210 protein-coding genes, 1 tRNA gene, 1 other RNA gene and 1 other annotated feature (2 of these 213 cut by a window edge) are annotated in these 230,686 nt (G+C 52.3%); of the genes, 132 read left to right on the top strand and 80 right to left on the bottom strand.

Annotated features, from left to right (window positions below; translation table 11 throughout):
- From lafU to dinB, 3 genes are all read left to right on the top strand, one after another.
- Positions 1–251, top strand: the final stretch of a protein-coding gene (lafU, locus tag HV041_RS15730) for a putative lateral flagellar export/assembly protein LafU (protein ID WP_197081314.1). Its footprint begins 664 nt before the window's first position; 251 of the gene's 915 nt are visible here — the last part of the coding sequence; its start codon lies beyond the left edge, outside the window; it ends in the stop codon at positions 249–251.
- A 55-nt stretch (positions 252–306) separates the two neighbouring features.
- Entirely contained in the window at positions 307–954 is a 648-nt protein-coding gene (locus HV041_RS15725; protein ID WP_121584243.1) for a DNA primase, read from the top strand.
- Between the two features lie 66 nt (positions 955–1,020).
- Positions 1,021–2,076: a DNA polymerase IV gene (dinB, locus tag HV041_RS15720; protein WP_048212532.1), complete on the top strand. Its 1,056-nt coding sequence runs from the start codon at positions 1,021–1,023 to the stop codon at positions 2,074–2,076.
- 101 nt (positions 2,077–2,177) lie between these two features.
- Here dinB and pepD read toward each other — a convergent pair whose 3' ends face one another.
- Entirely contained in the window at positions 2,178–3,635 is a 1,458-nt protein-coding gene (gene pepD / locus HV041_RS15715; RefSeq protein WP_048212531.1) for a cytosol nonspecific dipeptidase, read from the bottom strand.
- Positions 3,636–3,896: 261 nt separating this feature from the next.
- On the opposite strand from pepD, the gene gpt reads away from it, so the two are divergent.
- The 3 genes from gpt to crl all read left to right on the top strand — a co-directional run bounded on the left by gpt (position 3,897) and on the right by crl (position 6,157).
- The gene (gene gpt / locus HV041_RS15710; protein WP_048212530.1) at positions 3,897–4,355 is read left to right on the top strand and encodes a xanthine phosphoribosyltransferase; all 459 of its coding nucleotides are present in this window, start codon (positions 3,897–3,899) and stop codon (positions 4,353–4,355) included.
- 98 nt (positions 4,356–4,453) lie between these two features.
- Positions 4,454–5,698 (top strand): esterase FrsA, encoded by a 1,245-nt coding sequence (gene frsA, locus HV041_RS15705; RefSeq protein WP_115600908.1) that lies wholly within the window; start codon positions 4,454–4,456, stop codon positions 5,696–5,698.
- A 57-nt stretch (positions 5,699–5,755) separates the two neighbouring features.
- Positions 5,756–6,157 carry a sigma factor-binding protein Crl gene (crl, locus tag HV041_RS15700; protein ID WP_005133595.1) on the top strand — a complete coding sequence of 134 codons (402 nt, stop codon included), beginning with the start codon at positions 5,756–5,758 and terminating at the stop codon, positions 6,155–6,157.
- Positions 6,158–6,213: 56 nt separating this feature from the next.
- Here the strand turns inward: crl and phoE are convergent, their stop codons facing one another.
- Positions 6,214–7,269: a phosphoporin PhoE gene (gene phoE, locus HV041_RS15695; protein ID WP_048212528.1), complete on the bottom strand. Its 1,056-nt coding sequence runs from the start codon at positions 7,267–7,269 to the stop codon at positions 6,214–6,216.
- 289 nt (positions 7,270–7,558) lie between these two features.
- On the opposite strand from phoE, the gene proB reads away from it, so the two are divergent.
- The 13 genes from proB to HV041_RS15630 all read left to right on the top strand — a co-directional run bounded on the left by proB (position 7,559) and on the right by HV041_RS15630 (position 21,708).
- The gene (proB, locus tag HV041_RS15690) at positions 7,559–8,662 is read left to right on the top strand and encodes a glutamate 5-kinase (RefSeq protein ID WP_003031373.1); all 1,104 of its coding nucleotides are present in this window, start codon (positions 7,559–7,561) and stop codon (positions 8,660–8,662) included.
- Positions 8,663–8,673: 11 nt separating this feature from the next.
- Positions 8,674–9,927 carry a glutamate-5-semialdehyde dehydrogenase gene (gene proA, locus HV041_RS15685; protein ID WP_116360901.1) on the top strand — a complete coding sequence of 418 codons (1,254 nt, stop codon included), beginning with the start codon at positions 8,674–8,676 and terminating at the stop codon, positions 9,925–9,927.
- A gap of 271 nt (positions 9,928–10,198) precedes the next feature.
- A complete protein-coding gene (locus tag HV041_RS15680) occupies positions 10,199–10,918 on the top strand; it encodes a Crp/Fnr family transcriptional regulator (protein ID WP_061067344.1) in 720 nt (239 codons plus the stop codon).
- A gap of 596 nt (positions 10,919–11,514) precedes the next feature.
- Entirely contained in the window at positions 11,515–12,102 is a 588-nt protein-coding gene (locus tag HV041_RS15675) for a common pilus major fimbrillin subunit EcpA (protein ID WP_061067345.1), read from the top strand.
- A gap of 52 nt (positions 12,103–12,154) precedes the next feature.
- Entirely contained in the window at positions 12,155–12,832 is a 678-nt protein-coding gene (locus tag HV041_RS15670) for a hypothetical protein (protein WP_061067346.1), read from the top strand.
- A gap of 58 nt (positions 12,833–12,890) precedes the next feature.
- The gene (locus tag HV041_RS15665) at positions 12,891–15,383 is read left to right on the top strand and encodes a CS1-pili formation C-terminal domain-containing protein (protein WP_121585462.1); all 2,493 of its coding nucleotides are present in this window, start codon (positions 12,891–12,893) and stop codon (positions 15,381–15,383) included.
- 4 nt (positions 15,384–15,387) lie between these two features.
- Entirely contained in the window at positions 15,388–17,004 is a 1,617-nt protein-coding gene (locus tag HV041_RS15660; RefSeq protein WP_121584244.1) for a fimbrial protein, read from the top strand.
- Positions 17,001–17,696 (top strand): fimbria/pilus periplasmic chaperone, encoded by a 696-nt coding sequence (locus HV041_RS15655; protein WP_043015294.1) that lies wholly within the window; start codon positions 17,001–17,003, stop codon positions 17,694–17,696. Before HV041_RS15660 ends, HV041_RS15655 begins: the two co-directional genes overlap by 4 nt.
- Positions 17,697–17,840: 144 nt before the next feature.
- The gene (locus HV041_RS15650) at positions 17,841–18,572 is read left to right on the top strand and encodes a winged helix-turn-helix domain-containing protein (RefSeq protein ID WP_061067348.1); all 732 of its coding nucleotides are present in this window, start codon (positions 17,841–17,843) and stop codon (positions 18,570–18,572) included.
- Positions 18,547–19,020: a hypothetical protein gene (locus tag HV041_RS15645; protein WP_121584245.1), complete on the top strand. Its 474-nt coding sequence runs from the start codon at positions 18,547–18,549 to the stop codon at positions 19,018–19,020. Before HV041_RS15650 ends, HV041_RS15645 begins: the two co-directional genes overlap by 26 nt.
- A 341-nt stretch (positions 19,021–19,361) precedes the next feature.
- A complete protein-coding gene (locus HV041_RS15640) occupies positions 19,362–20,810 on the top strand; it encodes an EAL domain-containing protein (protein WP_121585463.1) in 1,449 nt (482 codons plus the stop codon).
- A 192-nt stretch (positions 20,811–21,002) separates the two neighbouring features.
- Entirely contained in the window at positions 21,003–21,467 is a 465-nt protein-coding gene (locus tag HV041_RS15635) for an isoprenylcysteine carboxylmethyltransferase family protein (protein WP_121584246.1), read from the top strand.
- A gap of 165 nt (positions 21,468–21,632) precedes the next feature.
- Positions 21,633–21,708 (top strand) — tRNA-Thr (locus HV041_RS15630).
- A 154-nt stretch (positions 21,709–21,862) separates the two neighbouring features.
- Here the strand turns inward: HV041_RS15630 and HV041_RS15625 are convergent.
- From HV041_RS15625 to HV041_RS15595, 7 genes are all read right to left on the bottom strand, one after another.
- A complete protein-coding gene (locus tag HV041_RS15625; protein ID WP_121584247.1) occupies positions 21,863–22,933 on the bottom strand; it encodes an ABC transporter ATP-binding protein in 1,071 nt (356 codons plus the stop codon).
- On the bottom strand, positions 22,926–24,695 hold the full coding sequence (locus HV041_RS15620; RefSeq protein WP_121584248.1) for an iron ABC transporter permease: 1,770 nt from the start codon (positions 24,693–24,695) through the stop codon (positions 22,926–22,928). Before HV041_RS15620 ends, HV041_RS15625 begins: the two co-directional genes overlap by 8 nt.
- 76 nt (positions 24,696–24,771) lie before the next feature.
- On the bottom strand, positions 24,772–25,860 hold the full coding sequence (locus HV041_RS15615; RefSeq protein WP_121584249.1) for an ABC transporter substrate-binding protein: 1,089 nt from the start codon (positions 25,858–25,860) through the stop codon (positions 24,772–24,774).
- Between the two features lie 260 nt (positions 25,861–26,120).
- Entirely contained in the window at positions 26,121–26,816 is a 696-nt protein-coding gene (locus HV041_RS15610; RefSeq protein ID WP_061067355.1) for a response regulator, read from the bottom strand.
- Positions 26,809–28,461: a sensor histidine kinase gene (locus HV041_RS15605; RefSeq protein ID WP_165712964.1), complete on the bottom strand. Its 1,653-nt coding sequence runs from the start codon at positions 28,459–28,461 to the stop codon at positions 26,809–26,811. Before HV041_RS15605 ends, HV041_RS15610 begins: the two co-directional genes overlap by 8 nt.
- Before the next feature lie 208 nt (positions 28,462–28,669).
- Positions 28,670–29,206, bottom strand: coding sequence for a tetratricopeptide repeat protein (locus tag HV041_RS15600; RefSeq protein ID WP_061067356.1), 537 nt, complete (start codon positions 29,204–29,206; stop codon positions 28,670–28,672).
- A 140-nt stretch (positions 29,207–29,346) separates the two neighbouring features.
- Positions 29,347–30,459 (bottom strand): agmatine deiminase family protein, encoded by a 1,113-nt coding sequence (locus tag HV041_RS15595; RefSeq protein WP_182294245.1) that lies wholly within the window; start codon positions 30,457–30,459, stop codon positions 29,347–29,349.
- A 389-nt stretch (positions 30,460–30,848) separates the two neighbouring features.
- Here HV041_RS15595 and HV041_RS15590 point away from each other — a divergent pair, with 389 nt between their 5' ends.
- The gene (locus tag HV041_RS15590; protein WP_048212523.1) at positions 30,849–31,418 is read left to right on the top strand and encodes a DJ-1/PfpI family protein; all 570 of its coding nucleotides are present in this window, start codon (positions 30,849–30,851) and stop codon (positions 31,416–31,418) included.
- Between the two features lie 56 nt (positions 31,419–31,474).
- Here the strand turns inward: HV041_RS15590 and HV041_RS15585 are convergent, their stop codons facing one another.
- Together HV041_RS15585 and HV041_RS15580 are read right to left on the bottom strand one after the other, a co-directional pair.
- Entirely contained in the window at positions 31,475–32,221 is a 747-nt protein-coding gene (locus tag HV041_RS15585) for a class I SAM-dependent methyltransferase (protein ID WP_101742735.1), read from the bottom strand.
- Between the two features lie 10 nt (positions 32,222–32,231).
- Positions 32,232–32,489 carry a YjhX family toxin gene (locus tag HV041_RS15580; RefSeq protein WP_048212521.1) on the bottom strand — a complete coding sequence of 86 codons (258 nt, stop codon included), beginning with the start codon at positions 32,487–32,489 and terminating at the stop codon, positions 32,232–32,234.
- Positions 32,490–33,805: 1,316 nt separating this feature from the next.
- On the opposite strand from HV041_RS15580, the gene pepT reads away from it, so the two are divergent.
- The 3 genes from pepT (at position 33,806) to HV041_RS15565 (ending at position 37,356) form a co-directional block, all read left to right on the top strand.
- Entirely contained in the window at positions 33,806–35,062 is a 1,257-nt protein-coding gene (gene pepT / locus HV041_RS15575) for a peptidase T (protein WP_061067361.1), read from the top strand.
- Entirely contained in the window at positions 35,059–36,420 is a 1,362-nt protein-coding gene (dcuC, locus tag HV041_RS15570) for a C4-dicarboxylate transporter DcuC (protein WP_061067362.1), read from the top strand. The genes pepT and dcuC overlap by 4 nt, the downstream gene beginning before the upstream one ends.
- Positions 36,421–36,726: 306 nt before the next feature.
- A complete protein-coding gene (locus tag HV041_RS15565) occupies positions 36,727–37,356 on the top strand; it encodes a DUF2913 family protein (RefSeq protein ID WP_086523594.1) in 630 nt (209 codons plus the stop codon).
- Positions 37,357–37,761: 405 nt separating this feature from the next.
- On the opposite strand, the gene HV041_RS15560 is transcribed toward HV041_RS15565, so the two are convergent.
- Positions 37,762–38,379, bottom strand: coding sequence for a LysE family translocator (locus HV041_RS15560; protein ID WP_121584251.1), 618 nt, complete (start codon positions 38,377–38,379; stop codon positions 37,762–37,764).
- A 109-nt stretch (positions 38,380–38,488) separates the two neighbouring features.
- On the opposite strand from HV041_RS15560, the gene HV041_RS15555 reads away from it, so the two are divergent.
- The 3 genes from HV041_RS15555 to foxA all read left to right on the top strand — a co-directional run bounded on the left by HV041_RS15555 (position 38,489) and on the right by foxA (position 42,723).
- Positions 38,489–39,394 carry a LysR substrate-binding domain-containing protein gene (locus HV041_RS15555; RefSeq protein WP_121584252.1) on the top strand — a complete coding sequence of 302 codons (906 nt, stop codon included), beginning with the start codon at positions 38,489–38,491 and terminating at the stop codon, positions 39,392–39,394.
- 115 nt (positions 39,395–39,509) lie between these two features.
- Positions 39,510–40,493, top strand: coding sequence for an AraC family transcriptional regulator (locus HV041_RS15550; RefSeq protein ID WP_048212515.1), 984 nt, complete (start codon positions 39,510–39,512; stop codon positions 40,491–40,493).
- A 121-nt stretch (positions 40,494–40,614) separates the two neighbouring features.
- Positions 40,615–42,723: a ferrioxamine B receptor FoxA gene (gene foxA / locus HV041_RS15545; RefSeq protein ID WP_121584253.1), complete on the top strand. Its 2,109-nt coding sequence runs from the start codon at positions 40,615–40,617 to the stop codon at positions 42,721–42,723.
- A 99-nt stretch (positions 42,724–42,822) separates the two neighbouring features.
- Here foxA and HV041_RS15540 read toward each other — a convergent pair whose 3' ends face one another.
- Both HV041_RS15540 and HV041_RS15535 read right to left on the bottom strand, forming a co-directional pair.
- Positions 42,823–43,332 (bottom strand): hypothetical protein, encoded by a 510-nt coding sequence (locus tag HV041_RS15540; RefSeq protein ID WP_048212514.1) that lies wholly within the window; start codon positions 43,330–43,332, stop codon positions 42,823–42,825.
- Positions 43,333–43,513: 181 nt separating this feature from the next.
- Positions 43,514–45,676 carry a TonB-dependent siderophore receptor gene (locus HV041_RS15535; protein WP_048212513.1) on the bottom strand — a complete coding sequence of 721 codons (2,163 nt, stop codon included), beginning with the start codon at positions 45,674–45,676 and terminating at the stop codon, positions 43,514–43,516.
- Positions 45,677–46,122: 446 nt separating this feature from the next.
- On the opposite strand from HV041_RS15535, the gene HV041_RS15530 reads away from it, so the two are divergent.
- From HV041_RS15530 to HV041_RS15510, 5 genes are read left to right on the top strand one after another with little or no spacing between them, the layout of a single operon-like run.
- Positions 46,123–46,950, top strand: a complete 828-nt coding sequence (locus HV041_RS15530) for an ABC transporter ATP-binding protein (RefSeq protein ID WP_121584254.1) — start codon at positions 46,123–46,125, stop codon at positions 46,948–46,950.
- Complete coding sequence (locus tag HV041_RS15525) at positions 46,947–47,960, top strand: iron ABC transporter permease (protein ID WP_048212511.1); 1,014 nt, start codon at positions 46,947–46,949, stop codon at positions 47,958–47,960. Before HV041_RS15530 ends, HV041_RS15525 begins: the two co-directional genes overlap by 4 nt.
- Positions 47,957–49,009 (top strand): iron ABC transporter permease, encoded by a 1,053-nt coding sequence (locus HV041_RS15520; RefSeq protein ID WP_061067371.1) that lies wholly within the window; start codon positions 47,957–47,959, stop codon positions 49,007–49,009. Before HV041_RS15525 ends, HV041_RS15520 begins: the two co-directional genes overlap by 4 nt.
- A 15-nt stretch (positions 49,010–49,024) precedes the next feature.
- Positions 49,025–49,972 (top strand): iron-siderophore ABC transporter substrate-binding protein, encoded by a 948-nt coding sequence (locus HV041_RS15515; RefSeq protein ID WP_115600891.1) that lies wholly within the window; start codon positions 49,025–49,027, stop codon positions 49,970–49,972.
- Positions 49,973–49,974: 2 nt separating this feature from the next.
- The gene (locus HV041_RS15510) at positions 49,975–50,868 is read left to right on the top strand and encodes a MurR/RpiR family transcriptional regulator (protein ID WP_005127925.1); all 894 of its coding nucleotides are present in this window, start codon (positions 49,975–49,977) and stop codon (positions 50,866–50,868) included.
- A gap of 73 nt (positions 50,869–50,941) precedes the next feature.
- On the opposite strand, the gene HV041_RS15505 is transcribed toward HV041_RS15510, so the two are convergent.
- From HV041_RS15505 to HV041_RS15495, 3 genes are all read right to left on the bottom strand, one after another.
- Positions 50,942–52,048 carry a 4Fe-4S binding protein gene (locus HV041_RS15505; RefSeq protein ID WP_121584255.1) on the bottom strand — a complete coding sequence of 369 codons (1,107 nt, stop codon included), beginning with the start codon at positions 52,046–52,048 and terminating at the stop codon, positions 50,942–50,944.
- A gap of 219 nt (positions 52,049–52,267) precedes the next feature.
- Positions 52,268–53,656, bottom strand: coding sequence for a diguanylate cyclase (locus tag HV041_RS15500; RefSeq protein WP_048212507.1), 1,389 nt, complete (start codon positions 53,654–53,656; stop codon positions 52,268–52,270).
- Positions 53,657–53,744: 88 nt separating this feature from the next.
- Positions 53,745–54,377: a LysE family transporter gene (locus tag HV041_RS15495; RefSeq protein WP_048212506.1), complete on the bottom strand. Its 633-nt coding sequence runs from the start codon at positions 54,375–54,377 to the stop codon at positions 53,745–53,747.
- Between the two features lie 273 nt (positions 54,378–54,650).
- Between HV041_RS15495 and yahO the strand changes: the two genes are divergently transcribed.
- The gene (gene yahO, locus HV041_RS15490) at positions 54,651–54,926 is read left to right on the top strand and encodes a DUF1471 family periplasmic protein YahO (protein WP_003021310.1); all 276 of its coding nucleotides are present in this window, start codon (positions 54,651–54,653) and stop codon (positions 54,924–54,926) included.
- Positions 54,927–54,974: 48 nt separating this feature from the next.
- Here the strand turns inward: yahO and prpR are convergent, their stop codons facing one another.
- A complete protein-coding gene (prpR, locus tag HV041_RS15485) occupies positions 54,975–56,570 on the bottom strand; it encodes a propionate catabolism operon regulatory protein PrpR (RefSeq protein WP_048212505.1) in 1,596 nt (531 codons plus the stop codon).
- Between the two features lie 252 nt (positions 56,571–56,822).
- Between prpR and prpB the strand changes: the two genes are divergently transcribed.
- From prpB to prpE, 4 genes are all read left to right on the top strand, one after another.
- Entirely contained in the window at positions 56,823–57,704 is an 882-nt protein-coding gene (gene prpB / locus HV041_RS15480; protein WP_003021316.1) for a methylisocitrate lyase, read from the top strand.
- Between the two features lie 80 nt (positions 57,705–57,784).
- On the top strand, positions 57,785–58,954 hold the full coding sequence (gene prpC, locus HV041_RS15475) for a 2-methylcitrate synthase (protein WP_182294244.1): 1,170 nt from the start codon (positions 57,785–57,787) through the stop codon (positions 58,952–58,954).
- Between the two features lie 40 nt (positions 58,955–58,994).
- Complete coding sequence (locus tag HV041_RS15470; protein ID WP_121584258.1) at positions 58,995–60,446, top strand: bifunctional 2-methylcitrate dehydratase/aconitate hydratase; 1,452 nt, start codon at positions 58,995–58,997, stop codon at positions 60,444–60,446.
- Between the two features lie 40 nt (positions 60,447–60,486).
- Entirely contained in the window at positions 60,487–62,373 is a 1,887-nt protein-coding gene (gene prpE, locus HV041_RS15465) for a propionate--CoA ligase (protein WP_165712247.1), read from the top strand.
- A 100-nt stretch (positions 62,374–62,473) separates the two neighbouring features.
- Here prpE and HV041_RS15460 read toward each other — a convergent pair whose 3' ends face one another.
- Both HV041_RS15460 and HV041_RS15455 read right to left on the bottom strand, forming a co-directional pair.
- The gene (locus HV041_RS15460; RefSeq protein WP_121584260.1) at positions 62,474–65,551 is read right to left on the bottom strand and encodes a beta-galactosidase; all 3,078 of its coding nucleotides are present in this window, start codon (positions 65,549–65,551) and stop codon (positions 62,474–62,476) included.
- Between the two features lie 106 nt (positions 65,552–65,657).
- On the bottom strand, positions 65,658–66,752 hold the full coding sequence (locus tag HV041_RS15455) for a LacI family DNA-binding transcriptional regulator (protein WP_142878942.1): 1,095 nt from the start codon (positions 66,750–66,752) through the stop codon (positions 65,658–65,660).
- A 154-nt stretch (positions 66,753–66,906) separates the two neighbouring features.
- Here HV041_RS15455 and HV041_RS15450 point away from each other — a divergent pair, with 154 nt between their 5' ends.
- Positions 66,907–67,515 (top strand): class I SAM-dependent methyltransferase, encoded by a 609-nt coding sequence (locus tag HV041_RS15450; RefSeq protein WP_121584262.1) that lies wholly within the window; start codon positions 66,907–66,909, stop codon positions 67,513–67,515.
- Here HV041_RS15450 and HV041_RS15445 read toward each other — a convergent pair.
- Both HV041_RS15445 and HV041_RS15440 read right to left on the bottom strand, forming a co-directional pair.
- Positions 67,512–68,462, bottom strand: coding sequence for a helix-turn-helix domain-containing protein (locus HV041_RS15445; RefSeq protein WP_048212498.1), 951 nt, complete (start codon positions 68,460–68,462; stop codon positions 67,512–67,514). The genes HV041_RS15450 and HV041_RS15445 overlap by 4 nt on opposite strands.
- 18 nt (positions 68,463–68,480) lie before the next feature.
- On the bottom strand, positions 68,481–69,257 hold the full coding sequence (locus tag HV041_RS15440) for an MBL fold metallo-hydrolase (protein WP_061067380.1): 777 nt from the start codon (positions 69,255–69,257) through the stop codon (positions 68,481–68,483).
- A 485-nt stretch (positions 69,258–69,742) separates the two neighbouring features.
- Here HV041_RS15440 and HV041_RS15435 point away from each other — a divergent pair, with 485 nt between their 5' ends.
- The 4 genes from HV041_RS15435 to HV041_RS15420 all read left to right on the top strand — a co-directional run bounded on the left by HV041_RS15435 (position 69,743) and on the right by HV041_RS15420 (position 72,390).
- Positions 69,743–69,988: a YmjA family protein gene (locus HV041_RS15435; protein WP_121584263.1), complete on the top strand. Its 246-nt coding sequence runs from the start codon at positions 69,743–69,745 to the stop codon at positions 69,986–69,988.
- 86 nt (positions 69,989–70,074) lie between these two features.
- A complete protein-coding gene (locus tag HV041_RS15430; protein ID WP_048212495.1) occupies positions 70,075–70,551 on the top strand; it encodes a cold shock domain-containing protein in 477 nt (158 codons plus the stop codon).
- Between the two features lie 432 nt (positions 70,552–70,983).
- Positions 70,984–71,700 (top strand): YebC/PmpR family DNA-binding transcriptional regulator, encoded by a 717-nt coding sequence (locus HV041_RS15425; protein WP_048212494.1) that lies wholly within the window; start codon positions 70,984–70,986, stop codon positions 71,698–71,700.
- A 237-nt stretch (positions 71,701–71,937) separates the two neighbouring features.
- Positions 71,938–72,390 (top strand): acyltransferase, encoded by a 453-nt coding sequence (locus HV041_RS15420; protein ID WP_048212493.1) that lies wholly within the window; start codon positions 71,938–71,940, stop codon positions 72,388–72,390.
- Between the two features lie 125 nt (positions 72,391–72,515).
- On the opposite strand, the gene catA is transcribed toward HV041_RS15420, so the two are convergent.
- The 3 genes from catA to HV041_RS15405 form a co-directional block, all read right to left on the bottom strand.
- Positions 72,516–73,193: a type A chloramphenicol O-acetyltransferase gene (catA, locus tag HV041_RS15415; RefSeq protein WP_048212492.1), complete on the bottom strand. Its 678-nt coding sequence runs from the start codon at positions 73,191–73,193 to the stop codon at positions 72,516–72,518.
- A 148-nt stretch (positions 73,194–73,341) separates the two neighbouring features.
- Entirely contained in the window at positions 73,342–73,653 is a 312-nt protein-coding gene (locus HV041_RS15410; RefSeq protein ID WP_048212491.1) for a putative quinol monooxygenase, read from the bottom strand.
- Between the two features lie 135 nt (positions 73,654–73,788).
- Positions 73,789–74,601, bottom strand: a complete 813-nt coding sequence (locus HV041_RS15405) for a DNA-binding transcriptional regulator (protein ID WP_115644359.1) — start codon at positions 74,599–74,601, stop codon at positions 73,789–73,791.
- A gap of 191 nt (positions 74,602–74,792) precedes the next feature.
- Here HV041_RS15405 and HV041_RS15400 point away from each other — a divergent pair, with 191 nt between their 5' ends.
- The 9 genes from HV041_RS15400 to mmuM all read left to right on the top strand — a co-directional run bounded on the left by HV041_RS15400 (position 74,793) and on the right by mmuM (position 84,955).
- A complete protein-coding gene (locus tag HV041_RS15400) occupies positions 74,793–76,457 on the top strand; it encodes a bifunctional 3-(3-hydroxy-phenyl)propionate/3-hydroxycinnamic acid hydroxylase (protein ID WP_121584265.1) in 1,665 nt (554 codons plus the stop codon).
- Position 76,458: 1 nt separating this feature from the next.
- Positions 76,459–77,403, top strand: coding sequence for a 2,3-dihydroxyphenylpropionate/2,3-dihydroxicinnamic acid 1,2-dioxygenase (gene mhpB / locus HV041_RS15395; protein ID WP_115600881.1), 945 nt, complete (start codon positions 76,459–76,461; stop codon positions 77,401–77,403).
- A 28-nt stretch (positions 77,404–77,431) separates the two neighbouring features.
- Entirely contained in the window at positions 77,432–78,298 is an 867-nt protein-coding gene (gene mhpC / locus HV041_RS15390; RefSeq protein WP_121584266.1) for a 2-hydroxy-6-oxonona-2,4-dienedioate hydrolase, read from the top strand.
- Positions 78,299–78,307: 9 nt separating this feature from the next.
- Entirely contained in the window at positions 78,308–79,117 is an 810-nt protein-coding gene (gene mhpD / locus HV041_RS15385; RefSeq protein ID WP_121584267.1) for a 2-keto-4-pentenoate hydratase, read from the top strand.
- The gene (mhpF, locus tag HV041_RS15380) at positions 79,114–80,064 is read left to right on the top strand and encodes an acetaldehyde dehydrogenase (protein WP_121584268.1); all 951 of its coding nucleotides are present in this window, start codon (positions 79,114–79,116) and stop codon (positions 80,062–80,064) included. Before mhpD ends, mhpF begins: the two co-directional genes overlap by 4 nt.
- Positions 80,061–81,074 carry a 4-hydroxy-2-oxovalerate aldolase gene (gene mhpE / locus HV041_RS15375; RefSeq protein WP_121584269.1) on the top strand — a complete coding sequence of 338 codons (1,014 nt, stop codon included), beginning with the start codon at positions 80,061–80,063 and terminating at the stop codon, positions 81,072–81,074. Before mhpF ends, mhpE begins: the two co-directional genes overlap by 4 nt.
- Before the next feature lie 68 nt (positions 81,075–81,142).
- On the top strand, positions 81,143–82,357 hold the full coding sequence (gene mhpT, locus HV041_RS15370; protein ID WP_048212622.1) for a 3-(3-hydroxy-phenyl)propionate transporter MhpT: 1,215 nt from the start codon (positions 81,143–81,145) through the stop codon (positions 82,355–82,357).
- 275 nt (positions 82,358–82,632) lie between these two features.
- Positions 82,633–84,036: an S-methylmethionine permease gene (gene mmuP, locus HV041_RS15365; RefSeq protein WP_182294243.1), complete on the top strand. Its 1,404-nt coding sequence runs from the start codon at positions 82,633–82,635 to the stop codon at positions 84,034–84,036.
- A complete protein-coding gene (gene mmuM, locus HV041_RS15360) occupies positions 84,023–84,955 on the top strand; it encodes a homocysteine S-methyltransferase (protein WP_182294242.1) in 933 nt (310 codons plus the stop codon). Before mmuP ends, mmuM begins: the two co-directional genes overlap by 14 nt.
- Positions 84,956–85,063: 108 nt before the next feature.
- Here mmuM and fbpC read toward each other — a convergent pair whose 3' ends face one another.
- The 6 genes from fbpC to HV041_RS15330 form a co-directional block, all read right to left on the bottom strand.
- On the bottom strand, positions 85,064–86,110 hold the full coding sequence (gene fbpC / locus HV041_RS15355; protein WP_121584271.1) for a ferric ABC transporter ATP-binding protein: 1,047 nt from the start codon (positions 86,108–86,110) through the stop codon (positions 85,064–85,066).
- Positions 86,111–86,121: 11 nt separating this feature from the next.
- The gene (locus HV041_RS15350; protein ID WP_121584272.1) at positions 86,122–88,200 is read right to left on the bottom strand and encodes an iron ABC transporter permease; all 2,079 of its coding nucleotides are present in this window, start codon (positions 88,198–88,200) and stop codon (positions 86,122–86,124) included.
- A 69-nt stretch (positions 88,201–88,269) separates the two neighbouring features.
- Positions 88,270–89,301, bottom strand: a complete 1,032-nt coding sequence (locus HV041_RS15345) for an ABC transporter substrate-binding protein (RefSeq protein ID WP_003021397.1) — start codon at positions 89,299–89,301, stop codon at positions 88,270–88,272.
- Positions 89,298–90,590 (bottom strand): MFS transporter family glucose-6-phosphate receptor UhpC, encoded by a 1,293-nt coding sequence (uhpC, locus tag HV041_RS15340; RefSeq protein WP_121584273.1) that lies wholly within the window; start codon positions 90,588–90,590, stop codon positions 89,298–89,300. The genes HV041_RS15345 and uhpC overlap by 4 nt, the downstream gene beginning before the upstream one ends.
- An 84-nt stretch (positions 90,591–90,674) precedes the next feature.
- Positions 90,675–92,216 (bottom strand): MASE1 domain-containing protein, encoded by a 1,542-nt coding sequence (locus tag HV041_RS15335; RefSeq protein WP_121584274.1) that lies wholly within the window; start codon positions 92,214–92,216, stop codon positions 90,675–90,677.
- The gene (locus HV041_RS15330; protein WP_005125019.1) at positions 92,216–92,845 is read right to left on the bottom strand and encodes a response regulator transcription factor; all 630 of its coding nucleotides are present in this window, start codon (positions 92,843–92,845) and stop codon (positions 92,216–92,218) included. The genes HV041_RS15335 and HV041_RS15330 overlap by 1 nt, the downstream gene beginning before the upstream one ends.
- 329 nt (positions 92,846–93,174) lie before the next feature.
- Here HV041_RS15330 and tauA point away from each other — a divergent pair, with 329 nt between their 5' ends.
- The 4 genes from tauA to tauD are packed head-to-tail and all read left to right on the top strand — an operon-like array spanning position 93,175 to position 96,592.
- On the top strand, positions 93,175–94,137 hold the full coding sequence (gene tauA / locus HV041_RS15325; RefSeq protein ID WP_119921939.1) for a taurine ABC transporter substrate-binding protein: 963 nt from the start codon (positions 93,175–93,177) through the stop codon (positions 94,135–94,137).
- Between the two features lie 12 nt (positions 94,138–94,149).
- A complete protein-coding gene (gene tauB, locus HV041_RS15320; RefSeq protein ID WP_121584275.1) occupies positions 94,150–94,917 on the top strand; it encodes a taurine ABC transporter ATP-binding subunit in 768 nt (255 codons plus the stop codon).
- Complete coding sequence (gene tauC, locus HV041_RS15315; protein ID WP_121584276.1) at positions 94,914–95,744, top strand: taurine ABC transporter permease TauC; 831 nt, start codon at positions 94,914–94,916, stop codon at positions 95,742–95,744. The genes tauB and tauC overlap by 4 nt, the downstream gene beginning before the upstream one ends.
- A complete protein-coding gene (gene tauD / locus HV041_RS15310; RefSeq protein ID WP_121584277.1) occupies positions 95,741–96,592 on the top strand; it encodes a taurine dioxygenase in 852 nt (283 codons plus the stop codon). Before tauC ends, tauD begins: the two co-directional genes overlap by 4 nt.
- A gap of 86 nt (positions 96,593–96,678) precedes the next feature.
- Here the strand turns inward: tauD and HV041_RS15305 are convergent, their stop codons facing one another.
- Together HV041_RS15305 and hemB are read right to left on the bottom strand one after the other, a co-directional pair.
- On the bottom strand, positions 96,679–98,385 hold the full coding sequence (locus HV041_RS15305; RefSeq protein ID WP_048212473.1) for a GNAT family N-acyltransferase: 1,707 nt from the start codon (positions 98,383–98,385) through the stop codon (positions 96,679–96,681).
- A gap of 112 nt (positions 98,386–98,497) precedes the next feature.
- Positions 98,498–99,472, bottom strand: a complete 975-nt coding sequence (gene hemB, locus HV041_RS15300) for a porphobilinogen synthase (RefSeq protein WP_016151991.1) — start codon at positions 99,470–99,472, stop codon at positions 98,498–98,500.
- 489 nt (positions 99,473–99,961) lie between these two features.
- Here hemB and ehaB point away from each other — a divergent pair, with 489 nt between their 5' ends.
- Together ehaB and iprA are read left to right on the top strand one after the other, a co-directional pair.
- Positions 99,962–102,904 (top strand): autotransporter adhesin EhaB, encoded by a 2,943-nt coding sequence (ehaB, locus tag HV041_RS15295; RefSeq protein ID WP_121584278.1) that lies wholly within the window; start codon positions 99,962–99,964, stop codon positions 102,902–102,904.
- Positions 102,905–102,991: 87 nt separating this feature from the next.
- Positions 102,992–103,615: a hydrogen peroxide resistance inhibitor IprA gene (gene iprA, locus HV041_RS15290; RefSeq protein WP_121584279.1), complete on the top strand. Its 624-nt coding sequence runs from the start codon at positions 102,992–102,994 to the stop codon at positions 103,613–103,615.
- 1 nt (position 103,616) lies between these two features.
- Here iprA and ampH read toward each other — a convergent pair whose 3' ends face one another.
- Positions 103,617–104,774 (bottom strand): D-alanyl-D-alanine-carboxypeptidase/endopeptidase AmpH, encoded by a 1,158-nt coding sequence (gene ampH, locus HV041_RS15285; protein ID WP_121584280.1) that lies wholly within the window; start codon positions 104,772–104,774, stop codon positions 103,617–103,619.
- A 384-nt stretch (positions 104,775–105,158) separates the two neighbouring features.
- Between ampH and sbmA the strand changes: the two genes are divergently transcribed.
- On the top strand, positions 105,159–106,379 hold the full coding sequence (gene sbmA / locus HV041_RS15280; RefSeq protein ID WP_040232769.1) for a peptide antibiotic transporter SbmA: 1,221 nt from the start codon (positions 105,159–105,161) through the stop codon (positions 106,377–106,379).
- A 14-nt stretch (positions 106,380–106,393) separates the two neighbouring features.
- Positions 106,394–107,497: a DUF1615 domain-containing protein gene (locus tag HV041_RS15275; protein ID WP_121584281.1), complete on the top strand. Its 1,104-nt coding sequence runs from the start codon at positions 106,394–106,396 to the stop codon at positions 107,495–107,497.
- Here the strand turns inward: HV041_RS15275 and HV041_RS15270 are convergent.
- Positions 107,482–107,805: a YaiY family protein gene (locus HV041_RS15270; protein WP_048212467.1), complete on the bottom strand. Its 324-nt coding sequence runs from the start codon at positions 107,803–107,805 to the stop codon at positions 107,482–107,484. The genes HV041_RS15275 and HV041_RS15270 overlap by 16 nt on opposite strands.
- A gap of 263 nt (positions 107,806–108,068) precedes the next feature.
- On the opposite strand from HV041_RS15270, the gene HV041_RS15265 reads away from it, so the two are divergent.
- Positions 108,069–108,290, top strand: a complete 222-nt coding sequence (locus HV041_RS15265; RefSeq protein WP_005120949.1) for a DUF2754 domain-containing protein — start codon at positions 108,069–108,071, stop codon at positions 108,288–108,290.
- 22 nt (positions 108,291–108,312) lie between these two features.
- On the opposite strand, the gene ddlA is transcribed toward HV041_RS15265, so the two are convergent.
- Positions 108,313–109,407, bottom strand: coding sequence for a D-alanine--D-alanine ligase (gene ddlA, locus HV041_RS15260; protein ID WP_121585465.1), 1,095 nt, complete (start codon positions 109,405–109,407; stop codon positions 108,313–108,315).
- A 301-nt stretch (positions 109,408–109,708) separates the two neighbouring features.
- On the opposite strand from ddlA, the gene HV041_RS15255 reads away from it, so the two are divergent.
- The 5 genes from HV041_RS15255 (at position 109,709) to adrA (ending at position 114,591) form a co-directional block, all read left to right on the top strand.
- Positions 109,709–110,905, top strand: coding sequence for a multidrug efflux MFS transporter (locus HV041_RS15255; protein ID WP_048212465.1), 1,197 nt, complete (start codon positions 109,709–109,711; stop codon positions 110,903–110,905).
- A gap of 248 nt (positions 110,906–111,153) precedes the next feature.
- The gene (locus HV041_RS15250) at positions 111,154–111,396 is read left to right on the top strand and encodes a sigma-S stabilization anti-adapter protein IraP (protein WP_048212464.1); all 243 of its coding nucleotides are present in this window, start codon (positions 111,154–111,156) and stop codon (positions 111,394–111,396) included.
- A gap of 104 nt (positions 111,397–111,500) precedes the next feature.
- Positions 111,501–112,916: an alkaline phosphatase gene (gene phoA / locus HV041_RS15245; RefSeq protein WP_061067402.1), complete on the top strand. Its 1,416-nt coding sequence runs from the start codon at positions 111,501–111,503 to the stop codon at positions 112,914–112,916.
- Between the two features lie 147 nt (positions 112,917–113,063).
- A complete protein-coding gene (gene psiF / locus HV041_RS15240) occupies positions 113,064–113,384 on the top strand; it encodes a phosphate starvation-inducible protein PsiF (protein ID WP_048212462.1) in 321 nt (106 codons plus the stop codon).
- Between the two features lie 91 nt (positions 113,385–113,475).
- Complete coding sequence (adrA, locus tag HV041_RS15235; protein WP_086523602.1) at positions 113,476–114,591, top strand: diguanylate cyclase AdrA; 1,116 nt, start codon at positions 113,476–113,478, stop codon at positions 114,589–114,591.
- A 14-nt stretch (positions 114,592–114,605) separates the two neighbouring features.
- Here the strand turns inward: adrA and proC are convergent, their stop codons facing one another.
- Entirely contained in the window at positions 114,606–115,415 is an 810-nt protein-coding gene (gene proC / locus HV041_RS15230; RefSeq protein ID WP_048212460.1) for a pyrroline-5-carboxylate reductase, read from the bottom strand.
- A gap of 188 nt (positions 115,416–115,603) precedes the next feature.
- On the opposite strand from proC, the gene HV041_RS15225 reads away from it, so the two are divergent.
- From HV041_RS15225 to ppnP, 4 genes are all read left to right on the top strand, one after another.
- Positions 115,604–116,059 (top strand): YaiI/YqxD family protein, encoded by a 456-nt coding sequence (locus tag HV041_RS15225; RefSeq protein ID WP_048212459.1) that lies wholly within the window; start codon positions 115,604–115,606, stop codon positions 116,057–116,059.
- A 184-nt stretch (positions 116,060–116,243) separates the two neighbouring features.
- Positions 116,244–116,789, top strand: coding sequence for a shikimate kinase AroL (aroL, locus tag HV041_RS15220; protein WP_116360948.1), 546 nt, complete (start codon positions 116,244–116,246; stop codon positions 116,787–116,789).
- Positions 116,790–117,067: 278 nt separating this feature from the next.
- The gene (locus HV041_RS15215) at positions 117,068–117,745 is read left to right on the top strand and encodes an AroM family protein (protein ID WP_061067404.1); all 678 of its coding nucleotides are present in this window, start codon (positions 117,068–117,070) and stop codon (positions 117,743–117,745) included.
- A gap of 71 nt (positions 117,746–117,816) precedes the next feature.
- Positions 117,817–118,101 (top strand): pyrimidine/purine nucleoside phosphorylase, encoded by a 285-nt coding sequence (gene ppnP / locus HV041_RS15210; RefSeq protein WP_003021477.1) that lies wholly within the window; start codon positions 117,817–117,819, stop codon positions 118,099–118,101.
- 50 nt (positions 118,102–118,151) lie between these two features.
- Here the strand turns inward: ppnP and rdgC are convergent, their stop codons facing one another.
- The gene (rdgC, locus tag HV041_RS15205; protein ID WP_048212456.1) at positions 118,152–119,063 is read right to left on the bottom strand and encodes a recombination-associated protein RdgC; all 912 of its coding nucleotides are present in this window, start codon (positions 119,061–119,063) and stop codon (positions 118,152–118,154) included.
- Between the two features lie 91 nt (positions 119,064–119,154).
- Between rdgC and mak the strand changes: the two genes are divergently transcribed.
- Positions 119,155–120,063, top strand: coding sequence for a fructokinase (gene mak, locus HV041_RS15200; RefSeq protein ID WP_061067405.1), 909 nt, complete (start codon positions 119,155–119,157; stop codon positions 120,061–120,063).
- A 4-nt stretch (positions 120,064–120,067) separates the two neighbouring features.
- Here mak and araJ read toward each other — a convergent pair whose 3' ends face one another.
- The 3 genes from araJ to sbcD all read right to left on the bottom strand — a co-directional run bounded on the left by araJ (position 120,068) and on the right by sbcD (position 125,777).
- Complete coding sequence (araJ, locus tag HV041_RS15195; RefSeq protein WP_121585466.1) at positions 120,068–121,240, bottom strand: MFS transporter AraJ; 1,173 nt, start codon at positions 121,238–121,240, stop codon at positions 120,068–120,070.
- Positions 121,241–121,434: 194 nt separating this feature from the next.
- Positions 121,435–124,578, bottom strand: a complete 3,144-nt coding sequence (sbcC, locus tag HV041_RS15190; RefSeq protein ID WP_182294241.1) for an exonuclease subunit SbcC — start codon at positions 124,576–124,578, stop codon at positions 121,435–121,437.
- Positions 124,575–125,777, bottom strand: coding sequence for an exonuclease subunit SbcD (sbcD, locus tag HV041_RS15185; RefSeq protein WP_048212453.1), 1,203 nt, complete (start codon positions 125,775–125,777; stop codon positions 124,575–124,577). The genes sbcC and sbcD overlap by 4 nt, the downstream gene beginning before the upstream one ends.
- Positions 125,778–125,967: 190 nt before the next feature.
- Here sbcD and phoB point away from each other — a divergent pair, with 190 nt between their 5' ends.
- The 6 genes from phoB (at position 125,968) to malZ (ending at position 134,529) form a co-directional block, all read left to right on the top strand.
- Complete coding sequence (gene phoB / locus HV041_RS15180; RefSeq protein WP_003021496.1) at positions 125,968–126,657, top strand: phosphate response regulator transcription factor PhoB; 690 nt, start codon at positions 125,968–125,970, stop codon at positions 126,655–126,657.
- A 50-nt stretch (positions 126,658–126,707) separates the two neighbouring features.
- Positions 126,708–128,003, top strand: a complete 1,296-nt coding sequence (phoR, locus tag HV041_RS15175; RefSeq protein WP_121584283.1) for a phosphate regulon sensor histidine kinase PhoR — start codon at positions 126,708–126,710, stop codon at positions 128,001–128,003.
- A gap of 407 nt (positions 128,004–128,410) precedes the next feature.
- A complete protein-coding gene (brnQ, locus tag HV041_RS15170) occupies positions 128,411–129,730 on the top strand; it encodes a branched-chain amino acid transporter carrier protein BrnQ (protein WP_040232748.1) in 1,320 nt (439 codons plus the stop codon).
- An 81-nt stretch (positions 129,731–129,811) separates the two neighbouring features.
- A complete protein-coding gene (gene proY, locus HV041_RS15165; protein ID WP_048212450.1) occupies positions 129,812–131,185 on the top strand; it encodes a proline-specific permease ProY in 1,374 nt (457 codons plus the stop codon).
- A gap of 296 nt (positions 131,186–131,481) precedes the next feature.
- Positions 131,482–132,567, top strand: coding sequence for a hypothetical protein (locus HV041_RS15160; RefSeq protein ID WP_165712237.1), 1,086 nt, complete (start codon positions 131,482–131,484; stop codon positions 132,565–132,567).
- Between the two features lie 144 nt (positions 132,568–132,711).
- Complete coding sequence (gene malZ / locus HV041_RS15155) at positions 132,712–134,529, top strand: maltodextrin glucosidase (RefSeq protein ID WP_121584285.1); 1,818 nt, start codon at positions 132,712–132,714, stop codon at positions 134,527–134,529.
- Here the strand turns inward: malZ and HV041_RS15150 are convergent.
- A complete protein-coding gene (locus tag HV041_RS15150) occupies positions 134,523–135,425 on the bottom strand; it encodes a LysR family transcriptional regulator (RefSeq protein WP_101741810.1) in 903 nt (300 codons plus the stop codon). The two genes, malZ and HV041_RS15150, sit on opposite strands and share 7 nt — an antisense overlap.
- A gap of 273 nt (positions 135,426–135,698) precedes the next feature.
- Between HV041_RS15150 and HV041_RS15145 the strand changes: the two genes are divergently transcribed.
- From HV041_RS15145 to HV041_RS15135, 3 genes are all read left to right on the top strand, one after another.
- Positions 135,699–136,340 (top strand): hydrolase, encoded by a 642-nt coding sequence (locus tag HV041_RS15145; protein ID WP_048212446.1) that lies wholly within the window; start codon positions 135,699–135,701, stop codon positions 136,338–136,340.
- A 172-nt stretch (positions 136,341–136,512) separates the two neighbouring features.
- Positions 136,513–137,058: an antibiotic biosynthesis monooxygenase gene (locus HV041_RS15140; RefSeq protein ID WP_121584286.1), complete on the top strand. Its 546-nt coding sequence runs from the start codon at positions 136,513–136,515 to the stop codon at positions 137,056–137,058.
- Between the two features lie 21 nt (positions 137,059–137,079).
- Positions 137,080–138,948, top strand: a complete 1,869-nt coding sequence (locus HV041_RS15135; protein ID WP_121584287.1) for an amidohydrolase — start codon at positions 137,080–137,082, stop codon at positions 138,946–138,948.
- Positions 138,949–139,010: 62 nt separating this feature from the next.
- Here HV041_RS15135 and HV041_RS15130 read toward each other — a convergent pair whose 3' ends face one another.
- Positions 139,011–139,613 (bottom strand): peroxiredoxin, encoded by a 603-nt coding sequence (locus HV041_RS15130; protein ID WP_048212444.1) that lies wholly within the window; start codon positions 139,611–139,613, stop codon positions 139,011–139,013.
- A gap of 168 nt (positions 139,614–139,781) precedes the next feature.
- Complete coding sequence (gene acpH, locus HV041_RS15125; RefSeq protein ID WP_048212443.1) at positions 139,782–140,363, bottom strand: ACP phosphodiesterase; 582 nt, start codon at positions 140,361–140,363, stop codon at positions 139,782–139,784.
- Between the two features lie 216 nt (positions 140,364–140,579).
- Between acpH and queA the strand changes: the two genes are divergently transcribed.
- From queA to HV041_RS15085, 8 genes are all read left to right on the top strand, one after another.
- Complete coding sequence (gene queA, locus HV041_RS15120) at positions 140,580–141,650, top strand: tRNA preQ1(34) S-adenosylmethionine ribosyltransferase-isomerase QueA (protein WP_121584288.1); 1,071 nt, start codon at positions 140,580–140,582, stop codon at positions 141,648–141,650.
- 53 nt (positions 141,651–141,703) lie between these two features.
- The gene (tgt, locus tag HV041_RS15115; protein WP_003021535.1) at positions 141,704–142,831 is read left to right on the top strand and encodes a tRNA guanosine(34) transglycosylase Tgt; all 1,128 of its coding nucleotides are present in this window, start codon (positions 141,704–141,706) and stop codon (positions 142,829–142,831) included.
- A gap of 22 nt (positions 142,832–142,853) precedes the next feature.
- A complete protein-coding gene (gene yajC / locus HV041_RS15110) occupies positions 142,854–143,186 on the top strand; it encodes a preprotein translocase subunit YajC (protein WP_003021544.1) in 333 nt (110 codons plus the stop codon).
- 27 nt (positions 143,187–143,213) lie between these two features.
- Entirely contained in the window at positions 143,214–145,061 is a 1,848-nt protein-coding gene (gene secD / locus HV041_RS15105; protein WP_121584289.1) for a protein translocase subunit SecD, read from the top strand.
- A gap of 10 nt (positions 145,062–145,071) precedes the next feature.
- Positions 145,072–146,043, top strand: a complete 972-nt coding sequence (gene secF / locus HV041_RS15100) for a protein translocase subunit SecF (RefSeq protein WP_003021550.1) — start codon at positions 145,072–145,074, stop codon at positions 146,041–146,043.
- A gap of 290 nt (positions 146,044–146,333) precedes the next feature.
- Positions 146,334–146,441 carry a type I toxin-antitoxin system toxin Ldr family protein gene (locus tag HV041_RS15095; protein ID WP_115643783.1) on the top strand — a complete coding sequence of 36 codons (108 nt, stop codon included), beginning with the start codon at positions 146,334–146,336 and terminating at the stop codon, positions 146,439–146,441.
- A gap of 156 nt (positions 146,442–146,597) precedes the next feature.
- Positions 146,598–146,963: a VOC family protein gene (locus tag HV041_RS15090; protein ID WP_101741807.1), complete on the top strand. Its 366-nt coding sequence runs from the start codon at positions 146,598–146,600 to the stop codon at positions 146,961–146,963.
- A 23-nt stretch (positions 146,964–146,986) separates the two neighbouring features.
- On the top strand, positions 146,987–147,679 hold the full coding sequence (locus tag HV041_RS15085; RefSeq protein ID WP_121584290.1) for a YafY family protein: 693 nt from the start codon (positions 146,987–146,989) through the stop codon (positions 147,677–147,679).
- A 45-nt stretch (positions 147,680–147,724) separates the two neighbouring features.
- On the opposite strand, the gene HV041_RS15080 is transcribed toward HV041_RS15085, so the two are convergent.
- Positions 147,725–148,588, bottom strand: coding sequence for a nucleoside-specific channel-forming protein Tsx (locus tag HV041_RS15080; RefSeq protein ID WP_003021561.1), 864 nt, complete (start codon positions 148,586–148,588; stop codon positions 147,725–147,727).
- A gap of 422 nt (positions 148,589–149,010) precedes the next feature.
- The gene (locus HV041_RS15075) at positions 149,011–149,550 is read right to left on the bottom strand and encodes a DUF3251 domain-containing protein (protein ID WP_048212439.1); all 540 of its coding nucleotides are present in this window, start codon (positions 149,548–149,550) and stop codon (positions 149,011–149,013) included.
- Between the two features lie 154 nt (positions 149,551–149,704).
- On the opposite strand from HV041_RS15075, the gene nrdR reads away from it, so the two are divergent.
- The 6 genes from nrdR (at position 149,705) to pgpA (ending at position 153,812) form a co-directional block, all read left to right on the top strand.
- Positions 149,705–150,154, top strand: a complete 450-nt coding sequence (gene nrdR / locus HV041_RS15070; protein WP_016152032.1) for a transcriptional regulator NrdR — start codon at positions 149,705–149,707, stop codon at positions 150,152–150,154.
- Between the two features lie 3 nt (positions 150,155–150,157).
- Positions 150,158–151,261, top strand: coding sequence for a bifunctional diaminohydroxyphosphoribosylaminopyrimidine deaminase/5-amino-6-(5-phosphoribosylamino)uracil reductase RibD (gene ribD / locus HV041_RS15065; protein WP_121584291.1), 1,104 nt, complete (start codon positions 150,158–150,160; stop codon positions 151,259–151,261).
- A gap of 90 nt (positions 151,262–151,351) precedes the next feature.
- A complete protein-coding gene (gene ribE, locus HV041_RS15060) occupies positions 151,352–151,822 on the top strand; it encodes a 6,7-dimethyl-8-ribityllumazine synthase (RefSeq protein ID WP_003021575.1) in 471 nt (156 codons plus the stop codon).
- A gap of 19 nt (positions 151,823–151,841) precedes the next feature.
- The gene (gene nusB / locus HV041_RS15055) at positions 151,842–152,261 is read left to right on the top strand and encodes a transcription antitermination factor NusB (protein ID WP_000801129.1); all 420 of its coding nucleotides are present in this window, start codon (positions 151,842–151,844) and stop codon (positions 152,259–152,261) included.
- Positions 152,262–152,338: 77 nt separating this feature from the next.
- A complete protein-coding gene (thiL, locus tag HV041_RS15050; RefSeq protein ID WP_048212437.1) occupies positions 152,339–153,316 on the top strand; it encodes a thiamine-phosphate kinase in 978 nt (325 codons plus the stop codon).
- Entirely contained in the window at positions 153,294–153,812 is a 519-nt protein-coding gene (gene pgpA, locus HV041_RS15045; protein WP_003021578.1) for a phosphatidylglycerophosphatase A, read from the top strand. Before thiL ends, pgpA begins: the two co-directional genes overlap by 23 nt.
- A 69-nt stretch (positions 153,813–153,881) precedes the next feature.
- On the opposite strand, the gene yajO is transcribed toward pgpA, so the two are convergent.
- From yajO to xseB, 4 genes are read right to left on the bottom strand one after another with little or no spacing between them, the layout of a single operon-like run.
- Positions 153,882–154,856, bottom strand: coding sequence for a 1-deoxyxylulose-5-phosphate synthase YajO (yajO, locus tag HV041_RS15040; RefSeq protein ID WP_101741804.1), 975 nt, complete (start codon positions 154,854–154,856; stop codon positions 153,882–153,884).
- Positions 154,857–154,912: 56 nt separating this feature from the next.
- Positions 154,913–156,775, bottom strand: a complete 1,863-nt coding sequence (gene dxs / locus HV041_RS15035) for a 1-deoxy-D-xylulose-5-phosphate synthase (RefSeq protein WP_048212435.1) — start codon at positions 156,773–156,775, stop codon at positions 154,913–154,915.
- A 24-nt stretch (positions 156,776–156,799) separates the two neighbouring features.
- The gene (gene ispA, locus HV041_RS15030; protein ID WP_182294240.1) at positions 156,800–157,699 is read right to left on the bottom strand and encodes a (2E,6E)-farnesyl diphosphate synthase; all 900 of its coding nucleotides are present in this window, start codon (positions 157,697–157,699) and stop codon (positions 156,800–156,802) included.
- Positions 157,700–157,942, bottom strand: a complete 243-nt coding sequence (xseB, locus tag HV041_RS15025; protein WP_096759458.1) for an exodeoxyribonuclease VII small subunit — start codon at positions 157,940–157,942, stop codon at positions 157,700–157,702.
- Positions 157,943–158,150: 208 nt separating this feature from the next.
- On the opposite strand from xseB, the gene thiI reads away from it, so the two are divergent.
- Positions 158,151–159,599, top strand: coding sequence for a tRNA uracil 4-sulfurtransferase ThiI (thiI, locus tag HV041_RS15020; protein WP_005125147.1), 1,449 nt, complete (start codon positions 158,151–158,153; stop codon positions 159,597–159,599).
- A gap of 65 nt (positions 159,600–159,664) precedes the next feature.
- On the opposite strand, the gene HV041_RS15015 is transcribed toward thiI, so the two are convergent.
- From HV041_RS15015 to panE, 3 genes are read right to left on the bottom strand one after another with little or no spacing between them, the layout of a single operon-like run.
- On the bottom strand, positions 159,665–160,747 hold the full coding sequence (locus HV041_RS15015) for a hypothetical protein (protein WP_121584292.1): 1,083 nt from the start codon (positions 160,745–160,747) through the stop codon (positions 159,665–159,667).
- Between the two features lie 32 nt (positions 160,748–160,779).
- Complete coding sequence (yajL, locus tag HV041_RS15010; RefSeq protein ID WP_121584293.1) at positions 160,780–161,370, bottom strand: protein deglycase YajL; 591 nt, start codon at positions 161,368–161,370, stop codon at positions 160,780–160,782.
- The gene (panE, locus tag HV041_RS15005) at positions 161,333–162,244 is read right to left on the bottom strand and encodes a 2-dehydropantoate 2-reductase (protein WP_003021593.1); all 912 of its coding nucleotides are present in this window, start codon (positions 162,242–162,244) and stop codon (positions 161,333–161,335) included. The genes yajL and panE overlap by 38 nt, the downstream gene beginning before the upstream one ends.
- Positions 162,245–162,418: 174 nt before the next feature.
- Here panE and HV041_RS15000 point away from each other — a divergent pair, with 174 nt between their 5' ends.
- Positions 162,419–162,910 (top strand): YajQ family cyclic di-GMP-binding protein, encoded by a 492-nt coding sequence (locus tag HV041_RS15000; protein WP_003831002.1) that lies wholly within the window; start codon positions 162,419–162,421, stop codon positions 162,908–162,910.
- An 80-nt stretch (positions 162,911–162,990) separates the two neighbouring features.
- On the opposite strand, the gene HV041_RS14995 is transcribed toward HV041_RS15000, so the two are convergent.
- Positions 162,991–164,355 carry an MFS transporter gene (locus HV041_RS14995; RefSeq protein ID WP_121584294.1) on the bottom strand — a complete coding sequence of 455 codons (1,365 nt, stop codon included), beginning with the start codon at positions 164,353–164,355 and terminating at the stop codon, positions 162,991–162,993.
- A 181-nt stretch (positions 164,356–164,536) separates the two neighbouring features.
- Here HV041_RS14995 and tssD point away from each other — a divergent pair, with 181 nt between their 5' ends.
- Genes tssD through HV041_RS14980 form a run of 3 tightly spaced genes read left to right on the top strand, consistent with a single transcriptional unit; the run spans position 164,537 to position 165,821 of the window.
- A complete protein-coding gene (gene tssD, locus HV041_RS14990; RefSeq protein ID WP_003021598.1) occupies positions 164,537–165,019 on the top strand; it encodes a type VI secretion system tube protein TssD in 483 nt (160 codons plus the stop codon).
- A gap of 11 nt (positions 165,020–165,030) precedes the next feature.
- Positions 165,031–165,498 carry an STM2901 family protein gene (locus tag HV041_RS14985; RefSeq protein ID WP_071696879.1) on the top strand — a complete coding sequence of 156 codons (468 nt, stop codon included), beginning with the start codon at positions 165,031–165,033 and terminating at the stop codon, positions 165,496–165,498.
- A complete protein-coding gene (locus HV041_RS14980) occupies positions 165,498–165,821 on the top strand; it encodes a DUF1493 family protein (protein WP_071696878.1) in 324 nt (107 codons plus the stop codon). Before HV041_RS14985 ends, HV041_RS14980 begins: the two co-directional genes overlap by 1 nt.
- Before the next feature lie 56 nt (positions 165,822–165,877).
- Here HV041_RS14980 and cyoE read toward each other — a convergent pair whose 3' ends face one another.
- The 7 genes from cyoE to HV041_RS14945 form a co-directional block, all read right to left on the bottom strand.
- Positions 165,878–166,768, bottom strand: coding sequence for a heme o synthase (gene cyoE, locus HV041_RS14975; protein WP_003835956.1), 891 nt, complete (start codon positions 166,766–166,768; stop codon positions 165,878–165,880).
- 11 nt (positions 166,769–166,779) lie between these two features.
- Positions 166,780–167,109 carry a cytochrome o ubiquinol oxidase subunit IV gene (locus HV041_RS14970; RefSeq protein WP_003021607.1) on the bottom strand — a complete coding sequence of 110 codons (330 nt, stop codon included), beginning with the start codon at positions 167,107–167,109 and terminating at the stop codon, positions 166,780–166,782.
- Positions 167,109–167,723 carry a cytochrome o ubiquinol oxidase subunit III gene (locus tag HV041_RS14965; protein WP_003021608.1) on the bottom strand — a complete coding sequence of 205 codons (615 nt, stop codon included), beginning with the start codon at positions 167,721–167,723 and terminating at the stop codon, positions 167,109–167,111. Before HV041_RS14965 ends, HV041_RS14970 begins: the two co-directional genes overlap by 1 nt.
- The gene (cyoB, locus tag HV041_RS14960; protein WP_003831008.1) at positions 167,713–169,704 is read right to left on the bottom strand and encodes a cytochrome o ubiquinol oxidase subunit I; all 1,992 of its coding nucleotides are present in this window, start codon (positions 169,702–169,704) and stop codon (positions 167,713–167,715) included. The genes HV041_RS14965 and cyoB overlap by 11 nt, the downstream gene beginning before the upstream one ends.
- Before the next feature lie 19 nt (positions 169,705–169,723).
- Positions 169,724–170,671: a cytochrome o ubiquinol oxidase subunit II gene (gene cyoA / locus HV041_RS14955; protein ID WP_003021613.1), complete on the bottom strand. Its 948-nt coding sequence runs from the start codon at positions 170,669–170,671 to the stop codon at positions 169,724–169,726.
- Positions 170,672–171,130: 459 nt separating this feature from the next.
- Positions 171,131–172,606, bottom strand: a complete 1,476-nt coding sequence (gene ampG / locus HV041_RS14950) for a muropeptide MFS transporter AmpG (protein ID WP_115600840.1) — start codon at positions 172,604–172,606, stop codon at positions 171,131–171,133.
- A 44-nt stretch (positions 172,607–172,650) separates the two neighbouring features.
- On the bottom strand, positions 172,651–173,229 hold the full coding sequence (locus HV041_RS14945) for a lipoprotein (protein WP_121584295.1): 579 nt from the start codon (positions 173,227–173,229) through the stop codon (positions 172,651–172,653).
- Positions 173,230–173,534: 305 nt separating this feature from the next.
- Here HV041_RS14945 and bolA point away from each other — a divergent pair, with 305 nt between their 5' ends.
- The 9 genes from bolA (at position 173,535) to fadM (ending at position 183,955) form a co-directional block, all read left to right on the top strand.
- Entirely contained in the window at positions 173,535–173,852 is a 318-nt protein-coding gene (gene bolA / locus HV041_RS14940) for a transcriptional regulator BolA (protein WP_040232707.1), read from the top strand.
- Positions 173,853–174,196: 344 nt separating this feature from the next.
- Positions 174,197–175,495, top strand: a complete 1,299-nt coding sequence (gene tig / locus HV041_RS14935) for a trigger factor (RefSeq protein ID WP_003021622.1) — start codon at positions 174,197–174,199, stop codon at positions 175,493–175,495.
- Positions 175,496–175,742: 247 nt separating this feature from the next.
- The gene (gene clpP / locus HV041_RS14930; protein WP_003021624.1) at positions 175,743–176,366 is read left to right on the top strand and encodes an ATP-dependent Clp endopeptidase proteolytic subunit ClpP; all 624 of its coding nucleotides are present in this window, start codon (positions 175,743–175,745) and stop codon (positions 176,364–176,366) included.
- A 126-nt stretch (positions 176,367–176,492) separates the two neighbouring features.
- Entirely contained in the window at positions 176,493–177,767 is a 1,275-nt protein-coding gene (gene clpX / locus HV041_RS14925) for an ATP-dependent protease ATP-binding subunit ClpX (RefSeq protein WP_040232704.1), read from the top strand.
- Positions 177,768–177,951: 184 nt separating this feature from the next.
- Positions 177,952–180,306, top strand: a complete 2,355-nt coding sequence (gene lon / locus HV041_RS14920; protein ID WP_003831014.1) for an endopeptidase La — start codon at positions 177,952–177,954, stop codon at positions 180,304–180,306.
- Between the two features lie 190 nt (positions 180,307–180,496).
- Positions 180,497–180,787, top strand: coding sequence for a nucleoid-associated protein HU-beta (gene hupB / locus HV041_RS14915; RefSeq protein ID WP_219352570.1), 291 nt, complete (start codon positions 180,497–180,499; stop codon positions 180,785–180,787).
- A 267-nt stretch (positions 180,788–181,054) separates the two neighbouring features.
- Positions 181,055–182,929 carry a peptidylprolyl isomerase gene (gene ppiD, locus HV041_RS14910; protein ID WP_121584296.1) on the top strand — a complete coding sequence of 625 codons (1,875 nt, stop codon included), beginning with the start codon at positions 181,055–181,057 and terminating at the stop codon, positions 182,927–182,929.
- Between the two features lie 146 nt (positions 182,930–183,075).
- The gene (locus HV041_RS14905; protein ID WP_048212425.1) at positions 183,076–183,450 is read left to right on the top strand and encodes a helix-hairpin-helix domain-containing protein; all 375 of its coding nucleotides are present in this window, start codon (positions 183,076–183,078) and stop codon (positions 183,448–183,450) included.
- Positions 183,451–183,556: 106 nt separating this feature from the next.
- Complete coding sequence (gene fadM, locus HV041_RS14900; protein ID WP_003021636.1) at positions 183,557–183,955, top strand: long-chain acyl-CoA thioesterase FadM; 399 nt, start codon at positions 183,557–183,559, stop codon at positions 183,953–183,955.
- Between the two features lie 117 nt (positions 183,956–184,072).
- Here the strand turns inward: fadM and queC are convergent, their stop codons facing one another.
- Both queC and HV041_RS14890 read right to left on the bottom strand, forming a co-directional pair.
- Positions 184,073–184,768, bottom strand: coding sequence for a 7-cyano-7-deazaguanine synthase QueC (queC, locus tag HV041_RS14895; protein WP_121584297.1), 696 nt, complete (start codon positions 184,766–184,768; stop codon positions 184,073–184,075).
- A 65-nt stretch (positions 184,769–184,833) separates the two neighbouring features.
- Positions 184,834–186,534, bottom strand: a complete 1,701-nt coding sequence (locus tag HV041_RS14890) for an SgrR family transcriptional regulator (RefSeq protein ID WP_121584298.1) — start codon at positions 186,532–186,534, stop codon at positions 184,834–184,836.
- Between the two features lie 226 nt (positions 186,535–186,760).
- On the opposite strand from HV041_RS14890, the gene cof reads away from it, so the two are divergent.
- Positions 186,761–187,579: an HMP-PP phosphatase gene (cof, locus tag HV041_RS14885; RefSeq protein WP_121584299.1), complete on the top strand. Its 819-nt coding sequence runs from the start codon at positions 186,761–186,763 to the stop codon at positions 187,577–187,579.
- Positions 187,580–187,629: 50 nt separating this feature from the next.
- Here cof and HV041_RS14880 read toward each other — a convergent pair whose 3' ends face one another.
- Positions 187,630–188,685: a PLP-dependent cysteine synthase family protein gene (locus HV041_RS14880; protein WP_220471086.1), complete on the bottom strand. Its 1,056-nt coding sequence runs from the start codon at positions 188,683–188,685 to the stop codon at positions 187,630–187,632.
- Between the two features lie 116 nt (positions 188,686–188,801).
- Between HV041_RS14880 and HV041_RS14875 the strand changes: the two genes are divergently transcribed.
- The 5 genes from HV041_RS14875 (at position 188,802) to amtB (ending at position 194,761) form a co-directional block, all read left to right on the top strand.
- Positions 188,802–189,260 carry an Lrp/AsnC family transcriptional regulator gene (locus HV041_RS14875; RefSeq protein ID WP_003021649.1) on the top strand — a complete coding sequence of 153 codons (459 nt, stop codon included), beginning with the start codon at positions 188,802–188,804 and terminating at the stop codon, positions 189,258–189,260.
- 44 nt (positions 189,261–189,304) lie between these two features.
- A complete protein-coding gene (locus HV041_RS14870) occupies positions 189,305–191,077 on the top strand; it encodes a SmdA family multidrug ABC transporter permease/ATP-binding protein (protein ID WP_121584300.1) in 1,773 nt (590 codons plus the stop codon).
- Positions 191,070–192,848, top strand: coding sequence for a SmdB family multidrug efflux ABC transporter permease/ATP-binding protein (locus HV041_RS14865; protein WP_121584301.1), 1,779 nt, complete (start codon positions 191,070–191,072; stop codon positions 192,846–192,848). The genes HV041_RS14870 and HV041_RS14865 overlap by 8 nt, the downstream gene beginning before the upstream one ends.
- A gap of 256 nt (positions 192,849–193,104) precedes the next feature.
- Positions 193,105–193,443: a P-II family nitrogen regulator gene (gene glnK, locus HV041_RS14860; protein WP_003021657.1), complete on the top strand. Its 339-nt coding sequence runs from the start codon at positions 193,105–193,107 to the stop codon at positions 193,441–193,443.
- A 31-nt stretch (positions 193,444–193,474) separates the two neighbouring features.
- A complete protein-coding gene (gene amtB, locus HV041_RS14855) occupies positions 193,475–194,761 on the top strand; it encodes an ammonium transporter AmtB (RefSeq protein WP_048212419.1) in 1,287 nt (428 codons plus the stop codon).
- A 50-nt stretch (positions 194,762–194,811) separates the two neighbouring features.
- Here the strand turns inward: amtB and tesB are convergent, their stop codons facing one another.
- A complete protein-coding gene (tesB, locus tag HV041_RS14850; RefSeq protein WP_003835934.1) occupies positions 194,812–195,672 on the bottom strand; it encodes an acyl-CoA thioesterase II in 861 nt (286 codons plus the stop codon).
- 212 nt (positions 195,673–195,884) lie between these two features.
- On the opposite strand from tesB, the gene HV041_RS14845 reads away from it, so the two are divergent.
- Positions 195,885–196,454, top strand: a complete 570-nt coding sequence (locus HV041_RS14845; RefSeq protein WP_048212418.1) for a YbaY family lipoprotein — start codon at positions 195,885–195,887, stop codon at positions 196,452–196,454.
- 31 nt (positions 196,455–196,485) lie between these two features.
- Here the strand turns inward: HV041_RS14845 and HV041_RS14840 are convergent, their stop codons facing one another.
- Positions 196,486–196,875, bottom strand: a complete 390-nt coding sequence (locus HV041_RS14840; RefSeq protein ID WP_086523608.1) for an MGMT family protein — start codon at positions 196,873–196,875, stop codon at positions 196,486–196,488.
- A gap of 84 nt (positions 196,876–196,959) precedes the next feature.
- Between HV041_RS14840 and ffs the strand changes: the two genes are divergently transcribed.
- The 3 genes from ffs to HV041_RS14825 all read left to right on the top strand — a co-directional run bounded on the left by ffs (position 196,960) and on the right by HV041_RS14825 (position 197,721).
- Positions 196,960–197,056: signal recognition particle sRNA small type (ffs, locus tag HV041_RS14835), an RNA gene on the top strand.
- Between the two features lie 198 nt (positions 197,057–197,254).
- Positions 197,255–197,506 (top strand): hypothetical protein, encoded by a 252-nt coding sequence (locus tag HV041_RS14830; protein ID WP_048212417.1) that lies wholly within the window; start codon positions 197,255–197,257, stop codon positions 197,504–197,506.
- Complete coding sequence (locus HV041_RS14825; protein ID WP_005125184.1) at positions 197,503–197,721, top strand: hypothetical protein; 219 nt, start codon at positions 197,503–197,505, stop codon at positions 197,719–197,721. The genes HV041_RS14830 and HV041_RS14825 overlap by 4 nt, the downstream gene beginning before the upstream one ends.
- 59 nt (positions 197,722–197,780) lie before the next feature.
- On the opposite strand, the gene HV041_RS14820 is transcribed toward HV041_RS14825, so the two are convergent.
- Positions 197,781–199,208, bottom strand: coding sequence for a PLP-dependent aminotransferase family protein (locus HV041_RS14820; RefSeq protein WP_048212416.1), 1,428 nt, complete (start codon positions 199,206–199,208; stop codon positions 197,781–197,783).
- A gap of 86 nt (positions 199,209–199,294) precedes the next feature.
- On the opposite strand from HV041_RS14820, the gene HV041_RS14815 reads away from it, so the two are divergent.
- Both HV041_RS14815 and HV041_RS14810 read left to right on the top strand, forming a co-directional pair.
- The gene (locus tag HV041_RS14815; protein ID WP_121584303.1) at positions 199,295–199,906 is read left to right on the top strand and encodes a hypothetical protein; all 612 of its coding nucleotides are present in this window, start codon (positions 199,295–199,297) and stop codon (positions 199,904–199,906) included.
- A gap of 82 nt (positions 199,907–199,988) precedes the next feature.
- A complete protein-coding gene (locus tag HV041_RS14810; RefSeq protein ID WP_061067436.1) occupies positions 199,989–200,342 on the top strand; it encodes a DUF1428 family protein in 354 nt (117 codons plus the stop codon).
- A gap of 54 nt (positions 200,343–200,396) precedes the next feature.
- Here HV041_RS14810 and HV041_RS14805 read toward each other — a convergent pair whose 3' ends face one another.
- A complete protein-coding gene (locus HV041_RS14805; RefSeq protein WP_048212413.1) occupies positions 200,397–201,950 on the bottom strand; it encodes an EAL domain-containing protein in 1,554 nt (517 codons plus the stop codon).
- A gap of 188 nt (positions 201,951–202,138) precedes the next feature.
- Between HV041_RS14805 and HV041_RS14800 the strand changes: the two genes are divergently transcribed.
- Entirely contained in the window at positions 202,139–202,399 is a 261-nt protein-coding gene (locus HV041_RS14800) for a type B 50S ribosomal protein L31 (protein WP_005125189.1), read from the top strand.
- A gap of 1 nt (position 202,400) precedes the next feature.
- A complete protein-coding gene (gene ykgO, locus HV041_RS14795) occupies positions 202,401–202,541 on the top strand; it encodes a type B 50S ribosomal protein L36 (RefSeq protein ID WP_005125190.1) in 141 nt (46 codons plus the stop codon).
- A gap of 77 nt (positions 202,542–202,618) precedes the next feature.
- On the opposite strand, the gene HV041_RS14790 is transcribed toward ykgO, so the two are convergent.
- From HV041_RS14790 to acrA, 6 genes are all read right to left on the bottom strand, one after another.
- A complete protein-coding gene (locus HV041_RS14790) occupies positions 202,619–203,089 on the bottom strand; it encodes a YlaC family protein (RefSeq protein ID WP_040232692.1) in 471 nt (156 codons plus the stop codon).
- 116 nt (positions 203,090–203,205) lie between these two features.
- Positions 203,206–203,757 carry a maltose O-acetyltransferase gene (gene maa / locus HV041_RS14785; RefSeq protein ID WP_115600829.1) on the bottom strand — a complete coding sequence of 184 codons (552 nt, stop codon included), beginning with the start codon at positions 203,755–203,757 and terminating at the stop codon, positions 203,206–203,208.
- A gap of 188 nt (positions 203,758–203,945) precedes the next feature.
- On the bottom strand, positions 203,946–204,164 hold the full coding sequence (locus HV041_RS14780; protein ID WP_002892050.1) for an HHA domain-containing protein: 219 nt from the start codon (positions 204,162–204,164) through the stop codon (positions 203,946–203,948).
- 27 nt (positions 204,165–204,191) lie between these two features.
- Entirely contained in the window at positions 204,192–204,566 is a 375-nt protein-coding gene (gene tomB / locus HV041_RS14775; RefSeq protein WP_003021733.1) for an Hha toxicity modulator TomB, read from the bottom strand.
- Positions 204,567–205,054: 488 nt separating this feature from the next.
- Positions 205,055–208,204 carry an efflux RND transporter permease AcrB gene (acrB, locus tag HV041_RS14770; protein ID WP_048212411.1) on the bottom strand — a complete coding sequence of 1,050 codons (3,150 nt, stop codon included), beginning with the start codon at positions 208,202–208,204 and terminating at the stop codon, positions 205,055–205,057.
- Positions 208,205–208,226: 22 nt separating this feature from the next.
- A complete protein-coding gene (acrA, locus tag HV041_RS14765) occupies positions 208,227–209,420 on the bottom strand; it encodes a multidrug efflux RND transporter periplasmic adaptor subunit AcrA (protein WP_048212410.1) in 1,194 nt (397 codons plus the stop codon).
- A gap of 141 nt (positions 209,421–209,561) precedes the next feature.
- Here acrA and acrR point away from each other — a divergent pair, with 141 nt between their 5' ends.
- Positions 209,562–210,212, top strand: a complete 651-nt coding sequence (gene acrR / locus HV041_RS14760) for a multidrug efflux transporter transcriptional repressor AcrR (RefSeq protein ID WP_121584304.1) — start codon at positions 209,562–209,564, stop codon at positions 210,210–210,212.
- A gap of 127 nt (positions 210,213–210,339) precedes the next feature.
- Positions 210,340–213,705 (top strand): mechanosensitive channel MscK, encoded by a 3,366-nt coding sequence (gene mscK / locus HV041_RS14755; RefSeq protein WP_182294239.1) that lies wholly within the window; start codon positions 210,340–210,342, stop codon positions 213,703–213,705.
- A gap of 39 nt (positions 213,706–213,744) precedes the next feature.
- Here the strand turns inward: mscK and HV041_RS14750 are convergent, their stop codons facing one another.
- From HV041_RS14750 to priC, 3 genes are all read right to left on the bottom strand, one after another.
- Complete coding sequence (locus HV041_RS14750; RefSeq protein ID WP_048212407.1) at positions 213,745–214,668, bottom strand: Rpn family recombination-promoting nuclease/putative transposase; 924 nt, start codon at positions 214,666–214,668, stop codon at positions 213,745–213,747.
- Positions 214,669–214,737: 69 nt separating this feature from the next.
- The gene (rsmS, locus tag HV041_RS14745; protein ID WP_075551398.1) at positions 214,738–214,905 is read right to left on the bottom strand and encodes a pleiotropic regulatory protein RsmS; all 168 of its coding nucleotides are present in this window, start codon (positions 214,903–214,905) and stop codon (positions 214,738–214,740) included.
- Positions 214,906–214,919: 14 nt separating this feature from the next.
- Positions 214,920–215,447 carry a primosomal replication protein N'' gene (gene priC, locus HV041_RS14740; RefSeq protein WP_165712233.1) on the bottom strand — a complete coding sequence of 176 codons (528 nt, stop codon included), beginning with the start codon at positions 215,445–215,447 and terminating at the stop codon, positions 214,920–214,922.
- 69 nt (positions 215,448–215,516) lie between these two features.
- On the opposite strand from priC, the gene HV041_RS14735 reads away from it, so the two are divergent.
- The 8 genes from HV041_RS14735 to hemH all read left to right on the top strand — a co-directional run bounded on the left by HV041_RS14735 (position 215,517) and on the right by hemH (position 223,645).
- Positions 215,517–215,894 carry a DUF454 family protein gene (locus HV041_RS14735; protein ID WP_121584307.1) on the top strand — a complete coding sequence of 126 codons (378 nt, stop codon included), beginning with the start codon at positions 215,517–215,519 and terminating at the stop codon, positions 215,892–215,894.
- A gap of 193 nt (positions 215,895–216,087) precedes the next feature.
- Complete coding sequence (apt, locus tag HV041_RS14730) at positions 216,088–216,639, top strand: adenine phosphoribosyltransferase (protein WP_005125198.1); 552 nt, start codon at positions 216,088–216,090, stop codon at positions 216,637–216,639.
- 101 nt (positions 216,640–216,740) lie between these two features.
- Positions 216,741–218,666: a DNA polymerase III subunit gamma/tau gene (gene dnaX, locus HV041_RS14725; protein ID WP_101741780.1), complete on the top strand. Its 1,926-nt coding sequence runs from the start codon at positions 216,741–216,743 to the stop codon at positions 218,664–218,666.
- Positions 217,999–218,063 (top strand) — a sequence feature (DnaX frameshifting element). It overlaps the preceding gene by 65 nt.
- A gap of 57 nt (positions 218,667–218,723) precedes the next feature.
- A complete protein-coding gene (locus tag HV041_RS14720) occupies positions 218,724–219,053 on the top strand; it encodes a YbaB/EbfC family nucleoid-associated protein (protein ID WP_003021764.1) in 330 nt (109 codons plus the stop codon).
- Positions 219,053–219,658, top strand: coding sequence for a recombination mediator RecR (gene recR, locus HV041_RS14715; RefSeq protein ID WP_003021767.1), 606 nt, complete (start codon positions 219,053–219,055; stop codon positions 219,656–219,658). Before HV041_RS14720 ends, recR begins: the two co-directional genes overlap by 1 nt.
- A gap of 110 nt (positions 219,659–219,768) precedes the next feature.
- Positions 219,769–221,643 (top strand): molecular chaperone HtpG, encoded by a 1,875-nt coding sequence (htpG, locus tag HV041_RS14710; RefSeq protein ID WP_048212404.1) that lies wholly within the window; start codon positions 219,769–219,771, stop codon positions 221,641–221,643.
- Between the two features lie 231 nt (positions 221,644–221,874).
- Positions 221,875–222,519: an adenylate kinase gene (gene adk / locus HV041_RS14705; RefSeq protein WP_003021773.1), complete on the top strand. Its 645-nt coding sequence runs from the start codon at positions 221,875–221,877 to the stop codon at positions 222,517–222,519.
- A 163-nt stretch (positions 222,520–222,682) separates the two neighbouring features.
- Positions 222,683–223,645: a ferrochelatase gene (hemH, locus tag HV041_RS14700; protein ID WP_003021775.1), complete on the top strand. Its 963-nt coding sequence runs from the start codon at positions 222,683–222,685 to the stop codon at positions 223,643–223,645.
- Here the strand turns inward: hemH and aes are convergent.
- Complete coding sequence (aes, locus tag HV041_RS14695) at positions 223,642–224,601, bottom strand: acetyl esterase (protein WP_121584308.1); 960 nt, start codon at positions 224,599–224,601, stop codon at positions 223,642–223,644. The genes hemH and aes overlap by 4 nt on opposite strands.
- Positions 224,602–224,753: 152 nt before the next feature.
- Here aes and gsk point away from each other — a divergent pair, with 152 nt between their 5' ends.
- Positions 224,754–226,058 carry an inosine/guanosine kinase gene (gene gsk / locus HV041_RS14690; protein ID WP_121584309.1) on the top strand — a complete coding sequence of 435 codons (1,305 nt, stop codon included), beginning with the start codon at positions 224,754–224,756 and terminating at the stop codon, positions 226,056–226,058.
- A gap of 92 nt (positions 226,059–226,150) precedes the next feature.
- Here gsk and ybaL read toward each other — a convergent pair whose 3' ends face one another.
- Both ybaL and fsr read right to left on the bottom strand, forming a co-directional pair.
- On the bottom strand, positions 226,151–227,830 hold the full coding sequence (ybaL, locus tag HV041_RS14685) for a YbaL family putative K(+) efflux transporter (RefSeq protein ID WP_121584310.1): 1,680 nt from the start codon (positions 227,828–227,830) through the stop codon (positions 226,151–226,153).
- A 225-nt stretch (positions 227,831–228,055) separates the two neighbouring features.
- Positions 228,056–229,276 carry a fosmidomycin MFS transporter gene (gene fsr, locus HV041_RS14680; RefSeq protein WP_121584311.1) on the bottom strand — a complete coding sequence of 407 codons (1,221 nt, stop codon included), beginning with the start codon at positions 229,274–229,276 and terminating at the stop codon, positions 228,056–228,058.
- Between the two features lie 174 nt (positions 229,277–229,450).
- Here fsr and ushA point away from each other — a divergent pair, with 174 nt between their 5' ends.
- Positions 229,451–230,686, top strand: partial view of a bifunctional UDP-sugar hydrolase/5'-nucleotidase UshA gene (ushA, locus tag HV041_RS14675; protein ID WP_121584312.1) — the 5' portion only. The gene runs 417 nt beyond the window's last position; the window shows 1,236 of its 1,653 coding nt (coding positions 1–1,236); it begins with the start codon at positions 229,451–229,453; its stop codon lies beyond the right edge, outside the window.

The following is a 230,686-nucleotide window of genomic DNA, read 5'->3' as shown; positions in this document are numbered from 1 at the left end:
CCGGCATGCCGCAGGATAAAGTCATGCAGGTTAGCGCCATGGCGGACCAAATGCTGCTGGATGCGAAAAACCCGGAAAGCGCAGGCAACCGTCGTATTGAGATCATGGTGTTAACGCAAAGTGCTTCCGATACGCTGTATCAATATTTTGGTCAGCACGGCGAGAAAGTGGTTCAGCCGCTGGTTGATAAGCTGGACAAGCAAAAGCAGGTGACTTCTTTACGTCAACCCTCTGCTCCCGCCACGCATTAATTCTGTTCTCCGCCCCCACGCAATGTGGGGGCAAATTATCCCGCAGGAAGGCAATATGATAGATATAGCCCATATTATTCCATTGGATATTCATACTGATAACGTCACCGATGTGGCTTGTCAGGGGGCGTATTTCGACCCGGTTTCAGGTATCTGGTACGCCGAACCTCATGAGTTAAATGAGACGCTGCGCGAGCATGTTTACGCGACGGACAATTTTAATATTGTGGCTCCTTATTACCTGGTTATTACGTCGAAAATGCAATGCTGGAATTGCCATCAGCCCACGTATATTCATGGTGTGATGCTTACCCGGTTTATCAAACAAAATCAGGATGATAAAAGATGGATGTCCGTGCGGCGCAATACATTTTTGTTCCATATCAACACGCTGCCGGAAGAGATAAAAAAGAACATCAAAGCCAGCAATTACTATCTGGATAAAAGTAAAACGACCGGGCTACGTTACTGGATGAACCATTGTGAAATCTGTGGAGAACGCCTGGGTGACTACGAGCTGTTCTGCGTCGAGGATGATGCATTTCGTCTGATGACGATTGAAAAACTTTTGCGGGCAAATGTGCGCAAAGTGAATAAGTTGTTTGTCAGTACGGCAGGAAATCCCGCCGACCATGCGCCAAAAGACATTGTGCGTTATCTGTGTGATGCGCGCTTTGTGATGAATGGACCCGCACTGACGTAGCAGAGGTACAGACTTCTCATATCGTAAAAATACTGTATACTTAAACAGTGTTGTGAGAGGTGAGTCATGCGCAAAATCATACATGTCGATATGGACTGCTTTTTCGCGGCGGTGGAGATGCGTGATAATCCCGCCCTGCGTGACATTCCCATTGCCATTGGCGGTAGTCGTGAACGCCGGGGAGTTATCAGCACGGCCAATTATCCGGCGCGTAAATTTGGCGTGCGCAGCGCGATGCCAACCGGAATGGCGTTAAAGCTGTGCCCGCATCTTACCCTGTTACCCGGTCGTTACGAGGCTTACAAAGAGGCCTCTCGCCAGATTCAGGCGATCTTCTCCCGCTACACCTCACTCATCGAACCGCTTTCGCTGGATGAAGCCTACCTGGATGTCACCGACAGCATTCATTGCCACGGCTCCGCGACGCTGATCGCCCAGGAGATCCGCCAGACGATCTTCAACGAACTACAGCTCACCGCCTCTGCCGGAATTGCGCCGGTTAAATTCCTGGCAAAAATCGCCTCCGATCTCAATAAACCCAACGGGCAATATGTGATAACCCCTGCTGATGTCCCTGAATTTCTCAAAACGTTGCCGTTGGGGAAAATTCCCGGCGTCGGCAAAGTCTCCGCCGCTAAGCTGGAATCAATGGGATTGCGTACCTGCGAAGATGTTCAAAAATACGACCTGGCTACGCTGCTCAAACGTTTTGGTAAGTTTGGCCGCGTGTTGTGGGAGCGCAGCCAGGGGATTGACGAGCGGGACGTCAACAACGAGCGGCTGCGTAAATCCGTCGGCGTCGAGCGGACGCTGGCGGAAGATATTCATCAGTGGTCAGAGTGCGAAGCGATTATTGAGCGGCTCTATCCTGAACTGGAACGGCGTCTGGCAAAGGTCAAGCCGGATCTGCTGATCGCCCGCCAGGGGATAAAACTCAAGTTTAATGATTTTCAGCAGACCACGCAGGAGCACGTCTGGCCGCGCTTAAATAAAGACGACTTAATTGCGACGGCACACAAAACCTGGGAAGCGCGCCGGGGAGGGCGAGGCGTGAGGCTGGTGGGATTACATGTCACGCTGCTCGATCCACAAATAGAAAGGCAGTTATTGTTGGGGCTTTGACGTTGATGTATTGCCGGATGGTGGCGTTAAACGCTTTATCCGGCCTACAAATCTGCTTGTAGGCTGGATAAGCACAGCGCCATCCGGCATTTAGCGCAGACTTACTTCGCCGGAATAGACTTCAGCAGTTCAGTCAGAAGCCGCCAGTAGTGGCCGACGCTTTCGATATGAACCTGCTCATCCGGGGAGTGTGGACCGGTGATGGTTGGACCGATGGAAACCATGTCCATTTCCGGATACGGTTTTTTGAACAGGCCACATTCCAGACCAGCGTGAATGATCTGAATGTTTGGCGTTTTATTGAACAGACGCTGATAGGTTTCACGAACCAGGTGCATAACCGGAGAGTTCGCATCCGGCTGCCAGCCTGGATACGCGCCTTTGGCTTCGGTTTTGGCGCCAGCCAGTTTACCCAGTGAATCCAGCATGCTCACCACGTAGTCTTTACCGCTGTCGATCAGCGAGCGAACCAGGCAGTGGATCTGAACATTATCGTCAGTCATGGTTACCACACCGACGTTCAGCGAGGTTTCTACCACGCCTTTGGCGACGTCAGAATTGCGGATCACACCGTTCGGGGTGGCGTTCAGCAGACGAATGAAGCTATCGCGAGACGAGGTAGTCAGCGCGGCTTTGTCGTTAGTCACGGCATCCAGCAGCAGCGCCAGGTTTTTCTCTTTGGCTTCCAGTTCGTTTTTCAGGATTTCCTGGTAGGTGCTGACCAGCGCTTTTAACGCATCAACTTTATCGGCAGCCACGGCGAGGGTAGCGAAGGCTTCACGCGGAATCGCATTGCGCAGCGTACCGCCGTTGAAATCAACCAGACGCAGATCTAACTCTTCAGCGTGGCCTGCCAGGAAACGTACCAGTAGCTTGTTCGCGTTACCGAGACCCACATGGATTTCGCCGCCGGAGTGGCCGCCTTTCAGGCCTTTTAACGTCAGCTTAAAGCTCTGGAAGCCAGCCGGGATTGCTTCACGGGACAGCGGCAGGTTAGAGGTAAAGTCGATCCCGCCCGCGCAACCCATATAGATCTCACCTTCTTCTTCTGAGTCGGTGTTGATCAGGATATCCGCTTGCAGCCAGTTCGCCTGCAGACCAAATGCGCCGTCCATGCCCGCTTCTTCGGTCATGGTCAGCAGCACTTCCAGCGGACCGTGTGCCACATTGTCATCAGCCAGTACCGCCAGTGCGGACGCCATACCGATGCCGTTATCTGCACCCAGCGTGGTACCACGGGCTTTTACCCACTCGCCATCAATATAAGGCTGGATCGGATCTTTGGTGAAGTCGTGCACGGTGTCGTTATTTTTTTGCGGGACCATATCCAGGTGCGCCTGCAAAACGACCGGCTTGCGGTTTTCCATGCCTGCGGTAGCGGGTTTGCGAATCAGGATATTACCAACCTGATCGCGCTCGACGTGGAAACCTTTCTCCTGGGCCCAGCTCAGAATGTGTTCAGCGAGTTGCTCTTCATGGTAGGACGGATGAGGAATAGAACAGATTTTGGCAAAAATATCCCACAGCGGTTGCGGGGATAACTGAGACAGTTCAGACACGTTGAGTCTCCTTGGCGATGTCCTGCAAAATTGACTTGCAGGCCACGGGGTTAGCGGAATTAAAAACACCACAAGTCAGGCTTGCGCGATGCGATTGAGAATACCACTTTCTTCGCTGACGGCTAGTATAAAGCATGCAAAAAGAGGCGCGGATTCCGCGAAACACTGGTTTTTAGTGCGTCAGATCTCTATAATCTCGCGCAACCTGGTTCACCCTCAATTTATTAATTAGCCGTAGATAAACAGGCTGGGACACTTCACATGAGCGAAAAATACGTCGTCACCTGGGACATGTTGCAAGTCCATGCACGTAAACTGGCAAGCCGCCTGATGCCTTCTGAACAATGGAAAGGCATTATTGCCGTTAGCCGTGGTGGTCTGGTGCCGGGCGCATTGCTGGCGCGTGAATTGGGTATTCGCCATGTCGATACCGTATGCATCTCCAGCTACGATCACGACAACCAGCGCGAACTGAAAGTGCTGAAGCGTGCGGAAGGTGACGGTGAAGGTTTCATCGTGATCGATGACCTGGTAGACACCGGTGGTACCGCCGTTGCTATCCGCGAAATGTATCCTAAAGCGCATTTCGTCACGATCTTCGCTAAGCCGGCTGGTCGCCCGCTGGTGAATGACTATGTGGTTGATATTCCGCAGGATACCTGGATTGAGCAGCCGTGGGATATGGGCGTGGTATTTGTTCCGCCGATCTCTGGTCGCTAATCTAAAAAGTTTTCAACGCCCGCACTGTCGGGCGTTGTTCTTTTTGTGCGGTGTCAGGTTACACTATGCCTTAGTGAGTACTCATGGAGGCCGTAATCATGTCGCAGGCTAACCTCAGCGAAGTTCTGTTTAAACCCCGCTTCAAACATCCTGAAACGTCAACGTTGGTTCGTCGTTTTAACCACGGCGCGCAGCCGTCTGTGCAGTCCGCTCTGGATGGTAAAACAATCCCGCACTGGTATCGCATGGTGAATCGCCTGATGTGGATCTGGCGTGGGGTCGATCCGCGTGAAATCCTTGAGGTGCAGGCGCGTATCGTCATGAGCGAAGCCGAACGCACGGATAAAGATCTCTACGATACGGTCATTGGCTATCGTGGTGGAAACTGGATCTACGAGTGGGCGAAGCAGGCGATGGACTGGCAACAGAAAGCGTCTATGGAAGAGGATCTGCAGGTGAGCGGACGCCACTGGCTGCATGCTTCCACGTTGTACAACATTGCAGCATACCCGCATTTAAAAGGTGATGAGCTGGCAGAGCAGGCGCAGGCCCTGGCCAACCGCGCTTACGAAGAGGCGGCCCAACGACTGCCAGGTACATTGCGCGAGATGGAATTTGCCGTTGCCGGCGGTGCGCCGATAACCGGCTTCCTGCACATGCCAAAAGGCGACGGCCCGTTCCCGACGGTGCTGATGTGCGGTGGTCTGGATTCTATGCAAACCGACTACTACACCCTGTATGAGCGCTATTTCGCTCCGCGTGGTATCGCCATGCTGACGCTGGATATGCCGTCGGTTGGGTTCTCGTCAAAATGGAAACTGACCCAGGATTCCAGCCTGCTGCACCAGCACGTATTAAAAGCGCTGCCGAATATTCCCTGGGTGGATCACACCCGTGTGGCGGCATTCGGTTTTCGCTTTGGCGCTAACGTCGCAGTACGCCTGGCCTATCTTGAATCATCGCGCCTGAAGGCTGTGGCCTGTCTGGGACCGGTGGTTCATGCGCTGCTTAGCGACCCACAGCGTCAGGCTTCAGTACCGGAAATGTATCTTGACGTTCTGGCCAGCCGTCTGGGGATGCACGATGCGTCCGATGAAGCGCTACGCGTCGAGCTAAACCGTTATTCATTAAAGGTACAAGGGCTGCTGGGGCGACGCTGCCCGACGCCAATGCTGTCGGGGTTCTGGAAGAACGATCCGTTTAGCCCGGAAGAGGAATCTCGCTTAATTACGTCGTCATCTTCTGACGGTAAGCTGCTGGAGGTTCCGTTCAACCCGGTGTATCGCAATTTTGACAAAGCGCTGCAAGAAATTACCGGGTGGATCAATCATAGATTGTGTTAATAGATTGCTAAATTTTATTGGTTTGGTAAAACAGTTGCTTCACCTAAGGAGATCGCAATGACGTTACCGAGTGGACACCCGAAAAGTAGATTGATCAAAAAATTCACCGCGCTTGGCCCGTACATCCGCGAAGGGCAGTGCGAAGATAATCGATTCTTTTTCGATTGTCTGGCTGTTTGCGTCAACGTGAAACCGGCACCAGAGAAACGTGAATTTTGGGGCTGGTGGATGGAGCTGGAAGCGCAGGAGAAACGCTTTACGTACAGCTACCAGTTTGGTTTGTTCGATAAAGACGGCAACTGGACCGCCGTACCGATTAAAGAGACTGAAGTGGTAGAGCGACTGGAATACACCTTACGCGAGTTTCATGAAAAGTTGCGTGGGTTGTTAACGACGCTGAATCTGGCGCTGGAGCCTGCTGACGACTTTAAGGATGAGCCGGTTAAATTAACGGCATAATGAACAACAAAATGCCGGATGGCGGCGCAACCCCATCCGGCATTTTTTATGTTACATCAGAACTGATAAACCATACCGACGGCCACGATATCATCATCGTTGATGCCCAGTTTATTATCGCTATCGAGCTGGTTGATTTTATAATCAACAAACGCTGACATATTTTTGTTGAAGTAGTATGTTGCGCCCACGTCGATATAATTCACCAGATCCTCATTACCTACGCCTTCAATATCTTTACCTTTCGACAGCACATAACCCAGGGATGGACGCAGACCAAAGTCAAACTGGTACTGAGCAACCACTTCGAAGTTCTGAGTTTTGTTAGCAAAGCCACCGGAAATAGGTGTCATATTGCGCGTTTCAGAATAGAACGTTGCCAGATAAATGTCGTTGGCATCATATTTTAAACCTGTCGCCCAGGATTCTGCTTTATCGCCAGTACCCCGGTTTTGCAGGTTCTGCTGATTGGTACGGTCGGAGTTGGTATACGCACCACTGATGGCGAAATCGCTGCCGCCAAAGTCATACGTCACGGAGGTACCAAAGCCGTCGCCGTTCTGTTTCTTCACATCGCGGTCCTGGTTTTTGCCCTGATATTGCAGGGTAAGATCCAGACCATCGACAACGCCGAAGAAGTCGGTATTACGGTAGGTCGCCAGGCCGCTAGCACGTTTGGTCATAAAGTTATCGGTCTGCGCGGAAGAGTCACCGCCGAATTCCGGGAACATATCCGTCCAGGCTTCCACGTCATACAGCGCACCCAGGTTACGACCATAATCAAACGAGCCAAAATCTTTTAATTTCACACCGGCGAAAGCCAGACGTGTTTTTTGCTGATTGGTTTCGTTTTCCGCTTTATTCCCTGCGAACTCAGCTTCCCAACGACCATAACCGGTCAGTTGATCGTTAATTTGTGTTTCGCCCTTAAAACCTAAGCGGATATAGCTCTGGTCGCCGTCTTTGCTGTCATAATCAGTCATGTAGTGCATCGCTTTGACTTTGCCATACAAGTCCAGTTTATTACTGTTCTTGTTATAGACTTCTGCCGCCTGTACGGACGCCGATGCAACAATTCCCATCACCACTAATGCCAGAGTGCTCTTTTTCATTTTCATTCCTGATTTAAAGTACGCGCTAATATTTACTGGGTGTGATCCCCGTTAAAAGACAGGAGGGTTTTTAACGTCTGGCAATGAACGTTTTATGACAAAGTAAGAATATTTTTAAAAAAGAATGTTTTTTTGTGTCTGTAATAAATGCGTCAAAGTCTGCCGCTACGCTTGCTGATCCTGCGCAATAAAATTTCATGCTTTGTGCGCTGGCTGTTGGCAACCGGGGCCAGTCCTGCTAAAACGTTCGTTTGATATCATTTTCCCCAATTTTGAATGGCAGAGAATCATGAGTGACAGCCAGACGCTGGTGGTAAAACTTGGCACCAGTGTGTTAACGGGCGGATCGCGCCGCCTGAACCGCGCCCATATCGTAGAACTGGTTCGCCAGTGCGCACAGCTCCACGCTGCAGGACATCGTATTGTTATCGTTACTTCGGGCGCGATTGCCGCCGGACGTGAGCATCTTGGTTACCCTGAGCTCCCGGCAACGATAGCTTCGAAACAGCTGTTGGCGGCGGTAGGGCAGAGCCGATTGATTCAACTGTGGGAACAGCTGTTCTCGATATACGGTATTCATATCGGGCAGATGCTGCTAACGCGTGCGGATATGGAAGACAGAGAGCGCTTCCTCAACGCCCGCGATACGCTGCGCGCGCTGCTGGATAACAACATTGTTCCGGTCATCAATGAGAACGATGCGGTGGCGACCGCTGAAATTAAAGTCGGTGACAACGACAATCTTTCGGCGCTGGCGGCGATCCTTGCCGGAGCCGATAAGCTGCTGCTGCTGACCGATCAGCAGGGGCTGTTTACCGCCGATCCGCGCACCAATCCGCAGGCGGAGCTTATCAAAGACGTGCACGGTATTGATGATGCGCTGCGCGCCATTGCCGGAGACAGCGTCTCTGGTCTGGGAACCGGCGGGATGGGAACAAAATTACAAGCCGCCGACGTGGCCTGCCGCGCCGGGATCGACACCATAATTGCCGCAGGCAGCAAACCGGGCGTGATTGGCGACGTGATGGAAGGCGTTTCCGTTGGGACGCGTTTTCATGCTCAGGCCTCTCCACTGGAGAACCGTAAACGCTGGATCTTTGGCGCGCCGCCTGCCGGGGAAATTACCGTTGATGAGGGTGCTACCGCAGCGATTCTGGAACGCGGCAGCTCATTACTGCCAAAAGGGATTAAAAGCGTGACAGGCAACTTTTCTCGTGGTGAAGTGATCCGCATCTGCAATCTGGAAGGGCGCGATATTGCCCATGGCGTTACACGCTATAACAGCGATGCGCTGCGCCGTATTGCCGGACATCACTCACAACAGATCGACACCATCCTGGGCTACGAATACGGTCCGGTTGCTGTCCATCGTGACGATATGATTACCCGTTAAGGAACAGGCATATGCTGGAACAAATGGGCATTGCTGCCAAAGCTGCGTCATATAAGCTGGCGCTACTCTCCAGTCGCGAAAAAAACCGCGTGCTGGAAACCATTGCTGATGAACTGGAAGCGCAAACGGAAAGCATCCTCAGCGCGAACGCACAGGATGTTGAACAGGCGCGTGAAAATGGCCTGAGCGAAGCGATGCTTGATCGCCTCGCACTGACGCCAGCGCGTCTGAAAGCGATTGCTGACGATGTACGCCAGGTGTGTAATCTCGCTGACCCGGTCGGGCAGGTGATTGACGGTGGTCTGCTGGATAGCGGTCTGCGTCTGGAGCGTCGTCGCGTGCCGCTGGGCGTGATTGGCGTGATTTATGAAGCGCGTCCTAATGTCACCGTTGATGTGGCTTCGCTGTGCCTGAAAACGGGCAATGCGGCGATCCTGCGCGGTGGAAAAGAGACGTACCGGACGAACGCCGCCACTGTTGCGGTGATCCAGCATGCGCTGCAAGCCTGCGGTTTACCGGCTGCCGCGGTGCAGTCGATTGATAACCCGGATCGTGCGCTGGTCACTGAAATGCTGCGGATGGATAAGTACATCGATATGCTGATCCCTCGCGGTGGCGCAGGGCTGCACAAGCTGTGTCGTGAACAGTCGACTATCCCGGTTATCACCGGTGGTATTGGCGTATGTCATATCTATGTAGATGACACGGCGGAGATCGCCCCGGCACTGAAGATTATCGTTAACGCCAAAACCCAGCGTCCGAGCACGTGTAATACTGTCGAAACACTGTTGGTGAATCAGAGTATCGCTGAGCGCTTCCTGCCTGCTCTAAGCCAGCAAATGGCAGAAAGCGGCGTGACGCTTCATGCAGATGATGCTGCGCTTGCCGCGTTGCAGGCCGGACCGGCAAACGTCGTAGCGGTAAAAGAGGAACAGTATGACGATGAGTTTTTATCGCTGGATCTGAACGTGAAAATCGTCACCAGCCTGGATGATGCCATCGCCCACATCCGCGAGCATGGTACTCAGCATTCCGATGCGATTCTGACGCGTACGCTGCGCAACGCCGATCGTTTTGTGAATGAAGTCGATTCTTCCGCGGTGTATGTGAACGCCTCCACCCGTTTTACCGATGGCGGTCAGTTTGGGCTCGGGGCGGAAGTGGCAGTTAGCACGCAAAAATTACACGCGCGTGGCCCAATGGGGCTGGAAGCACTGACTACATACAAATGGGTTGGCTTCGGCGACGACACGATCCGTGCGTAATTGAAAACGGGCGATGCCATAATAGCACTCTGATTTTCAAGGCTATTAAGGCATCGCCCAGTTAATTCTAACCTTCACTCCACTGCCACATTTTTTCTATCCTGCGTTTTAACATCATCAGTCTGGTTTTGACCCATGCGTCCCTGCGCCATAAAGGCGATGTATCACAGAATTTTCCCCGCCAGCATGAATTTTCCTGGTCTTCAGTTCACGTATTGTTCCCATGGCCCGATCTATTAGAATCAGTCTCATTTTTATGAGGAGTTGTTGCGTGAAATCGGATATTCACAAACATCGCATTCCTGTTGTGCCGCTCGGCAACCCGTTTCCCCCCCGCCATTGTTCGCTGTGTCCAAAGGGAGCGGCAATTGATCGTGATAATCAACACCGATTAATAGACAAAAGAAGAAGGTTTAAAGCAGGGGAGATACTCGCCAGGCAGGATGAAGCCGCAAACATGCTTTTTGTTATTCACGAGGGATACTGCAAGTCCAGCGTGGAATGCGGTGATAACGATTTTATCAGTCGCTTTTATGTTCCGGGAGATATCATGGCGCTGGATGCTGTCGAAGGGGGGAAGTACCTGACAACGATTAAGGCGGCAACGGCTGCGGAGGTATGTCATATCGATATTGCGCGGTTGTTCAAAGTAGCAGAAAAGGATCCGTCGGTTGCTGCCGCAGTCATCAAGTTTCTCTGCAGGGACAATGGATTCATTGTTGAAAAACTGCGGCGCTATGCGAATAAACATGCTGAGGCCAGGATCGCTGCTTTTCTGGTGGAATTTTACGAGATGCATTTACGTATTGGCAGGCCAGAAACGACGCTACACTTGCCATTCTCCCGGGAGGAAATTGCCAGTTATCTTGACCTTAAAATTGAAACCGTTAGCCGCTCATTAAAATCCCTCGAACAACAAAATTTGATTACCCTACATCGAGTGCGTACGGTAACACTTAATAGTTATTTGGGATTAAAAGGTTTCAGCTAAATCTCTCATGGTTGAACGTTATATAAATCTTGATATTCCAGGAATATTCTTTTTATATGGAAAATTCCTGGTTTTATTTTTGTGAAATAATTATCAATTCGAATACTAATCCTCCAGATTAGTGCTTATTTTATAAGAATATTCCCTCATATATGAATATTTTATGAGAATTTTCTTGTGAAGTTAAAAATTTAGCATAATTGCAACAAATAATAAGCATTATAGAGAAAATATGGAGGTGTTAATTATCTTTATGTTTTGTAAGGGTTTTGCTTAGGTGCTATTTGTATGATCTTTTTGATATTTATCAAAAACATAAAAAAGATGAATTGTTTGGTATTACTTATTTGTGTGGGTGATAATTCTGAAACATGGCATATTTTAAGTAATTGCGTCTTAGGAAACTTCTTAGATAGATTTTTTGGTGGGAAAATTCTTAGTTTTTTGTAATTTTTGCGTTTCGGGGTTTGTTGAGATGTTACTTAATTCAAATGATAATTTTTTGGCGCGGCAATTCTGGCTCGCAATTAATGGAACCGCTGGAGTGATTTAAAAATAAGACTCGGTGGTGAGTTTGTTCTTAGGAGAAGATAAAAATGAAAAAATTATTATTAGTAACCTCTCTGGCTTCTGTATTTGTTGCAGCAAATGCAATGGCAGACGTTACTGCTTCTGCAACTGCCTCGTGGGACGCGACGGCAACAAAAGATACCACCAGCATGTTGGTTGTCACTCCGCTGAACTCTTTGACTTTCCAGTATGCTGAAGGACTGAACGCCTTCAACTCTCAGGACGGTGCTTTTGATGTGACTATTCAGGGTCAGGAAACGGCAACTGATTTTGAGCTGACTGCTCAGATCATTAGTAACACGCTGACCAACGCCAGTGGCGATGCATCTACCCTGAACGTAGGGGTGGCATGGAATGGCACCGCGCTGACTAATTCATCAGATACTGTCCTGGTTAACTCCAGTTCGACTTCTGGTCTTGAAAGCCTGATGGCTGATGGCGCTTATAACGGTGCTGCTCGTGTCAGCGATCAATCCAACTTCAAATTCACCATCGCGTCAGCGACTTCTGATGGTAGCCAGGCAGTAACGGATTACTCTGCTCTGCCAGACGGCTATTGGACCGGCGATGTAAAAGTACAGTTTAATGCAACCTGGACGACTCCGTCTGCCTAAGTAATAAAAATTCGGGAGAATTTTTTCTCCCGAATTTATCAGGAATGGCGTCATGAAAAAATATTTACCGACAGCGATGTTGGTAGGGTTAGTAGCATCTTTTCCCGGATGGGCAATTAATGTGGGTGAAATCACATCGATAATGACTTCTGCTGAGAGTTCATTATCGAAAGAAATTACTAATACAACTGATGCGGCGCGTTATGTCAGTGTTTCGGTAAAACAATTGTCATCACCTTTGGCGGGGGGAGTCGAAATAAAGCCTGTTAATTCCGGAGAGTTACTTTCTACACCTGCCAATCTTATTCTTCCTGGTCAGGCAAAGGATGTTTTTCGCTTCTTTTATAAAGGACCAGCAGATGATCTCGAACGTTATTATCGTCTGCAATGGATAGATGAGCCGGTCACCGAGAGCGCGGAAACCCGGGCGAATAAAATGGCGGTTGCAACAGCGTCGGCAGAAATTGGCACTATTCTGGTGGTCGCTCCGCGAAAAGAGCGTTTTGAATATAGCCGCAATGGCGATGTTATTACCAATACTGGCAATGTTTCGTTTCGTGTGATCGCCTATGGCGCCTGTAAGGATAAGGCTCGCGATCAGGGACGAGGTTGTCGCGAACGTTATTACATTATGCCGGGTACGAAAATAAAATTACAGTTTACCGACATCAGCAATAGCCGTTCACGCATCGGTATCTGGCACGGTAAGCAGTTTATTACAGTGAAGTGATGGTCGATTGCAGCCATCTGTACGGGATAAATAAAAATACCGGAATGTAAGGATGCATATGACAACAATAAATATTGTCGGCGGTAGCATTTGTCTTTTTCTTGCGCTGACACCAGGAACTTCACATGCAGCCCCAGTAAAAGTGGGTAATTACGTTATTCCCAGTGCTTTCGCCCGTTCACTGGAGCAGGGAATGACGGTGCCGGTATATATTCGTTACAACGAGACTGACGAGAAAAGTCAGCAAAAAATTGCCGATGCGGTGATTTCGCTTGTTGATGGCAATATTACAGTTAAAGCCCTGACTCTTGCTGAATTGCCTAATAATGCCGTGTTATCTGGAAAAACTCGTGCGTTGGTAGAAAAAATTCGTGATGTGAAATTTCACGATAACACCAATATCGAGCTATCGGACAATGCACGCCTGCAGCTCAACGTCTCTTCATTTCACCTGGAGATGATTGTCAGCAAAGATGCGTTAACTGAAGCGATTGTCGCACGCAGTAGCCTGCTTGGACCTTCCAGCGTGGAGTCTCTCTCTAACGTCCTGAACTATAACTTTGGTACCTACTACAACGATTATCATAATGGCAGCAGTACCCGCAGCTATCTGACGGTGGACAACACAACATCGCTGCGTGAGCACCATATCAACATTAACGGTTCGTTTTACGGCATCGGCGACAGCAACGGCACCAGCAAACTTTATCGTGCGATGTATGAGCGTGATTATGACGGTTATCGACTGGCGCTCGGGATGCTCGACACCTGGAATGTCCAGTCTATTGCCAGCCTGAATGCACTGAATGGCGGGAAAATTTACGGTGTGAGCTACGGAAACAAAGGAAGTACGGTTGTTGAGAATACCGCGCTTTCACTTACGCCGATTACCGTATTTTTGCCAGCCGCTGGCGAGGTTCATGTCTTCCGTGATGGGCGTTTGCTCGGCGTGCAGAACTTTAATATGGGCAGTTATGAAATTGATACCAGTCGTTTTCCGTACGGTGTTTATGACGTCACGGTAGATATCGTGGTCAATGGCCGGACAATTAATAGTCGTATCAGCAGGGTTAATAAAATCTTTGCCCGCCAGCAAGCTGCCGGGATTGATCAGCTCTCGTGGCAGCTGTTTGGTGGTTCACTGGATTATGACCGTGTGAGTTATAAGCGAAATCATTATCAGGATTTGGGCAGCGAGCAGACCTGGATTGCCGGGGGGGCCGCATCGGTGACGCTGGCGATATTGTCGGGGCTGGGCCTGAAGTCCACGCTCTACGGTTTTGACAACAATGCGGTTAATGAAACGGATGTCACGCTCAATGTGAATGAATACGTAAGCATTGGCAATCAGACGCTGGTGGCGAACGATTCGTCATGGCGAAATATCAGTAACATCAACCTTAATGTACCTGAGGGATACGGTTCCCTTTGGGCATCTCGTGAAGACAGTAAAATTGGCGATCGTCTGCCCATGCAGGAGCGTGATAATTATTCCATTGGCGGGACTCTTAACCTCGGAAAGTTTATTCCTCATGGCGGTTCGCTCACCGTGAGTCAGACGGAGAATCGCTACTCGGGAAATAAATATCGTAATCTGGACTACAGCACGACCCTTTATTCAGGCAGGTATGCCACGGTTGGGTTGCGTGCAGGTATTCAGCGTTATTACTACAACAACCGGAATGACGATGGGCGACAGGAACGTTATGTCAGTCTGGATTTATCGTTGCCATTGGCATCCTGGTTGAGCATGGGCGTCTCCCGGGATCGCTATGGCAGTACTCAGGGTAATCTCAGCGCGCGCAAGCAGTATGCTGAGGGCCCGATTAAATCGGTCGGATTGTCGGCATCAACGCGTCTGAGTGGTGAACAGTATTACGACAATAATTATTCGGTAAACGGCAATTTGAGTTATGACACGAAATATAACGCCGGCACCGTATCGGTAACGCGTTCTGCTGACAACTCCACCAATATGAACTTCTCTTCCCAGGGTTCTCTGGCGTGGGCAGGTAAAGATTTCGGCCTGAGTAAAGAGCGGCAGCGGTCTGGCATCATTGTGAAAACAGATTTGACCGGCGAAGGGAAACTGGCTGCGAAGATTAATAACCGCAACTATCTTCTCAGCGGTAAATCAAATTTCATTGCACTGCCGCCCTATGCTCAGTACAAGCTGGAAATCCTCAATGATAAAAACTCTGAGGACAACTTCGATATTGTTTCAGGACGCAAACAGGAGCTGACGCTATATCCGGGTAATGTGGGTGTTATCAACCCTGAAGTGAAAAGCATGGTCACTGTATTCGGGCGCATTCGTTATCCCGATGGACAGTTGGCTGCAAATACCGATATCCATAACCACATCGGTAAAACGCGTACGGATGAGAAGGGTGAGTTTGCTATTGATATCGATAAAAAGTATCCGGTCATCACGTTAATTTCAGCCAATGGCAGCATATGCGAAGCCGATCTTGATTTGGAAAAAGCACGGGGCGCAGCGTGGATTGGTGATGTGAAATGTGCAACGCAAACCACGATGGCGCAGAGGTAATAAAATGAAAGTATTGATTAAATTAGCTACTGTAATCTGTACCGTAGGGAGTTTTTCACCTGTGCCTGCTTTGGCGTTGAATGCAATCTCTTCCGGCTCAGTCAGTAATAACTATTTGTTTATCGAAAATGCCATTGATAGTGAATACTTTATTACCCCATCGGCACTTGATCCGCGTTTCAGCGGGTCAAACACGTGGATAAAATACGGTACCTCTCAGGTCAGTCTCGGGTATTTAGGTTTTGTCGGCTGGACTGCGCCTGGAAATTATTATCAGGACATGTGGATTGATAACTCCCCGATTAACGGGCCTTTCCGGGGAATCCGTTGTTATAGTGGCACTCAATGTCCATCAACCGGGTTTATTGCCGGATTGGGCACAGACAAAAACGGTTTTTATCATGCGCAGGTCGGCTCTGTCGCAGGCGTTATTGGTGGCGCCTACGGATTCGCTTCCCTGACCGATACTGCTTATGAGTACTTTCGCAATGTGCCTACCGGTAGCAGCGAAACCTATGTGTTCAACCGCTGTTATACTTCTGTGAATTATGATTATTCTTCCGGGCAACGGTGCAAAGACCAATCGACAGGATCATGGAATTACGTCAATTACACGTTAACTAAACGCGGTCATCTGTCACTTGTCTCGACTAACGCATTTCAGGAGCTTTGGGTTGCCAGCGATGGTACGCCGAGCATCACCAAAGACTCTGGTTATTGCGAACTTGGCGTGGTGGGCGGTACTGACGGTGTGATTTGCAAAATGGTGAGTTATAACTTGCAACAAACGGCCAATCTGACCGCCTCCTTGACGTTTCGCGCTTTTGTCGACACGGCGATGCTAGGTTTTACGCCCGGAGCGGCCACCGTGAGATACTCCGGGAATGGTTCAAACTGGTATAACTATGGTACTTCAACTGCTTATTACAACGTTTTTACGACCTCTGGAGAATACATTTATATTTTTCTGTCAAAAGCATTTTTGAAGAATCTTGTCGATTCAGGGATCACCATTACTAACAGTCAGCCCTTTACCTTCGGCTTTTATAATGGCTTAACACCAGAGTCAGGACACTACCAGTTTACCCCTTCGCTACAGCTCAATATTGTGCCGAAGGAGTATGGGATCAGTATCGTCTCTTCGGACAACACAGCTTCTGCGAGCGGTAGTGGCACGATTGGTGATGCCGCTCCTATAGAAATGGATTACACCGTAACCGTCTCTGGCCCCCGTCAGGCCGACAGTATCACCGCGCAAGTTATTGGGGAAAGTACGACGATAAACAGTGTGCCCTACTGTCTGTTTACGTCTGCGCAAGGCGGGCTGTCCGTCCCCATTCCCGCTTTTCTGCAGTACAACAGTCAGTCGGGGGGCGTAGTGCAAAAACGAAATAGCTGCAGTGAAGCGGCAGTCAGTATGAGAGATGCGCAGTGGCAACAGACGCCCTGGGATGCAAATAACAATGACGATGGAAGCTATTATGCTACTGATTTAAAGTTGCTTTTCCCAATGAATGATTCGCGTTCGATGTTAACCGTTTCCGGCGCTGACTGGGAAGGTGTCGTCAGCGCTAGTGGAGAGATAAAAGTCACGGCGAATTGGGTGGGAGTGACGCCATGAACCGCCGTCGTCTGGCGCTTAGATGGGTATTTATTCTACTTTCCGGTCTGACAGCATTCTCTACACAGGCAGTCTACCTGGAGTCGACCATTTATGAGATGCCGTCGGATAAATCATTTATCAGTAAACGAATCTATAACGATAGTCAGAAACAGAATTTATACAGTATCGGCGCAGTAAAAATTGATAAGCCGGGACCGGGAGGAGAAAACAGGAGTGCTATTGCTGAAGGCGAACTTCTGTTTACTCCGCTGAATTTTTCACTGGCTCCGCAGGCGAGTGAGTTTTTTAAGATTTTCTACCGTGGGCCGCAGGATGATAAAGAACGCTATTACCGAATTCTGTTTCGTGAAATGCCGATCACGCTGTTTACTGAACGTAATCAAGGGAAAGGCGGGCAGGCTCTCCCGGTGATCGCTATGGACACCATATTGGTTGTTCGCCCGAGAAACATAAATCTGGCCTACACCATTGATGAGGCTAACGGAACATTGAAAAACACCGGGAATACTTTTTTTAAAATCATCGTACATCAGGGGTGCAACTCAACCGATGATGAAGCCACCATGCGTTATGTGTTGCCGGGTGAAACCTGGCGTAGCAGCGAACTGAAAACTAAAAACCGAAAGTTTATCGTAGCGTTGCAGAAATACATTCCAGTGGGTCAGGGGTGCTTCAAACTCAATCAATAGTAAGTATTGAGTCTGATCCGATATGTCATGGTTAGATATCGAACCTATACTGTAACTATCTTTATACAATGCAGTAATCAGCTTGGCACAGATGAAACTTTGGTCATTTGTACTCCATGTCACGGTATTTAAGAGTCAGGTAGTATGAAAAGTATAATTAATGATCAGGTTGAGTACGATTCCACCAGAAAAAGCCTGAAACATCGCGATACTACAATAATCCTTTCGGCATCTACAGCGAGACTACTTGAGCTATTCATTGCCTATAAAAATCAACAACTCCACCGTGAGTTTATCATAGAAGAAGTATGGAAGAAGCATGGCATGGCCCCATCGGGTCATAGCCTTAATAAAAGTATCAGTATATTGCGAAAAGCATTTAGTGAGTTGGGGGCCGAAAACCCCATTGAAACGTTGCCCCGGCAGGGATTTTTGTTCCATGCTTCGGTCAATGATGAACAGTCATCTTTCAGTAGGGATGTACCTGTTCGTTCGGTAACAGAAACGGTGAATTCACCCGCAACACCGAAACGCAAAAATATTCTTCTGTTCATTTTGTTGTTCGCTTTTCTTGGGAGCGCGGTTTTGATATTGCCAGCTCTTAACTCAGGTACCACGAATTTTATCTATATCAGGGCAATAGGTGATTGTGAACTTTATACTGCCGATGACAATAATGCTGATAAAACGAAGGCATTTTTATCTTCTGATATGTGGCGAAAAGTAAATACAATTTGTCATAATGGCAAGAAAACAATTGTTTTTTATGATGATAATAATTTATCGGCAGGTAATAATCTTAAAGAGAATTTTTTGGGGATCTGTACGCTGGATAAAGGAGGGGTTGCCCGTGAATGCGAAAATTATCTTTATTAGCGGGGTGATCTTTCTTGCTGTGATAACAGCATACTTTTTTTATCGCCATCAAGAACCTGAGACGTTGACCTGCTCTGCCAAGAATTACCTTCATTTGCAGGCGCAAACTCAGGGGGTAAAAATTGAAGGTGAAGTTCTGTTGGTTTTTCGTATTTCTTCCACTACCGAAGGGCGGGTATCCCAGGTAGGGAGCCTTAATATTCAAGGTAAGCACTATGCTGTAGATCGTAATGTTGTTCTGAATTTTATTGGCAAAGACCGCGACGGATATTTGCAAACTCGTCGCCAGGCTATCGTCAAAAACAAAAATGATAATGTTCCCGATGAAATTACCGAACTGCTTATGTCTCAACAGGATATTTTCTATTATAAGGTCATCCGTATCGCCGGAAATGTCTATGCGATAAGAGATCTGCGACGTACGCTCATGGTTTGTCGGGCAGCATGAATCGAGGTAATATGTTAGTATTTTGATTTTTGTGGTTGTATGTTTTGTTGTTTCTCATGTTTGTAGTCTTTTATTTTGCCTTGTGGTGAAAATGAGTAAAAGGATTTGTACTGGTGAAAATTAGGAATTTTCCTTTTTCGATATTTAAAATGGATTTACCATTTAATGGGAATACGCATATGGATAATTGTGATTATAAAATCTGAAACTACGTGATATGACTTATGGATAAAGTTAGTTCACGAACCGCCTTATAATTGCTGGAGGCTGAAGGTGTTGTATATTCTCTCGTGTATATAACGAGGGACCTGCTATGCCATAAATTTAAGTTGGTGGTAACTATGAATATGAAAAAGGTTTTTCTGCTCAGTTATGATATTTTTCTTTTCTCAGGGATAAAAGCATGGCTGCCAAATCTGGTACTGGTTGATGCGCGAACATTTATTTCTGGTACGCAGTCAGTTATTCCACGACACCCGTCCTGTTTGCTGGTGATCGATAACCGGTTACCATTGCTCCTGGTCAGGAAATGGTTTCAGAGAAATAGCACGCAGTTTATCAACATAAACTGTATTGTTCTTCGGATGAATGAAACTCGTTCTGTTAATCGAGGATACGAGGAGTATGCTTTCATTAATGGACGAGAATTAACTGATCAATTGATTTCTCAGCTAAGAGCCAATTTAATGGCACCCAATGAGGTTGTGGAGGTCACTAAAGGTTCGACAATGTTTACTTTTCATTTGACTGAATTTGAAGAGGAAATGTTGTATGCATCATTCACAAAAGAAAAATTACACGATTTTTGTATTGCTAACTCACTAACAACTAAGTCAGTGTATCGATATCGGGAACGGATAACCGCTCGCCTGGGATTTTCTCATTTTAATGAAACCATCATTTTTTTAACTAGGAATAATTTATTGCATGAAGGTTACCCGACAAACAATTATTCTGGTGAGAATGCAATTTACGGCGAAGCATATGATGTCTCAGATTCTGGTCGACTGAGTATGGCAATAAGGAATGAAGAAATCATTCCTTATTTTCAGCCCATCGTAAATATCAATGGAGACGTCTGTGGCGTTGAGGTTTTGGCTCGATGGCCACAGGGCCATAATTATGCGATTTCTCAGCGTGAGTTTATACCTCTGGCTGAAAAAAGTGGCTTAATGAATGAGTTAACGAGCTATTTAATGACCACCGTTGCGCGTAATCTGGTCGACGGAAGCGAAGGGATAAATAAAACACTATTCGTCTCCTTTAATGTCAGTCCATCAGGTTTAAGTAATCCCGTTTTTTATTGGGAATGCCTTAATTTTATGGAGATAACGCAAAGACTACCGATAAAATTAATGATTGAAATAACCGAAAATCAGACTCTCACTATCACTCCAGCCATCAAAGAGCTGATACGATCGTTGCGAAACAGAGGAGTTCTGTTTGCTTTAGATGATTTTGGGACGGGATACGCTAACCTCTGCTATCTCAATGAGTTAGACCTGGATGTTATCAAAATTGATAAAACTTTCATCAAGGCTATTAAAGAAGCTGAGCAACATATCCCTATGCTCGAGTCAATCATTCATCTTTCCGGGCTCCTGGGATTACGCATGGTGGCGGAAGGCGTTGAATATGGCTATCAGCAGCAATGGTTGGGGAAAAATAATGTGGATTACCTGCAGGGCTATCAATTTTTACCGCCAGTGATGTTTGATGATTTTATGCGTTTTTACAAGCAGTCTGTAGGGCTGTTTGAATCAGCGTCGGATTCAACTTTTTCAGCGTAAACCTGTCGGGAACATCAGGGGCGGATGCCTCTGATGCCGGTATTTTTGCAGAGGTTAGTGCTACAGATCCTGCCTGTCTGGTGAAGGCGAAAGCCTGTAGTGAATGAAGCATCGTTTGTTTATGTGTCTTTTACAGGGTATTTATAACGGTATCAGCGTTAATCAAACCGCTTCCGAGGTTAGTCCATAGCCATGCGTCATTTCCTGCAAAAATTAAGAGCCTGGTTTCCGCCGCCACTCATCTTAGTACTTTTCCTCGTTGCCGATGCGTTGACGGCGAGCTCACGTTTCACATTTGGCGCGGTAAATATCGTGATAAGCGCATTACTGGCCAGTGTCAGTCTGTGGATGATACTGCATACCGCATGGCAAATGTGGATGAAACGTACGACCCTGAATCCGCTTCATGCAAATAAATCGACCACGCTTGTTACCGGCGGATGTTACGCCTGGAGTCGCAACCCGATCTACCTTGGTATGAGCGGACTCCAGCTAGCCTTTGCTCTGTTCATCGGCAGTCCGGCTGGCGTAGTGGCTGTACCGCTGTTTATGCTGGCGGTTGCCAGATTGCATATTGATTTTGAAGAGGAACAATTGCGAAAACATTTCGGGCTGGAATGGGATCGCTTTGAGCGACAGGTTCACCGCTGGCTATAGTCATACCCGACCGAGTACAAGCATTCCTGTCACGACACGATTCGTGCGTAATTGAAACCGGATGATGTAAAATTAGGCGTTTGATTCACAAGGCCATTGACGCATCGCCCGGTTAGTTTTAACCTTCTACCCCGTGTTCGCATTCGTGGGCATGTCCTTATCAGGGCCGATATAGCTCAGTTGGTAGAGCAGCGCATTCGTAATGCGAAGGTCGTAGGTTCGACTCCTATTATCGGCACCATTTCTCTATTTCCTCGGACTGATTTTTCCCATTTCCTGTACCAGGCCCAGGCCGTTTGATGTCATCATCATCTCATTGTACTCAAATATATCTTCTGTATTACCGCTATCCTTCCTCCAGAAAAGGGAGCAGCGACAGCCACTCCCTTCTGGCATCAGGATTTTGGGAACACCCAAACATGTTTTTCGGGTAACGCCAGGTGGCAGTGCTGAGGATCGCGTACTTCGTTGCCGTAGGCGCGGATGACAAAATCATCAGCCACGGTGCGGAACAGGTACTCCCAGCGGTCACCGAGATACATGCTGGTGAGCAACGGGAGAGCCAACTGGTTTTCGCCTGGCCCGTCGGCCAGCACCACACGTTCAACGCGGATCACCGCGGTGCCCTCATGGCCAACCTGAACGCCGTCGCCCGCCTGACCCCACAGGACCCAGTCGCGTCCTTCAATACGTGCTTTGCCGTCACGCACGTCAGTGACTTTGCCATGCAGACGGTTGTTGCTGCCCATAAACTCAGCGGTGAACAGCGTTTTTGGGGAACCATACATCTCTTGCGGCGTACCCTGCTGTTCAATTTTGCCGTTGTTGAGCAACAAAATGCGGTCAGAAATCGACATCGCTTCTCCCTGGTCATGCGTCACCATTAGCGCGGACAACCCGAGATTAATAATCAGCTCACGCAGGAATACGCGCGCTTCTTCCCGCAGTTTTGCATCAAGGTTGGATAATGGCTCATCGAGCAGGATCACGGGTGGGTTATAAACCAGCGCCCGGCCAATCGCTACGCGCTGTTGCTGGCCGCCAGAAAGTTGATGCGGATGGCGCTTACCCAGATGTCCCAGGCCCAGTTGATCCAACACACCCTGTACCCGTTGGTTGATCTCTGCGGTGGAGACTTTGCGCAACTTCAGCGGGTAGGCCACATTCTCAAATACGGTTTTATGCGGCCACAAGGCATAGGACTGGAATACCAGCCCCAGATTACGCTCTTCGGCGGGGATTTCGCTGCGCGGGGTGCCGTCGTAGACCTTGTTGTTGCCGATGGTAATTGACCCTTGTGTCGGTTTTTCCAGCCCGGCCACCGCGCGCAGAAGGGTGGTTTTACCGCTCCCGGACGGCCCGAGTAACGAAACCACTTCGCCCCGTTTGAGGTCCATGGTCACGCCCTTTAGCACCGGATTATCACCGTAGGTTAAGTGCAGGTTCTCGACCGATAATTCAATCATGTAATTTCACTCCAAAACGTAGGGCAATACCCAGGCCCACCACCACCAACAGAATATTGATAAACGAGAGTGCTGCGACGATGTCGATAGCACCTGCCGCCCACAGAGATACCAGCATCGAGCCGATGGTTTCCGTACCCGGCGACAGCAGATAGACGCCCGTGGAATACTCACGCTCAAAGATCAGGAACATCAGCAGCCATGAGCCAATCAGCCCATAACGCGAAAGCGGAATGGTAACGTGGCGGGTAATCTGGCCACGCGTCGCACCGGTGCTGCGTGCCGCTTCCTCCAGCTCTGGCCCCACTTGTAGCAACGTTGAGGAGATGAGGCGCAGGCCGTAGGCCATCCACACCACCGTATACGCCAGCCAGACGCTGAAAATGGTGCTACGCAGCGAGCGCAGCCAGACAATCAGCGTGTCTCGCAACCACTGCGACCACGGCATGCCGGATAACCAGCCGGATTTCAGCGCGTTATCGAGCCACATCGGTAAGAACAGAAACACCCACAAAAACGCCAGACCCGCGAGCAGGCCCGGCACCGCACGGGGCACCAGCACGCTGTAGTCGAGAAAACGCGTGGTGTTATCCGGCTTGCGGTGCATCGCGATACCAATAAACAGATAGCAACCTACCGCCAGTGCGCCGCCTATTACGCCAATCGCCATGGAGTTGACGATGGCCCGCAACAGGTTCGGCTGTTCCCAGATGGTGCGAAAGGTGCTAAGCGACAGCTCATCCCACAGCGAAACGCCTACGCCCCAGTTGGAGATAAACGCACGCAGCACCACGCCCATTAGCGGCACGCCAATGGTGATGGTTAGCCAGAACGCCACCACAGCCCCCGCTATCCAGCGCCATTTACCCAGCGGCAGCGCGCGGGCCTGCGAGGCTTTACCCTTCATGGTGACGAAGCGGTTAGCGGTACGCATCAGGCGACGTTGTAGCATGACCAGTGGGATGGTCAGACAAATCAGCACCACCGCGACCGCCGCCATCAGGTGATACGACGGCGTACCCAGTTTATTGGTCAGTTGGTACAGGTAGGTCGCCAGCACCATGTTGCCTTCCGGATCGCCCAGCACCAGCATCAGACCAAAGACTTCCAGACCGAGGAAAAACAGCAGCACAACGGCGTACAGAATCGAGGGGCGAACCATCGGCAGGCTGACCGAGGTCATCACCTGTAGCGGGGAAGCGCCGGAGATACGCGCGGCTTCCTCCACGTCTGAGCTCACGCTGCGCAGCGCCGACGAGATATAGAGGTAGGCGTGCGGCACGTGCGTCAGACCCGCAATCACCACGATGCTCGACATGTCGTAGATATTCCACGGCACGAAGCCAATCAGCGATTGTACCCACAGTGACAGGAAGCCTACCGGCCCTGCGGCCACCACATAGCCAAAACCCAGCACCATCGGTGAAACAAAAATAGGTACAAGGATCAATGGCTCAATTAACCGTCTGCCGGGCAGGTCGGTACGCACCATCAGGAAGGCCAGAATGCCGCCCAGCGGAATGGCGATAATGACCAGACCGAATGCGAGAATAAAGCCGCTTTTCAGCGCTTTATAGAAGTCAGGGTCGGTAAAAATAAAGCCAAAGGATTCAAGGCTCCAGTCCTTTGCCGGCGAGAAAAACGGCGCGGACAAAAAGCTTTGTATCACGATGAACGACAATGGCGTGTAGATAACCAGCGCGGTTAACAGCACGACGATGCCGCGCGGCAAGCTTTGCCACTTTCTGCGTAATGCATTCATAAGCGGAGATCCGGTAACACGAATTCAGGAAGCAAGTACCAGGCGCACCAGTGAACCGTACGCCTGGTTCTGGCTCTTATTTGGCCGCGGCTTCACGCCACTGTTTGATGTAGTCCAGACGTTTTTTCGGTTGCAGGTATTCAAGTAATGACTCATCAACCGGGATCGGCTTCAGCGCGCTACCCAGCATTTGGGTCATTCCGTCGATGTCATTTTTACCTTCGATGTCGTTACGGATAGAGGGAATATCGGCCTGGTTGGCGAGTATGTTTTGCCCTTTTTCAGACAGCACATAGTCCAGCCACAGTTTGGCGGCATTGCTATGTTCAGCCTGCTGGCTGATGAAAGAAACTCGTGACAGCACCAGGGTGTAGTCCTTCGGATAGGAGATGCCCAGTGACGGGGCGTTTTTGGCACGCGCTTCGGCGTAAGAGCCGAGGATATTATAACCAATCAGGTTTTCACCCGATGAAACCCTCTCCATCATCGTACCAGTGGACGATTGCACGGCTAACCCGCCTTTCGCCACGTCGGCCAATGTTTTGAAGTAGTTCGGATCGGCCTTGTAATCCAGCACCGATAGCATGAAGCCAACCCCGGATTTTTCGATATCGTAGGTGGTGACTTTGCTTTTGAATTTATCCACCTGGCCTGCAATCAGCTTTGCCAGCGCGGCGTGAGAATCCGGAACCTCGTTCGCTGGGATGAGGCGCTTGTTGTAAATAAACACCACTGGCTCGTAGGTGGTGCCGTACGCTTTGTTGTGCCAGACAGCCCATTTCGGCAGTTGGTTCTGCTCTGCTGAAACATACTCCATCGCATAATCGGTCGCGAGCTTCATCGCGGTATCCATGGAGGAGCTCCAGATGACGTCACCGCTGCCGCCGCCAGCAGCCTGTTCGCTGATATAACGGTTATACAGCTCGGTGCTGTTCATATCGTTATATTCAACTTTGATGCCCGGATAGGTGGCTTCAAAGCCCTGAATCAGCGGCCCCGCCGCTTTGGTATCCGTTGTGGAGTAAACCACGACTTTGCCTTCTTTGGTGGCGGCATCAACCACCTTTTGGTAGTCAGCCGGATACCCCTGCGGTAGCGCGGACAGGGCAGAAAACGACATGAAAACAGCAGCAGAGATCAGAGAGATGCGGAATGTGTTCGTCATTATTATTAACCTTCTGGTTACACTTTGGGAACTAAAAATCAACATAGCGGATGGGAGGGGAGAGACAAGAGGGGAGAGAGAGCCGGCTGGTGGAAATGTGATTGTTGGCGTTGTTTCGGTAATTAACACCATAGAAACCGTGAGCGCGGGGATTTGAGAGAATGGAATGCTCACCGTTGTAGGCCGGATAAGCGAAGCGCCATCCGGCACTATACGGAACACTGCCGGATGGCGCTTCGCTTATCCGGCCTACGGAGTTGTCAGTCAGCCCCCTTCCGATACAACCGCCGCGGATGCCCAATACTCCCATACTGAATCTCAATCACAACAAACCCAATCTCCACGCAGTACTCCAGATACCGACGCCCCGTCGTTTTACTGATCCCCGCCTCCTCGACCACCTGCTCAACCGACCAACTCACCGCCGGATGATCGCTAAAAATCCGCTGCACCCGCGCCAGCGTCGCAGGCTCAATCCCCTTGGTCGACGGCTGCCCCGCAGCCTCCCCGGCAGGCAAATTGAACAGCTTATCCAGCGCGTGCTGATCCACCACTTTCACCTGCCGCAGCGTGTGCTCCAGCAGCATAAAGCGCTCCAGCGAGGCCCGCAGACGGTGGGAAAATACGGGTTTTAGCAGGTAGTCAAACGCGCCGCTGCGCATAGCATGGCTGCAGGTTTGCATATCGCTGGCGGCGGTGATGAATATCACCGAGCACTCAAACTGTTTGAGCAGCGGGCTATCAATAAGCTCAACGCCCTGACCGTCCGGCAAATAGTTGTCCAGCAGCAGCAGACGTGGCTGATGAAGGAGGATCAGTTCGCGGGCCTGTTCCAGCGATCCCGCGATTCCCACGATGCGCAGATGGAAGTTTTGCTCAATAAACTCCCGATGCAACTGTGCGAGATGTGGCTCATCCTCAACAATAACAACCTCAAGAGGGCGGATATCAGTCATGGGAAGGTCCTGTCGAAAGAGAAATCTGGAACGGGATGAAAACCGAAAATACGGTACCCTGCGGGATGTTATCGCTTATTTCGATGCTGCCACCAGCCCGACGAACGTAGCCCGCGACCAGGTACAGGCCAATACCATGTTCTGAACCGGTGAGTTCACTGCTGTCAGTGGGTTTACTGGTAAAGCCTTGCTCAAAAATATGCGGCTTCATGGCCTCATCAACGCCACAGCCCCGGTCAGCCACTTCAATCACCAGTTCGTGGTTGCGATCCGATATATACACTTCCACCGGCGCGGTACGTGCTGGCGTTTTCAACGTGGCATCGACAGCGTTGTCCACCAGATTACCAATTACTGACATCAGCTCCGTTTCGCTCAGCCCTTCCGGTAGGCGCGAGAGCTGACAGGCAGGGTCGAAAACCAGCTCAACACCTTTCTCGCGGGCACCGACATATTTCCCCAGCAGCAGGCCGCACAGCGCCGGAGAGACAAACTGCCTGGAGAGGAAATCCAGCACCCGCTGGGCCCCCTCTGACTGTACCTGAATATAACGCAGCGCATCGTCATAGCGCTGCATCTGCAGCAGACCGACGAGCGTCGCCGTCCAGTTGAGCTGCTCGTGGCGCATGATGCGCAGGTTATCGGCATAGCGGGTCACCTGGCTGAGTTGACTGCTGAGCGTATTGATATCGTTCTTATCGCGGAAGCTGAATACCCAACCGCTTTGGGTGCCCGGCTCGACTTCAATAGCCACGCGGTTGACGATGGTTTCCCGTTGATTCAGGACGGTAATATGATCGTGATGGCGGCTGTCATAAGCGGTATTGCCAGGCGCGAAAAATGACGGCGGCAGTTGAATCACCTCATCCAATGGCTTGCCGAGCAGCGCTTGTTCACTCTGGCGAATATTGAGCATCTCCCGGGCGGCACGATTGATGAGGATGAGCTGTTTATCGGCATTGACCGCAAAGACTCCTTCGTACATGGCCTCCAGCAGCGCTTTTTGCTGTAGCACCAACTGGGCGATATCTTTGGGTTCCAGGCCGAACATCTGTTTTTTCAGCGTACGGGTCAGTAACCAGGAAAAAATAAACAGCAGCAGCAGCAGGGCAAGGCCGTACATTCCGGTGCGCCACAGCAGGCGGGCGTTGATATTGGCGATGTAGGAGGTGAGGTAACCGACGGAGACAATGCCGATTACCTGATGATGGCTATCGAAAATAGGTGCTTTACTGCGTAACGAGACACCGATCCCACCTTTACGCACAGTGATAATGGTTTTGCCCTTCAGTACATCAGCATTGTCGCCGCCGATCATCGGCAGGTTAAGGCGCTCCGGGGATTCTGAGTGGTAAAGATGCTGTTCACGCGCATCACCAATCACAATATAGCTGGCGTCGCTTTCGGCGCGCAGCGGCTGAATCAGTTGTGCGATACCAGGAATATCCCGCTGCTGTACTTTTTCTGCCAGACCGGGAATCAGGGCAATTTCGCTGGCCTGTACTCGCGCGCGTTGGCCCAAATCGTGGTGCAACTGACGGTCGATAAAGTGAAACAGCAATACGCCAAGCAGCGCCAGCAGAAGGCAGGAAAAAGCCACCAGCGAGAGGAACAGCTTTACCTGAAAGGGCAATCTGAGTTTCATGTAGTCCGCAGCGGCCAGAGCAGAAAGGGTCATCTGAAAAGCCTATCATGCGAAAATACGAACCGTAATCGAGGGACGACAGAGTTGTGAACTGCCTACATTCTCCGCGAATTTCTGAGGCAATAAACGGTATGTCGACGATGCGATCCAACGGCTGTATCCATTGAAAATGCGCATCGTTGACGGTGATTTTTTTGGATCTTCCGGTCTATGACTCTGGGTGTCCGTCGATCGCGGCTTTCAGATCGCGATACTCTTCGCATTGGGTGCCGCAGATATTCTTAATGGTTGCCAGCTCCGCTTTCGCCAGGTCGGGGCGGCCTTTAACCATCCATGCTTCCCCAAGATATTCGCGTACTTTCGCATAGTGCGGATCAAGGGCAATCGATCGTTGGTAGTAACTTATCCCTTCATCCGTACGCCCTAGCTTGCGTGTCGCGTAGCCTCGATAGTTCCAGGCTTCACGCGTATTGGGCTGCTGTAAGGTATCGAGTAAATTGATGGCATCCTGATAATGGCCGGTTTTCGCCAGGTGATACGCATACTGCGTTTTATCCTGATCGTCGATCATGCTGCTTTTTTCGGGCAAACATTTTTGGGTTTTGTTGTCGTAAACCTGACCCTTCGGGCATGTTGGTGTGGTGGTATCGTCATTTCCCATGGCGCTGGCTGCAGCGGAGTAGAGCAGCCCGCCTGAGATCAGGCAAATCAACGGCAGTATTTTCGTCATGGCGTGCATCTTCATGGTCCTGTCCTCTCGGTATGAGTGAAGGTTCTTGCATGCTGTAAACCGCACAGCCCATGCTTTATTCATTATCGATGCCTATAAATTGACCTGCCGTTTATTTTTAATACACCGCTTTATTAGCAAAGAAGGAGTAGCCGCTAACGCGGCTGTTGCTGGGTCGCACAGTGAATACCGCCGCCACCGGCCGCGATACCGTCGATATTCAATTGAATAATCTCACGCCCGGTAAATTGCTCCTGCAAAATATCGCGCGTGTTACGGTCCGTGCGTTTATCGCCAAACTCCGGCGCAATGACCGCATCATTACACAGATAGAAATTGATATAACCGGCGGCAAAATCACTGTTCGCATAGCTCTGGCGAATAGTTGATGGTCCTTCCAGCGTGATCACGTTCAGGTGCCGTCCTTTTGCATCTGTGGCTGTGCGTAAGATTTCCAGATGTCGCCGGGTTACAGCGTAGTCAAACGATGTAGGGTCCTGCTCAAGACCCGCTACCACCGTACCCGGATGTGTGAATCTGGCGTAAAAGTCCGTATGGCCGTCGGTAATATCCTTTCCGGCAATACCTGGTAGCCAGATGATCTTATCCAGTCCCAGCAGGCGCTTTAATTCGGCTTCACATTCAACTTTACTGACGCCCGGGTTGCGGTTGGGATTGAGAACACAACTTTCGGTAATAATGGCTGTCCCTTCGCCGTCTACCTCTATCCCGCCACCTTCAAGGATCAAGGTTGAGCGGATAAATTCAGCTTTAGCATAATCTGTGACAAATTCAGCCACTTCGGCATCGCGATCGTGTTCCTGCTTCTCGCCCCAGCCGTTGAAGTTAAATCCAACGCCACCGGGCATGCCGTGGGGGCTTTTCACAAATACTGGTCCGGTATCGCGGATCCACAGATCGTCAATTGGATGAACCAGCAGGTTAACTGATGGCCCACATAGTTTTGCCGCGAGCGCGTGGTCTTCTTCGCGCACCAGCATATTCACGGGTTCAAAGGCGGCAATGGTGTTCGCGACCAGCGCCAGATTTTTCCGTACCACGGGAAGCAGGTGAGGTTCCCAGATCGCCACACTGGCACCAAACGCCATCCAGGTGGCAGCATGAGGTGCTCCTTCATCCGGCATCTGACAGCGGCGGCTCTCTGCTGCGCGGGCAACCTGGCTTAAACTGATACCCGTCATGCTGGCGAGTAGCATACTCGTTGACGTCACCAGGCTCTGCCTGACAAATGAACGTCTTGTTATCATGGGATTAACCTTTGCGTATATTTATCTGATATTGGATGAATAAAATAATAATAGATAATTAATGTTCTGCGTATTTTAAATATTGAATAATAAATAAATTGATTGCGGGTAAGTTTCATGCGGAATATAGCACAGGAGATATTCGTTGCAATCTCTTAGTTTTATATTATGAGTGAAATTGACTACTATTAAAATTTCTCAACTATATATAATTTATATTTATCAGCATGAACATGTGTCACGCCGTTGGCTCTGAAGCCTCGTCTGACGGGCCTTGTCGCGGATTGTGATCTGGCCGGTTGTTCTGTTGTATTTATTAATGCCATGAACCGTGTGGACTATAGTAAAGATGGCCGTTATTTCTCATCATTAATAACCGTGAGTGGGGGATGTGCATGAAGAAGATACTGATGCTGGTCGGAGATTATGTCGAAGATTATGAAACGATGGTGCCTTTTCAGGCTTTGCAAATGCTTGGGCATCGTGTGGATGCCGTCTGTCCGGATAAAAGTCAGGGTGACTACGTTCAGACCGCCATTCACGATTTTGATGGGGCGCAGACCTACAGTGAGAAACCCGGGCATCGCTTCACCTTGAATGCGAATTTCTCTGATGCGCGCGAGGCGGATTATGATGCCTTGTTGATCCCTGGCGGGCGGGCGCCGGAGTATTTACGTCTGAATCCGGATGTCATTCAACTGGTACAAGACTTTAACTCTGCGGGTAAACCTATCGCCGCGGTGTGTCATGGCCCGCAACTGCTGGCGGCAGCCGGAGTGTTAGAAAACCGGACCTGCAGCGCGTATCCAGCGTGTGCGCCAGAAGTTCGGTTGAGCGGTGGGCATTATGCCGATATCGGGATTGACCAGGCGCACGTCGACGGTAATCTGATTACCGCGCCGGCATGGCCTGCTCATCCTGCCTGGTTGGCTAAATTTGTTGAAGTATTAATGAAGTAACGGGTACCGGCTTTGCAGGTCGGTATAACCCATCCGGCTATACCGACTGCAAAAAATTACCGTTGCATGAGTGCGAATACTCCCCAGCCGAGATATTCCCGGGTGAAGGTGACATGGCGTCCCGGTGACGTCCTCAGTTGCTCTCTGACTTCCTGCGCAAAGTCATCATTTGGGTTCGCCTCCAGCCATCGACGCATCGTCAACCACTTAGCGGCTTCGTATCGATCCCAGCCTTCCTGGTCTGCCAGCACCATTTCAACCAGGTCGTAGCCCAGTTTGTCGAAAAACGAAACGAGGTCGGCAAGGGAAAGAAAATCGGCCACCGAGTCGGCTCCGCATGCCTGGGCAATATCTTCTGCGGCGGGCATTTGACGCCAGTACGGTTCACCGATCACGATGATTCCGCCAGGTTTGAGGCTCTTTGCCAGCAGCGTGATTGTCCCGGCGACACCGCCTGCAATCCACGTTGCGCCGACGCAGGCAGCGATATCGCATTTTTCATCCGCGACATAACCTGCCGCATCGTTATGGATAAAGCTCACGCGATCGGTGAGGCCCAACTGTTCCGCGCGTTGTCTGGCTTGTGCGCTAAACAGTTGGCTCATATCAATGCCGATCCCCGTAATGCCATGGTCGCGTGCCCAGGTGCAGAGCATCTCACCGGAACCACTGCCCAGATCCAGAACACGGGTTCCTGGCGTCATACGTAGCGCCTGACCTAATGTGGCATATTTTTGCGCGGTGAACGGATTATGAATGCGATGAGCGCTTTCGCTGATCGTAAAAATCTTGGGAATATCCATCACTCTCTCCTTAGCGATTATCTAACTGGGCGCGAACATTGTTTAATCCGGTGGTGTTGATGCGGTAGGGCTGACCATTGACGGATTTGATCAACTTTTTGGTTCTGAGCTTTTTAAACACCTCAAGCGTGCAGTCGCAGAGCAGCAATCCTTCACGGCTATAACATTCAACGGATGTGACGCGGCCAGCGCTGTCGCGGACGTGCGCAATGCGGCCACCTTTGGCGAGAACGTGTAAGGTACGTTGTTCCTGACGGGATAAATTCATACTGGGAAACCTGTTTAATCATCATGTGCAAAACGTGCAAACACACAGCGGTGTCCGCATTCGATTTCAGCGCATTGATAACCAGTCCGGCCTGATAAGGTCGGCAAACTGATTATCTGATGATGACATTCTCCAGCATCAAAGCCTCGGGTTGAGTTGAAAGGTATTTACACGGTGTATGATAGCAGTGGAATGTTGGATGGGAATCTTGCGCCAGTAAAAGTGTGACCCGCAACGGAAAAATGGCCTGGAAGGACATCCCGTCGCATCGAATAGCTTTAAATTGTTGTAATGTTATTAACATATTAAATCATTAAAATATTTTATAGTTAAATGGCTTTAGGAAATATGAATTTGAGTTATTCTGCACTCTTCGTTCTTATATTACACGCTAATATATTAGCCTGATTTAAGCGTGTCGGGATTGATTGTTTTATTTATGATAAGCAGTATTTATTATAGCTATCGCAGGATGATGTTCTGTAAATTATTTCTGTTTAAGAATTCTCTCTATGGTGAGAAATGTGTATACTTGTTTCTGCAAGAGACTCTTCTGTTATCATTAAAATTATAAGTATGTCCTTTACACCCGTATTTCCTCTACTCTGTATCTCTTCTCAGGGTAGAGGTTTTTTTACCTGTAATTCATCGGGTAGCACCTATTAATAATAATTTAACACCGTGCCAGGTGTTATTATAGCTACTATGACTAATGATGCCGGATATCATGATTTTATAATAGTACCGCGGCGTTTCTATTCCGTAATGAATTGTTCAGCTATCCCTCTGTTTACCAGGGTATAGTATAGTGGCGCTTATAATTGTCTGTTTTTCAGCGTGATATGTTTTTCTTGTCGTTGGGATAAATGTGACCTTGCTCATGGATTTTAATGCACTAAATGGCTATTTCTAGAGAAGTGCAAACGGTTGCACGTAGCTGTAATGGTATTCGTTCATTAAAAAAATATAGCGATGGTTTGCCTTGTGTCTTTATAGGATATGGAGACTTAAATGATTTCCATTATCTCTTGGGTAGACGGAAACTGTTATGGCTTCTGTTAGCTTAACACCATGTAAAATAGTCGTAAAAACAAGCAGGGAATATGATGTGATCATCAAAAAGGCGATTTTTGATTACAAGCATAACGATCGGTTTTTTATCTTCCTTAATATAAATCGTTGTCAGAACACTCATGAGATCAGTGGTCTGGGATGAGCGCTGATTTTATTTGACACTTCAGATGTATCCCTCTCTCGCTGCATGCAGGTATCTCCTCGCAGTACCCCATGAATGAAACATTAAAGGATGTCCCACAATGGATATTGTTGAACGCTTTATTAACTACACCAAAATCAATACCACAACCTCACGGGAAAATGGCGCAAATGGCATCATGCCGTCTTCCCCAGGCCAAATGGTGCTGGCAAAACTGCTCGCAGCAGAGCTTGAAGTATTAGGGATGCAAAACATTGAAGTCAGGGATACGGCGATTGTAACGGCAACATTACCTGGAAATACTGACGATAATATTCCTGTCGTTTCCTTTTTTGGACATCTGGATACCAGTGCCGAACAGACTGCAGACACGCATGCGCAACGCCTTCACTATAGCGGTGGCGATTTATGCCTGAACAAAGAACATAATATCTATCTGCGCGAAAGTGAATTTCCAGAACTGAAAAACTATATCGGTGATGACCTGCTCGTGACGGATGGAACCAGCCTGTTAGGTGCTGATGATAAAGCTGCCATCGCTGCCATCATGAATGCCATACAGTATCTGGTTGCACATCCGGAGATTAAACATGGACCGGTGAAGGTCGGTTTTGTTCCTGATGAAGAGCAGGGGCTACGGGGTGCCAAAGCTTTTGATGTTGCCGCGTTTGGCGCAAATTTTGGCTATACCCTAGATTGCTGCGGCATAGGTGAGTTTGTCTATGAAAACTGGAATGCAGGCGATGCGGAAATTATCTTCACCGGTCAATCTGCGCACCCAATGTCAGCTAAAGGTAAACTGAAGAATTCTCTGCTGATGGCGCATAAGTTTATTGCGATGCTGCCGGGCGGAGAAGCACCTGAATATACGGAAGGTCGTGAAGGATATTACTGGGTAAAACAGCTGCAGGGTAACAGTGCCCGTACCGTACTGAAACTGGATATTCGCGACTTTAGTGAAGAAGGTTATAAGTCCCGTATGGCATTTATTCGCCAGCTTGCAGTAAGTGCCTGTGCACTATGGGGCGAAAATAGCGTGGTCTGCCATTTAACCGATCGCTATGCGAATGTGTTTAATAGCCTGCAGGGCGATTCGCATTATCCTATTGATATTGCTATGCGTGCTTATCAGAAATGCGGAATCACTCCGCAACCTGTCGCCATGCGTGGCGGGTATGATGGCGCGGTTCTGTCGCAGAAAGGGTTACCGTGTCCGAATATTTTTACCGGTGCGCATAATTTCCATTCAATTTATGAATACTTGCCGGTGCGATCGCTACGGGCAGCCAGTGATGTTGTGGTCGCAGTTATTGAAGAAACCTACGCTGAGTTCGCCGAAGGGAGAACTCAGTCATGATTCAGGTAATAATTGCCCTTCTGGTTATCGTTGTGGTCGCTCGTCTGATCCTGAAGGGGTACCGGGCCGAACCCGTGTTATTTATCGCGGGTCTGGTGCTAATGATTTGTACCGGATTAACCGGATGGGGCTCCGTATTGCCGAAGGGGGTTGCCAGTACCGGGATTGCTTTTCTCGATCCATTTGAAGTTATGCGCGATCTGTTCAGCACACGTGCAGCCGATCTCGGTCTGATGATCATGGCGTTGATGGGATTTGCTCACTACATGGATCATATCGGGGCAAATGAAGCGGTGGTGCGCGTGGTGACGAAACCGTTACGGGCACTGCGATCTCCTTATATTCTGCTGTTTTTTTCCTACCTGCTTGCCAGTCTCCTGCAACTGGCCATCCCTTCAGCGACCGGGCTTGCCGTGTTACTGATGGGGACAATGTTCCCGATTATGCTGGGCCTGGGGCTCTCTGCGGCTTCGGCCGCCGGGGTCATCGCCACCTCGCTGGGGGTGGCATACACCCCAACAGCGATTGATGCCATCAGGGGAGCGAAAGCAGTCAATATGGATGTGGTGGAATACGTTGTTTACCACCAGGGGCCAGCAGCGCTTGCAACCGTACTGGTTGTCGGCGTTTGCCATTTTTTCTGGCAACGTCATTGCGATCGCAACGCGGGGACGTTACCTCGGGAAATCGGGAGCGCTGAGATTGTCGATTCAGGAAAGGCGCCGGCTTTTTATGCTGTGCTTCCCATGCTGCCTATACTGATGGCGGTAGGATCATCCGCGATGTTTGTCAGTGGAATTAATCTAAACATAATCACCATCGTGCTTATCGCAATGGCTATTTGTATGCTGATTGAATGGATACGAGCGCGTGATTTAAAGTCGGTGTGTGAAGGGTTCAGCCATTTTCTGAAAGGAATGGGCGCGGCGTTTACCGGTGTTGTGGGCCTGCTGGTCGCAGCCGGAGTTTTCGCGCATGGCATCAAAGTCATTGGTGCCATTGATCAGTTAATTTTGATGGCAGAACATGTCGGATTACCACCCTTTGCGATGGCCGTCGTCTTTGCGCTGGTGACGCTTGCGGCAGCAATTATTATGGGCTCGGGGAATGCGCCATTCCTGGCATTTGTTGAGTTAATCCCACAAATTGCCGCGAGCATGGGCGCTAACGCGGTTGCTATGATCCTACCTATGCAGCAGGCATCACATATGGGGCGGGCTATTTCGCCGGTATCCGGTGTTGTTATTGCGGTTTCAAGTGGGGCAAAAATTACACCTTTCGATGTAGTTAAACGTACTGCTGTACCGCTTATTGTGGGCTTTGTCACCCATACTTTGATTATCGGTATTTTCTATTAGTCGTAACTGCTGCAAGCAAACCTCCGGGGCACGGAGGTTTGCTTGATAATGTTATTTATAATCTCAAATAAAACTGGTTGTCATAAGTTATTATTTGTTTTCATCTTTATCGCATTATTCTTATTGTTCTACCACGGTATCGTATATAGATGAATAATTAAGGAAGGTAATATGTTAATCTGGCGTTTTTTATACGTGAGAATTAATTAATCTGGATCATATTATGCTGGTTTTAATTGTAGTAGTTTTTTAAATGAAGTGATGCCAAGTCCAAATGTGATAACGATTTATCTGGGTGGGTTTTAAGTGGTCAGTGATTTAGGAAAGATCAGCGCATCGAGGCACAATTACCAGGATGAACTTGAAACGTTTACCTGGAGTGCATTAGTTGCCGTGGGTATCGCAATACAGGACCAAAAGATTTACTCTAAAATATCAGAGCATCTCTTCATTATGAACTGGCTGGCGATTGCGAAAAAAAGGAAGATATTTTCAAAAACTATCGCCAACGAACTTCAGTGGTTAATAGAAGAGGGGAAAAGGAAAAGCATTAATGCCCAACTTAAATTTAAGATAGAGTATTTATATGCTACATCAAGTGGTGATGTCACAATGCAGAGTTACTATTTTAAATTTACTCATGTTATTGAAAATCTAAGGAATAATGGCTGGGAGAGTTTTCTTCTCACACCCGGGAAATGGCGTGATTTGAGTGAAGATGTTAAGGTTCGCAAAGGCAATTTTATTTTTATGGATGACACCCGACTTCAGGAGTGCTTTGGTACTCAGGGCGAGATATTAAAACCTTTCTGTCTTCGGGTTTATGGTGATGTCGAATTTGCAAAGTCGCTGTTCATCAAAAATAATCTTCCGGTTGAGTTTGTAAAGCATACTTCAAATGAGTTTTACTACTTTTATTTTAATCTGGATGGGTGATGAACACTGGCGATACATAAATGAAATTTGCCAGTCATAATACGTTGTTGTAGCCAGATTTTACATTCTGAGATATAAATCGCGATAGAGGGATTGGGGATGTTTACGCGAAAGTTAACGATCACGACTGAATGGATAAAGTTATCTGATGTTCCTGACCGCGTGTTCATCGCTTTTCGAGGGGTAATCGAAATATGCGAAAGTTCATCTGTTCCTGACGACAAGACTCCCCTGCTAAGGTTGGAAAATGAAATGGCGATTATCACGGTTGACGCATTATCCTGGGTCAGAGTTCCGGCAGAAAGTCGGGGAAATATTACGGTATATATTCTCTGATGTGCTGAATATTAACACCGATAAATTACATCAGACATCGGTAAAATCATCATGACCTGATTATGCGGGCTACAACATTCGTATTGCATTGGTGTTATAGATAATGCCAAACACCGCTACCGCCAGCAGGAACAGGGATGAGATAAAAACGCTGTATCTGACAAACCGCGTGGGCATCCAGCGTTTGAAAATCACGATATAAAATGACAGAACGGCAACGTCAAAAATGATCCATACCAGCGTGAGTATCAGCATGCTGGTGGCGAAATTATGTGTAATGGTGATGAACTGTGGAAAGAATGAAACGAAAAACAGAATATCTTTCGGGTTTGATACGCCAATCAGAAAACCGTTGATAAATCCCCCATGAGACGGCTGGCGAGAGTCTTCGCAGGCGGCTTGATTTCTTGCCCACAGACTGCAAAACGCGCTATAGCCGATATACAGCGATCCGGCGAGACCCAACACACACAGCAGCAGAGGAGAGAGTGATACCACCCCCGCCAGCATCAGCGCAGCGATCGCAAGCAAGAGCAATGAAGCACCGTTAGTTCCGCATAGCGTCATAAAGGCCTGGCGATAGCCGTACTGTGCCGCCGTCGCGGTAATCAGTGCCACAACAGGACCAGGCGTTAGCAACAGTGTTAGCACCGAGAGGCTGTATACAGCCAGTAAAGCGAGATTCATATCTGATGATCCTGACGTTATTTTTCATCAGTATTCCGCTTGCGTGTCACATTGAAAAACGAATAAAACTGCGCTCTACTGTGAGTAAAACTCAACATAGAAGCCGATGATGACGCTACCTCCGTTGTATGCCCTGAGGGCTTTTGAAGCCGCAGCTCGTCTGGGATCGTTCAGCAAAGCAGCTATTCAACTTAACGTGACTCCGGGCGCGGTAAGCCGTCATATTCGCACGCTGGAAGCCTGGTTTGGCTGTGAGCTATTTATCCGCAGCGGCCCGCGTATCGAGATAACACCTTCTGGCCAAGGGTTAGCACAGCAGTTGACGGCTGGGTTTCAGAGTTTAGAACATGCCTGCCATGCTTTTCGTAGCAGCAGTCATGAGCTGCGGTTGAAAGCACCCTCAACGTTGACCATGCGCTGGCTGCTGGATGTGCTGCGGCATTTCCGGGAAGCCCATCCAACGCCGGTGATTGAAATCTCCAGTGTGTGGATGGACACCGATTCCGTCGCATTCAGTCGCGAACCGTATGACTGTGCAATCCTGTTGGGGAATGGTTATTTTGGCGAGGATACGGACAGTCGTTTGCTGTTTCAGGAGTGGCTAATCCCGGTCTGTGCGCCTGCGTTGCAGGCTCAGGCGCAAAGTGATATCGCCGCCTGTGAATTGATTCATCCTTCCGCCGATCGCCGCGACTGGCGTCGCTGGCTGCAGCGTACCGGGGCGTTTCCTGCGTTGAACCTGGCACGTGGCAACGTGTTCGACACCCTGGAGCAGGGGAGTCTTGCGGCAATGAGCGGGCATGGGGTAGCGGTCGCCGATCTGCTATTAAGCCTGACGGCTATTGAGAGTGGGATGCTGGCGTTACCGTTTAAACAGGTGGTCGCGACAGGGGACGGTTATTATCTCGTCTGGCCAAAAGCGTCAACCCGGCTTCGAAATATTGAGTTGCTGTATCGCTGGTTAAAAGAAGCTGCGCCTGAGGCTGACATAGCAGAACTGCTCTGGCTGGAGTAACCCGCAGAACACCATATTGATAACAATTCTCATTATTATTGTTGTGTTGTGCGGGTAATGGTAATGTTGCCACCCATCGTACGTTGCAAATTCCATTTCTTGTGCAGAAGACAGCATGAACAACACCACCATCCAGAATACATCCGGACGTTTTACCCGCACCTTCTCCGTCAGTGAGTTTAGGGACTTTGGTGAGCGTTACGGGATCGATTACCGTTTTCCGTTGCTGGCGCAAAAAACGGGTCTTCCGTGTTCCAGTGCTGTATTGCAAGGGGAAGTAGAGGAGATGATGCTCCCTTGCGGGATGTGCGTCACACACTCTGATGTACAGGTGCTGCAACCGTATGAAACTACCTCCCGGCACAGTAGCCCCTTGTATATGCTGGTGGTGCTGGAAGGTTGCGTGATACTGACGCTCAACGGGCAGGAACATGTGGTACGTTCCGGCATGGCGTTTAGTTCGCGTCTGAGTGAACGCCAGGCAATGAGCGCCCGTCACCCTGCCGACTGCAAGCTACGGACGCTATCACTCGGGTTGTATCCTGACGGAGCATGGCGCAAAGGATTACTTGAATCCCTCATGCGTGAGTGGGAAAACTGTCAGACGCCAACGCTTATTTGGCAGGTGCCGGGGTTTTTACTCAGCGGATTACAGTATGCGCAGCAGGGCTCACTTAGCCATGTTTCCCGCCAGTTGATGCTGGAAGGACTGATTTTACAATTATTTGGTCACGGTCTCAGCGTTTGTCAGGTGGAAAGCGGCAAATGCCTCGCCGCCAGTGGCGAACAGCAGCGGCTGGAAAGGGTGCGCCGTCTGTTGGAGCAATCCCCTGAAAATGACTACACGCTTAACGAGCTGGCGCAGCGCGCAGCGATGAGCCCCAGCAGTTTGCGCAGCAAGTTCCGTGCGGCATATGGCTGCTCCGTTTTTGACTACCTGCGCGACTGCCGTCTGGAACGTGCGCGCGGCTATTTACTGGAAGGATACAGCGTACAGCAGGCGGCCTGGATGTCGGGTTATCAGCACGCAACTAACTTCTCTACCGCTTTTCGTCGTCGCTATGGCTTCCCGCCTGGTGATGTTCTCAAACTTTGCTAATCCATTTTCCCGTTTTATGCGCGAAGCTGATTCATAATTTGGCGCTGCGCATACGCAACCTGGCATTCGGCATAGCGACTCCTGATACAAAAATGGCAATAATTCTCATTTACAGATAGATATGCCTTGGGAGATGTTCATGTTCGCGAAGACTCGGTTGGCGCTGCTGATAGGATGGGTGACCGGCAGTGTGGCTTTTCCTCTGCTGGCGCAGGAAACAACAAAAAACGATACGGTGGTTGTCACTTCGCAAATGCAGAGTGGGGCGACCAAGCTTGCCACACCGGATATCGAAACACCGCAGTCGGTATCGATCGTTACCCGTGAACAGTTTGAAGAGCAGGGCGCAACCAGCGTGCGGCAGGCTGTTAGCTACACACCTGGGGTGTACAGCAATCAGATTGGTGCCTCCAACCGCTTTGACTACATTGTGCTGCGCGGTTTCTCCGATGGTAGTCTGGACAACGTCTATCTCGACGGCCTGAAAATGATGGGCGACACTAACTCGCACAGTTCGCTGGTGGTCGATCCGTGGTTTCTCGACAATATTGAAGTGGTGCGCGGCCCGGCTTCCGTGCTGTACGGCCGTTCCTCTCCGGGCGGGATCGTGGCGCTGACATCGCGTAAACCGTCGTTTGATGCGGGCGGAGAAGTGAAGCTGTTTGCTGGCAACAATAATCAGCGCGGCGCGGCGTTTGACGTCACCGGGGCGCTGGATGATAACGATCGCGTCGCCGCACGACTGAGTGGAATGACGCGTTATGCGGACTCGCAGTTTGGTCCCTTGAAGGAAGAACGTTACGCGCTGATGCCGAGCCTCACCTGGCGCATCACCGATCAAACGCGTCTTGACCTGATGGCCTATCTGCACCGTGATCCTGAAGGCGGTAGCCACTCCGGTCTGCCGTATGACGGCACCGTGGTTCCCCATTACGGGCAAAAGATCTCCAACACCTTTTACGAAGGCGAGGATGATTACGATAAATACGATCGTCGTGAAAACATGGTGGGCTACAACATTGAGCACCTGTTTGATAACGGCTGGTCGGTGCGGCAAAAGTTACGCTATTTGCATACCGACGTTGAGCTGAACCAGGTGTATGCGGCAGGCTGGTTGAATGAAACCGAGCTTAATCGCGGTTACTCCGGCTCAGACGAAAACATGTCGGCGATAACGCTGGATAATCAACTGGATGGTAGCTTTGATACCTGGCAGGTTAACCACCGTCTGCTGGTGGGCATCGATTATCAGGATCGCAGCAACAATACCACCGGCTACTACGGGGCGTTCCCGCCGATTGACGCCTTTAACCCGGTGTACGGCGCGAAGCCGGATTACATCAATATGTATGCGCGCGAGAAACACAAGTTGCGCCAGACGGGCTACTATTTGCAGGATCAGATGTCATGGGATCGCTTCCGTATAACGCTCGGTGGCCGCTACGATCAGGTGAGCATATCTAATATTGATAAGCAAAACGGCACTCGCAGCGATCTGGACAAAAATAACTTCAGCAGTCGCGCTGCTCTGCTTTATTTGTTCGATAACGGCGTTGCGCCGTACATCAGCTATTCCACCGCCTTTACGCCAACCAGTTTTGCTGATGAGAACGGTAACCTGTTGGAACCGATGAAAGGTAAGCAGTGGGAAGCCGGGCTGAAATATGAACCGGAAGGGTTGAATAGCCAGTTTAGCGCGTCGGTGTTCCGCATTAATCAGACCAATATTGCCACCAAAGAAGAGCCGACCGATCCGTACCGTTCGATTGGCGAAATTGAATCTGAAGGGGTAGAGCTGGAAGCTATTAGCCAACTGACGGACAGTTTCCGTTTGCAGGCGGCGTATACCTATACCGACATTCGCTATAAGAAAAGCAGCCCGGAAGAGCAGGGCAAGCGTGCCGTTTATGCGCCGCGCAATCAGGCCAGCACCTGGTTAAGCTACGATGTGAAAAATGGCCCACTGGCGGGGCTAACGTTGGGCTCAGGCGTGCGTTACGTCAACGGTATTACCAGCGATCGCCAGAATACTCACACCCTGCCATCGTATACGCTGGTGGATCTGGCGATTGGCTACGACTTAACGAATATTGGTATTAAAGGTTTGAGCACGCAGTTGAACGTCAACAATCTGACCGACAAGCGTTACGTTGCAGCCTGTAATTCGCTCTCATACTGTTATTTCGGCGCCGAGCGCAGCATTGTTGGCAGCGTTTCGTGGAAGTTCTGATGCTTAAGCCGGATGCGGCGCTGGCGCCTTATCCGGCATACGGCAGCGTGCAAATTGTAGGCCTGATAAGCGCAGCGCATCAGGCATAGTGGATTGCGGCTATTTGGTAAAACCGTTTTGCATACAAATCTGTGCGCTGGTTCTCAGGGTGAAGGCTAACTTGTCAGGATACTGGCGGTAATAGTTATGTTCTTCTTCCAGCCCTTTTGCCTGCGCCAGACGTACCGTTTCCAGCGAACAGGTTCGGTAGATCAAATCTTTATTCATATTGCTCTGCTTCTCGCGCTGTTTATCTGCGGACAGCGCCAGCCAGCTCTCGGACAGCGTATAATCGTAGACCACCCGATTCCCTTTCGCCTGCACGTTCTCAATGGTAATGAATTCGTCGATCTTCAGTCTTGGCTGACCACGCATTTTTTTCTTATCTTCTGCGGCGGCATATTGTGCCAGTGCATTAATATCCATCCCGGCTATTTTCTGCTTATAGATATCGACATAGGCGGCGGGTTGCTGATAATGCTGAGCATAAGCATTTCTTAATTCTCCGTCACTCATTGAACAGCCAGCTAAAAATAAAGGTAATAGCAGCGTCAGTTTTGTTTTAGTCATGATGTTATCCCATTCATTATTGTGGTCCCCAGTCGCCCATAACAAAATAAAAGTCATCAAATTACAGGTGATCTTTAGGGTTGTATAAACGGGGCGACGACAGCACAAGTGCAATTATCTTAAAATGGCGGAATAAGCGGGAAACCCTGCCAGAATTGGCAGGGTTAATGGATGAAGAGGATCAGAATTCCATTTTCACCGTGAACTGCACTTCTCGTGGGTCGCCGATCTGATTACCCAGATTATTGGTGGCAATGGATGAGGTGTAATAGGTCTTATCAAACAGGTTTTTCACATTGAGCTGCAATGTGACCGGATATTGCAGCTTCATCTTATAAGCGGCAAAGGCATCGGCGACAAAATAGCCTGGCAGATAATAGTCTGCGCCATTGGTTGCGGAACGGCGACTCACCCCATGACCCCCACCGCCAATCGTCAGGGTATTGCCCATAAAGGCATTCTGAATATCGTAGGTGAGGAATAATGAGCCGGTATGCTTCGGTACATTAGGCAGCGGCTTACCTTTGTAATCAGGATCTTCCGTCACTTTCGCGGCGGTATAACCGTAGCTGGCGATAATATTGGTGTTGGTGGTCAACGAACCGGCGACATCCACTTCCACGCCTTGTGAACGCACGCGACCCGCCGTTTTCGCCACGGTTTCGCCATTGATCATTTCGTTGTACAGCACATTGCGTTTATCAATATCAAACAGGGCAATATTGGCGGTGATACCGTCAAAGATATCGAATTTTGCCCCCACTTCATAAGCCGTTGAGGTTTCAGGTGGCAGTTCGCCAATATAACTGGCGATAGAATATTGCGGCATGAAGGATCGCGACACGTTACCGAACAGCGATACCGACGGCGTCAGTTTGTAAACCATACCGAATTTGGGCACCCACTGTTGGTCGGTACTGTCGGTGTTGACGTTGAACGGACGCCCTTTGCCAGCGTATTCGGTGTAGTACTGATAACGCATCCCGGCGACGGCGATCCATTTATCGGTCAGGTACAGCGCGTCCTGCACATACGCAGAATAGCTCTCTTGTTGAATGGTTTGATCGCTATCAGCGGCAGAAACGTTAGTACATTTACCCAACGTACCGTAGACAGGATTATAAATATTGAACCCTTTTACGTTCTTGCAGCGGATCATGTCGGTGCGTAGCAGATCGTAGTTCTCATAAGAGACGCCGGTGAGGATCTCGTTATAAAAGCCAGCGATATCGACGTTGCCCTGTAAATCGGCACGTGTGGCGTGCATGCGCTGGGTGGAGCCTTGAGTGGCATCGACACGGCGGGTCAGATTTCCGGTTGCAGAATCATACGCCATTACGCGAGCCTGATTATCGCTGTATTTATCCTGGCTAAAGCTGTAGTCGAATTTCGCTGTCCATTCGCTGTTGAAGCGGTATTCGGCATTCAACTGTGCCAGATCCGATTTGCCGTCGGTGATATTAAACGGCTCATCAAAGCGGGTTTTGCGATCCACATTCACCGCGTGTTTGGTGTTGAGATCGAAAATGGTGCCGCGATCGAACGGCGCTTTGTAGTCGCGGTGTGAATAGAGCACACTGACGGTGGCGTTGTCGCCAAACCAGGTCAGAGAAGGGGAGATAAAGCTGCTCTGATTGGTGCCAAAGTTGCGCCAGTAGTCCTCGTGTTGGTACTCGCCAATCAGACGATACGCCAACGGCGTACCTTCAATCGGCCCGGTCACGTCAAACTGCCCCGTACCGCCGCCAAAACTGCTGGAGGTTGCTGAAATCGACCCGCCAAACTGCGTTTCCGGACGTTTGGTGACGACGTTAATCAGGCCGCCGGGATCGAGAATCCCGTACAGGGTTGAGGCCGGGCCTTTCAGCACTTCCACGCGTGAGGTTGCGGCGTTAAAGCTGCGCGGCAACACGGTTTTCAGACCGTTGGTCATCACCGAGCCGTCACGGTTTGCCCCGAAGCCACGGCGGACAAACGCATCCTGTGTGCCACCTAATGTGTTGGTTTGCACAACGTTACTGACGTTATACAGCGCTTCGTCCAGCGTCGTGACATGCTGATCTTCCAGCACTTTATCGCTGACAGTGTTCACCACTTGTGGGATATCCAACAATGGCATGGATGTCAGCGTCGCGGTGGACGAGCTCAGCGGTTGATAACCCGATGTTACGGCCTGATCGGCAGACGACGCATCTGCCCGAACGGTGATGGTATCTTCCCCTTTAGGCGGAGTCGTCTCTTTCTCCGCTGCAAATACCGTAGGTGTTGTTGTTATGCCCAGAAAGAGAGCAGAGCACAATGCCCGCCCTTTCATCCCCGAAAAGTAAGTCGTTAACTCAGCCATTATTTTATTTATTCCGCAAAAGACCCTGCCAAAAATGGGCAGGGAAACAGGTTGATTCAATTCATTGCCCGGCTTGCCAGCCCTGCATTTATCCATCTGTAAGCCGGCATTACTGGCGTCAGAAGTGTAATTGAGAATCATTCAATCATGGGTGTTTGTAGTAGTAAACGTAAAAATGAAAAAGAAACTACAGGCGATTTGATGCAACTTAACCGTCGTTTTTTTAAGGGTATTTAATTTCCAATGCATTGAAAAAGAATGGTTTTTATTGATTTTTCGGCATTTTTTATTTGTGCTTTGGTTGTTGGCAACAGGTGATGTAACTACAGGGTGTAATTGCTTGACTACTACAGCGCAAGCCAGCAAGATCACAAAGAGAATGAGTTTTATTTTTATTTAGAGAATTACGCATGCAGGCTTTGCCATGCGGCGGCGCAGGAGTGAACATGCCACAGCATGTGGAAAATACCGCCCACAGAACGGGCATTGAACTACAACAGCTTTCTGCGGGTTATCGCCATAACACCATTGTCCACGATATCTGTCTCACTATTCCGCAAGGCAAAATGACGGTGCTGGTGGGGGCGAACGGCTCGGGTAAATCAACGTTGTTAAGCACCATGGCTCGGATGTTGAAACCGCACGGCGGCAGCGTATTGCTGGATGGCAAAGCCATTCATCAACAGCCCACCAAAGCGGTTTCACGCCAGCTCGGCATCCTGCCGCAATCCCCATTGGTGCCAGAAGGACTTACCGTTTTCGAACTGGTATCGCGTGGGCGTTTTCCCTGGCAGAACATGCTTTCGCAATGGACGGACGATGACGAACGCGCCGTGGAGCAGGCGCTCCGGTTAACCGGAACTGCTGATTTTGCGCATTTGCCGGTGGAGAGCCTTTCCGGTGGGCAACGTCAGCGCTGCTGGATTGCGATGGCGCTGGCACAGCAAACGCCGGTCATCTTGTTGGATGAGCCGACTACGTTTCTCGATCTGCGCTATCAGGTAGAGATCCTTGAACTGTTGCATTCACTGACTCGCCATCATGGTCGTACAGTGATCGTGGTCCTGCATGACCTGAATTTTGCCGTGAATTACGGGGACATGCTGGTGTTCCTCAAACAGGGGACGTTGCAGGGCGTCGTGCATGATGGCGAAAACTGCACGCCCGAGTTGATTAAGCACGTGTTTGACGTCGACGTGCAGATGTCGGTGAATCCTCTCACCGGCAAACCGTTCTTTATGCCGTTCCGCTCGCCGGGCGGGCAAGAGCAATGACGGTCATGACAAGCACACTGGCTCGTCGCCGTGGCCGGTTTATGCTGGCACTCCCCGTGTTAACGCTGCTGTTGTGTGTTCTGGCGGTGGTGCATCTGGGTGTTGGCGCACGCACTATCAGCCCGCAGACCGTCGTGCAGGCGCTGTTCCACTTTGACGCGAAAGATTTCGACCACCGGATTATTGTCTCCTTACGTCTGCTGCGCATGACGGCGGCGATGCTGGTCGGCGCAGCGTTAGGTGTGGCGGGTGTGCTGTTGCAGGCGTTGATTCGTAATCCGCTGGGAGAGCCGCATATTCTGGGACTGAACGCCGGGGCTGCTTTTGTCGTTGTGTTGTGCACCGCGCTTGGCGTGACGGGGGTAAGCCAGCCATTGCTGGCGGCTGGAGGCGCAGCGGCATTGTTCTCGTTGGTCATCGCGCTTTCTTCTGCCGGACGGGGGGGGTTAACGCCGCTGAAGGTTACGCTGTGCGGCGTGGCGCTGTCGGCCATGGTGTCATCGCTTACTGCGGCCATCCTGATTCTGGATGAACAAACCCTGTTGGCAATGCGCACCTGGCTGGTGGGCGATCTTTCTGGTCTGCACTGGGAAGCAGTCAAAAGCGCCGTTCCTCCGTCGCTAGCTGGTATGGTTTTGGCGCTCGCTATCGCGCCGGGCCTGAATATTCTGGCTCTCGGCGACCGTATGGCCTGTGGGTTAGGGGTGAACATTCTGCGCATACGCTTGCTGGCGATGGTAGCCATTGCGCTGTTGTGCGGTGCGGCAGTCTCTGTCGTGGGGCCGCTGGGGTTTATCGGTCTGTTAGTGCCTAACGTTACCCGCCGTCTGGTAACAGAAGATATTCGTCAGATGCTACCGACGTCGGCATTGCTGGGTGCGGCGCTGCTGCTGTTGGCGGATATTGCCGCCCGCACGGTGCTGGCTCCGCAGGAGCTGGCTACAGGGATCATGACCGCCCTGGTGGGCGCGCCGGCGTTTATTTTCATTGCGTCGAGGTTTTTGAAATGAACGATATGCTGCAGCGTGCAGGGCTTCGTGCATGGCGGGTGGGGGGATTTTCTCGTGTCATTCGTCCCAAAACCGTGCTGTACAGCCTCAGCCTGACGGTGCTGGCAATCGCATTACTGCTGTTCGGCGTGATGCAGGGTTCGCTCCCGGTTCCGGCTTCCGCTATCGGACGGGCGGTGTTTGACCCTCAGGCGTTGACGGCTCAGCAACAGTATGTCGTTTGGGATGTACGACTGCCGCGACTGCTGATGGCGCTTCTGTGCGGGGCGATGCTCGGATTGGCTGGGGCGGCGATGCAATCTATCACCCGCAACGGGTTGGCCGATCCCGGGCTTATCGGTGTCAAAGAAGGGAGTTGCGTGGTGGTGCTGGCCCTGGTGCTATTTTTCCCGTCCGCAAGTCTGGTCTGGCGGCCCCTGGCAGGAATGGCCGGTGGCGCACTGGTCGCTGCACTGGTGATGCTGCTGGCCCGTGATTTCTCCCGGCCTCGCTTCGTGTTGATAGGCATTGGCGTGTCGTGGTTCTTTGCCGCGGGAATGGGCGTATTTATGACCACCGCGGATGTCCGTGACGTTCAGACTGCACTGGTCTGGCTGGCGGGCAGCCTTCATGCCGCCACCTGGCCGCTACTGCTGGTGGCGCTGGTCTGGACGTTGCCTGCGGCCATCATCTTATTTGCCACGGCGAGAGCTTCAGATGTGGCGCTACTTGGCAATGCGACGGCAACGGGGCTGGGTGTACGTTTACCCCGGCTGGCGTTGTTGCGTTTTCTCGCGCCGGTTGTACTCACCGCCGCCAGTGTTGCCTGCGTGGGCAGCCTCGGTTTTGTCGGGTTAATGGCGCCACACATGGCACGATTCTGGCTGCGTGGCGGACAAACAGCGCTGCTGTGGGGAAGTGCGTTGATCGGTGCATTGCTGGTGCTGGTCACCGATACCGTGGGGCGTCTGGCGTTTGCCCCACTGCAAATCCCCGCCGGGATCGTCATTGCCCTGGTCGGTGGACCGTTCTTTTTACTGTTGCTCTGGCGTCGCCGGGATCGTTTGTAATTGTTAAGAGGGTATATGCGTTTAATCTTTTCATTGCTGCTGCTGGTCGGCTGCACCGCCCATGCGGCGGTGCCTGTTCAGTCATTTACTGACGATCTCGGGCGAGTGGTGAACGTGCCGCTACATCCGCAGCGCATTGTGTCATTGCACGATCTCGACATCACTATCCCGCTGATCGAACTGGGCGTGCCTCCGGTGGCCAGCCACGGCAGAACGCGTCCTGACGGCAGCCATTTTTTACGTTCCGGCGTGCTGCTGACCGGCGTGGATTTTGATAATTCGAACATGACGTATATCGGCACGGCGGATATTGATATTGAAGCCATTGTCGCGGCAAAACCGGATTTAATCATCACCGAACCCAGCCGTAACACGCCGATTGAGCAACTGGAAAAAATAGCGCCGACGGTCAGCATCGATCATCTTGATGGCGGTGCGCCGGAAATCTACCGCAAGCTGGCGCAGCTTACAGGTACGCAGAACCGGCTGGCATTGCTGGAACGGCGCTACCGTGAAGAAATTGCCCAGCTCAAGCGGACAGTAGATACGCAGCACATCTCTGTGGCGGTAATACAGGCTAATCAGGGAAAAATCAACGCGTTACACACCTATCACTCCCTGGGGCGAGTTTTACGCGATGCTGGCTTCACCTTCCCGAAGCTTATCGACAGTATTCCGCCGGGTGGGCGCATTGATGTCAGTGCGGAACGTCTGCCTGAACTGGATGCCGATTTTGTCTTCGCGACCTGGCGTGGCGATACCGGCGGTAAACCGCAGGATGAAATCGCGGCGATGGATGCGGTGATGCCTGGCTGGTGTGAGTTCCTGACCGCCTGCCAGCGCGGACATTACGTTTTACTCTCCCGTGAAGAGGCGATATCCAATTCCTATGCCTCGCTCAGTCTGATGGTGGCGCAGGTGCAAACGCATATCGCCGGACGATGGCTACCGGAGGCTAAATAACCATGCTGACGGCGAAAAAAGCCAAAAACCGTATTGATGTCTATGGTGACCGTTTTCGCGCCCGGGCGCATTTACTCTCGCCACGCATGCAGGCCGTGGCGCGTTATATCAACGAAAATCGCGAAGTGGTGCTGGAGTTTACGGCGATAGAAATCGCTGCCGCCACGCAAACCTCTGACGCGACGGTGGTCAGGGCAATTCAGGCGCTGGGGTTTGCCGGGTTGCGCGATTTAAAGCAGACCATTGAGCACTGGTTTGGTCCTGGCGTGACCTCAGAAGAGAAGATGACCACCACGGTGAATACGCTCTCTTGCGATGTGAACTCAAGCATTGATTTCGTCCTGCAGGGGCATCAGCGTACCTGCGAAGCGCTTTCTACACCGCAAAACCGCTATGCGATTGCCCAGGCGGTGGCGTTATTGGTAGAAGCCCGTCAGGTGGGGATTTTTGGTATTGGCGCATCCGGCGTATTGGCGGATTATACCGCTCGTCTGCTCAGCCGTATTGGCCTGCCTGCGGTAGCATTTAATCGCACCGGGATTAACCTCGCAGAGCAACTGATCGCATTGCAGCGGGGAGATGTGCTGATCATGATGGCGCAGAAATCACCGCATCGGGAAGGGCTGACGACCATTCGCGAGGCCAGGCGGTTGGGTGTCCCGGTTATTTTACTGACGAACGCGCTGGATTCCCGTTTTAGTAAAGAAGCGGATGTGGTGATTAACGTGCCACGTGGCGGCGAGAATGGGAAAATGCCGCTTCACGGTACGGTGCTGGTGTGTCTGGAAATGATCGTCCTGTCCGTTGCTTCGACTGCGCCGCAACGTTCAATTAAGTCCGTGAAACGGATTAACGAACTGTATCGGGGCATTGGTAAATCCGGGGCGAAGAAATAAACCGGTTATACCCGATGTGTAGGCCGGGTAGTGGGGCGTCGCCACCCGGCATAAAGGCAGACAGATCAAACCATTAATGGCCGATCATTCTGGCCTTCGGGATCAGCTGGAAATACATATGATCCGGCACCGGCGTCTGCCAGACGTTGGCGTACACCGCATAACCTATGGCGGCAAACAGAATACCGAGCAGCAGTAGCGTCATTGTCCACCCTGATAACCTACCTTGTCGCCACCATGGTGTCGGCGCTGCGCTATGCCTTGATTGTGCGCCAGGCGGTGTCTTCAGTGACATAGTCAGCGTCGAGGCTACCGGACAGGATTCCACACAGGTCATACATCCTGTGCACTCAACGGTGCGTACCTGAATTAAGCGATCGACCGGAATATTCGACGGGCAGTTCTTTGTGCATTTGCCGCAATCGATGCAACTGTCGGCATTACGGCGGATCTTAAACGGCGACAGCAAAGAGAACAGGCCAAGCAGTGCGCCATAAGGGCACAGATAACGGCACCACGCATTGCGAATAAACAGGCTCATGATGCTGATAACCGCCACTACGATGAGCGTCGTCGAGCCGATATTACGAAAGAAATCGAGCATCTTAACGTCGATAATCATGCCGTAGGCTGACATCAGAAAATACTGAATCCCCTGTGCTGGCATCGACAGGGCGATATACAGAAAGAAACTCAGCAGCAGATATTTCAGGCTCAGCAAAGGGAGGTCCAGCCAGCGCGGCAGGGTGAAGTTGCGACCCGTTATTTTTTTGCCCAGATTCCCTATCAGCTCAGACAGCGTACCCACCGGGCACAACCACGAGCAGAACGCTTTTTTTAACAGCAGACTCATCAGGATAAAGGCAACAAGCAGCAGCATGGAAGCGGCGTGAATAGGGGGAAGAAAGCCGGTTTCCAGTGTGTAGCGGATATTCATCAAGCCCGCGATCGGTAGCCATCCCTCAATACCGCCGGGTCTTGATATATAAACGCTGGCACCGGCTGTTTCGAAATAGCGAACCCAATACCAGAACGTCACGCCAATATAGATATTGATAGCCAACAGGAGAAACTGGGTGGCTTTTCTCCAGCTACTGGCATTGCGCCAGTCATTCCACGGCAGTTTTCCTCCGACGGTACCAGGGCGGCGCTGCCAGCGCGTTTTCTTCTTCCCGTTCATGATCTTTTATTATCCCTCATATTTCCCCCTGCATTCAGGAAGACTCATCACCGGGATATGCTACCGCTATAAAGATATGGTGTATTTGATTTGCATCTTATTAATCGGCTGCCATTTTTATCACGCTAATGGGCATGTATAAAAATAACAGCACGATATTTATCACAGGTCAGATAAATACCCTGAACGGGGTATTTATTTATCTGTGGGGGACGACAGTCATTCCCGGTACGTTTCTACGCGGTTACGGCCATGGCTTTTCGCCAGATAGAGCGCGCGATCGGCTTTATCAACCAGTTGTTTGTAGTCGGGGTGATAGTCATATTCGGCAACGCCGATACTGACGGTAATAGAGAAGGATTCAGTCATGGAAGCGGCGATACGCAGCTCGGCAATTTTCTTGCGCAGTGTTTCCAGAATAATCGAGGCCTGCGATTCGTCTGATTCGACGAGCAGGATCATAAACTCTTCACCACCATAACGGAATACGTAATCGCTACTGCGGATGTGCTCATAAATAACGGCCGCGACGTTTTTCAGCGTCATATCGCCAGTGTTATGTCCGTAGCTGTCGTTGATCTGCTTAAAATAATCAATGTCCAGCATTGCCAGGGTAAAGGGTCTTCGTGAATGTAACGCCAGCGAGATTTCACGGCGCATAATCGTCGGAATAAAGCGGCGATTAAGGAGCTGGGTCAGCGAGTCTTTGCCATTTTCCTGTTTGACCAGCGCTTCAAACATTGAGGCGAGGAGAAAATGGATTTTGGCCGAGAGCTGTCGGATATCCTGCAATAAGCTCATCCGCTCGGTTTCGCCAGGTTGTTGCTGATTCGAGAGTGCCTGTGTCAGACGGTTATCGATTTCAGCGATCACGGATTCCATTTCTGCCAGCAGATTACCGCTGCCAAGAATGTGTTTTCCTTTATGGGAGAACCACATACCAAAATCTGAGTCCGCCAGGAACACCAGATCACCGGACGGTAAGCCGGTCGCAATGTTGTAGATAAACTGATTTTCCCAATCGGTAAACGAACGGATTTGCCGTTCGCGCTCGACGTTGACGTCGTCGTAAATGGTCTGCAGCCGATACTGCTCCTGCGTGTGCAGCGAGTTTTGATAGCTTGGAGAGTAGGAAACGGTCATGGCCTCCAGCGCGGTGTCCATCGCCAGACTGCTGAAACAGATAGCATCGCTCAACAGGCTGACAGAGTAGTCGGCCTTACTTTTCAGCAACTGATACAGCTCTTCTTTTAGCTTACGTGCACCGCGGTTAACCAGATCGATAGGCAGGCCGATACGGGCGTGTACCACACCAATTTCACGCTGTTTTGCCAGCAAGAGCGGGAGGTCTTCATATGCGCTGCCGAGCACGCTGCGCAACCAGTCAAACATACTGCCGCTCAGTCGCGTACTGACCTGCTCCGTATTCAGAAACAACGCGCTCTCCGCATGAGAGAGCATGTAGTCATAAAAAACGGTCACTAAATGGCGGATCTCATCGTCGCTTAACCCTGTGAGGATCGTATGAACGTCAGGGGATGTCTGGCGTATTAGCGCCCGCCATTCTGTAAGGAGTAATGTGTCGTTTACGGGATCAACCTGTTCCATCTCACAGCCACTCAAAATGTGATTGAAAAATTCAGGCGGTATTACGGACAATTACGTCACGATGGTCAAGTGAAACTCTCTTTACGCATTAACGATGGCGAATACCTTCATAAATCAGCCTTAAGGCGAAGACGCCGATAATGGCGCCAATTACCCGGCTGGCAACGCGCTGAATGCGACCATATGCACGGCGTACTGCAGGAAGAGAAAACGCCTGGCTGAGAAAAATACGCCAGATAACAGAAGAAAGCACAATGCCTGCCCATGCCATCAGCCTGGCCCAGGTCGGGGTTTCTGCGCTTAAGGTGACCGAGAAAATACTAATAAAAAACAGTACGGTTTGCGGATTCGATAAATCCGTTAACAGCCCGCGACGAAAGAATACGTACCAGGGGGCGGATATCGGCTGCTGTAACGTGGGCATTTGCGGTGTCGCCTGATGGCGAATGCTGTTCCAGGCAAACCACAGCAGATAGGTTCCGCCAACAATCTTAATCAACGAAAATATCTCTTCACACTGGGTAATAAGCGTTGCCATACCAAACAGGCCAAGGCCGGAGTAAAACGCGTCGCCCAGGGCCACGCCCAGACCGGTCATCACCCCCGCGCGCCGTCCTGATGCCAGGCTGGTTTGCACCACCACAAACAGGTTCGCCCCGGGGTTGAAAAAGGTTAAAACAAACAGGCTGACGGTGAGTACGACGGCGTGTAGCGGTTCCATAGACAACCATTCCTCAAATATTCATAAAGTTAACACTATAATTTCAACGAGCTGGCTGTTCTGAGGATTAACTCACACTGGCTATTGAAACTTTGAACCGGTTGAAGTGCGGATACGCGATGGCTGGTTTTTTCTGTGCCGCAAAATTTCTATATATTTCTGCTGAGTGTGGATTTTTTATCCAGGCTGGACTAGTTATTAATCATCCTTGAATCGCGTTATCTCATGTTCAGGGATCGATGATGGCGTCATAACAAAACCTGGAGCTGGTCTATGAAAACTGGAATTAAAGTACTTATTGGTGCATTAGCTTTTGTCGTGACCAACGCATATGCTGCGGAATTTATGACAAAACTTGAGTTTGAAAAGGTTGAGTCGCAGTACACAAAAATCGGTGATATCTCAACGAGTAATGAAGTTTCTGTCGCAGATGCTAAAGAAGAGCTGCTGAAGAAAGCCGAAGAGAAAGGCGCCGATGTTGTGGTATTAACTTCCGGTCAAACGGATAATAAAATCCATGGCACAGCCAATATCTACAAGAAAAAATAATACGCTGCATTGAAAGATAAAATACCCGCCAGCCTCTGTACTGGCGGGTTATTCTTTTAACCTGCGCCAAAACGTGGTTCGGCTGATACCGAGATATCGTGCTGCCGCTGTTTTATCACCGTTGAATTGTGCCAGCACCTGCTGTGGCGTCAGTGATGATGATATCTGGGGTATTTCGGCGACAATCGCCAGTTCTGGCAATAATTGCTGCAAGAAATGGACGTTAAGTTCTGGTTGTGGCTCGACGCTTAAAAATAATGCCAGACGCTCCATCATATTGCGCAGCTCACGAATATTCCCCGGCCAGCCGTAATTCAGCAGCATATGTTGGCTGAGCCCTAGTCCTTTGCGCACAGGCTCAGAAAACGGCACATCTAATTCCGCCAGTGACTGTTTTAAAAAGCCTTCCGCCAGCGGTAAAATATCGGGCAGCCGTTCGCGTAGCGGGGGGAGTTTGAGGCGCAGAATGCTCAGGCGATAAAACAAATCGGTACGAAACTCGCCTTGTTTCATCTCCTGCTCCAGATTGCAGTGGGTGGCGCTAATCACCCGCACATCGACCGGAATCGGCTGGTGCCCACCGACCCGGGTAACCTCTTTTTCCTCCAGCACGCGTAGCAGTCGGGTTTGTAACGGCAGCGGCATTTCGCCTATCTCATCAAGAAACAGTGTTCCGCCGTGGGCGATTTCAAACAGACCCGCGCGTCCGCCCCGCCGTGAGCCGGTAAAAGCGCCATCTTCATAGCCAAACAACTCCGCTTCCAGTAAGGATTCGGTGATTGCCCCGCAGTTGACGGCGACAAACGGTGGTGAGGGTTTACCGCGTCGATTCTCCTGACGGGTGAAATATTCACGATGAATGGCCTGCGCCGCCAGCTCTTTACCCGTGCCCGTTTCGCCCTGAATCAGCACCGGTGCGCGAGAACGGGCGTAGAGCATTATGGTGTGCCGTACCTGTTCCATCTGCGCAGAGTGACCGCGCATATCACCGAGCGCGTAGCGGGTGCGCATCGTATCGCCAGAAGCGTATTGACCGTTTCGCCGTAGCGTCAGGCGCGTCATATCCAGCGCATCGACAAAGGCCTGGCGCACGGTAGCCGCTGAATAGATAAAGATGCCGGTCATACCCGCTTCTTCCGCCAGGTCGGTAATCAGCCCCGCGCCGACTACCGCTTGTGTACCGCTGGCCTTCAGTTCGTTGATTTGCCCACGAGCATCTTCTTCAGTGATATAGCTGCGCTGCTCAAGCTGCAAATTGAAGGTCTTTTGAAAGGCGAGAAGCGCAGGAATGGTTTCCTGATAGGTAATGACGCCAATCGATGATGTGAGTTTTCCCGCTTTCGCCAATGCCTGTAGCACATCGAAGCCGCTGGGTTTAATCAGAATAACCGGAATTGATAAGCGGCTTTTCAGATAGGCACCGTTGGAGCCCGCCGCAATGATCGCATCACAACGCTCGCTCGCCAGCTTCTTGCGGATATACGTCACCGCTTTTTCAAAACCCAACTGAATAGGGGTGATGGTCGCCAGGTGGTCGAACTCCAGGCTGATGTCGCGAAACAGTTCGAACAGGCGGGTGACCGAAACGGTCCAGATAACCGGTTTGTCGTCGTTCACCCGCGGCGGAAGATACGTATCAGCCATAGCCAACCCAAAAAGTAAGGAACCGAGTATTAGGGTTTAGTTGTGTTTCATAAATGTTGCAATGAAACGTTAAGGCCAGTTTCATGAAACGATAGCTGACACGCTTTTGTACAACAAAGATACAGAAATTGATTTTAATGCATTGTTTTTAAAGGTGAATATATAAATTGATGAAAAATTAAGGTCTTTGGCATACCCCTTGCTTTAGGTAAATCAACTAATGCTAACAAGTTGATAACAAGAGGACGGGATATGTCTCTACACTCCCCAGGGCTGGCGTTTCGCGCCGCGCTCAGCAAAGAAAATCCATTACAAATCGTTGGCACCATCAACGCCAATCACGCTCTGCTGGCCCAACGCGCCGGGTATCAGGCGATTTATCTCTCCGGCGGCGGCGTGGCGGCAGGGTCTCTGGGTCTGCCGGATCTTGGTATTTCTACCCTAGATGATGTGCTGACCGATATTCGTCGCATTACTGATGTTTGCCCGCTGCCCTTGCTGGTGGATGCGGATATCGGGTTTGGATCGTCAGCGTTCAACGTGGCGCGTACCGTGAAGTCGATTTCCAAAGCTGGGGCTGCCGCGCTGCATATTGAAGATCAGATCGGCGCCAAGCGCTGCGGTCATCGTCCGAACAAAGCGATCGTCTCTAAAGAAGAGATGGTCGACAGGATCCGCGCGGCGGTGGATGCACGTACCGATCCCAATTTTGTCATTATGGCGCGAACCGATGCGTTGGCGGTGGAAGGGTTAGAGGCTGCCATCGATCGCGCCCAGGCGTACGTCGAAGCGGGCGCTGACATGCTGTTCCCGGAAGCCATTACCGAGCTTGCGATGTACCGCCAGTTTGCCGACGCGGTGCAGGTGCCGATCCTCGCCAACATTACTGAATTTGGCGCTACGCCGCTGTTCACCACCGATGAACTGCGCAGCGCAAACGTCGCGATGGCGCTGTATCCGCTGTCGGCTTTCCGCGCCATGAACCGCGCAGCGGAAAAGGTTTACAACGTGCTGCGTCAGGAAGGAACGCAAAAGAGCGTGATCGACATTATGCAGACGCGTAACGAACTGTACGAAAGCATCAATTACTACCAGTTCGAAGAGAAACTCGACGCGTTGTATAGCAAAAAGTAACCGTCGTAGGCCGGATAAGGCACAGCCGCCATCCGGCAATAAATTTGTACCCTACATATTATAAAAATGACGAGGACAACATGAGCGACACAACGATCCTGCAAAATAGTACCCATGTCATTAAACCTAAAAAATCGGTTGCGCTGTCAGGCGTTACCGCCGGAAATACCGCGCTGTGTACCGTCGGTAAAAGCGGTAACGATTTACACTATCGTGGCTACGATATTCTCGACCTGGCGCAGCAGTGCGAATTTGAAGAAGTCGCGCATCTGCTGATCCACGGGAAATTACCCACCCGCGATGAACTCACCGCCTATAAAAGCAAACTAAAAGCGCTGCGCGGACTGCCCGCTAATGTGCGCACCGTGCTGGAAGCGCTGCCTGCCGCCTCGCAGCCGATGGACGTGATGCGCACCGGCGTCTCCGCGCTGGGCTGTACGCTGCCGGAAAAAGAAGGTCATACCGTCTCCGGCGCGCGCGATATTGCCGACAAGCTACTGGCGTCGCTCAGTTCAACCCTTTTGTACTGGTATCACTACAGCCATAACGGCGAGCGTATTCAGCCGGAGACCGACGATGATTCTATTGGCGGTCACTTCCTGCATTTGCTGCATGGTGAAAAGCCGTCGCGAAGCTGGGAAAAAGCGATGCATATTTCGCTGGTGCTGTACGCCGAACACGAATTTAACGCCTCCACCTTTACCAGCCGCGTGATTGCCGGAACAGGCTCCGATATGTATTCCGCGATTATCGGCGCGATTGGCGCACTGCGTGGACCGAAACACGGCGGGGCGAATGAAGTGTCGCTGGAGATCCAACAGCGCTACGAAACGCCGGACGAAGCTGAAGCGGATATCCGTAAACGCGTGGAAAACAAAGAAGTGGTGATTGGCTTTGGTCATCCGGTTTACACCATCGCCGACCCGCGCCATCAGGTGATCAAACGCGTGGCAAAACAGCTTTCCCAGGAAGGTGGTTCGCTGAAAATGTACAACATTGCCGACCGTCTGGAAGACGTAATGTGGGAAACGAAAAAGATGTTCCCCAACCTCGACTGGTTCTCGGCGGTCTCCTACAACATGATGGGCGTCCCGACCGAAATGTTCACCCCGCTGTTTGTTATCGCCCGCGTCACCGGCTGGGCGGCGCACATCATCGAACAGCGCCAGGACAATAAAATTATCCGTCCTTCCGCCAATTACACCGGCCCGGAAGATCGCGAATTTGTCCCGATTGAAAAACGTTGCTAATTCAAAAACCTCTAAAGATAAAAAACAGGAAATGTACCCTATGTCCGCACATATTTCGAACGTCCGCCCGGAATTTGACCGTGAAATCGTTGATATCGTTGATTACGTCATGAACTACGAGGTCACCTCGAAGGTGGCGTATGACACCGCGCATTATTGCCTGCTTGATACCTTAGGCTGCGGCCTGGAAGCGCTGGAATATCCGGCCTGTAAAAAACTGCTGGGGCCGGTCGTCCCAGGTACAGTGGTACCGAACGGCGTGCGCGTACCTGGCACCCAGTTCCAGCTCGACCCGGTGCAGGCGGCGTTTAACATCGGTGCGATGATCCGCTGGCTGGACTTCAACGATACCTGGCTTGCCGCTGAGTGGGGTCATCCTTCTGATAACCTCGGCGGTATTCTGGCCACGGCTGACTGGCTGTCACGCAATGCGGTAGCGGCGGGAAAAGCACCGTTGACCATGAAAAAAGTGCTGACCGGTATGATTAAAGCTCATGAGATTCAGGGCTGTATCGCGCTGGAAAACTCCTTTAACCGTGTTGGTCTCGATCACGTCCTGCTGGTAAAAGTGGCCTCCACGGCGGTGGTCGCTGAGATGCTTGGCCTGAACCGGGATGAAATTCTCAACGCCGTGTCGCTGGCGTGGGTCGACGGACAGTCGCTGCGTACTTATCGCCATGCGCCGAATACCGGCACGCGTAAATCCTGGGCCGCAGGCGATGCGACCTCGCGCGCGGTACGCCTGGCGCTGATGGCGAAAACCGGTGAGATGGGGTATCCGTCTGCGCTGACGGCGAAAACCTGGGGCTTCTATGACGTCTCTTTCAAAGGCGAATCGTTCCGCTTCCAGCGCCCGTACGGCTCTTATGTGATGGAAAACGTGCTGTTTAAAATCTCCTTCCCGGCCGAGTTCCACTCGCAGACCGCGGTAGAAGCAGCAATGACGTTGTACGAGCAGTTACAGGCCGCAGGTAAGACCGCTGCCGATATCGAAAAAGTCACCATTCGCACGCACGAAGCCTGTATCCGCATCATCGATAAAAAAGGCCCGCTGAATAACCCGGCGGACAGGGATCACTGTATCCAGTATATGGTGGCCATTCCGCTGCTGTTCGGGCGCTTAACGGCGGCAGATTACGAAGACGGCGTGGCGCAGGACAAACGCATTGATGCCCTGCGTGAGAAGATCAACTGCTTCGAAGATCCGGCCTTTACCGCCGATTACCACGCCCCTGAAAAGCGCGCCATCGCCAACGCCATCACTCTGGAATTCACCGACGGCTCACGCTTTGAAGAAGTGGTAGTGGAATACCCAATCGGCCACGCGCGTCGTCGTACTGACGGCATGCCGAAGCTGGTCGAGAAGTTCAAAATCAACCTGGCGCGTCAGTTCCCGACCCGCCAGCAGCAGCGCATCCTGGATGTCTCCCTGGACAGAACTCGCCTGGAGCAGATGCCGGTCAATGAGTATATGGATCTCTTCATTATTTAAACCAGCGTGCAGCAAGGCGTAAGTTCAACAGGAGAGCATTATGTCTTATAGCGAGTTTTATCAACGTTCTATAACGCAACCGGAGTCGTTCTGGGCCGAGCAGGCCCAGCGTATTGACTGGCAGCAGCCGTATACGCAGGTGCTGGACCACAGCAACCCGCCGTTTGCCCGCTGGTTTTGCGACGGCACGACCAATCTGTGCCATAACGCCATCGACCGCTGGCTGGAGAAACAGCCCGAGGCGCTGGCGCTGATTGCTGTGTCATCCGAAACCGAAGAAGAACGCACGTTTACCTTTCGTCAGCTGTATGACGAAGTGAACGTCGCGGCGGCGATGCTATTGTCGCTGGGCGTACAGCGTGGCGATCGGGTGCTGGTGTATATGCCAATGATCGCCGAGGCGCACATTACGCTACTGGCCTGCGCGCGCATTGGGGCAATTCATTCGGTGGTGTTCGGTGGGTTTGCTTCACACAGCGTGGCGGCGCGCATCGACGACGCCCGGCCGGTGGTTATCGTCTCGGCGGATGCCGGGGCGCGCGGGGGCAAGATCTTGCCGTATAAAAAGCTGCTCGATGATGCGATCGAACAGGCGCAGCACCGACCGCGTCATGTGGTGCTGGTCGACCGCTGTTTGGCGAAAATGGCGCGGGTCGAGGGGCGTGACCTCGACTTTGCCGCGCTGCGCCAACAGCATCTCGGTGCGCGGGTGCCAGTTGTCTGGCTGGAATCAAACGAAACGTCCTGCATTCTCTACACCTCCGGGACAACCGGGAAACCGAAAGGCGTGCAACGCGATGTTGGCGGTTACGCGGTGGCGCTGGCGACCTCGATGGACACCATTTTCGGCGGCAAAGCGGGCGGCGTGTTCTTCTGCGCGTCGGATATCGGCTGGGTAGTTGGGCATTCGTATATCGTGTATGCCCCGCTGCTGGCGGGGATGGCGACGGTAGTTTACGAAGGTCTGCCAACGTATCCGGACTGCGGCGTGTGGTGGAAAATTGTTGAGAAGTATCAGGTCAGCCGGATGTTCTCGGCCCCGACAGCTATCCGTGTGCTGAAGAAATTCCCCACTGCGCAAATCCGTAATCACGATCTCTCCTCGCTGGAGGTGCTGTATCTGGCGGGGGAACCGCTGGACGAACCAACCGCCAGTTGGGTAACCCAAACGCTGGGCGTCCCGGTTATCGACAACTACTGGCAGACTGAATCCGGCTGGCCGATTATGGCAATTGCCCGCGGGCTGGACGACAGGCCATCGCGTCTGGGCAGTCCCGGCGTGCCGATGTACGGCTACAACGTACAGCTGCTCAATGAGGTGACCGGTGAACCTTGTGCGGCAAACGAGAAGGGCATGCTGGTGATTGAAGGGCCGCTGCCGCCGGGCTGTATTCAGACCATCTGGGGCGATGACGAACGCTTTGTGAATACCTACTGGTCGCTGTTCTCCCGCCAGGTGTACGCCACCTTTGACTGGGGCATTCGCGACGCCGATGGCTATTACTTCATCCTGGGGCGTACGGATGACGTGATCAACGTCGCCGGACACCGACTCGGTACGCGAGAGATCGAGGAGAGTATTTCCAGCTATCCGAACGTTGCGGAAGTGGCGGTGGTCGGCGTGAAGGATGCGCTGAAAGGGCAGGTGGCCGTCGCGTTTGTCATTCCAAAGCAGAGCGACAGTCTGGAAGACCGCGACATCGCCCATTCGGAAGAGAAGGCGATTATGGCACTGGTGGACAGCCAGATTGGCAACTTTGGCCGTCCGGCACATGTCTGGTTCGTGTCGCAGTTGCCGAAAACACGTTCCGGTAAAATGCTCAGACGGACGATCCAGGCGATCTGCGAAGGCCGCGATCCTGGCGATCTGACCACCATTGACGATCCAACATCGTTACAGCAAATCCGCCAGGCGATCGAGGAGTAGGGCGTTGCCGGGTGGCGGCTTCGCCTTATCCGGCCTACGAAACCGCGCACCGTAGGCCAGATAAGCCGCGAAGCGGCGCCATCCGGCAAAAGCAACGTGATTAGCGCCAGCTCAGCTGATAATGATAACGCCCTGCGCTCAACTGAAATTCTGGTGACGCTGAAGGGCTCCACGAATCATCCCCGCCGACGCCCATATGGAAACCGTCAATGTTGAGCCATGTTCCGGCTTCAGGCTGCAGCAGATGGCGATGGCTGGTTGCCATCAGTTGCTTCTGGCTGTAACGGCTGATGTTGAACTGGAAGTCGCCACGCCACAGATGATCCCCGTAGCGTAATTCGCGTGTCCCGCAGCGCAGGCCATTTTCACTTGGGAAAACATACGGGGTGTACATTTCATCGAGCGATAAATCCCAACGGTCGAAACAAGCGGCGTTCAGCCTGTCCGGGTAGTTCTCATGCGGCCCAAGGCCTAACCAGTTTACCCGTTCAGCCACCTGCGCCAGCTGGCAGCTCAGGCCGATGCGGGCCGGATGCGGCGTACCGCTGGCGATGTCGACATCCACCGTTATCTGCATTTCACCCTTGCCGTCAATACGGTAGCTTTTTCGGCTGATGAACAGCGTTTCGCCCCGATACTGCCAGGCATGCGCGGTGGTGATAAGGATGCTGTTCGACAGCGCTTCGGCCTCGCATTGCAATAGCCATGGCTCAGCATGGTAATGGCCCGCAGCCTTCCAGCGTTCGACCCAGGCATTAGGATCGATGCGCGTTACTTCGCTGATGCCGATGTCGTTATCCAGCGGCGCGCGGGTAAACTGATCGATTAACGGTGCAAACAGCTGTGCTTCTTCGGCCAGCCAGTATTGCGTCAGTAAACCTGTCCGGCGGCAGAATTCCCAGCGTTTATCGCTGACGATTACCGTAAACGTGTCATCGCGGATCGTCAGCTGTGGCGCTGTGCTGGCGCGAGGTTTAAGCGCCAGACTGAGTTTCTCTTCCAGCTTCCATTGCTGCCAGGCGCTGATATGTCCGGCGTCTGACCACGCAGTAGCCTGAGGTTGTTCGACACGCACCGTCAGCCACAGCTGACCTGCGGTTTCCGGCATCGGGACATCTGGCAGGGTAATCACCTGGCGGCCTTGTGGGGCGATATCCAGAACGACCTCTCCGGCGGCCAGCGGGTTGCCGTCCAGGGCAATAGACCAGTGCAGAACTTCGTTATCGCTGCGGCGGAACAGATATTCACTGGTCACTTCAATCTGGCGTTCAGCGCCCGGCAGTAACGTGAACTGGAAAAACTGCTGTTCATGTTTGGCCTCATATAACGCCGGGTGTGGGGTACGATCGGCGAACACCAGTCCGTTCATGCAAAACTGACGGTCGTTTGGTGTGTCACCAAAATCCCCGCCGTAGGCTGACCACGGATTACCGTTGTCGTCATATTTAATCAGCGACTGATCGACCCAGTCCCAGACGAATCCTCCTTGCAGACGCGGATACTGGCGGAATGCCTGCCAATATTTGGCATAGCCGCCGAGGCTGTTACCCATCGCGTGAGCATATTCGCAGAGGATCAACGGGCGCTGCTCGCCGGGCATCGACAGCCACTTTTTAATCGACCATTTGGGTACGGCGGGGAAGGGCTGATCCTGATCGACGCGGGCATACATCGGGCAAATAATATCGGTGGCTGCGGTATTTGCGCCGCCGCCTTCATATTGTACCGGGCGTGACGGGTCTTCTGATTTTATCCAGCGGTAGAGCGCGTCGTGATTGACCCCGTGACCGGATTCATTACCCAGAGACCAGATGATAATGCTCGGATGGTTGCGATCGCGCTGCACCATGCGCGTGACGCGCTGGCTCATGGCGGGAAGCCATGTTGGGTCATCGCTCAGGCGATTCATGGGCACCATACCGTGGGTTTCGATATTGGCCTCATCCACCACATACAGGCCGTAGCGGTCGCACAGGGTGTACCATAGCGGGTGATTTGGGTAATGCGAACAACGCACGGCGTTAAAGTTGTTCTGCTTCATCAGCAGAATATCCTGCACCATCGTTGCCTCGTCCATCACCTGACCGTTGACCGGATGGTGCTCATGACGGTTGGTACCGCGAATCAACAGCGGCTTACCATTGAGTAACAGCAGTCCGTTTTCAATGCAAACCTGACGAAAGCCGACGTCACAGGCCTCGGCTTCAATCAGCGTACCGTCAGCGGTATGTAGCTGCACAACGGCGCGGTACAGATTAGGCGTTTCGGCACTCCACAACGCCGGGTGTTCAACGTTGAGGCGCAGCGTAGTACGGTCGTGATAAGCGCCGCGTTCATCAACAATCTCGCTGCCGGGCGGTGAGGTGAGCTCGCCAACCAACGTTTCGCCGTTCCACAATTGCAGGGTCACGCGTACATCTTCACGCTCGTCGCCTGCTATCCGGACTTCCGCTTCCAGCAACGCGCGGCTGAAATCATCATTAAAGCGCGTGTTGATGCGTAGGTCACGGATCTGTGTTGTGGGCTTATGCAGCAAAGATACGTCGCGAAAAATACCGCTCATGCGCCACATATCCTGGTCTTCCAGATAGCTGCCGTCGCTCCAGCGTAGCACCATCACCGCCAGACGGTTTTCGCCGTGCTGCAGATAATCGCTAAGATCAAACTCAGACGGCAGGCGGCTATCCTGACCGTAGCCGACCCAACGACCGTTGCACCACAGATGAAACGCGGAGTTCACGCCGTCAAAAATAATCCGCGTCTGACCCTCATCTAACCATGCATCTTCAACACTAAATGTGAGCGAGTAACATCCGGTAGGGTTCTGCGTCGGAACAGAAGGCGGATTGACCGGGAATGGATAGGTGATATTGGAGTAGATTGGCGCATCATAACCGCTCATCTGCCAGTTAGACGGCACGCAGAGGGCAACGGCCTGCGGTGAATCATGCTCAAGCCAACTTTCTGGTACTGCCTCTGGTGTGGCAAACCAGGCGAACTGCCACTCGCCGTTTAACGAAATTCGTTGGGATGAAGGCCGGTGGTTACGGGCATCATCCACGCAGCGCCAGCTACAAAACGGCGGATGTGCCTCCAGACGGTTTATCTGTGTGACGCCGGGGTTTTCCCAGTCACGGCGCGCCAGTACGGCGGCGAGTGAGTCCGAGCTCAGAGTCATAGCGGTATCTCATGTTTGTTATTCGCTCACAATTTAATAAACATAAGGCCTGCGGTGAGACGCTGTAAAGCCGGGCGGGTTTAATGGGTGAACTGACTCACAGTAATTAGCGCTCGCCGGATGGTAGCAGAGAGACCTGACGCGCCAGTTGCATCAACGACTCCGCCAGCACCTGAGGCGTGGCGGTTTGTGCGTCAGGCGGCAGTACGGTTTTCCGTTCGACCAGCGTGACCGGCAGCAGCAGATTGCCGGGGGCGGACATACCCTGCGTAAGCTGCAACAGCCTGTCAACGCTGGTCTGTCCGAGAGTGGGGAAATCCTGCCTGATGGTGGTCAGCGGCGGGATGTAGCAGGCGCTGTCTTCGGTGTCGTCGTAGCCGATCACGGAGATGTCCGCTGCAACTCGCAGCCCAGACTCGCTGATTGCGCGCATCGCGCCCAGCGCCATTTGATCGTTAGCCACCAGCATAGCGGTTGGAATGATACCGTCGTTAAGCATGTGCATGGTTTGATGAAAGCCGGACATGGCGCTCCAGTCACCTTCACGTTCTACAATGGGACGTAGCTGGTAGTGCGCCAGATATTTATGCCAGCCCGCACGGCGAAGCCTTGCCGAAACTGAAGTGTGCGGCCCGCTCAGCAGGGCGATTCGCTGATGACCATGCTGTACAAGATGTTCAACGCCGAGCCGAGCGCCGTCATCATGGGAGAAAATCACGCTGTTAATCGGCGTCTGGTCAGAGACATCGAGAAACAGTACCGGCACTGTACCGCAGGCGGCGGCCATGGCAATGGCGTCTTCTTCATCCAGCGGATAGTTGATGATAAGCCCGGTTACGCGCTGAGAAAGCAGGTTGTGGACCGCGGTTTTACACGCCTCAACGCCGCTGCGCTCGACCATGGCGATCACCACGCTGGCGCCGGACTGGTCGGCGCGGGATTTTATGGCGGCAACGATTTGTGAGGGGGCATGCAGGGCAAGGTTCGCCGTCACGACGCCAATCAGCGGCGTCTGTTTGCCTGCCAGTTGTTGTGCGACGCGGTTGGGGATGTAATTGAGTTCCGCCATCGCGGCCTCAACTTTCTGTCGGGTTTTTGCGGAAACGTGGCTGGCCTGATTCACGACGCGCGAGACGGTCTGGTAAGAGACGCCTGCATGGTCTGCGACATCGTATAGCGTTACCGGTTTCACGTTTATCACCCCTGTCATGATGTTATCTGCGCGCTATGATGCCACAGCGGGACGATTTTGGGGGATTTACGCATAGGTTCTGCGAGGCGCATTCCAGGGTTGCGGATCGTGTGCGGGAGGATTTATCGTCGTTAAACTTATCAGATTAAAAAGTGAGGACATCGTGAGCGACTCTGCGGCAAATAATATCCTGTCCATTTACCGACGCCATGCGGAGGCTTTTGCCCGCCAGCGCTCACGCGCCTTGTTTGAGAAAAGCTGGCTGGACAAGTTCATCAACGTGATGGGCGGGCAGGGCCATATTGTGGATATTGGCTGCGGAAACGGTCAGCCGATTGCGGGTTATTTTATCCGGCAAGGTTTTCAGTTGACGGGGGTTGATGGTTCCCCGGAAATGCTGGCGCGGGCGCGGCACTCTTTTCCCGCACAGCGCTGGCTGGAGCACGATATGCGTGAGCTGGCGCTTAACGAGACATTCGACGGTCTGATCGCCTGGGACAGCTTTTTCCATTTAACCCAGTTGGACCAGCAAAAGATGTTCCCCATTTTTGACCGGCTCAGTCATCCCGGTAGCGCACTGATGTTTACCAGCGGCACGGACAACGGCATTGCGATGGGGGAATTTGAGGGTGAGCCGCTGTTTCACGCCAGCCTCGCGCCTGATGAGTATCACGCATTGCTGTCGATGCACGGTTTTACGGTGATTGAGAGGGTGATGGAAGATCCGCACTGTACCGGGCACACCATCTGGCTGGCGCAAAAAAGAGGTTAATCGCCGCGAAAGGTTTTACGCCATTCAGCCGGGCTGACGCCGAAGCGGGATTTAAAATGCTGCCGCCAGGTGACGGGGGAGAGAAAACCTACCTGTTCGGCGATGCGTTCAACGGGTAACTGACTGGACTCCAGCAGGATCTGGCTGCGGTGTAGGCGCTCGGTAATCAGCCATTCAGCCACGCTTGACCCGGTGGCCTTCATAAAATGACGGGTTAGAGTGCGACGACTCATCATCACCCGCTGTGCCAGCTCGTCGAGATTATGCGGTTCGTGGAGATGCTGGCGCAAATAGTCGAGCAGGGCGTTAATGCGCTGATCCTGTGTATTTTTCGCTACCGGTTGTTCGATAAACTGCGCCTGGCCGCCCTCACGATGCGGTGGCACAATCATCCGTCGGGCAATCTGATTCGCCACCGTGCTGCCAAAACGCTGGCGAATTACGTACAAACAGCAATCCAGCGCGGCGGCGGTACCTGCTGAGGTAATAATACCGTCGTCATCCACGTACAGTGCGTTGATATCCAACTGGGCCGCCGGGAAGCGCGCCTGAAAATCCTGCTCGAACTCCCAGTGCGTAGCCGCTCGTTTACCGTCCAGTAACCCCGCATAGCCGAGGACAAACGCGCCCAGACACAGCCCGACAATCTGCGCGCCGTTTTGTCGCGCGCGGTTGAGCGCACCAAGCAGGCTTTGTGGTGGACGATGCGCGGTGGTGCCCCACCAGGGGATCACCACGATGTCGGCAGCCTCCACCGCTTCATAGCCGTGGGTTGCGGTAATGGAGAAACCATCCTGCGAGGAGATGATGCCCGGTTTTTCGCCGCACATCTGCACCTCAAAGCGCTTTTTCACCGCCATTTTGTCACTGAAAATGATACACGGCACCGAGAAGTGAAACGGGCTGAAATCTTCCACGGCAACAATGGCGACGTTAAGCGGCTGCATACGATTCCTTTGTAGAGATTAAAATGCCAGGGTTTCACCATCTTCCGGCACGTTGACATATTGCGCAATCTGGTTGTCGCGGGCGTACTCTTTCAGGGCCGCGCGGGTCAACAGACAATGGTTAATCGCCTCCATATGGGTCGCCACAATGTGTGCTTCGGGTAAGGTGAAGTGGGTTTTCAGCACATCTTCCGCACCCATGATAATTGGGCCAAAACCGATGACGTGGGCAAAACCCGCATTCAGAACCACCACGCCTGGCTGGAAGGTATGCATGTTGGCTTCCACCTCGTCGCGCCAGAGGGTGTCCCCGACCAGATACAGCGTTTTTTCCGCCGGATGCATAAAGATAACGCCACAGGCATCACCCAGGCGTTCTGCCATTTGTGGAATGGCATAGGCGCGATCTGAGCCGTGCTGGCCACCGGTTTTACGCAGAGTGATAGCGCCGACCACGGTATTTTGCGTCAGCACGGTGAGTTGTGTGAAACCCTGCCCCCGCAGTACGTGTGCATCATGGTCATTTTGCACATAGATTGGTTTGTCTTTCGGCACGACACGAGCGGCAACCTCGTCCCAGTGATCTTCATGCAGATGGGTCACGATCAGCGCATCGACATTAAGCAGGGTGTCGATGTCGATGGGCAGATCGACGGTTGGGTTGCGAATGTCGGCTCGTGCGGTTCCGGCAAAACCCGGATATGCGCCTTTCGCAGCCAGCATAGGATCGACCAGAAAAGTCATTCCACCAAAGGTGATGTGCTGTGTGGCATTACGGATTTGCGTGATGTTCATGGTGTGCGCTCTGCGTGTTGGGTCAGTGGTATCATCGTAGAGTGTTGTCCAGAAGATGAATGTGGGCAAATGGGCGACTAACGATGGGATTGGGCCAATTGCAACGCAATGATGCCGGTAGGAGATGGTGGGGCGTTTATCATGCCTACGGGACGAATCTTTATTGGCTGTGTTTAATCACTGAATTATCGTCTGAATTATTTAATGCGCTGGAAAACGATTAAAGAGAGTTGATTTAAACTAAGTTTTGGTTTCTTTTTTATAACACTCGTTAATTCTCCACTATTGTACCGAACTGAGTAAAAATACAGTCCCTTAAGTATGGACAGATTTATTAAATGCGAAGTGGTTTCGGAAAATATAATAGATAAATGCAACGTATTACCGTGAATAAAACAGATCGCGAACCATGAAATAATAATGCTATCATTCACCCCAGACGCGGCAGGCAACTGCTGGCACACGCATTTACCCCGGAGCACCTGATGAACCACGACATTCCGCTAAAATATTATGATATCGCCGATGAGTACGCGACCGAGGCCGCAAAGCCGGTGAGCGATGCCGAACGCGATGCGCTGGCGCACTACTTCCAGCAACTGATCACCCGTTTGATGAACAACGAAGAGATCAGCGAAGACGCGCAGCAGGAGATGGCAACTGTGGCTGGCGTTGACGCGCAGCGTATTGATGATATCGCGGAGTTCCTCAATCGCTGGGGTAACGAGTAGCCAAAGACGGGGTCTGTGTTTTACACTGCGCGCAAATTGAGTAGGTATACTCTACGAGTATTCGGTTTAATCAGGCGGAAACAGCAATGAACGGAACAATCACAACGTGGTTTAAAGATAAAGGCTTTGGATTTATCAAAGATGAAAACGGCGACAACCGCTATTTTCATGTGATTAAGGTTGCTAATCCTGAGCTGATCAAGAAAGACGCGGCGGTGACTTTTGAACCCACCACCAACAACAAAGGCCTGTCTGCCTATGCGGTGAAAGTCATACCCGACAGCAAGTACATCTATATCGCGGGCGAGCGCCTGAAGCTCACTGCGATCAAGTCATACCTGGTGTACAGCGAAGAAGTGCCGGTTGAAACCCGTATCGACAAAGAAAACGCGGTGCTGTCTGTCGGCGTGCTGATGAACAGCATACGACCGAAATCAGACGTGAAGCCTGGCGAAATGCGCACACTGAAAAAGCTGGCGATCACTACCTTCCAGGGCACGACGCTGATCTTCTCGGAAGATGAAATCGACATCGACGAGACGGTGAAGCTGCTGAAAGTCTGACGTCCTTCAGAGTGAATGAATGCCGAAACTCTGCTCTTTTCAAAAGCAGGGTTTCGGTTTTTTTTTGCATTCAGTCAAATCGGGTAGATATGTGTGCGCAAAAGCTGCTTTGTGTCAGAAGCAGATGTGAACGTTTTATATAAGAAGTGAAAGTGGTACTTTGCCGGGGTTATTACTTTTGATTCTCTTGTCTTATCTATTATTGCTGCTGCGCCAGTGTTAAAAATAAAAATAGAAAAATCATCAGAAAGTTATGTAGTAACTTATCCATAATGTTAATTATTGATGAAATTAAAGTAACACTCCGTAAGGTTTGGATGTTTTTATTTCTCATAGACGAGAATTTACATATAGTGATATAATATGGTGGGAAAAACAGGCAGCTTATTAAGCTGCCTGTCATGTAAATAAATTTTCGAGGAGACTATTCCAGTGGGACGTAAATGGGCCAATATTGTTGGTAAAAAAACGGCTAAAGACGGTGCAACGTCTAAAGTATATTCCAAATTCGGTGTGGAAATCTATGCTGCGGCTAAACAAGGTGAACCAGACCCAGAATTAAACACAGCTTTAAAATTCGTTATTGAACGTGCGAAACAAGCCCAGGTTCCAAAGCACGTTATTGATAAAGCTATTGATAAAGCCAAAGGTGGCAGCGACGAAACGTTCATGCAAGGGCGTTATGAAGGCTTTGGTCCAAGTGGTTCCATGATTATCGCTGAAACCCTGACTTCAAACGTTAACCGCACGATTGCTAATATTCGCTCAATCTTCAATAAAAAAGGCGGGAATATTGGCGCGGCGGGTGCTGTCAGCTATATGTTTGACAATACTGGCGTGATTGTATTTGCGGGAACAGACCCTGACCGTATTTTTGAAATTTTACTTGATGCTGAAGTGGATGTACGTGATGTTACCGAAGAAGAAGGCAACATCATTATTTATACTGAATCTACAGATCTTCATAAAGGAATTGCAGCCCTCAAAGCAGCTGGGATTACTGAATTCTCAACCACAGAATTAGAAATGATTGCTCAATCAGAAGTTGAACTTTCACCAGAAGATTTAGAAATCTTTGAAGGACTTGTTGATGCCCTTGAAGATGATGATGATGTTCAAAAAGTATATCATAACGTTGCAAATCTCTGATTATAAATTAAAGAAATCTGTCATTATGGCAGATTTTATAAATTGTAAGTTTGTTATGATCAACATGTCTGATAAGATGTGTTGATTATAACGAATAGATAAAAATACTATCTCTAAAAGAAACGCATCAATTGAAATTCCTGGCCTAAACTATCTGATAATAAATGGCAAAGGCGCTCCTGCAAGTTCAGGTCTTCAATACTGAAGCGTATTATCTTGAGTAAGGACAGTGCTGATATGAATATTATTGAAAGTGGTATTCGTGACGTAAAACAAGGTGAAAATGTCACAATAGTCATGCCTGTGAATCTTTATGAATGCGAGTTGGGCCATGATGTGTTTGTCGGGCCATTTGTTGAGATACAAAAGGGATGTGTCATAGGCGACAGAACTAAAGTGCAGTCCCATACTTTCATCTGTGAAAACGTTACCTTAGGCGAGGACTGCTTTATAGGGCATGGCGTGACCTTTGCTAACGATCTTTTCAAGAGCGGAAGTCCTGACGCTTCTGCAAAAAGCTGGATTAATATTGTATTAGGTAACGCAGTAACGGTGGGCAGTGGAGCCACAATTTTAACAACGGAAATTTGCAGTGGTGCGGTGATTGGTGCCGGTAGTGTGGTGATAAAGCCCGTGCTGGTAAAAGGCGTGTATGCTGGCAATCCGGCCAGACTTTTGCGAAAGCTTTAAGTATTACCCTTGCCATTGCGAACCCAAATTTATGTTCTTCCCAGACCGTTCATGTCGACCCCTCTTGTTTGCGGACATGGCGACTATTCTTGCTGCTCACGCCATATAAAGAAACGTCTGCTGCATCAGACGTTGCGTTCCTCTGAATGGTGCCGTAGGTCATGACTCATTTCCTGTAGTTCATTGATTAATCGTGCTAAATGGAAGCCATCGCACACAGAGTGATGTACCTGAACGGCGAGAGGTAACACTACTTTCCCATCTTGTTCATAGTATTTCCCAAGTGTGAACATGGGGGCAAAAAAGTTCTGCATGTTCGCAATGTTGATATTAAAACTGGTAAAACTTACCCAAGGGATAGCCGATACAAAAAATACATTTTCCGGAGACTCTCCCTTCGGCCAATAAGAAAGATTATTACAATAGCGTGCAACGTCTTCTGAATAAGTGTTTTGGAAGTGATGAATATTGCCATCGTAGCGGCTCCATAATGATGAAAAAGTCTCAGTTTCATTATGGAAAATGGTATAGCTTGGATGAATTTCATTCCATATGACAAGCTCATTGTTCTTTATAGCCATACGGAATTCAGTATGCTTGTTGACAACTTTAGCAAGGAGGGAAATCATAGTAGGGTAAAATTTCCAGCCAATCTCTTTTATATGTTTTAGTACTGCGGTAATGTCTAACAGAACAGTTTGGTTAATTGTACTTTGAGCAAAAGACTGAAATACCTCAAAATGCTCTTTCCTTGGCCAACGAGACAAGTCAACAGCCGTATATTCTGGAGTTGTTTTTTTCACTTTTTATCCTTTGATTTGCAATCAAATATCATATTTTAGCCTAAGTCTTTCCATGACGTAATCAGGCTGCATGTCCCGAAGCATGTTACCAGCGAACGCATTTGCGAGAGTAGCGTATCCTTATACAGGAAGAAGGATTAAAGCCTCTTCACAAGAGACTTTGCGCCCCTGGATTTACGATGTCATTCATCAGTGTGTAACGTGCTTCTTTGCGCGTGTATTGATCGATTAACGGCACAAGTCGCCGGAAATGCTCACTGGCACAATGTTCATCGAGAGCCGCGTGGTCTGGCCATTCTTCGATGAAAATAAAATGGCCCGGATCTTTTTCATCAATATAGAGGTCATAAGCAATGCAGCGCGGTTCTTTCCTGGTGGCCGATATTAGCTCACGATACAACGGGAGAACGGTTTCAATATACTCAGGTTTGATGAAATCCTCGGCAATGACCTTTAACATGCAGCCTCCTGGCAAAAAATGAATGCACACTCTGCAATGAAGATATCATTAAAGCAAGATGACACCGCGTGATATCGGCTGATGAGTGAGCCATCCCAACTATCAATCAGATGATGCGCATAACTGTGATCCACTTCACCTCCCGGCAACCAAAATCTCCTGCGACTCGACGCCGTCCTCAATCTGTTTCGCCACCCTTTGTAAGGCCGGAAGATGCTTTTCTGCGGCCTGTTCGATGGTCATGGCGCTGGCCATATACACCAGATTCAGGCAGCCGATCACCCGCTGTCCGCTACGGATGGGGACGGCGATAGAAGCGATTTTCTCCTCCTGATCCCAGCCGCGATAGTTCTGACCAAAACCGTCTTTTCGCGCGCGGGTTAAAATGGCATTGAGCTTCAGCGGTTCGCGCGCAAGCTGGAACTCTTCTCCTGGTCGGGAGGCCAGCATTTCAATCAGTTCCTGACGTTCATTCTCCGGGCTAAATGCCAGCCAGGTCAGGCCGGAAGCGGTTTTCAGCAATGGCAAACGACGCCCGACCATCGCCCGGTGAAACGACAGGCGGCTGAAGCGGTGGGTTGTTTCACGTACCACCATCGCGTCCACATCCAGCGTGGAAACGTCGGTCGGCCAGATCACCTCGCGCAGCAAATCCCCCAGCAGCGGGGCGGCCAGCGCAGAAATCCACTGCTCGTCACGAAATCCCTCGCTAAGCTGACGGACCTTGATGGTTAAGCGAAAGCTGTCATCGGACAGGCTGCGTCGGACGTAACCCTCATCCTGCAACGTTTCCAGCAGCCGCCTGACCGTAGTGCGGTGCAGGCCGCTCAGCTCAGCCAGCAGGCCAACGCTGGCTCCACCATCGAGCCGGTTTAACATATTTAATAACATTAATCCGCGCGTTAATCCGCGTACGGTTTTGTATTCAGTACCGTCATCATTTTTCATATTTATTGACAAATCTACAGGTAAAACAACGTTGTGCACTTAGTGCACATCCAGGCATGTTTTGATTGTAGCGCAAAAACTCACTCCTATACTGACCGCACAATAAAAAATCATTTACATCTTTTTAACAAAATGAGTTGCGCCTCGCCAGGGTCTGCAATTGCGTTTTGTCCGAGTCGTGAGGTTCTGAAATGACAACAATAAACCCTGATATCCAACCCGCTGTGCAGCACACCGTACAGGTCGCGATTGCCGGAGCCGGTCCGGTTGGGCTGATGATGGCCAACTATCTGGGCCAGATGGGCATTGAAGTGCTGGTGGTGGAGAAGCTCGACACGCTGATCGACTATCCCCGCGCTATCGGGATTGACGATGAAGCGCTGCGCACCATGCAGTCCGTTGGTCTGGTCGAAAACGTGCTGCCGCATACTACGCCGTGGCACGCGATGCGCTTTCTCACCCCGAAAGGCCGCTGCTTTGCTGATATCCAGCCGATGACCGACGAATTTGGCTGGTCGCGCCGCAACGCGTTTATTCAGCCGCAGGTGGATGCGGTGATGCTGGAAGGGCTGTCGCGTTTTCCCAGCGTGCGCTGCCTGTTTTCCCGCGAACTGGAAGCCTTCAGCCAACAGAACGGTGAAGTAACGCTGAATCTGAAAGCGCCGGATGGCCAGCGCGAAACGGTGAAGGCCCAGTGGCTGGTGGCCTGCGACGGTGGGGCCAGCAACGTCAGACGTTCGCTGAATGTGCCATTTGAAGGCAAAACCGCGCCAAATCAGTGGATTGTGGTGGATATCGCCAACGATCCGCTCAGCACGCCGCATGTGTTTCTGTGCTGCGATCCGGTGCGCCCGTATGTCTCCGCTGCGCTGCCACATGCGGTGCGCCGCTTTGAATTTATGGTGATGCCGGGAGAAACCGAAGCGCAACTCAGTGAGCCGCAAAATATGCGCCAGTTGCTGAGCAAAGTGCTGCCGAACCCGGATAACGTCGAACTGATCCGCCAGCGTGTGTATACCCATAACGCCCGTCTGGCCGAACGTTTTCGCATTGACCGCGTGCTGCTGGCCGGCGATGCGGCGCACATTATGCCGGTCTGGCAGGGGCAGGGGTACAACAGCGGCATGCGCGATGCCTTCAACCTGGCGTGGAAACTGGCGCTGGTCATTAAGGGCAAAGCTGGTGATGCGCTGTTGGATACCTACCAGCAGGAACGCCGCGACCACGCCAAAGCGATGATCGACCTCTCGGTGACCGCAGGCAACGTACTGGCACCGCCAAAACGCTGGCACGGTGCGGTACGCGACGGGGTTTCCTGGCTGCTGAATTATATTCCGCCGGTCAAACGTTACTTCCTCGAAATGCGCTTTAAGCCGATGCCGCAATACCATGTTGGAGCACTGGTGCGTGAGTGTGACGCGAAAACGTCACCGGTCGGCAAGATGTTTATCCAGCCGAAGGTGACGCTGGAATCGGGTGAAGTGACGCTGCTCGACAATGTCATCGGGCCGAATTTTGCGGTGATTGGCTGGGGTTGTAACCCGCTATGGGGCATGAGCGAGGCGCAGATCCAACAGTGGCAGGCGTTGGGCACGCGGTTTATCCAGGTGGTGCCGGATACGCAAATTCATACCGAGCAGGATAACTATGACGGCGTTATCCGCATTGGCGATACGCAAAACCGCCTGCGCACGTGGTTTGCCCAGCACAACGCTTCGCTGGTGGTGATGCGCCCGGACCGCTTTGTGGCCGCCATCGCCATTCCGCAAACCCTGGGCAGCACCCTGAATAAACTGGCGTCGGTGATGACGCTTACCCGCGCTACTGCCGATATTCCTGTTGAAAAGGTGGCCTGATATGCACGCTTATCTTCACTGTCTTTCCCACTCGCCGCTGGTGGGCTATGTCGACCCGGCACAGGCTGTGCTCGACGAGGTCAACGGCGTGATCGCCAGCGCCCGGGCGCGCATTGCGGCGTTTGACCCTGAACTGGTGGTGCTGTTTGCCCCCGATCACTACAACGGTTTTTTTTACGATGTGATGCCGCCGTTCTGTTTAGGCGTGGGAGCCACGGCGATCGGCGATTTCGGCAGCGCGGCGGGGGAACTGCCGGTGCCGACAGATCTCGCTGAAGCCTGCGCCCACGCGGTGATGAAAAGCGGCATCGATCTCGCCGTGTCCTACAACATGCAGGTCGATCATGGTTTCGCCCAGCCGCTGGAGTTCTTGCTTGGTGGGCTGGATAAGGTGCCTGTGCTGCCGGTGTTTATTAACGGTGTCGCCACGCCGCTGCCAGGCTTTCAGCGTACCCGCATGCTCGGGGAAGCGATTGGCCGTTTCGCCAGCTCATTGAATAAACGCGTACTGTTTTTAGGCTCCGGCGGGCTGTCGCATCAGCCGCCGGTACCGGAGCTGGCGAAGGCCGATGCTCATATGCGCGACCGTCTGCTTGGCAGCGGTAAACAACTGCCCGAAAACGAGCGCGAGCTGCGCCAGCAGCGGGTGATCAGCGCCGCCGAGAAATTCGTGGCCGATCAAAACACGCTGCATCCGCTGAACCCTGTCTGGGATAACCGCTTTATGAGCCTGCTTGAGCAGGGGCGTTTGCAGGAGCTGGACGCGGTCAGTAACGAAGAGTTGTCCGCGATGGCGGGCAAATCAACGCACGAAGTAAAAACCTGGGTTGCCGCCTTCGCCGCCATTTCTGCATTTGGCAACTGGCGCAGCGAAGGCCGTTATTACCGCCCGATCCCGGAGTGGATCGCCGGATTCGGCTCCCTGAGCGCCACCACACAGAACTGAAACAGAACTGAATATGCAGGAGAAAACCATGACTTACCAACCGCAAACCGAAGCCGCTACCAGTCGTTTTCTGGAGGTGCAGGAAGCAGGCGAAACACTACGCGTGCATTTCAATGACTGTGGACAGGGCGAAGAGACCGTCGTGCTGCTGCACGGCTCCGGTCCTGGCGCGACGGGCTGGGCAAACTTCAGCCGCAATATTGATCCGCTGGTACAGGCCGGATACCGGGTGATCCTGCTGGATTGTCCTGGCTGGGGTAAAAGCGATGGGATCGTTAACCGCGGTTCGCGATCCGATCTCAACGCCCGCATCCTGAAAAGCGTAGTCGATCAACTGGATATTCAGAAAATCCACCTGCTGGGCAACTCGATGGGCGGCCACAGTGCTGTGGCGTTTACCCTGAGCTGGCCGGAGCGCGTGGGCAAACTGGTGCTAATGGGCGGCGGAACGGGCGGCATGAGTCTGTTTACCCCGATGCCGACCGAAGGTATCAAGCGGCTGAATCAGCTATACCGCGAGCCGACTATCGAGAACCTGAAGCTGATGATGGAGATCTTTGTCTTCGACACCAGCGACCTGACCGAGGCGTTGTTTGAGGCACGCCTGAATAACATGCTGTCGCGTCGCGATCACCTGGAAAACTTTGTCCAGAGTCTGGAGGCCAACCCGAAACAGTTCCCGGATTTCAGCCCGCGTCTGGGTGAAATCAAAGCCCAGACCCTGATTGTCTGGGGACGCAATGATCGCTTTGTGCCGATGGATGCCGGTCTGCGCCTGCTCTCCGGAATTGCCGGTTCTGAGCTGCATATCTACCGCGACTGCGGGCACTGGGCGCAGTGGGAGCATGCGGATGCCTTTAACCAGCTGGTGCTGAATTTCCTCGCACGCCCTTAAGGAACGGATATGACGAATCATAATCTTGAGCAGTTAGCCGCCGATTTACGTCAGGCGGAGGAAAAAAGGGAAGCCATTGCCCCGCTGCGTGAACTGATCGGCGTGGACAACGGCGAAGCGGCTTACGCCATTCAACGCATCAACGTGCAGTACGAGGTGACGCGTGGGCGGCGCGTGGTCGGGCGCAAAGTAGGGCTGACGCACCCGAAAGTGCAGCAGCAACTGGGCGTCGATCAGCCGGACTTCGGCACGCTGTTTGCCGACATGTGTTACGGCGATAACGACACCATTGCGTTTGAGCGCGTGTTGCAACCGCGCATTGAAGCGGAAATCGCGCTGGTACTGAACCGCGATCTACCCAATGCCGACACCACTTTTGACGAGCTGTACAACGCCATCGAATGGGTGTTGCCCGCGCTGGAAGTGGTCGGCAGCCGTATCTGTGACTGGTCAATCAAGTTTGTTGATACCGTGGCGGATAACGCTTCCTGTGGCGTGTATGTGGTCGGCGGTCCGGCACAGCGTCCGGCAGGGTTAGATCTGAAAAACTGCGCGATGAAAATGACGCGCAACAACGAAGAGGTTTCCAGCGGACGCGGCAGCGAATGCCTGGGACATCCGATCAACGCCGCCGTCTGGCTGGCGCGCAAAATGGCCAGCCTCGGCGAGCCGCTGCGCGCCGGAGATATCATTCTCACCGGAGCGTTAGGCCCGATGGTGGCGGTGAATGCGGGCGATCGTTTCGAGGCCCATATCGACGGTATTGGTTCAGTTGCCGCCACTTTTTCAGCGGCGGTTACAAAAGGAAGTCAGTCATGAGTAAGCGTAAAGTTGCCATTATCGGCTCCGGCAACATCGGTACCGATTTGATGATAAAAATTCTGCGTCACGGCGTACATCTGGAAATGGCGGTGATGGTCGGTATCGATCCAGAATCTGATGGTCTGGCGCGCGCCAGTCGTATGGGCGTCGCCACTACCCATGAAGGGGTGATGGGGCTTATTGCGATGCCGGAGTTTGCCGATATCGATATCGTATTTGACGCCACCAGCGCGGGCGCGCATGTGAAAAACGACGCCGCGCTGCGTGCTGCTAAACCGGGGATCCGCCTGATCGACCTGACGCCCGCGGCAATCGGCCCGTACTGCGTTCCGGTGGTGAATCTGGACGCTAACGTTGACCAACAGAACGTCAATATGGTGACCTGCGGCGGGCAAGCGACTATCCCGATGGTGGCGGCGGTTTCTCGCGTGGCAAAAGTCCATTACGCCGAAATTATCGCCTCGATCGCCAGTAAATCTGCAGGTCCAGGCACGCGCGCTAATATCGATGAGTTTACCGAAACCACCTCGAAGGCGATTGAAGTGGTTGGCGGCGCGGCAAAAGGTAAAGCGATTATCGTCCTTAACCCGGCCGAGCCGCCGCTGATGATGCGCGACACGGTGTATGTGCTGAGCGAAGCGGCCTCTGAGGTTGAAGTTGAAGCATCGATTAATGAGATGGCGGCGGCGGTGCAGGCGTACGTGCCGGGCTATCGTCTGAAACAGCGTGTCCAGTTTGAAGTCATCCCGCAGGATAAACCGGTCAATCTGCCGGGCATCGGTCAGTTCTCCGGGCTGAAAACCGCCGTCTATCTGGAAGTGGAAGGCGCGGCGCACTATCTGCCAGCCTACGCGGGCAATCTCGATATTATGACCTCCAGTGCGCTGGCGACCGCTGAGAAGATGGCGCAGTCCCTAGCTCGTCAGGCAGGAGAAGCAGCATGAACGGTAAAAAACTCTATATCTCTGACGTGACCCTGCGCGACGGCATGCACGCCATTCGTCATCAATATTCGCTGGAAAACGTGCGCCAGATTGCCAAAGCGCTGGACGACGCACGGGTCGATTCCATTGAGGTGGCGCACGGCGACGGTCTGCAGGGTTCCAGTTTTAACTACGGCTTTGGCGCGCACAGCGACCTGGAGTGGATTGAAGCGGCGGCGGACGTGGTCAAGCACGCTAAGATTGCCACGCTGCTGTTGCCGGGCATCGGCACGATTCATGACCTGAAAAATGCATATCAGGCTGGGGCGCGCGTCGTGCGCGTGGCGACCCACTGCACCGAAGCGGACGTGTCGGCCCAGCATATTCAGTATGCGCGTGAGCTTGGCATGGATACCGTCGGCTTTCTGATGATGAGCCATATGACCACGCCGGAGCACCTCGCGCAGCAGGCGAAGCTGATGGAAAACTACGGTGCGACCTGTATCTATGTGGTCGATTCAGGCGGGGCGATGAACATGTCTGATATCCGTGACCGCTTCCGCGCCCTGAAAGCGGTGCTGAAACCGGAGACGGAAACCGGGATGCACGCCCACCACAACCTGAGCCTCGGCGTGGCGAACTCGATTGCCGCGGTGGAAGAGGGCTGTGACCGCATCGATGCCAGCCTGGCCGGTATGGGCGCAGGCGCAGGCAACGCGCCGCTGGAGGTGTTTATCGCCGCGGCAGATAAGCTTGGCTGGCAGCACGGCACAGATCTGTATGCGCTGATGGACGCCGCCGACGATCTGGTGCGTCCGTTACAGGACCGTCCGGTGCGGGTGGATCGTGAAACGCTGGCGCTGGGCTATGCCGGCGTGTACTCCAGCTTCCTGCGCCACTGCGAAGTGGCGGCGGAGCGGTATGGCATGAGCGCGGTAGATATTCTGGTTGAACTGGGCAAACGCCGGATGGTGGGCGGCCAGGAAGATATGATCGTCGACGTGGCGCTGGATCTGCGCAACAGAAAATAAAAATGATTACGCGGCTGGCAACGTATCAGCCGCGATTCACCTGCATCGTGACCTCAGAGGTACATCTTATGACTACCCGTACCCCCACATCCTCATCCCGCCTGACGTTGACCGTCGGGCTGTGTTTTTTAGTCGCCCTGATGGAAGGGCTGGATTTACAGGCCGCCGGGATCGCTGCCGTCGGTATCGCCCATGCGTTTGCATTAGATAAAATGCAGATGGGCTGGATCTTCAGCGCGGGCATTCTCGGACTGCTGCCCGGCGCGCTGGTGGGCGGCATGCTGGCCGATCGCTATGGCCGCAAACGCATTCTTATTGCCTCCGTGGCGCTGTTCGGTCTGTTCTCGCTGGCAACGGCGATATCCTGGGATTTCTCATCGCTGGTGTTTGCTCGTCTGATGACCGGCGTCGGGCTGGGCGCGGCGTTACCGAACCTGATCGCGCTGACCTCCGAGGCGGCGGGCCCGCGTTTTCGTGGTACGGCGGTGAGCCTGATGTATTGCGGTGTGCCGATTGGCGCGGCGCTGGCGGCAGCGCTCGGGTTTAGCGGTCTGGCCTCTGCCTGGCAAACGGTGTTTTGGGTTGGCGGGGTGATCCCGCTGCTGCTGGTACCGCTGTTGATGCGCTGGTTGCCGGAATCGCAGGTTTACGCCCAACAAACGCAGGTGGCTGCCGCGCCGCTGCGGGCTCTGTTTGCGCCAACCACCGCGACAGCCACGCTGCTGCTGTGGCTGTGCTATTTCTTCACCCTGCTGGTGGTGTATATGCTGATCAACTGGCTGCCGATGCTGCTGGTCGGGCAGGGCTTTCAGCCCTCGCAGGCGGCGGGCGTGATGTTTGCCCTGCAAATTGGCGCGGCCAGCGGGACGTTAATTCTCGGGGCGTTGATGGACAAACTGCGTCCGGTGGTGATGTCACTTTTGATCTACACCGGGATGCTGGCATCATTGCTGGCGCTGGGCACAGTATCGTCATTGAGCGGCATGCTGATGGCGGGATTTGTGGCGGGGATGTTTGCCACCGGGGGGCAAAGCGTGTTGTATGCGCTGGCACCGCTGTTTTACAGCACGCAGATCCGCGCCACCGGCGTGGGTACCGCTGTCGCCGTCGGGCGTCTGGGCGCGATGAGTGGTCCGCTGCTGGCAGGGAAAATGTTAGCGCTCGGCACCGGAACGGTAGGCGTGATGGCGGCTTCTGCGCCGGGTATTTTAGTGGCGGGCCTGGCGGTATTTATTCTGATGAACCGCAAATCGCAGATGCCGGTCCCGGCCAGCGGTGCTTAAGCGCTCATTCGGTGGTATGAGTGGGGGAGATACGGTTCCCACTTCCGGGTGAACGCCAGTCGGTGAGGACGTTGCCAGAGTTTACATAAAGCCTGGCAACGGAGGCGTTATGAGCTGGCGACCCTTTTTGTATCTGATTATTAATCCCCACCCGACATTAAGCGCCCGGCGCGGGCATCTGCGCCTGGTGCAGGGTTGACTTTGCATTCTGTTAACAAACGCGGTATAACAAATCTTCTTTGGATGTTTAGATGTCCATACGTTCAGAAGGTTATATGCAAACAACACAACAAAATGCGCCACTGAAGCGCACAATGAAAACGCGTCACCTGATTATGCTCTCCTTAGGTGGCGTGATTGGCACAGGGTTATTCTTCAATACCGGGTACATCATCTCCACCACCGGGGCGGCGGGAACGCTGCTGGCCTATCTGATTGGCGCGCTGGTAGTCTGGTTGGTTATGCAGTGTCTGGGCGAGCTGTCGGTCGCGATGCCGGAGACCGGGGCGTTTCACGTCTATGCTGCGCGTTATCTTGGCCCTGCAACGGGATATACCGTGGCCTGGCTCTACTGGCTGACCTGGACTGTGGCGCTGGGTTCGAGTTTTACCGCCGCCGGATTCTGTATGCAGTACTGGTTTCCGCAGGTACCGGTATGGGTCTGGTGTGTGGTGTTCTGCGCGATTATTTTTGGTCTAAACGTCATCTCCACGCGCTTTTTTGCCGAAGGGGAGTTCTGGTTCTCGCTGGTAAAAGTGGTCACTATCATCGCCTTTATCATCCTCGGCGGGGCGGCGATTTTTGGTTTTATCCCGATGCAGGATGGCTCGCCCGCGCCTGGACTGATTAATATCACGGCGGAAGGCTGGTTCCCACACGGTGGCTTACCGATCCTGATGACGATGGTGGCGGTGAATTTTGCTTTTTCGGGAACTGAGCTTATCGGTATTGCCGCCGGAGAAACAGAAAACCCGCGCAAGGTTATTCCGGTGGCGATTCGTACTACCATCGCGCGACTGATTATTTTCTTTATCGGCACCGTGTTTGTGCTGGCGGCGCTGATCCCAATGCAGCAGGCGGGCGTGGAGAAAAGCCCGTTTGTGCTGGTGTTTGAGAAGGTGGGGATTCCGTACGCCGCCGATATTTTTAACTTCGTGATCCTGACGGCTATTCTTTCCGCGGCGAACTCCGGACTGTATGCCTCCGGGCGCATGCTGTGGTCGCTGTCGAATGAACGCACGCTGCCAGCCTGTTTTGCCCGAGTGACGAAAAACGGCGTGCCGCTGACGGCGCTGTCGGTCAGTATGCTCGGCGGCGTGCTGGCGCTGTTTTCCAGCGTGGTGGCCCCGGACACGGTATTTGTCGCGCTGTCGGCAATCTCCGGGTTCGCGGTGGTGGCGGTGTGGCTGAGCATTTGCGCTTCGCACTTTGTCTTTCGCCGCCGTCATCTGCAGCAGGGTAAGGCATTGAGTGAATTGCATTATCGCGCGCCGTGGTATCCGCTAGTGCCGGTACTGGGATTTGTGCTGTGCCTGGTGGCTTGTGTCGGGCTGGCATTCGATCCAGCGCAGAGAATTGCGCTGTGGTGCGGGTTACCGTTTGTGGCAGTGTGTTATGGTGCTTATTTCCTTACCCAACCGCGTAAAGCCAAACAGGAGCCCGAACATGTCGCAGAATAATCCGTTAAGCGCCATCCTTGATAAACAGGATTTCCTGCTGCTCGATGGTGCGATGGCGACGGAGCTGGAAGCGCGTGGCTGTAACTTAGCCGACAGCCTGTGGTCAGCCAAAGTGCTGGTCGAAAATCCGGAGCTTATCCGCGAAGTCCATCTCGATTACTACCGGGCGGGGGCGCAGTGTGCGATTACCGCCAGCTACCAGGCGACACAGGCGGGGCTTGCCGCCCGTGGCCTGGATGAAGCGCAGTCGAAAGCGCTAATTGGTAAAAGCGTGGAGCTGGCGCGTAAAGCCCGTGAAGCGTATCTGGCCGAGAACCCGCAGGCGGGCACGCTGCTGGTAGCAGGATCGGTCGGGCCTTACGGCGCGTATCTGGCGGATGGTTCTGAATACCGTGGTGATTACCAACGTAGCGCTGAAGAGTTTCAGGCGTTTCACCGCCCGCGCGTGGAAGCCTTGCTGGATGCCGGGGCCGATCTGCTGGCCTGTGAAACCCTGCCAAATTTTGCCGAAATTGGCGCGCTGGCTGAGTTGTTGACCGCGTATCCGCGCGCACGGGCGTGGTTCTCGCTTACCCTGCGCGACAGCGAGCACCTGAGCGACGGTACACCGCTGCGTGACGTAGTCGCGTTGCTGGCGGATTATCCGCAGGTGGTGGCGTTAGGGATTAACTGCATTGCGCTGGAAAACACCACCGCCGCGTTGCAGCATTTACACGGTTTAACGGCGCTGCCGCTGGTGGTGTATCCCAATTCGGGTGAGCAGTACGATGCCGCGAGCAAAACCTGGCATCATCACGGTGAGCATTGTGCGCATCTGGCGGATTATCTGCCGCAGTGGCAGGCCGCTGGCGCACGGTTGATTGGCGGGTGCTGTCGCACCACGCCTGCGGATATTGCCGCGCTAAAAGCGCGAAGCTGAGAGTTTATCGGGCCTACATCGTTCACTGTAGGCCTGATAAGCGCAGCGCATCAGGCATTGCCGGATAGTGGCATAAGCGCCTTATCCGGCCTACAAAGCCACAAAACGTTATGCCGCATCCGCCAGAACAAACATGCCGTACGGATGGATTTCGAGATAATACTGCTCGCCGACGTCCGGCTGTAAACGCGTAGCGTTGACCTGCAATAAGATCTCCTGCCCGTGCCATTCCACCGTGACTTCATACTGGGGGCCCATATAGGCCACGTGGCGGATCACGCAGCGCTGACTCTCTTCGCCGCGATCGCTGAGCGTGATCGCTTCCGGGCGCACGCCGACCATACCTTCGCCTTGCGTACCAAAGTGCAGCGGGCGCGGCAGGTGATAGCCGTAGATATCAACGTATTGGTCACTGAAGGTGGCCGGGAACAGGTTGGCATCGCCCATAAAGCTCGCCATAAAGCGCGACGCGGGCTGACGGTAAAGATCCTGCGGTGAGCCGATCTGCATGATGTGCCCCTTGTTCATCACCAGCACGGTATCAGAAACCGCAAAGGCTTCGCTCTGATCGTGGGTGACGTACAGCGAGGTGATATCAAACTGCTTTTGCAGTTCGCGGATCTTGTCGCGCATGCTGCGACGCAGGTTGGCGTCGAGGTTACTCAACGGCTCATCAAACAGCAGCACTTTCGGCTTGAGGATCAATGCGCGCGCCAGCGCCACGCGCTGTTGCTGACCGCCGGAGATCTGATCGACATAGCGCTCTTCGAAGCCTTCCAGATCGACCATCGCCAGTGCCTCTTTGACACGGGCTTTCACCTCAGCGCGGGATACGCCGAGCATCTTCAGGCCATAACCCACGTTCTCTCCCAGCGACATATGCGGGAACAGGGCATAGGACTGAAACACCATACAGATATCACGCTGCTGAATTGAGCGATGGGTGACGTCTTCGCCATCAATGAAAATCTGCCCTTCGCTCGGTTTTTCCAGCCCGGCGACCAGGCGCAAAATGGTGGTTTTACCACAACCGGACGGGCCGAGCAGCGTGACCATTTGCCCCTGCGGGATGGTGAGGTTGATATTGTCGATAACCGTATTACTGGCAAATCGTTTGGTGACGTTGCGCAGTTCAACGAAATGTTTCTGAGTCATAGTGCGCTCCATTACGCCTGGTTTTTGGCTTTTGAACGGGAGGTACGTGATTCACCGATCAGCCAGTCAAAGATGAAAATAATCGCCAGCATCACCACGATCAGAATGGAACCGTAGGCGATTGCCACGCCGTATTCGCCGTCTTCCACGCGGTTCAGGATGTAGGCCGTCGCCACGCGGGTATCCGGCGTGACGAGGAACACAATGGCGCTGACGGTGGTAATGGCGCGCACAAAGCTGTAAATCAGCGCCGAAAGGATCGCCGGGCGCAGCAGCGGCAGCAGGATGTGCGTAATGGTACGCAAGGAACCGGCGCGCAGGCTGAGCGAGGCTTCATCGAGCGATTTATCTATTTGACCTAAGCCCGCGATGCCCGCCCGGATACCGACCGGGACGTTACGCATTACCATCGAGATAATGACAATCGCCGCCGTACCAGTGAGGTAAACCGGGGCGCTGTTAAAGGCCAGAATGTACGATACGCCCGCGACGGTGCCTGGAACGGCAAAGCACAGCATAGTGGTGAACTCGATGGTCTTCTTGCCCTTAAACTGTTGGCGCACGACTACCCAGGCGATCAGCAGGCCGAAGATGGCGGTGATCGGCGCGGCAATCCCGGCGTAGAGCAGGGTGTCGAGCAGTGAAGGCCATGCGCCGTCGCTCATCCCCTGACCGAACAGTTTGGTAAAGTTCGCTAACGTCAGGGTGTAGTCCACGCCCCAGTTAACGGTGAAACTGCCGTAGAAAATGCTGCCGTACAACAGGGCGTTAAAGGCAATCCACACCGCCAGCAGCGCGACCACGCTCCATACCAGAGTCACCGGCAGCGGCTGCACGTCGCCCCGGTAGGATTTACCGGAAACGGTGACGTATGAGCGTTTACCAATCCACATATATTGCACGCAGAACACCAGCAGCGAGAACAGCAGCAGGAATGCACCCAGCGTACTGGCGGCCTGGTAGTCGAGCTGCGAACCGGTGATGTAGAAGTAGATTTGCGTTGCCAGCACGTCGAAGTTACCGCCGAGCACCAGCGGGTTACTAAAGTCAGCCAGCGACTGCACAACCACAATCAAAAAGGCGTTCGCCAGCGCGGGTTTCAGCAGCGTGACAAACACGCCGTTAAAGGTCTGCCAGCGGCTGGCGCGCAGAGTGTAAGAGGCCTCTTCCAGCGACGGATGAATGGTTTTGATTGCTCCGTCGAGGATCATAAACGCCATCGGAGTGAAGGCCAGCACCTGCGCCAGCCAGATGCCGGTAAAACCGTACAGCCAGTTGGTGTTGGTTAAGCCAAACCATTCGACCATAAATTCGGTGATATAGCCGGAGCGCCCCATCATCAGCGTGACGCCTAAACCTACGACAAACGGCGGGGTGACGATTGGCAGAATCGAGAAAATTCGTCCGATAATAGCGCTGCGTTTGGCGATCCGGGTGGTATAGATAGCCAGTACCAGACCAAAGAAGGTACAGCCGACGCCGACGGCAATCGACAGCATAATTGAGTTGAGGATCACCTGAATGATGTGCGCCTGAGACAGCACATTCATAAACGCCAGCGGGGCAAATTCCCCGGCGTCGTTGGTGAACATCGGAATAAAAATCGCGATACTCGGCCAGACGATAAAAATACCGATCAGGGCGACAATCGCGGTGAGCGAGCCGATGACGAAACGGTCGCCGCCCAGCCATTCCAGACGGGTGAGCGCCAGGGTCATGATCGCGCCAAGTGCGATAAATAGCACGATGGTGGCATAGCCTAAGCCACGCCCCTCAAGAGTCGCGCTGGCGACGATAAACGCCATACAGAAAAAAGCCCAGCCCGCATCAAGATAATGGCGGCCGCGCTGTTCGCGCCTGGCCTCATGGAACGGACGCACCAGTAGCAGGCTCGGCAGCAGATACCATAACCAACTGATATTGAACTGTGACCAACCGTAGGCGGCGAGTATTTCCTCGCCTGTCGACTCCAGCAGACCGTAGTCCAGGCTCCAGCTTGGCAACAGGGCAAACGCCAGCCAGCCAAGCAAAACCCAAAGAAATATCGCATCCCGTTTTTTCACGGGATGGAGTGCAAGTGTGTGTGACATAGCGGTTCCGGTATTCCAGGCCGGATGCGGTATTTACGCCGCACCCGGCAAATGATCGCCGATGTAGGTTTATTTACCCATCTTCACTTCGCTGACCCACTTATTGATCAACGCTTTACGCACGTCGGTCGAGCCGTACTTATCCATGTCGTAATTGATAAGCTTCAGATCGTCGAGTTTCAGCGAGTTAGGCGACGTCTCGGCGGTGGTGTTGGTCAGGATCTGATAGGACTTGCCTTTCTTCCACGCCAGCTCCTGAGCATCTTTTGACAGTACCCAGTCAACGAACAGTTTGGCGTTGTCGAGGTTGCGCGCGCCTTTCAGAATGCTAACGCCGCCGATCTCATAGCCAGTACCTTCGCACGGTGAAATTAGCTCCAGCGGTGCGCCCTGTTCTTTTTCCAGCGAGTAGTCGTGCAGGAAGCCAATGCCAATCGCCGTTTCGCCACGGGCGGCGTTACGCGCTGGGGCAATGCCTGATTTAGTGTATTGAGAGACGTTGGCGTTGAGCTGTTTCAGGTAGTCAAAGGCCTGATCTTCACCCCACAGCTGGGCAAAAGTCGCCAGCGCGGTGTAGGCGGTACCGGAGCTTTGCGGGTCAGCAATCTGGATTTCACCTTTGTATTCCGGTTTGGTCAGATCCTTCCAGCATTTTGGCACCGGCAGGTTTTTCTCTTTCAGGCGCTGGGTATTGACGCCAAAGCCCAGAATACCGACGTAAACCGCCGAGGAGAGATTGCCTTTCACCTTCGCGGGATCGCGGAATTTCTCCATGATCTGTTCGAGATTGGGTGATTTATACGGCTGCAGCAGGCCCATTTCACCGGCCTGGGACTGCGGATCCAACGTACCGCCGTACCAGACATCCGCCTGCGGATTTTTCTTCTCGGCATCCACTTTCGCCAGCGTACTGCCCGAGCCGTTGCGAATGAATGAGGTTTTCACATCATATTTTTCACCGAAGGCTTTGGTTTCGGTTTCGCACATCTCGTTAGTGGCGCTGCAATACACCACCAGACGGCCCTGCGCCTGAGCTGCATTGCTAAAGGCCGCCAGCGTCAGCGCGGAAGCAATCAGGGTAGAGGTAAGCGTCAGTTTCATTGTTTTATCCTTTGACTGAGAGAAGGGGTAATGCCCGCAATGAGCAGTGGCATCAGCAATAAACCCATAAAGACAGCGGCAACCGAGAGCAAACTGAACATTCCCGACCAGCCGTAGTGTTCTATGACCAGCGACAGCGGCCAACCCGCCAGCGCGGCCCCCAGATAGGCGAACAGCCCGAGAAAACCGGTAATTGAACCTGCCGCTGCTTTGTGTCCGCACTCCACCGCTGCGAGGCCAATCAGCATCTGCGGGCCAAACACAAAAAAGCCCACGGTAAAGAAACAGACAGCCAGTAGCGCGTAGTGGTGCACCGGCGCCAGCCATAGCGCGGCGACGGAGACCATCAGCCCCAGCGTGAACAGCAAAATCATCGGCGCACGCTGACCGCTGAACAGCAGATCCGATCCCCATCCGGCAAACAGCGCACCGAGCAAGCCGCCGACCTCAAACAGCATCACCGTGGCATTGGCGCTGAGCAAATTCACGCCGTGGCTTTCTGTCAGCCAGATATTGCCCCAGTCGTTGAGCGCAATGCGGATTAAATAAACCAGTACATACGACACGCCAAGCAGCCAGATCATCGGGTTTTTCAGCATGGTGGTGCGCAACATTTGCCACAGTCCCATCGGCGGGCTTTGCTGCTCCTGGCGCAGCTCCAGCGGATCATGCCGCCATTCCCCAACCGTCGGTAATCCCTCTTCCCGGGGCGTGCCTTTCAGTTGCAGGGTGAGCCAGATACCTAACGCCATGCTGATAATCCCCGGTGCCAGCATCGCTGCCTGCCAGCCCCACCAGTGGGCGGCAAAGGCGCTAATCAGTGGGATAACGGCGCCACCGATATTGATCGACATATTCCAGCAGCCCCACCAGAATCCACGTTCGTTGCGCGAGTACCAGTGGGTCAGCAGGCGAGCGCAGGGCGGCCAGCCCCAGCCCTGAAAAAATCCGTTCAGCGTCCAGACCACCAGCAGCAGCGTCAGCGATTCACCAAACGCGAACACCACGTTCAGGATGCCGGTAGCGAACAGGCCAATGCCCATAAATGCGCGCTGCCCGTGGCTGTCGTGCCAGAGTCCCGCGGTAAACTTCGACAAACCATAGGTCAGGTAAAACAGCGATCCCAACAGACCGATATCACTTTTATCCAGTCCCAGATCCATTTGCAGTGCCGGGAGCACGTAGTTAACGCTTTTGCGCGTTAGGTAAAACGCCGCGTACCCGATGACCATGCACATCAGCAGCTGTGGACGCAGCGTCCGGTATTGTTGGTTGATGTCGGTACGCATAGCCGTCTCCGTTTTGCTGACTATAAGAAAGTGAAATCGAAAGGGGATGAGAGAAAGTCCAGAGTGGCTAAGACTTTTTCCTGGTTAGTGGCTAATTTGTTGCAAATTTGTGGGCAGGTTAACAATTACCCGCGTGCCGCTGTTCGATTCGATCGTCAGCTCGCCTCCGAGCGCGCTGACCCGCTCACGCATTCCCTGGATACCGAAACCGGGAATTTTTTCAGGAAGAATGCCCACGCCGTTGTCCGTGACTTCCAGCAACAGGCAGTGATCCCGTTGGCGCAGCGCAATCGACACTTCGCTGGCGTCGGCATGTTTACAGACGTTATTGAGTAACTCCTGCAACAGACGGTACAGCGTAAAGCGCACCGTTTCATTTTCAGGCGTATTTGCCAGTCGGTAATCAAACCGGCAGTGAATACCCCGTTCGGCAAAGGCAAATTCATTCACCAGATGGTGCAGCGCATCTTTAAAAGACAGCTCGTCAAGCGCGGGTGGGCGTAGCTGGCGCAGTAGCTGGCGGGTCGAGTGGTGGATACGCCGGGCAAGATCGTTGATCTGATTTGCCGCCTCAAGCGTTTGCTTGCGACCCGGTGCGCGTTTGACCAGTTGTGATTGAATTTGAATGGCGGTGATGTTCTGACCAATTTCATCATGCAGTTCCCGCGCCAGGCTTTTGCGCGTGTTTTCTTCGGTGCGGATCAGCTGTTCGGTCAGCGCGCGTCGCGCCGCCAGTTCGCTTTCCAGACGCTGGCGATAATGGTGCAGGTTTTGCACCAGATGCTGCTGGCGGCTGATGGCGATCCCCAGCCCTATGCCCAGCAGCGCCTGGGTGGCGAGGAAAATCTCCAGCTCCACTAAGTTGCTGAACCCGACGCCGATTTGCCGGGCGATGGTGATCATCATACTGCCGAGCAATCCGGACAACACGCCGCCCTGCCAGCCAAATTTCCACGCCATCACCACGTTCGGTAAGAACACCACGATCAGCAGCAGGCGCTCGATCTCCGGCGACAGCACCATCTGGGTGCCGATGCCAATAATAAAAAACAGGCTGCACCAGATGATAAGCGAGGTGCGCAGCGGGGGATTGGTGGTATCCAGCCCGAGCAAATGATAGCGGTGCTGCTGGCGCAAAAATTCATAGATCAGATAGACAAACGGCGTCAGCAGCACGCCGCCGGTAAACGACGCCAGGCCAATTAACGTTGCCGGGCTTTGAATAAAAGGTGAAAGCAGGGCGGTATTGAGCAATGAGGTGAGCGTCACCGCGGCCAGCAGCAGCGTTAAGCGCTGCCAGTAAAGCGGGAAGCGGTGCCAGTATGACTGGCCGATGCTCGCCGGAATCAGGCTAATTAACGGCGCAGCCAGCAGGATATAGCCATTCAATAATTGCTCGCTGTGCAGCCAGAACAACATCAGCACCGGCGGCAATACCAGCGCGGGCCAGTAACGGCGAGAAAGCAGGATGAGCAGCGCGAGATAGACGCCGTGCGGCAGGAACAGCGCCGCTTGCTGACCGTTGTGGGTCAGGTAAAACCCCAGCGTCCACAGCATCAGCCAGCCCGATCCCCATGCCAGCAGAATAAACAGAGAAATAACCCAATGCCGAAGGCTACGCGACATTAATGCCCCGTTAATAGCTGGTGGTCGAGGGCAAAATGCACCAGATCGATGGTGCTGTGGCATTGCAGCTTGCCCAGTACATTCGCGCGGTGGACGTGCACCGTTTTATGGCTGAGGTCGAGCTTGAAGGCGATCTCTTTTACGCTGTCGCCTTTGACCAACAGCTCAAACACTTCGCGCTCGCGTGGGGTCAGTACTTCCAGTACCTGTGCGGGCTGTTCGCCGCCGCGTAACGCCCGCAGCGCATCGGCGCACAGGTAATGCCCGCCCATACCGACCGATCGTACTGCCTGCACCAGTTCCTCTGGTCCGCAGCGTTTGGTCAGGTAGCCACTGGCCCCGGCATCCAGCGCGCTTTGTACAAACGTCGGCGCGTCATAAATACTGAGAATAATGGCGCGAAAGCCGGGTTTTTGCGCCCGCAGCCGTTTTAGCAGACTCAGACCATTTTCATCCGGCATGGCGATATCCATGACCGCAACATTGACGTCCTCGCGCAGTAATGCCGGCCAGGCCTCTGCCGCGCTGCTGTACTGGCCGATAACGGCGAGATCCTCTTCGAGACCGAGTAATTGCGCAAAACCGGAACGCACCACCACATGGTCGTCCACCAGCACAACATGAATCATGATATTGCTCTTTTGCCTGACAAGAATATCTATGATGCCTGCCAGCGCCACGCTGGCAATCATCCAGACGCAGTTATGTAACGAATGTAACAAAATTGCAATAATTTGCCGGGTGTTGTAGGCCTGATAAGGCGCTTGCGCCGCCATCCGGCAACAGTGCCTGATGGCGCTGCGCTTATCAGGCCTACGTTCTGTAATGAGCGAAATTGCTAACCATTGCCGCTTTTTTTCTAAAAACGCTTTGTTCTTAGCCAGAATTTTTAATTCCTTTATCAAATTGTGCCGCAACGAAATACTGCCTCCATAACAAGACAGGGGAGCAGACAATCATGGCTATTTCATCGCGTAACGCACTTCTCGGTGCACTGGCATTCATCGCATTTCAGGCGCAGGCGGTGAACGTCACCGTCGCTTATCAGACCTCCGCCGAACCCGCTAAAGTAGCGCAGGCGGATAATACTTTTGCCAAAGAGAGCGGGGCCACCGTTGACTGGCGCAAATTCGACAGCGGCGCGAGCATCGTGCGGGCGCTGGCTTCCGGCGACGTGCAGATCGGTAATCTTGGCTCCAGCCCGCTGGCGGTCGCTGCCAGTCAGCAGGTGCCGATTGAGGTTTTCCTGCTGGCATCAAAACTTGGCAATTCTGAAGCGCTGGTGGTGAAGAAAAATATCAGTAAACCGCAAGATTTAGTGGGCAAACGCATTGCCGTGCCGTTTATTTCCACCACCCACTACAGCCTGCTGGCGGCGTTAAAACACTGGGGTATCAAACCCGGTCAGGTGGAGATTGTGAACCTGCAGCCGCCAGCAATTATTGCCGCCTGGCAGCGTGGGGATATTGACGGCGCGTACGTCTGGGCGCCGGCGGTCAATGCGCTGGAAAAAGACGGCAAGGTATTAACCGATTCTGAAAAGGTTGGCGAGTGGGGCGCACCGACGCTGGACGTGTGGGTGGTGCGCAAAGATTTTGCCGAGAAGCATCCTGAGGTGGTGAAAGCCTTTGCCAAAAGCGCGATTGATGCGCAGCAACCTTATATCGCTAATCCCGATGAGTGGCTGAAGCAGCCGGAGAATATCAGCAAATTGTCGCGTTTAAGCGGCGTGCCGGAAGCGGATGTGCCGGGACTGGTGAAAGGTAACACTTACCTGACGCCGCAACAGCAGACTGCCGAACTGACCGGACCGGTGAACAAAGCCATTATCGATACCGCGCAGTTCCTCAAAGAGCAGGGCAAAGTCCCCGCCGTCGCGACAGATTACAGCCAGTACGTTACCGATCGCTTCGTGCAATAAAAGGAGGCGCTGATGCTGCAAATCTCTCACCTCGCAGCCAGCTACGGTGGAAAACCGGTGCTGGATGATATCAACCTGACGCTTGATAGCGGCGAACTGCTGGTGGTACTCGGGCCTTCCGGCTGCGGCAAAACCACGCTGCTAAATCTGATTGCCGGGTTCGTGCCGTATCAGCATGGCAGCATTACGCTGTCAGGTGAGAAGGTGGAAGGTCCGGGCGCGGAACGCGGGGTGGTATTCCAGAACGAAGGTCTGCTGCCCTGGCGTAACGTGCAGGATAATGTGGCCTTTGGTCTGCAACTGGCAGGGGTAGAGAAAGTGCAGCGTCAGCGTATCGCCCAGGAGATGTTGCAGAAAGTAGGGCTGGACGGTGCGGGAAAACGTTTTATCTGGCAGCTTTCTGGCGGCCAGCGCCAGCGTGTTGGTATTGCCCGGGCGCTGGCGGCCAATCCACAGCTCCTGCTGCTCGATGAACCGTTTGGTGCGCTCGACGCGTTTACCCGCGAGCAGATGCAAACCCTGCTGCTGAAGCTGTGGCATGAGACTGGCAAACAGGTGCTGTTGATTACGCACGATATTGAAGAAGCAGTGTTTATGGCCACCGAGCTGGTATTGCTGTCGCCAGGCCCGGGCCGGGTACTGGAGCGTCTGCCGCTGAATTTCGCCCGTCGCTTTGTGGCCGGAGAGTCGAGTCGCAGCATTAAGTCCGATCCGCAGTTTATCGCCATGCGCGAGTACGTGTTAGGTCGGGTCTTTGAACAACGGGAGGCATTTTCATGAGCGTGGTGATTAATGATAAACCCCGTCGCCAGCGCGCGCTCAACTGGCGCTGGCCGTTCTCGCGGCAGATTACCTTAAGCCTCGGTACGCTGGCCGTCATTTTGGCGGTGTGGTGGGCGGTGGCGGCGCTGCAGTTAATCAGCCCGCTGTTTTTGCCGCCGCCGGGGCAGGTTTTACAAAAACTGATCGTTATTGCCGGTCCGCAGGGATTTATGGATGCCACGCTGTGGCAGCATCTGGCGGCGAGTCTGACGCGCATTGTTATCGCGCTGCTGGCGGCGGTGCTGCTGGGCGTCCCGGTTGGGATCGCGATGGGGCTGAGCCCGACGATGCGCGGCATTCTCGATCCGATCATTGAACTGTATCGTCCGGTTCCGCCCCTGGCCTATTTGCCGCTGATGGTCATCTGGTTTGGCATTGGCGAAACCTCCAAGATCCTGCTGATCTATCTGGCGATTTTCGCGCCTGTTGCGATGTCGGCGCTGGCCGGTGTCCGCAGCGCGCAGCAGGTAAGAGTACGCGCCGCACAATCACTAGGGGCCAGCCGTGCGCAGGTGTTGTGGTTTGTTATTTTACCCGGTGCATTGCCGGAAATACTCACCGGGCTGCGCATCGGGCTGGGTGTCGGCTGGTCAACGCTGGTGGCCGCAGAGCTGATTGCCGCCACGCGAGGTTTGGGTTTTATGGTCCAGTCCGCCGGTGAATTTCTGGCAACGGATGTGGTGCTGGCGGGGATCGCGGTAATTGCCGTTATCGCCTTTATTTTAGAACTGGGTCTGCGCGCGCTTCAACGTCGTCTGACGCCCTGGCATGGAGAAGTACAATGAGTGAACGTCTGAGCATTACCCCGCTGGGGCCGTATATTGGCGCACAAATCACCGGTGCGGATTTGGCGCGCCCGCTGAGCGATAACCAGTTTGAGCAGCTTTATCACGCCGTACTGCGTCACCAGGTGGTGTTTCTGCGTGAGCAGGTGATTACGCCGCAACAGCAGCGTGCGCTGGCGCTACGTTTTGGCGATCTGCATATTCATCCGGTCTACCCGCACGCCGAGGACGTGGAGGAGATTATCGTGCTGGATACTCACAACGATAATCCGCCAGATAACGATAACTGGCACACCGATGTAACCTTTATTGACACGCCGCCTGCCGGGGCGATTTTAGCGGCGAAAGAGCTGCCATCAACCGGGGGCGACACCCTGTGGACCAGCGGGATTGCCGCTTATGAAGCATTGTCTGAGCCGTTCCGTCAGTTGCTGAGTGGCCTGCGGGCAGAGCATGATTTTCGTAAATCATTCCAGGAATATAAATACCGCAAAACGGAGGAGGAACATCAGCGCTGGCTGGAGGCGGTAGCGAAGCATCCGCCGTTGTTGCATCCGGTGGTGCGCACCCATCCGGTAAGCGGTAAGCAGGCGCTGTTCGTGAATGAGGGATTTACCACGCGAATTGTCGATGTGACGGAAAAAGAGAGTGAGGCGTTACTGAGCTTTTTGTTCGCGCATATCACCAAACCGGAGTTTCAGGTGCGCTGGCGCTGGCAGCCCAACGATGTGGCGATTTGGGATAATCGCGTGACGCAGCATTATGCGAATGCGGATTATCTGCCGCAGCGGCGCATTATGCATCGGGCAACGATTTTAGGGGATAAGCCGTTCTATCGTGCGTCGTGAGTTCCTGACCGGTGCCGATTGTGGGCCGGATAAGCGTAGCGCCATCCGGCACCGCGCCGGATGGCGGCGTAAACGCCTTATCCGGTCTACGAACCTAAATGCGGTCCGATATACCGCTGGTAGCGATTTGCCTTCAGATACGTTAAATCCACCAGTACCAGACCATCCACGCAGTTGTTAAAGTCCGGGTCGCTGCCAAAGTCGATAAACTGTACGCCACCTGGCTCACACACTTCGGAATATTGCTTGTAGAGTGGTGGAATACCACAACCAAGGTTGCCGAGCAGCGACTTCAGCCGCGTCAGGTCTTCACTGTAATTTTCCCCGCCAAACTGCGCCAGTGCGTCGGGTAACGAGGCCGGGTACGGTCGGCGTGACTCCGCCAGCGGATGTGTTGCCGGAAACCACAGGCGATAAAAGGCAACCAGCAAATCGCGGGCCGAGGGCGGTAGCCCACCAGAAATAGAAACCGGGCCAAACAGGTAGCGATAGTGTGGATGGCGCGCCAGATACGCGCCGATACCGGACCACAGATAGTCCAGGCCGCGGCGTCCCCAGTAGCGTGGCTGAATAAAGCTGCGCCCCAGCTCAATGCCGTGCTGGAGGATATCGTCCATCCGTTCGTCGTAATGAAACAGGCTATAGCTGTAAATGCCGTCCAGCCCGCGCTTTTCCATCTGTAGGGCGGTCGGCATAAAGCGGTAGGCACCGACGATCTCCAAATCGTCTTCATCCCACAGGATCAGATGCAGGTAGTCATCGTCGTAACTGTCGATGTCGCGGCGTTTGCCGCTACCTTCGCCTACCGCGCGGAAGGCGATTTCCCGCAGACGGCCCAGCTCACGTAGCAACGGAACCTCTTCCTGACCATTACGCTGCCATAGATAGATAACCTTACCGTCTGCTGTACGCCCCAGGCACTCGGCCTGGTGTAGCTCGCGCTTGAGCAGGGCACGGGGTTCCGGGCGAGCGATCGCGCTTTCGGTTTTAAAGACGCCCGGCCGTCCTTTTCCCAGTAGCTGAACGTGTCGGTAGCACTTGTCTGTCATTTCTCGCGGCGTAGTTTGTGGGTTGCACCATGTCGTCCACGCAATTTGCTCGCCAATGGTCACCGGCAGGTTGCTGTTCCGGCGGCGAAACATCTGCTGCATTAACAACAGCATCGGCAGGTTTTGCGATACCAGTGCGCTGGCATAAAACAGCGTGCTATTGCGTGCCTCAATCCACGCAGGTAAGAGCGGTGCGCGGTATTTGGCGGCGAGCTTAATAAAGCCGGAGTGCCATTTTTTATCGTGAATGCCGCGCCGGGTTATGCGCGAAACTTCACCGGCCGGGAAGAAGATCAGCACACCGCCGTTTTGCAACTGTCGATCCATCAGCTGTAGCGCCGCTTTAGCGGTGCGGCCATTGATATTATCCACCGGAATAAACAGCGAACTGAGCGGTTCGAGATGAGTGAGCATGCGGTTGGTGACGACTTTAACATCGCGGCGAACGCGAGAAACGGCGTATAGCAGGGCCAGGCCGTCGAGTGTGCCGGTAGGGTGGTTGGCGATGATAACCAGCGGCCCTTGTTCGGGAATTTGTTCCAGACTACGGACCGGAATTTGACAGTGAATGTTGAGATGCTCCAGCACCTGTTCGACGGTATCTAACCCTTTCAGATGGCGGTGACGAGCGGCAAACTGTTGGAATTCCTCTTCATGTAACAGTTTTCTCAGCACTTTTTTTTGCCACGGGGCGGGCCTCGCCTCTGGCCACAGGTCGTCGATGACATTGTCGAGACTAAACATAGCGGCTCCTCCTCTGTCCTTTTGTGACAGTAGAAGGGCGATGTGTCGGTTAGATGGCGGTTTGGTGACGTTTTATGATAAAACGCCCCGCAGTGCGGGGCGTTGAAAGGAATTAACGCAGGATTTTTTTCTCAGCCAGATCGAGTGCGAAGTAGCTGAAAATCAGATCCGCGCCAGCGCGCTTGATCGAGCCTAAGCTTTCCAGCACCACTTTCTCTTCATCTATAGCACCCGCCAGCGCCGCGAATTTGATCATCGCGTATTCACCGCTGACTTGATAAGCGCCAATCGGCAGCTCGGTGCGCTCGCGGATATCGCGCAGAATATCGAGGTATGCGCCAGCCGGTTTGACCATCAGGCAGTCTGCGCCCTGGGCTTCATCCAGCAGCGATTCGCGGATCGCTTCCCGACGGTTCATCGGGTTCATCTGATAGGTTTTACGATCGCCTTTCAGCGCAGTGCCTGCGGCTTCACGGAACGGGCCGTAGAAAGAAGAAGCAAATTTGGTGGAGTAGGACATGATCGCCGTATCGGTGAAGCCCGCGGCGTCCAGCGCCTGGCGAATCGCCTGCACCTGGCCGTCCATCGCGGCGGAAGGCGCGATGAAGTCAGCACCCGCTGCGGCAGCAACCACCGCCTGCTTGCCAAGATTGGCCAGGGTTAAATCGTTATCCACGCCGTGCTCGCATAATACGCCGCAGTGACCGTGCGAGGTGTATTCACAGAAGCAGGTATCGGACATGACAATCATTTCCGGCACGGTCTGCTTACAGATACGCGACATGCGCGCCACCAGACCGTCTTCTTTCCATGCATCGCTGCCGGTATCATCGGTGTGGTGAGAAATACCGAAGGTCATGACTGAGCGGATGCCTGCATTAGCAATGCGTTCAATTTCGCGTGCCAGATGCTTCTCTGGAATGCGCATCACGCCAGGCATGGCCTCGATGGCTTTGTAATCGTCGAGTTCTTCTTCAACAAAGATCGGCAACACCAGGTCATTTAAGCTCAGTGTTGTCTCTTCAAACATAGCGCGCAGCGCAGGTGATTTGCGCAGGCGGCGAGGGCGTTGGATTAGGTCTGTCATGGTATGCCTGATGTTTGTGAAATCGAAGGCCGTAGTATACCCGAACCTGAGGGCGGGTGGTTTACGAAAGTTGGCTTTATATTTGGATTTCCCGTGGCGAAAGGCTGAATCATTAGAGCAATTTATTTATATTCATTATTTTGTTTGTTTTTGTTTTTATTATTTTAAATGTTGATGGATTTATTTGTTTAGCACGTAATATAACTCTCGCCTATTTATTTTTTATTTGTTTGAGTATTGGGTGGATTATTTGATAATTATATGTGTTAGATGTTGTGTGTTTTATATCCTGTTGAAAATATTTGTATTTTTGTTTTATTGTTAAGACCTGGTTAATTCATGATGTTGTCCGATTTCGGACAGTGAGCAAAGAATAATTGAACCTTTCCGTTGTGAAACAGCATAATCGGCCCTGCGAAACATAAAATGTTTTCTTTGCATTGATAATTGATGGATCAACTATATTACGTCCCTGAGGAGGGATGACAAATGCACATCTGGAAAAAGAAACTTGTAGTCTCACAATTAGCATTAGCCTGCACTTTGGCAATCACTTCTCAGGCGAATGCTTCAACCGATATTTCTGGAACCACGTACACAACGTTCACCCATTATAATGACGCATCTTATGCCGATGGTGTTTACTACGATGGGTATGTCGGTTGGAACAATTACGAAGCTGATAGTATTTATAACGGTGATATTTATCCAGTAATCAATAACGCTACTGTTAACGGCGTTATTTCTACTTATTATCTGGATGATGGACTATCTACTAACAGCAATAACAACAGCCTGACGATTAAAAATAGTACCATTCACGGTATGGTGACTTCCGAGTGTATGACCACGGATTGTACTAACCGTACGGGTACCGACTATTACTATGATCGTTTGGCGATGAACGTCATCAACTCAACTATCGATGACAACTACGAACATTATACCTACAACGGTACCTATAACGATGCGGCTGATACGCACGTTGTCGACGTTTATAACCTGGGTACGGCTATCACGCTGGATCAAGAAGTTGATCTGTCTATCTCCAACAACTCTCACGTTGCGGGTATTACGCTGACTCAGGGTTATGAGTGGGAAGACATTGACGATAACACCGTCAGCACTGGTGTAAACAGCGGCGAAGTATTTAATAATACTATTGCTGTTAGCGATTCTACCCTGACCTCTGGTTCATGGTCTGATGAAGGCACTTCCGGCTGGTTTGGTAATACCAGCAATGCAAGCGATTACAGCGGTTCTTATACTGCTGATGATGTTGCATTGGCTGTTATTGCACATCCAGATGCCGATAACGCGATGCAGACGACTGCCACGTTTAATAATTCCACGCTGATGGGCGACGTGGTGTTCTCCAGCAACTTCGATGAGAACTTCTTCCTGGACGGTGCTGACACTTATCGTGATACCGATGCCGATCTGGATACCAACGGTTGGGATGGTACTGACCGTCTGGATCTTACCCTCAACAACGGCAGTAAGTGGGTGGGTGCGGCGGTGTCCGTACATCAGGTGGACTTTGATGGCGACGGTGTTTATGACCGCTACGATGCGGGCACTGAATACACCTCTACGTTGATCGACATCACCGCTAACAGCCTGTGGCCGGTTTCAACCTATGGTATCGATAGCGACACAACTTCTTATGACGAAAATGGCCATGTGGTTGGCAACGCTGTCTACCAGAGTGGCCTGTTCAACGTCACGCTGAACGGCGCTTCACAGTGGGATACCACCAAAACCTCTCTGATTGACACCCTGAGCATTAACAGCGGTTCCGTCGTGAATGTGGGTGATTCTACCCTGATTTCTGACACCATCTCTCTGACCGGTGCTTCTGCCCTGAACATCAACGAAGATGGCCATGTTGCGACCGATACCCTGTCGATTGACAACAGTACCGTCACAATTGCTGACGACGTATCTGCTGGCTGGAGCGTGGGTAATACTGATGGGGGAGTGAGTGGGGCAGCGCTCTATGCAAATACCATCAACGTTACTAACAACGGTGTTCTGGATGTGGGCAACAGTACCGGTAACGCACTGCAGGTTGATACGCTAAATCTGACCAGCTACACCGATGCTTACAACCATGTTAATGCGGGCGTTTTCGACATCAACAGCACTAACTATGTGTTGAATGCTGACCTGACCAACGATCGTACTAACGACAAAACTCAGGCTAACTACGGTTATGGCGTAATCGCAATGAACTCTGATGGTCATCTGACTATCAACGGTAACGGCGATTCCGACACCTCCTACGATCAATCTGAAGTTGATAACTATGGTGACCACGTAGCGGCAGCAACCGGTAACTATAAAGTGCGTATCGATAACGCGACTGGCGCTGGTTCTGTTGCTGATTACAAAGGTAACGAGCTGATCTACGTTAACGACACCAACAGCACTGCAACCTTCTCTGCAGCTAACAAAGCTGACCTCGGCGCTTACACCTATCAGGCGCAGCAGCAGGGGAACACCGTTGTTCTGCAGCAGATGGAGCTGACCGACTACGCAAATATGGCTCTGAGCATCCCGTCTGCTAACACCAATATCTGGAACCTGGAACAAGACACTGTTGGTACTCGTCTGACTAACGCACGTCATGGTCTGGTTGATAACGGTGGCGCATGGGTAAGCTACTTCGGTGGTAGCTTTGATGCGGATAACGGCACCATCAACTACGATCAGGATGTTAACGGCATCATGGTCGGTGTTGATTCCAAAATTGATGGTAACAACGCCAAGTGGATTGTCGGTGCAGCAGCAGGCTTCGCGAAAGGTGATATGAGCGATCGTACCGGTCAGGTGGATCAGGACAGCCAGACTGCCTATATCTACTCTTCTGCTCACTTTGCCAACAACATCTTTGTTGACGGTAACTTAAGCTACTCCCACTTCAACAACGATCTGTCTGCTAACATGAGCAACGGTCAGTATGTTGACGGCAGCACCTCTGCTGATGCCTGGGGCTTTGGCTTGAAACTGGGTTATGACCTGAAACTGAGTGACGCAGGGTACGTAACGCCTTACGGTAGCGTATCCGGTCTGTTCCAGTCTGGTGATGACTATAAGCTGAGTAACGACATGAAAGTTGATGGTCAGTCTTATGACAGCATGCGTTATGAACTGGGTGTAGATGCAGGTTATACCTTCGCCTACAGCGACGATCAGGCGCTGACCCCGTACTTCAAACTGGCCTACGTTTACGACGATTCTAATAACGATGCTGACGTAAACGGTGACTCTATCGACAACGGCGTAGAAGGTTCTGCGGTACGTGTTGGACTGGGTACTCAGTTCAGCTTTACCAAAAATTTCAGTGCGTACACCGATGCTAACTACCTCGGCGGAGGTGATGTCGATCAAGACTGGTCTGCAAATGTAGGTGTTAAATATACCTGGTAAGAGCCTTTTTGCAGAGAAAATAAGGTAACTTATTCGTAATAATGCCCGTCACGGATTTGACGGGCATTTATTGCAAAGAGTGCGCACATGCTATCTACAAATAAACCGCTGGTGGAATTTGGGATGTTGGATAAATGTTTGTCTAAGTATGGTGAACATTTCGAATGTGATAATAAAAAACAAATTATATACTCCCATGATATAGATGGTGATGACACTTTTATTATTTTAAGTGGTGTTGTTTCCCTGCGTAGAGGGGAAAACGTGCTGGTCGGGATTGTACAGGCGCCTTTTATTATGGGCCTTTCGGATGGCGTAATGAAAACAGATGTACCATACAGATTAATAACCGAAAGTAATTGTACGGGATATCATCTTCCTGCCTCACAAACGATTAATATCATTGAACAATGCCAGCTTTGGCGCGAAGCTTTTTGCTGGTTAGCATGGCAAAACTGCATGCTTGAAATGCGCGACTTGCAGTTGATTGGCAATAACTCCTACGATCAGATCCGTGCGACGCTGATATCCATGACGGAATGGGACGACGTTCTGCGTTCGCGTATCGGCGTCATGAACTATATTCACCAACGCACGCGAATTTCACGCTCAGTTGTTGCTGAGGTTCTCGCGGCTTTGCGTAAAGGTGGTTACATTGAAATGAATAAAGGCAAACTGGTGAACATTAACCGTTTGCCTTTTGAGTATTGAATCAGGAGGCGGGAATAACCTGCGGTTTGTTGCCGCTCAGTTCGCTCACCAGATTGTTGATCCCGTCGCTCATATTGGTAAAGCGGGTCAGCGGGGAGCGGGTCACCACGACAAAGGCCCCGACGTTTTGCTGTGGGATCATCGCCATATAAGTAATGAAGCCACCGCCGCCACCGGTTTTTTGAATAATTCCTGGACGCCCATTCTTCGGCGCCATATAGACCCAGCCCAAACCAAGCGCATCGGCCTTGCCCGGCACATCCATCCCTATCACTTTGGTTAACTGCGTACGCTGATAAATCAGCGTCTGCATCCGGTCGGCCTGCTGGCTACGATGGTAAAAATCAGAAGAGAGATACTGCTGCATCCAGCGCATCATATCGCCGGGCGTAGAATAGACGCCACCGCTGCCCATCGCCGCCAGCGTATTGTTACACGGGCTGGCGCCTTTTTCCGCGACCATCAGACGTCGGCATTGATCGGGGGATGGGGTAAAGGTGGTGTCTTTCATCCCCAACGGACGGGTAATTTTTTCTTCAAACAGCTGTGGATAAGGCTTACCAGAGGCAGTTCCCAGCGCATCGGCCAGCAGGTCAAACGCCAGGTTCGAATAGGAAGCCTGCGAGCCCGGTGCGGCTTTTAGCGTGGCGGTAGAGAGATAGCTCCAGCGCTGTTCGCGAGTCGGCCAGACAAAGACCGGGCGTTTTGCCGCGCCGCCAGGCTGCTCGCGTGGCAGCGCGCTGGTGTGCGTCGCCAGATTCACCAGCGTGATAGGCGTTCCCTGATATGTCGGAACGCGTGCGCCTGGTGGTGCATATTTACTCAATGGATCGTTGAGTTTAACTGTGCCCTGATCGAGTAATTTCACTAACATTTCGCTGGTCATTAATTTAGTGATTGAGGCAATTCGAATCACGGAATCAAGCTGTGGATGGACGTTGTTACCGGGACGCGTTTCGCCAAAGCTGCGAAATACGCGCTGATTACCATCAATCACCACGAGCGCCATCCCCGTAGCGCCACTGCCGTAAAATATATGGTCGGCATAACGATCGACGATATCGGAGGCGAAAATCGGATCGGTTATAGGCTGTGCCGCCTGGACTGATGTCAATGACGCCGCACACAGCGCGGCAGAAAAAAGCAGACTACGTTTCAACGGTGGTGTCCATGAGTTAGAGAAAGTGAAAAAGGATGTCGTGCGTATGCGTATTTATACTACTCATCGGCGTATTGCAAAGCGCTTATCAGCCAATGATAGTGGGAAAAACGTAACGATGAGTAAACGTGGGCTTTTCCCGGAGAGTGGATGTTCGCTTTTGTGATCTCACGCTGTAATAATCTGAACATGCCGGAACGCTGTCGGTGTGAAAACCGCAGAAACAATTCTACAAAACCAGATAGCGAACTAAGTGCGTCGGTTCTGGTCACAATTGTCGGTTTCAGCTTGTGTTTATTGGGCGTAAGCCGTCTTGCCGCGGTAAACCACCGTGGCAAATGCACAGCAGTCGTCATAACGATAAGAAGTTAGCAGGAGAGCACTATGTTTAAGTCTTTTTTCCCAAAGCCGGGGCCGTTCTTTATTTCGGCATTTATTTGGGCACTGGTCGCTGTTGTATTTTGGCAGGCTGGTGGGGGAGCCTGGGTTGCACAGATTACCGGCGCATCGGGGGATGTACCGATTAGCGCGGCGCGATTCTGGTCACTGGATTATCTGATTTTTTATGCGTACTACATTCTGTGCGTTGGCGTGTTTGCGCTGTTCTGGTTTATCTACAGTCCGCACCGCTGGCAGTACTGGTCGATACTCGGTACCTCGCTGATTATCTTCGTTACCTGGTTTCTGGTTGAAGTCGGCGTCGCTGTCAACGCCTGGTATGCCCCGTTCTACGACCTGATTCAAACCGCACTCAGCACGCCGCATAAGGTGAAGATTGAGCAGTTCTATCAGGAAGTGGGGATCTTTCTCGGGATTGCGCTGATAGCCGTCGTCATTGGCGTGATGAACAACTTCTTTGTCAGCCATTACGTCTTCCGTTGGCGTACCGCGATGAACGAACATTATATGGCGCACTGGCAGCATCTGCGTCATATCGAAGGTGCGGCGCAACGTGTGCAGGAAGACACCATGCGTTTCGCTTCCACGCTGGAAGACATGGGCGTAAGTTTTATTAACGCGATTATGACGCTGATTGCCTTCCTGCCGGTACTGGTTACGCTTTCTGCGCATGTCCCGGATCTGCCGATTGTTGGACATATTCCTTACGGTCTGGTGATTGCCGCGATTGTCTGGTCGTTGATGGGGACCGGGCTGCTGGCCGTGGTGGGGATCAAACTGCCTGGGCTGGAGTTCAAAAATCAGCGGGTGGAAGCGGCGTACCGTAAAGAGCTGGTGTACGGTGAAGATGATGGTAATCGCGCGACGCCGCCCACGGTTCGCGAGCTGTTCCACGCGGTACGTCAAAACTACTTTCGCCTCTATTTTCACTATATGTACTTCAATATCGCCCGTATTCTTTACCTACAGGTTGATAACGTTTTCGGCTTGTTCCTGCTGTTTCCATCGATTGTTGCCGGTACGATTACGCTCGGTCTGATGACGCAAATCACCAACGTGTTTGGTCAGGTACGTGGCTCGTTCCAGTATTTGATTAATTCGTGGACAACGCTGGTTGAGCTGATGTCTATCTATAAGCGTCTGCGCAGCTTCGAACGTGAACTGGATGGTCAGGAAATTCAGGCTGTTACCCATACGCTTAGCTAACAAAAGGAGATGTTATGTCGACGGTTTCCCGTCTTTACCCCTTGTCTGGCCTTGCTGCACTGGTGCTGGTGGGATGTAGTAGTCAACCCGCGCAGCCGCTAAAAAAAGGGGAGAAAGCCGTCGATGTGGCGAGCGTGGTGCGGCAAAAAATGCCCGCCAGCGTGAAAGACCGGGACGCGTGGGCGCAGGATTTGGCGAAAACGTTTGCCAGCCAGAAGCTGGTGCCGACGGTTGAAAATATCTGTTCGGTGCTGGCGGTCGCGCAGCAGGAGTCCAACTATCAGGCCGATCCGGTTGTCCCGAATTTAAGCAAAATAGCCTGGAAAGAGATTGACCGTCGCGCCGAGCGTATGCATATCCCGGTGTTTTTGGTTCATACCGCACTGAAGATTAACTCGCCAAATGGGAAAAGCTACAGCGAGCGTCTGGATTCAGTGAAGACGGAAAAGCAGCTTAGCGCCATTTTTGATGATTTCATCAATATGGTGCCAATGGGACAGACGTTGTTTGGTTCGCTCAACCCGGTGCATACCGGGGGGCCGATGCAGGTCAGCATTGCGTTTGCCGAACAGCATACTTCCGGGTATCCGTGGAAAATGGAAGGAACGGTACGTCAGGAAGTCTTTACCCTGCGCGGCGGACTCTGGTTCGGCACGTATCACTTGCTGAATTACCCGGCGAACTATAGTGCGCCTATCTTCCGTTTCGCGGATTTTAATGCCGGATGGTATGCCAGTCGTAATGCGGCGTTTCAGAATGCCGTCAGCAAAGCCAGTGGTGTGAAGCTGGCGCTGGATGGGGATTTGATTCTCTACAACAGCAAAGAACCGGGTAAAACGGAGTTGGCGGTACGCAAGCTTGCCGGGAAGCTGGGGATGAGTGAGAGCGATATCCATCGTCAGTTGCAAAAAGGCGACAGCCTGGCCTTCGAGGAGACTGCGCTGTACGAGAAGATGTATAAGCTGGCGGAAGCGAAGGCTGGAAAAACGTTACCACGGGAAATGCTGCCAGGTATTCAACTGGAAAGCCCGAAGATTACGCGTAATTTGACCACGGCATGGTTTGCTAAACGCGTGGACGATCGTCGGGCGAAGTGTATGGGTCAGTCATCGTTGTGATGACGATGGCGCCAGCGCACCACCGCCGCGATGACGCCAAGGATAAGGCAGCCTGTGAGGAAGGGAATCAGTCCAAACAGGGTGCCGACGCCTAAGCCAATTTCAACGCGTGGGCGTCCGGTCTCTTGCATCTGTAGCTGCATCAGTTCTTCATAGATACCGGGCGCATGGGCTAACAGATTTAAAACCTGAGCCCCGGCCCAGAAGCAAAACAGCACAAAAACGGCATACGCAATGTTTCCGGGCAGAGAGGAGGTATCTCGATGCTTGCCCTTAAACAGGGATTTTGAGAGCGTAAAATCAGCCATAGGGACCTCCAGAGATATCCTGCGTTGTCGATGCCATACCAGTAACTGACAGTGAGTCTGACAGGTGATCGGGATTGTCAATATCAGAATGATGGTAATTTCAGGTAGAGATTATTCCTGGATTTTGGTTTTTTGTTGAACGTCACAAATATGTAACCTTAAGTTAAATTGATTCACATTTAAGAATTTCCGCACAGGACACAGACGCCCGCAGGGAAATGTGCGAGGATGCTGTTCAACGCTGAACTTCCACCGGAGCTGTTATGAACCTGCCTGTAAAAATTCGCCGCGACTGGCATTATTACGCGTTTGCCATTGGGCTGATCTTTATTCTGAATGGCGTGGTGGGATTATTGGGTTTTGAAGCGAAAGGATGGCAAACCTATGCGGTGGGGCTGGTTACGTGGGTGATTAGCTTTTGGCTAGCGGGACTTATTATTCGCCGCCGCGCCGATGAGGATGAAGATGTCAAGGATGCCCAATAGTTATCGGGCATCCTGTCTGCTTTTACATGCTGGTTTTCAGCGCGCTATCGGCAGCGTGGCGCTCCAGCGCCAGCTCGATCAGACGTGTGATCAGATCGGTATAGCTTAAGCCGCTGGCCTGCCACAGTTTGGGATACATACTGATGTTGGTAAAGCCCGGCAGCGTGTTGATCTCGTTGATCACCACGTCATTCTCTGCGGTCAGGAACACATCCACCCGCGCCATCCCGGCGCAACCCAGCGTCTGGTAAGCCTGAATAGCGATCTCACGGATCTTGTCGTTAATTTCTGGGGCAATCGCCGCCGGAACCACGACTTTGGCCCCGTTATCGTCAATATATTTGGTATCGTACGCGTAAAAATCACTGTTCAGCACGATCTCGCCACAGGTACTGGCCTGCGGATGATCGTTGCCCAGCACCGCGCATTCTATTTCGCGACCTTTGATCCCTTGCTCGACCACAACTTTATGATCGAATTCAAATGCCAGCGCGATGGCCTGGTCGTACTGTGCTTCACTGGTCACTTTACTGACGCCAACGGACGACCCCTGGTTGGCCGGTTTCACAAACAGCGGCAGGCCCAGGCGGGACTCGACCTCGGCAAAGCTGATGCTGTTGCGATTGGCGCGAGTTAGCGTAATAAATGGCGCGATGTTTAATCCGGCATCGCGCAGCAGACGTTTGGTGACGTCTTTATCCATGCAGGTTGCAGAGCCCAGCACATCTGAACCGACGAACGGTAAATTCGCCACGCGCAGCATGCCTTGCAGTGAACCATCTTCACCCAGCGTGCCGTGCACAATTGGGAAAATAACATCGACCGTTGGCAGCGGCTGACCATTTTGCGCATCGATCAACTGATGTTCTTGTTTACCCGGCACCTGCGCCAGACTGGTCGCGGAGGGACGCAGTGCAATATGTGCCGGATCGTTTGAATTGAGCAGATAGTTACTGGCATCGCTCACGTGCCACTGCCCTTGTTTATCAATACCTAACAGCACAACGTCAAAGCGAGTCTTGTCGATGGCATCGACAATATTTTTTGCCGATTGCAATGACACTTCATGTTCCGCTGATTTACCACCAAATACGATTCCTACCCGCAACTTTGCCATCTTAAAAACCCATTCCTTGAATGCAAAGCACATACATTACCACGACAAAACGCAGGATTCCTCGGCTTCTGGCAGATTGTTTTGGTGGATTCCCCGGGAATGAATACGCACAAACCCACAGGGCATGTTAGAAGCATAATTCCCTGTATATAATGTGGATTTGATGTGATGAATATCACAAATATGATGAGCGGGGAGATAAAATACTAAACTGTGAAACATCGCACCTCTGGACCCTCGTTTGAAGGCGTAATTTGTTAAGCTGCTCGCAGTTTTCAGCTACTTACCGTTATGAGTCCTTATGGAATCCTGGAGAGTTAACCTTATTTCCGTGTGGTTCGGTTGTTTTTTCACCGGACTGGCGATCAGCCAAATCCTGCCTTTTCTACCGCTCTATATCTCCCAACTGGGAGTAACCTCGCACGAAGCGCTCTCAATGTGGTCCGGGTTAACGTTTAGCGTCACGTTTCTTATTTCTGCCATTGTTTCACCGATGTGGGGCAGTTTAGCTGACCGTAAAGGGCGTAAGCTGATGCTGTTACGGGCCTCACTGGGTATGGCAATTGCCATTTTGCTGCAGGCATTTGCCACTAACGTCTGGCAGCTTTTTCTGCTGCGCGGGGTGATGGGGTTAACGTCGGGATACATTCCTAATGCGATGGCATTGGTGGCATCGCAAGTCCCGCGCGAACGCAGTGGTTGGGCGTTGAGCACGCTCTCAACGGCGCAAATTAGTGGAGTGATTGGCGGGCCGCTGATGGGCGGTTTTATTGCCGACCATGTTGGTTTACGTGCGGTATTTTGTATTACTGCCGCGCTGTTGGTGGTGAGTTTTTTGGTCACACTGTTCTTAATTAAAGAGGGTGTCCGACCAGTGATTAAAAAAAGCGAGCGTTTAAGCGGGAAAGCTGTTTTTGCTTCGTTACCGTATCCCGCGCTGGTCATTAGCCTGTTTTTTACCACCATGGTGATTCAACTGTGTAACGGCTCAATTGGCCCCATTCTGGCGCTGTTTATCAAATCGATGGTGCCAGATAGCTCAAATATTGCCTTTCTCAGCGGCCTGATTGCCTCGGTTCCCGGCATATCCGCTTTGATTTCAGCGCCACGTCTTGGAAAGTTGGGCGACAGAATTGGTACTGAACGGATTCTAATGGCAACGCTCATCTTCGCCGTGGTGCTGTTTTTCGCTATGTCGTGGGTTACCACGCCGTTGCAGTTGGGAGTTCTACGTTTTCTGCTTGGCTTTGCCGATGGTGCAATGCTGCCTGCGGTGCAAACGCTATTAGTGAAATACTCCAGCGAGCAGATTACCGGGCGCATCTTTGGGTATAACCAGTCGTTTATGTATCTTGGCAACGTCGCTGGACCCTTGATGGGGGCAACCGTATCGGCCATGGCGGGTTTCCGCTGGGTCTTTATCGCTACCGCGAGCATTGTGCTTATTAATATCTGGCAACTGGCTATCGCGTTGCGACGCCGGCGTCTCGCTCGCTGAATGGCGGATTAACAGCGCGGGTTGCCAGCGTTGTTAATCCATAATTGAAGATTATATATCTGGGTGACTATTAATCTCCTTACCCTTTTATATTGAATTATTCTGCAGAAAGCGTTATTCCCCCTTATTTTGTGTTGTGATTGTTTTCGCAAAACGTTTTATTTCTGCAATAAATACAACTTTCATCCTCTAGGAAGTTGTGAGTCTTAGTGATAACGTGGCCTTTATTTGGTTAAGGGAATACGAAAATGAAAAATCTCATCACTGAGTTGTTACTTAAGCTCGCCCAAAAAGAAGAAGAGTCGCAAGACCTGGCCGCGCAAGTCGCAACGTTAGAGCGGGTCATCATGGAAATGCTGCGCAACATGGCAACAAATGAGCAGCAAACACTGATTCGTCAAATAGAAGACGCGCTGGCAGGGGTAAGTCAAATGCCTGCATTTCTGACGACCATGCACAGTGCTGGCGAGAACGTACCTAAAACGTGTTGAGATATCTGCAGATACTTATCCACGAATTATCATAAAAGTGTCACATCAAATACTTATAGTCGCTTTGTTTTAATTTTACCGTATTTGTACATGGAGAAAATAAAGTGAAACAAAGCGCACTCGCTATTGCCCTGTTACCCTTGCTGTTTACCCCGGTTATTCATGCAGAAACATCTACCGTAGCGGCTATGGATAATCGTGCCGCACAGGGAGATATCACCACACCGGGTGGCGCGCGTCGATTAACGACTGATCAAACGGCAGCACTACGAGATTCTTTGAACGATAAACCGGCCAAAAATATTATTTTATTGATCGGTGATGGTATGGGGGACTCGGAAATTACCGCTGCGCGAAATTATGCAGAAGGCGCCGGTGGTTTTTTTAAAGGTATTGATGCGTTACCCCTGACCGGACAATACACGCACTACGCGTTGGATAAAAAAACGGGTAAACCTGACTATGTGACCGATTCCGCAGCCTCTGCGACGGCATGGACGACCGGTGTTAAAACATATAACGGTGCGCTGGGCGTTGATATTCACGAAAAAGATCACGCCACTATTCTGGAAATGGCTAAAGCTGCCGGTCTGGCGACAGGCAACGTATCCACTGCTGAATTGCAGGATGCCACCCCCGCCGCGCTGGTTGCGCATGTGACGTCGCGTAAATGTTACGGACCGAGCGTCACCGCTGAGAAATGCCCGACGAATGCGCTGGAAAAAGGCGGTAAAGGGTCAATCACCGAACAATTATTGAATGCCCGCGCTGACGTTACGCTGGGCGGCGGGGCAAAAACCTTTGCTGAGACCGCAGCTGCGGGCGAGTGGCAGGGGAAAACGCTGCGTGAACAGGCTCAGGCCCGTGGTTATCAGATGGTCAGTGATACCGCGACGCTGGCAGCCATTACCGAAGCGAATCAGGATAAACCGCTGTTAGGTTTGTTCTCTGACGGCAACATGCCGGTACGCTGGGAAGGGCCAAAAGCGTCTTACCACGGTAACCTTGATAAGCCAGTCGTGACCTGTACGCCAAATCCAAAACGTAACGACACGGTGCCAACGCTTGCCCAGATGACGGATAAAGCGATTGAGCTATTAAGTAAGAATGAAAAAGGCTTTTTCCTGCAGGTAGAAGGCGCGTCCATCGATAAGCAGGATCACGCCGCAAACCCGTGCGGTCAGATTGGTGAAACGGTCGATCTGGATGAAGCTGTACAGCGCGCGCTGGCCTTCGCGAAGAAAGACGGCAACACGCTGGTTGTCGTGACCGCTGACCACGCGCATGCCAGCCAGATTGTTGCGCCAGACACCAAAGCCCCTGGCCTGACTCAGGCGCTGAATACCAAAGATGGTGCGGTGATGGTTATCAGCTATGGCAACTCGGAAGAGGAATCTCAGGAGCATACCGGCAGCCAGCTGCGCATTGCTGCCTATGGCCCGCATGCGGCGAATGTGGTAGGCCTGACCGATCAGACTGACCTGTTTTACACCATGAAAGCGGCGTTAGGTCTGAAGTAACCTGCTATTTGGTCACTTAATTTTAATAATGAGGTGGCTATTTCTGCGTCAGCAACCAGACTTACTACACGTCATCCTTCAGGCAGCCAACATCGAGGTTGCTTGAAAGGTGACGTGTAGAGTGAATACTCACAACAGGATGGTGCTATGAAAATAACATTGCTCGTTACCCTATTATTTGGCCTGGTTTTCTTAACTACCGTCGGCGCTGCCGAGAAGACGTTAACCCCGCAACAACAGCGTATGACCACCTGCAACCAGCAGGCGACGGCGCAGACCTTAAAAGGGGATGCCCGGAAGACATATATGAGTGATTGCCTGAAAAACAGTAAGTCTGCGCCTGATGAAAAGAGTCTGACGCCGCAGCAGCAGAAAATGCGTGAATGCAACGTTCAGGCAACAGAGCAGTCGCTGAAAGGCGACGATCGTAAAAAATTTATGAGCGCTTGCCTGAAAAAAGCTGCGTAATACATACGGGTGAGCGGATAAAATCGCTCACCCGAAATATCATACTTCCGCCGCCAGACCCCTTTCTATAATTTGGGAAATTTGTTTCAGAATATTCCCAAATACGATGAATGATGAAAACTTTTATCAAAAGAAGGCCGTACCGAATGAAGCATTTATATCGCTTCATCAAAACGACCACCAACGTTCCGGTCTGCGATTTGCCCGACGGATAAGACTGCCTCGCGCAGTCGGGCTGGGGGGAATGTTTTTCCCCATTGCGTCGGTATTAGTCTCGCAACCCATAACCGGAGGTTGGTGGCTGTTACTGGTGGGATGGGCGTTTGTCTGGCCGCACCTGGCGTGGCAGTTGGCGAGCAAAGCGGAAGATCCGCTGTACAGTGAATTTACGAATATTAAAACCGATGCGATCCTCGCTGGCATGTGGGTGGGGATCATGGGGGCAAACCTGCTGCCATCCACGGCGCTACTGATGATTATCTGCATTAACCTGATGGGCGCAGGTGGGGTGCGATTATTCATCGCTGGCGTCGTGTTGATGGTGGTTTCATGTCTGGTGACGCTACAGTTAACGGATATTCAGGTCGTGTTTAGCAGTACGCAACTGAGCGTGCTGTTGTCGCTGCCGGTACTGGTGATTTACCCGCTGCTGTTTGCCTGGGTTAGCTACCAGACGGTGATCAAATTGGCGGAGCATAAACGCCGTCTGCAGGTAATGAGTACGCGGGATGGAATGACCGGCGTTTATAATCGGCGCCATTGGGAGCTACTGCTGCGCAATGAATTTGATAATTGCCGTCGTCAGCAACGTGATGCCACGCTGCTTATTATCGATATCGACCATTTTAAGAGCATCAATGATACCTGGGGTCATGATGTTGGGGATCAGGCGATTGTTGCGCTGACGCGTCAGTTGCAAATGACGCTGCGCGGCAGTGATGTGATTGGGCGTTTTGGTGGTGATGAGTTTGCGGTAATTATGTGCGGAACACCTGCAGCCAGCGCCATCGCAGCGATGTCGCGCGTCCATGAACGACTTAGCCAGTTACGCTTGTCCTGTGCTCCGCAAGTAGCCCTGCGGATTAGCGTCGGTGTTGCTCCGCTGACTTCTGAAACAGAGCACTACCGGGAGTGGTTGAAGTCAGCGGATATGGCGCTTTACAAAGCAAAGAATGCCGGACGTAACCGTACTGAAGCGGCGGCCTGACGTCCGACTTGCACTCAGGATTTGCTGAGTTTCTCTGATTGTTCCATGCACTTAACCATCGCTTCGATGACTGATGAACGGAAGCCGCGTTCTTCGAGGACGCGCACTGCCTCAATGGTGGTTCCGCCAGGCGAGCACACCATATCTTTTAGTTCTCCAGGATGTTTACCCGTTTCCAGTACCATCTTCGCCGAGCCCATGACCGCCTGTGCCGCGAATTTATATGCTTGCGCGCGTGGCATGCCGCCCTGAACGGCGGCATCCGCCATGGCTTCGATAAACATAAACACATAGGCCGGGGCTGAACCACTGACGCCAACGACCGGGTGAATCATCGATTCTGCGATGACTTCGGCTTCGCCAAAGCAGCGGAAAATATTCAACACGTCAGCAGTATCTTCCGGAGTTACCAGCGCATTTGGGGTGACGGACGTCATTCCTGCATTGACCAGTGACGGCGTGTTAGGCATTGCGCGGATAATTTTACGGTCATGACCCAGTGCGCGGGCGAGTTGATCGAGGGTGACGCCCGCCGCAATGGATACCACCAGGGAATCTTTGTTCAGGCTGGAGGTGATTTCACTCAGCACCTTAATCATGATGCCTGGCTTCACGGCACCAAAGACAATATCTGCAATCTGCGCGACTTCTTGCGCAGATTGCGCCGCATTTATGCCGTACTGATCGTGCAGTGCTGCGACTTTATCGGGAGAGGGGGTATAGACCCAGATTTGTCCGGGGAGTACCTGGCCGCTGGCGATCAGGCCGCCAAGAATCGCTTTACCCATATTTCCGCAGCCGATAAAACCAATTTTCTTGTCCATCTTGTCACTCCCTATGCGTGATATTCATTGTTTATACCCATAATCCTTCAAGTAACTTGAATTATTTAGGGTAAATCTGGGAAAGCTAAGCTTAGCGCGGAATGAAGGCGTTCAGAAGAAGAAACAGCGCTTTGCCTGAAAGTAAAAGCACGAGACAATGTGCAATTGCACATGTGTCTGGAGGTGTTATGACGATTTGGGTGGATGCGGATGCGTGTCCGAATGTGATTAAAGAAATTTTATATCGGGCCTCCGAGCGGATGCAGATGCCGCTCATTTTGGTCGCCAATCAGAGTTTGCGCGTTCCGCCTTCGCGTTTTATCCGCACCTTACGTGTTCCGGCCGGGTTTGATGTCGCCGATAACGAAATTGTGCGCCAGTGCAGCGCTGGAGACCTGGTTGTCACGGCGGATATCCCGCTGGCCTCTGAAGTCATTGAAAAAGGCGCTGCGGCGCTCAACCCGCGCGGTGAGCGCTATACCGAGGCAACGATCCGTGAACGTCTGACGATGCGTGATTTTATGGATACGCTGCGTGCCAGCGGGATCCAGACCGGGGGACCTGACAGCCTTTCGCCGCGTGACAGGCAACATTTTGCGGCTGAACTGGACAAGTGGTGGCTGGAAGTTCAGCGTAGAAAATAATAATTGTAATTTATTTTTTACACTTTCTTCGTTGTGAATTCTTGTTATAGTAGGGTTTAATCAATTTTATCGCCTTATTGGAATATATTCTTTACACTTTGGTGATGTACTAGTTTGATGGTATGATTATAACTTTAACAGCATCAGATCCCGCTTACCTGCGGTTCTCTGGGGAACTTCTGTGATGACACAACCGCTTTATCTTGTTGGCCCCCGGGGGTGTGGTAAGACGACAACCGGTATGGCGCTGGCGAAAGCCATCGACTTTCAGTTCGTTGATACCGATCGCTGGTTGCAATCACATCTGCAGATGACGGTGGCTGAAATTGTTGAAAGAGAAGGATGGGAAGGTTTTCGCGCCCAGGAAACGACCGCCCTGCAGGCCGTTACGGCCCCCACAACAGTCGTAGCGACCGGCGGCGGTATTATTCTTACTGAATATAATCGTCACTACATGCGTAGTCACGGCATGGTCATCTATTTAAACGCACCAGTATCGGTACTGGTAAACCGCCTGGAAGAGGCGCCTGAGGAAGGATTGCGCCCGACGTTAACTGGCAAGCCATTAACCGAAGAAGTGCAGGAAGTGCTTGAGCAGCGCGATGCGCTGTATCGTGAAGCGGCGCATTATATTGTTGATGCGACGAATGAACCTTCGCAGGTTGTGGCTGATATTCTTGTGATACTGTCGCAAGCCCGGTCACGGCTACAGGGCGGAGCTTATTGTTAAGGGCTTCCCGATATAGACCGACCTTTCCACTCCATCCCGGGCGTGCAGACATATTATCTGTCCTCTGCCGGAGCGTGCCTGTATCACAATTTTCGAACCTCCTGCTATACCGCGGAAAGTGAAAATTAAGCGATAACAATATAGTACTGGAATGATTAGGAATCTTTACACTATGCATCGCCGATCTGCTGCTACGCTTTTGAGCATTTGTAGCGCAGGTCAGTACCCGGCATTTGTCCGGGAATTCACGGCAAAGTAAGAAGACGGTGGAGCAACAAATGAGTACGTCGTTGGCTATCCTCACGATTGGTGTTGTGCCGATGTGTGAGGTGTTACCGCTCCTGACGGAATATATCGATGAACAACACATTACTCACCACAGCCTGCTGGGACAGATGCGGCGAGAAGATGTGATGGCCGAGTATGCGGTCTCGCCCGGCGACGAGTCGTTATTGACGCTGCTGAGCGACCATCAACTGGCTCATGTCTCGCGCCAGAAAGTCGAGCGCGATTTGCAAAGTATTGTTGAAGTGCTGGATAACCAGGGTTTTGACGTTATTTTGCTGATGAGCACGGCCTTAATTACCCGCCTGACGGCCCGCAATAGTATCCTGCTGGAGCCTTTACGAATTATTCCTCCCCTGGTGGCCTCAATTGTGGAAGGGCACCAGGTTGGGGTGATTGTGCCGGTCGCCGAGTTGCTCCAGGCCCAGGAACAAAAATGGCAGGTGCTACAGACGTCCCCCGTCTATGCCGTGGCAAACCCGATTCACGGTTCTGAACAACAGCTGATTGATGCCGGAAAAGATCTGCTTGAGCAGGGCGCGGATGTGATCATGCTGGATTGTTTGGGTTTTAACCAACGCCATCGTGATTTACTGCAAAAGTCGCTGGATGTCCCGGTTCTTCTGTCTAACGTACTGATTGCCCGACTGGCATCCGAGTTGCTCGCTTAATTTTGCGTGACAGGTACAACGCCAGGCCCCTATATTGGTTATCAACTTAATCACGAGATAGGGCCAGTTGTATGCTTCAAAGTAATGAATACTTTTCCGGCAAAGTAAAATCGATCGGTTTTACCAGCAGCAGTACTGGCCGCGCCAGCGTTGGCGTTATGGCTGAAGGTGAATATACCTTTGGTACTGCGGCGCCTGAAGAGATGACGGTGGTTAGTGGCGCACTGAACGTGCTGCTGCCGGGGGAAACAGAGTGGAAAGTGTATGCCGCAGGGGACGTGTTTAACGTACCGGGCAACAGTGAGTTTCATCTGCAGGTGGCAGAGCCAACATCCTATCTTTGCCGCTATCTGTAAGCGTAAAAATAGCGAATGGCGACACTGAGCCGCCATTCGGTAAACACGGCTTAGCGCTGCGCTTCGCCGCCTAGTCCTTCCACCAGGCTTTTAATCAGCGCCGCCAGTTCACCTGTCATCAGGATAAAATCGGCATCAAAACGTTGAGCATAATCTTCGCGGTCGATATCTTCGTTCTGATCGCGCAGCTCGTCGCTAAACTTCAGACGTTTAATGGAGCCGTCGTCACACATAACGAACTGAATGCGCTGCTGCCAGTCGAGGGCCAGTTTGGTGACCAGTTTGCCTGCTTCGATGTGTACGGCAATTTCATCGCAAACCAGATCCTGTTTCTTCGCGCGGATCACGCCGCCGTCTTCCAGCATCGCTTTCAGTTCGGCTTCGTCCAGTAACTGGAATCCCTGTGCCGTTGTGCCGGAGCGAACCCATTCGGTCAGCGTTAGCTCAATAGGGTTTTCCATCGTCAACGGGACAACCGGCAGTGAACCGAGGCTTTTACGCAGCAGCGCCAGCGTATCTTCCGCTTTCTTCGCGCTTGCACAGTCGACAATGATCAGATCGTTGACGGTGTCGATCCACATCATTGTCTGGCTGAAGCGGCTAAAGGCGCGCGGCAGCAATGAGTGCAACACTTCATCTTTCAGCGAGTCTTTTTCGGTCTTTTTGAGCTTGCGACCCTGCTCAGCTTCCAGTTTGATTATTTTTGCTTCCAGCGCCTGTTTGATAACCGGCGACGGCAGAATTTTTTCTTCTTTGCGGGCGCAGATAATAATTTGGCCATTGGCGGTATGCGTTAATGCATCGCTGTGCGATCCCATCGGCGGAACCCAGCCCATTTTTGCCATATCCTGGCTACCGCAAGGGGTGAACGTCATTGATGCCAGCTGTTTTTCCATCTCTTCGGCACGCAAAGAAACATCGCGGCTAAGACGGTAAACCATTAAATTTTTGAACCACAGCATGATAATTTCCACGGCCTTGTCGTTAAATCCAGCGGGCATGATAGCGAATTGTCGCTATGCTTGCATTGTTAATCGGGAAGAGGAGCAAACAGTGCGTATAGGTATCGATTTGGGCGGTACAAAAACGGAAGTTATCGCGCTTGGCGATGCAGGCGAACAGCTTTTTCGCCATCGCCTGCCTACGCCGCGTGATGATTATCGGCAAACGATAGAAACCATCGCCGCGCTGGTGGAGATGGCGGAAAAAGCCACCGGGCAGATGGGAACCGTGGGGATGGGCATTCCAGGTTCAATATCGCCCTATACCGGGGTGGTGAAAAATGCCAACTCGACCTGGCTCAATGGACAACCCTTTGACAAAGACCTGAGTACCCGACTGAACCGCGAAGTCCGCCTGGCAAACGATGCTAACTGCCTGGCGGTGTCTGAAGCGGTGGATGGCGCGGCGGCGGGGGCGCAAACCGTGTTTGCGGTGATAATTGGTACCGGCTGTGGTTCCGGCGTGGCGCTAAATGGCCGGGTGCATACCGGTGGGAATGGCACGGCGGGCGAGTGGGGGCATAATCCGCTGCCGTGGATGGACGAAGATGAACTGCGCTATCGGCAGGAAGTACCCTGTTATTGCGGCAAGCAAGGCTGCATTGAAACCTTCATCTCAGGGACCGGTTTTGCCACTGATTATCATCGCCTGAGCGGAAATCCGCTAAAAGGCAGTGAAATTATCCGTCTGGTTAACGAACAGGATGCGCTGGCGGAACAGGCGCTGAGCCGATATGAATTACGCCTGGCGAAATCATTAGCGCATGTGGTAAATATTCTCGATCCGGATGTCATTGTACTGGGCGGGGGAATGAGCAATGTCGACAGGCTGTATCAACACGTCCCGACGTTAATGAAGCAGTTTGTTTTTGGCGGTGAGTGTGAAACGCCTCTGCGCAAGGCGTTACACGGTGACTCCAGTGGCGTGCGCGGCGCGGCCTGGCTGTGGCCGCAGGCATAAACGTTTATGTCGCGGGTGCAACCTGTTGTTGCACGCCGCGCTTCAGGCGACCATAGAGCAGCAGCGATGACATCGCAGAAAACGACAGCAGCGCCGCCGGCAGCGTCACGTAGTTGTAGGCAAATCCCAGCGTCAGCATCATGCCACCGCAGTACGCGCCAATCGCGCTGCCGAGATTAAAGGCAATTTGCCCGCCAGCAGCACCCAGTAGCTCCCCTCCTTTAGCATTTTGCAGCAGCAAAATTTGCAACGGCGCCGACAGAGCAAACAGACCCGCGCAGCAAATGAAAGCGAAGGTCAGCGACGCGGCTTTGATGCCGCCAAAGGCAAAGAGCAACAGCAGAGCCAGCACAATGACGAAGTCGGTTATTACCGCAATGCGTAGCGGCGTGTAGCGACCAGACAGTCGACCGCTCAGCAGGTTGCCCAACACCATCCCCAGCCCAACCAGCATCATGATGAAAGTCATCAGCGTTTCGGAGAAACCAGAGATGTACATCATGTAGGGTTTTACGTAGCTGAACCAGGCAAAAACACCGGCGTTCCCAAACATGGTGGCGGAGAAAATGAGCCACGGTGCGGGACTTTTCAGAAAGTGAAATTGCTCGCGTAGCCTGCCTTTTGCTTCGTCGCGGAGGTTGGGTACCCAAAACATAACCGACAGAATAACGGCGATGTTAAACACGGCAATTAGCAGAAACGTGTAGCGCCAGCTAAACGTCTGACTCAGCCAGGTGCCAATGGGAATGCCAATCAGATTGGCGACGGTCATGCCGGAAATCATACCCGCCACGGCGGCGGTAACTTTACCAGGGCGCGCCAGCTTTGACAGGATAATCGCGCCGACGCCAAAAAATGCCCCGTGTGGAAACCCGGAGACCAGCCGGCCTACCGCCAGCATAAAATAGCTGGAAGAGAGGGTGAAGATGGCGTTACCGACGACACAGAGTGTGACCAGAAACAGCAGAATATGCTTAAGCGAAAAACGATTGGAAAACACGGCAATAATGGGTGCGCCGATGACAACGCCAAAGGCGTAAAACGAAATCATATGGCCAGCATCGGGGATGGATATGCCCACGTCACGCGCCAGTTCGGTTAAGACGCCCATAATGCCAAACTCGGCCATGCCCAGCCCAAACGTCCCGAGGGCTAAAGAGAAAATGACTTTTTTCATACTACCTGCCAACAATAAAGACGCAGGATGTGCGCCACAGCGCTGAATGCTCGCCGTCAATAAAGGGATAGCTTGCGGATAAGCGAAGTGGAATGCCATTCCATATCCGCCCCTGAGTATGCAATATTGTGCTACATAGCGTGCCGGATGACGTTAGCGCTTATCCGGCCTGTGAAACCACACCCACAGGGTGATTACTCCACCGCAAACATCTTGTCGAGTTTGCTGTAACCTAATCCATTGATTTTTTTAACCTTGATTTGCACGGGAATACGTTCTTTCATCGCTTCAACGTGGCTTATCACGCCAATGGTTTTGCCAGTGGCGTTCAGGGCATCTAGCGCGTCGAGGGCGGTATCCAGCGTTTCACTGTCCAGCGTGCCGAAACCTTCGTCGAGGAACAGGGAGTCAATACGTGTTTTGTGACTGACCAGGTCGGACAACGCCAGCGCCAGCGCCAGGCTCACGAGGAAGCTCTCGCCGCCGGAGAGCGTGCGGGTATCACGCACGGCATCGGCTTGCCAGGTATCCACCACTTCAAGTTCCAGCGCCTCACTGGCCTTGCGTTGCAACAGATAGCGACCGTGCAGGCGGGTTAACTGGTTGTTGGCCAACCAGACCAGGTTATCCAGCGTCAGTCCCTGGGCAAATTTGCGGAATTTATCACCTTCTTTCGAGCCGATCAGCGCATTCAGGTAACCCCAGTCTTCAACCAGCAGTGAGGCCTTTTCAATCTCTTGCATCAGGGTCTGCTGCTGCTGGCGGTTTTCGGCATCCTGCCTGAGCTGCTGGCGAATTTCGCCCTGGCGCGTGGTGTTATCCCGCAGTTGTTGCGTGAGCTGCGCCAGTGCATCGCGAAGATAGTCCACGGTGAGTGTGAGATCCGCGCCGGCAGGCGGTTGCTGCTGATGCGTTGCCAGCGCCTGCTGAGCCTGGTTAAGCAGCGTTTGCGCCTGCTGTCGCTGGCCTTCCAGCGATTGCTTAAGCTGCTCAAGATGGTTAAACGCCTCTTCATCAAGCAGGGCGGCAAGGAAGGTGTCGCGATCGTCAAAAACACTGGCCTGCAATGCGCTATCAAACTGTGCCTGAATCTCTGCTGCGCGTTGTGCCTCCTGGGCTTCCTGCTGTTGCAACGATTGCCACTGGCCCTGTAATGAGAGGCAGTCATCGTGCACCTGCCGCCAGTTTTCCAGCGCCAGGCTTTCTGTCGTTTCTTCCTTCGCGCCGGTTTCGGGCAATGTTTCCAGCAATGGCGCAAGCTGTGCCATTTTCGCCTGGAGCTCGGTCAGTTCATTTTGGCGACGCTGCCACATCTGCGCTTCGCCCACACGTGCGTTAAGCCAGGCGGTGATATCGTCATCGGCAGGAAGCGACAGACCGTAGCGGGCTAATTCAGCGAGAAGCGTAGTCTGCCGCTGTTCAATATGCAGTTGAAGCTGGGTTATCTGTTCGGAATGTGCAGTAATTTGTGCCTGCAGGGCATGACGCAGGCTCAACTGGTGAAGCTGTTGTTCGTGTTCTTCCTGGGCTGCAAGCCAGGGGGCGATATCATCCTGCGGTTGCAACGTTATGTTCAGACTGGTAGTCAGCGTCTGCCACTCTTTAGTAAGTGCTTGCTCCTCCTGAGAAAGCGTCTGTACCTCGCGTTCATCGCGCTGTAGCTGTTGGGTTATCGCGTCGAGCTGCCCGCGTAGCGTTGACCCCTCATCGGCCAGCGTTTTGACCTTTTTTTCTAATGCCTCACGCCGCGCCTGATTGACGCTGAGTTCGAGGGTCTGATAGTGCTCAATGGCCGGATGCGTCGTGGAGCCACAAAGCGGACAAGGCTGTCCGGACTGCAGTAAAGCACGCTGGCTTTCCAGATCTTTAATCCGTGCTTCCTGTTCGCAGAGCGTTTTCACATCGGTCAGATGCTGATTTTTATCTTTATAGCGCTGACGTTTTTCTGCCAGGGCCGTGTTGCGTTGTGCTTGCTCCTGCTGGCGCTGCTGAATTGTGGTGCGTAGCTGTACCAGTTGTTTTTGTTTCGGCGCAATTTGTCCATGCAGATTGCTCAGTTGCTGGCGTAATGGACGCAACTGTGAGTGCTGCGCCAGCGCTACCGTGACCTCTTGCGCGCTAAGGGCCAACGAGGGAAGCGGCAGTGCATCCAGCTTGCGCACGTCGCTGTCGCGTAGTTTTTGCCACTGACGTAGCTGCTCGTTAGCGTCAGATTGCTGTGCCAATAGCGCTTTCCATCCTGCCAGTTCGCTGCTCCATAAGCGGAAACGGTCATGTTCGTTCAGCCAGTCGGTTAGCGCCTGCTGTTCGGTGAGCAGGGTCGCCGACTGTTTTTGTGCCTGCTGACGGATGCGCCCGCGCAGCGCTAAGCTGCTTTGTAAGCGAGTATTCACTTCCTGAATATTCTGTCGTGTTCGGCGGAGCGTGGAGGATTGTTCCTGAATTCGCTCCCAGTACGGACGCAATGCTCTGGCGGGATGTGCCAGGCTGAGTGTCGCCAGCTGCGGTTGTGCTTTATCTTGCGCCTCTTTTGCGGTCTGTAATGCTTGCTGGTGGCGGCTTACTTCTGCCTGTAGCTCATTTTGTCGGATGAGCCAATTAAGATGCTGTTGCTGGATTTGCTGACGGGTAAGATGCTGTTTTTCTTCGTCAGTAAGTACCTGCAAACTTTCTGTCAGAGACTGTACCTGCTCTGGTGCTAACAGCGCCACGCCGCTGGCCTGGGCCTGCAGTTTTTCCAGCTCCGTACGCGCTGCTTTGTGCTTTTCAAACACCATGGCGGAGATTTGGCCGTAAATCTCTGTGCCGGTCAGCTCTTCCAGCAGTTCGGCGCGCTCTTTCGGTTTGGCATTGAGAAATGCGGCAAACTGGCCCTGAGACAGCAGCATCGAGCGGGTAAAACGGCCGTAATCCAGCCCGGTAAGCTCGGCGGTCATTTCCAGCTTGTCTTTAACTTTATCGGCGAGAATTTTGCCATCGGCGCAACGAGCCAGTTCGACACGCGGAACCTGCAGGTTACCTTCTGGTTGATTGCGCGCGCGGTTCTGGCTCCAGAATGCGCGATAGGCTTCGCCTCTGACTTCGAATTCAACTTCGGCCAGACATTCCGCCGTATCGCGAGTCATCAGGTCGTTTTGCGACTGCGATACGGTATTGAGTCGTGGTGTTTCGTGGTACAGCGCGAGGCAAATGGCGTCCAGCAGGGTGGTCTTCCCGGCACCGGTTGGACCGGTGATGGCGAACAGCCCGTTGCTGGCAAAAGGCTCTGCCGTGAAATCAACTTTCCATTCCCCTTTCAGAGAGTTGAGGTTTTTCAGACGCAGGCTGAGAATTTTCATGCTTCGGTCTCCCCGGCGAGCGTGTGTAAGGTTGTGCTAAACAGCTGATTCAGGCGCTCACGCTGTGGATCGTCGAGTTCTTCCAGTGCCAGACGGCGGTCAAACACCTCCGTCACGCTTAATTCACTCAACGTTTCACGTCGTTCATTGGCCATGATGCGCTCGCGTTGTTCACGACTACGACGCACCAATAAAACCTCTACCGGTAAATCTTCGGTCAGAGTCTGGATTTTGCGCTGCATATCATGCAGATAGTCATCGGTCGCGATTTCTATATCTAACCACACCGGCGGTTCCTGTTGCGTGCCACGCCATTGTTCCAGTTGTGCGCTAATCGTCGCTAAATCGCCTTTCAATACGGCAAGTTGTTGGGTTACTGGTACGATGAGGTTTTCAACGGCGCTCAGCTTACCGTTTTCAAAGCTCACCAGGTGGACGCATTTGCTTTTGCCGCACTCGTCAAAACTCAGTGTAATCGGGGAGCCGCAATAGCGAATATGTTCCGTACCGCCGATGACCTGTGCCCGGTGAATATGTCCCAGCGCGATGTAATCCGCCGGTGGGAAATTTTGTGCCGGAAAAGCATCCAGCGTCCCAATATAAATATCGCGTACGGCGTCACTTTTACTGGCGCCGACGGTGGTCAAATGTCCGGTTGCAATGATGGGCAGATTCTGGTCGCCGCGCAGCGCGCAGGCGTCCTGATACTGCTGCTGGTAATAGTCGGTGATTGCACCTAATAAATGCTGCTGTTTTTCTTGCCCGGTCAACCCAGCCTGGCTGGTAATGATGTCGCGCGGACGTAAAAAAGGAACCGGACAGAGGATCGCACCCGGCGTGCCGTCGCGTTGAGGTAGCACTTGCGGCGCGTGGCCGGCGCTGGCAACGACCGTGGTGTTGAGGAACGCCAGAATATCGCGGGATTCATTGAGTGTGGCAACGGAGTCATGGTTTCCTGCCAGCACGACCAGATGACAGCCTGTTTGCTGTAGATTGACAACAAAACGGTTATACAACTCGCGGGCGTAGCTTGGCGGTGAACCGGTATCAAAAATATCACCTGCCACAATAATGGCATCCACCTGATGGGATTGTGCCGTTTCCAGCAGCCAGTCGAGAAAGGCCTGGTGTTCAGCGGCGCGGCTCTTGCTGTAGAAATTTTGGCCCAGATGCCAGTCAGACGTGTGGAGGATGCGCATAAGAGTTCCATGACAAAAAAACGATGGCGGAGATTATAACCTTGCAAGGACGGTAATATCTTGTTTCCGGGCTGTCATAATTCGCCTGGCTGCGTTAAACCTGGACTATCTTTTCATAAATCTGTCATAAAAGTGACGCATAATGCCACGGTATTGATGGCAAACGATTTAATTATAAACAGGGCAAATCATGGCGAGACGTATTCTGGTCGTAGAAGATGAAGCTCCAATTCGTGAAATGGTCTGCTTCGTGCTCGAGCAAAACGGTTTTCAACCCGTAGAAGCCGAAGACTATGACAGTGCTGTGAACCAACTTAATGAACCCTGGCCGGATCTCGTCCTGCTTGACTGGATGCTTCCCGGCGGCTCGGGTCTACAGTTTATTAAACACCTCAAGCGGGAAGCGATGACTCGGGATATCCCCGTGATGATGCTGACGGCGCGCGGTGAAGAAGAAGACCGTGTGCGGGGTCTGGAAACCGGTGCGGATGACTATATTACTAAGCCGTTCTCTCCGAAGGAGCTGGTGGCGCGTATTAAAGCCGTTTTACGACGTATTTCCCCCATGGCGGTGGAAGAAGTTATCGAGATGCAAGGGCTGAGTCTTGACCCTACCTCGCACCGCGTGATGACCGGCGAGGATCCGCTGGATATGGGGCCGACTGAATTCAAACTGTTGCACTTCTTTATGACCCACCCTGAGCGCGTCTACAGCCGTGAACAACTCCTCAATCATGTCTGGGGAACCAATGTCTACGTGGAAGACCGGACAGTGGATGTGCATATCCGCCGCTTACGTAAAGCGCTGGAGCACAGCGGACACGATCGTATGGTGCAGACGGTACGCGGGACGGGATATCGCTTTTCGACCCGCTTCTGACTGCAAGTAATAAGGGCCTGAGGGATTAGGCTGTAAATGGAGTAAGACGTTTGCTTGAACGATTGTCATGGAAAAGGCTGGTGCTGGAGCTGATCCTCTGCTGCATACCGGCTTTTATCCTTAGCGCTTTTTTTGGTTATCTACCCTGGTTTTTACTGGCGTCGGTAACGGGCCTGCTTATCTGGCATTTCTGGAATCTATTACGTTTGTCCTGGTGGCTATGGGTCGACAGAAGTATGACGCCGCCGCCGGGGCGCGGCAGTTGGGAGCCGTTGTTATATGGGCTGCATCAAATGCAGCTGCGTAACAAAAAGCGCCGTCGCGAATTGGGTAACCTCATTAAACGCTTTCGCAGCGGCGCCGAATCACTGCCCGACGCAGTGGTGCTAACCACCGAAGAAGGCGGGATTTTCTGGTGTAACGGACTGGCACAGCAGGTTTTAGGGTTACGCTGGCCGGACGATAGCGGGCAAAATATCCTTAATCTGCTGCGCTACCCGGAATTCACACAATATCTGAAAACACGCGACTTTAGTCGGCCAATTAATCTGGTACTCAACACCGGACGGCATCTGGAAATTCGCGTGATGCCCTACACCGATAAGCAACTGCTGATGGTGGCGCGTGATGTTACGCAGATGCATCAACTGGAAGGTTCCCGACGTAACTTTTTCGCCAACGCCAGTCATGAGCTGCGCACGCCGCTGACGGTGCTGCAAGGCTATCTGGAAATGATGCAGGAGCATCCGTTGGAAGGGACAACGCGCGAAAAAGCGCTGCATACCATGCGTGAACAAACGTACCGTATGGAAGGGTTAGTGAAGCAACTGCTAACGCTGTCAAAAATTGAGGCTGCGCCGACGCTGCAACTGAATGAGAAGGTCGACGTGCCCATGATGCTGCGCGTGGTTGAGCACGAAGCGCAAACGCTGAGCCAGCATAAACATACGTTTACTTTTGATGTTGATAACAGCCTGAACGTGCGGGGTAACGAGGAGCAGTTGCGTAGCGCTATCTCGAATCTCGTCTATAACGCGGTGAACCACACCCCTGCGGGAACGCACATTACCGTACGCTGGCAGCATGTGGCCTCGGGGGCGGAATTTTGTGTGGAAGACAACGGCCCAGGTATTGCCGCCGAGCATATTCCACGCCTGACCGAGCGTTTTTATCGCGTAGATAAAGCGCGATCGCGGCAAACGGGCGGTAGCGGACTCGGGCTGGCCATCGTTAAGCATGCCCTGCATCATCACGACAGCCGTTTGAATATCGACAGCGAACCAGGCCAGGGAACGCGATTTAGTTTCGTGATCCCGGAACGTTTAATTGCCAAAAATAGCGGTTAAAACGTATTCGTAAGTTTATCTTTCCAAAAGCCAGCGCGAGCTGGCTTTTTTTGTTGTAGTCAATAAATAGCTCCTGAATTTTACGACGTTTGATTGTTTTTTGTTCGCATGATTACCCATGTCTTTTTCCATGGAATGGTGTTTTGTGCTGGTTCAATTTTTCATATCACTATATTGTTCTGGTTTTTAGATCCCACCTTGCTTTAAAACGTTATAAGCGTTTAAATTGCGCATCAAATGCTGTCATACCGACTGCATTTACGCGGTAAATCGAAAAACTATTCTTCGCCGCGCCAGGCCGGGAGAATTTCCCGCTGGAATTGCTTAAAAATGCCGCTGTATCATCCCGCAGGGAAAGGCAGAAAATTAAACGTTTTCAACACCACATCCACAGGCAGTAAGACTTTATGACCCATCAGTTAAAATCGCGCGATATTATCGCACTGGGATTTATGACATTTGCACTGTTCGTTGGTGCAGGTAACATTATTTTCCCCCCAATGGTTGGTTTGCAGGCAGGCGAGCACGTCTGGACCGCGGCCTTTGGCTTCCTGATTACCGCCGTAGGCCTGCCGGTACTTACCGTTGTCGCGCTGGCGAAAGTGGGCGGCGGTGTGGACAGCCTGAGCACGCCTATCGGTAAAGTTGCCGGTCTGCTGCTGGCTACCGTCTGCTATCTGGCCGTGGGGCCATTATTCGCCACGCCGCGTACCGCAACGGTTTCGTTCGAAGTTGGGATTGCACCGCTGACCGGTGATTCTGCGCTGCCGCTGTTCATCTACAGCGTGGTGTACTTCGCGATTGTGATTCTGGTGTCACTGTATCCCGGCAAACTGCTGGATACCGTGGGCAACTTCCTTGCTCCATTGAAAATTCTGGCACTGGTTGTGCTTTCCGTGGCGGCGATTGTCTGGCCAGCGGGCCCGATCAGCAATGCGATGGAAGCCTATCAAAACGCGGCATTCTCGAATGGCTTTGTGAACGGCTATCTGACGATGGATACGCTGGGCGCGATGGTATTTGGTATTGTTATTGTTAACGCCGCCCGCTCGCGTGGCGTTACCGAAGCGCGTTTGTTGACCCGTTACACCGTCTGGGCTGGGCTGATGGCGGGCGTGGGTTTAACGCTGCTGTACCTTGCGTTGTTCCGTCTGGGTTCAGACAGTGCGACGTTGGTCGATCAATCTGCTAACGGTGCGGCAATTCTGCATGCGTATGTTCAGCACACCTTCGGTGGTGCAGGCAGCTTCCTGCTGGCGGCGCTGATTTTCATCGCCTGTCTGGTCACCGCGGTTGGCTTGACCTGTGCGTGCGCAGAGTTCTTTGCCCAGTATGTTCCACTGTCTTATCGTACGCTGGTATTTATCCTCGGCGGCTTCTCGATGGTGGTTTCTAACCTGGGTCTGAGCCATCTGATTCAGATCTCTATTCCGGTGCTGACGGCTATCTATCCGCCATGTATCGCACTGGTTGTATTAAGCTTTACCCGCTCATGGTGGCATAATTCTTCCCGCGTCATTGCACCTGCGATGTTTATCAGCCTGATTTTTGGTATCCTTGATGGCATTAAAGCTTCTGCAATTGGCGATGTCTTACCAGCCTGGACCCAGCGTTTACCGCTGGCGGAGCAGGGGCTGGCGTGGTTGATGCCAACAGTCGTGATGGTGGTCCTGGCCGTTATCTGGGATCGCGCAGCGGGTCGACAAGTGACCTCCAGCGCACACTAATATCACTGACAATAAGTTTTAACCACGGGGCTATTAATATGGCCCCGTGGTTTTTTTATTGTGTTAACAGGTTAGGAATCGATGGAAAGTAATAACAAGCTAAAGCGTGGGCTGAGCACCCGGCACATTCGCTTTATGGCATTAGGTTCAGCAATTGGTACCGGGCTGTTCTATGGTTCAGCCGATGCCATCAAAATGGCGGGGCCGAGCGTGTTGCTGGCCTATATTATCGGCGGCGTGGCGGCGTATATTATTATGCGTGCGCTGGGCGAAATGTCTGTTCATAACCCGGCTGCCAGCTCTTTCTCGCGCTATGCGCAGGAAAACCTCGGACCGTTGGCTGGTTACATTACCGGCTGGACCTACTGTTTTGAAATCCTGATTGTCGCCATTGCCGACGTGACTGCCTTTGGTATTTACATGGGCGTCTGGTTCCCGGCCGTACCGCACTGGATTTGGGTACTCAGCGTAGTGCTGATTATCTGCGCCATTAACCTGATGAGCGTGAAGGTGTTTGGCGAACTGGAGTTCTGGTTCTCATTCTTCAAAGTCGCCACCATCATCATCATGATTGTCGCCGGTTTCGGTATCATCATTTGGGGGATTGGCAACGGCGGGCAACCGACCGGTATCCATAATCTGTGGAGCAACGGCGGTTTCTTCAGCAACGGCTGGCTCGGCATGGTGATGTCGCTGCAAATGGTGATGTTCGCTTACGGCGGGATTGAGATTATCGGGATTACCGCAGGCGAAGCCAAAGACCCGGAAAAATCTATTCCGCGCGCTATCAATTCCGTACCAATGCGTATCCTGGTGTTTTATGTGGGGACGTTGTTCGTCATTATGTCTATCTACCCGTGGAACCAGGTCGGTACCGACGGTAGCCCGTTCGTTATGACGTTCCAGCATATGGGCATTACCTTTGCAGCCGGGATCCTCAACTTTGTCGTCCTGACTGCGTCGCTGTCGGCCATCAACTCTGACGTCTTCGGTGTGGGGCGTATGCTGCACGGTATGGCAGAGCAGGGCAGTGCCCCGAAAATGTTCGCCAAAACGTCGCGTCGTGGCGTGCCGTGGGTAACAGTGATGGTGATGACCATCGCGCTGTTGTTTGCGGTGTATCTTAACTACATCATGCCGGAAAACGTCTTCCTGGTGATCGCTTCGCTAGCAACGTTCGCCACGGTTTGGGTGTGGATTATGATCCTGCTGTCGCAGATCGCCTTCCGTCGTCGTCTGCCGCCGGAAGAGGTCAAAGCGCTGAAGTTTAAAGTACCGGGTGGGGTAACGACGACCGTTGTTGGCCTGATTTTCCTGGTCTTTATCATCGCTCTGATTGGCTATCATCCGGATACCCGCATTTCGCTGTACGTCGGTTTTGCGTGGATTCTCCTGCTGCTTGCAGGCTGGGTATTCAAACGCCGTCGCGAGCGCCAACTGGCTGAAGTGCAGTAATTTTTTTACTGGGTGGTAATGTTGGTTCGTAGTTGAATTTGGCAATTGCTCTTTATTTAAAAAACGAAGTTGAATAATCAACTTCGTTTTTTATTTGTATAAACATGGTGAATGTTTAGTGTTTAATAATGAAAGATAATAATCATTTTCTTTGTTTGCCATCAAACTATTATGAGCGTTTTTTGAAAGTTTGATGAGGGTTTTTATGTTATTTTTCTGCTGCTTTATGGTTTTTATATTCCTTCTTGTAAAGTATAACTATTATTTATTATTAATGAAATTAAATGAGGAACTTTATGGGTATAAATGATATTCCAGCAGACTGCTCTACAAAGAGTAGAACTCATAATAACCCGGGAGTTAGGGGTAATAGTATATGTGAGGTTTCTGTCTTTAACTCTAAAACTAACAAATTAGTTGGAGTGGCAAATAGTGGACAAACACCCACAAATATTAGTGGTTTAATATCACAAGGACCACGGCCATTACCACAGGCCGGTATAAAGAAGGCCAGTATAGAGATTTGTGTGCCGAAACCTTCACCAGGAGCGGTACGCGCGCAGGCGTCGGTGCAGACCCCTCCGCCGGTACCGCCCCGTACAGATGTGCACAAGCAGGCTGCGGTGCAGAATACCCCACGGGCTGCCCCCCCTGGAGCAGAAGGCTTGCGGAGGTCGGAGTTAAAACGTGAAGTTCTTCTACAGCCAGAAGCAAAGGTAATGAGTAATCCAAAGAGCCATGTAGCGAAAAATGCAACTATTCAAGCGGAGAATGTCGCTAAGGTAAAAAACGACGTTGTAAAGAAAAATAGTGTTCCAGAAAAAAAATCACTTAAGAATAAAATCCTGCAATTTTTTAGTATTCACCACAGCAAGGATGCCTTGCTAAATCTGGAACAGAGAAAAGCTTTAGCTTATGAAAATAGGGACTTAATTAATAAAGGTGTTAGGAATATTCTTGCTCTCGATGTATCTCAAAGTAATAGCTCAATACGTCTTGAAGCATTTGGGGTTTTTAGGGGGGCGCATCTCGAAGCCAATAACACTCAAACATATTTTCAACAAACCATAAATAAAATGGCTGAAGGTAATGGAGAGCTGTTTAATGGTGGTGACGATGTAGTTGCTTTCTTTAATATATTCAAATATGCCATCAATCAGGCATACAGTGAAATGAAAAGTGGTCAAGACAAGGAGACAGCCAAGGATGCTTTCAACGAAATGGTGTCATTGCTCGGTTCAATGCAACAGCATTTTGCCAATGCCGATAAAAATACCTATAACTTTAATAATGTAGCGCAAGTTATGTTCAGTGATATGCCTGAAGCGCTCTCCCATCTAAATTTGGAAAAGCCTACTTTCAATTTGCCTGATGGCCAATAAGTATTCATTGTTTACCGGGTAGCCTGACGTTATCCGGTAATTTTCTCCTCCCCCGCACTCCTCCCCCAATAAACGTTAAGATGATGAGTGATCCTGTACTTCGCTATGGCAAGGTGTCGTCATTATCATCAAAGGGGATACGTGATGTTGAACGCCTGGCACCTTCCGGTTGCCCCATTTGTGAAGCAAAACAAAGATCAACTGACGATTACGTTATGGCTGGCGGGGGAAAATCCTCCTCAGCGGGTGACGCTACGCGCGGAAAACGATAACGAAGAAATTTCTCTGAGCATGCACAAACTGCGTAGCCAACCGCAGCCGGGCGTGAACGCGTGGCGAGCGGTGATCGATCTTACCAGCGGGCAGCCCCGCCGACGCTATAGCTTTAAATTACTCTGGCGCGATCGCCAGTTGTGGTTCACCCCGCAGGGATTCAACTGCTTTCCGCCTGCGCGTCTGGAGCAGTTTGCTGTTGATGTACCGGATAACGGTCCGCAGTGGGTTGCCGATCAGATTTTTTATCAGATTTTCCCGGATCGCTTTGCCCGCAGCCAGTCGCGTGAAGCGACTCAGGATAACGTCTATTACCACCACGCGGCCGGACACGACATCGTGCGGCGCGAATGGGATGAACCGCTTACAGCTCAGGCCGGTGGTTCGACGTTTTATGGCGGAGATTTGGACGGCATCAGCGAGAAACTGCCGTATCTGAAGACGTTAGGGGTAACGGCGCTGTATCTGAATCCGGTGTTTATCGCGCCGAGCGTACATAAATATGATACTGAAGATTACCGCCATGTTGATCCGCAGTTTGGCGGCGACAGGGCGCTGCTGCGCCTGCGTCACAATACGCAACAGCAGGGCATGCGGCTGATTCTGGACGGTGTCTTTAACCATAGCGGCGATTCGCATGCCTGGTTTGATCGACATCATCGCGGGACGGACGGGGCGTGCCATAACCCACACTCCCCCTGGCGCGACTGGTACCATTTCTCTGATGATGGGGTTGCGCTGGACTGGTTGGGGTACTCAAGCCTACCCAAACTGGACTTTTCCTCTGAAAGCCTGGTAAATGAAATTTATCGTGGCGAAGACAGTATCGTCCGCCACTGGCTAAAAGCACCGTGGAGTATGGACGGCTGGCGTCTGGATGTCGTGCATATGCTGGGAGAGGCCGGTGGCGCACGTAATAACTTGCAGCATGTCGCCGGAATTACGCAGGCGGCGAAAGAAACCCAGCCAGAGGCGTATGTGGTGGGTGAACATTTTGGCGATGCGCGTCAGTGGTTGCAGGCCGATGCGGAAGATGCCGCCATGAACTATCGCGGTTTTACTTTCCCCCTCTGGGGATTCCTCGCCAATACCGATATTTCATACGACCCACAATCTATTGACGCTCAGACCTGTATGGCGTGGATGGATAACTACCGCGCGGGGTTGTCGCATCAGCAGCAGTTGCGGATGTTTAATCAGCTCGACAGCCACGATACCGCCCGTTTTAAATCTCTGCTTGGTAAAGACGTTGCACGGTTACCGCTGGCGGTGGTGTGGCTGTTTACCTGGCCTGGCGTGCCCTGTATTTACTACGGCGACGAAGTGGGGCTGGATGGAAATAACGATCCTTTTTGTCGCAAACCGTTCCCGTGGCAGCCTGAAAAACAGGACGCTGACCTGCTGGCGTTGTATCAGCGTCTGGCCAAATTACGTCACCAGATCCAGGCGCTACGCCACGGTGGGTGCCAGGTGATTTACGCCGAGGATAACGTGGTGGTGTTTGCACGCGTGCTAAACCGCCAGCGCGTGTTGGTGGCGATAAACCGCGGTCACGCTTGTGAAGTCGTGCTGCCAGCCTCACCGTTGCTCAATGTCAGTCAATGGCAGCACAAAGAGGGCAAAGGCCAACTCGTCGATGATATCCTGACGCTGCCCGCAATATCGGCTTCAGTCTGGATGAGTCATTGATACAAGCGCGCAATTTCCTCACTGGCCAGCAGCGCGTCTCGCCACCAGCGCTGCGCCAGTCCTTCGCTACTATTGCGCCATGCCATATAGGCGACGTCTTTTTGACGAAATGAGATAACCTTCTTTTCCACCAGTTCACCGCTGGCAATCCATGGGCTGGCAATGTGGCGGGGGAGAAATCCGCAGCCCATTCCCGCCCGCAGCAGCATCACCTTACTGTGGAAATCATCGACGCGAATTTGCGCCTGTTCATCCATCAGGTTGGTCTGTAATGGGTGGCAAAAGCGAGCGCTGTCGCTGATAACAATCGCCCGGTGCAGACACAATTGCTCGTTCGTCAGGTCATCAGGCGCGCTCGCCAGCGGGTGTCCGGGGGCGACGACAAAGACATTGTCCAGCGTGCCGAGCATTTTGTAGGACCAGGCCGCTGACGTTGGTGGTTCATTAATCGCCCCCAGAATGATATCTGCTCCATTATGGGTCAGCTCCTCCCATGAACCCGCCAGCGTATGGTGGGTGAAGTTGAGACGGGTCTGTTTATTAAGTGCATGAAATTCATCAATAATAGGTAGTAGCGCGGCAAAGGGAAAAGAATCATCGAGCGCTATTGCCAGCTCCTTTTCCCAGCCGGAACTTAGCTGTATTGCCTGCTTTTCGAGATCTTTTGCCGCACTCAGCAGTAGACGCCCTTTTTCCAGCATCATCCGTCCGGTGTCGGTGAATTTTGCCCGGTGTCCGGAACGGTCAAGCAATTCGATGTTCAGATCGCTTTCCAGCTTCTGAATCATATAGCTGAGTGCCGCAGGGGTTTTAAACAGCGATTCGGCCGCCGCAGCAAATGACCCCTGTTTGTCGAGTGCGTCGAGGATCAGCAGAACATCCAGATTGAGGCGCATAAGCAGAAAATATCCTGAAAATTAAACCTCTCTGTTTTACCGAATGGAGAAAAACAATGCCAGTGAATAAATTAGATGAGTCATGCGCATTTTTTTGATGTTGTTTAGGATATATCGCAACACAGAACGAATAGTTTCACAGGACGGTAAGTTTTCTTTAATAACTCGTTAGAAATTTCCCGCTATACTCAACAAGCTTTCTGATTCAGGATCCTGCTGCTGACGGCAGATACAGACCGTTACCTTTTAACTTATTGATTAAGAAGGTGTGCTATGTCTATTCGGGAACTGATTGACCCTCAAAACTCTACGCTAATTTTTATTGACCATCAGCCGCAAATGTCATTTGGTGTGGCGAATATTGATCGCCAGACATTGAAAAATAATACCGTTGCATTAGCCAAAACCGGGAAAATATTCAATGTTCCAGTAATTTATACTTCAGTAGAAACGAAAAGTTTTAGCGGATATATCTGGCCGGAATTGTTAGCTGTTCATCCTGATGTGAAACCGATTGAACGCACCTCGATGAACTCCTGGGAAGATGCAGCCTTTGTTAAGGCGGTAGAAGCGACCGGGCGTAAAAAACTGATTATTTCCGCGTTGTGGACCGAAGTGTGCCTGACCTTCCCGGCGCTGATGGCGCTGGAAGCGGGCTACGAAGTGTATGTGGTAACAGACACTTCAGGCGGCACGTCGGTGGATGCCCATGAACGTTCCATCGATCGCATGGTGCAGGCGGGTGCTGTGCCTGTGACCTGGCAACAGGTTCTTCTTGAGTACCAGCGCGACTGGTCCCGCAAAGAAACCTACGACGCCGTTATGGATTTGGTGCGTGAACACAGCGGCGCCTACGGTATGGGTGTGGATTACGCGTATACCATGGTGCATGGCGCGCCGGAACGTAAAGCCTGAATACACGCCATCTTTCATGTTGCCTCTTTGTTGGCTTAGTTTGCGTACCCCGGTCACTGACTTATGTAAGTGACCGGGGCTACACAATCTTGCCGCCTCGATGTTTCACGAATAATTGTGTATTGCTTTCATGGCTTAAGCAGGTCAATTTCCCTTTAGCTAGGAACCTTTCATGGCGCAGAACAAACATGTGACGTTGGTAATTACTCACACCCTGCGGCCTGACCAGGCGCAGCGTTATGAGCAGTGGTTGGGGAAAATCATGCCGCTGGCCGCCGAGTTTCCCGGACATCTTGGGGCGAATGTCATTCGACCCACAGATGGACAAAACCTGTGGAACATCATCATTCGCTTCGACACCCTTGAGCATCTGTATAACTGGACTCAATCTGATACGCGCCGGGAGCTGGTTGAGGAAATTGCGCCGCTGCTGGCCGAAGGCGATAAAACAGAAGTGCGCACCGAAGCGGCCTTCTGGTTTACGCCACCAGCCCCCCATATACGTCAGCCCAAACGTTGGAAGCAGTTTTTGATAACGCTGCTGGTGATTTTCCCCAGTACCAACCTGGTGCCGTGGCTGACCGGTATTCTGCTGCCTTCAATGAAAGGCTCGTTACTCCTGCATCTGATTAATGATGCCTGTGTGGTTGCGCTGGTGGTCTGGTTGTGGATGCCCATCGTAACCCGTCTGTTTGCCGGATGGCTGAAAAAAGCCTGACCGGTTTCTCAGGAGATTGTTATGTCTCAAACTGCCACACTGATTCTGACTCACGGAAAAATTCATACTCTCGAAAAGCAAAGCCCGCAGGTAGAGGCGGTGGCGATCGCTAACGGGAAGATCCTCGCGACGGGTAGTCACGATCGGGTAATGAGCTTTGCGACCGACGGTACGCAGATTGTCGATCTGCAGGGACACACCGTGATCCCGGGTTTAAATGATTCGCACCTGCACCTCATTCGCGGTGGGTTGAACTACAACCTGGAGCTGCGCTGGGAAGGTGTCCCATCGCTCGCAGATGCGCTGCGCATGCTCAAAGAGCAAGCCGATCGGACGCCGTCTCCGCAATGGGTGCGGGTGGTCGGCGGCTGGAGCGAGTTTCAGTTTGCCGAACGGCGCATGCCAACCCTGGAAGAACTGAATGAAGCTGCTCCGGATACCCCGGTTTTTGTTCTGCATCTCTACGACCGGGCTTTGCTGAACCGCGCTGCGTTAAAAGCCGTCGGCTACACCAAAGCGACGCCGGATCCGGCGGGCGGTGAGATTGTGCGTGACAGCAACGGCAATCCAACCGGAATGTTGATAGCCAAACCGAACGCCATGATCCTCTATTCGACGCTGGCGAAAGGGCCAAAACTGCCGTTAGAGATGCAGGTTAACTCAACCCGCCAGTTTATGCGTGAACTGAACCGACTGGGGCTGACCAGCGCCATCGATGCCGGCGGCGGCTTCCAGAACTACCCGGAAGATTACGAGATCATCGAACAACTGCACGCGAACCAGCAGATGACGGTGCGTATTGCCTACAACCTGTTTACCCAGCGTCCGAAGCAGGAAGTGGAAGACTTTGAGCGCTGGACGGATATGCTCAAACCCGGGCAGGGAACCGATTTCTATCGTGCTAACGGGGCAGGGGAAATGTTGGTCTTCTCGGCGGCTGACTTCGAAGATTTCCTGCAGCCACGCCCGGATTTACCGGAAGGGATGGAAGAGGAACTGGAGCGTGTGGTGCGCCACCTGGTGGAACATCGTTGGCCGTTCCGCCTGCATGCCACCTACGATGAATCCATCAGCCGCATGCTCGACGTGTTTGAGAAGGTGAACCGTGACATCCCGTTCAATGGCCTGCACTGGTTCTTCGATCACGCCGAAACGATTACTGAACGCAACATCGAGCGGGTAAAAGCGCTGGGCGGTGGCATTGCAGTTCAGCACCGTATGGCATTCCAGGGCGAGTATTTTATCGATCGCTATGGCAAAGAGGCGGTTAAACATACGCCGCCGGTGGCGAAAATGCTGGCGGCTGATGTGCCGGTTGGTCTGGGTACCGATGCTACGCGCGTGGCAAGTTACAACCCGTGGACAGCGTTGTACTGGCTGGTATCAGGACGCACCGTTGGCGGTATGGCGATGTATGATGATAACAACCGCCTGGCGCGCGACGTGGCGCTGGAACTGTGGACAGCAGGCAGTGCCTGGTTCTCCAGCGAGCAGGGTAAGAAAGGGCGTATTGAAAAGGATCAACTGGCAGATCTGGTGGTGCTGTCAAAAGACTATTTCAGCGTGCCGGAAGAAGAGATCAAAGGCATTGAGTCGGTGATGACGATTGTCGACGGCAAGGTTGTTTATGCCGCCGGACATTTCACCCCGCTGGCACCGCCGGCCATCCCGGTTGTACCTGACTGGTCGCCGGTAGTGAAGGTGCCGGGGCACTATCGCTCAGCGCCGCAGGTTGCCGCGAAGGTTGGGGCAATGGTGCAGATGCATCAGTGCTGTGGCAGTTGCGGCGTACACGGTCATCAGCATGATATAGCGCGTAAATCGGGGATTCCTGTGTCAGATGACCGGGCCTTCTGGGGTGCGCTCGGTTGTTCCTGCTTCGCGTTTTAACGGCCGGGTCAGTGCCAATAAAAAAGGCCCGCACTAGCGGGCCTTTTTTCGATTCATGCCAATTACAGGCTGGAAACGTTTTCAGTCAGGTATTTTGCTACGCCGTCCGGAGAGGCGTTCATACCTTCTTTACCTTTTTCCCACTGTGCCGGGCATACGTCGCCGTGCTCTTCGTGGAACTGCAGCGCGTCAACCATGCGCAGCATTTCGTCGATGTTACGGCCCAGCGGCAGATCGTTAACCACCTGGTGACGAACAACGCCGTTAGCGTCGATCAGGAAAGAACCACGCAGAGCAACGCCCGCTTCCGGGTGCTCGATGCCGTAGGCTTTCTGGATTTCGCGTTTGATGTCAGCAACCATTGCGTATTTCACTGCACCGATGCCGCCTTTGTCGACAGGGGTGTTACGCCATGCGTTGTGGACAAATTCAGAGTCAAAAGAAACGCCAACCACTTCTACGCCGCGCTTCTGGAATTCTTCGTAACGCTTGTCGAATGCGATCAGTTCAGACGGGCAAACGAAGGTGAAGTCCATCGGCCAGAAGAACAGAACGGTGGTTTTACCGTTGGTATGCTGTTTGAAGTTGAAGTTATCAACAATCTCACCGCTACCCAGTACCGCAGCTGCTGTGAAATCCGGAGCCTGACGAGTTACCAGTACCATATAATTCTCCTGCAAAGTTAAGGGGTTTTTGGAACGCAACGCGGGCCAGTATAGAGAGTGTTCGGGAATAAGACAAAGAGGCGCTGGCAATCAATGAGACAGGTTTTGTCTATCAATCTTTTGCCGGATGACGGTTACTGCTTATCCGGCGCGTCATGCGGGCTACAATCAAAGGGTTTTACGCCGCGCCTGGTCCATCATTTGCGGATAAAACTGCCAGAATCGTTCTTCTAACGCATCGTAATGCGTATTGAGGTCATACCATGAGTCGCGCAGGGCATCGAGACGTGGACGGCGACTGGCCATGCCGTTCAGGACGTTCTGGATAAAATCCATGTCCCGGTAGCGCTCAAGCCATTTCTCTGACCACATATAATTGTTCAGATTAATAAAGCGCGGCGGTGATTCTGGCAGAATAGTGGCAACCTGGGTGTGCGCGTAGCGCACAAAATCCGTCAGCGGGAAATCGGGAGAGATTTCCGACCAGTGGCGCGACAGAAAATGATCCCACATGACGTCCAGTGTAATCGGTGCGACGCGACGCGTTTCGCTACGAAACCACTCCTTGGCTTCACGCACCTGTGGCAGGTTATCGGTCATTACGTCGATGCGACGGTGCATGAAGATGCCTTCCACCACGTCGGGCGAATAGTGCGTTTGGGGATTACCCCGGACAAAATCGGCCAGCAGATTGCCGGAAAGCGAGCTATCGGCAAGGTGGGCCAGATGCAAATGTGCAAGAAAATTCATATCCACTTCATCCTTCAAACTGCCTCTTTGTTAGCTGCCTTCACTCACCCCAGTCACTTACTTGAGTAAGCTCCGGGGACTCATTCAGTTGCCGCCTCGATGCATCTTGAATGATTTTGTGTATAGATTATGTCTCTTAACTTGAGGGGTAAAGGTTGCAGGGAGAACGCCCCGGCACTAGACTACCCGCCTCTTATTTTAGTCTGAGTCAGTGTCATGCGCGTTACCGATTTCACCTTTGAATTACCCGAATCCCTGATTGCCCACTATCCGCAAGCTGAGCGCAGCAGTTGCCGCTTGCTGTCACTGGATGGGCCGACGGGCGCGCTGACGCACGGTACTTTCACTGATTTGCTCGATAAGCTCAACCCTGGAGATCTGCTGGTCTTTAATAATACCCGCGTGATCCCGGCTCGTCTGTTTGGCCGTAAAGCCAGTGGCGGCAAGATTGAAGTGCTGGTCGAGCGTATGCTGGATGACAAACGTATTCTGGCGCATATTCGTGCTTCAAAAGCGCCGAAGCCGGGCGCCGAGCTGCTGCTGGGCGATGACGAAAGCATTAAAGCAACGATGGTGGCGCGCCATGACGCGCTGTTTGAAGTTGAGTTTAACGACGAACGCAGTGTGCTGGATATTCTGAACGCCATCGGCCACATGCCGCTGCCGCCATATATCGACCGTCCGGATGAAGACGCCGACCGCGAGCTGTACCAGACCGTGTACAGCGAAAAACCGGGTGCCGTCGCTGCGCCGACTGCGGGTCTGCATTTTGACGATCCGCTGCTGGCTAAACTGCGCGATAAAGGCATTGAAATGGCGTTCGTCACCCTGCACGTTGGTGCGGGTACTTTCCAGCCGGTGCGCGTAGACACTATTGAAGACCACATCATGCACTCCGAATATGCGGAAGTGCCGCAGGATGTGATTGATGCGGTGCTGGCGGCGAAAGCCCGCGGCAACCGCGTGATTGCGGTGGGCACCACCTCGGTACGTTCACTGGAAAGCGCGGCGCAGGCGGCCAAAAACGACCTTATTGAGCCGTTCTTTGGCGATACGCAAATATTCATTTATCCAGGTTATAAATACCAGGTGATTGATGCCCTGGTCACCAACTTCCACCTGCCGGAATCGACGCTGATCATGCTGGTTTCCGCTTTCGCTGGTTATAAAAACACCATGCACGCCTATCATGAAGCGGTAAAAGCGGAATATCGCTTTTTTAGTTACGGTGATGCCATGTTTATCACGTACAATCCGCAGGCTATTTCTGAGCGCGTTGGGGAATAAATCCGCGATGCGAGTGTTTAACGTCGGACTGTTTTTCTGACGCAGGAGTTAAAATGAAATTTGAACTGGACACCACAGACGGTCGCGCTCGCCGCGGCCGCCTGGTTTTTGATCGTGGCGTAGTGGAAACGCCTGCTTTTATGCCGGTCGGTACTTACGGCACAGTAAAAGGTATGACGCCGGAAGAAGTTGAAGCGACCGGCGCACAGATCATCCTGGGCAACACTTTCCACCTGTGGCTGCGCCCGGGTCAGGAAATCATGAAGCTGCACGGCGATCTGCACGATTTCATGCAGTGGAAAGGCCCAATCCTCACCGATTCTGGTGGCTTCCAGGTATTCAGTCTGGGCGACATCCGTAAGATAACCGAACAAGGCGTGCATTTCCGTAACCCGATCAACGGCGATCCAATTTTCCTCGATCCTGAGAAGTCGATGGAGATTCAATACGATCTCGGTTCCGATATCGTGATGATCTTCGACGAATGTACACCGTATCCTGCCGACTGGGACTATGCTAAACGCTCGATGGAGATGTCTTTGCGTTGGGCGAAGCGTAGTCGCGACCGTTTTGATAGCCTCGGCAACAAAAATGCGCTTTTTGGCATCATTCAGGGCAGTGTTTACGAAGATTTACGTGATATCTCCGTCAAAGGTCTGGTAGATATCGGCTTTGATGGCTACGCTGTCGGCGGTTTGGCTGTTGGTGAACCGAAGGAAGATATGCACCGCATTCTGGAGCATGTTTGCCCGCAGATTCCGGCTGATAAACCGCGTTACCTGATGGGCGTCGGTAAACCAGAAGATCTGGTTGAAGGCGTGCGTCGCGGTATCGATATGTTTGACTGCGTGATGCCAACGCGAAATGCCCGTAATGGTCATTTGTTTGTGACTGACGGCGTGGTAAAAATTCGTAACGCGAAACATAAAAGCGACACCAGTCCGCTCGATGCTGAGTGTGATTGCTACACCTGTCGCAATTATTCGCGCGCTTACTTGCATCATCTTGACCGTTGCAACGAAATATTGGGCGCGCGACTCAACACGATTCATAACCTTCGCTACTACCAGCGTTTGATGGCGGGTTTACGCAAGGCTATTGAAGAGGGTAAATTAGAGAGCTTCGTGACCGATTTTTACCAACGTCAGGGTAGACCAGTTCCACCTGTGAACGTTGATTAATTTTAATAATGAGGGAATTTGAATGAGCTTTTTTATTTCTGATGCGGTAGCGGCAACAGGTGCTCCGGCGCAGGGCAGCCCGATGTCTCTGATTCTGATGCTGGTGGTGTTTGGTCTGATTTTCTACTTCATGATCCTGCGCCCGCAGCAAAAGCGTACCAAAGAACACAAAAACCTGATGAACTCCATTGCGAAAGGCGATGAAGTGCTGACTAACGGTGGTCTGGTGGGTCGCGTGACCAAAGTAGCAGAATCTGGCTACATCGCTATCGCGCTGAACGACACCACTGAAGTGGTTATTAAACGTGATTTCGTAGCTGCCGTTCTGCCGAAAGGCACCATGAAGGCGCTGTAATTTATTGTTTTCCCAAAGGGAACTGCCGTGTTAAACCGTTATCCTTTGTGGAAGTATGTCATGCTGATCGTCGTTATTGTCGTCGGTCTGCTCTATGCGCTTCCCAACCTGTATGGTGAGGATCCGGCTGTTCAAATCACTGGCGTGCGCGGTGCCGCCGCCAGTGAGCAAACGCTGATCCAGGTCCAGAAAACGTTACAAGAAGATAAAATCACACCTAAGTCTGTGGCTCTGGAAGAGGGTGCTATTCTCGCGCGCTTCGACTCCACTGATACCCAACTGCGCGCACGTGAAGTGTTAATGGGCGTATTGGGCGATCAATACGTCGTGGCGCTTAACCTTGCTCCGGCAACCCCGCGCTGGCTGGCAGCCATTCACGCAGAACCGATGAAACTCGGTCTTGACCTGCGTGGCGGCGTTCACTTCCTGATGGAAGTGGATATGGACACCGCGTTGAGTAAGTTGCAGGAACAAAATATTGATAGCCTGCGCAGCGATCTGCGTGAAAAAGGCATTCCTTATACTACCGTTCGCAAAGAAGATAACTACGGTCTGAGCATCACCTTCCGTGATAGCAGCGCCCGTGATGAAGCTATCTCTTACCTGAGCAAGCGTCACCAGGATTTGGTTATTTCCAGCCAGGGCAGCAATGCACTGCGTGCGGTAATGACCGATGCGCGTCTGAGCGAAGCCCGTGAATACGCGGTACAGCAGAACATCAACATTCTGCGTAACCGTGTTAACCAACTGGGTGTTGCTGAACCGGTTGTACAACGTCAGGGTGCTGACCGCATCGTGGTCGAACTGCCGGGTATTCAGGATACCGCGCGGGCGAAAGAAATTCTGGGCGCAACCGCGACGCTGGAGTTCCGTCTGGTAAACACCAACGTTGACCAGTCCGCTGCGGCATCCGGGCGTGTACCGGGTGATTCGGAAGTGAAACAGTCTCGTGAAGGTCAGCCGGTTGTGCTGTACAAACGCGTGATCCTGACCGGTGACCATATCACCGATTCCACATCCAGCCAGGACGAATACAATCAGCCGCAGGTTAACATCTCGCTGGATAGCGCGGGTGGTAACATCATGTCCAACTTCACCAAGGACAACATCGGTAAGCCGATGGCGACCCTGTTTGTGGAGTACAAAGACAGCGGTAAGAAAGATGCTAACGGTCGCGCCGTGCTGGTGAAACAGGAAGAGGTGATTAACATCGCCAACATCCAGTCTCGCCTGGGTAATAGCTTCCGTATCACCGGTATCAACAACCCGAACGAAGCGCGTCAGCTTTCTCTGCTGTTACGTGCCGGTGCGTTGATTGCGCCGATTCAGATTGTGGAAGAACGTACCATCGGCCCAACCCTGGGTATGCAGAACATTAAACAGGGTCTGGAAGCGTGTCTGGCCGGTCTGGTGGTGTCTATCCTGTTCATGATCTTCTTCTATAAGAAGTTCGGTCTGATTGCGACCAGTGCGCTGATTGCTAACCTGGTGCTGATTGTCGGTATTATGTCGCTACTGCCGGGCGCTACGCTGAGTATGCCGGGGATTGCGGGGATCGTCTTAACCCTTGCCGTCGCGGTCGATGCGAACGTACTGATCAACGAACGTATCAAAGAAGAGTTGAGTAACGGGCGTTCGGTGCAGCAGGCCATCAATGAAGGTTATGCGGGCGCATTTAGCTCCATCTTTGATGCGAACATTACGACGCTGATCAAGGTCATCATCCTGTACGCAGTTGGCACCGGGGCAATTAAAGGGTTCGCGATTACTACCGGTATTGGTGTGGCGACGTCGATGTTTACCGCGATTATCGGTACACGTGCCATCGTAAACCTGTTGTATGGCGGCAAGCGCGTCAAAAAGCTGTCAATCTGAGGAGTGCGAAGTGGCACAGGAATATACTGTTGAACAATTAAACCACGGCCGTAAAGTCTGGGACTTTATGCGCTGGGACTACTGGGCTTTCGGCATTTCAGGTTTCCTGCTGATTGCGGCCATCGTGGTGATGGGCGTACGCGGGTTTAACTGGGGTCTCGATTTCACCGGTGGTACGGTTATTGAAATCACGCTGGAAAAACCGGCCGATATGGACGTGATGCGCGATGCGCTGGAGAAAGCGGGCTTCGTTGATCCGCTTCTGCAGAACTTCGGCAGCAGCCACGACATTATGGTACGTATGCCGCCAACTGAAGGTGCAGACGGCGGTCAGGTGCTGGGCAGCAAAGTGTTGAGTGTGATTAACGAATCCACCAACCAAAACGCCGCGGTGAAGCGAATTGAATTCGTGGGTCCGAGCGTGGGGGCTGATCTGGCGCAAACCGGTGCGATGGCGCTAATGGCAGCGCTGATCTCCATCCTGGTGTACGTCGGTTTCCGCTTTGAGTGGCGACTGGCGGCGGGGGTGGTTATCGCTCTGGCGCACGACGTGATTATCACACTTGGGATCCTATCGTTGTTCCATATCGAGATTGACCTGACTATCGTCGCATCACTGATGTCGGTAATCGGTTACTCGCTGAACGATAGTATCGTTGTATCTGACCGTATTCGTGAAAACTTCCGCAAGATTCGTCGCGGTACGCCTTACGAAATCTTTAACGTGTCCCTGACTCAAACGCTGCACCGTACGTTGATTACGTCCGGTACGACGTTGATGGTTATTCTGATGCTGTTCCTGTTCGGTGGTCCGGTACTGGAAGGCTTCTCGCTGACGATGCTGATCGGTGTGTCCATCGGTACCGCATCCTCTATCTACGTGGCATCGGCGCTGGCGCTGAAGCTGGGTATGAAGCGTGAGCACATGCTGCAGCAGAAGGTCGAGAAAGAAGGGGCGGATCAGCCGTCAATTCTGCCTTAACCCATCAAGAGTGGAAATACTGGAATCCCGATCGCAAGGTCGGGATTTTTTTTGCCCGTAGTGCGTTGATTTCGTGTGGATATTAGCAGGTGGAGTAGAATCATCGGCAAGCCGGAATGACCCGGTGAGGCGCAGTGTTACGGGGGCTTGATCCCCGGTGGCCTTGTCGCTGGAAAGAGAAAACCCCCGTACATTGTTCGGTATTCACCGGCGACGTTACGGGGGCGATCCTAACCCTAGACAAGTTCAGGATAGCCGCGAAACGTTGCCATTGCAACCAGGGTGGCTATATGACTCTCACAGAGTTAAGCATTATTTTTTGGCACGATCTGGCAGCACCAACGCTGGTCGGAATCGCAACCAGTCTGTTTTTAGGTTGGTGGCGTAGCAGGAAGTAGTGCACTGTGGGCGTAACTCGTCGCCGCATGGCAACATGCGCCCGAAACGGGCCAGAGGGTAACCTCTGGCCTTTTTTGCAAACACTACTGACAGTATGCTGTCAGTAGCACTGTCTTATAGTCCTTCTGACACCACCCACACAGGCAGGAGGAAGTATGAACAACGTCATTAACTGGTTTGAAATCCCCGTGGCACAAATGGATCGCGCCATTGCATTTTATGAGCCGGTGATGCAGGTTTCTTTGCGTCGGGAGAATATGGACTGCGCTGAGCTCGCCGTATTTCCGCATCAGGATCCCGCTCCTGGCGGTGCACTGGCTAAATTTGACGGTATTACGCCTTCAGCGCAGGGCGCTATTATTTACCTGCATACGGACGATTTGGCTGCAACGCTTGAACGCGTCGCCACCGCTGGTGGCCAGTGCGTGTTTGGCCCGCTTGAACTGGGGCAAGACATTGGCACGATTGCGCTGTTTACTGACAGCGAAGGCAATCGCGTTGGTTTACATCAACCCGCGTAATTTTTTCAGGACTGACGATTAATATGACCAGACGCGCCGACCGCTTGTTTCAGATTGTACAAATCCTGCGTGGCAGGCGAGTGACAACGGCGGCGCTGCTGGCAGAACGTCTGGAGGTGTCTGAACGGACGATTTATCGCGATATCCGCGATCTCTCTTTATCCGGCGTGCCCATTGAAGGCGAAGTGGGCAGTGGATACCGCTTAATGGCGGGGTTTGATCTGCCGCCGTTGATGCTAACCCAGCACGAATCAGAAGCGTTGATGGTAGCTATTCGGTTGCTGAAAACATGGGGCGGGGATTCACTCTCACAGGCGCTGGAATCAGCACAGGAAAAAGTGTTGGCGATATTGCCGCCAGAGAGTCGGCGCAGAGCCGAGCAAACGCGGATTTTCGCACCTGATTTTGGTAATCAGCCGCATTCACGCAGTGCGTTCGATCTCATTCATCGCGCGGTTTCGGCGCAGCAGGCGCTGGCGCTGCATTATCGCGATGAGTCCGGGAATCTCTCCTGGCGCGACGTTCAGCCGCTGGGATTATTTTTCTGGGGCGAGCACTGGCTGCTCGTTGCCTGGTGTGAAAAACGTGACGATTATCGCTGTTTTCGCGTTGATCGTTGTCTGAAGATCACGCCGCTTAACAGGTATTTTCGCGAATCAGCGGATCGATCGCTAAGTGACTTTTTACGTAAAGTACGCTGTGAAGACCGGCCATAAAAAAGCCAGCGGTTAAGCTGGCTTGTCTGCGATAGATTGGCTGGATTAGAAGTTGTAACCAACAACCAGGTAACCACCCCAACCGGTAGATTTCGCGCTGAAATCGCCTTCGCCCCAGTTCAGAGTGTCGCCACCTTTCCACTGGCCGCCGTTGTGGAAGTAACGCGCCACTACGGAGTAGTGCCAGTGATCGTAGTTCAGCGCCAGAACGTGGCTGGAAGCGATAGAGTTGCTGGTGCGGTTCGGATCGTCACCCAAATCTGAGCCCCAGTCGAAGTTGGTGAAGCCGATGTAGGTCAACTGGCCGCCCCATACCTGGGTGATCGGCACAAAGTATTTCACTTTGAAACGGTAGCCATCCCACTCGTTTTCGTTGGATGCGCCATAGTTCTGCCACTGGTATTTAGCATACACGTTCAGAGACAGACCCATCGGCAGACCGGTATCGATATCGGTACCCAGACCCATATACCAGGTGCTCTGGCGGCTGGCTTTGTTATCACCCATATCGTAGATGTAGTTGTTGGCGAAATACCATTCTTTGAACGGACCGAAGCTCAGGTCAGCGCCGGTCAGCTTGTCGATGGAGAAACGCGGTTCGATTTCCATAAACAGCGGGGAACCGTCAGACCAGATACCTTTATCGTTGCCGTTACCCCAGTCGAAGGTTTTCGGAATATCGATGTAGCCATAGAAATCAAACCAGTCTTTTTTGGCAAATGCTTCGTATTCCAGATACACGTCGTTGTTCAGTTTCGGAGAGAAACGGGTGTGATAGCTACCCACCACGTTAACGCTCTGGTGCCACCAGTCGGACAGATATTGCGGTTTGTCATTTTCTGCTGCGTTGGCAGTAAAAGACGAGGAGAGCGCCAGCACTGCACCGGCTGCAAGTAATGTTTTTTTCATATGTATGCCACTGTTTGAAATCCCTTTCGGGATAGAAAAATGCGCAATTTGCGTTTCTATACACTTCATCCTTCAAGCCGCCTCTTTGTTGGCTGCCTTTGCTCACCCCTGTCACTTACTGATGTAAGCTCCAGGGATTCACGCAGTTGCCGCCTTGATACGTCTTGCATGATTTTGTGTAGAAATATTTCGTGTTTCTTCGGTGCCTATTATAAAAATCATTGTTCACAAAAATATGTTTTGTTTCACAGTTCTATCATTTGCGTAATCGATTGCGTTCACGTTTGCGTACTTTAGGCGGCGAATTGTACTGACTCCGGTGAATGTTGCCAAGTTTTACCGGAAATATCGCTTATGTCAGAGGAGTAACAAAATGGGCGGGAGTGATGTTGCGGAACGCACAAAAACGTTCCGCAAAAAGTTTATTGACTAACAGGTTGGATGTCGTGGATGCGAACAAAACCTAACTGGTCAGGAGACAGCCCGTTTAACTGCAACGGAATGTCTACATCGCTGGGGGCAAGGATACTTGCCGGGGCGTTGACCAACTGGTTGTGAACGTTCACTTCCTGATAGTTGTCCGTGGTGCCCTGAATTTGCCCGTATTCGACGGTGGCGCTAAAGGCGGGTAAAGGCGTGTTGGATTCACCCTGAATCCGCAGCGTCAGGCGCGTACCGTCGGCGTTCGGCGCAATATTTATCAGCGACATACGTAACGTGCCTATCTGGCTGTCCAGTCGGGCAGGGGTTTTGGAACCTGGCAGCAGATAGACGCCGCTGGTTGATTTTGCGTTCAACATATTTTGTTGAGTAATTTTTACTGTTTCCTGATTTAGCTGCGTCATCTCTTTATTCAACGTGCTAACACTTTGATGCATCTGGCGTACTTCGCTTTGCTGTGCGCAGGCGCTTAGGCTAAAGAGACTTCCCACCAGGAGAATTCTTAGGTAACGTCTTGTCATTGTGATTACTTCCTTTATTGTCGCGATAGCATAATGGTAGTGCGCACTGAGCGCGAAGGCATCGATCCTTTGTCTCAAAAGCGTTGCGCCTTTGTTGTCACGCCAGTTCAGGGTAAAATAGATTCCGGTCAACCACTGAGGTACAGGACGCCGTATGCATTGCCCATTCTGTTTCGCCGTAGACACTAAGGTAATTGACTCTCGTCTTGTCGGCGAGGGCTCCTCAGTACGCCGCCGTCGGCAGTGTCTGGTCTGTAACGAACGTTTCACCACTTTTGAAGTGGCTGAACTAGTCATGCCGCGCGTTGTGAAAAGCAACGATGTGCGTGAACCCTTTAATGAAGATAAGCTGCGCAGCGGCATGCTCAGAGCGCTTGAGAAACGTCCGGTCAGCTCTGATGACGTCGAAATGGCGTTGAACCATATCAAATCACAACTGCGTGCGACTGGCGAGCGTGAGGTGCCGAGCAAGATGATTGGCAACCTGGTGATGGAGCAGTTGAAAAAACTCGATAAAGTCGCCTACATCCGCTTTGCTTCGGTTTACCGGAGTTTCGAAGATATCAAAGAATTTGGCGAGGAGATTGCTCGCCTACAGGACTAAGCCATGCAGGATGAATTATACATGGCGCGCGCGCTGAAGCTTGCTGCGCGCGGACGTTTTACCACTCACCCCAACCCCAACGTGGGCTGCGTGATTGTGAAAGATGGGGAGATCGTCGGTGAAGGATATCATCACCGTGCGGGCGAACCGCATGCCGAAGTTCATGCTCTGCGGATGGCTGGAGAAAAAGCGCAAGGGGCAACGGCCTATGTGACGCTTGAACCCTGTAGTCATCATGGTCGCACGCCGCCGTGTTGCGATGCGCTGATTGCGGCGGGTGTATCGCGTGTGGTTGCGGCGATGCAGGATCCCAATCCGCAGGTCGCAGGACGTGGGCTCTACCGTTTGCAGCAGGCGGGCATCGACGTCAGCCACGGGCTGATGATGAGCGAAGTTGAGCAATTGAATAAAGGCTTTCTCAAGCGCATGCGTACGGGATTCCCGTATCTGCAGCTTAAGCTTGGCGCGTCGCTTGATGGCCGTACAGCGATGGCCAGCGGTGAAAGCCAGTGGATTACCTCACCACAGGCGCGCCGCGATGTGCAACGCTTGCGCGCGCAAAGCCATGCCATTTTAACCAGCAGTGCTACGGTGCTGGCAGACGACCCTCAGCTTACCGTGCGTTGGTCGGAGCTTGGGGAATCAACTCAGGCGAGTTACCCGCAGGAAGAGCTGCGCCAGCCAATCCGCATTGTTCTGGATAGCCAGAATCAGGTCACGCCGGAGCACCGTATTGTGCAACAGCCTGGAGAAACCTGGATTGTCCGGACTGAAGACGACCCTCGTAGCTGGCCGGAGACGGTTCGTAACCTGAAGGTGCCGGAACATAACGGGCATCTGGATCTGGTGGTGCTGATGATGCAACTGGGCAAACAGCAAATTAACAGTATTTGGGTTGAAGCAGGCCCAACGCTCGCGGGAGCATTATTACAGGCCGGTTTGGTCGATGAGCTAATCGTGTATGTTGCGCCTAAACTGTTAGGCAGCGATGCGCGAGGATTATGTGTGCTTCCAGGCCTTGAGAAACTGGTTGACGCCCCCCATTTCAAATTCAATGAGATACGCCAGGTGGGCCCGGACGTTTGCCTGCATTTAACGACTGCGTGAGGCTTTCTGATTTAGAGGAAGCAGCGCACAGAATATTATGATAAAATCCGCCCCCCTTACGGGGCTATAAATCGAACCCGAAGGAAGAATATGAACATTATTGAAGCTAACGTTGCTACCCCGGACGCTCGCGTCGCCATCACCATTGCGCGTTTCAACAACTTTATCAATGACAGCCTGCTGGAAGGTGCGATCGACGCCCTGAAACGTATTGGTCAGGTTAAAGATGAAAACATTACCGTTGTTTGGGTTCCAGGTGCCTATGAGCTGCCGCTGGCGGCTGACGCTCTGGCGAAAACCGGTAAATACGACGCGGTGATTGCGCTCGGTACGGTGATCCGTGGCGGTACCGCGCACTTCGAATATGTGGCTGGCGGTGCAAGCAATGGCCTGGCGCATGTCGCTCAGGACAGCGGCATTCCGGTAGCCTTCGGTGTTCTGACCACCGAAAGTATTGAACAAGCCATCGAACGTGCTGGCACTAAAGCCGGCAACAAAGGCGCAGAAGCTGCACTGACTGCGCTTGAAATGATTAATGTATTGAAAGCCATTAAGGCCTGATTTTTGTAAGGGGAAATCCGTGAAACCTGCTGCTCGTCGCCGCGCCCGTGAGTGTGCCGTCCAGGCGCTCTACTCCTGGCAGTTGTCCCAGAACGACATCGCTGATGTTGAATACCAGTTCCTGGCGGAACAGGACGTAAAAGATGTCGACGTTCTGTATTTCCGTGAACTGCTGTCCGGGGTGGCGACTAACAGCGCGTACCTGGATGGCTTAATGAAGCCTTACCTGTCTCGCCTGTTGGAAGAGCTGGGTCAGGTAGAAAAAGCCGTGCTGCGTATTGCGCTGTTTGAACTGTCTAAACGTAGCGATGTGCCATACAAAGTGGCCATCAACGAAGCGATTGAACTGGCGAAAACCTTCGGCGCTGAAGACAGCCACAAATTCGTCAACGGCGTACTGGATAAAGCAGCACCTGTGATTCGCCCCAACAAAAAGTAATTCCGAGGCCGGTCGGATGGTGGAACATGTTTCCGCTATCCCCGGCTTTTTCTTTTTTTTCTGCTGAGGCATAACGTATGGCATGCGGCGAATTTTCCCTGATTGCCCGTTATTTTGACCGCGTAAGAACCTCTCGTCTTGATGTCGAAACCGGTATTGGTGACGATTGCGCACTTCTGAACATCCCTGAAAAACAGACGCTGGCGATCAGTACCGATACGCTGGTAGCTGGTAACCACTTCCTCCCTGACATTGATCCGACCGATCTCGCCTGGAAAGCGCTGGCGGTGAATTTGAGCGATCTGGCGGCGATGGGGGCGGACCCAGCATGGCTGACGTTAGCGCTCACGTTACCTGACGTCGATGAAGCCTGGCTTGAAGCCTTCAGCGATGGCCTGTTTGAACTGCTGAATTACTATGATATGCAACTGATTGGCGGTGACACCACGCGTGGGCCACTGTCGATGACGTTGGGTATCCATGGCTACGTCCCTGTAGGACGGGCCTTAAAACGCTCCGGAGCGAAACCGGGAGACTGGATTTATGTTACCGGTACGCCGGGAGACAGCGCGGCGGGGCTGGCGATTTTACAGAATCGGTTGCAGGTTGGAGATGCAAAAGACGCAGACTATCTGCTTAAACGTCATCTGCGGCCAACGCCGCGCATCCTGCAGGGACAAGCCCTGCGCGATCTGGCCAGTGCGGCTATCGATATTTCCGACGGCCTGATCTCCGATCTGGGGCATATCGTTAATGCCAGCGGCTGCGGCGCGCGGGTTAACGTTGATGCGCTGCCTTACTCTCCGGCATTTGCCCAACACGTGGAATCGGAACAGGCGCTGCGCTGGGCGCTCTCGGGGGGGGAAGATTATGAGTTATGCTTTACCGTACCGGAAATTAACCGTGGCGCGCTGGACGTGGCGCTGGGGAATCTCGGCGCAGCGTTTACCTGTATCGGGCAGATGAGCGCGGATGTGGAAGGCATTCACTTTACGCGCGACGGAAAACCCGTCACGTTCGACTGGAAAGGATATGACCATTTTGCCGCGCCTTAAAAAAGATGTCGCCAAAAGCCGCCTGAGTATGCGCAACCCGTGGCACCTGTTAGCCACCGGTTTTGGCAGCGGGCTGAGCCCAATTGTTCCTGGCACGATGGGATCGCTGGCGGCGATCCCTTTTTGGTATTTAATGACGTTTCTGCCGTGGCAGCTGTATTCGCTGGTGGTCATGTTGTCTATCTGTATTGGCGTTTATCTGTGCCATCAAACGGCGAAAGATATGGGCGTGCACGATCACGGCAGCATTGTCTGGGACGAGTTTGTCGGGATGTGGATAACCCTGATGGCGCTACCAACCAACGACTGGCAGTGGGTTGCCGCGGGTTTTGTGATTTTCCGTATCCTGGATATGTGGAAGCCGTGGCCGATCCGCTGGTTTGATCGCAACGTGCATGGCGGTACGGGGATCATGATCGATGATATTGTCGCCGGGATACTTTCTGCCGGGATCCTCTATTTTATCGGCCATCACTGGCCTGTAGGGATTATTTAACCCTTTTGGGGGCTGTTGTAGGCCGGATGCGCTATGCTTATCCGGCCTACAATTAGCAATCGCCAATGCTTATTTAAATCCCACCACCGGATGCTGTTTGTACGGCGTTTCCAGCTCGGCTACCTGCTCTGGTTTCAGCGTTAAATCCACCGCATTAAGCAACTCATCCAGCTGTTCCTCACGCGACGTACCGATAATCGGCGCGGCCACACCGGGTTTACTCAGTAGCCAGGCCAGCGCAACCTGTGCACGCGTGACGCCTAATTCTTCACTGATACCGGCCAGCCGTGCGGCAATTTGCGCATCGTTTTCATCGCTCTCGTTGTACAAATTTTTACCGACTTCATCGGAAACCAGACGTGCCGTCGTTTCTCCCCACGGGCGCGTCAGGCGACCACGCGCCAGCGGACTCCATGGGATCACCGCCACACCTTCCTGATAGCAAAGCGGCAGCATTTCACGTTCTTCTTCGCGATAAATCAGGTTGTAGTGATCCTGCATGCTAACGAACTGTGCCCAGCCGTGTTGTTTCTGCAGGGCCAGTGCCTGAGCAAACTGCGAAGCGTGCATGGATGAGGCACCGATATAGCGCGCTTTACCTGCTTTCACTACGTCGTTTAGAGCCTCCAGCGTTTCTTCGATAGGTGTGTTGTAATCCCAGCGGTGAATTTGCAGGATGTCGACATAGTCCATACCCAGACGTCTGAGGCTGTCGTCGATTGAGCGCAGGATTTGTGCGCGGGATAATCCTTCCGGCAGGTCATCAACCTGATGAAAAACCTTGGTGGCGACCACGACATCTTCGCGGCGGGCAAAATCACGCAGCGCGCGACCGACAATCTCTTCGCTGCTGCCAGCGGAGTAGCTGTTGGCGGTATCAAAAAAGTTAATACCGCCCTCAAGGGCATGTTTGATTATCGGACGGCTACTTTCTTCCGGTAGCGTCCAGGCGTGATTGCCGCGATTGGGTTCGCCAAACGTCATGCAGCCCAGGCAAAGGCGGGAGACCCGAAGGTCGGTTTTTCCTAAGATGTTGTATTTCATCAATCCACTCCTGCTTAGCTCGTGATGAATTAAGCATAGCAGGAGCGGGGAGGGGATTATGCCAGCCAGGCCTTGATTTTGGCCTCAATTCCGGTGGCATTCAGACCCAGATCGGCGCGAGCTTCATCCTGAGTTCCCTGCGGGATGAAGAAATCAGGCAGGCCAATGTTCAGTACCGGAACGGGCTTGCGATGGGCCATCAGTACTTCGTTTACACCGCTGCCAGCACCGCCCATAATGGCGTTCTCTTCAATGGTGACCAGCACGTCGTGTTGGGCAGCCATTTCCAGGATCAGCGTTTCATCCAGCGGTTTCACAAAGCGCATATCCACCAGCGTGGCGTTCATCGACTCTGCGACCTGAGCGGCTTCCGGCATCAGGGTGCCAAAGTTGAGAATTGCCAGTTTCTCACCGTGACGCTTGACGATACCTTTACCGATAGGCAGCTGTTCCAGCGGCGCCAACTCAACGCCCACCGCGTTACCGCGCGGGTAGCGCACGACCGTTGGACCATCGTTATAGTGATAGCCGGTAAACAGCATCTGGCGACATTCGTTCTCATCGCTCGGGGTCATAATGACCATTTCCGGGATGCAGCGCAGGAAGGAGAGATCGAACGCTCCCTGGTGGGTTTGCCCATCTGCGCCCACAATACCCGCCCGGTCGACAGCGAACAGGACCGGCAGTTTCTGAATGGCGACATCATGCAGCACCTGATCGTACGCGCGTTGCAGAAAAGTAGAGTAAATCGCCACGACCGGCTTATAGCCGCCAATCGCCAGACCGGCAGCAAACGTCACCGCGTGCTGCTCGGCAATCGCCACATCGAAGTAGCGGTCCGGGAACTTACGGGAAAACTCCACCATGCCGGAGCCTTCGCGCATCGCCGGGGTGATCGCCATCAGCTTATTGTCTTTCGCCGCGGTTTCGCACAGCCAGTCACCGAAGATTTTTGAATAGCTCGGCAGGCCGCCGCTGCTTTTCGGCAGGCATCCGCTGGACGGATCGAATTTTGGTACTGCGTGGAAGGTAATCGGATCTTTTTCCGCAGGCTCGTAGCCACGACCTTTTTTGGTCATGATGTGCAGGAACTGCGGGCCTTTCAGATCGCGCATGTTCTTCAGTGTGGTGATAAGCCCCAGCACGTCGTGACCGTCCACCGGACCGATATAGTTAAAGCCCAGTTCTTCAAACAGCGTGCCCGGCACGACCATGCCTTTAATGTGTTCTTCGGTACGTTTGAGCAGCTCTTTAATCGGCGGTACGCCGGAGAACACTTTCTTCCCGCCTTCGCGCAGCGAGGAGTAAAGTTTGCCGGAGAGCAATTGCGCCAGGTGGTTGTTCAGCGCACCGACATTTTCTGAGATCGACATTTCGTTGTCGTTCAGAATAACCAACATGTCGGGTTTAATATCACCCGCGTGGTTCATCGCTTCAAACGCCATGCCAGCAGTGATGGCGCCATCGCCAATCACGCAGACGGTACGACGTTCTTTGCCTTCTTTCTCAGCGGCAACCGCAATACCGATGCCAGCGCTGATGGAGGTTGAGGAGTGCCCAACGCTCAGTACGTCATACTCGCTCTCACCGCGCCACGGGAACGGATGCAAACCGCCTTTCTGGCGAATGGTGCCGATTTTATCGCGGCGGCCGGTCAGGATTTTGTGCGGATAAGCCTGATGTCCCACATCCCAGATTAACTGGTCAAACGGGGTGTTGTAGACATAGTGCAGCGCGACGGTGAGTTCCACCGTGCCCAGACCAGAGGCGAAGTGCCCGCTGGAACGGCTCACGCTGTCGAGCAAATAGCGGCGCAGTTCGTCGCAAAGCTTTGGCAGGCTCTCTTTCGGCAGCAGGCGTAACTCCTGGGTGGAGTCGACCAGCGCCAGGGTCGGGTATTTGGCTATATCAAAACTCATCGCAAGCTCATGGGATATGTTGGTTTATTTATCACGCTGGATTATGTAGTCCGCTAGCGCTTCCAGTGCCGAGGTATCGAGAGATTGTGCGGCCAGCAAACTTAACGACCGGCGGGCATCCTCAATTAAATCCCGGGCTTTATTCCGGGCTTGCTCAAGACCCAGAAGTGCAGGATAGGTACTTTTGCCAAGCTGCTGGTCGGCACCCTGACGTTTACCCAATGTTGCAGTATCGCCTACCACATCCAGTATGTCATCCTGAACCTGGAAGGCCAGACCGATACTTTCGGCGTATTTGTCGAGTATTGCCAGGCATTCTCGCCCTTTATCACCTGCGCTTAACGCACCCAGACGAACGGCGGCGCGAATCAATGCCCCGGTTTTGTGGCGGTGAATACGCTCCAGCGCATCCAGCTCAACCTGATGCCCTTCAGCTGCCAGATCCAACGCCTGGCCGCCGCACATACCGGCGATACCGCTGGCCAGAGCCAGTTCAGAGATCATCGCGATGCGGTCACGGTCGGTGACTTCCGGCATCGGGGCGTCGCTGATGATAGAGAATGCCAGCGTTTGCAGCGCATCACCTGCCAGAATCGCATTCGCCTCGCCAAACTTGACGTGGCAGGTCGGCAGACCGCGACGCAGATCATCGTCGTCCATCGCGGGTAAATCGTCGTGCATCAGTGAATAGGCATGGATGCACTCAACCGCGGCGGCGGGGGCATCAAGCGTACTCAGGCTCACGCCAAACATCTGACCGGTCGCATACACCAAAAACGGGCGCAGACGTTTGCCGCCTAATAATGCGCCATATTGCATGGTTTCGACCACGGGAGTGTTCTGAAAGGGCAATGGCGCGATAAAACGGCTCAGTGCCTGGTTAGCCTGCTCAACGCAAGCCTGTAGCTGCTGCGTAAAATCCATTTACTCATTATCCGGTGTAAAAGGCGTGAGGGCGGCGTCTTCAGTTTCTGACAGCAGGATTTGCACGCGCTGTTCAGCCTGTTGCAATTTGACTTGTCCCTGACGTGCCAGCTGTACGCCACGTTCGAATTCGTTCAGCGCCTCTTCCAGCGGCAAATCGCCGCTTTCCAGACGGGTGACAATCTGTTCCAGCTCGCTCAGCGCTGTTTCAAAACTGGCGGGCGCTTCATTTTTCTTCGGCATAATGAATGTCTGACTCTCTGTATTGACAGCACAAGACTATGGTAACGGACTCGCACTGATAAGCAAATAACGCGCAATGGTAAGGCGATGTGCACAGGATAACCATGATGGTGGTATACTTGCGCGCCTGGATGCAGCCGCAGGGTGTGGGCTGCTGTATTTTTTCCCATTACAAGTCATTCAGACTTGCCAAAGAACCATTGCCGCCATGAAGTTTATCATTAAATTGTTCCCAGAAATCACCATCAAAAGCCAATCTGTGCGTTTGCGCTTTATAAAAATTCTGACAGGGAACATTCGTAACGTTTTAAAGCACTATGATGAAGACCTTGCCGTTGTCCGTCACTGGGATCACGTTGAGGTTCGCGCCAAAGATGAAAGCCAGCGCCTGGATATTCGCGACGCGCTGACCCGTATTCCGGGGATCCACCACATTCTCGAAGTAGAAGACGTGCCGTTTACCGATATGCACGATATTTTCGAGAAAGCACTGGTGCAATACCGCGATCAACTGGAAGGAAAAACCTTCTGTGTGCGCGTCAAGCGCCGTGGCAAGCATGAGTTTAGCTCCATTGAGGTGGAACGTTATGTGGGCGGTGGACTGAACCAGCATATTGAATCCGCGCGCGTGAAGCTGACGAAGCCGGACGTGACGGTTAATCTTGAAATCGAAAACGACCGCCTGCTGCTGGTTAAAGGCCGCTATGAAGGTATCGGCGGTTTCCCAATTGGGACGCAGGAAGACGTACTGTCGCTGATCTCCGGTGGTTTCGACTCCGGCGTGTCCAGCTACATGCTGATGCGTCGTGGCTGCCGCGTGCACTATTGCTTCTTCAACCTTGGCGGCGCTGCGCATGAAATCGGCGTTCGCCAGGTGGCGCATTATCTGTGGAACCGCTTTGGTAGCTCACATCGCGTACGCTTTGTTGCTATCAACTTTGAGCCGGTAGTCGGTGAGATCCTGGAGAAAGTCGACGACGGCCAGATGGGCGTGGTCCTCAAACGCATGATGGTACGCGCGGCGTCGAAAGTGGCTGAGCGCTACGGCGTTCAGGCGCTGGTAACCGGTGAAGCGCTGGGCCAGGTCTCCAGCCAGACGCTGACCAACCTGCGCCTGATCGATAACGTTTCAGACACCCTGATCCTGCGCCCGCTGATCTCCCATGATAAAGAGCACATTATCAATCTGGCGCGTGAAATTGGTACCGAGGACTTTGCTCGTACCATGCCGGAATACTGCGGCGTGATTTCAAAAAGCCCGACGGTGAAAGCAATTAAGGCGAAGATTGAGGCCGAAGAAGAAAACTTTGATTTCTCGATCCTCGATAAAGTGGTTGAAGAAGCGAACAATATCGATATTCGTGATATCGCCCAGCAGACGCAGCAGACCGTGGTGGAAGTGGAAACCGTGAGCGGCTTCGGCCCGAACGATGTGATTCTGGATATCCGCTCTGTGGATGAACAGGATGACAAACCGCTGAAGGTTGACGGTGTGGACGTCGTTTCTCTGCCGTTCTACAAGTTGAGCACCAAATTCGGCGATTTGGACCAGAGCAAAACCTGGCTGCTGTGGTGTGAACGCGGGGTGATGAGCCGTCTGCAGGCACTTTATCTGCGCGAGCAGGGCTTTGAAAACGTGAAGGTGTATCGCCCGTAATTGAGTAAACACTGTGTTGTAGGCCGGATAAGGCGGTTACGCCGCCATCCGGCAATGCAACGATATTATTCAAAACGGACGGGGAGCGTCTTCCCGTTCGACTCCCAGACGCCCTGATAAACTCCGTCTTTTAACTCCAGCGTTATCTTCTCTTGCGCTTGTTCAGCAGCAGATGTCTTCAGTTCATAATGTTGATTGTCGGCTGTGTCGCATTTGCCGGTTAATTCAATCGGTGCGCCAAATTTCTGGTAAAAGTAAGCCCCTTCAAAGAAATCACCGTATTTGCAGTCCACCTTCAACACAATACGCATGCTTTTTCCCAGCGTGCCGTACATGACTTTGCCGTCAATGCCGGGCGCTGGCGAAACCGGTGTTGTACTCTTTGCGCTAGTCAGATACTGGCCGTACGGCGTGAGCTGATTTTGCAGTTCCGCGGTTGGGATTTTCGTGGTGAAATCACCCAACTCGTCAAGCGCGCGGCTGGCATGGTTGCTACAGCGTCCGTTCAGGAAGGCCAGATGGTCTTTTTGCAGGGAGAATTTGTCGATGTAGTACAAACCGTCGGTGTAGGTTGCGCACGATGCGTAGAATTCGGCGTAGTTAAAAACTTCACCTTTCTCTTCTTTTATTTGTTCTGGTGTTTGCGATTTATGCGCATCAACAAAGGTGTCGATTTGGCCACGGATATCTTTTCTGATGCGAGTATTTAATTCGGCCATCGTAGAACGGGAAAAGAGGTCGTTGAGGGTAATTGCTGCGCCGTTGGCTAAATCGAAGCTGATCGGCACATTGTACGACTCGCAATACGCTCCGCAGCCTTCGACAAACATATTCATGGTCAGGATTTTTTCGTCGCGAAATTCAACCGTGTAGTTAAGGTTTGCGGTGGGATTCATGGCTGATTTCGCAAACTGGTTTACTGTCGCCTGCGGAGTATTACCCGGTAGCTGATTGATAAAGCTTGCGAAAATATAATCGTTAATACGTTTCGCAACCTTGGGGTTATCCGTCGAGGAAAACCATGGCACGCGATATTGCATTTCAGTGCTTGCGGGGTAGCGATACTCAATACTCTTTATGTCGAGTTGCGTCGCTGTGGCATAACCGGAAAGGAGCAATAAAGCCACTCCACTTAGATATCCTTTCATTATGATTCCTTATAAGGGAGTGGCCTGAAGATTTACTCGTAGTAGTTATAAATTCCCGCAGCCATCACCAGTTGTGATGCAACTTCGTAAGCCTTTTCACGACTGACCAGAAGATCAATGATTTTCAAACCGAAATCGATTGAGGTTCCCGGTCCCTGGCTGGTTAACAGGTTAACGCGCGGATCCCACACGACGCGCTTGTCCTGCCATTGATCAGCGGGGATTTGGTCTTTCAGCGCCGGGAAACCGGTCATGTTGCCGATGGGAAAAATGTCGTGCGGGACGAGGACTGTGGCGGCAGCGGCGCAGATTGCCGCGACAATGCGCCCGGAACGATGGAATTGTTTCACCGTTTCGATAAGCAATGGGCTGTCACGAAAACATTCAGCGCCTTTAATGCCACCAGGCAGTACGATAATGTCAAAATCGCCGTCGGCAACGTCGACTAATGGCGCATCCGCCAGCAGTTTCACACCGCGCGAGCACACGATCGTCAGGTTGCCATCGCTGGCGACGCTGGCGGTTGTGACCTTAATTCCGCCGCGAACCAGTAGATCGATAGTAGTAACCGCTTCGGTTTCTTCACTACCAGGGGCGAGACATACCAGTGCTTGAGCGCTCATACTCACTTTCCTTTCTTTTAACCATTTCAAACAGGCGGGCATTTTCCGGAACGGCGATGCCGTGCGCGCGTGCGCGTTTTAACAAATAACCGGTAATGTAGTCGATCTCGGTATGACGCATGGCGCGAATGTCCTGCAGCATAGATGAGATATTTTCCGCCGTACTGTCAATCACTTGCTCGACATAATAGCGTAAATCATCCGCTGATGTGTGGTGGCCTTCGCGTTCGATGACCGCTGCCACTTCCTCGCAGATGAGCGCTATTTTTTCAGGATGATGGCGTAACTCACCGTTTGGGCAATCCCATAATGCGGTCAGCGGGTTAATAACGCAGTTGACGGCCAGCTTGCGCCATAGCTCGGCGCGAATAGTGTTGTGCCAGGCGACGTCCGGCAGCACCTCTTGCAGGGTTTCAGCCAGATAGCTGAAATCGCCGTCTTGCTCACGCGCCGGCCCAATACGCGTTGTTCCCTGAGCGACATGAATGATGACGTTCCCGTCACGGCGTGCTGCGTGGGTGGTGGTGCCCATCAGCAGGGGTTGTTTAATGTTATGTAACTCTTCAATCGTCCCCATGCCGTTGTGAATTAACAGAATGGGCGTGGTTTCAGGCAGAATTGCAGACAGGCCTTTTACCGCATCAGAAACCTGCCAGGCTTTCAGGGTGACCAGCAGCAGGTCGCTTTTTGCCAAAAAGTCGGGGTCGTTTGCCGTCAGGGATTCATTAAAAACTGACCCATCCGTGTCGATCAGGTTTACGCTGCAGTAGGGTTGCGGTACGCGCAGCCACCCTTGCACCTCATGTCCATGTTTGCACAGCGCTGTAAGCCATAGCTGTCCTAACGCTCCACATCCCAGTACGGTAATTTTCATTCTTCCTCCTCACCTGCAACAGCACCAGGTGTTAATCCATATCGACCGCACCCCATTATTGTTCGCAGATGTCACTACCACGTACAATGAAAGGATACAGCCTAGTATAGCGCTGTCTGTTGAGTAACTTTGCAGGTATTATGCTTCGCATCAAAAATGAAGGGAGAGGAAAAGATGCCATCTTTCGATATTGTCTCTGAAGTTGATCTTCAGGAAGCCCGTAACGCGGTGGATAACGCCAGCCGTGAAGTCGAGTCACGCTTTGATTTTCGTGGCGTTGAAGCCACTTTTGAGCTGAATGAGTCAAATAAGACGATTAAGGTGCTGAGCGAGTCTGATTTTCAGGTTAATCAGCTGCTGGATATTTTGCGTGCCAAACTGCTGAAACGCGGTATTGAAGGCACGTCGCTGGACGTACCAGAAACCTTCGTGCACAGCGGTAAAACCTGGTTTGTCGAAGCTAAGCTGAAGCAGGGCATTGAAAGCGCGGTGCAGAAGAAAATCGTCAAGCTGATCAAAGACAGCAAACTGAAGGTGCAGGCGCAGATTCAGGGCGAAGAAATTCGTGTGACCGGTAAGGCGCGTGACGATCTGCAATCCGTTATGGCGCTGGTTCGCGGCGGCGATCTCGGGCAGCCGTTCCAGTTTAAGAACTTCCGCGATTAAGTCGTAATGCCTGATCCGGCCTACAGGTCGCACACGCTATTTGTAGGCCGGATAAGACGATAGTCGCCATCCGGCAATCTTCACGCCTGGCTGATGGCCTGCTCAACCTCAAATCGATTGGTGACTTTGCTGTCGATTTTCACGTAGGCCGAATGCTCTTTCGCCACAATTAACACTTCGCTTATTCCTTCTTTTGCCAGCAGGCGCTGCTTCAACGTGTCATCTGCGGCAATTTCTGGTGGAATTTCCACACGCAGGCTGCTGACGTACGGTGGCTCTTTCATTGTGCTTGCCACAATCAACCAAACTGCCGCCAGTAGCGCACCGGCCAGAAATACGGCCTGACCATCAAACATTTCGACCACCCAACCACCGAGCGAACCGCCAATCGCCACGCCAAGAAACTGGCTGGTGGAGTAAACGCCCATCGCCGTGCCTTTATAACCTGCAGGTGATTCTTTGCTGATAAGCGAGGGGAGAAGGGCTTCCATCAGGTTAAAGGCGAGGAAGAAAATCTGCACGCCCGCAATCAGACCCCAGAAACGAATGTTAGCGCTCCACAATACAATCTCTGCAATAAGGATCAGTAACACGCAGGCGAGGAATACGCGTTTCATCTTGCGCTTCACTTCGGCGTAAATGATGAACGGCACCACGGAAACAAAGGACAGCAGCATCGTCACCACATAAATTTTCCAGTGTTCTGCGGCGGGGAAACCGGCTTTCGCCAGTTGACCAGGTAACGCGACGAAAGTGGACATCAGCAAAATGTGCAGGCACATGATGCCAAAATTGAGCTTCAGCAGTTTGGGCTCCGCCAGCACTTTGCTGAAGCTATCTTTTACCATGCCCGATTCACGGTTTAGTACGTGGCTGGTGCTATTGGGAACGACCCAAATGGTCAGCACGATACCCGTGGTGGCAAGGGCGGCAATCATCCAGAACAGCGCGTGGAGCCCCAGCGCATGGGTAACGATTGGCCCCAGCACCATCGCAATGGCAAAGGTGATACCAAAGCTGACGCCGATAAACGCCATCGCTTTGGTGCGGTTTTGCTCGCGGGTTAAGTCGGAAAGCAGCGCCATCACGGCGGCGGCAATCGCGCCAGAGCCTTGTAGGGCGCGGCCAAGAATTATTCCCCAGATTGAATCGGAGAGCGCGGCAATCACGCTGCCGAGAACGAAAACCGCCAGTCCGCCGACAATAAGCGGCTTACGGCCGATGCGGTCAGAGAGCAAACCAAAGGGGATCTGGAAGACGGCCTGCGCCAGGCCATAAATGCCGATGGCAAGGCCTATCAGCGCTTCACTGGCGCCCTGTAGCGCCATGCCGTATGTGGTCAGAACCGGTAGAACCATAAACATGCCAAGCATGCGCAACGAGAATACGGTCCCTAAACCCCAGGTGGCGCGCAACTCACCGGGCGTCATTTTGTAATCGTTCATTCCCACCTCTGTATTAATTTCGCGCCTAGTGTAAAGCGGGGAAGGAGTGCGGTAAACCTCTACGATATGTGGAATTGTGTAGCGCGGAAACTTAAATAGTTACAGCTGCAACTAATTTACTTGCGATAATTACAGGTGTAGTCTTTTGTGGTTATTTCTAATGGAAAGAGGGAAAAGGAAAATGGCGATTCCAGGCAATATGTGGATTTATGACGATGGTGGCGCGCTGATTAAGGGCGGGTGTGACGTAAAGGGAAGAGAATACAGTATTGAATTTAAAGGTTTTCATCACAATCTCTCTATTCCAACTGATAATGCAACGGGTAAACCAACAGGCACACGCCAACATTCACCGATGATGATCGTCAAAGAGTTTGACTACTCGAGTCCCTATTTATACAAAGCGGTCGCTTCTGGTCAGAATCTTAAGTCTGCAGAGATTCGTTGGTACAAAATCAATGATGCCGGTCAGGAAGTGGAGTATTTCAACATGCTGCTCGAGGGCGTGCGGATTGTCTCGGTCTCTCCGACGATGGCTGGGCCAGAAGACAAAAACAACAATCACCTTGAAACCATAGAGTTACGCTACGAAAAAATCACATGGAAGCATTGCGACGGGAACATTATCTATACCGACGCATGGAATGATCGGCAGACGGCATAATGGGTGATTGAATGGACACAACTGAAGAAGCGAATGGAACCTATTGGTATCATGGTCACGCTAACGTAACGTCGGGTGAGCTGTTTGATTTGATATTCATTGAGCAGTTGGCAGATTCATTAGGTATCACCACGGAAGCGGTTACGCTGGTTTTGATCGGTCAACCATTTATTCCTGTCAAAGGAAAACTATCAGCAGCCACGAACACCCCTGGCACTAGTATTGCATCAATGCTATGTAGAAAACTTCTGAAAGGGGCTCGGTTCCCGTTTGGTTTAAGACTACACGCTCCTATGGGGAAGTTTTCCAAATTGAAGATGGTTCCAACGAACCAAATAGCAACTTACATAGGCCGTTGGGTTCCTTTTGTCGGGCATGCTCAGTTAATCGTGCTTTTGTTCGCGGTGACAAAACACACCCGCGATAAATACAATCTCATCGCACGACCCAAAGATCGCATACAGTGGACATCCTTCTGATGAGAAATTATGAAGCTGAAGTTATTGAGTACATCATGAAGAATTACCCAATTAGGGAACGTTGGTTCAGACCAGGTCTTAAGCAGGTCACTAAAGAATGGACCCTTGAGGATGATTTTCAGTTTGTTCCGGAAGATGCGTATGATTTTTTAGCTGATTTATTTGAGCATTTTGATATTGAATATTCGAAGTTTGATGGAAGAAATTATATTGAACAAGAATACCCTTTCTGGCGAAAAGATCCTCCTGAAATTGAGTTGAAGCCTTTGACAGTAGGTATGATTATTGAGTCAGCAAAGGCTGGAAAATGGCTTTACGACTGAATAACATTCCTGCCAATAAAAAGGGTGCCGAAGCACCCTTTTCGTATCAGCAGATTTTACCAGACGTAAGTCAGCAGGTTCTGCGAGTTTGGCACCATAAAGTCGACGGACATCATCACGGAAAGCGCGGTAATGGCGATGATGGAGAAGCCGAACAGCTTGCGCGCCCAGACTTTGTCATCTTCCACTTTATAACCGCGCAGCGCCATGCCCAACCACCAGACGCTCACCGCCGCAGCAACAATCAGGTATTTATAACCTGCATAGCCGCCCAGGGTTAGCATCAGCGTGGCGATAGCAAATGCGATGATATACAGCGTGATATGGTTTTTCGCGACTGAAATACCTTTTACCACTGGCAGTACCGGGATGTTGGCAGCCTGATAATCCTTAAAGCGGAAAATCGCAATCGCGTAAGAGTGCGGCATCTGCCACAGGCTGAAAATAGCCAGCAGAATCAGCGCACCGCTATCGAACTCACCGGTTACGGCGCAGTAGCCAATCACCGGCGGCGCAGCGCCGGAGAGTGAGCCAATCAGCGTGCCATAAACGGAATGGCGCTTCATGTACAGGCTATAGACGCCCACATAGACCACGAAGCCCATTACCCCCAGCCAGCAGGCCAGAGGGTTCGCGCCAAACCACAGCAGCATAAAGCCAGCAATACCCAGCAGGGTGGCGTATACCAGTGAGACCGCAGGGGAAATCAGACCTTTAACCAGCACGCGGTTTTTGGTCCTCTCCATCTTCCTGTCGATATCCCTGTCGATGTAGTTGTTAAATACACAACCCGACGCCACAACCAGTGACACCCCAACCAGCGTGTAGATAAACAGGGGATAATCAATGCTGCCTTTCGAGGCCAGCAGGAACCCCCCAATCACCGAGATCAGGTTGCCAAAGATGATGCCTGGTTTCGTTACTTGCAGGTATTGCTTAAACATCATAATCGCCGCTCTTAGTGCATCATCATGTTGTAGTTAAGGTTCCACATAATCCAGATGGAGCCCACAACCAGGATGGCGATGATTAGCACAGTAAAGACAAAGGCCGTCATGTTCCAGCCTTCATCAGATTTGCTATTCATGTGCAGGAAGCACACCAGGTGCACCAGAATCTGTACCACTGCCATTGCCAGAATAGTTCCCAGAATGACGGCCGGAGAGGCAGAACCTGTCATCACCATCCAGAACGGAATGACCGTCAGGATGATAGACAGGATAAAACCTGTCATGTAGGTTTTTACGCTGCCATGGGATGCGCCGCCGCTCTCGTTAGCATGACTCATTACATCGCCCCCATCAGATAAACAACAGTGAACACACAAATCCATACCACATCCAGGAAGTGCCAGAACAGGCTCAGGCACATGATGCGGGTACGGTTAGTACTGGTCAGGCCGCGACGAGCCACCTGCACCATCAGCACCGCCATCCAGATAAGACCGGAGGTGACGTGCAGACCGTGCGTGCCGACCAGCGCGAAGAACGCAGACAGGAAACCGCTGCGATCCGGGCCCATGCCGTTAACAATCAGGTGATGGAATTCATAGAGTTCCATCCCGATGAATCCGGCACCGAACAAGAAGGTCAACGCCAGCCAGGAGATAACCTGGCTCTTGTTGTTCTTGTACATGGCAATCGCTGCCATGCCGTAAGTAATGGAGCTGAATAACAGCAGGAATGTTTCAACCAGAACGAACGGCAGTTCAAAAATGTCCTTACCTGTTGGGCCACCTGCGGTGCCGTTCACCAGAACGGCATAGGTTGCAAACAGAATAGAGAACAGAATGCAGTCGCTCATCAGGTAGATCCAGAATCCGAAGATCTTGGTCTGGCCTGCATCGTGGTGCCCGTGTTCGTGCGCGTGGGCAGTCGCGTGCGTTAAAGTATCAGTTGCCATTTTTCAGCCCTGCCTTAGTAATCTCATCGAAATGCTGATTTTCCAGTTTTTCGACTTCCGGGACCGGCACGTAGTAATCCACATCTTCATCAAAGCTTTTCACAATCCAGCTGATGATCATGCCTGCGAAGCTTGCAATCGCCAGCCACCAGATATGCCAGATCATGGCGAAACCAAACAGTGTTGCGAAGGCGGTAATGACGATACCGGCACCGCTGTTCTTCGGCATATGAATTTCTTCATAGTGCGCAGGCTGCTTGTACGCTTCACCTTTTTCTTTCATTTCCCAGAAGGCATCACGCTCGTGAACGTGCGGCACAACGGCAAAGTTATAGAACGGAGGCGGGGAAGAGGTTGCCCACTCCAGCGTACGACCACCCCATGGGTCACCGGTCAGGTCACGGTTCTGCTCGCGGTCGCGAATAGAAACGAAGATCTGAATCAGCTGGCACAGGATACCCAGTGCAATCAGCGCGGCACCGCAGGCGGCAACGACCAGCATCGGATGGAACTGTGGGTCAATCTGCTGGCTGAGACGACGAGTCATACCCATGAAGCCCAGCACGTACAGCGGCATAAATGCGACGAAGAAGCCGATGATCCAGAACCAGAATGCGCGTTTACCCCAGGTTTCGTTCAGCGTGAAGCCAAACGCTTTTGGCCACCAGTAGGTCATACCAGCGAAGCAGCCAAATACAACGCCGCCGATGATAACGTTATGGAAGTGCGCAATCAGGAACAGGCTGTTGTGCAGTACGAAGTCTGCACCCGGAACCGCCAACAGTACGCCGGTCATGCCGCCGACTGAGAAGGTCACGATAAAGCCAATCGTCCACAGCATCGCTGAGTGGAATACGATACGGCCCTGATACATGGTGAACAGCCAGTTGAAGATCTTCACCCCGGTCGGGATGGCGATAATCATGGTGGTAATACCGAAGAAGGCGTTTACGTTAGCGCCTGCACCCATGGTGAAGAAGTGGTGCAGCCAAACAACGAACGACAGAACGGTGATACACACGGTTGCCCACACCAGCGAGGTGTAACCAAACAGGCGTTTACGCGAGAAGGTTGCAGCGATTTCGGAGAATACCCCGAAGACCGGCAGAACCAGAATGTACACTTCCGGATGGCCCCAGGCCCAAATCAGGTTGATGTACATCATCATGTTGCCGCCCATATCGTTGGTAAAGAAATGGGTGCCCAGATAGCGATCCAGGGTCAGCAACGCGACGGTGACAGTCAGGATTGGGAAAGAAGCGATAATCAGGATGTTCGCACACAGAGACGCCCAGCTGAATACCGGCATCTTGAACATGGTCATACCTGGCGCACGCATCTTAATGATGGTCACAAAGAAGTTGATACCGGTCAGCGTTGTACCAATACCGGACAACTGGACTGCCCATATCCAATAATCGACCCCGACGCTTGGACTGTACTCTATTCCCGAAAGTGGCGGATACGCCAGCCAACCGGTCTGAGCAAATTCACCTACGCCCAGAGACAGGTTAACCAGGATTACGCCGACAACGGTGAACCAGAAGCTCAGGTTGTTCAGGAATGGGAACGCAACGTCACGTGCGCCGATCTGCAGCGGAACCACCAGGTTCATCAGACCGATAACAAATGGCATTGCCACGAAGAAGATCATGATCACGCCGTGAGCCGTGAAGATCTGGTCGTAGTGGTGAGGAGGCAGGAAGCCCGCTTCACCTGCAGAAGCCAGCGCTTGCTGACTACGCATCATGATGGCGTCGGCAAAGCCACGAATCAACATGACGATTGCGACGATGACATACATGATGCCAAGGCGTTTGTGGTCAACCGAAGTCAGCCACTCTTTCCACAGGTAGGTCCACTTACCGAAGTAAGTGATTAGGCCCAGTAAGGCCGCACCACCGATGATAATGGCAGCGATCGTAACCATGACAATGGGTTCATGGAACGGCACTGCATCCAGCGTCAATTTTCCGAACATCGTATTCTTCCTCGGCCCCTTAGTGAGCGGATTCCGCGTGGCTCATGTCCATGCCTTCCATGCCTTCGTGTGCGTTGTGCTCACCTTCGGGTTGGGTCATGTCCATGCTCTTACCGTGAGCCATAAATTTGTTAATAACGTCTTTAAACAAATCGGGTTTCACGTTGGAGAAGTATTCCACCTGGTTGTATTCACTTGGCACAGCCACTTTCTCGAACGCAGCCATGTCGCTCATGGTGTTCGTGGACTGTTTAGCTTTAGCAACCCATTGGTCGAATTCGGCGCGGTCCTTTGTTGCGATAGCCTTGAACTTCATACCGGAGAAGCCTGGTCCGCTATAGCTTGCGGAGATACCATCATAAGTACCGACTTCGTTGGCGATCAGATGCAGTCGAGTCTGCATACCGGCCATGGCATAAATCTGGCTACCCAGACGCGGGATAAAGAAGGAGTTCATCACGGAGTTAGATGTCACTTTGAACTCAACCGGAGTATTCGCCGGGAAGGCGATTTCATTCACGGTAGCGATACCCTGTTCCGGATAGATGAAGAACCATTTCCAGTCCATGGAAACCACTTCGATGGTAATGGGCTTCTCGTCATGCGCCAGCGGTTTGCTTGGCTCAAGAGCGTGAGTGGTTTTCCAGGTCAGTACGGCAAGGAAAATGATGATTAAGATAGGCACCGTCCAGACCACAGCTTCCACTTTATTGGAGTGTGACCAGTTCGGGCTGTACTTCGCATCTTTATTGCTTGCACGGTACTTCCAGGCAAAACCAACAGCCATCAAGATGGCAGGAATAACGACAATCAACATCAGGCCAAATGCCGTCAGTATCAGTGAACGTTGTTCCAGTCCAATCTGTCCTTTAGGGTCAAGCAGCGCAGAATTACAGCCACTGAGTAACGCAGTGCCTGCAATTAATGACAACCATCCCAAACTTTTATTGTATTTCCTGAGTCTCATTTAACGACCTCAATTCCACGGGACCGGGTGGCGTTTAAAGTGTGAGGGCATTTTACGGGAAGGTTACATTACTGTAAACATCCTTGGATCCGTGTTACCGGGTTCTGCCGTGCATGTCACATATGTTGCAATATATGTCGTCTCGGCTTTAAGAACCTGTTGCAACATCACGTTATAACGAAAGCGGGCGAGCAGGGGAGGTGTTGAGGGCAATTGGTATAACCAATACGGAAATAAAACAATTGTTTAACAATTGATTATCAATAAAAAGACAAATGATGAACAAAAAATAAATCTGATCTGGCTGAATCGAGTAAGGAAAATAGAATTTATAAAAGGAGTCAATAATTTCCAAATTCTATGGCGCACAAAACAACAAATATTATTTTTATCAATTGTTGTTTATTTAGCCGTTATAATTACGCAGGGTGATTACAACGGCCAAATTAATGTGAAAAATTACATCAGACGTGTTTTTCGTAGTGCAAGATAGTCCAGTAACCCACCCAATACGACGCCACAGATGGCGACCGCGACTGAGACTTCAAGCAGCCCTGTCAGGAAAGAGAAGCTGGTGTAATCCAGCGCGTTCATGGTGAGCAGCAACAGCCAAACAGCCAGCAAACAGCAGCCCGTTACTAGCGTCATCAAAGCCAGATTGTACGCCCCACGGAACTCTGTGCGTGGAATAAAACTCTCATTTTGCCAGCTATGTTCCAGCGTCTGGCGGCACACCAGCAGCAGCAGGAGTCCAGGGATCGCGGCAAACACGGAAAACAGATAAAACGTTGGCCATCCGTGCGCTTCGACAAACCAACCTGCTACCGGGCCAACGTAAACGCGACCGACCGCTGAAAGCGCGGAGAGCAGGGCGAACTGGGTTGCGGAGAACGATTTATTACACAGCGTCATTAATAAGGCGACAAACGCCGCAGTACCCATCCCACCGCACAGGTTTTCAAAGAAGACGGCAGTCGCCATACTGAACATGTGCTTGTCGGTTATAGAAAGCAGCCAGTATCCGGCGTTCGATACGCCCTGCAGAATGCCGAAAATGAGTAACGCGCGAAACAGCGAAAGACGCTGCATCAGGATCCCACCGTATAGCGCACCGACTATTGTCGCCAGCAGCCCCAGCGTTTTATTGACGACGCCGACTTCACCGGCATCAAATCCGACACCGCGGATCAAAAAGGTGGTAGTCAGGCTCATGGCGAAGGCATCACCGAGCTTATACAGCACAATGAGCAGCAGGATAAGCCAGGCGTTGTTACGACCAAAGAAGTCGCGCAGCGGGGCTGCAACCGCCTGCTCCAGCGTTTTGGGCACCGGAATGGCATCAGTCGGTTCGGGTGCTAACAGGGTGGCGATAATGCAGGGAATCAGTAGCGCGGCCATCAGCCAGTACATCCCTTGCCAGCCCAGCCAGCGGTCGGCCATCCACAGGGCCAGCCCACCGGAAACCAGCATCCCTAATCGATATCCCAGCACGCTGATAGCCGCGCCGGTGCCGCGTTCTTCGGCGGGTAACACGTCGGTTTTCCAGGCATCAAAGACGATATCCTGCGATGCTGAACAAAACGCGATCACCACCGCAAGCGCGGCCATCCAGCGCAACTGTGTGCCAGGCTCCAGAAAACCCATCGCGGCGATAGAAATGAGTAACAGCACCTGAGTTGCCAACAACCAACCACGACGTCGACCTAAAAATGGCGGCGTGTAGCGATCCATAAGCGGGGACCAGAGGAACTTAAACACGTAGGCCTGGCCGACCAGAGAAAAGAAACCGATGGTTTTAAGATCGATATTCTCGACCGTCATCCATGCCTGGAGCGTACCCGAGGTCAGTGCGAGCGGTAAACCGGAAGCGAACCCCAGTATGAGCAGGATAGCCGAACGTGGTTGCTGAAAAATACGTAAGTAATGACTGGACATGGGCTTCTATAGGCCCGACGAACGCCGGGCCATATGGGCAGAAATTAACGCGCGTTCTGCTTGATGAAATCGTGAACGCTGGTGTCCTGAGACATATCAGCGATGGTGTCGGTCAGCACGCTGTTAACGGCGTCAGCGATATTTTTGTTAGAGGCCTGCAGTGCGCCTTCAACAGAATAGCTTGCGCGGTAGTTTTTGGTCATCTTGTTGCCGTTAGCAGCGGTCGCAATGATGGCGATGTCTGCTTTGGTGGCGATGTTATAGCGCACGCTACCCTGAGACACGTCAGCGTACAGATGGCTAACAATGATTTGCAGGTTTACAGCACCGTTTGGTCCAATCATATAACCGCGTGCGGTCATCTGTTTTTCCAGCACTTCTTGTAGCAGGAAGCGCAGATCGCGTGACGCAGTCAGCGTAACCAGTTGGTTGTCGCGGGTGACTTTTGCCAGCGCTTGATCCTGACGCTGGTCGGCACCGTTGATGCTAACGGTCACGCCCATCAGGCTTGGGTCCTGCTGCGGCAGAGTAATTTTCGGGGAGACTTCAATAGTGGTCGGCGGCGTTGCGCATCCAGCTAACATGAACAGCGCGACAAACGGGACGAGGATTTTTTTAAACATGCCAGGGCTCTCAGCGAATCTAAATTGTATGGTTGGAGAAATTTCCCGCCATCATAACATCGCCAACGATGAGGGGAAGTAGGTAACGCATGTAAATTCATTGTGTTGTTCGTTTTATGATTTTGTGGAGACCATAAACGGACTTTTTGCAATAAATCGAAGTGAGGAATTAGTGAACTTCATCCATTTGGCTGAGAAAATCAGACAAGCGCTAATTTTTTGTTGCTAAGGTGTAATGAAAACGGTAAAAGCGGCTAGTATTTAAAGGGATGGGTGACATCTCAGCGTTGTCGGAGGAAAATTTCATGATGATTCGTGAGCAAATAGAAGAAAAATTAAGGGCAGCGTTCCAACCCGTGTTCCTCGAAGTTGTGGATGAAAGCTATCGTCACAATGTCCCGGCTGGTTCTGAAAGCCACTTTAAGGTTGTGCTGGTCAGCGATCGCTTTACAGGTGAACGTTTTCTTAATCGTCATCGGATGATTTACAGCACGTTAACGGCAGAGCTTTCCACAACCGTTCATGCCCTTGCCCTGCATACCTACACCATTAAGGAGTGGGAAGCGTTGCAGGATACGATTTTTGCATCGCCTCCGTGTCGTGGGGCGGGAAGCATCGCGTAAAAACGGATTTGCAACAACCGACGCTTTTCCAGTATGTTGCTACAGATTATGTGAAAACGGCCTGCGGGCCGTTTTGTTTTGTCTGAATTCTGAGTAGGTCGTCCAGTATTCAGACAAAAATTAGCCGGGAATTGTGAAAAAAGCCGCAGCAACGCGCAATAACCGTTCTCGACTCATAAAAGTGATGCCGCTATAATGCGCGTCTTATTTTTCGGAATGTCTTCGGGATGATTCTGACGACAGGGAATGTGATTGATTATGAGAACATCCCAGTTCCGCGAAGCCAACAACCTGTGCTTGCGGAGAAGAGTTGACCGAGCACTGTGATTTTTTGAGGTAACAAGATGCAAGTTTCAGTTGAAACCACTCAAGGCCTTGGCCGCCGTGTAACGATTACTATCGCTGCTGACAGCATCGAGACCGCTGTGAAAAGCGAGCTGGTCAACGTAGCGAAGAAAGTGCGTATTGACGGTTTCCGCAAAGGAAAAGTACCGATGAATGTTGTTGCTCAGCGTTATGGCGCGTCTGTTCGCCAGGACGTTCTGGGCGACCTGATGAGCCGCAACTTCGTTGACGCGATCATCAAAGAAAAAATCAATCCGGCTGGCGCACCGAACTACGTTCCGGGCGAATACAAACTGGGTGAAGATTTTACTTACGCGGTAGAGTTCGAAGTTTACCCGGAAGTTGAGCTGACTGGTCTGGAAGCAATCGAAGTTGAAAAACCGGTTGTTGAAGTCACCGACGCTGACGTTGACGTGATGCTGGATACCCTGCGTAAGCAGCAGGCTACCTGGAAAGACAAAGACGGCGCTGCTGATGCAGAAGACCGTGTAACCATCGACTTCACCGGTTCTGTAGACGGCGAAGAGTTCGAAGGCGGCAAAGCGTCTGACTTCGTACTGGCGATGGGCCAGGGTCGTATGATCCCAGGCTTTGAAGAAGGCGTTAAAGGCCACAAAGCTGGCGAAGAGTTCACTATCGACGTGACTTTCCCGGAAGAGTACCACGCTGAAAACCTGAAAGGTAAAGCCGCTAAGTTCGTTATCAACCTGAAGAAAGTTGAAGAACGCGAACTGCCGGAACTGACTGAAGAATTCATCAAACGTTTCGGCGTTGAAGATGGTTCCGTAGCAGGTCTGCGCGCTGAAGTACGCAAAAACATGGAACGCGAGCTGAAAGGCGCAGTGCGTAACCGCGTTAAGTCTCAGGCGATCGAAGGTCTGGTAAAAGCTAACGACATCGACGTTCCGGCTGCGCTGATCGACAGTGAAATCGACGTTCTGCGTCGTCAGGCTGCACAGCGTTTCGGCGGCAACGAGAAACAAGCTCTGGAACTGCCGCGTGAACTGTTCGAAGAACAGGCTAAGCGTCGCGTAGTTGTTGGTCTGCTGCTGGGCGAAGTGATTCGCACCAATGAACTGAAAGCTGACGAAGATCGCGTTAAAGGCCTGATCGAAGAGATGGCTTCTGCTTACGAAGATCCGAAAGAAGTGGTTGAGTTCTACAGCAAAAATAAAGAGCTGATGGACAACATGCGTAACGTCGCTCTGGAAGAGCAGGCTGTTGAAGCCGTTCTGGCGAAAGCGAAAGTGACTGAAAAAGCCACTTCCTTCAACGAGCTGATGAACCAGCAGGCGTAATTCGTCGCTTTTTTAGCTCGAATTTCGTACGCAAGCCCGTCACCTTTTGGTGGCGGGTTTTTTTTTGTCACGCATTTTGCATGGGAAGAGTGCGAAAACAGCGTTTCAGTGTTAGCGTTACAACAAAAGATTGTTATGCTTGAATTATGGCGATGTCGTACCCATTACTGAGGGACTAGCTGATAATCCGTCCATAAGGTTACAATCAGCACAGCAGGTTTTTTCAAATTTTATCCAGGAGACGGAAATGTCATACAGCGGCGAACGAGATAACTTTGCACCCCATATGGCGCTGGTGCCGATGGTCATTGAACAGACCTCACGTGGTGAGCGCTCATTTGATATCTATTCTCGTCTACTTAAGGAACGCGTCATTTTTCTGACCGGCCAGGTCGAAGACCATATGGCTAACCTGATCGTGGCGCAGATGCTGTTCCTGGAAGCAGAAAACCCGGAAAAAGATATCTACCTGTATATTAACTCCCCAGGTGGGGTGATCACTGCCGGGATGTCTATCTATGACACCATGCAGTTTATTAAGCCAGACGTCAGCACCATTTGTATGGGCCAGGCGGCCTCAATGGGCGCGTTCCTGCTGACCGCCGGGGCGAAAGGTAAACGTTTTTGCCTGCCTAACTCTCGCGTCATGATCCACCAGCCTCTGGGCGGTTACCAGGGTCAGGCAACGGATATTGAAATTCATGCCCGTGAAATCCTGAAGGTAAAAGGGCGCATGAACGAACTTATGGCGCATCATACGGGTCAATCTCTTGAGCAGATTGAACGTGATACCGAGCGCGATCGCTTCCTCTCCGCTTCTGAAGCGGTGGAGTACGGTCTGGTCGACTCGATTTTGACCCATCGTAATTAATGCCCAGCGCGCAGGTGTGCCGCTATAATTACCTGGAGCGGCACAACGCTGACTAGCGTCTTGCGCCTGAGAATGGCATTTGCGTCGTCGTGTGCGGCACAAAGAACAAAGAAGAGGTTTTGACCCATGACAGATAAACGCAAAGATGGCTCGGGCAAATTGTTGTACTGCTCTTTTTGCGGCAAAAGCCAGCATGAAGTGCGTAAGCTGATTGCCGGACCATCCGTGTATATCTGCGACGAATGTGTTGATTTATGTAACGACATCATTCGCGAAGAGATTAAGGAAGTAGCACCGCACCGTGAACGCAGTGCGCTGCCGACGCCACATGAAATTCGCAACCACCTGGACGATTATGTTATTGGCCAGGAACAGGCGAAGAAAGTGCTGGCGGTCGCGGTATACAACCATTACAAACGTCTGCGCAACGGCGACACCAGCAATGGCGTCGAGTTGGGCAAAAGTAACATCCTGCTGATTGGCCCGACGGGTTCCGGTAAAACGCTGCTGGCTGAAACGCTGGCGCGCCTGCTGGACGTTCCGTTCACTATGGCCGACGCCACCACGCTGACCGAAGCCGGTTATGTGGGTGAAGATGTTGAAAATATTATTCAGAAACTGTTGCAGAAGTGCGATTACGACGTGCAGAAAGCACAGCGTGGGATCGTCTATATCGATGAAATCGACAAGATTTCTCGTAAGTCTGACAACCCGTCCATTACCCGTGACGTTTCCGGCGAAGGCGTACAGCAGGCGCTGTTAAAACTGATCGAAGGTACGGTTGCCGCCGTTCCGCCGCAGGGTGGTCGTAAACATCCTCAGCAGGAATTCCTGCAGGTTGATACCTCCAAGATCCTGTTTATCTGCGGTGGTGCATTTGCCGGTCTGGATAAGGTGATTGCTAACCGTGTTGAAACCGGCTCCGGCATTGGTTTTGGCGCAACGGTAAAAGCACAGTCTGATAAAGCCAGCGAAGGTGAACTGCTGTCGCAGGTAGAACCGGAAGATCTGATTAAATTTGGTCTGATCCCTGAGTTCATCGGTCGTCTGCCGGTTGTGGCAACCCTGAGCGAACTGAGCGAAGAAGCGCTTATTCAGATCCTGAAAGAGCCGAAAAATGCCCTGACCAAGCAGTACCAGGCGTTGTTCAATCTTGAAGGTGTTGATCTGGAATTCCGCGAGGAAGCGCTGGATGCTATCGCCAGGAAAGCGATGATTCGTAAAACCGGTGCGCGTGGTCTGCGTTCTATCGTCGAAGCGGCGTTACTCGACACCATGTACGATCTTCCTTCTATGGAAGACGTTGAAAAAGTGGTGATCGACGAGTCGGTGATTGGCGGACAGAGCAAGCCGTTGCTGATTTACGGTAAGCCGGAAGCACAGCAGGCATCTGGCGAATAATTCATCAATTCATACAGACGTTTAACCAAAAAGGGGGGATTTTATCTCCCCTTTTATTTTTCCGTAAACATGGCGTTGAATGTGTGGGAATCATCCCCATATACTGACATACATGTTAAAGGTGGTGTGAAGCACAGTCGTACCACCTGATTACCTGGCGGAAACTAAACTAAGAGAGAGCTCTATGAATCCTGAGCGTTCTGAACGCATTGAAATCCCCGTATTGCCGTTGCGCGATGTGGTGGTTTATCCGCACATGGTCATACCCTTATTTGTAGGGCGGGAAAAATCTATCCGTTGTCTTGAAGCGGCTATGGACCATGATAAAAAAATCATGCTGGTCGCGCAGAAAGAAGCGTCAACGGATGAGCCGGGTGTAAACGATCTTTTCACCGTCGGGACCGTGGCCTCTATTTTGCAGATGCTGAAACTGCCTGACGGCACCGTAAAAGTGCTGGTCGAGGGGTTACAGCGCGCGCGTATTTCTGCGTTGTCAGACAACGGCGAGCATTTCTCTGCGAAAGCGGAGTACCTTGATTCGCCTGCTATTGATGAGCGTGAACAGGAAGTGCTGGTACGTACAGCTATCAGCCAGTTCGAAGGCTATATCAAGCTAAACAAAAAAATCCCACCAGAAGTGCTGACGTCGCTTAACAGCATTGACGATCCTGCACGTCTGGCGGACACCATCGCAGCGCACATGCCGCTGAAGCTGGCTGACAAACAGTCCGTGCTGGAGATGTCCGACGTGAATGAACGTCTGGAATATCTGATGGCGATGATGGAGTCAGAAATCGATCTGCTGCAGGTTGAGAAACGCATTCGCAACCGCGTGAAAAAGCAGATGGAAAAATCCCAGCGTGAGTACTATCTGAACGAGCAGATGAAAGCTATTCAGAAAGAGCTCGGCGAGATGGACGATGCGCCGGACGAAAACGAAGCACTGAAGCGTAAGATCGACGCGGCGAAAATGCCGAAAGAGGCAAAAGAGAAAGCGGAAGCGGAACTGCAGAAGCTGAAAATGATGTCTCCGATGTCGGCAGAAGCGACGGTCGTGCGTGGCTACATCGACTGGATGGTACAGGTGCCGTGGAATGCGCGTAGCAAGGTCAAAAAAGACCTGCGTCAGGCGCAGGAAATCCTCGATACCGACCATTACGGTCTGGAACGCGTCAAAGACCGTATCCTTGAGTATCTCGCGGTCCAAAGCCGTGTGAACAAAATCAAGGGGCCGATCCTGTGTCTGGTTGGGCCGCCGGGGGTAGGTAAAACTTCTCTGGGGCAGTCCATCGCCAAGGCGACCGGGCGTAAATACATCCGTATGGCGCTGGGCGGCGTGCGTGATGAGGCTGAAATTCGCGGTCACCGCCGAACCTATATCGGTTCTATGCCGGGTAAACTGATCCAGAAAATGGCTAAAGTGGGCGTTAAAAACCCGCTGTTCCTGCTTGATGAGATCGACAAAATGTCTTCCGACATGCGTGGCGATCCGGCTTCCGCACTGCTTGAGGTGCTGGATCCAGAGCAGAACGTGGCGTTCAGCGATCACTACCTGGAAGTGGACTACGATCTCAGCGACGTGATGTTTGTTGCGACGTCGAACTCCATGAACATTCCGGCACCGTTGCTGGATCGTATGGAAGTGATTCGTCTGTCTGGTTATACCGAAGACGAGAAGCTGAACATTGCGAAACGTCACCTGTTGCCAAAACAGATTGAGCGTAACGCGCTGAAAAAAGGTGAGCTGACGGTCGACGATAGCGCCATTGTAGGCATTATTCGTTACTACACCCGTGAAGCGGGCGTGCGTAGTCTGGAGCGCGAAATCTCCAAACTGTGCCGCAAAGCAGTTAAGCAGTTGTTGCTTGATAAATCACTGAAACACATCGAGATCAATGGCGATAACCTGCACGATTACCTGGGCGTACAGCGCTTTGACTATGGCCGTGCGGATAACGAAAACCGCGTGGGTCAGGTGACTGGTCTGGCGTGGACGGAAGTGGGCGGCGATCTGCTGACCATTGAAACCGCCTGTGTTCCAGGTAAAGGCAAGCTGACTTACACCGGATCGCTCGGCGAAGTGATGCAGGAATCCATTCAGGCAGCGCTGACCGTGGTACGTGCGCGTGCGGAAAAACTGGGTATTAATCCGGATTTTTACGAAAAACGCGACATCCACGTTCACGTACCTGAAGGCGCGACGCCAAAAGATGGTCCAAGTGCGGGTATTGCCATGTGCACCGCGCTGGTCTCATGTCTGACTGGTAACCCGGTTCGTGCTGATGTGGCGATGACTGGCGAGATCACCCTGCGTGGTCAGGTTCTGCCTATTGGTGGTTTGAAAGAGAAACTGCTGGCGGCGCACCGCGGCGGCATTAAAACGGTCTTAATTCCAGACGAAAACAAACGTGACCTGGAAGAGATTCCGGACAACGTCATTGCCGATCTTAATATTCACCCGGTGAAACGTATTGAGGAAGTTCTGACTCTTGCGTTGCAAAATGAACCCTCTGGAATGCAGGTTGTGACGGCAAAATAGTGACCTCGCGCAAAGAGCATTAATAAAAACAGGGCTGGCAGGCCATTTCGGGCTTGCCAGCCTTTTTTTGTATAGCTAATTTAGATAACGGATTGGGCTTGCCATCATTATCGGGTGTTGTAAGGGCATGGCAGGCCTGATATAACTGCTGCGCGGTCGCACTTTGAAGGATTCTGGTGCGATATATATTATAAAGAGGAAGAGAAGAGTGAATAAATCTCAACTGATCGACAAAATTGCTGCAGGGGCTGATATCTCTAAAGCTGCGGCTGGACGTGCGTTAGATGCAATTATTGCTTCTGTTACCGAATCCCTGAAAGAAGGTGATGACGTAGCACTGGTAGGTTTTGGTACTTTTGCCGTTAAAGAGCGTGCTGCCCGTACTGGTCGCAACCCGCAAACAGGTAAAGAGATCACCATCGCCGCGGCTAAAGTACCGGGCTTCCGTGCAGGTAAAGCACTGAAAGACGCGGTAAACTAAGTGATTTCCCCTTTGGGGATGTGACTAAGTACAAGGGCGCATCAACCGATGTGCCTTTTTTATTTCTGATTCCGGTACTTTCTATGCGTTGTGGGCTGACAATTGCCCCTGTTTCTTGTCACAATAGGCCTTTGTGCGCAGCGTTCAGGAAACGCTATGCTGCGTGAAGCATATATACTCAAAATCCTTGCCGCCGTTGTTGTGTCAACGCGCAGACGGCCTGAAGGATAACGCGTATAGTCATCTACAGCGGAGTGTGGTTACACCATGATGGACAGCTTACGCACGGCTGCTAACAGTCTCGTGCTCAAGATTATTTTCGGTATCATTATCGTGTCGTTCATTTTGACCGGCGTGAGTGGTTACCTGATTGGCGGGGGCAATAACTACGCCGCTAAAGTGAATGGCCAGGAGATCAGCCGCGGGCAGTTCGAGAATGCGTTCAACAGCGAACGTAACCGCATGCAGCAACAGCTGGGCGATCAATATTCTGAGCTGGCGGCGAACGAAGGTTATATGAAAACGCTGCGTCAGCAGGTGCTGAATCGTCTTGTGGACGAAGCGCTGCTGGATCAGTACTCCCGTGAGCTTAAGCTCAACATTAGCGACGATCAGATTAAGCAGGCTATTTTCGCCACACCGGCTTTCCAGGTTGACGGCAAATTTGATAACAGCCGCTACAACGCGATTGTGAATCAGATGGGCATGACCGCAGACCAGTACGCGCAGGCATTGCGTAACCAGCTCACCACGCAACAGTTGATCAACGGCGTTGCCGGGACCGACTTTATGCTGAAGGGTGAAACGGACGAACTGGCTGCACTGGTTGCACAGCAACGTATCGTGCGTGAAGCGACGATTGACGTTAACGCACTGGCCGCGAAGCAATCTGTTACCGAGCAGGAAGTTGCCAGCTACTACGAGCAGAATAAAAACAACTTTATGACGCCGGAACAGTTCCGTGTGAGCTATATCAAGCTGGACGCTGCAGCAATGCAGGAAACCGCCAGCGATGCTGATATTCAGTCTTATTATGACCAGCATCAGGATCAGTTCACTCAGCCGCAGCGTAACCGCTATAGCATCATTCAGACCAAAACTGAAGATGAAGCCAAAGCGGTACTGGACGAGCTGAATAAAGGCGGTGACTTTGCTGCGCTGGCGAAAGAAAAATCTGCTGATATCATCTCTGCCCGTAACGGCGGTGATATGGGTTGGCTGGAAGATTCCACCACCCCGGATGAGCTGAAAAATGCCGGTCTGAAAGAAAAAGGCCAACTGTCTGGCGTAATTAAGTCTTCCGTTGGTTTCCTCGTGGCGCGTCTTGATGACGTACAGCCTGCGCAGGTTAAACCGCTGAGCGAAGCCCGCGACGACATTGCGGCGAAAGTGAAGCAGGAAAAAGCGCTGGATGCCTACTATGCGCTGCAACAGAAAGTCAGCGATGCGGCCAGCAACGATAACGAATCCCTGGCGGGTGCGGAGCAGGCCGCGGGCGTGAAAGCGGTTGAAACGGGCTGGTTTAGCCGTGACAGCCTGCCGGAAGAACTGAATTTCAAACCAGTCGCTGACATCATTTTCAATGGTGGTCTGGTTGGCGAGAACGGAACGCCTGGCAGTAACTCCGATATCATCACCGTGGATGGCGATCGCGCGTTCGTGCTGCGTATTAGCGAACACAAAGCAGAAGCCGTGAAGCCACTGGCTGAAGTGAAAGAGCAGGTAACTGCGCTCGTTAAGCACAATAAAGCAGAGCAGCAGGCGAAGCTTGATGCCGATAAACTGCTGGCGGATCTGAAAGCCGGTAAAGGCGATGAAGCGCTGAAAGCGGCGGGTCTGAGCTTTGGCGAGGCGAAAACGCTGAGCCGTACGGGTCAGGATCCGTTGAGTCAGGCTGCCTTTGGTCTGAGCCTGCCGGCGAAAGACAAGCCGAGCTACGGTGTTGCGAACGATATGCAGGGTAACGTTGTACTGTTGGCGCTGGACGAGGTGAAAGCCGGTTCTATGCCTGAAGCGCAGAAGAAAGCGATGGTTCAGGGGATCACTCAGAACAACGCGCAGATTGTCTTCGAAGCGCTGATGAGTAACCTGCGTAAAGCGGCAAAAATTAAAGTCGGTGATGCGCTGGAACAGCAGCAATAACCGAGTCCGCTCGCAAAAAATTGCAAAAGTTTGTATCTACAAAAGGCCGCTTTCGCGGCCTTTTCCATTTTTGATATTTGCCGTTTGTCTGCTGTTCTGCACCTCGCTATCGTGATTCCACTGTTAACAAACAAGGAGAAAACAGTATGAAACATGGAATCAAAGCCCTGCTTATCACTCTTTCATTGACCTGCGCTGGTATGGCCCAAACTGCATTGGCGGCTGAGGCTGTCGCCAAAAGCCAAGCGACTCAAACCAAAGCGGAAAACTCAGGGGCGGCACAAAGCAAAGCCACACAGCCCGCTAAAGCAAGCGACGATGAAGGCACCAGGGTAAGCATCAACAGCGCTTCCGCGGAGGATTTAGCGCGAGTCATGAATGGCGTCGGTCTGAAGAAAGCGCAGGCGATTGTGAGCTATCGTGAGGAGTACGGACCGTTTAAAACGGTGGAGGACTTAAAGCAGGTACCGGGTATGGGCAGTTCGCTGGTGGAGCGTAACCTGGCAGTTTTAACACTTTAATAACTTGCACAGCGCTGAAAATTTGCCAGACTGTAGAGGTCATACCAGTTATGACCTCTTTACCCTAAAGTCTGTTCCTATAAAAACAACGTAAGGCCCCTGCGCTATGCAAACACAAATCAAAGTCCGTGGTTTTCATCTTGATGTCTATCAGCACGTCAACAACGCCCGCTATCTCGAGTTTCTGGAAGAAGCCCGTTGGGATGGTCTGGAAAACAGCGACAGCTTTCAATGGATGACCGCACACAACATCGCTTTTGTGGTCGTGAATATAAATATTAACTACCGCCGTCCAGCGGTGCTAAGCGACCTGCTGACCATCACCAGTCAGGTGCAACAGCTAAATGGCAAAAGCGGGGTGTTAAACCAGACAATTACCCTGGAGCCGGAAGGGCAGGTGGTGGCTGACGCGTTGATTACCTTCGTCTGTATTGATTTGAAAACGCAAAAAGCGCTGCCGCTGGAAGGGGAGTTACGCGAAAAACTGGAGCAGATGGTGCAGTAGCTCAACGTTGCCTGATGGCGCTTCGCTTATCAGGCCTACGGGCGACATTGCGTACGATGAATGCTGTCGATAGGCCGGATAAGGCGTTTAAGCCGCCATCCGGCACTATTCGCTCAATTATTTCAGGCCGGTTTTCTGCTTCATTGCCGCCATCACTGTCGGTTTATTCGCCAAATAATGGTTCAGGCCGTTGGCACGCAGATTACACGCCGCACAGTGACCGCAACCGTCACCTTTGATGCCGTTATAGCAGGTTAGTGTTTCTTCGCGTACCAGGTCCAGCTTGCCCCAGTAATCAGCCAGCGCCCAGGTTTCGGCTTTATCGATCCACATCAGTGGGGTTTCAAAGCGAATATCTTTCGCCATCCCCAGGCTTACGGCATGGTTCAGGGCTTTGACGAACTCATCGCGACAGTCCGGGTATCCAGAGAAATCCGTTTCACAAACGCCGGTAATGACTGCCTCTGCCTGCACCTGGTACGCGTAAATTGCTGCCAGCGTTAAGAACAGAATATTGCGTCCTGGCACAAAGGTATTGGGAATGCCGTTCGCATCCGGTTCGTAATCGGGTACCGGAATATTATCGCGGGTCAGGCTGCTGACAGCCAGTTCACTGAGCAGTGTGACATCAAGCACTTTGTGCGCGCGTGCGCCAAGTTTTAAGGCCAGGTCACGTGCGACATCAATCTCAGCGCGATGGCGCTGACCATAATCAAAGGTCACGCAGTGCACTTCATCATACTGATGCAGCGCTTGCGCCAGACAAGTCGTGGAGTCCTGACCTCCACTGAATACAACAACGGCACGTTTCATGGCTTTTCCTGACAAAATAACGAAGCCCTTATGGTAGCGCCTGGGCGTGTCGCCGACCAGCTTCTTCACGCTGAAGGAGGTGGCAACCAGGCTTCGGTAAACTCAAACCAGCCACGAGGATTCAGGCGTACGCCGTTCACCCCTGGTGGCGCGCTGATGCGATAGTGATAATTGAACAGTGGCGTCAGGGTAGCGTCATGCATTAGCGTGGCGAAAACTTGTTGTAAAGCCGCGTGGCGATCGTCCTCATCGGCCTGGATTTGTAGGGCATCCAGGGTCGTTTGCAGATGTGTGTATGCTGGCGCATTCAATACATGTGACCAGAGCTGATCGCAGCGCAACCACTGTTCGAGAGTATATTCAGGTGCTTCACCAATCAGCCTGTCGCCCATCATCAGGTCGGCCTGGGCTAAAGGATGATCGCCATCCCAGTTTTTAGCATTATGAAAAATAAGGGTTAATTCGCATCCAAGCAATGCCAGCGCCTGGCGAAGCTGTTCAGCCATGGCGTGCAGTTCTACCGGCAGGTGGTAAGCCAGCGTCAGTTTTTCTGGTAGCGCTACTTCGTCGAGTTCATTCCATTGCGGGATATTCCACCCGGGCAGCAGTGCAGTGCTTGGCGTGATCAGATTTTCATCCACTTCAAGCGTTTGTAGCAGGGAAGAACGGTGGATGATATTGATCAGTCGACGGGCCTGCTGCGTATTCAGGCGCGCGCTTTTTCTGAGTGTGAGATAGCAAAAACCAAGGCTGATCCCGCTGCTTACCTGGCTTAGCATAGGTAACTCTTCGGGTTTACCAATCGCAATTTGCACCGGATGGCGGCAGCTGGTACCCAAATCCTGGGAGAAGAGCTGCGGGGTTATCCAGTATTCAATGGCTTTTAGCAGCGGATGACTCAGATGGTAGTGATCGTGACTCTCGATACGCACCAGCTCAGGAGTAAACAGTGTCAACCTGAACGGGCCGGTACCCACAAACGGGTGCTCAGGATGCGCCAGGTGACTGCTGTAGCTCGCCAGACGGTGCGCCAGCCAGAAGTCGGGACGATGCAGAATAAAGGTCAGACACTGGGGATGCGTAACCTCAATGCGCTTTACGCTGATAAACAGCTTATTCAGCGCAGGTAATTCTAACAGCTTCAGCAACTGTTGATGTAGCTGGGTGCTGCTGACCGTATCGCCGTTATGCCAATGCAGGGTGGAACGAATATAGAAATCCCAGCGCAGGCCGTCAGCGGAGATATTCCAGTGGTGGGCTAAGTCTCCACAGGGACGTTGCGTAGTGCTGTCAAATCGGGTCAGGCCAGAGAAAATTTGTCCGGCGAGGTGTTGCTCCGCACGACCGGGGAGAAATCCTGGGTGCAAAGGGTCAAGCGGGCGGTAATAGGGGATACGCAGGGTTGGCGTGTCGTTTTGCCATTGGCCGCCCATAAACGGCTGTAGCAACGTTCTTAATTCTCCCGGTGCTAACTGAGCCAGTTCCAGCACGCTAAGCTGTTCTCCCTTTTGCAGCGCCTGTTCCATCATGGTGTTGCGCAGGGAATCCGGCGTCACCAAAAAGCGTAATTGCCCGCGTTTCCCACGCCCAGACTGGGCGTGCCACTCCAGCCAGCCAGCATCCTGCGCTTGCTTCAGCAGGGTTCGCACGTGGCGCTCACTGCAAAAACAGCGTTCGGCCAGTTCCCCGACGGTCACCGACTGCGGTTCGCCGTTCGAAGGCTGCCATAGGCGTTGGTATTGGTTCAGGCGATTCAACAATCTCATATACACTTCATCCTTCAAGCTGCCTCTTTGTTGGCTGCGTTTATTCACCCCAGTCACATACTGAAATGTATGCTCCTGGGCGTTCATTCACTTGCCGCCTTGATGCAACTTGAATGATTTTCTGTAATAAACCCGGAACAATTCATTTTATCTATTCACTATTACTTCCGTATATCTCAGGTGATACTGAATCACAAGTTAACCGCGTCACAGTGTGGAGAAAGAAATGGCTCGTCTGGCTGCATTTGATATGGATGGCACCCTTTTAATGCCGAATCACCATTTAGGTGACGAAACGCTTTCAACGCTGGCGCGTCTGCGTGAACGCAATATCACCCTGACATTTGCCACTGGCCGCCATGTGCTGGAAATGCGCCACATTTTGGGTTCTATCTCACTGGACGCCTTTTTGATCACCGGTAACGGCACGCGCATTCACTCTCTTGAGGGCGATGTGTTGCACCGCCAGGATCTGGATCCGAATGTTGCGGATATCGTGTTACATCAGAAATGGGATACCACCGCCAGCATGCATGTCTTTAATGACAACGGTTGGTTTACCGGACAAGAGATTCCCTCACTGCTACAGGCGCATGTGTATAGCGGATTTCGCTACCAGATTGTCGATGTGAAACGTATTCCGGCTCATCAGGTAACGAAAATCTGTTTCTGCGGCGATCATGACTCTCTGATTCAATTACGTATTCAACTGAATGAAGCGCTGGGAGAACAGGCGAATCTCTGTTTCTCCGCGGTTGATTGCCTCGAGGTGCTGCCGCTGGGCTGTAACAAAGGATCTGCGCTGGCGGTGTTGAGTGACCACTTAGGATATTCAATGGCCGAGTGTATGGCGTTTGGCGATGCTATGAACGATCGCGAAATGTTAGGCAGCGTTGGGCGCGGCCTGATTATGGGTAACGCAATGCCGCAACTGATGGCTGAACTGCCTCATTTATCGGTGATTGGGCATTGTCGCAATCAGGCGGTGTCACACTTTTTGACGCATTGGCTGGACAATCCGCATCTACCTTATTCCCCCGAATGAGAGATCCCTTCCAGCAAGCCAGACTTCGCGTCTGGCTTTTTTTTGTCTGCTCAGTGTGTATTCAGCAACTGGGCAAGTTCCGCTTTCCACGGCGTTAAATCACCGATTTGTGCGTCAACCCATTGCGGGTTGTAGTAGGTTTCCAGATAGCGTTCACCGCTGTCGCAGAGCAGCGTCACCAGTGAACCGGTTTCTCCGGCGTTGCGCATGCGCGCGGCAAGTTGCAGCGTTCCCCACATGTTGGTGCCGGTTGAGGCACCGACTTTACGACCCAACTGCGTTTCCAGCCAGTGCGCGGTAGCCACGCTGGCGGCATCCGGCACGCGCAGCATTTCATCGACCACGTCAGGAATGAAAGAGGGTTCTACGCGCGGACGCCCGATACCTTCAATTTTGCTTCCTACCGGGCTGCGCAATGTCGCATCGCGATCCTGCCAGAAGGGCAGAAAAACCGAATTCTCCGGATCCACTACCATCAGGCGAGTATCGTAGCCCTGGCAGCGGATATAGCGGCCAATGGTTGCTGAGGTGCCGCCGGTGCCGGCGCTCATCACGATATGGCGGGGAACGGGGTTGGGCTCGCACTGCATCTGACGAAAGATGCTGTCGGCAATATTATTATTGCCACGCCAGTCGGTGGCGCGCTCAGCATAAGTGAACTGATCCATGTAATGACCGTTCAGTTCACGCGCCAATTGTTCAGAGGCCGCATAGATTTCGCAGGCGCTTTGCACGAAATGACAGCGACCGCCGTAAAATTCAATCTGTTCAACTTTACGTTTCGCCGTACAGGAAGGCATGACGGCAATAAACGGCAGCCCTAACAGTCGAGCGAAATAAGCCTCAGATACCGCCGTTGAACCGGACGATGATTCAATGATGGTGGTGCCTTCTTTGATCCAGCCATTGCACAATCCGTACAGAAACAGTGAGCGCGCCAGACGATGCTTCAGGCTCCCGGTCGGATGCGTGCTCTCATCTTTTAAATAGATCTGAATGCCCGGAAACGCCGGTAGCGACAGACGAATGAGATGCGTATCTGCAGAACGCTGATAATCCGCGTTGATTTCATTGATGGCGTTTTTAACCCAGGAGCTATTCATCATTAATAGATATCCGTTTGTCATTTTGTGCCCAGAATAGCGAAAAGCACGGAAAAAATTGTTGCCATTTAGCCTTTAAAATAGAATGTAAGTAGAAAATTCTTCTCTGTGGAGTGGATATGCTAGACAAAATTGACCGTAAGCTGCTTGGCTTACTGCAACAGGACTGCACCCTTTCTTTGCAGGCGTTAGCAGATGCCGTTAATCTGACTACCACTCCCTGTTGGAAACGCCTCAAACGGCTCGAGGATGACGGTGTTCTGCTGGGCAGAGTCGCCTTGCTGGATCCGGAAAAACTGGGGCTGGGCTTAACCGCGTTTGTGCTGATCAAAACTCAGCATCACAGTAGCGAATGGTATTGCCGCTTTGTCACTGAAGTGACCGGAATGCCTGAGGTTCTGGGATTCTGGCGTATGGCTGGGGAGTATGATTACCTGATGCGAGTGCAGGTCGCTGATATGAAAAGCTACGATGAATTTTATAAGCGCCTGGTGAACAGCGTACCGGGCCTGTCTGACGTCACCTCCAGCTTTGCTATGGAACAGATTAAATACACAACTGCTCTCCCTATTGAATAATTCTCCCGGCGCTTATTGCCGGAAATTTTGTCAGGACATAACGCGTGCGATTATTTGCTCAATTAAGCTGGTACTTCCGCCGGGAGTGGCGTCGCTACCTCGGGGCGGTGGCCTTGCTTATCATCATCGCTATTCTTCAGCTTATCCCGCCAAAAGTGGTCGGTATCATCGTGGACGGCGTGACGACACAGCGGTTCACCACCGAGCGACTGCTGATGTGGGTTGGCACGATTGCCCTGATTGCGGTGGTTGTCTATTTGTTGCGCTATGTCTGGCGCGTACTTTTGTTCGGCGCATCCTACCAACTGGCAGTTGAACTACGCGAAGACTATTACCGCCAGTTGAGCCGCCAGCATCCTGAATTTTATCTGCGTCATCGCACCGGCGATCTGATGGCGCGTGCAACTAACGATGTTGATCGGGTGGTGTTTGCGGCTGGCGAAGGTGTATTGACGCTGGTGGACTCGCTGGTCATGGGGTGCGCGGTGTTGATCGTGATGTCTACGCAAATCAGTTGGGAGCTGACGCTTATCGCGCTACTCCCAATGCCGGTGATGGCGATAATGATCAAACGTTACGGTGATCGACTCCATAACCGCTTTAAGGTTGCGCAAGCAGCGTTCTCCAGCCTTAACGATCGTACTCAGGAAAGCCTGACCAGTATCCGTATGATTAAGGCTTTTGGTCTGGAAGACCGACAGTCGGCGCTATTTGCCGCAGATGCTAAAGATACCGGCAAGAAAAACTTACGGGTCGCCCGCATTGACGCCCGTTTTGACCCCACGATTTATATCGCCATTGGTATGGCTAACCTGCTGGCTATCGCCGGGGGAAGCTGGATGGTGGTTCATGGCTCTCTGACCCTTGGTCAGTTAACCAGTTTTATGATGTATCTCGGGCTGATGATTTGGCCGATGCTGGCGCTGGCATGGATGTTTAACATTGTTGAGCGAGGCAGCGCCGCGTATAGCCGTATTCGCGCCATGCTGGCTGAAGCGCCGGTAGTGGATGACGGCACAGAACCCGTGCCGGAAGGACGCGGCGAGCTGGCGGTGGCAATTCGCGAATTTCGCTACCCGCAAACGGCTCATCCGGTGCTGGAGAATGTGAATTTCCAGCTTAAGCCAGGGCAGATGCTGGGTATTTGTGGCCCGACCGGCGCGGGTAAAAGTACGGTGTTGTCGCTGATCCAGCGTCATTTTGATATCACCGAGGGCGATGTGCGCTTTCATGATATCCCGTTAACTCGCTTGCAACTTGATAGCTGGCGTAGCCGTCTGGCAGTGGTCAGCCAGACACCTTTCTTGTTCTCGGATACGGTCGCCAACAACATAGCGCTTGGACGCCCACAGGCCACACAGGAAGAGATCGAACATGTTGCACGTCTGGCCAGCGTGCATGAGGATATTTTACGTCTTCCGCAAGGCTATGACACCGAAGTGGGTGAACGCGGGGTGATGCTGTCCGGTGGACAAAAACAGCGTATTTCTATCGCTCGTGCGCTGCTGCTGAATGCTGAAATCCTGATTCTTGACGATGCGTTATCGGCGGTGGATGGTCGTACTGAACATCAAATCCTGCATAACCTGCGCCAGTGGGGAGAAGGCAGAACCGTGATAATCAGCGCTCACCGTTTATCTGCGCTGACAGAAGCCAACGAGATTATCGTGATGCAGCATGGGCATATTGCCCAGCGCGGTGAGCATGAATCTTTAGTGCAACAGCCTGGCTGGTATCGCGATATGTACCGCTATCAGCAACTGGAAGCGGCGCTGTCTGATGCGCCAGAAATAAACGAGGAGGCGGCTAATGCGTAGTTTTGGGCAGCTATGGCCGACCCTGAAAAGACTGCTGGCGTACGGCTCTCCGTGGCGAAAACAGCTGGCAATTGCGGTAGTTATGCTGTGGGTGGCGGCTGCGGCGGAAGTCAGCGGCCCACTGCTGATTAGCTATTTTATCGATAACATGGTGGCGAAGAACAATCTGCCGCTGGCGATGGTTGCTGGGCTGGTGGCGGCATATGTCGGTCTGCAACTGTTGGCGGCGGGCCTGCATTACGCGCAGTCATTACTCTTTAACCAGGCGGCCGTTGGTGTGGTGCAGCAGTTACGTACCGATGTGATGGATGCCGCGCTACGTCAGCCGCTCAGTGCTTTCGATACTCAGCCAGTCGGGCAGCTTATCTCACGTGTGACCAATGACACCGAAGTGATCCGTGACCTGTATGTGACGGTGGTCGCGACGGTACTGCGCAGCGCCGCCTTAATCGGTGCCATGCTGGTGGCGATGTTCAGCCTTGAGTGGCGTATGGCGCTGGTGGCGATGGCCATTTTCCCGGCGGTGATGGTGGTGATGGTGATTTATCAACGCTACAGCACCCCGATTGTGCGTCGGGTGCGCGCTTATCTGGCGGATATTAACGATGGCTTTAACGAAGTCATCAACGGCATGAGCGTTATCCAGCAGTTCCGCCAGCAGGCGCGATTTGGCGAGAGAATGGGGGAGGCCAGCCGCTCGCACTATATGGCGCGTATGCAAACCCTGCGACTGGATGGCTTTTTGCTGCGCCCGCTGCTGAGCCTTTTCTCGGCGCTGATCCTCTGCGGTTTGCTGATGCTGTTTAGCTTTACCTCTGGCAGCTCCATTGAGGTTGGGGTGCTGTACGCGTTTATCAGCTACCTCGGCCGTTTGAACGAGCCGCTGATCGAGCTAACCACCCAGCAATCAATGCTGCAGCAGGCGGTTGTCGCCGGCGAGCGAGTGTTCGAACTGATGGACGGGCCTCGTCAGCGCTATGGTGAAGATGATCGACCGCTGAAGAGCGGGGACATTGAGGTGGATAACGTTTCATTTGCCTATCGTGACGACAATCTGGTGCTGCAAAACATCAGTCTGTCCGTGCCTTCGCGCAGCTTTGTAGCGTTGGTCGGGCATACCGGTAGCGGCAAAAGTACGCTGGCCAGTCTGCTGATGGGTTACTACCCGTTGACGCATGGCGAAATCCGCCTTGACGGACGTCCGCTGTCTTCACTGAGCCACAGTGTGTTACGCCAGGGCGTGGCGATGGTGCAACAGGATCCGGTGGTGATGGCGGATACCTTCCTGGCAAACGTCACGCTGGGGCGTGATATCTCAGAAGAACGGGTGTGGCAGGCGCTGGAAACCGTACAGCTAGCCGAGCTGGCGCGGGGTCTGAGCGAGGGTATTCATACCCGGCTGGGCGAGCAGGGCAATAATCTATCAGTCGGGCAGAAACAGCTGCTGGCGCTGGCGCGCGTGCTGGTCGAAACGCCGCAGGTGCTGATTTTGGACGAAGCGACGGCCAGCATTGACTCCGGTACTGAACAGGCTATTCAGCAGGCGTTGGCAGCGGTGCGTGAGCACACCACGCTGGTGGTGATTGCGCATCGGTTATCCACTATTGTCGATGCGGATACCATTCTGGTACTGCACCGGGGACAGGCCGTTGAACGCGGCACGCACCAGCAACTGCTTGCCGCACAGGGCCGCTACTGGCAAATGTATCAACTGCAGTTGGCGGGCGAAGAGCTGGCGGCTAGCGTAAACGAAGATTCGGCAATCGCCTGATGGCGCTGCGTTTCTCAGGCCTACAGCCAGTGTGGTTTCGTAGGCCTGAGAAAGCGTTTTCGCCACCATCCGGCAATCAACAATCTGGTGCAAAAATGTAACGCACTATGCACCGTTATAGTGCATTTTTTCTTTTTCTCTCCTGGCCGTACCCCGTGCGGCTGAATCATCCCGCGTTTTTCATTCCTGGCACATCCCTTGCAATATTCATTTGGTGTATCTGCAGCCACTACTGAATTCTGACTGGAGGGGATCTATGAAGCTGGTTACCGTGGTAATCAAACCGTTCAAACTGGAAGACGTCCGTGAAGCATTGTCGTCTATTGGTATTCAGGGGCTGACCGTCACCGAAGTGAAGGGCTTTGGCCGACAAAAAGGTCATGCCGAGTTGTACCGGGGAGCTGAATACAGCGTCAACTTCTTACCCAAAGTGAAGATTGATGTGGCAATTGCTGATGACCAACTGGATGGCGTAATTGATGTCATCAGTAAGGCCGCCTACACCGGAAAAATTGGCGACGGCAAAATTTTCGTCGCCGAGCTGCAACGTGTGATTCGTATTCGTACCGGCGAAGCCGACGAAGCTGCACTGTAACGTCTGGCACACAGTGATAGGAAACCAAAAAATGAAGATAGCGACGATGAAAACAGGTATTGCTTCACTGGCGCTGCTGCCGGGTCTGGCGATGGCGGCACCGGCGGTTGCAGATAAAGCGGATAACGCTTTTATGATGATCTGTACCGCGCTGGTGCTGTTTATGACCATCCCAGGCATTGCGCTGTTCTATGGCGGTTTGATTCGCGGTAAGAACGTGTTGTCGATGCTGACCCAGGTGACGGTGACATTTGCTCTGGTTTGTATTTTATGGGTGGTTTATGGCTACTCACTGGCCTTTGGCGAAGGAAATAATTTCTTCGGTAACTTCAACTGGGTCATGCTGAAGAATATTGCACTGACGGCGGTCACGGGGAGCTTCTACCAGTACATTCACGTTGCTTTTCAGGGGTCTTTCGCTTGCATTACCGTTGGGCTTATTGTCGGTGCACTGGCTGAGCGCATTCGGTTCTCTGCGGTGCTGATTTTTGTGGTGGTGTGGCTGACGCTGTCCTACATCCCTATTGCACACATGGTCTGGGGCGGCGGTTTGCTGGCTACTCACGGTGCGCTGGATTTTGCTGGCGGTACGGTAGTACATATCAACGCTGCGATTGCCGGCCTGGTTGGGGCTTATCTGATTGGTAAACGCGTCGGTTTTGGCAAAGAAGCGTTTAAGCCACATAACCTGCCAATGGTCTTTACCGGCACGGCTATTCTCTATATCGGTTGGTTTGGCTTTAACGCTGGCTCCGCGGGTATGGCGAATGAAATTGCTGCGCTGGCCTTCGTCAATACCGTTGTTGCAACCGCGGCCGCCATTCTCGGCTGGATCTTCGGTGAATGGGCGCTGCGTGGCAAACCGTCCCTGCTGGGCGCGTGTTCTGGCGCCATTGCCGGTCTGGTAGGCGTGACACCTGCCTGTGGCTATATCGGTGTCGGCGGCGCGCTGATTATCGGTGTCGCTGCGGGGCTGGCTGGCCTGTGGGGCGTAACCATGCTGAAGCGCTTTCTGCGCGTTGATGACCCGTGTGATGTCTTCGGTGTTCACGGTGTGTGCGGCATTGTCGGCTGCATCCTGACCGGCGTTTTCGCGGCCAGCTCTCTGGGCGGCGTAGGCTTTGCCGAAGGCGTTACCATGGGGCATCAGTTGCTGGTACAACTGGAAAGCGTGGCGATCACCATCGTCTGGTCCGGCGTGGTGGCCTTCATTGGCTATAAGCTGGCGGATATGACGGTGGGGCTGCGTGTACCAGAAGAGCAGGAACGCGAAGGTCTGGATGTGAACAGCCACGGCGAGAACGCTTACAACGCTTGATGTTTCAATCTGCCGGATGGCAACGCTTTTGCGTCACCATCCGGTAATTCTCAATTACGATTACGCATTACCCCTTCCTGCACGGTAGAAGCAACCAGCACGCCGTCCTGCGTATAAAACTCCCCGCGAACAAAGCCCCGTGCGCCGGAGGCCGAAGTACTCTCGACGTTATACAACAACCACTCATTGATATTAAACGGACGATGGAACCACATGGAGTGGTCAATGGTGGCGATCTGAATCCCTTTTTCCAGGAAACCAATTCCGTACGGCTGCAGCGCAACAGGCAGGAAGTTCAGGTCTGAAGCATAACCCAGCAGATATTGGTGGACGCGCAGATCGTCCTGCAACTCGCCGTTTGCACGGATCCAAACCTGGCGCGCCGGAGGTGCGACGTGACCTTTTAAGGGGTTATGAAATTCAACCGGACGCACTTCCAATGGACGATCGTTGATAAATTTTTCTTTCAACAGCGGCGGCAGCAAATGCGCCACTGAGCGAGCAATTTCTGTTTCTGATTTAAGCTCATCGGGACTCGGCGCATCCGGCATGGTTTTCTGATGTTCAAATCCGTCTTCCGGCGCCTGGAAAGAGGCTGTCATGTAAAAAATAGGTTTACCATTCTGGATTGCGGCAACGCGGCGCGCGCTGAAGCTGTTACCATCACGCAGCACCTCGACATCATAGATGATGGGCTTTTGGCTATCGCCGGGGCGTAAAAAGTAGCTGTGAAAAGAGTGGACCAGACGCTCTTCCGGTACGGTTTCTTTGGCGGCATACAGCGCCTGACCGACAACCTGTCCCCCAAAAACCTGACGTAACCCTAAGTCTTCACTTTGGCCCCGAAAGAGTCCTTCTTCAATTTTTTCCAGATTTAACAATGTCAGCAAATTTTTCAGTGCCAGACTCATACGTGCTCTCCAGGTAATAGCGTTCTCGCAGCGAGGTAGGCAGAGTATAACGCAATTTTGAAAGTGGTCCGATGGGTGCAATTGTCTGAATTACTGGCCGATTACAGGCAAAACCAGCTGTCTTGTGCCACACTTAGTCACGTTATGTTTTTGTTAACCACTCTTCTGGCGAGGAAAGTTCTCGCTGGTGCATAGATGATAAGGAGAATTTAATGAAACTCGTGCACATGGTAAGTGGTTTAGCGGTTGCGGTCGCTCTGGCGGCCTGTGCTGATAAAAGCGCGGATATTCAGACACCTGCGCCAAGCCCTAATACGTCAATTGCTGACACACAGTCAAAAATTCAACAGCCGAATGTGTCTGGTACGGTATGGATCCGCCAGAAAGTTGCCTTACCGCCGGATGCCGTGCTGACCGTAACACTGTCAGATGCATCGCTTGCCGATGCACCGTCAAAAGTGCTGTCGCAAAAAGTTGTACGTACCGAGGGTAAACAAGCACCATTCAGCTTCGTACTCCCGTTTAACCCGGCAGATATTCAGCCGAACGCCCGTATTCTGCTGAGTGCGGCGATTACGGTGAATGATAAACTGGTCTTTATTACTGATACCGTCCAGACGGTGATCAATCAGGGAGGGACTAAAGCCGACCTGACCCTGGTCCCGGTCCAGCAGACGGCTGTTCCAGTACAGGCGAGTGGTGGTGCCGCGACAACGGTACCGTCAACGTCACCCACACAGGTGAATCCGTCTTCCGCCGTTCCTGCCCCGACACAGTACTAAGGGCATACTAACCCTCTCCATCCGGAGGGGGTTAGTACACCCAGCGATAGCGCTGTAAATCGATTTGTCCACTCCCTGAAACCACAATACCTTCCGCCAGCAACGCCTGACGCTGTCGTTGTAGGTCTGGACCTGTAAGCGAAATGGCACCATGACGATTAACCACCCGATGCCAGGGCAAAGTGCTGCCTTCGGGGAGACGCTTAAGCACGCCGCCTACCTGGCGAGCAGCACGCGGTGAGCCAGCAAGCCTGGCGACATCGCCATAGGTGGTGACGAATCCTTCGGGGATTGAGGCAACGATTTGCCAGACGCGTTGAGGGAAAGAGTCTTGTATATCCATCGTTTTTTCCTGCGCTAATCCTCCAGCATAATCCCGAATGACGAGGTAGTGAAGCTTCATTGCACAAGAAAACAGCATCCGGTGCTGGATGGGTTGCAATTACCGGGTGCAGCAGTGATAATGCGCCTGCGCGTTGGTTGACAACGCTCTCAATGGGGGCTCTGTTGGTTCTCCCGCAACGCTACTCTGTTCACCAGGTCAGGTCCGGAAGGAAGCAGCCAGGGCAGATGACGTGTGTGCCGGGATGTAGCTGGCAGGGCCCCCACCCAATTCTGCCGTCCGGCAATCTCAATTCTTCTCATCTTCTTTTCTTTGTCATCGTATTGTCATTTTATTGTCATCAAATGCTGTCAATGTGTTTCGGGGATGTTATTTGATGCTTTTGCCGCTGCCATCGCGCTGTAACGACATGGTCTTACATCCGGTGTGTTTTGGCTGACCACAAGGATTTTCTACGATGTCGACCGCTGTATTGAATGTCAAAATTGATGAGGCGCTAAAAGAAAAGCTGCGTCACTACGCTGAAGTGAATAATGAGAACCTAAGTATCTCGACGGAAAAATTGCTACTTATCGCGTTTTCCGCCATTGAAGAGGCGGGAGTCTCCGCTGATGATATTGATAGCCAGCATACGGAAGAATCCGTGGTTGAAGCACTGACTCCTAAAGAAATCAAAGCATTGCGCAGATTACTGAAGAAGAAAAAATGAAACAACAACCGCTCTCAACCGCCTGTAATTATGGCGAAGCCTGTGAATTGCTACGTTCCGGTTATGTGAAACATGTTCGTTTGAGCTGGAATGTCGGTAGCGATGAGTTTTTCCGTATTGCTTCTGACTGGTGCGATGCCGGGGCGAAAATTAAGAAAGACGGCGAGAATTTTGTGATTTCCCTGAAGGGGTTCCCGGTTCCTCCTCAGCGGTAATAATGCCCAGACATCCTCGTCCATCACGGTATTCCAGGACGAGTCTTTTGACTCGTCGCTTAGATTATTTTGCGCATTTTCCCGTGACTTGCCTGTAAACGCAGATTATCCCAAATGGGTTGCAACGTCCGGAAAGCCGAGCGCATTGTGTCATCGGGCAGAGCAAAGGGCATACGCAAAAAGCGATCGAATGCGCCATCCAGGCCGAAGCGCGTCCCGGTACCCAACTGAATACCTGCACTTTCGGCACGGGTGGCAAAGAGTGTTGCCAGCGTATCGGGTAATTCAACCCAGAAAGAGAGTCCCCCCTGTGGTTGAGTAAACTGCCACTCCGGGAAATGTGTCTTCATCAGGTCATGGCACAGATCGCGCCGGGTGGTGAGCAATTGCCGTCTGTCGGGAAGAAAATCGGCCGCATTGTCCAGCAACCAACCCGTGGCAAGCTGTTCAAGCACTGGTGATCCTAAATCAAATGTGTCGCGAGTCTGTACCAGCGCGGCAATAGTACGTGACGAGGCCCGAATCCATCCCAGACGCAGACCTCCCCAGAAGCTTTTCCCTGCCGATCCCAGCAGGATCACCGGCGCACCGCGATTGAATGCAGCAAGTGGAGGCGGAGGCGGGGCGTCATACCACAGGTTCACCATGGTCTCATCGACCACCAGCGTGGTGCAGGTTCTTTCCGCAATATCCGCCACAACCTGGCGAGTTTCGGCGTCCATACAGCGTCCGGTCGGGTTGTGAAAGTCCGGCATCAGATAGGCCATTCTCGGGGCTGTTTGCGCGAGGGTGGCAACCAGACCCGCTGTATCCCAACCGTGCTCAGGCAGCGAAACGCCGACGGGGCGACATGATGCCCCTTGTATTGCTGCAATCGCCAGCGGATACGTGGGGTGATCGACCACTACGCGATCGCCGGGACCGGTGAGTAAACGCAGGATCAACGCCAGGCCGCTGACCGCGCCGTTCACGACCATTATTTCATCCGACTGTGTGGGTAATCCACGTTCGCAATAATGCCGGGCGATGGATTCACGCAAAACCGCCAGTCCCTGCGGCAGATACCCGGAGCTCAGCAAATGCTGCGGCATCGCAAATAACGCTTGTTGGTAAGCCTGATGAATTTCTGGCCCGGCGCTGAGGGCCGCTGTGGACAAATCCAACGCTGTGCCGGTACTGGTTCGCGTAGGCACATGACGAATGTGTTCCGGCAGGATCACCCGTGAGCCGCTCCCATGACGGCTTTCCAGATATCCCTCTTCACGCAGTTGCGCCATGGCGCTGGCGACGGTGGTTCGGCTCACTTCCAGAACGGCAGCGAGCTCGCGTTCGCCGGGCAAGCGACTATCCAGTGCCAGTCGACCATCCAGGATCAGCAGACGTAACGCTTCCGCCAGTTGTCGCCAGATAGGCGTTCGCGAGGGGCTTTCCTGCCAGTGCCCTAGCAGGCGCTGCAAAGATTGACTTCCGTAACGGCGAGATGACATAGCAGTCCACTTTTTGAAAACTGGACATTAATCATAGTGCCAATTGCGGTGAAGATGAAAGCTATCTGAGAGGCGAGGAGAAAATTATGCTGCGTCGTTTACTTCAGCTGTATGTTGGACTGGCGCTGTACGGCGTTTCGACGGCGATGTTTGTCCGTGCAGATTTAGGGGCTGATCCGTGGAACGTATTTCATCTGGGCGTGGCAAATCTATTATCGATGAATATCGGCCTGGTGATCATCGCCGTGGGTGTATTGGTACTGCTGGCATGGATACCGCTACGCCAGCGCCCCGGATTTGGCACTCTCAGCAATGTCATTATGATTGGTTTGGCGGCAGATGCCGCGCTGGTGGTGATCCCAGGATTCGAATCGCTACTGACGCGCAGTGGACTGCTGGTTGCGGCGGTGATCCTGAACGCGTTAGCCACCAGTCTGTACATTGGCGCCGGTTTTGGTGCGGGCCCACGTGACGGCTTGATGACCGGCATTCATGCGCGTACTGGTTGGTCTGTACGGACTATCCGGACCGCAATCGAGGTGTCGGTTTTGCTCAGCGGTTGGCTTCTTGGCGGAACCGTGGGTGTTGGAACGGTACTGTATGCGTTAGCTATTGGACCGTTAATTCAGATTTGCCTGCCGTGGTTTCGTCATCTGCCGCAGTCACGTATTTGTGTTCGGAATGAGCCTACGGCGTGATTGCCTGCTGACGACTAAACTTAACCTCGACTGACGCGGCTGGAATCGGCTTGCCGCGCAGTACACTTCGGAGGTTTATCTGATGAAGTATGTTGATGGTTTTGTTGTTGCCGTTCCTGCCGAAAACAAGGAGGCATATATCGCGATGGCGGCAAAGGCTGCGCCGCTTTTCAAGGAATTCGGTGCACTGCGCGTTGTGGAGTGTTGGGCTGATGATGTTCCCGACGGTAAGTTGACCGATTTTCGTATGGCGGTGAAAGCGCAGGATCATGAAGAAGTGGTATTCAGCTGGATTGAATACCCTTCCAAAGAAGTCCGCGATGCGGCGAACCAGAAGATGATGTCCGATCCCCGTATGAAGGAGTTTGGTGAATCTATGCCATTTGATGGCAAGCGAATGATCTACGGCGGATTCTCGCCCATTATGGAAGAGTGACATGACTGGCTGTGCGGCGTGCCGCCAGCCATCTCAATACACGCCAGTGCCATGCTAAAGTCGTTTTTCCGCCCACAGAATAAATTCCGCCTTTGGCAGTGCTTTGCTGTACAACCAGCCCTGACCATACTGCACGCCATGTTGACGTAGCCAGCTTTCCTGGTTCTCGGTCTCGATGCCTTCTGCCACCATTTCCAGCTTCAGCGTTTTGGCTATCTCGATAATATGTGGCGTGACGTTATTGTATTCCAGCGCATCGACGAACGATTTGTCTATCTTCAGGATGTCTACATCCAGATCCTGCAAATAGCTCAGACTGGAATAACCGGTACCAAAGTCATCAATATAGATTGAGTGACCCGCCTGACGGTATTTAGCAATAAACGGCGCGCTGTTTTTCGGGTCGGCAAATTCGCGTTCAGTCAGTTCCAGGGCAATTTGTGCGGGTTTTAGTTGCCAGTGGTTAACCATGCGGCTTAGCAGCGCCGGAAGCGTTTCGGACTTCAAATCGGCCGACTCAAGGTTGAGTGATATATGCTGTTGAGGATGTTGATGCAGCCATTTACCTAGATCCTCGAAGACGTTTTCAATAATCAAACGTGTGAGTGGTTCTGTCAGGCCGGTTTCTTCGGCCAGCGGGATAAAAATATCGGGTGAGAGATAGCTACCGTCAGCTTGTCGCCAGCGGGCCAGTGCTTCCGCACCCACGACCTTTCCTGTTTTGAGCGAAATAATGGGCTGGTAATGGACCTTGATAGCCCGGTTCTGAATGGCATCTTGCAATTGGTGATGGGGGGACTGCAAGCGGCGCAAAATACGCAGGATAAAGAGGGCGGTGAGCAGGCCAATAATGAGCCCTGCCGGGAGCCAGATCAGCGCCTGTCGGTGCCAGGATTTTTGCAAAGGTAATGTCGACGCCCAGCTTACGATAGTGATGCCCAGTTCGGGGAAAGGGCGAGAATTATAAATACTGCCCTCTTTTTGAAAATGGCTGATAGAACGGTCTTTTTGCAGATGATGTAACACGTCTGAAGGGAGATCGGCACTACTGGCCACCACGACGTTGCTTACTGTACCCACAATGGCGACTTCGATAGGCCATGAACCAAATGGAATGACATCAATGAACGATCCCGGATCGATCATCACGACATAATGTTCGCTGCCGAGCGCCGCCATAAAACGTTGTATTCCGAGGTCGTTTTGCGAAGTTAACCAGGCGCGATAGCCATCAGGTGTCATTTTCATTGGTGGCGGAAACGCAGCAGCCAGGCTCCTTTTCTCAAGGGAGGAACATTGTGGAACATTGCCTTTGAGGTACATCACTTCCTGAATATAACGGTAGCTGTATGACAACCGGCGCATTTCCAGCAAATGTTCCTCTGAGCAGGGCACACCCTGGAAGGCTTCTATTTTGCGTAGCGCTTTTTTGGCCTGTTCGCCGACGCGTTCTGTACGCAAAGCGACGCGGGTAGAGAATGAATCAAGTTCATCGATAAATTTCGTTTCGACCTGACGATGTGCCAGCCACAGGCTTAAACACACCGGTACGAGGATGGACAGAACCAGTATTCCCGTCACCAGGCCAATCAGATGTCGTGTTGTCACGGTGATATCCTTATTTACACAGCATAGGGAAAGTATATCTGAAAGCCGAAAAAGCTATTCGATTGGCATCATATATTTACGGCCACTTATCATCCCGTTTAGTAGCCCACAACGTAAATCGGGTTGTGATTCGTACAAGAGTGGTGTATTTTGTTGGCTATGTTATAACGTAACAAATTGAGGTTGCCATGAAACCGGATATCCACCCTTTTTATCGCCCAGTGGTGTTTCACGATACCAGTGCCAATGAATACTTTAAGGTCGGTTCGACGATTAAAACCGAACGAGAGATTGAGTTCGAGGGCCAAATGTACCCGTACGTAACGCTTGATATCTCGTCTAAGTCACATCCGTACTATACCGGTAAACAGAAAACCTTCGATAATGAAGGCAGCGCGGCTCGTTTCCAGAAACGTTTCGGCCACTTCATTGGCACTAAGCGAGGTTAAGATGCAGGTACTCAATTCACTTCGCAGCGCAAAGCAGCGGCACCCTGACTGCCAGATAGTCAAACGCAAAGGGCGTTTGTACGTCATCTGCAAAACGAATCCGCGGTTTAAAGCGGTACAGGGCCGTAAAAAAAGACGTTAGTCACTTCGCCAGCATTACAGGGACTGAAGTGCGTTCCCCTCGTGGGACGCACTTTTTTTGTTTGTGACAGGGCGTGATTACTGACTAGCCTGCGCGCGGGTTAGTGTGAAGACATCATAAAATGACAGTTCGCCTTTCCGCGTTATCATTTTTTGCAGTTGGGCCTTATGCTCACTGTCGACTTGGGGAGAGTGCAGAATAGTGTCGATCAGCGAGGGTGGCACAAAGCGTGTGTTGTACCATTCACCGTTATAGCAGACTCTGAAATCCAGTACGTCAATGTCTTCAAAGCGGTAACGTGGCGCAACGTCAAAAAAGAAAAAGGCGTTGAGTAAGGCGAACAGTACAACCAACAGCCATACCGAATCGACCAGCGTTTCTGATTGCAGCATAACCGCCAGTGTGGCAAAAAACGCAACATACATGCCGATAAATAGCCCTGGATGTTTACGAATAAAGCTGATGCTAAAGCGCGGTTTGTTGTCGCGCTTTTCGCGAATATTTAAGTCATCGATGGTTTCGGTAAGCAGGCGTTGTATTTCTGTCATCTCTTGCCTTCGTGAAGTCTGCAATAGTCAGGAGGGATCAGCCCATTTTAAAAGGGGATACTGTCTGAGAAAAGTAACAGATTAACCACAATTTAGCATAACAGTTACATATCAGATCACAGTGTTTTGATGATCCGTGCCGGATTGCCTCCGACGACGGTGTTTGCCGGAACGCTTTTCGTCACCACTGCGCCTGACGCCACAACCACATTGTCGCCCAGTGTTACCCCCGGATTTATGACTGCGCGACCACCGATCCAGACATTATTCCCGATGGTTACAGGTTTCCCTAGTTCAACCCCGCTATTGCGTTCGTTAGCGTCCAGTGGATGAGTTGCCGTATAGATATGGACTCCCGGTGCCAACATACAGTTATCACCGATGTGGATTGGGCAGACATCAAGCATGACGCAGTCGAAGTTGGCGTAAAACGCTTTGCCGAGATAAATGTTATACCCGTAGTCGCAACGAAAAGAGGGCTCAATGTAAGCGCCTTCGCTTTGCCCCAACAGATCGCGCAGGATAGCCTGACGTTCACTCTGCGCATCGGGTGCGGTGGCATTGTATCGGTGGATGAGTAGGCGTGCGCGGAGACGGTCGTTGCGCAACGTTTCATCTGCCGGGCGATACAATTCGCCGGCGATCATCTTTTTCTTATCTTCACTCATTACGAACTTTCCCGTTTGCTGATAGGCAGTCACAGTACAGTAAAACGCAATGCAGGGAAGGGGAACGTTCCCGTTTTCTCACTGTGATCGCAATCACGTGATTTGAATTAAATAATGATAGTTGGTGCGGGAAATGGTCAGCCAGACAAACAAATGTTTCGCGATACCTGACTTAACCTCATGAGCAATTAACGAATAAATTTCCAAACAGATGTTGGGATCTTGTCGTAGAGCTTATTCATTGTCAATTCAGCAAGACGATGATCGGCGGCTGAGTAAAATACAGCCAGTTCATTGTCAGACAATTCATATTTATTTTTCTCAATAACACGTTCAAGCGTGTCAATTGTTTGACAGCGTCGCAGGCGCATCAAATAATCTGTTTTAGTTAATGGTTTATCGGACATAACTCTTACCTATGATTGTAATAATTTTTAACAAGACAAACTGACAGGATTAGCCCTGGTGGCATTGACAAAACAGCGAAACAGTCGATTACCTGACTTCCGCCATTTCTGTAGATCCTGCGTATTAATACCATAACTACTGAACAACATAAAAGTGTCATCCAGGTATTCATCAATCTGCGCGATCAGCTTATTGTCCTCATTGTACTTAATTTTATAATTAAGTGCGAAGGTTGCAATATGCTCTATCAGTTCATTGAGCTGCAAGCTGGTTGCAGAGGTAGGGTCATTTACCCAACCATGATTGCTTTGTTCAAGGTTTGCAAGACAGTCATGATACAGGGTTTCGCAGAGAAATTTAAGCTGCGCGATATCATGTCTTTTCGGTGAGTATTCATCCATAACGCATCCCCTTCTTAGTGGTTTAGACTAACCGAACACCTTTCGGGATGGATACAACAAACGACCTGGAACTTGCCCGCGACTCCTGATGATTTAACTATAATCTACTCTAAAAAAGATTTCATCGTCATATCACGAAAAATTACAATTATGCAAAATTATGACGCAGTCCCATTTTTACATTTTAACAGATAAATGCCGGTATTCGAAATGGAACAACTTCTTTATTCTCGGCCAATCATCACGTTATCTTGTTTAGGTTTAGCAACGAAAGGCGACAACCGACTCTGTGAACGAAAACTAGGAATAGTCTTAATATTTATTTAAGTAAATAAGGGTTCATGACGTTTTTTAAGAATAGCCTTTAGACTCACAAGGATTATATCGCTTATTTAAACAAGAGAAAATAAACGAAATCGCAATAAGCGCTTTTTATGATTTTTTTCCAGAAAAAAGGCCGCTTGCGCGGCCTTATCTTTAGGAATGTATCAATGATGCTCAACTGAGTGGCTATGTTCAACATCTTCGTTCTTGCGGCTAAAGCGGCGGCGGACCACCACAAAGAACACCGGAACAAAGAAGATAGCCAATACGGTTGCTGTGACCATCCCGCCCATTACGCCAGTACCGACGGCGTTCTGCGCGCCACTCCCTGCACCGGAGCTGATAACCAGTGGCATTACGCCGAGGATAAAGGCTAACGATGTCATCAGAATCGGACGTAAACGCATACGAACTGCGTCCAGCGTCGCTTCTACCAGGCCTTTACCTTCTTTATCCATCAAGTCTTTGGCGAATTCGACGATCAATATCGCGTTCTTCGCCGACAACCCAATGGTTGTGAGCAGGCCCACCTGGAAGTAAACGTCGTTGGTCAAACCACGGAATGTTGCCGCCAGCAGCGCACCGATAACCCCCAGTGGAACGACCAGCATAACGGAGAACGGAATTGACCAGCTCTCGTACAATGCCGCCAGACACAGGAAGACGACGATCAGTGAAATCGCATACAGGGCAGGTGCCTGGTTACCGGACAGCCGTTCCTGGTAGGACATGCCCGTCCAGTCATAGCCGATACCGGATGGCAGTTTGCTGGCCAGTTGCTCCATCATTGCCATCGCTTCACCGGTACTTTTACCCGGTGCGGCCTGGCCCAGGATTTCCATGGAAGGCAGACCGTTATAGCGTTCCAGACGCGGAGAACCATATTCCCAACGTGAGGAAGAGAACGCAGAGAACGGCACCATTTGTCCATCGCTACCGCGGACATACCAGTTTCCAATATCTTCCGGCAACATACGGTATTTGGCTTCAGACATGACGTAAACTTTCTTCACACGACCACGGTCGATGAAGTCGTTAACGTAGCTTCCGCCCCATGCAGCGCCCAGCGTTGTATTAATGTCACTAATGGAAACACCCAGAGCCTGCGCTTTTTCCTGATCGATATCGATCTTGAATTGCGGAGTATCTTCCAGACCGTTAGGACGTACGCCTACCAACAGATCTGGATGTTTCGCGACTTCACCAAACAGTTGGTTACGCGCCTGAGTCAATTTTTCATGGCCCAGACCAGCCTGGTCAATCAACTGGAAGTCGAAACCCGTCGCGGTGCCAAGTTCTACGATTGCTGGCAGGTTAAAGGCGAATACCATGGCGTCTTTAATCTGCGAGAATGCACCCATCGCACGTTGAGTAATGGCCTCAACTTTGTTCTCTTCGCCCGGACGTTCACTCCAGTCTTTCAACGAGACGAACGCGATACCGGTGTTCTGACCACGACCCGCAAAGCCGAAGCCGTTAACGGCAAACACCGATTCAACGTTCGCTTTTTCTTTAGTCAGATAGTAATCCGTCATTTCGTCCAGCACCTTCTGGGTACGCTCTTGCGTTGCACCCGCTGGCAGCTGAGCCATTGACAGGAATACCCCCTGGTCTTCATCCGGCAAGAACGAACTTGGCAGACGAACGAACAGATAGGCCATGCCCACGACGATGATCAGATACAGCGCCAGATAACGACCGGTGCTGCGCAGAATACCGCCTACGCTGTCGGTATAGTGGTGCGTGCTCTTATCGAACATGCGGTTGAACCAACCGAAGAAGCCCGTTTTGCCTTCACCGTGATCGCCTTTAGCAATCGGTTTAAGCATTGTTGCACACAGGGCAGGGGTCAGAATCAACGCCACCAGTACAGACAACGCCATTGCGGAAACAATGGTGATGGAGAACTGACGGTAAATCGCACCGGTAGAACCCCCGAAGAAGGCCATTGGGATAAATACCGCTGACAGTACCATCGCGATACCCACCAATGCGCCCTGAATCTGGCCCATTGATTTACGCGTTGCTTCTTTCGGTGGTAGCCCTTCTTCGGCCATGACACGTTCAACGTTCTCGACCACCACGATGGCGTCATCCACCAACAGGCCGATGGCGAGCACCATTCCGAACATCGTCAACGTGTTTATCGAGAAGCCGAAAATCGCAAGGACGGCAAACGTACCCAATAGCACCACCGGCACGGCGATAGTCGGAATCAACGTCGCGCGGAAGTTCTGCAGGAACAGATACATTACCAGGAACACGAGGATGATTGCTTCTGCCAGCGTTTTCACTACTTCGTGAATAGATATTTTCACGAACGGCGTAGTGTCATACGGGTAAACGATCTTCAGGCCTGACGGGAAGAAGGGTTCCATCTTCTTCAGCTCTTCGCGGATAGCGTTCGCGGTGTCGAGGGCGTTAGCGCCTGTCGCCAGCTTGATACCCAGGCCAGACGCAGGTTTGCCGTTGAACTTCGCAATGATGTCGTAGTTCTCGCCACCCAGTTCGACTTTCGCGACGTCACGCAGACGTACCTGAGAGCCATCCTGGTTCACTTTCAGCAGAATTTTGCCGAACTCATCTGCGGAGGTCAGACGGGTTTGCGCGATGATCGACGCGTTAAGCTGCTGGCCTTTCACTGGCGGCGTACCGCCTAACTGACCGGCCGCAACCTGGGCGTTCTGCGCTTTAATGGCGCTGATCACATCAACCGGCGTCAGTTGGAAGTTGTTCAGTTTATTCGGATCCATCCAGATACGCATCGCGTACTGGGAACCGAACAGCTGCACGTCGCCCACACCTGAAGTACGGCTGATCGCATCCTTCATGTTGGCGCCCACGTAGTCGGAAATATCCTCCTGCGTCATGGTGCCGTTGGTGTTGATGACGCCGACAACCATCAGGAAGCTACTGGACGATTTCTCGACGCTCACGCCCTGTTGTTGTACTTCCTGCGGCAGCAGCGGCATTGCCAGCTGCAGTTTGTTCTGCACCTGAACCTGCGCAATGTCAGCATCAGTACCAGACTGGAAGGTCAGGGTGATCTGCACGGTACCCGTGGAGTCACTGTTTGAGGACATGTACATCAGGTTATCGATACCGTTCATGTTCTGTTCGATAACCTGCGTAACAGTATCCTGTACTGTTTTGGCATCAGCGCCAGGGTAGGTCGCGGAGATCGTCACTGCCGGCGGTGCAATAGTCGGATATTGCGCTACCGGCAATTTGAGGATCGCGAGCCCCCCTGCCAACATGATGATAATGGCGATCACCCACGCAAATATGGGGCGATCGATAAAGAAATTAGGCATGTCTTAACGGCTCCTGTTTAAGTTAAGACTTGGACTGTTCAGGCTGGCTACCGCTTGCGGCTGGCTGGTTATTATCCGCGGTGACTTCCTGCGCTTTAACCTGAGCGCCAGGACGAACTTTCTGCAGCCCACTTACAATCACACGGTCGCCTGGCTTAAGTCCTTCAGTGACTAACCATTTGTCGCCAATTGCTTGTGCTGCCACAATTTGACGCGTTTCAACTTTGTCATCAGCACCGATAACTAATGCACTGGCATCGCCACGCGGTGTGCGGGTAACGCCTTGCTGTGGAACCAGTAACGCCGTTGGGTTTGTCCCTTCTTCCAGACGCGCACGGACGAACATGCCCGGCAGTAGGGTGTGATCCGGGTTCGGGAAGATTGCGCGTAACGTAATTGACCCAGTGGTTTGATCAACCGTCACATCCGAAAACTCCAGCGTACCGGACTGCGGGAATTTAATACCGTCGCTGGTAACCAGTTCGACTTTTGCTTTACCGTTCTCTTGCTTCAGCGTGCCATTGGCCAACTCTTGTTTCAGGCGCAGGAAATCGTTACTTGACTGCGTCACATCGACATAGATGGGATCCAACTGCTGAACGGTCGCCAGTGCGGTCGCCTGACCGTTTTGCACCAGTGCGCCTTCAGTAACAGATGACTTACCAATGCGGCCGCTGATTGGCGACGTGACTTTGGTATAGGCCAGGTTGATACGTGCGGTTTCTACTGCGGCTTTCGCAGCGACAACAGCAGCGTTCGCCTGTTGTGCATCTGCCTGCGCGCTATCGTAGTCCTGTTGACTGATGTACTTCGTACCTAACAGTTTCTGATAACGTTTAACCGTCAGCTGAGCGATATTTGCCGCTGCTTGTGCTTTGGCCAGATCGCCTTTCGCACTTTCGTACGCGGCCTGGTAAGTAGCAGGATCAATCTGATAGAGAGACACACCTGCTTCAATGTCGCCGCCTTCGGTAAAGTTACGCTTCAGGATAATACCGCTGACCTGAGGGCGAACTTCCGCAATGCGAAAAGCACTGGTGCGACCAGGGAGTTCAGTTGTGATCTGTAGAGGTTCAGTTTTGAGCGTCACAACTCCAACTTCTGGCATCTGCTGGCCCCCTTGTTGGGCCTGTTTGTCGTCACATCCTGTTAGCGCTAAGCTGCCTGAGAGCATCAGAACGACTGCCAGAGGCGTTAACCCTCTGTTTTTGTTCATATGTAAACCTCGAGTGTCCGATTTCAAATTGATCAATGGCTTAAAGCCCATAAACCCATTGCTGCGTTTATATTATCGTCGTGCTATGGTACATACATTCACAAATGTATGTAAATCTAACGCCTGTAAATTCACTGACCTATGGCACGAAAAACCAAACAACAAGCACAGGAAACACGGCAGCACATTCTGGATGTTGCCCTGCGTTTGTTTTCGCAGCAAGGGGTATCATCCACCTCGCTTGCGGAGATCGCAAAAGCCGCTGGTGTAACTCGCGGTGCTATCTATTGGCATTTCAAAAATAAGTCGGATTTATTCAGTGAAATCTGGGAGCTAGCAAAACCTAACATTGATGCGTTAGAAACTGAGTATCAGGCAAAATTCCCCGACGATCCACTATCAGTATTAAGAGAAATATTAGTTTACGTTCTTGAAGCGACCGTGACTGAAGAACGCCGACGTTTATTGATGGAGATTATATTCCACAAATGCGAATTTGTCGGGGAAATAGCAACAGTTCAACTGGTTCAACGCAGCCTGTGTCTCGAAAACTATGACCGGATCGAACAAACGCTGCGACACTGTATGGCTGCAAACATGTTGCCGGAGAATCTGAATACGCGCCGTGTGGCAGTGCTACTGCGTAGTTATATCTCCGGGATCATTGAGAACTGGTTATTCGCGCCCGAATCGTTTGATTTGCGAAAAGAGGCGCGCGACTACGTTGCAGTGCTACTGGAGATGTGTCTGCTTTGTCCGACACTGCGTGTGAAGGTCGCAGAGGCGGGCTAACTTTCGGACCCAATACCAGGAATTCTCCTGGAGGGTTTCCCTCCTGCTATTCTGTCCGTCACAGCCGTGATATTCTTGCCGCTTGACTATTTTCGGTCACTTTCCCGGTTCAGAAACGTTCATTCTCATGACTATGTTGCAGCTCTATAAACGTTCACAGCATCTTATTGCTATAAGCATTCTTTTCTTCATTCTACTGCTGTCCAGCCAGTCATCAGCATTTGCGCGGGCGCAACAGAATGGTGAACTGCCGACAAAAGCGGATATTCAGAGCCAGTTGGATACGCTGAATAAACAAAAAGATCTTTCCGCGCAGGACAAACTGGTTCAGCAGGATCTCATCGATACTATCGCCACGCTGGATAAAATAGATCGCGTAAAAGATGAGACCGTACAGCTTCGTCAGAAAGTGGCTCAGGCGCCGGAGAAAATGCGCCAGGCAACGGATGCATTGAATTCGCTCAGCGATGTCGATAATGACGATGAAACGCGAAAAACGCTGAGTACGCTCTCTCTGCGTCAGCTTGAATCTCGTGTCGCCCAGGTGCTGGACGATCTGCAAAGCGCGCAAAACGACCTTGCCGCCTACAACAGTCAGTTGGTTTCGCTGCAAACGCAGCCAGAGCGCGTGCAAAATGCGATGTACACCGCATCACAGCAAATGCAGCAAATCCGTAATCGCCTGGATGGGACTAATGTGGGTGAGGCGGCATTACGCCCCAGCCAACAGGTGTTGCTGCAGGCGCAGCAAGCGTTGCTGAGCGCGCAGATCGATCAACAGCGTAAGAGTCTGGAAGGCAACACTGTTTTGCAGGATACCTTGCAGAAACAGCGTGATTATGTAACGGCGAATACGAATCGTCTTGAACATCAGCTTCAGTTGCTGCAGGAAGCGGTGAACAGCAAACGTCTGACGCTAACCGAAAAGACGGCGCAGGAAGCGGTAACACCAGACGAAGCGGCGCGTATCCAGACCAACCCGCTAGTTAAACAAGAACTTGATATTAACCATCAGCTCAGTCAGCGTCTGATATCTGCCACCGAAAACGGCAACGCGCTAATGCAGCAAAACATTAAAGTCAAAAACTGGCTTGATCGTGCGCTGCAATCCGAACGCAATATTAAAGAACAAATCGCCGTGCTGAAAGGCAGCCTGCTGTTGTCACGCATTCTGTACCAGCAACAGCAAACGCTGCCGTCGGCAGATGAACTTGCCGACATGACCAACCGTATTGCCGACTTACGTCTGGAACAATTCGAGGTCAACCAGCAGCGTGATGCGCTATTCCAGAATGATGCGTTTGTCGCCAAACTAGAAGAAGGGCACAGCAATGAAGTGAATGGCGAAGTCCATGATGCCCTGCTGCAGGTTGTGGATATGCGTCGTGAACTGTTGGATCAGCTCAATAAGCAGTTGGGTAACCAATTGATGATGGCCATTAACCTGCAAATTAATCAGCAGCAGTTAATGAGCGTATCGAAAAACCTGAAAGGGATCCTCACGCAGCAAATCTTCTGGGTAAACAGTAACCGCCCGATGGACTGGGACTGGATCAAGGCGTTCCCGCAAACGCTAAAAGACCAGTTTAAGTCGATGAAAATTACCGTGAACTGGGAGAAAGCCTGGCCGGCGGTATTCATTGCATTCCTGGCCGGTCTGCCGTTGCTGCTTATTGCCGGGCTCATCCGCTGGCGTCTGAAATGGCTGAAAGAGTATCAGGCAAAACTCGCCGCCGCGGTGGGTAACCTGCGTAATGACAGCCAGCTTAACACGCCAAAAGCGATACTGATTGATTTGATCAGAGCCTTGCCTGCGTGTCTGATTATTCTCGCCGTAGGCTTGATTCTGCTGACGATGCAATTAAACGTCAGCGATCTGCTGTGGGCATTCAGTAAGAAGATGACCGTTTTCTGGCTGGTGTTTGGTCTGTGCTGGAAGGTACTGGAAAAAGATGGCGTGGCGATACGTCATTTTGGCATGCCAGCGAAACAGACCAGCCACTGGCGTCGCCAGATTGTGCGTATTAGCCTTGCGCTGTTGCCGCTTAACTTCTGGTCGGTTATTGCTGAACTGTCGCCGCTTAATCTGATGGACGATGTATTAGGGCAAGTCGTTATTTTCTTTAACCTGCTGCTGATCGCCTTCCTGGTGTGGCCAATGTGCCGTGAAAGCTGGCGTGACAAAGAGTCGCACGGTCTGCGTCTGGTCACTATCACCGTACTGTCTATTATCCCGATTGCATTAATGGTGCTGACGGCGACCGGTTATTTCTACACCACGCTGCGCCTGGCCGGTCGTTGGATTGAAACGGTTTATCTGGTTATTGTCTGGAACCTGCTATACCAGACGGTGCTGCGTGGGTTGAGCGTGGCGGCACGCCGCATTGCCTGGCGGCGTGCGTTAGCGCGTCGTCAGAATCTGGTAAAAGAAGGGGCCGAAGGCGCAGAACCGCAGGAAGAACCGACCATCGCGCTGGAACAGGTAAACCAGCAAACGCTGCGTATTACGATGCTGTTGATGGTGGCACTGTTTGGTGTTCTGTTCTGGGCAATTTGGTCCGATCTGATCACCGTGTTTAGTTACCTCGACAGCATTACGCTTTGGCATTACAACGGTACTGAAGCGGGAGCTGCAGTGGTGAAAGATGTCACCATGGGTAGCCTGTTGTTTGCCATTATTGCCTCGATGGTGGCGTGGGCGTTGATCCGCAACTTACCCGGACTGCTGGAAGTGCTGGTACTGTCGCGACTCAAAATGCGCCAGGGGGCATCGTACGCGATCACCACGATCCTCAACTACGCGATCATCGCCATCGGCGCAATGACGGTCTTCGGATCGCGCGGTGTCTCGTGGGATAAACTGCAATGGCTGGCCGCCGCTCTGTCGGTTGGTTTGGGTTTTGGCTTGCAGGAAATCTTCGGTAACTTTGTTTCGGGTCTGATTATTCTGTTTGAACGCCCGGTGCGTATTGGCGATACGGTTACCATTGGTACGTTCTCCGGTACGGTCAGCAAGATCCGAATTCGTGCTACCACCATTACCGACTTCGATCGCAAAGAGGTGATCATCCCGAACAAAGCATTCGTGACGGAGCGTTTGATCAACTGGTCGCTCTCCGATACGACCACGCGTCTGGTGATCCGCATTGGCGTGGCCTATGGTTCGGATCTGGACAAAGTGAAGAAAGTGCTGCTGCAGGCGGCGATGGAGCACCCGAAAGTAATGCACGATCCGGAGCCTGCGGTGTTCTTTACCGCCTTCGGCGCCAGCACGCTGGATCATGAGCTGCGTTTATACGTGCGCGAACTGCGCGATCGTAGCCATACGGTTGATGAACTTAACCGTGCGGTCGATCGTTTGTGCCGTGAAAACGACATTGATATTGCCTTTAACCAACTCGAAGTGCACCTGCATAATGCGAAAGGTGACACCGTGACCGAGGTTAAGCGTGACATCATCAAAGGCGACGATCCGACGCCTTCTGTAGGTTAAGTTGCAATCAGGGTGGCAAATATGCCGCCCTGATTGCATTTAGTGCGTCAGCGCGACCAGTTCTTCCTGCGTCAGGCCCGTAAGGTGCGTAATCAGATCCGGTTCCAGGCCGCGGGCGAGCATTTTTTGTGCGATATTACGCGCTTCAACCTGCCGACCTTCTTCTAACCCTTTTTCCAGACCTTGCTGCATGCCTTCTGCTCTACCTTTTTCTTCCAACCATTCGGCAATTGTCATCAGCTGTTCCTTGTACTGTGGCGCACTCCGCGCCAGTTGGCGGACAAGTACGCCGGGTTCCGTGGTATTTCCTGCTTTAAGCATGTAATTAATCAAAACGTCGATTTGATATTCTGTCAGATGCTCTTGCGTTAAGAGCGTAATGAGTTGATCCAATAATTCGCTCAGATCCCGTCGACGAATATGTTTTTGCAGGAGTTCCAGCATCGCTACCCGTTGATGCTGCAGGATCTGATTATCTGGCATTACGGTCAGGTCTACCAGTGCAAATTCATTGCCATAAAGCGCTTTCGCAAGCTTTGGCTCGCTAAACAGGTGATGCCAGTTAAGGGTATAGGGCCACGGACTTTCCGTGCCATGGTAAAACAGGACAGGGACAACCAGAGGTAGCGTTTTATGCCCGGCGTTAAGGTGATTCTGCATGGCGGCAATAGCGTAGCGCATCAGGCGAAAGGCCATGAATTTATCGGGTTTGCTCTGATGTTCAATCAGCGCGTAAACGTAGCCGGGTCCATGTTTTGTTTGTAGGGAATAGAGGATATCTGAATAGCAGGTGCGTAAATCGTCCTCAATAAAGCTGCCTGATTCCAGCGTTAATGTCGCCATATCGCATATATTGAGAAATGCTTCAGGCAAATGGATTTGCAAAAAATCTCGGGCGACCTCTTTTTGCGTCAGCATTTGCCGAAAGACCGCATCGTGCGGTGTGGTGGGGAGTCGTTCCATGATCGGTCCGTTATCGTCGTTATGTTGCGACGACTCTGACACCGAAGCCAATGGCAGACCAGAGGGCAATTAATCAGTTTGCGAGGAGTCTTCCGCCGTTTTAAGTTTGTTTTCATAATCATGCATAACGATCTCCAGCGCGCGTAGCACTGTGCGCGCTGGTAGTTGATTCTCTTCAAGTAAAACAATCAAATCGACGGCCAGTTTGACCTCGTCCGGGGCGTTCTCTAATGACATAAATTCTCCGGGGATTAACGGGTTAAACGCGCCAGCACGTTTTCTATTCTTGCCAGCGCATGACGGCAGCGCGCCAGTCGTGCTTCGAACGCCTCGACTTCTCGGTGCAGCTTTTGCTGCTCCTCAAACCCCGAGGCCTGAGCTAATCGCTCTTTACGTTTACGTGTCATCTCAACCAGACGCCGTTCAAATTCCTGATGCTGAACGCGTTTACGCTGCCAGCGGGCAAGACCCGGCGAGGCGCTGTCCCACTCGCGGAGCGACCAGGTGGCGGATTCGCGTGAAATCGCCTCTAACTGTGAGGCGAGATGCTCTGCAAGCCAGGCAATTTGCGGCAATTGTTGCTGCTCAACGGCACGACGCAGGGCGGCAAGATTATCGTCAGCTTCATCCAGGTAAGCCTGCAGCAGCGTGCTGCGAGTACGAAAAAGATGCCTGTCAAAGCGGGCGCTGAGCGTTGCGTGATGAGCAAAAGGCGCACATTGCTGGCGCAGGGTGTTGAGTTGACTTTCGAGCTTCTGTAGTAGCATGACGGTTTTCACGACAACACTCCGATGAAAATGAGAACTGTTATGCTAAAATAGCGATTCTCTGTGTTAAGTACTCATACTATGCAACGCATTATTCTAATCATCATTGGCTGGATAGCGGTAGTGTTAGGCACGCTGGGCGTTGTATTGCCACTGTTGCCGACCACGCCATTTATCCTGCTGGCCGCCTGGTGTTTTGCTCGTTCATCGCCTCGCTTTCACGCCTGGCTGCTTTATCGTTCGTGGTTCGGCGGTTATTTGCGTCACTGGCAAAAACACCGCGCGATGCCGCCGGGAGCCAAGCCTCGCGCTATTTTATTGATCGTGCTGACATTTAGCGTTTCATTGTGGTTCGTGACTATGTTGTGGGTTCGCGTACTGCTGCTGGTGATGCTCGCCTGTTTGCTGATTTTTATGTGGCGAATCCCGGTGGTTGATGAAAAGCAACAAAAGCACTGAAGCACAATAATCGCTGTTGCAATTGTCTCTCACAGTCAGTAAATTCGACCGTTTTCGAGCACAGGCGCAGATGGTCAAAGGTTAAGCAAGTGTAACCCTGGCCCTAATATAGACACAAAATCATTCAAGATACGTCGAGGATGAAGTGTATAGTGCGCCGTGAAGTAATACTGTATCAATCAGGCACAAACTTATGACCGCGACTGCACAGCAGCTTGAGTTTCTCAAAAATAGCATCAAAAGCATCCACGATTACCCAAAACCGGGCATTCTTTTCCGTGATGTCACCAGTTTACTGGAAGATCCGAAAGCCTACGCCCTTAGCATTGAATTGCTGGTTGAACGCTATAAAGATGCGGGTATCACTAAAGTGGTTGGCACCGAAGCGCGTGGCTTCCTGTTTGGCGCGCCGGTAGCGTTGGGTCTGGGCGTCGGCTTTGTTCCGGTACGTAAACCGCGTAAGCTTCCGCGTGAAGTGATTGCTGAGAGCTATGAGCTGGAATACGGCACCGATCAGCTGGAAATTCACGTTGATGCCATCAAACCGGGCGATAAAGTCCTGGTTGTGGACGACCTGCTGGCAACCGGCGGCACGATTGAAGCGACCGTGAAGTTGATCCGCCGTCTGGGTGGCGAAGTAACCGATGCTGCCTTTATCATTAACCTGTTTGATCTGGGCGGCGAACAGCGCCTGGAAAAACAGGGGCTGACCTGTTATAGCCTGGTGCCTTTTCCAGGGCACTAATCAGTTAAGCAGTACCTGACGACACAACCTCGCCGTTGCTGCGAGGTTGTGTTAGCATTACCCTCCTGTGAATCCACCCTCCAGCCTTTCAGAGCCTGCCAATGAGTTATCAGGTCTTAGCCCGAAAATGGCGCCCACAAACCTTTGCTGACGTCGTCGGCCAGGAACATGTGCTGACGGCACTGGCGAACGGCTTGTCGTTAGGGCGTATTCATCATGCTTATTTGTTTTCCGGCACCCGTGGCGTCGGAAAAACCTCTATCGCCCGTTTGCTGGCGAAGGGATTAAACTGTGAAACCGGCATCACCGCTACGCCGTGCGGCGTGTGCGATAACTGTCGGGAAATTGAGCAGGGGCGTTTTGTCGATTTGATTGAAATCGATGCCGCCTCACGCACCAAAGTCGAAGACACACGCGATCTGCTGGATAACGTCCAGTACGCGCCTGCGCGCGGCCGTTTTAAGGTCTATTTGATCGACGAAGTGCACATGCTGTCGCGGCACAGTTTTAACGCCCTGCTGAAAACGCTCGAAGAGCCGCCCGCGCACGTCAAGTTCCTGCTGGCGACCACCGATCCGCAGAAGCTGCCGGTGACCATTCTGTCGCGCTGTCTGCAATTCCACCTTAAAGCGCTGGATGTCGAACAGATTCGCCATCAGCTTGAGCATATTCTCAAAGAAGAGCATATCGCTCATGAACCACGCGCGCTGCAACTGCTGGCCCGCGCCGCGGACGGCAGCCTGCGCGATGCGCTGAGTTTGACCGATCAGGCGATCGCCAGCGGCGATGGTCAGGTCTCGACCGGCGCGGTCAGCACCATGCTCGGCACGCTGGACGACGACCAGGCGCTCTCGCTTGTTGAAGCAGTTGTGGCCGCCGACGGCGAACGCGTGATGACATTGGTGAACGACGCCGCCGCGCGCGGTATTGAGTGGGAAGCGCTGCTGGTTGAGATGTCGGCTTTGCTGCATCGTATAGCCATGGTTCAGCTTTCACCTGCCGCGCTCGGCAGCGATATGGCCGCCATTGAACAGCGTATGCGTGAACTGGCGCGAATCGTCCCGCCAACCGATGTGCAGCTTTACTACCAGACCCTGTTAATCGGGCGCAAAGAACTGCCGTATGCGCCGGACAGGCGAATGGGCGTCGAAATGACACTGCTGCGTGCGCTGGCTTTTCATCCGCGCATGCCGCTTCCGGAACCTGAAGTCCCGCGCCAGTCGTTTGCCCCGGTCGCACCCACAGCGGTGATGACCCCGACGCAGGTGCCACAGCAGCAGCCTGCGCCAGCGCAACAAAATGTGCCGCTCTCCGACGCCACCAGCCAGGTGCTGGCGGCACGCAGCCAGTTGCAACGCGCTCAGGGAGCAACCAAAGCAAAAAAGAGTGAACCGGCAGCCGCTTCCCGCGCGCGGCCGGTGAATAATGCTGCGCTGGAAAGACTGGCTTCGGTGTCGGAACGTGTTCAGGCGCGTCCGGCAGTCTCTGCGCTGGAAAAAGCACCGGCGAAGAAAGAAGCGTATCGCTGGAAAGCGACCAATCCTGTTGCAGAAGTCAAAGAAGTCATCGCCACGCCGAAAGCGCTGAAAAAAGCGCTTGAGCATGAAAAAACGCCGGAACTGGCGGCAAAGCTTGCGGCTGAAGCCATTGAACGCGACCCGTGGGCCGCCCAGGTGAGCCAGCTCTCGCTGCCTAAACTGGTGGAGCAGGTGGCGCTTAATGCCTGGAAAGAAGAGAATGGCAACGTGGTTTGCCTGCACCTGCGTTCCACGCAGCGACACCTTAATTCCAGCGGCGCGCAGCAAAAACTGGCCGAAGCATTGAGTACCTTAACAGGGTCAACGGTTGAATTGACCATCGTTGAAGATGATAATCCCGCGGTGCGCACGCCGCTGGAGTGGCGTCAGGCTATTTATGAAGAGAAGCTCGCGCAGGCGCGTGAGTCGATTATTGCGGATAATAACATCCAGACGCTGCGTCGTTTTTTCGATGCGGAGCTGGACGAAGAAAGTATTCGCCCCATTTGATCGTCAGCCTAATGGTTTGACGGTCGTCATCCCTTAACGTGATTGAGAGAGAAGCCTATGTTTGGTAAAGGCGGTCTGGGTAACCTGATGAAACAGGCCCAGCAGATGCAAGAAAAAATGCAGCAGATGCAGGAAGAAGTCGCCAAGCTGGAAGTGACCGGCGAATCTGGCGCGGGTCTGGTAAAAGTGACCATCAACGGCGCGCATAACTGCCGTCGCGTGGAGATCGATCCAAGCCTGTTGGAAGATGACAAAGAGATGCTGGAAGACCTGGTTGCTGCGGCATTCAACGACGCGGCGCGTCGTATTGAAGAGACGCAGAAAGAGAAGATGGCTTCTGTTTCCTCCGGAATGCAGCTGCCGCCTGGCTTTAAGATGCCGTTCTGATGCAAACCAGCCCGCTGTTAACTCAGCTTATGGAAGCACTGCGCTGTCTGCCGGGCGTTGGCCCGAAGTCGGCGCAGCGCATGGCGTTCACGCTACTTCAGCGCGATCGCAGCGGCGGGATGCGTCTGGCACAGGCGTTAACGAAGGCGATGTCGGAAATCGGCCACTGTGCCGATTGCCGCACCTTCACAGAGCAGGACGTCTGCAACATCTGCTCGAACCCGCGTCGCCAGGAAAACGGTCAGATTTGCGTGGTGGAGAGTCCGGCGGACATCTACGCCATTGAGCAAACCGGGCAATTTTCCGGACGTTACTTCGTGCTGATGGGACACCTGTCGCCGCTGGACGGTATCGGGCCTGATGATATCGGGCTGGATCGTCTCGAACAGCGGCTGGCGTCTGAGCAAATCAACGAACTGATCCTCGCGACCAATCCCACGGTCGAAGGAGAGGCGACCGCCAACTATATTGCTGAGCTTTGCATGCAATATGGCGTTGAAGCCAGCCGTATCGCCCATGGCGTTCCGGTAGGCGGCGAGCTGGAAATGGTCGATGGCACCACGCTGTCGCACTCTCTGGCAGGACGACACAAGATTAAATTCTGAACAAACGGAGGCCGCGACGGCGGCTTCCGCTTGAAATCCTTCCCGCTTGTCCCCATTTCACCCTCAACGTGTTTTTACCATTGAAAATGGCATTGTTGAGGTAGATCTACATGAAAGGACAAGAAACTCGTGGTTTTCAGTCAGAAGTAAAACAGCTTCTGCACCTGATGATCCATTCTCTGTATTCCAATAAAGAAATCTTCCTGCGTGAGCTTATCTCTAACGCCTCGGATGCGGCAGACAAGCTGCGTTTCCGCGCACTGTCTAACCCGGACCTGTATGAAGGTGACGGTGAGCTGCGTGTGCGTGTTTCCTTCGATAAAGATAAGCGTACGTTGACTATTGCCGATAACGGCGTGGGGATGAACCGTGATGACGTTATCGATCATCTGGGGACCATTGCGAAATCCGGCACCAAATCTTTCCTCGAATCCATGGGCTCCGATCAGGCGAAAGACAGCCAGTTGATCGGCCAGTTCGGGGTTGGCTTCTACTCAGCCTTCATCGTGGCGGACAAAGTCACCGTGCGTACCCGTGCTGCGGGTGATAAACCGGAAAACGGCGTGTTCTGGGAGTCTGCGGGCGAGGGTGAGTACACCGTTGCTGATATCACCAAAGAAGACCGTGGTACCGAAATTACTCTGCATCTGCGCGAAGGCGAAGACGAGTTCCTCGATGACTGGCGCGTACGTTCCATCATCAGCAAATATTCCGACCATATCGCGTTGCCGGTCGAGATCGAAAAATCCGAAGAGAAAGACGGCGAGACCGTGGTTTCCTGGGAAAAGATCAACAAAGCGCAGGCGCTGTGGACGCGTAACAAGTCGGAAATCAAAGACGACGAGTACAACGAATTCTATAAGCATATCGCCCACGATTTCACCGATCCTCTGACCTGGAGCCACAACCGTGTGGAAGGTAAGCAGGAGTACACCAGCCTGCTGTATATCCCGTCGCAGGCGCCGTGGGATATGTGGAACCGCGATCACAAGCATGGTCTGAAACTGTACGTCCAGCGTGTATTCATCATGGACGATGCCGAGCAGTTCATGCCGAACTACCTGCGCTTTGTGCGCGGTCTGATAGATTCCAACGATCTGCCGCTGAACGTCTCCCGTGAGATCCTGCAGGACAGCACCGTCACCCGTAACCTGCGTAGCGCGCTGACCAAACGCGTACTGCAGATGCTGGAAAAACTGGCGAAAGACGACGCGGAAAAATACCAGACCTTCTGGAAACAGTTCGGTCTGGTGCTGAAAGAAGGCCCGGCTGAAGATCATGCCAACCAGGAAACTATCGCCAAACTGATGCGCTTCGCGTCTACGCACACTGACTCTTCCGCACAGACCGTATCTCTGGAAGACTACGTTGCGCGGATGAAAGAAGGGCAGGAGAAAATCTACTACATCACCGCAGACAGCTATGCGGCGGCGAAGAGCAGCCCGCACCTGGAACTGCTGCGTAAGAAAGGCATCGAAGTGTTGCTGCTTTCTGACCGCATCGATGAGTGGATGATGAACTACCTGACCGAGTTCGATGGCAAACCGTTCCAGTCTGTGGCCAAAGCCGACGAGTCCATCGACAAACTGGCAGATGAAGTTGACGAATCGGCAAAAGAAGCGGAAAAAGCGCTGACGCCGTTCGTTGAGCGCGTGAAAACGTTGCTGGGCGATCGCGTAAAAGAAGTGCGCCTGACTCACCGTCTGACCGACACACCGGCTATCGTCACCACGGATGCGGATGAAATGAGCACCCAGATGGCGAAACTGTTCGCCGCTGCGGGCCAGGCCGTACCGGAAGTGAAATATATCTTTGAGCTGAACCCGGACCACGTGCTGGTAAAACGCACGGCGGATACCCAGGACGAAGCGCAGTTCAAAGAGTGGGTTGAACTGCTGCTGGATCAGGCGCTGTTCGCTGAGCGCGGCACGCTGGAAGATCCGAACCAGTTCATCCGTCGCATGAACCAGTTGCTGGTGTCCTGATACCCGTAATGTAATGCCGGATGGCGCTAGCGCTTATCCGGCCTACAGTATCTCGTAATAGTAGGCCGGATACGGTGTTTACACCGCCATCCGGCTTTTTTTCGCCTTCTGAACTCAATTTTCCATCATTAACCGTTTCAGCGCGGGTGGCTTCCTTGAGCCAATTGCGTGATGGTGGTATCGTTTAGCGCTTTTTAAAAAATATCGACAACCTTTAAGGGGATTTTCGTAATGCGTATCATTCTGCTTGGCGCTCCGGGCGCGGGTAAAGGAACTCAGGCTCAGTTCATCATGGAGAAGTATGGTATTCCGCAAATCTCCACCGGTGATATGCTGCGTGCCGCCGTGAAATCTGGCTCCGAGCTGGGCAAACAAGCGAAAGACATCATGGACGCCGGTAAGCTGGTGACTGATGAGCTGGTGATCGCGCTGGTAAAAGAGCGTATTGCTCAGGAAGACTGCCGTAATGGTTTCCTGCTCGATGGCTTCCCGCGTACTATTCCGCAGGCAGATGCCATGAAAGAAGCGGGCATCAACGTGGACTACGTTCTGGAGTTTGACGTACCTGACGAGCTGATTGTTGACCGTATTGTAGGTCGTCGCGTACACGCTGCTTCTGGCCGCGTTTACCACATCAAATTCAACCCGCCTAAGGTTGAAGGCAAAGACGACGTGACCGGCGAAGAGCTGACCACCCGTAAAGACGATCAGGAAGAGACCGTACGCAAGCGCCTGGTGGAATACCATCAGATGACCGCGCCGCTGATCGGCTACTACTCTAAAGAAGCGCAGGCGGGTAACACCAAATACGCGAAAGTTGACGGCACTCAGGCCGTGGCTGACGTTCGCGCAGCGCTGGAAAAAATCCTCGGTTAATTTTTTCGCGTAATAAACCTCTTATCAGGCCTGCCATTATCTCGTAGGCCTGATAAGCGCGGCGCCATCAGGCAACTTCTCGTCTTACCTCTCACAGCAATTAGTTCTTCTTTATCGCTTTTCCGCTACAATTATCAACAATTTGAATCGATAAGAGGCGGTAATGCGTCAGACGAAAACCGGTATCCTGCTGGCAAACCTCGGCACTCCCGATGCCCCAACCCCCGAAGCCGTTAAGCGCTACCTGCGCCAGTTTTTAAGCGATCCACGCGTAGTCGATACGTCCCCTGCACTGTGGTGGCCACTGCTGCGCGGTGTGATTTTGCCGCTGCGAGCGCCGCGTGTGGCAAAGCTGTACCAGTCAATCTGGATGGAAGACGGTTCCCCGCTGATGGTCTACAGCAAGGCGCAACAGCAGGCGCTGGCACAACGTCTGCCTGATACGCCTGTCGCGCTGGGGATGAGCTACGGTTCGCCGTCGCTCGAAAGCGCGGTCGATGAACTGTTGGCAAGCGGAGTAGAACACATGGTGGTGTTACCGCTGTACCCGCAATATTCCTGTTCGACAGTGGCGGCAGTCTGGGACGAGCTGGCGCGCATCTTAGCGCGTAAACGCGGTATTCCCGGCGTCTCTTTTATTCGTGATTACGCCGATGACAGCAGCTACATAGATGCGCTGGCCAAGAGTGCCCGGGATTCATTTGCTCAACATGGCGAACCTGATTTGCTGCTGCTTTCCTATCACGGCATTCCGCAGCGCTACGCCGATGAAGGCGATGACTACCCGCAGCGCTGTCGCGATACGACGCGTGAGCTGGTTTCAGCGCTTGGTCTGCCGCCGGAAAAAGTCATGATGACCTTCCAGTCTCGCTTTGGCCGCGAACCCTGGCTGACGCCGTATACCGACGAAACGTTAAAAATGCTGGCGGAGAAAGGAACCCGACATATCCAGGTTATGTGTCCGGGCTTCGCGGCTGATTGTCTCGAAACGCTGGAAGAGATAGCGGTGCAAAACCGGGAAATTTTCCTTGAGGCTGGCGGTAAGCAATATGAGTATATTCCGGCGCTTAATGCCACACCGGAACATATCGAAATGATGGTTAAACTGACCGCCGCCTACCGTTAAAGCTGGGCTCTGAAATAACGAGCGCCTTCCCGCAATGCATCATCGGCGGTTTTCATCATTCGCGAATAGTGCAGGAAGGCGTGCAGCGTACCGGGATACATTTTGTACTGGCAGGGCTGCTGATGCGCCTGTAACGTCTGGAATAATAAGCGGCTATCGTCGATCAGCGGATCGAACTCCGCACCGGCGATAAAACACGGCGGCACGTCACGTGTCAGATCGTTATTAAACAGGCAATAGTACGGTGACTCGCGATCGTCAGCGCTACGTAGGTACGCGTTTTCATACATCTGCAAATCCTCGCGGGTTAACCCATCCCACGCTCCGCCCATCAGCCGTCGGCTCAGTGAATCTTGCAGCCCGTAAAGCCCATACCACAACAGCACGCCAGCCACCTTGCCGCAGACAATGCGTTTATCCCGCAGCCACAGCGCGCTGGCAAGCGCCAGCATGGCTCCGGCGGAATCGCCCGCAAAACCAATCGTATTGATATTGAGGGAATAGTCGCCAGCATGTTGATGATAGTACTGGCAAACGGCGACGATCTCTTCGATGGCTTGTGGGTAGCGGGCCTCCGGCGCCAGCGAATAGTCGATGCCGATCACCGTGCACTGGGTGTAATGCGCCAGTAAACGCATAATACGGTCGTGGGTATCGAGATTACCGAGAATAAAACCGCCGCCGTGCAGGTAATACAGCGTCGCCTGGCTTTGGGGCTGCGGAGCGTAGATGCGTGTGGCAACGGGGCCGCACGCGGTAGAAATCACGCATTCGCGGGTATGCATCTGCGGGGCATCGGCATTCCACAGCTGCCGCTCATGAATGTAGTGTTGGCGCTGGGCCACAAAGTCATCGGCAGCGGGCCACGGCGGCAAGTCGTCGCGATGAAAATTCACCACGCTTTTCATTTCATCCGAAATTTTGTCGAGTACGGGGATTTTGTTTTCCGGCTTCATAAAACGCTCCTTGTGAAGGTGAGTTATTGTAGAAATTAATCCCGGATAAACTGCGATCTCACCGTCCGATATTGAAACTCAGCGCCGCATCGCATGCGCAGCAGGGAATGTGCTACCATGCATCGCTCAGTTAACCACCCGTAAAATCGACCATGAAATTTCCCGGTAAACGTAAATCCAAACACTATTTTCCCGTCAGCGCGCGCGATCCGTTGCTGCAACAAATTCAGCCAGAAAATGAAACCAGCGCAGCCTGGGTTGTCGGTATCGACCAGACGCTGGTAGATATTGAAGCCAAAGTGGATGATGATTTTGTAAAACGTTATGGATTAAGCGCCGGGCACTCTCTGGTGATTGAAGATGATGTTGCGGAAGCGCTCTACCAGGAGCTGGTACGCGAAAACCTGATCACCCATCAGTTTGCAGGTGGCACCATCGGTAACACTATGCATAACTACTCCGTGCTGGCAGATGACCGTTCGGTACTGTTGGGGGTGATGTGCAGTAATATCGAAATTGGTAGCTACGCGTATCGCTATTTATGCAACACCTCCAGCCGCACCGATTTGAACTATCTACAGGGTGTAGATGGCCCTATTGGCCGCTGCTTTACGCTGATTGGTGAATCCGGCGAACGCACATTTGCCATCAGCCCTGGTCACATGAACCAACTGCGCGCGGATAGCATCCCTGAATCAGTCATTGCCGGGGCTTCCGCGCTGGTGCTGACCTCCTATCTGGTGCGCTGTAAGCCGGGCGAACCGATGCCGGAAGCGACCATGAAGGCGATTGAATACGCTAAAAAACACAATGTGCCGGTGGTACTGACGCTGGGCACCAAATTCGTTATTGCGGATAACCCGCAGTGGTGGCAGGCATTCCTCAAAGAGAATGTCTCTATTCTGGCGATGAACGAAGAAGAAGCCGAAGCGTTGACCGGCGAGAACGATCCGCTGCTGGCGTCTGACAAGGCGCTGGACTGGGTGGATCTGGTGCTGTGTACTGCGGGTCCGGCAGGTCTGTATATGGCCGGCTTTACTGAAGAAGAGGCGAAACGCAAAACTCAGCATCCACTGCTGCCAGGGGCGATTGCCGAATTCAACCAGTACGAGTTTAGTCGCGCCATGCGCCATAAAGACTGTACTAATCCGCTGCGTGTGTATTCGCACATCGCACCGTATATGGGCGGGCCAGAAAAGATCATGAATACCAACGGTGCTGGCGACGGCGCACTGGCGGCATTGCTGCATGATATTACCGCCAACAGCTATCACCGCGGTAATGTGCCCAACTCCAGTAAGCACAAATATACCTGGCTGACTTATTCATCTTTAGCCCAGGTGTGTAAATATGCCAACCGCGTGAGTTATCAGGTGCTGAACCAGCATTCCCCGCGTCTGACGCGGGGTTTGCCGGAACGTGAAGACAGCCTCGAAGAGTCGTACTGGGATCGCTGAGTTCTTGCCCGATGGCGCTACGCTTATCGGGCCTACGCGTAGCAATATGTGGGCCGGATAAGGCGTTTTACGCCGCCATCCGGCACGTAACATTAACTGGCAGTAGCAACGTCACCTGCAGGCGGCGTTTCAATCAGCTCCAGCATAGTCCGGGCGATTTCACGTTCACCCATCACCACCTGATTGGCACCACGTTCAGTGATGTACTCAACCTCATCGTCATAATGGGCGCGGGCGATAATCTCAATCGACGGGCACTTCTGACGCGCACAAGCGACAATCTCACCGGCTTCGTAACCATTTGGAATGGTCAGCAGCAGCCAGCGTGCGCAATCCAGATGCGCCAGATTCATAATTTCTTCGTTAGCCGCATTACCGAGTACGGCACGGATCCCGCGCTCACGCAGTTCATCCACGCGGGTACGCGATGTTTCAATAACGACCAGCGGGATACCCGCCGCCATCAGCTTTTCACCCAACAGGCTGCCGACACGACCAAAACCGACCAGCAGTGCATGATTACAAATATCAACCGGGATCTGCTTCTCTTCTTCGATGGCCTCTTCCAGCGTCTGCTCTTCCAGCGTTTCGGTTTTGGCGAGGTATTTCTCTAATACAGCAAACAGTACCGGGTTGAGCATAATGGAGAGAATCGCACCTGCCAGCACCAGGTTTTGCCCGGCTTGAGGTAACAGGTTCAGCGCCATTCCCAGACCCGCCAGGATAAAGGCAAATTCACCAATCTGCGCCAGGCTGGTAGCAATGGTGAGCGCCGTACGCTGAGAGTGCCCAAACAGGCGTACCAGGAAGTAGGCGGCGACGGATTTACCGAAGATAATAATCGCCAGCGTGCCCAGCACGGCCAGCGGCTGCTGGATCAGGACTAACGGATCAAACAGCATCCCGACGGAAACAAAGAACAGCACGGCGAAAGCATCGCGTAGCGGTAGGGTATCGTGCGCCGCACGGTGGCTCAATTCTGATTCATTCAGCACCATACCGGCAAAGAACGCGCCCAGTGCAAAGGAGACATCGAACAGCTCTACTGCGCCAAAGGCGATACCTAATGCGAGGGCGAGGACTGACAGGGTAAACAGTTCGCGGGAACCTGTTGCGGCGCTGCGGGCCATAATCCACGGCACCAGCCGGCGACCCACCAGCATCATAATAGCGATAAATGCTACGACCTTGCCGATGGTAATGCCCATATCGACGGCCAGCGAAGTAAAGCCGACGTTTTCTTTTTCCAGCATTCCGGCGACAGCAGGCAGGAGAACCAGCGTCAGCACCATCATCAAATCTTCGACAATCAGCCAGCCAATCGCGATTTGCCCGCGCTGGCTATCAATGAGCTGCCGTTCTTCAAGCGCACGTAACAGCACCACGGTACTGGCGGTTGAAAGACACAGCCCAAAGACGATACCGACCATCAGCGACCAGCCTAATACGGCTGAAAGCGCCATACCCAGCAGCGTCGCCACGGCGATTTGGGCGATAGCGCCGGGAATGGCGATGGACTTTACCGCCATTAAATCCTTCAAGGAGAAGTGCAGCCCCACGCCGAACATCAGCAGGATAACGCCAAGCTCCGCCAGTTCAGGGGCAAGCTTGGTATCAGCAACAAAACCAGGTGTAAATGGACCGGCCAGAACGCCCGCTAACAGATATCCCACCAGAGGAGAAATACGTAGTTTATTGGCAATCATGCCTAATATAAAAGCGAGCACAAGGCCGCCGACAATGGTGGTGATAAGCGGGGTGGCGTGATGCATTCCGTCTCCTTTGGTTGCTGTGTTGATCCTGAAAACCCAAATTCCGAGTAATAGTTTATGACAATTTTAATGTTTATGTTTATGAATAATTATTGAATTTTGATGAAAATAGGATTTTAAGCGTAAAAAAGCACGGATCGGAAAACTACGGGGGGATGTATGAGGCAAAGGCTGATGATCACTGTAAGTGATGACGGCCAAAGTTTACTTTTGGCCGTCAGAAAATCAGGCTTTATGTCGGTTATCAGGTAAGAATATGGTCAGTATCCCCAGAAGAGGCAGGAAAGCACATATTTTATAGACCAAATCGATACTGGTATGGTCGGCAATCAGCCCTAACACCGCGGCACCCAAGCCGCCCATGCCGAAGGCAAAACCGAAAAATAGCCCAGAAACCATACCGATACGGCCCGGAAGCAGCTCCTGCGCGTAGACCAGAATGGCAGAAAAGGCCGATGCAAGGATAAAACCAATAATCACGGTTAAAATCCCAGTCCATTCAAGGGTTGCATAGGGCAAAATGAGGGTAAACGGCGCTACGCCGAGGATAGAGCCCCAAATAACGTATTTTCTGCCAATCTTATCACCTAATGGCCCACCAATTACCGTCCCGGCCGCAACGGCAAACAGGAAGGCAAACAGGTGGAACTGAGCATTTTGTACCGATAATCCGAATTTTTGCATCAGATAAAAGGTGTAATAGCTACTGATGCTCGCCATATAGAAGTATTTGGAGAAAATCAGCACCAGCAGAATCCCCACCGCCAGTACCACTTTATTTCGTGGTAGCGGATTGACGATGGCGACCTTTGGCTTTCCTTTACTCATCCGATGTTGTGCGGCGTACCAACGGCTAATCTGTGCCAGTACCACAATCGCCAGCAGGGCCGCCAGTACGAACCAGGCCACATTACCCTTACCGTATGGCGCGATGATGACAGCGGCCAGTAGCGGCCCCAGAGAACTACCGAAGTTACCACCGACCTGGAAAATAGATTGAGCCAGCCCATGACGGCCACCGGAGGCCATACGCGCCACGCGAGAGGATTCCGGATGGAATACTGAAGACCCGGTACCAACCAGCGCTGCGGCGAGCAAGACCATATGGAAACTGCCTGCCATCGCCAGTAGCACAAGCCCACTCAGCGTGAAGCACATTCCAATCGGTAGCGACCATGGCATTGGGTATTTGTCCGTCCAGTAGCCGACAACCGGTTGCAGCAGCGAGGAGGCGAGCTGGAAGGTTAGCGTAATCATCCCGATCTGCATAAACGTCAGTGAAAACTCTGACTGTAAAAGCGGATAAATCGCCAGAATCAGCGATTGGATCATATCGTTTAGCAGATGAGAGAGGCTGATCGCCCCTAAAATGCCAAATGAGGTGCGTGCTTTAGCAACCGACGCTGACGCGCCAGCCACTGGCTGGGTTGGTTCACTTATTGCCATAGAAAGTCACTTCTGTTTGGGTTGCGATTATGAGGGTAATCTAATTTGTTATTATTACCTGACTAACATACCTGCGGAAGATGTTTGAAGGAAGTCTCATTTCTGAAAACATTTTCGGTTATTATTTCATATCATTGTAATTTCAGTCGTTGATTTTGGCTCAGGGAGAGAAATATGACGTTTTTGAAACGGGGCGTGGCGCTGGCGCTATTAGCCGCATTTACGCTGGCAGGTCAGCCTGCACAGGCGTACGAAAAAGATAAAACCTATAAAATTACCATTCTACATACCAACGATCATCACGGTCACTTCTGGCGTAGTGAATACGGGGAATATGGGCTGGCGGCGCAAAAAACGCTGGTGGACGGTATTCGTAAAGCGGTGGCTGAGGAAGGGGGCAGCGTACTGCTGCTTTCCGGCGGTGACATTAATACCGGCGTACCGGAGTCCGATCTGCAGGATGCGGAACCTGATTTTCGCGGCATGAACCTGATTGGCTATGACGCGATGGCGGTCGGTAACCACGAGTTTGATAATCCGCTGACCGTCTTGCGCCAGCAGGAAAAATGGTCCAAATTTCCGTTTCTCTCGGCCAATATTTATCAGAAAAGCACCGGCGAGCGTTTATTTAAGCCGTGGGCCATCTTTAAGCGCCAGGATTTAAAAATTGCCGTACTCGGTTTAACCACTGACGATACGGCGAAAATTGGCAACCCGGAGTTCTTCACCGATATTGAGTTTCGCAAACCTGCGGAAGAAGCAAAGCTGGTTATCCAGGAACTCAATATGAATGAAAAGCCAGACATCATTATCGCGACCACCCATATGGGGCATTATGACAACGGCAATCATGGCTCGAACGCCCCTGGCGATGTCGAAATGGCGCGTAGCCTGCCCGCTGGGGCGCTGGCGATGATTGTGGGGGGTCACTCACAGGATCCGGTGTGTATGGCTGCGGAAAACAAGAAGCAGGTGGATTACGTCCCGGGGACGCCGTGTGCGCCAGATAAGCAAAATGGGATCTGGATTGTACAGGCGCATGAGTGGGGGAAATACGTGGGGCGGGCGGACTTTGAGTTCCGCAACGGCGAAATGAAAATGGTTAACTACCAGCTCATCCCCGTTAACCTGAAGAAAAAAGTGACCTGGGACAACGGTAAAAGTGAGCGCGTACTCTACACTCCGGAGATTGCTGAAAATCAGCAAATGCTTTCGCTGCTGACGCCGTTCCAGAATAAAGGTAAAGCGCAGCTCGACGTGAAAATCGGCAGCGTCAATGCGCGTCTGGAAGGCGACCGTAGCAAAGTCCGTTTCGTGCAAACCAATATGGGGCGCTTGCTGCTGGCTGCGCAAATGGCGCGAACCAGCGCTGATTTTGGCGTGATGAGCGGCGGCGGCATCCGTGACTCC

Origin of the sequence: Citrobacter sp. RHBSTW-00029 (genome assembly GCF_014104295.1) — a bacterium.
Lineage (GTDB): Bacteria > Pseudomonadota > Gammaproteobacteria > Enterobacterales > Enterobacteriaceae > Citrobacter > Citrobacter youngae.
Note: the sequence above shows the minus strand (reverse complement) of the source record. Positions and strands in the feature narration are given on the sequence as shown.

Coding starts and splice junctions, on each gene's coding strand:
- HV041_RS15725 (WP_121584243.1), top strand. CDS start 307: ATGATAGATATAGCCCATATTATTCCATTGGATATTCATACTGATAAC.
- dinB (WP_048212532.1), top strand. CDS start 1,021: ATGCGCAAAATCATACATGTCGATATGGACTGCTTTTTCGCGGCGGTG.
- gpt (WP_048212530.1), top strand. CDS start 3,897: ATGAGCGAAAAATACGTCGTCACCTGGGACATGTTGCAAGTCCATGCA.
- frsA (WP_115600908.1), top strand. CDS start 4,454: ATGTCGCAGGCTAACCTCAGCGAAGTTCTGTTTAAACCCCGCTTCAAA.
- crl (WP_005133595.1), top strand. CDS start 5,756: ATGACGTTACCGAGTGGACACCCGAAAAGTAGATTGATCAAAAAATTC.
- phoE (WP_048212528.1), bottom strand. CDS start 7,269: ATGAAAAAGAGCACTCTGGCATTAGTGGTGATGGGAATTGTTGCATCG.
- proB (WP_003031373.1), top strand. CDS start 7,559: ATGAGTGACAGCCAGACGCTGGTGGTAAAACTTGGCACCAGTGTGTTA.
- proA (WP_116360901.1), top strand. CDS start 8,674: ATGCTGGAACAAATGGGCATTGCTGCCAAAGCTGCGTCATATAAGCTG.
- HV041_RS15675 (WP_061067345.1), top strand. CDS start 11,515: ATGAAAAAATTATTATTAGTAACCTCTCTGGCTTCTGTATTTGTTGCA.
- HV041_RS15670 (WP_061067346.1), top strand. CDS start 12,155: ATGAAAAAATATTTACCGACAGCGATGTTGGTAGGGTTAGTAGCATCT.
- HV041_RS15665 (WP_121585462.1), top strand. CDS start 12,891: ATGACAACAATAAATATTGTCGGCGGTAGCATTTGTCTTTTTCTTGCG.
- HV041_RS15660 (WP_121584244.1), top strand. CDS start 15,388: ATGAAAGTATTGATTAAATTAGCTACTGTAATCTGTACCGTAGGGAGT.
- HV041_RS15655 (WP_043015294.1), top strand. CDS start 17,001: ATGAACCGCCGTCGTCTGGCGCTTAGATGGGTATTTATTCTACTTTCC.
- HV041_RS15650 (WP_061067348.1), top strand. CDS start 17,841: ATGAAAAGTATAATTAATGATCAGGTTGAGTACGATTCCACCAGAAAA.
- HV041_RS15640 (WP_121585463.1), top strand. CDS start 19,362: ATGAATATGAAAAAGGTTTTTCTGCTCAGTTATGATATTTTTCTTTTC.
- HV041_RS15635 (WP_121584246.1), top strand. CDS start 21,003: ATGCGTCATTTCCTGCAAAAATTAAGAGCCTGGTTTCCGCCGCCACTC.
- HV041_RS15625 (WP_121584247.1), bottom strand. CDS start 22,933: ATGATTGAATTATCGGTCGAGAACCTGCACTTAACCTACGGTGATAAT.
- HV041_RS15620 (WP_121584248.1), bottom strand. CDS start 24,695: ATGAATGCATTACGCAGAAAGTGGCAAAGCTTGCCGCGCGGCATCGTC.
- HV041_RS15615 (WP_121584249.1), bottom strand. CDS start 25,860: ATGACGAACACATTCCGCATCTCTCTGATCTCTGCTGCTGTTTTCATG.
- HV041_RS15610 (WP_061067355.1), bottom strand. CDS start 26,816: ATGACTGATATCCGCCCTCTTGAGGTTGTTATTGTTGAGGATGAGCCA.
- HV041_RS15605 (WP_165712964.1), bottom strand. CDS start 28,461: ATGAAACTCAGATTGCCCTTTCAGGTAAAGCTGTTCCTCTCGCTGGTG.
- HV041_RS15600 (WP_061067356.1), bottom strand. CDS start 29,206: ATGAAGATGCACGCCATGACGAAAATACTGCCGTTGATTTGCCTGATC.
- HV041_RS15595 (WP_182294245.1), bottom strand. CDS start 30,459: ATGATAACAAGACGTTCATTTGTCAGGCAGAGCCTGGTGACGTCAACG.
- HV041_RS15590 (WP_048212523.1), top strand. CDS start 30,849: ATGTGCATGAAGAAGATACTGATGCTGGTCGGAGATTATGTCGAAGAT.
- HV041_RS15585 (WP_101742735.1), bottom strand. CDS start 32,221: ATGGATATTCCCAAGATTTTTACGATCAGCGAAAGCGCTCATCGCATT.
- HV041_RS15580 (WP_048212521.1), bottom strand. CDS start 32,489: ATGAATTTATCCCGTCAGGAACAACGTACCTTACACGTTCTCGCCAAA.
- pepT (WP_061067361.1), top strand. CDS start 33,806: ATGGATATTGTTGAACGCTTTATTAACTACACCAAAATCAATACCACA.
- dcuC (WP_061067362.1), top strand. CDS start 35,059: ATGATTCAGGTAATAATTGCCCTTCTGGTTATCGTTGTGGTCGCTCGT.
- HV041_RS15560 (WP_121584251.1), bottom strand. CDS start 38,379: ATGAATCTCGCTTTACTGGCTGTATACAGCCTCTCGGTGCTAACACTG.
- HV041_RS15555 (WP_121584252.1), top strand. CDS start 38,489: ATGACGCTACCTCCGTTGTATGCCCTGAGGGCTTTTGAAGCCGCAGCT.
- HV041_RS15550 (WP_048212515.1), top strand. CDS start 39,510: ATGAACAACACCACCATCCAGAATACATCCGGACGTTTTACCCGCACC.
- foxA (WP_121584253.1), top strand. CDS start 40,615: ATGCCTTGGGAGATGTTCATGTTCGCGAAGACTCGGTTGGCGCTGCTG.
- HV041_RS15540 (WP_048212514.1), bottom strand. CDS start 43,332: ATGACTAAAACAAAACTGACGCTGCTATTACCTTTATTTTTAGCTGGC.
- HV041_RS15535 (WP_048212513.1), bottom strand. CDS start 45,676: ATGGCTGAGTTAACGACTTACTTTTCGGGGATGAAAGGGCGGGCATTG.
- HV041_RS15530 (WP_121584254.1), top strand. CDS start 46,123: ATGCCACAGCATGTGGAAAATACCGCCCACAGAACGGGCATTGAACTA.
- HV041_RS15525 (WP_048212511.1), top strand. CDS start 46,947: ATGACGGTCATGACAAGCACACTGGCTCGTCGCCGTGGCCGGTTTATG.
- HV041_RS15520 (WP_061067371.1), top strand. CDS start 47,957: ATGAACGATATGCTGCAGCGTGCAGGGCTTCGTGCATGGCGGGTGGGG.
- HV041_RS15515 (WP_115600891.1), top strand. CDS start 49,025: ATGCGTTTAATCTTTTCATTGCTGCTGCTGGTCGGCTGCACCGCCCAT.
- HV041_RS15510 (WP_005127925.1), top strand. CDS start 49,975: ATGCTGACGGCGAAAAAAGCCAAAAACCGTATTGATGTCTATGGTGAC.
- HV041_RS15505 (WP_121584255.1), bottom strand. CDS start 52,048: ATGAACGGGAAGAAGAAAACGCGCTGGCAGCGCCGCCCTGGTACCGTC.
- HV041_RS15500 (WP_048212507.1), bottom strand. CDS start 53,656: ATGGAACAGGTTGATCCCGTAAACGACACATTACTCCTTACAGAATGG.
- HV041_RS15495 (WP_048212506.1), bottom strand. CDS start 54,377: ATGGAACCGCTACACGCCGTCGTACTCACCGTCAGCCTGTTTGTTTTA.
- yahO (WP_003021310.1), top strand. CDS start 54,651: ATGAAAACTGGAATTAAAGTACTTATTGGTGCATTAGCTTTTGTCGTG.
- prpR (WP_048212505.1), bottom strand. CDS start 56,570: ATGGCTGATACGTATCTTCCGCCGCGGGTGAACGACGACAAACCGGTT.
- prpB (WP_003021316.1), top strand. CDS start 56,823: ATGTCTCTACACTCCCCAGGGCTGGCGTTTCGCGCCGCGCTCAGCAAA.
- prpC (WP_182294244.1), top strand. CDS start 57,785: ATGAGCGACACAACGATCCTGCAAAATAGTACCCATGTCATTAAACCT.
- HV041_RS15470 (WP_121584258.1), top strand. CDS start 58,995: ATGTCCGCACATATTTCGAACGTCCGCCCGGAATTTGACCGTGAAATC.
- prpE (WP_165712247.1), top strand. CDS start 60,487: ATGTCTTATAGCGAGTTTTATCAACGTTCTATAACGCAACCGGAGTCG.
- HV041_RS15460 (WP_121584260.1), bottom strand. CDS start 65,551: ATGACTCTGAGCTCGGACTCACTCGCCGCCGTACTGGCGCGCCGTGAC.
- HV041_RS15445 (WP_048212498.1), bottom strand. CDS start 68,462: ATGCAGCCGCTTAACGTCGCCATTGTTGCCGTGGAAGATTTCAGCCCG.
- HV041_RS15440 (WP_061067380.1), bottom strand. CDS start 69,257: ATGAACATCACGCAAATCCGTAATGCCACACAGCACATCACCTTTGGT.
- HV041_RS15435 (WP_121584263.1), top strand. CDS start 69,743: ATGAACCACGACATTCCGCTAAAATATTATGATATCGCCGATGAGTAC.
- HV041_RS15430 (WP_048212495.1), top strand. CDS start 70,075: ATGAACGGAACAATCACAACGTGGTTTAAAGATAAAGGCTTTGGATTT.
- HV041_RS15420 (WP_048212493.1), top strand. CDS start 71,938: ATGAATATTATTGAAAGTGGTATTCGTGACGTAAAACAAGGTGAAAAT.
- HV041_RS15410 (WP_048212491.1), bottom strand. CDS start 73,653: ATGTTAAAGGTCATTGCCGAGGATTTCATCAAACCTGAGTATATTGAA.
- HV041_RS15405 (WP_115644359.1), bottom strand. CDS start 74,601: ATGAAAAATGATGACGGTACTGAATACAAAACCGTACGCGGATTAACG.
- HV041_RS15400 (WP_121584265.1), top strand. CDS start 74,793: ATGACAACAATAAACCCTGATATCCAACCCGCTGTGCAGCACACCGTA.
- mhpB (WP_115600881.1), top strand. CDS start 76,459: ATGCACGCTTATCTTCACTGTCTTTCCCACTCGCCGCTGGTGGGCTAT.
- mhpC (WP_121584266.1), top strand. CDS start 77,432: ATGACTTACCAACCGCAAACCGAAGCCGCTACCAGTCGTTTTCTGGAG.
- mhpD (WP_121584267.1), top strand. CDS start 78,308: ATGACGAATCATAATCTTGAGCAGTTAGCCGCCGATTTACGTCAGGCG.
- mhpF (WP_121584268.1), top strand. CDS start 79,114: ATGAGTAAGCGTAAAGTTGCCATTATCGGCTCCGGCAACATCGGTACC.
- mhpE (WP_121584269.1), top strand. CDS start 80,061: ATGAACGGTAAAAAACTCTATATCTCTGACGTGACCCTGCGCGACGGC.
- mhpT (WP_048212622.1), top strand. CDS start 81,143: ATGACTACCCGTACCCCCACATCCTCATCCCGCCTGACGTTGACCGTC.
- mmuP (WP_182294243.1), top strand. CDS start 82,633: ATGCAAACAACACAACAAAATGCGCCACTGAAGCGCACAATGAAAACG.
- mmuM (WP_182294242.1), top strand. CDS start 84,023: ATGTCGCAGAATAATCCGTTAAGCGCCATCCTTGATAAACAGGATTTC.
- fbpC (WP_121584271.1), bottom strand. CDS start 86,110: ATGACTCAGAAACATTTCGTTGAACTGCGCAACGTCACCAAACGATTT.
- HV041_RS15350 (WP_121584272.1), bottom strand. CDS start 88,200: ATGTCACACACACTTGCACTCCATCCCGTGAAAAAACGGGATGCGATA.
- HV041_RS15345 (WP_003021397.1), bottom strand. CDS start 89,301: ATGAAACTGACGCTTACCTCTACCCTGATTGCTTCCGCGCTGACGCTG.
- uhpC (WP_121584273.1), bottom strand. CDS start 90,590: ATGCGTACCGACATCAACCAACAATACCGGACGCTGCGTCCACAGCTG.
- HV041_RS15335 (WP_121584274.1), bottom strand. CDS start 92,216: ATGTCGCGTAGCCTTCGGCATTGGGTTATTTCTCTGTTTATTCTGCTG.
- HV041_RS15330 (WP_005125019.1), bottom strand. CDS start 92,845: ATGATTCATGTTGTGCTGGTGGACGACCATGTGGTGGTGCGTTCCGGT.
- tauA (WP_119921939.1), top strand. CDS start 93,175: ATGGCTATTTCATCGCGTAACGCACTTCTCGGTGCACTGGCATTCATC.
- tauB (WP_121584275.1), top strand. CDS start 94,150: ATGCTGCAAATCTCTCACCTCGCAGCCAGCTACGGTGGAAAACCGGTG.
- tauC (WP_121584276.1), top strand. CDS start 94,914: ATGAGCGTGGTGATTAATGATAAACCCCGTCGCCAGCGCGCGCTCAAC.
- tauD (WP_121584277.1), top strand. CDS start 95,741: ATGAGTGAACGTCTGAGCATTACCCCGCTGGGGCCGTATATTGGCGCA.
- HV041_RS15305 (WP_048212473.1), bottom strand. CDS start 98,385: ATGTTTAGTCTCGACAATGTCATCGACGACCTGTGGCCAGAGGCGAGG.
- hemB (WP_016151991.1), bottom strand. CDS start 99,472: ATGACAGACCTAATCCAACGCCCTCGCCGCCTGCGCAAATCACCTGCG.
- ehaB (WP_121584278.1), top strand. CDS start 99,962: ATGCACATCTGGAAAAAGAAACTTGTAGTCTCACAATTAGCATTAGCC.
- iprA (WP_121584279.1), top strand. CDS start 102,992: ATGCTATCTACAAATAAACCGCTGGTGGAATTTGGGATGTTGGATAAA.
- sbmA (WP_040232769.1), top strand. CDS start 105,159: ATGTTTAAGTCTTTTTTCCCAAAGCCGGGGCCGTTCTTTATTTCGGCA.
- HV041_RS15275 (WP_121584281.1), top strand. CDS start 106,394: ATGTCGACGGTTTCCCGTCTTTACCCCTTGTCTGGCCTTGCTGCACTG.
- HV041_RS15270 (WP_048212467.1), bottom strand. CDS start 107,805: ATGGCTGATTTTACGCTCTCAAAATCCCTGTTTAAGGGCAAGCATCGA.
- HV041_RS15265 (WP_005120949.1), top strand. CDS start 108,069: ATGAACCTGCCTGTAAAAATTCGCCGCGACTGGCATTATTACGCGTTT.
- ddlA (WP_121585465.1), bottom strand. CDS start 109,407: ATGGCAAAGTTGCGGGTAGGAATCGTATTTGGTGGTAAATCAGCGGAA.
- HV041_RS15255 (WP_048212465.1), top strand. CDS start 109,709: ATGGAATCCTGGAGAGTTAACCTTATTTCCGTGTGGTTCGGTTGTTTT.
- HV041_RS15250 (WP_048212464.1), top strand. CDS start 111,154: ATGAAAAATCTCATCACTGAGTTGTTACTTAAGCTCGCCCAAAAAGAA.
- psiF (WP_048212462.1), top strand. CDS start 113,064: ATGAAAATAACATTGCTCGTTACCCTATTATTTGGCCTGGTTTTCTTA.
- proC (WP_048212460.1), bottom strand. CDS start 115,415: ATGGACAAGAAAATTGGTTTTATCGGCTGCGGAAATATGGGTAAAGCG.
- HV041_RS15225 (WP_048212459.1), top strand. CDS start 115,604: ATGACGATTTGGGTGGATGCGGATGCGTGTCCGAATGTGATTAAAGAA.
- aroL (WP_116360948.1), top strand. CDS start 116,244: ATGACACAACCGCTTTATCTTGTTGGCCCCCGGGGGTGTGGTAAGACG.
- HV041_RS15215 (WP_061067404.1), top strand. CDS start 117,068: ATGAGTACGTCGTTGGCTATCCTCACGATTGGTGTTGTGCCGATGTGT.
- ppnP (WP_003021477.1), top strand. CDS start 117,817: ATGCTTCAAAGTAATGAATACTTTTCCGGCAAAGTAAAATCGATCGGT.
- rdgC (WP_048212456.1), bottom strand. CDS start 119,063: ATGCTGTGGTTCAAAAATTTAATGGTTTACCGTCTTAGCCGCGATGTT.
- araJ (WP_121585466.1), bottom strand. CDS start 121,240: ATGAAAAAAGTCATTTTCTCTTTAGCCCTCGGGACGTTTGGGCTGGGC.
- sbcC (WP_182294241.1), bottom strand. CDS start 124,578: ATGAAAATTCTCAGCCTGCGTCTGAAAAACCTCAACTCTCTGAAAGGG.
- sbcD (WP_048212453.1), bottom strand. CDS start 125,777: ATGCGCATCCTCCACACGTCTGACTGGCATCTGGGCCAAAATTTCTAC.
- phoB (WP_003021496.1), top strand. CDS start 125,968: ATGGCGAGACGTATTCTGGTCGTAGAAGATGAAGCTCCAATTCGTGAA.
- brnQ (WP_040232748.1), top strand. CDS start 128,411: ATGACCCATCAGTTAAAATCGCGCGATATTATCGCACTGGGATTTATG.
- proY (WP_048212450.1), top strand. CDS start 129,812: ATGGAAAGTAATAACAAGCTAAAGCGTGGGCTGAGCACCCGGCACATT.
- HV041_RS15160 (WP_165712237.1), top strand. CDS start 131,482: ATGGGTATAAATGATATTCCAGCAGACTGCTCTACAAAGAGTAGAACT.
- malZ (WP_121584285.1), top strand. CDS start 132,712: ATGTTGAACGCCTGGCACCTTCCGGTTGCCCCATTTGTGAAGCAAAAC.
- HV041_RS15150 (WP_101741810.1), bottom strand. CDS start 135,425: ATGCGCCTCAATCTGGATGTTCTGCTGATCCTCGACGCACTCGACAAA.
- HV041_RS15145 (WP_048212446.1), top strand. CDS start 135,699: ATGTCTATTCGGGAACTGATTGACCCTCAAAACTCTACGCTAATTTTT.
- HV041_RS15140 (WP_121584286.1), top strand. CDS start 136,513: ATGGCGCAGAACAAACATGTGACGTTGGTAATTACTCACACCCTGCGG.
- HV041_RS15135 (WP_121584287.1), top strand. CDS start 137,080: ATGTCTCAAACTGCCACACTGATTCTGACTCACGGAAAAATTCATACT.
- HV041_RS15130 (WP_048212444.1), bottom strand. CDS start 139,613: ATGGTACTGGTAACTCGTCAGGCTCCGGATTTCACAGCAGCTGCGGTA.
- acpH (WP_048212443.1), bottom strand. CDS start 140,363: ATGAATTTTCTTGCACATTTGCATCTGGCCCACCTTGCCGATAGCTCG.
- queA (WP_121584288.1), top strand. CDS start 140,580: ATGCGCGTTACCGATTTCACCTTTGAATTACCCGAATCCCTGATTGCC.
- tgt (WP_003021535.1), top strand. CDS start 141,704: ATGAAATTTGAACTGGACACCACAGACGGTCGCGCTCGCCGCGGCCGC.
- yajC (WP_003021544.1), top strand. CDS start 142,854: ATGAGCTTTTTTATTTCTGATGCGGTAGCGGCAACAGGTGCTCCGGCG.
- HV041_RS15095 (WP_115643783.1), top strand. CDS start 146,334: ATGACTCTCACAGAGTTAAGCATTATTTTTTGGCACGATCTGGCAGCA.
- HV041_RS15090 (WP_101741807.1), top strand. CDS start 146,598: ATGAACAACGTCATTAACTGGTTTGAAATCCCCGTGGCACAAATGGAT.
- HV041_RS15085 (WP_121584290.1), top strand. CDS start 146,987: ATGACCAGACGCGCCGACCGCTTGTTTCAGATTGTACAAATCCTGCGT.
- HV041_RS15080 (WP_003021561.1), bottom strand. CDS start 148,588: ATGAAAAAAACATTACTTGCAGCCGGTGCAGTGCTGGCGCTCTCCTCG.
- HV041_RS15075 (WP_048212439.1), bottom strand. CDS start 149,550: ATGACAAGACGTTACCTAAGAATTCTCCTGGTGGGAAGTCTCTTTAGC.
- nrdR (WP_016152032.1), top strand. CDS start 149,705: ATGCATTGCCCATTCTGTTTCGCCGTAGACACTAAGGTAATTGACTCT.
- ribD (WP_121584291.1), top strand. CDS start 150,158: ATGCAGGATGAATTATACATGGCGCGCGCGCTGAAGCTTGCTGCGCGC.
- ribE (WP_003021575.1), top strand. CDS start 151,352: ATGAACATTATTGAAGCTAACGTTGCTACCCCGGACGCTCGCGTCGCC.
- thiL (WP_048212437.1), top strand. CDS start 152,339: ATGGCATGCGGCGAATTTTCCCTGATTGCCCGTTATTTTGACCGCGTA.
- pgpA (WP_003021578.1), top strand. CDS start 153,294: ATGACCATTTTGCCGCGCCTTAAAAAAGATGTCGCCAAAAGCCGCCTG.
- yajO (WP_101741804.1), bottom strand. CDS start 154,856: ATGAAATACAACATCTTAGGAAAAACCGACCTTCGGGTCTCCCGCCTT.
- dxs (WP_048212435.1), bottom strand. CDS start 156,775: ATGAGTTTTGATATAGCCAAATACCCGACCCTGGCGCTGGTCGACTCC.
- ispA (WP_182294240.1), bottom strand. CDS start 157,699: ATGGATTTTACGCAGCAGCTACAGGCTTGCGTTGAGCAGGCTAACCAG.
- xseB (WP_096759458.1), bottom strand. CDS start 157,942: ATGCCGAAGAAAAATGAAGCGCCCGCCAGTTTTGAAACAGCGCTGAGC.
- thiI (WP_005125147.1), top strand. CDS start 158,151: ATGAAGTTTATCATTAAATTGTTCCCAGAAATCACCATCAAAAGCCAA.
- HV041_RS15015 (WP_121584292.1), bottom strand. CDS start 160,747: ATGAAAGGATATCTAAGTGGAGTGGCTTTATTGCTCCTTTCCGGTTAT.
- yajL (WP_121584293.1), bottom strand. CDS start 161,370: ATGAGCGCTCAAGCACTGGTATGTCTCGCCCCTGGTAGTGAAGAAACC.
- panE (WP_003021593.1), bottom strand. CDS start 162,244: ATGAAAATTACCGTACTGGGATGTGGAGCGTTAGGACAGCTATGGCTT.
- HV041_RS15000 (WP_003831002.1), top strand. CDS start 162,419: ATGCCATCTTTCGATATTGTCTCTGAAGTTGATCTTCAGGAAGCCCGT.
- HV041_RS14995 (WP_121584294.1), bottom strand. CDS start 164,355: ATGAACGATTACAAAATGACGCCCGGTGAGTTGCGCGCCACCTGGGGT.
- tssD (WP_003021598.1), top strand. CDS start 164,537: ATGGCGATTCCAGGCAATATGTGGATTTATGACGATGGTGGCGCGCTG.
- HV041_RS14985 (WP_071696879.1), top strand. CDS start 165,031: ATGGACACAACTGAAGAAGCGAATGGAACCTATTGGTATCATGGTCAC.
- HV041_RS14980 (WP_071696878.1), top strand. CDS start 165,498: ATGAGAAATTATGAAGCTGAAGTTATTGAGTACATCATGAAGAATTAC.
- cyoE (WP_003835956.1), bottom strand. CDS start 166,768: ATGATGTTTAAGCAATACCTGCAAGTAACGAAACCAGGCATCATCTTT.
- HV041_RS14970 (WP_003021607.1), bottom strand. CDS start 167,109: ATGAGTCATGCTAACGAGAGCGGCGGCGCATCCCATGGCAGCGTAAAA.
- HV041_RS14965 (WP_003021608.1), bottom strand. CDS start 167,723: ATGGCAACTGATACTTTAACGCACGCGACTGCCCACGCGCACGAACAC.
- cyoB (WP_003831008.1), bottom strand. CDS start 169,704: ATGTTCGGAAAATTGACGCTGGATGCAGTGCCGTTCCATGAACCCATT.
- cyoA (WP_003021613.1), bottom strand. CDS start 170,671: ATGAGACTCAGGAAATACAATAAAAGTTTGGGATGGTTGTCATTAATT.
- ampG (WP_115600840.1), bottom strand. CDS start 172,606: ATGTCCAGTCATTACTTACGTATTTTTCAGCAACCACGTTCGGCTATC.
- HV041_RS14945 (WP_121584295.1), bottom strand. CDS start 173,229: ATGTTTAAAAAAATCCTCGTCCCGTTTGTCGCGCTGTTCATGTTAGCT.
- bolA (WP_040232707.1), top strand. CDS start 173,535: ATGATGATTCGTGAGCAAATAGAAGAAAAATTAAGGGCAGCGTTCCAA.
- tig (WP_003021622.1), top strand. CDS start 174,197: ATGCAAGTTTCAGTTGAAACCACTCAAGGCCTTGGCCGCCGTGTAACG.
- clpP (WP_003021624.1), top strand. CDS start 175,743: ATGTCATACAGCGGCGAACGAGATAACTTTGCACCCCATATGGCGCTG.
- clpX (WP_040232704.1), top strand. CDS start 176,493: ATGACAGATAAACGCAAAGATGGCTCGGGCAAATTGTTGTACTGCTCT.
- lon (WP_003831014.1), top strand. CDS start 177,952: ATGAATCCTGAGCGTTCTGAACGCATTGAAATCCCCGTATTGCCGTTG.
- ppiD (WP_121584296.1), top strand. CDS start 181,055: ATGATGGACAGCTTACGCACGGCTGCTAACAGTCTCGTGCTCAAGATT.
- HV041_RS14905 (WP_048212425.1), top strand. CDS start 183,076: ATGAAACATGGAATCAAAGCCCTGCTTATCACTCTTTCATTGACCTGC.
- fadM (WP_003021636.1), top strand. CDS start 183,557: ATGCAAACACAAATCAAAGTCCGTGGTTTTCATCTTGATGTCTATCAG.
- queC (WP_121584297.1), bottom strand. CDS start 184,768: ATGAAACGTGCCGTTGTTGTATTCAGTGGAGGTCAGGACTCCACGACT.
- HV041_RS14890 (WP_121584298.1), bottom strand. CDS start 186,534: ATGAGATTGTTGAATCGCCTGAACCAATACCAACGCCTATGGCAGCCT.
- cof (WP_121584299.1), top strand. CDS start 186,761: ATGGCTCGTCTGGCTGCATTTGATATGGATGGCACCCTTTTAATGCCG.
- HV041_RS14880 (WP_220471086.1), bottom strand. CDS start 188,685: ATGATGAATAGCTCCTGGGTTAAAAACGCCATCAATGAAATCAACGCG.
- HV041_RS14875 (WP_003021649.1), top strand. CDS start 188,802: ATGCTAGACAAAATTGACCGTAAGCTGCTTGGCTTACTGCAACAGGAC.
- HV041_RS14865 (WP_121584301.1), top strand. CDS start 191,070: ATGCGTAGTTTTGGGCAGCTATGGCCGACCCTGAAAAGACTGCTGGCG.
- glnK (WP_003021657.1), top strand. CDS start 193,105: ATGAAGCTGGTTACCGTGGTAATCAAACCGTTCAAACTGGAAGACGTC.
- amtB (WP_048212419.1), top strand. CDS start 193,475: ATGAAGATAGCGACGATGAAAACAGGTATTGCTTCACTGGCGCTGCTG.
- tesB (WP_003835934.1), bottom strand. CDS start 195,672: ATGAGTCTGGCACTGAAAAATTTGCTGACATTGTTAAATCTGGAAAAA.
- HV041_RS14845 (WP_048212418.1), top strand. CDS start 195,885: ATGAAACTCGTGCACATGGTAAGTGGTTTAGCGGTTGCGGTCGCTCTG.
- HV041_RS14840 (WP_086523608.1), bottom strand. CDS start 196,875: ATGCTGTTTTCTTGTGCAATGAAGCTTCACTACCTCGTCATTCGGGAT.
- HV041_RS14830 (WP_048212417.1), top strand. CDS start 197,255: ATGTCGACCGCTGTATTGAATGTCAAAATTGATGAGGCGCTAAAAGAA.
- HV041_RS14825 (WP_005125184.1), top strand. CDS start 197,503: ATGAAACAACAACCGCTCTCAACCGCCTGTAATTATGGCGAAGCCTGT.
- HV041_RS14820 (WP_048212416.1), bottom strand. CDS start 199,208: ATGTCATCTCGCCGTTACGGAAGTCAATCTTTGCAGCGCCTGCTAGGG.
- HV041_RS14815 (WP_121584303.1), top strand. CDS start 199,295: ATGCTGCGTCGTTTACTTCAGCTGTATGTTGGACTGGCGCTGTACGGC.
- HV041_RS14810 (WP_061067436.1), top strand. CDS start 199,989: ATGAAGTATGTTGATGGTTTTGTTGTTGCCGTTCCTGCCGAAAACAAG.
- HV041_RS14800 (WP_005125189.1), top strand. CDS start 202,139: ATGAAACCGGATATCCACCCTTTTTATCGCCCAGTGGTGTTTCACGAT.
- ykgO (WP_005125190.1), top strand. CDS start 202,401: ATGCAGGTACTCAATTCACTTCGCAGCGCAAAGCAGCGGCACCCTGAC.
- HV041_RS14790 (WP_040232692.1), bottom strand. CDS start 203,089: ATGACAGAAATACAACGCCTGCTTACCGAAACCATCGATGACTTAAAT.
- maa (WP_115600829.1), bottom strand. CDS start 203,757: ATGAGTGAAGATAAGAAAAAGATGATCGCCGGCGAATTGTATCGCCCG.
- HV041_RS14780 (WP_002892050.1), bottom strand. CDS start 204,164: ATGTCCGATAAACCATTAACTAAAACAGATTATTTGATGCGCCTGCGA.
- tomB (WP_003021733.1), bottom strand. CDS start 204,566: ATGGATGAATACTCACCGAAAAGACATGATATCGCGCAGCTTAAATTT.
- acrB (WP_048212411.1), bottom strand. CDS start 208,204: ATGCCTAATTTCTTTATCGATCGCCCCATATTTGCGTGGGTGATCGCC.
- acrA (WP_048212410.1), bottom strand. CDS start 209,420: ATGAACAAAAACAGAGGGTTAACGCCTCTGGCAGTCGTTCTGATGCTC.
- acrR (WP_121584304.1), top strand. CDS start 209,562: ATGGCACGAAAAACCAAACAACAAGCACAGGAAACACGGCAGCACATT.
- mscK (WP_182294239.1), top strand. CDS start 210,340: ATGACTATGTTGCAGCTCTATAAACGTTCACAGCATCTTATTGCTATA.
- HV041_RS14750 (WP_048212407.1), bottom strand. CDS start 214,668: ATGGAACGACTCCCCACCACACCGCACGATGCGGTCTTTCGGCAAATG.
- rsmS (WP_075551398.1), bottom strand. CDS start 214,905: ATGTCATTAGAGAACGCCCCGGACGAGGTCAAACTGGCCGTCGATTTG.
- HV041_RS14735 (WP_121584307.1), top strand. CDS start 215,517: ATGCAACGCATTATTCTAATCATCATTGGCTGGATAGCGGTAGTGTTA.
- apt (WP_005125198.1), top strand. CDS start 216,088: ATGACCGCGACTGCACAGCAGCTTGAGTTTCTCAAAAATAGCATCAAA.
- dnaX (WP_101741780.1), top strand. CDS start 216,741: ATGAGTTATCAGGTCTTAGCCCGAAAATGGCGCCCACAAACCTTTGCT.
- HV041_RS14720 (WP_003021764.1), top strand. CDS start 218,724: ATGTTTGGTAAAGGCGGTCTGGGTAACCTGATGAAACAGGCCCAGCAG.
- recR (WP_003021767.1), top strand. CDS start 219,053: ATGCAAACCAGCCCGCTGTTAACTCAGCTTATGGAAGCACTGCGCTGT.
- htpG (WP_048212404.1), top strand. CDS start 219,769: ATGAAAGGACAAGAAACTCGTGGTTTTCAGTCAGAAGTAAAACAGCTT.
- adk (WP_003021773.1), top strand. CDS start 221,875: ATGCGTATCATTCTGCTTGGCGCTCCGGGCGCGGGTAAAGGAACTCAG.
- hemH (WP_003021775.1), top strand. CDS start 222,683: ATGCGTCAGACGAAAACCGGTATCCTGCTGGCAAACCTCGGCACTCCC.
- aes (WP_121584308.1), bottom strand. CDS start 224,601: ATGAAGCCGGAAAACAAAATCCCCGTACTCGACAAAATTTCGGATGAA.
- gsk (WP_121584309.1), top strand. CDS start 224,754: ATGAAATTTCCCGGTAAACGTAAATCCAAACACTATTTTCCCGTCAGC.
- ybaL (WP_121584310.1), bottom strand. CDS start 227,830: ATGCATCACGCCACCCCGCTTATCACCACCATTGTCGGCGGCCTTGTG.
- fsr (WP_121584311.1), bottom strand. CDS start 229,276: ATGGCAATAAGTGAACCAACCCAGCCAGTGGCTGGCGCGTCAGCGTCG.